Origin of the sequence: Synechococcus sp. CS-197, from assembly GCF_025128215.1 — a bacterium.
Classification (GTDB): domain Bacteria; phylum Cyanobacteriota; class Cyanobacteriia; order PCC-6307; family Cyanobiaceae; genus Synechococcus_C.
Map to the genome: position 1 here is coordinate 48803 of NZ_JAHLZC010000021.1, position 220084 is coordinate 268886.

At 58.9% G+C, this 220084-nt stretch carries 250 protein-coding genes, 2 tRNA genes, 1 other RNA gene, 1 pseudogene and 1 riboswitch (2 of these 255 cut by a window edge); of the genes and pseudogenes, 114 read left to right on the forward strand and 140 right to left on the reverse strand.

Annotation, left to right across the window (positions count from 1 at the left end; translation table 11 throughout):
• From KQ296_RS10605 to KQ296_RS10620, 4 genes are all read left to right on the forward strand, one after another.
• Positions 1-296, forward strand: partial view of a metal ABC transporter ATP-binding protein gene (locus KQ296_RS10605; RefSeq protein ID WP_011932896.1) — the final stretch only. 406 nt of this gene lie to the left of the window's left edge; 296 of the gene's 702 nt are visible here — the last part of the coding sequence; the start codon falls outside the window, past its left edge; its stop codon occupies positions 294-296.
• Positions 289-1074: a metal ABC transporter permease gene (locus tag KQ296_RS10610; RefSeq protein ID WP_011932897.1), complete on the forward strand. Its 786-nt coding sequence runs from the start codon at positions 289-291 to the stop codon at positions 1072-1074. The genes KQ296_RS10605 and KQ296_RS10610 overlap by 8 nt, the downstream gene beginning before the upstream one ends.
• A 60-nt stretch (positions 1075-1134) precedes the next feature.
• Positions 1135-2028, forward strand: coding sequence for a metal ABC transporter substrate-binding protein (locus tag KQ296_RS10615; RefSeq protein ID WP_041428452.1), 894 nt, complete (start codon positions 1135-1137; stop codon positions 2026-2028).
• 125 nt (positions 2029-2153) lie between these two features.
• Positions 2154-3293 carry a hypothetical protein gene (locus KQ296_RS10620; protein WP_259726520.1) on the forward strand — a complete coding sequence of 380 codons (1140 nt, stop codon included), beginning with the start codon at positions 2154-2156 and terminating at the stop codon, positions 3291-3293.
• A gap of 76 nt (positions 3294-3369) precedes the next feature.
• Here KQ296_RS10620 and KQ296_RS10625 read toward each other — a convergent pair whose 3' ends face one another.
• The 3 genes from KQ296_RS10625 to KQ296_RS10635 all read right to left on the reverse strand — a co-directional run bounded on the left by KQ296_RS10625 (position 3370) and on the right by KQ296_RS10635 (position 6065).
• Entirely contained in the window at positions 3370-4998 is a 1629-nt protein-coding gene (locus KQ296_RS10625; RefSeq protein ID WP_041428455.1) for an iron uptake porin, read from the reverse strand.
• A 75-nt stretch (positions 4999-5073) separates the two neighbouring features.
• Positions 5074-5730: a HupE/UreJ family protein gene (locus KQ296_RS10630; protein WP_011932902.1), complete on the reverse strand. Its 657-nt coding sequence runs from the start codon at positions 5728-5730 to the stop codon at positions 5074-5076.
• A riboswitch (cobalamin riboswitch) is annotated at positions 5718-5865 on the reverse strand. It overlaps the preceding gene by 13 nt.
• Before the next feature lie 5 nt (positions 5866-5870).
• Positions 5871-6065 (reverse strand): hypothetical protein, encoded by a 195-nt coding sequence (locus KQ296_RS10635; protein WP_011932903.1) that lies wholly within the window; start codon positions 6063-6065, stop codon positions 5871-5873.
• A gap of 102 nt (positions 6066-6167) precedes the next feature.
• Between KQ296_RS10635 and KQ296_RS10640 the strand changes: the two genes are divergently transcribed.
• Both KQ296_RS10640 and KQ296_RS10645 read left to right on the forward strand, forming a co-directional pair.
• Complete coding sequence (locus KQ296_RS10640) at positions 6168-6992, forward strand: dehydrogenase (RefSeq protein WP_259726489.1); 825 nt, start codon at positions 6168-6170, stop codon at positions 6990-6992.
• 44 nt (positions 6993-7036) lie between these two features.
• A complete protein-coding gene (locus KQ296_RS10645; protein WP_011932905.1) occupies positions 7037-7747 on the forward strand; it encodes a 16S rRNA (uracil(1498)-N(3))-methyltransferase in 711 nt (236 codons plus the stop codon).
• A gap of 16 nt (positions 7748-7763) precedes the next feature.
• On the opposite strand, the gene KQ296_RS10650 is transcribed toward KQ296_RS10645, so the two are convergent.
• Genes KQ296_RS10650 through KQ296_RS10660 form a run of 3 tightly spaced genes read right to left on the reverse strand, consistent with a single transcriptional unit; the run spans position 7764 to position 9066 of the window.
• Positions 7764-8165, reverse strand: coding sequence for an OsmC family protein (locus tag KQ296_RS10650; protein WP_011932906.1), 402 nt, complete (start codon positions 8163-8165; stop codon positions 7764-7766).
• 22 nt (positions 8166-8187) lie between these two features.
• Positions 8188-8817, reverse strand: a complete 630-nt coding sequence (locus KQ296_RS10655) for an isoprenylcysteine carboxylmethyltransferase family protein (RefSeq protein WP_011932907.1) — start codon at positions 8815-8817, stop codon at positions 8188-8190.
• Between the two features lie 6 nt (positions 8818-8823).
• Positions 8824-9066 carry a DUF2973 domain-containing protein gene (locus KQ296_RS10660; protein ID WP_011932908.1) on the reverse strand — a complete coding sequence of 81 codons (243 nt, stop codon included), beginning with the start codon at positions 9064-9066 and terminating at the stop codon, positions 8824-8826.
• Positions 9067-9272: 206 nt separating this feature from the next.
• Between KQ296_RS10660 and KQ296_RS10665 the strand changes: the two genes are divergently transcribed.
• Genes KQ296_RS10665 through KQ296_RS10685 form a run of 5 tightly spaced genes read left to right on the forward strand, consistent with a single transcriptional unit; the run spans position 9273 to position 12989 of the window.
• Complete coding sequence (locus KQ296_RS10665; RefSeq protein WP_011932909.1) at positions 9273-9992, forward strand: class I SAM-dependent methyltransferase; 720 nt, start codon at positions 9273-9275, stop codon at positions 9990-9992.
• Complete coding sequence (locus KQ296_RS10670; protein WP_011932910.1) at positions 9992-11134, forward strand: NAD(P)/FAD-dependent oxidoreductase; 1143 nt, start codon at positions 9992-9994, stop codon at positions 11132-11134. The genes KQ296_RS10665 and KQ296_RS10670 overlap by 1 nt, the downstream gene beginning before the upstream one ends.
• Positions 11134-12228 carry a type III polyketide synthase gene (locus tag KQ296_RS10675; RefSeq protein WP_011932911.1) on the forward strand — a complete coding sequence of 365 codons (1095 nt, stop codon included), beginning with the start codon at positions 11134-11136 and terminating at the stop codon, positions 12226-12228. Before KQ296_RS10670 ends, KQ296_RS10675 begins: the two co-directional genes overlap by 1 nt.
• 60 nt (positions 12229-12288) lie before the next feature.
• The gene (locus KQ296_RS10680) at positions 12289-12741 is read left to right on the forward strand and encodes a hypothetical protein (RefSeq protein WP_011932912.1); all 453 of its coding nucleotides are present in this window, start codon (positions 12289-12291) and stop codon (positions 12739-12741) included.
• Positions 12742-12758: 17 nt separating this feature from the next.
• The gene (locus tag KQ296_RS10685) at positions 12759-12989 is read left to right on the forward strand and encodes a hypothetical protein (RefSeq protein WP_011932913.1); all 231 of its coding nucleotides are present in this window, start codon (positions 12759-12761) and stop codon (positions 12987-12989) included.
• Positions 12990-13008: 19 nt separating this feature from the next.
• Here KQ296_RS10685 and KQ296_RS10690 read toward each other — a convergent pair whose 3' ends face one another.
• On the reverse strand, positions 13009-14280 hold the full coding sequence (locus KQ296_RS10690) for a cytochrome P450 (protein WP_041428810.1): 1272 nt from the start codon (positions 14278-14280) through the stop codon (positions 13009-13011).
• 79 nt (positions 14281-14359) lie between these two features.
• On the opposite strand from KQ296_RS10690, the gene KQ296_RS10695 reads away from it, so the two are divergent.
• A complete protein-coding gene (locus tag KQ296_RS10695) occupies positions 14360-14677 on the forward strand; it encodes a hypothetical protein (protein WP_011932915.1) in 318 nt (105 codons plus the stop codon).
• The gene (locus KQ296_RS10700) at positions 14674-14904 is read left to right on the forward strand and encodes a hypothetical protein (protein ID WP_011932916.1); all 231 of its coding nucleotides are present in this window, start codon (positions 14674-14676) and stop codon (positions 14902-14904) included. The genes KQ296_RS10695 and KQ296_RS10700 overlap by 4 nt, the downstream gene beginning before the upstream one ends.
• A gap of 235 nt (positions 14905-15139) precedes the next feature.
• Here the strand turns inward: KQ296_RS10700 and KQ296_RS10705 are convergent, their stop codons facing one another.
• Genes KQ296_RS10705 through KQ296_RS10715 form a run of 3 tightly spaced genes read right to left on the reverse strand, consistent with a single transcriptional unit; the run spans position 15140 to position 15854 of the window.
• Positions 15140-15409, reverse strand: a complete 270-nt coding sequence (locus tag KQ296_RS10705; RefSeq protein WP_011932917.1) for a hypothetical protein — start codon at positions 15407-15409, stop codon at positions 15140-15142.
• Positions 15406-15633, reverse strand: a complete 228-nt coding sequence (locus KQ296_RS10710; protein WP_011932918.1) for a DUF3721 domain-containing protein — start codon at positions 15631-15633, stop codon at positions 15406-15408. Before KQ296_RS10710 ends, KQ296_RS10705 begins: the two co-directional genes overlap by 4 nt.
• 5 nt (positions 15634-15638) lie before the next feature.
• A complete protein-coding gene (locus KQ296_RS10715; RefSeq protein ID WP_011932919.1) occupies positions 15639-15854 on the reverse strand; it encodes a hypothetical protein in 216 nt (71 codons plus the stop codon).
• 435 nt (positions 15855-16289) lie between these two features.
• Here KQ296_RS10715 and KQ296_RS10720 point away from each other — a divergent pair, with 435 nt between their 5' ends.
• From KQ296_RS10720 to KQ296_RS10740, 5 genes are all read left to right on the forward strand, one after another.
• The gene (locus KQ296_RS10720; RefSeq protein WP_011932920.1) at positions 16290-16628 is read left to right on the forward strand and encodes a hypothetical protein; all 339 of its coding nucleotides are present in this window, start codon (positions 16290-16292) and stop codon (positions 16626-16628) included.
• A gap of 1156 nt (positions 16629-17784) precedes the next feature.
• Positions 17785-17970: a hypothetical protein gene (locus KQ296_RS10725; RefSeq protein WP_011932923.1), complete on the forward strand. Its 186-nt coding sequence runs from the start codon at positions 17785-17787 to the stop codon at positions 17968-17970.
• A gap of 548 nt (positions 17971-18518) precedes the next feature.
• A complete protein-coding gene (locus KQ296_RS10730) occupies positions 18519-19709 on the forward strand; it encodes a DUF1214 domain-containing protein (protein ID WP_259726491.1) in 1191 nt (396 codons plus the stop codon).
• Positions 19710-19716: 7 nt separating this feature from the next.
• Positions 19717-21351, forward strand: a complete 1635-nt coding sequence (locus tag KQ296_RS10735; RefSeq protein ID WP_259726492.1) for a DUF1254 domain-containing protein — start codon at positions 19717-19719, stop codon at positions 21349-21351.
• A gap of 129 nt (positions 21352-21480) precedes the next feature.
• Positions 21481-22671 (forward strand): DUF4336 domain-containing protein, encoded by a 1191-nt coding sequence (locus KQ296_RS10740; protein WP_011932926.1) that lies wholly within the window; start codon positions 21481-21483, stop codon positions 22669-22671.
• Here the strand turns inward: KQ296_RS10740 and KQ296_RS10745 are convergent.
• Together KQ296_RS10745 and lepB are read right to left on the reverse strand one after the other, a co-directional pair.
• Positions 22661-23014 (reverse strand): DUF760 domain-containing protein, encoded by a 354-nt coding sequence (locus tag KQ296_RS10745; protein WP_011932927.1) that lies wholly within the window; start codon positions 23012-23014, stop codon positions 22661-22663. The two genes, KQ296_RS10740 and KQ296_RS10745, sit on opposite strands and share 11 nt — an antisense overlap.
• Positions 23015-23028: 14 nt before the next feature.
• Positions 23029-23646, reverse strand: a complete 618-nt coding sequence (lepB, locus tag KQ296_RS10750) for a signal peptidase I (RefSeq protein ID WP_011932928.1) — start codon at positions 23644-23646, stop codon at positions 23029-23031.
• A gap of 93 nt (positions 23647-23739) precedes the next feature.
• Here lepB and menD point away from each other — a divergent pair, with 93 nt between their 5' ends.
• The 8 genes from menD (at position 23740) to murF (ending at position 33493) form a co-directional block, all read left to right on the forward strand.
• Positions 23740-25476, forward strand: coding sequence for a 2-succinyl-5-enolpyruvyl-6-hydroxy-3-cyclohexene-1-carboxylic-acid synthase (menD, locus tag KQ296_RS10755; RefSeq protein WP_011932929.1), 1737 nt, complete (start codon positions 23740-23742; stop codon positions 25474-25476).
• A 14-nt stretch (positions 25477-25490) separates the two neighbouring features.
• Positions 25491-26366, forward strand: coding sequence for a 1,4-dihydroxy-2-naphthoyl-CoA synthase (gene menB, locus KQ296_RS10760; protein WP_011932930.1), 876 nt, complete (start codon positions 25491-25493; stop codon positions 26364-26366).
• 39 nt (positions 26367-26405) lie between these two features.
• Positions 26406-27062, forward strand: a complete 657-nt coding sequence (locus KQ296_RS10765) for a L,D-transpeptidase (RefSeq protein ID WP_011932931.1) — start codon at positions 26406-26408, stop codon at positions 27060-27062.
• A gap of 69 nt (positions 27063-27131) precedes the next feature.
• Positions 27132-28259, forward strand: a complete 1128-nt coding sequence (locus KQ296_RS10770) for a hypothetical protein (protein ID WP_259726493.1) — start codon at positions 27132-27134, stop codon at positions 28257-28259.
• Positions 28260-28262: 3 nt separating this feature from the next.
• Entirely contained in the window at positions 28263-29633 is a 1371-nt protein-coding gene (locus KQ296_RS10775; protein WP_011932933.1) for a hypothetical protein, read from the forward strand.
• A 111-nt stretch (positions 29634-29744) separates the two neighbouring features.
• Positions 29745-31319 carry a glycogen synthase GlgA gene (glgA, locus tag KQ296_RS10780; RefSeq protein WP_011932934.1) on the forward strand — a complete coding sequence of 525 codons (1575 nt, stop codon included), beginning with the start codon at positions 29745-29747 and terminating at the stop codon, positions 31317-31319.
• 6 nt (positions 31320-31325) lie between these two features.
• Positions 31326-32081 (forward strand): hypothetical protein, encoded by a 756-nt coding sequence (locus tag KQ296_RS10785; protein ID WP_011932935.1) that lies wholly within the window; start codon positions 31326-31328, stop codon positions 32079-32081.
• On the forward strand, positions 32078-33493 hold the full coding sequence (murF, locus tag KQ296_RS10790; RefSeq protein ID WP_011932936.1) for a UDP-N-acetylmuramoyl-tripeptide--D-alanyl-D-alanine ligase: 1416 nt from the start codon (positions 32078-32080) through the stop codon (positions 33491-33493). Before KQ296_RS10785 ends, murF begins: the two co-directional genes overlap by 4 nt.
• Here the strand turns inward: murF and KQ296_RS10795 are convergent, their stop codons facing one another.
• From KQ296_RS10795 to KQ296_RS10815, 5 genes are all read right to left on the reverse strand, one after another.
• Complete coding sequence (locus KQ296_RS10795; protein WP_011932937.1) at positions 33494-33688, reverse strand: hypothetical protein; 195 nt, start codon at positions 33686-33688, stop codon at positions 33494-33496. It lies immediately after the preceding gene.
• A 184-nt stretch (positions 33689-33872) separates the two neighbouring features.
• On the reverse strand, positions 33873-35216 hold the full coding sequence (glmU, locus tag KQ296_RS10800) for a bifunctional UDP-N-acetylglucosamine diphosphorylase/glucosamine-1-phosphate N-acetyltransferase GlmU (RefSeq protein ID WP_041428462.1): 1344 nt from the start codon (positions 35214-35216) through the stop codon (positions 33873-33875).
• Positions 35217-35266: 50 nt separating this feature from the next.
• Positions 35267-36175, reverse strand: coding sequence for an MnmC family methyltransferase (locus KQ296_RS10805; RefSeq protein WP_011932939.1), 909 nt, complete (start codon positions 36173-36175; stop codon positions 35267-35269).
• Positions 36150-37469, reverse strand: coding sequence for a 3-phosphoshikimate 1-carboxyvinyltransferase (aroA, locus tag KQ296_RS10810; protein ID WP_011932940.1), 1320 nt, complete (start codon positions 37467-37469; stop codon positions 36150-36152). The genes KQ296_RS10805 and aroA overlap by 26 nt, the downstream gene beginning before the upstream one ends.
• A gap of 5 nt (positions 37470-37474) precedes the next feature.
• On the reverse strand, positions 37475-39055 hold the full coding sequence (locus KQ296_RS10815) for a UbiD family decarboxylase (protein WP_011932941.1): 1581 nt from the start codon (positions 39053-39055) through the stop codon (positions 37475-37477).
• Positions 39056-39119: 64 nt separating this feature from the next.
• On the opposite strand from KQ296_RS10815, the gene KQ296_RS10820 reads away from it, so the two are divergent.
• Genes KQ296_RS10820 through sds form a run of 5 tightly spaced genes read left to right on the forward strand, consistent with a single transcriptional unit; the run spans position 39120 to position 43616 of the window.
• Positions 39120-39860 carry a 2-phosphosulfolactate phosphatase family protein gene (locus tag KQ296_RS10820; RefSeq protein WP_011932942.1) on the forward strand — a complete coding sequence of 247 codons (741 nt, stop codon included), beginning with the start codon at positions 39120-39122 and terminating at the stop codon, positions 39858-39860.
• Between the two features lie 37 nt (positions 39861-39897).
• Complete coding sequence (locus KQ296_RS10825; protein ID WP_041428811.1) at positions 39898-40719, forward strand: carbon-nitrogen hydrolase family protein; 822 nt, start codon at positions 39898-39900, stop codon at positions 40717-40719.
• 8 nt (positions 40720-40727) lie between these two features.
• The gene (locus KQ296_RS10830) at positions 40728-41819 is read left to right on the forward strand and encodes an N-acetylmuramoyl-L-alanine amidase (protein ID WP_011932944.1); all 1092 of its coding nucleotides are present in this window, start codon (positions 40728-40730) and stop codon (positions 41817-41819) included.
• Complete coding sequence (gene murI / locus KQ296_RS10835; RefSeq protein ID WP_011932945.1) at positions 41816-42622, forward strand: glutamate racemase; 807 nt, start codon at positions 41816-41818, stop codon at positions 42620-42622. The genes KQ296_RS10830 and murI overlap by 4 nt, the downstream gene beginning before the upstream one ends.
• Before the next feature lie 22 nt (positions 42623-42644).
• A complete protein-coding gene (gene sds / locus KQ296_RS10840) occupies positions 42645-43616 on the forward strand; it encodes a solanesyl diphosphate synthase (protein ID WP_011932946.1) in 972 nt (323 codons plus the stop codon).
• Here sds and KQ296_RS10845 read toward each other — a convergent pair.
• Positions 43610-44275 carry an HAD family phosphatase gene (locus KQ296_RS10845; RefSeq protein WP_011932947.1) on the reverse strand — a complete coding sequence of 222 codons (666 nt, stop codon included), beginning with the start codon at positions 44273-44275 and terminating at the stop codon, positions 43610-43612. The two genes, sds and KQ296_RS10845, sit on opposite strands and share 7 nt — an antisense overlap.
• Positions 44276-44418: 143 nt before the next feature.
• Between KQ296_RS10845 and acs the strand changes: the two genes are divergently transcribed.
• The gene (acs, locus tag KQ296_RS10850) at positions 44419-46389 is read left to right on the forward strand and encodes an acetate--CoA ligase (RefSeq protein WP_011932948.1); all 1971 of its coding nucleotides are present in this window, start codon (positions 44419-44421) and stop codon (positions 46387-46389) included.
• A gap of 2 nt (positions 46390-46391) precedes the next feature.
• On the opposite strand, the gene KQ296_RS10855 is transcribed toward acs, so the two are convergent.
• The gene (locus KQ296_RS10855; RefSeq protein ID WP_011932949.1) at positions 46392-47117 is read right to left on the reverse strand and encodes a DUF1350 family protein; all 726 of its coding nucleotides are present in this window, start codon (positions 47115-47117) and stop codon (positions 46392-46394) included.
• On the reverse strand, positions 47114-47572 hold the full coding sequence (locus tag KQ296_RS10860; protein WP_011932950.1) for a peroxiredoxin: 459 nt from the start codon (positions 47570-47572) through the stop codon (positions 47114-47116). The genes KQ296_RS10855 and KQ296_RS10860 overlap by 4 nt, the downstream gene beginning before the upstream one ends.
• A gap of 82 nt (positions 47573-47654) precedes the next feature.
• On the opposite strand from KQ296_RS10860, the gene KQ296_RS10865 reads away from it, so the two are divergent.
• The 11 genes from KQ296_RS10865 to KQ296_RS10915 all read left to right on the forward strand — a co-directional run bounded on the left by KQ296_RS10865 (position 47655) and on the right by KQ296_RS10915 (position 56647).
• The gene (locus tag KQ296_RS10865) at positions 47655-48473 is read left to right on the forward strand and encodes a 3'-5' exonuclease (RefSeq protein WP_011932951.1); all 819 of its coding nucleotides are present in this window, start codon (positions 47655-47657) and stop codon (positions 48471-48473) included.
• A 70-nt stretch (positions 48474-48543) separates the two neighbouring features.
• Complete coding sequence (locus KQ296_RS10870; RefSeq protein ID WP_011932952.1) at positions 48544-48849, forward strand: hypothetical protein; 306 nt, start codon at positions 48544-48546, stop codon at positions 48847-48849.
• Between the two features lie 91 nt (positions 48850-48940).
• Positions 48941-49921 (forward strand): phosphate ABC transporter substrate-binding protein PstS, encoded by a 981-nt coding sequence (gene pstS / locus KQ296_RS10875; RefSeq protein WP_011932953.1) that lies wholly within the window; start codon positions 48941-48943, stop codon positions 49919-49921.
• 172 nt (positions 49922-50093) lie between these two features.
• Entirely contained in the window at positions 50094-50726 is a 633-nt protein-coding gene (locus KQ296_RS10880) for a Crp/Fnr family transcriptional regulator (protein ID WP_041428465.1), read from the forward strand.
• A 59-nt stretch (positions 50727-50785) separates the two neighbouring features.
• Positions 50786-51052, forward strand: coding sequence for a hypothetical protein (locus tag KQ296_RS10885; protein ID WP_041428466.1), 267 nt, complete (start codon positions 50786-50788; stop codon positions 51050-51052).
• Positions 51049-51561, forward strand: a complete 513-nt coding sequence (locus KQ296_RS10890) for a hypothetical protein (protein ID WP_011932956.1) — start codon at positions 51049-51051, stop codon at positions 51559-51561. The genes KQ296_RS10885 and KQ296_RS10890 overlap by 4 nt, the downstream gene beginning before the upstream one ends.
• Positions 51562-51563: 2 nt before the next feature.
• Positions 51564-52673 (forward strand): Rieske 2Fe-2S domain-containing protein, encoded by a 1110-nt coding sequence (locus KQ296_RS10895; protein ID WP_011932957.1) that lies wholly within the window; start codon positions 51564-51566, stop codon positions 52671-52673.
• 5 nt (positions 52674-52678) lie between these two features.
• Positions 52679-53437 (forward strand): hypothetical protein, encoded by a 759-nt coding sequence (locus KQ296_RS10900; protein ID WP_011932958.1) that lies wholly within the window; start codon positions 52679-52681, stop codon positions 53435-53437.
• A gap of 9 nt (positions 53438-53446) precedes the next feature.
• Positions 53447-54469, forward strand: coding sequence for a DMT family transporter (locus tag KQ296_RS10905; RefSeq protein ID WP_011932959.1), 1023 nt, complete (start codon positions 53447-53449; stop codon positions 54467-54469).
• Positions 54466-55974, forward strand: a complete 1509-nt coding sequence (locus tag KQ296_RS10910) for a GNAT family N-acetyltransferase (RefSeq protein WP_011932960.1) — start codon at positions 54466-54468, stop codon at positions 55972-55974. Before KQ296_RS10905 ends, KQ296_RS10910 begins: the two co-directional genes overlap by 4 nt.
• 28 nt (positions 55975-56002) lie before the next feature.
• The gene (locus KQ296_RS10915) at positions 56003-56647 is read left to right on the forward strand and encodes a cysteine dioxygenase family protein (RefSeq protein ID WP_259726521.1); all 645 of its coding nucleotides are present in this window, start codon (positions 56003-56005) and stop codon (positions 56645-56647) included.
• Positions 56648-56700: 53 nt separating this feature from the next.
• Here the strand turns inward: KQ296_RS10915 and KQ296_RS10920 are convergent.
• From KQ296_RS10920 to KQ296_RS10945, 6 genes are all read right to left on the reverse strand, one after another.
• Positions 56701-56774: transfer RNA gene (locus KQ296_RS10920), tRNA-Pro, on the reverse strand.
• Positions 56775-56788: 14 nt separating this feature from the next.
• On the reverse strand, positions 56789-57136 hold the full coding sequence (locus tag KQ296_RS10925) for a hypothetical protein (RefSeq protein ID WP_041428467.1): 348 nt from the start codon (positions 57134-57136) through the stop codon (positions 56789-56791).
• Positions 57137-57149: 13 nt separating this feature from the next.
• Complete coding sequence (locus KQ296_RS10930; protein WP_011932963.1) at positions 57150-57329, reverse strand: hypothetical protein; 180 nt, start codon at positions 57327-57329, stop codon at positions 57150-57152.
• The gene (gene msrA, locus KQ296_RS10935; protein WP_011932964.1) at positions 57326-58048 is read right to left on the reverse strand and encodes a peptide-methionine (S)-S-oxide reductase MsrA; all 723 of its coding nucleotides are present in this window, start codon (positions 58046-58048) and stop codon (positions 57326-57328) included. Before msrA ends, KQ296_RS10930 begins: the two co-directional genes overlap by 4 nt.
• Before the next feature lie 24 nt (positions 58049-58072).
• Positions 58073-58330 carry a hypothetical protein gene (locus KQ296_RS10940; RefSeq protein ID WP_011932965.1) on the reverse strand — a complete coding sequence of 86 codons (258 nt, stop codon included), beginning with the start codon at positions 58328-58330 and terminating at the stop codon, positions 58073-58075.
• A gap of 72 nt (positions 58331-58402) precedes the next feature.
• Entirely contained in the window at positions 58403-60154 is a 1752-nt protein-coding gene (locus tag KQ296_RS10945; protein WP_011932966.1) for an ABC transporter ATP-binding protein, read from the reverse strand.
• A gap of 71 nt (positions 60155-60225) precedes the next feature.
• Between KQ296_RS10945 and KQ296_RS10950 the strand changes: the two genes are divergently transcribed.
• From KQ296_RS10950 to KQ296_RS10990, 9 genes and pseudogenes are all read left to right on the forward strand, one after another.
• Complete coding sequence (locus tag KQ296_RS10950) at positions 60226-60540, forward strand: DUF3288 family protein (RefSeq protein ID WP_311133869.1); 315 nt, start codon at positions 60226-60228, stop codon at positions 60538-60540.
• Between the two features lie 147 nt (positions 60541-60687).
• Entirely contained in the window at positions 60688-61734 is a 1047-nt protein-coding gene (gene trpD, locus KQ296_RS10955) for an anthranilate phosphoribosyltransferase (RefSeq protein WP_011932968.1), read from the forward strand.
• Positions 61735-61768: 34 nt separating this feature from the next.
• A complete protein-coding gene (gene carA / locus KQ296_RS10960) occupies positions 61769-62914 on the forward strand; it encodes a glutamine-hydrolyzing carbamoyl-phosphate synthase small subunit (RefSeq protein WP_011932969.1) in 1146 nt (381 codons plus the stop codon).
• 83 nt (positions 62915-62997) lie between these two features.
• Positions 62998-63345, forward strand: a complete 348-nt coding sequence (locus KQ296_RS10965) for an STAS domain-containing protein (RefSeq protein WP_083833672.1) — start codon at positions 62998-63000, stop codon at positions 63343-63345.
• A complete protein-coding gene (locus KQ296_RS10970) occupies positions 63342-63752 on the forward strand; it encodes a Mini-ribonuclease 3 (protein ID WP_011932971.1) in 411 nt (136 codons plus the stop codon). Before KQ296_RS10965 ends, KQ296_RS10970 begins: the two co-directional genes overlap by 4 nt.
• An 11-nt stretch (positions 63753-63763) precedes the next feature.
• A complete protein-coding gene (gene rlmB, locus KQ296_RS10975) occupies positions 63764-65134 on the forward strand; it encodes a 23S rRNA (guanosine(2251)-2'-O)-methyltransferase RlmB (RefSeq protein WP_011932972.1) in 1371 nt (456 codons plus the stop codon).
• A 55-nt stretch (positions 65135-65189) separates the two neighbouring features.
• A pseudogene (locus KQ296_RS10980) lies at positions 65190-65429 on the forward strand (DUF1816 domain-containing protein); the annotation flags it as partial.
• Positions 65430-65493: 64 nt separating this feature from the next.
• Positions 65494-66957, forward strand: coding sequence for an Asp-tRNA(Asn)/Glu-tRNA(Gln) amidotransferase subunit GatA (gene gatA, locus KQ296_RS10985; RefSeq protein ID WP_011932974.1), 1464 nt, complete (start codon positions 65494-65496; stop codon positions 66955-66957).
• Between the two features lie 69 nt (positions 66958-67026).
• Entirely contained in the window at positions 67027-70548 is a 3522-nt protein-coding gene (locus KQ296_RS10990; protein WP_011932975.1) for a DNA polymerase III subunit alpha, read from the forward strand.
• Positions 70549-70601: 53 nt separating this feature from the next.
• Here the strand turns inward: KQ296_RS10990 and KQ296_RS10995 are convergent, their stop codons facing one another.
• From KQ296_RS10995 to ruvA, 3 genes are read right to left on the reverse strand one after another with little or no spacing between them, the layout of a single operon-like run.
• Positions 70602-70979 carry a PAM68 family protein gene (locus KQ296_RS10995; RefSeq protein WP_011932976.1) on the reverse strand — a complete coding sequence of 126 codons (378 nt, stop codon included), beginning with the start codon at positions 70977-70979 and terminating at the stop codon, positions 70602-70604.
• Between the two features lie 26 nt (positions 70980-71005).
• Positions 71006-71275 carry a 30S ribosomal protein S15 gene (gene rpsO / locus KQ296_RS11000; protein WP_011932977.1) on the reverse strand — a complete coding sequence of 90 codons (270 nt, stop codon included), beginning with the start codon at positions 71273-71275 and terminating at the stop codon, positions 71006-71008.
• 54 nt (positions 71276-71329) lie between these two features.
• The gene (gene ruvA / locus KQ296_RS11005) at positions 71330-71977 is read right to left on the reverse strand and encodes a Holliday junction branch migration protein RuvA (protein ID WP_011932978.1); all 648 of its coding nucleotides are present in this window, start codon (positions 71975-71977) and stop codon (positions 71330-71332) included.
• Positions 71978-71998: 21 nt separating this feature from the next.
• Here ruvA and KQ296_RS11010 point away from each other — a divergent pair, with 21 nt between their 5' ends.
• Positions 71999-72466 carry a hypothetical protein gene (locus tag KQ296_RS11010; RefSeq protein WP_011932979.1) on the forward strand — a complete coding sequence of 156 codons (468 nt, stop codon included), beginning with the start codon at positions 71999-72001 and terminating at the stop codon, positions 72464-72466.
• Here KQ296_RS11010 and KQ296_RS11015 read toward each other — a convergent pair.
• Entirely contained in the window at positions 72445-73368 is a 924-nt protein-coding gene (locus KQ296_RS11015) for a DMT family transporter (RefSeq protein WP_011932980.1), read from the reverse strand. The two genes, KQ296_RS11010 and KQ296_RS11015, sit on opposite strands and share 22 nt — an antisense overlap.
• Positions 73369-73454: 86 nt before the next feature.
• On the opposite strand from KQ296_RS11015, the gene dnaG reads away from it, so the two are divergent.
• On the forward strand, positions 73455-75536 hold the full coding sequence (dnaG, locus tag KQ296_RS11020) for a DNA primase (protein WP_011932981.1): 2082 nt from the start codon (positions 73455-73457) through the stop codon (positions 75534-75536).
• On the opposite strand, the gene KQ296_RS11025 is transcribed toward dnaG, so the two are convergent.
• A complete protein-coding gene (locus KQ296_RS11025) occupies positions 75482-76468 on the reverse strand; it encodes a DUF7005 family protein (protein WP_011932982.1) in 987 nt (328 codons plus the stop codon). The genes dnaG and KQ296_RS11025 overlap by 55 nt on opposite strands.
• Positions 76469-76563: 95 nt before the next feature.
• On the opposite strand from KQ296_RS11025, the gene arsB reads away from it, so the two are divergent.
• The 3 genes from arsB to KQ296_RS11040 are packed head-to-tail and all read left to right on the forward strand — an operon-like array spanning position 76564 to position 78129.
• The gene (gene arsB / locus KQ296_RS11030) at positions 76564-77574 is read left to right on the forward strand and encodes an ACR3 family arsenite efflux transporter (RefSeq protein ID WP_011932983.1); all 1011 of its coding nucleotides are present in this window, start codon (positions 76564-76566) and stop codon (positions 77572-77574) included.
• 1 nt (position 77575) lies between these two features.
• A complete protein-coding gene (locus KQ296_RS11035) occupies positions 77576-77833 on the forward strand; it encodes a hypothetical protein (protein WP_011932984.1) in 258 nt (85 codons plus the stop codon).
• Complete coding sequence (locus KQ296_RS11040) at positions 77833-78129, forward strand: hypothetical protein (RefSeq protein ID WP_011932985.1); 297 nt, start codon at positions 77833-77835, stop codon at positions 78127-78129. Before KQ296_RS11035 ends, KQ296_RS11040 begins: the two co-directional genes overlap by 1 nt.
• 2 nt (positions 78130-78131) lie before the next feature.
• Here the strand turns inward: KQ296_RS11040 and KQ296_RS11045 are convergent, their stop codons facing one another.
• Positions 78132-79064: a DUF481 domain-containing protein gene (locus KQ296_RS11045; protein WP_041428469.1), complete on the reverse strand. Its 933-nt coding sequence runs from the start codon at positions 79062-79064 to the stop codon at positions 78132-78134.
• Positions 79065-79127: 63 nt separating this feature from the next.
• Between KQ296_RS11045 and KQ296_RS11050 the strand changes: the two genes are divergently transcribed.
• A complete protein-coding gene (locus tag KQ296_RS11050; protein ID WP_011932987.1) occupies positions 79128-79502 on the forward strand; it encodes a hypothetical protein in 375 nt (124 codons plus the stop codon).
• Positions 79503-79510: 8 nt separating this feature from the next.
• Here KQ296_RS11050 and KQ296_RS11055 read toward each other — a convergent pair whose 3' ends face one another.
• From KQ296_RS11055 to KQ296_RS11065, 3 genes are read right to left on the reverse strand one after another with little or no spacing between them, the layout of a single operon-like run.
• Positions 79511-80785 (reverse strand): Y-family DNA polymerase, encoded by a 1275-nt coding sequence (locus KQ296_RS11055; RefSeq protein ID WP_011932988.1) that lies wholly within the window; start codon positions 80783-80785, stop codon positions 79511-79513.
• Between the two features lie 5 nt (positions 80786-80790).
• The gene (locus tag KQ296_RS11060) at positions 80791-81234 is read right to left on the reverse strand and encodes a LexA family transcriptional regulator (RefSeq protein WP_011932989.1); all 444 of its coding nucleotides are present in this window, start codon (positions 81232-81234) and stop codon (positions 80791-80793) included.
• Positions 81235-81279: 45 nt separating this feature from the next.
• Positions 81280-81999 (reverse strand): SGNH/GDSL hydrolase family protein, encoded by a 720-nt coding sequence (locus KQ296_RS11065; protein ID WP_011932990.1) that lies wholly within the window; start codon positions 81997-81999, stop codon positions 81280-81282.
• A gap of 98 nt (positions 82000-82097) precedes the next feature.
• On the opposite strand from KQ296_RS11065, the gene KQ296_RS11070 reads away from it, so the two are divergent.
• Together KQ296_RS11070 and KQ296_RS11075 are read left to right on the forward strand one after the other, a co-directional pair.
• On the forward strand, positions 82098-82490 hold the full coding sequence (locus KQ296_RS11070) for a hypothetical protein (protein ID WP_011932991.1): 393 nt from the start codon (positions 82098-82100) through the stop codon (positions 82488-82490).
• A gap of 119 nt (positions 82491-82609) precedes the next feature.
• Positions 82610-83278: a hypothetical protein gene (locus tag KQ296_RS11075; protein ID WP_011932992.1), complete on the forward strand. Its 669-nt coding sequence runs from the start codon at positions 82610-82612 to the stop codon at positions 83276-83278.
• A 12-nt stretch (positions 83279-83290) separates the two neighbouring features.
• Here KQ296_RS11075 and KQ296_RS11080 read toward each other — a convergent pair whose 3' ends face one another.
• The 5 genes from KQ296_RS11080 to KQ296_RS11100 all read right to left on the reverse strand — a co-directional run bounded on the left by KQ296_RS11080 (position 83291) and on the right by KQ296_RS11100 (position 86616).
• Positions 83291-83725 carry a 23S rRNA (pseudouridine(1915)-N(3))-methyltransferase RlmH gene (locus KQ296_RS11080; RefSeq protein ID WP_011932993.1) on the reverse strand — a complete coding sequence of 145 codons (435 nt, stop codon included), beginning with the start codon at positions 83723-83725 and terminating at the stop codon, positions 83291-83293.
• On the reverse strand, positions 83722-85062 hold the full coding sequence (locus tag KQ296_RS11085; RefSeq protein WP_011932994.1) for a circularly permuted type 2 ATP-grasp protein: 1341 nt from the start codon (positions 85060-85062) through the stop codon (positions 83722-83724). The genes KQ296_RS11080 and KQ296_RS11085 overlap by 4 nt, the downstream gene beginning before the upstream one ends.
• Positions 85049-85495 carry a hypothetical protein gene (locus KQ296_RS11090; protein WP_011932995.1) on the reverse strand — a complete coding sequence of 149 codons (447 nt, stop codon included), beginning with the start codon at positions 85493-85495 and terminating at the stop codon, positions 85049-85051. Before KQ296_RS11090 ends, KQ296_RS11085 begins: the two co-directional genes overlap by 14 nt.
• Positions 85495-85971, reverse strand: coding sequence for a pentapeptide repeat-containing protein (locus KQ296_RS11095; protein WP_011932996.1), 477 nt, complete (start codon positions 85969-85971; stop codon positions 85495-85497). The genes KQ296_RS11090 and KQ296_RS11095 overlap by 1 nt, the downstream gene beginning before the upstream one ends.
• 150 nt (positions 85972-86121) lie before the next feature.
• The gene (locus KQ296_RS11100; protein ID WP_011932997.1) at positions 86122-86616 is read right to left on the reverse strand and encodes an AAA family ATPase; all 495 of its coding nucleotides are present in this window, start codon (positions 86614-86616) and stop codon (positions 86122-86124) included.
• Positions 86617-86848: 232 nt separating this feature from the next.
• Here KQ296_RS11100 and KQ296_RS11105 point away from each other — a divergent pair, with 232 nt between their 5' ends.
• On the forward strand, positions 86849-87196 hold the full coding sequence (locus KQ296_RS11105; protein ID WP_259726495.1) for a Nif11-like leader peptide family natural product precursor: 348 nt from the start codon (positions 86849-86851) through the stop codon (positions 87194-87196).
• Between the two features lie 724 nt (positions 87197-87920).
• Here the strand turns inward: KQ296_RS11105 and KQ296_RS11110 are convergent.
• Positions 87921-88244, reverse strand: coding sequence for a hypothetical protein (locus KQ296_RS11110; protein ID WP_011933000.1), 324 nt, complete (start codon positions 88242-88244; stop codon positions 87921-87923).
• Between the two features lie 263 nt (positions 88245-88507).
• Positions 88508-89275, reverse strand: a complete 768-nt coding sequence (locus tag KQ296_RS11115; RefSeq protein WP_259726496.1) for a hypothetical protein — start codon at positions 89273-89275, stop codon at positions 88508-88510.
• A gap of 37 nt (positions 89276-89312) precedes the next feature.
• Between KQ296_RS11115 and KQ296_RS11120 the strand changes: the two genes are divergently transcribed.
• The 5 genes from KQ296_RS11120 (at position 89313) to KQ296_RS11140 (ending at position 92178) form a co-directional block, all read left to right on the forward strand.
• Positions 89313-90032, forward strand: coding sequence for a TerC family protein (locus KQ296_RS11120; protein ID WP_011933002.1), 720 nt, complete (start codon positions 89313-89315; stop codon positions 90030-90032).
• Positions 90033-90035: 3 nt separating this feature from the next.
• The gene (locus tag KQ296_RS11125) at positions 90036-90395 is read left to right on the forward strand and encodes a DUF6464 family protein (RefSeq protein WP_011933003.1); all 360 of its coding nucleotides are present in this window, start codon (positions 90036-90038) and stop codon (positions 90393-90395) included.
• A 23-nt stretch (positions 90396-90418) separates the two neighbouring features.
• Positions 90419-90643 carry a hypothetical protein gene (locus tag KQ296_RS11130; protein ID WP_011933004.1) on the forward strand — a complete coding sequence of 75 codons (225 nt, stop codon included), beginning with the start codon at positions 90419-90421 and terminating at the stop codon, positions 90641-90643.
• 10 nt (positions 90644-90653) lie between these two features.
• On the forward strand, positions 90654-90863 hold the full coding sequence (locus tag KQ296_RS11135) for a hypothetical protein (RefSeq protein WP_011933005.1): 210 nt from the start codon (positions 90654-90656) through the stop codon (positions 90861-90863).
• Between the two features lie 115 nt (positions 90864-90978).
• Positions 90979-92178: a DEAD/DEAH box helicase gene (locus KQ296_RS11140; RefSeq protein WP_011933006.1), complete on the forward strand. Its 1200-nt coding sequence runs from the start codon at positions 90979-90981 to the stop codon at positions 92176-92178.
• Here KQ296_RS11140 and fmt read toward each other — a convergent pair.
• The 11 genes from fmt to KQ296_RS11195 all read right to left on the reverse strand — a co-directional run bounded on the left by fmt (position 92175) and on the right by KQ296_RS11195 (position 102355).
• On the reverse strand, positions 92175-93197 hold the full coding sequence (gene fmt, locus KQ296_RS11145) for a methionyl-tRNA formyltransferase (RefSeq protein WP_011933007.1): 1023 nt from the start codon (positions 93195-93197) through the stop codon (positions 92175-92177). The two genes, KQ296_RS11140 and fmt, sit on opposite strands and share 4 nt — an antisense overlap.
• 27 nt (positions 93198-93224) lie before the next feature.
• A complete protein-coding gene (locus KQ296_RS11150) occupies positions 93225-94592 on the reverse strand; it encodes a TldD/PmbA family protein (protein WP_011933008.1) in 1368 nt (455 codons plus the stop codon).
• A 2-nt stretch (positions 94593-94594) separates the two neighbouring features.
• Positions 94595-96040 carry a TldD/PmbA family protein gene (locus KQ296_RS11155; protein ID WP_011933009.1) on the reverse strand — a complete coding sequence of 482 codons (1446 nt, stop codon included), beginning with the start codon at positions 96038-96040 and terminating at the stop codon, positions 94595-94597.
• Positions 96040-97122 carry a magnesium-protoporphyrin IX monomethyl ester (oxidative) cyclase gene (gene acsF / locus KQ296_RS11160; protein ID WP_011933010.1) on the reverse strand — a complete coding sequence of 361 codons (1083 nt, stop codon included), beginning with the start codon at positions 97120-97122 and terminating at the stop codon, positions 96040-96042. The genes KQ296_RS11155 and acsF overlap by 1 nt, the downstream gene beginning before the upstream one ends.
• Positions 97123-97193: 71 nt before the next feature.
• On the reverse strand, positions 97194-97631 hold the full coding sequence (locus KQ296_RS11165) for a DUF2996 domain-containing protein (protein ID WP_011933011.1): 438 nt from the start codon (positions 97629-97631) through the stop codon (positions 97194-97196).
• Between the two features lie 59 nt (positions 97632-97690).
• A complete protein-coding gene (locus KQ296_RS11170; RefSeq protein WP_011933012.1) occupies positions 97691-98194 on the reverse strand; it encodes a hypothetical protein in 504 nt (167 codons plus the stop codon).
• Positions 98191-98802, reverse strand: coding sequence for a flavin prenyltransferase UbiX (locus KQ296_RS11175; RefSeq protein WP_011933013.1), 612 nt, complete (start codon positions 98800-98802; stop codon positions 98191-98193). Before KQ296_RS11175 ends, KQ296_RS11170 begins: the two co-directional genes overlap by 4 nt.
• Positions 98799-101177 (reverse strand): RNB domain-containing ribonuclease, encoded by a 2379-nt coding sequence (locus KQ296_RS11180; protein ID WP_011933014.1) that lies wholly within the window; start codon positions 101175-101177, stop codon positions 98799-98801. Before KQ296_RS11180 ends, KQ296_RS11175 begins: the two co-directional genes overlap by 4 nt.
• 126 nt (positions 101178-101303) lie before the next feature.
• Positions 101304-101609 (reverse strand): TMEM165/GDT1 family protein, encoded by a 306-nt coding sequence (locus KQ296_RS11185; RefSeq protein WP_011933015.1) that lies wholly within the window; start codon positions 101607-101609, stop codon positions 101304-101306.
• 48 nt (positions 101610-101657) lie between these two features.
• Positions 101658-101987, reverse strand: coding sequence for a TMEM165/GDT1 family protein (locus tag KQ296_RS11190; protein WP_011933016.1), 330 nt, complete (start codon positions 101985-101987; stop codon positions 101658-101660).
• Positions 101984-102355, reverse strand: a complete 372-nt coding sequence (locus KQ296_RS11195) for a YkgJ family cysteine cluster protein (RefSeq protein ID WP_011933017.1) — start codon at positions 102353-102355, stop codon at positions 101984-101986. Before KQ296_RS11195 ends, KQ296_RS11190 begins: the two co-directional genes overlap by 4 nt.
• Positions 102356-102505: 150 nt before the next feature.
• Between KQ296_RS11195 and psb30 the strand changes: the two genes are divergently transcribed.
• Entirely contained in the window at positions 102506-102613 is a 108-nt protein-coding gene (gene psb30, locus KQ296_RS11200; RefSeq protein ID WP_006041509.1) for a photosystem II reaction center protein Ycf12/Psb30, read from the forward strand.
• Here psb30 and KQ296_RS11205 read toward each other — a convergent pair.
• Both KQ296_RS11205 and recJ read right to left on the reverse strand, forming a co-directional pair.
• Complete coding sequence (locus KQ296_RS11205) at positions 102592-103962, reverse strand: chloride channel protein (RefSeq protein WP_011933018.1); 1371 nt, start codon at positions 103960-103962, stop codon at positions 102592-102594. The genes psb30 and KQ296_RS11205 overlap by 22 nt on opposite strands.
• On the reverse strand, positions 103959-105854 hold the full coding sequence (recJ, locus tag KQ296_RS11210) for a single-stranded-DNA-specific exonuclease RecJ (RefSeq protein ID WP_011933019.1): 1896 nt from the start codon (positions 105852-105854) through the stop codon (positions 103959-103961). Before recJ ends, KQ296_RS11205 begins: the two co-directional genes overlap by 4 nt.
• Positions 105855-105936: 82 nt before the next feature.
• On the opposite strand from recJ, the gene KQ296_RS11215 reads away from it, so the two are divergent.
• From KQ296_RS11215 to KQ296_RS11225, 3 genes are read left to right on the forward strand one after another with little or no spacing between them, the layout of a single operon-like run.
• Positions 105937-106692 (forward strand): HAD-IA family hydrolase, encoded by a 756-nt coding sequence (locus tag KQ296_RS11215; protein WP_011933020.1) that lies wholly within the window; start codon positions 105937-105939, stop codon positions 106690-106692.
• Complete coding sequence (locus KQ296_RS11220) at positions 106689-107027, forward strand: DUF565 domain-containing protein (RefSeq protein ID WP_011933021.1); 339 nt, start codon at positions 106689-106691, stop codon at positions 107025-107027. Before KQ296_RS11215 ends, KQ296_RS11220 begins: the two co-directional genes overlap by 4 nt.
• Positions 107017-107949, forward strand: a complete 933-nt coding sequence (locus tag KQ296_RS11225) for a kinase (RefSeq protein WP_011933022.1) — start codon at positions 107017-107019, stop codon at positions 107947-107949. Before KQ296_RS11220 ends, KQ296_RS11225 begins: the two co-directional genes overlap by 11 nt.
• A 1-nt stretch (position 107950) precedes the next feature.
• On the opposite strand, the gene rpmF is transcribed toward KQ296_RS11225, so the two are convergent.
• Positions 107951-108127, reverse strand: coding sequence for a 50S ribosomal protein L32 (gene rpmF, locus KQ296_RS11230; protein WP_011933023.1), 177 nt, complete (start codon positions 108125-108127; stop codon positions 107951-107953).
• An 87-nt stretch (positions 108128-108214) separates the two neighbouring features.
• On the opposite strand from rpmF, the gene ftsH (KQ296_RS11235) reads away from it, so the two are divergent.
• Both ftsH (KQ296_RS11235) and KQ296_RS11240 read left to right on the forward strand, forming a co-directional pair.
• Positions 108215-110077, forward strand: coding sequence for an ATP-dependent zinc metalloprotease FtsH (ftsH, locus tag KQ296_RS11235; RefSeq protein ID WP_011933024.1), 1863 nt, complete (start codon positions 108215-108217; stop codon positions 110075-110077).
• On the forward strand, positions 110074-112875 hold the full coding sequence (locus KQ296_RS11240; protein ID WP_050815881.1) for a UPF0182 family protein: 2802 nt from the start codon (positions 110074-110076) through the stop codon (positions 112873-112875). Before ftsH (KQ296_RS11235) ends, KQ296_RS11240 begins: the two co-directional genes overlap by 4 nt.
• 47 nt (positions 112876-112922) lie before the next feature.
• Here the strand turns inward: KQ296_RS11240 and KQ296_RS11245 are convergent, their stop codons facing one another.
• The gene (locus tag KQ296_RS11245) at positions 112923-113525 is read right to left on the reverse strand and encodes a peroxiredoxin (protein WP_011933026.1); all 603 of its coding nucleotides are present in this window, start codon (positions 113523-113525) and stop codon (positions 112923-112925) included.
• Positions 113526-113678: 153 nt separating this feature from the next.
• Between KQ296_RS11245 and KQ296_RS11250 the strand changes: the two genes are divergently transcribed.
• Both KQ296_RS11250 and KQ296_RS11255 read left to right on the forward strand, forming a co-directional pair.
• A complete protein-coding gene (locus KQ296_RS11250; RefSeq protein ID WP_011933027.1) occupies positions 113679-113969 on the forward strand; it encodes a hypothetical protein in 291 nt (96 codons plus the stop codon).
• Between the two features lie 48 nt (positions 113970-114017).
• A tRNA-Met gene (locus KQ296_RS11255) sits at positions 114018-114091 on the forward strand.
• A 70-nt stretch (positions 114092-114161) separates the two neighbouring features.
• Here the strand turns inward: KQ296_RS11255 and KQ296_RS11260 are convergent.
• The 6 genes from KQ296_RS11260 to KQ296_RS11285 form a co-directional block, all read right to left on the reverse strand.
• Complete coding sequence (locus KQ296_RS11260) at positions 114162-115148, reverse strand: M23 family metallopeptidase (protein ID WP_011933028.1); 987 nt, start codon at positions 115146-115148, stop codon at positions 114162-114164.
• 109 nt (positions 115149-115257) lie between these two features.
• Positions 115258-115755 carry a tRNA (cytidine(34)-2'-O)-methyltransferase gene (locus KQ296_RS11265; RefSeq protein ID WP_011933029.1) on the reverse strand — a complete coding sequence of 166 codons (498 nt, stop codon included), beginning with the start codon at positions 115753-115755 and terminating at the stop codon, positions 115258-115260.
• Positions 115752-116306: a bifunctional adenosylcobinamide kinase/adenosylcobinamide-phosphate guanylyltransferase gene (locus KQ296_RS11270; protein WP_011933030.1), complete on the reverse strand. Its 555-nt coding sequence runs from the start codon at positions 116304-116306 to the stop codon at positions 115752-115754. The genes KQ296_RS11265 and KQ296_RS11270 overlap by 4 nt, the downstream gene beginning before the upstream one ends.
• Positions 116293-117441: a proton extrusion protein PcxA gene (gene pxcA / locus KQ296_RS11275; RefSeq protein ID WP_011933031.1), complete on the reverse strand. Its 1149-nt coding sequence runs from the start codon at positions 117439-117441 to the stop codon at positions 116293-116295. Before pxcA ends, KQ296_RS11270 begins: the two co-directional genes overlap by 14 nt.
• Before the next feature lie 7 nt (positions 117442-117448).
• Positions 117449-118126, reverse strand: coding sequence for a photosystem II repair protein Psb32 (gene psb32, locus KQ296_RS11280; RefSeq protein WP_011933032.1), 678 nt, complete (start codon positions 118124-118126; stop codon positions 117449-117451).
• 30 nt (positions 118127-118156) lie between these two features.
• Positions 118157-118564 carry a tellurite resistance TerB family protein gene (locus KQ296_RS11285; RefSeq protein WP_041428819.1) on the reverse strand — a complete coding sequence of 136 codons (408 nt, stop codon included), beginning with the start codon at positions 118562-118564 and terminating at the stop codon, positions 118157-118159.
• Between the two features lie 67 nt (positions 118565-118631).
• Between KQ296_RS11285 and KQ296_RS11290 the strand changes: the two genes are divergently transcribed.
• Positions 118632-119297, forward strand: coding sequence for a cofactor assembly of complex C subunit B (locus KQ296_RS11290; RefSeq protein ID WP_041428820.1), 666 nt, complete (start codon positions 118632-118634; stop codon positions 119295-119297).
• On the opposite strand, the gene lptC is transcribed toward KQ296_RS11290, so the two are convergent.
• The gene (gene lptC, locus KQ296_RS11295) at positions 119227-120414 is read right to left on the reverse strand and encodes an LPS export ABC transporter periplasmic protein LptC (protein WP_011933035.1); all 1188 of its coding nucleotides are present in this window, start codon (positions 120412-120414) and stop codon (positions 119227-119229) included. The genes KQ296_RS11290 and lptC overlap by 71 nt on opposite strands.
• On the reverse strand, positions 120414-121958 hold the full coding sequence (locus tag KQ296_RS11300) for a methionine--tRNA ligase (protein WP_011933036.1): 1545 nt from the start codon (positions 121956-121958) through the stop codon (positions 120414-120416). The genes lptC and KQ296_RS11300 overlap by 1 nt, the downstream gene beginning before the upstream one ends.
• Positions 121959-122032: 74 nt before the next feature.
• Between KQ296_RS11300 and KQ296_RS11305 the strand changes: the two genes are divergently transcribed.
• Together KQ296_RS11305 and KQ296_RS11310 are read left to right on the forward strand one after the other, a co-directional pair.
• Positions 122033-122677 carry a Mo-dependent nitrogenase C-terminal domain-containing protein gene (locus KQ296_RS11305; protein ID WP_041428477.1) on the forward strand — a complete coding sequence of 215 codons (645 nt, stop codon included), beginning with the start codon at positions 122033-122035 and terminating at the stop codon, positions 122675-122677.
• Positions 122677-124464, forward strand: coding sequence for an FAD-dependent oxidoreductase (locus tag KQ296_RS11310; protein ID WP_011933038.1), 1788 nt, complete (start codon positions 122677-122679; stop codon positions 124462-124464). The genes KQ296_RS11305 and KQ296_RS11310 overlap by 1 nt, the downstream gene beginning before the upstream one ends.
• Here KQ296_RS11310 and ilvD read toward each other — a convergent pair whose 3' ends face one another.
• Genes ilvD through KQ296_RS11325 form a run of 3 tightly spaced genes read right to left on the reverse strand, consistent with a single transcriptional unit; the run spans position 124465 to position 127127 of the window.
• Positions 124465-126135 carry a dihydroxy-acid dehydratase gene (gene ilvD / locus KQ296_RS11315; RefSeq protein ID WP_011933039.1) on the reverse strand — a complete coding sequence of 557 codons (1671 nt, stop codon included), beginning with the start codon at positions 126133-126135 and terminating at the stop codon, positions 124465-124467.
• Positions 126136-126188: 53 nt separating this feature from the next.
• Positions 126189-126485, reverse strand: a complete 297-nt coding sequence (locus tag KQ296_RS11320) for a hypothetical protein (protein ID WP_011933040.1) — start codon at positions 126483-126485, stop codon at positions 126189-126191.
• 24 nt (positions 126486-126509) lie between these two features.
• Positions 126510-127127, reverse strand: a complete 618-nt coding sequence (locus tag KQ296_RS11325) for a uracil phosphoribosyltransferase (RefSeq protein WP_011933041.1) — start codon at positions 127125-127127, stop codon at positions 126510-126512.
• Positions 127128-127212: 85 nt separating this feature from the next.
• Between KQ296_RS11325 and KQ296_RS11330 the strand changes: the two genes are divergently transcribed.
• Positions 127213-127743, forward strand: coding sequence for a pentapeptide repeat-containing protein (locus KQ296_RS11330; RefSeq protein WP_011933042.1), 531 nt, complete (start codon positions 127213-127215; stop codon positions 127741-127743).
• Entirely contained in the window at positions 127743-128870 is a 1128-nt protein-coding gene (locus KQ296_RS11335) for a GTP-binding protein (protein WP_041428821.1), read from the forward strand. The genes KQ296_RS11330 and KQ296_RS11335 overlap by 1 nt, the downstream gene beginning before the upstream one ends.
• Here KQ296_RS11335 and KQ296_RS11340 read toward each other — a convergent pair.
• The 3 genes from KQ296_RS11340 to KQ296_RS11350 form a co-directional block, all read right to left on the reverse strand.
• Positions 128867-130234, reverse strand: coding sequence for an MFS transporter (locus KQ296_RS11340; RefSeq protein ID WP_011933044.1), 1368 nt, complete (start codon positions 130232-130234; stop codon positions 128867-128869). The genes KQ296_RS11335 and KQ296_RS11340 overlap by 4 nt on opposite strands.
• A 38-nt stretch (positions 130235-130272) precedes the next feature.
• Positions 130273-130881, reverse strand: a complete 609-nt coding sequence (locus KQ296_RS11345) for a hypothetical protein (protein WP_011933045.1) — start codon at positions 130879-130881, stop codon at positions 130273-130275.
• 69 nt (positions 130882-130950) lie between these two features.
• Complete coding sequence (locus KQ296_RS11350) at positions 130951-131499, reverse strand: isoprenylcysteine carboxylmethyltransferase family protein (protein ID WP_011933046.1); 549 nt, start codon at positions 131497-131499, stop codon at positions 130951-130953.
• 30 nt (positions 131500-131529) lie between these two features.
• On the opposite strand from KQ296_RS11350, the gene KQ296_RS11355 reads away from it, so the two are divergent.
• Entirely contained in the window at positions 131530-132234 is a 705-nt protein-coding gene (locus KQ296_RS11355) for an SDR family NAD(P)-dependent oxidoreductase (protein ID WP_011933047.1), read from the forward strand.
• Between the two features lie 2 nt (positions 132235-132236).
• On the opposite strand, the gene KQ296_RS11360 is transcribed toward KQ296_RS11355, so the two are convergent.
• Positions 132237-132584, reverse strand: a complete 348-nt coding sequence (locus KQ296_RS11360) for a hypothetical protein (protein WP_011933048.1) — start codon at positions 132582-132584, stop codon at positions 132237-132239.
• Between the two features lie 97 nt (positions 132585-132681).
• On the opposite strand from KQ296_RS11360, the gene purS reads away from it, so the two are divergent.
• The 4 genes from purS to KQ296_RS11380 are packed head-to-tail and all read left to right on the forward strand — an operon-like array spanning position 132682 to position 135707.
• Positions 132682-132936 carry a phosphoribosylformylglycinamidine synthase subunit PurS gene (purS, locus tag KQ296_RS11365; protein WP_011933049.1) on the forward strand — a complete coding sequence of 85 codons (255 nt, stop codon included), beginning with the start codon at positions 132682-132684 and terminating at the stop codon, positions 132934-132936.
• A complete protein-coding gene (gene purQ / locus KQ296_RS11370; protein ID WP_011933050.1) occupies positions 132933-133586 on the forward strand; it encodes a phosphoribosylformylglycinamidine synthase subunit PurQ in 654 nt (217 codons plus the stop codon). The genes purS and purQ overlap by 4 nt, the downstream gene beginning before the upstream one ends.
• Before the next feature lie 3 nt (positions 133587-133589).
• Complete coding sequence (locus KQ296_RS11375) at positions 133590-134567, forward strand: LD-carboxypeptidase (protein ID WP_011933051.1); 978 nt, start codon at positions 133590-133592, stop codon at positions 134565-134567.
• Between the two features lie 9 nt (positions 134568-134576).
• Complete coding sequence (locus KQ296_RS11380) at positions 134577-135707, forward strand: CARDB domain-containing protein (protein WP_011933052.1); 1131 nt, start codon at positions 134577-134579, stop codon at positions 135705-135707.
• A 54-nt stretch (positions 135708-135761) separates the two neighbouring features.
• Here the strand turns inward: KQ296_RS11380 and fba are convergent, their stop codons facing one another.
• The 19 genes from fba to hisA form a co-directional block, all read right to left on the reverse strand.
• Positions 135762-136835, reverse strand: coding sequence for a class II fructose-bisphosphate aldolase (fba, locus tag KQ296_RS11385; protein WP_011933053.1), 1074 nt, complete (start codon positions 136833-136835; stop codon positions 135762-135764).
• An 86-nt stretch (positions 136836-136921) separates the two neighbouring features.
• A complete protein-coding gene (locus KQ296_RS11390; RefSeq protein WP_011933054.1) occupies positions 136922-138007 on the reverse strand; it encodes a Gfo/Idh/MocA family protein in 1086 nt (361 codons plus the stop codon).
• A 32-nt stretch (positions 138008-138039) separates the two neighbouring features.
• Positions 138040-138435 carry a hypothetical protein gene (locus tag KQ296_RS11395; RefSeq protein ID WP_011933055.1) on the reverse strand — a complete coding sequence of 132 codons (396 nt, stop codon included), beginning with the start codon at positions 138433-138435 and terminating at the stop codon, positions 138040-138042.
• The gene (gene accD / locus KQ296_RS11400; protein WP_011933056.1) at positions 138435-139313 is read right to left on the reverse strand and encodes an acetyl-CoA carboxylase, carboxyltransferase subunit beta; all 879 of its coding nucleotides are present in this window, start codon (positions 139311-139313) and stop codon (positions 138435-138437) included. Before accD ends, KQ296_RS11395 begins: the two co-directional genes overlap by 1 nt.
• A gap of 36 nt (positions 139314-139349) precedes the next feature.
• Positions 139350-140156 carry an A24 family peptidase gene (locus KQ296_RS11405; RefSeq protein ID WP_041428479.1) on the reverse strand — a complete coding sequence of 269 codons (807 nt, stop codon included), beginning with the start codon at positions 140154-140156 and terminating at the stop codon, positions 139350-139352.
• 5 nt (positions 140157-140161) lie between these two features.
• Positions 140162-140389, reverse strand: a complete 228-nt coding sequence (locus KQ296_RS11410) for a hypothetical protein (RefSeq protein WP_259726499.1) — start codon at positions 140387-140389, stop codon at positions 140162-140164.
• 159 nt (positions 140390-140548) lie between these two features.
• Positions 140549-141451, reverse strand: a complete 903-nt coding sequence (locus KQ296_RS11415; RefSeq protein ID WP_011933059.1) for a phosphoribulokinase — start codon at positions 141449-141451, stop codon at positions 140549-140551.
• Between the two features lie 75 nt (positions 141452-141526).
• Positions 141527-142600 carry a 3-isopropylmalate dehydrogenase gene (gene leuB, locus KQ296_RS11420; RefSeq protein ID WP_011933060.1) on the reverse strand — a complete coding sequence of 358 codons (1074 nt, stop codon included), beginning with the start codon at positions 142598-142600 and terminating at the stop codon, positions 141527-141529.
• 29 nt (positions 142601-142629) lie between these two features.
• Complete coding sequence (gene lpxD / locus KQ296_RS11425; RefSeq protein ID WP_011933061.1) at positions 142630-143706, reverse strand: UDP-3-O-(3-hydroxymyristoyl)glucosamine N-acyltransferase; 1077 nt, start codon at positions 143704-143706, stop codon at positions 142630-142632.
• Positions 143707-143710: 4 nt separating this feature from the next.
• Positions 143711-144826 carry a glutamate 5-kinase gene (proB, locus tag KQ296_RS11430; RefSeq protein ID WP_011933062.1) on the reverse strand — a complete coding sequence of 372 codons (1116 nt, stop codon included), beginning with the start codon at positions 144824-144826 and terminating at the stop codon, positions 143711-143713.
• Entirely contained in the window at positions 144823-145332 is a 510-nt protein-coding gene (locus KQ296_RS11435) for a YqeG family HAD IIIA-type phosphatase (RefSeq protein ID WP_011933063.1), read from the reverse strand. The genes proB and KQ296_RS11435 overlap by 4 nt, the downstream gene beginning before the upstream one ends.
• Positions 145332-145874: a DUF3727 domain-containing protein gene (locus tag KQ296_RS11440; RefSeq protein ID WP_011933064.1), complete on the reverse strand. Its 543-nt coding sequence runs from the start codon at positions 145872-145874 to the stop codon at positions 145332-145334. The genes KQ296_RS11435 and KQ296_RS11440 overlap by 1 nt, the downstream gene beginning before the upstream one ends.
• The gene (ruvX, locus tag KQ296_RS11445) at positions 145871-146350 is read right to left on the reverse strand and encodes a Holliday junction resolvase RuvX (protein ID WP_011933065.1); all 480 of its coding nucleotides are present in this window, start codon (positions 146348-146350) and stop codon (positions 145871-145873) included. Before ruvX ends, KQ296_RS11440 begins: the two co-directional genes overlap by 4 nt.
• 23 nt (positions 146351-146373) lie before the next feature.
• Positions 146374-147438, reverse strand: coding sequence for a hypothetical protein (locus KQ296_RS11450; protein ID WP_011933066.1), 1065 nt, complete (start codon positions 147436-147438; stop codon positions 146374-146376).
• A 51-nt stretch (positions 147439-147489) separates the two neighbouring features.
• On the reverse strand, positions 147490-148656 hold the full coding sequence (locus KQ296_RS11455; protein WP_011933067.1) for a hypothetical protein: 1167 nt from the start codon (positions 148654-148656) through the stop codon (positions 147490-147492).
• Positions 148657-148717: 61 nt separating this feature from the next.
• The gene (locus KQ296_RS11460; RefSeq protein WP_011933068.1) at positions 148718-149254 is read right to left on the reverse strand and encodes a thylakoid membrane photosystem I accumulation factor; all 537 of its coding nucleotides are present in this window, start codon (positions 149252-149254) and stop codon (positions 148718-148720) included.
• A 60-nt stretch (positions 149255-149314) separates the two neighbouring features.
• Positions 149315-150931: a DUF3685 domain-containing protein gene (locus KQ296_RS11465; RefSeq protein ID WP_011933069.1), complete on the reverse strand. Its 1617-nt coding sequence runs from the start codon at positions 150929-150931 to the stop codon at positions 149315-149317.
• A gap of 45 nt (positions 150932-150976) precedes the next feature.
• Positions 150977-151354: a Fur family transcriptional regulator gene (locus KQ296_RS11470; RefSeq protein WP_255486381.1), complete on the reverse strand. Its 378-nt coding sequence runs from the start codon at positions 151352-151354 to the stop codon at positions 150977-150979.
• Positions 151355-151498: 144 nt separating this feature from the next.
• Positions 151499-152269, reverse strand: coding sequence for a 1-(5-phosphoribosyl)-5-[(5-phosphoribosylamino)methylideneamino]imidazole-4-carboxamide isomerase (gene hisA / locus KQ296_RS11475; RefSeq protein ID WP_011933071.1), 771 nt, complete (start codon positions 152267-152269; stop codon positions 151499-151501).
• A gap of 79 nt (positions 152270-152348) precedes the next feature.
• Between hisA and KQ296_RS11480 the strand changes: the two genes are divergently transcribed.
• Positions 152349-153272 carry an NAD-dependent epimerase/dehydratase family protein gene (locus KQ296_RS11480; protein WP_011933072.1) on the forward strand — a complete coding sequence of 308 codons (924 nt, stop codon included), beginning with the start codon at positions 152349-152351 and terminating at the stop codon, positions 153270-153272.
• Here the strand turns inward: KQ296_RS11480 and pgsA are convergent.
• A complete protein-coding gene (gene pgsA, locus KQ296_RS11485) occupies positions 153238-153786 on the reverse strand; it encodes a CDP-diacylglycerol--glycerol-3-phosphate 3-phosphatidyltransferase (protein WP_011933073.1) in 549 nt (182 codons plus the stop codon). The two genes, KQ296_RS11480 and pgsA, sit on opposite strands and share 35 nt — an antisense overlap.
• Positions 153787-153817: 31 nt before the next feature.
• Here pgsA and KQ296_RS11490 point away from each other — a divergent pair, with 31 nt between their 5' ends.
• The gene (locus KQ296_RS11490; protein ID WP_011933074.1) at positions 153818-154288 is read left to right on the forward strand and encodes a CBS domain-containing protein; all 471 of its coding nucleotides are present in this window, start codon (positions 153818-153820) and stop codon (positions 154286-154288) included.
• Here KQ296_RS11490 and KQ296_RS11495 read toward each other — a convergent pair.
• Positions 154285-155481, reverse strand: a complete 1197-nt coding sequence (locus KQ296_RS11495; protein ID WP_011933075.1) for a hypothetical protein — start codon at positions 155479-155481, stop codon at positions 154285-154287. The genes KQ296_RS11490 and KQ296_RS11495 overlap by 4 nt on opposite strands.
• Before the next feature lie 75 nt (positions 155482-155556).
• On the opposite strand from KQ296_RS11495, the gene KQ296_RS11500 reads away from it, so the two are divergent.
• Together KQ296_RS11500 and KQ296_RS11505 are read left to right on the forward strand one after the other, a co-directional pair.
• Positions 155557-156030 carry a L,D-transpeptidase gene (locus KQ296_RS11500; RefSeq protein WP_011933076.1) on the forward strand — a complete coding sequence of 158 codons (474 nt, stop codon included), beginning with the start codon at positions 155557-155559 and terminating at the stop codon, positions 156028-156030.
• 17 nt (positions 156031-156047) lie between these two features.
• Entirely contained in the window at positions 156048-156329 is a 282-nt protein-coding gene (locus KQ296_RS11505; RefSeq protein ID WP_011933077.1) for a hypothetical protein, read from the forward strand.
• Positions 156330-156331: 2 nt separating this feature from the next.
• Here KQ296_RS11505 and KQ296_RS11510 read toward each other — a convergent pair whose 3' ends face one another.
• Together KQ296_RS11510 and pdeM are read right to left on the reverse strand one after the other, a co-directional pair.
• On the reverse strand, positions 156332-157717 hold the full coding sequence (locus KQ296_RS11510; RefSeq protein ID WP_011933078.1) for a hypothetical protein: 1386 nt from the start codon (positions 157715-157717) through the stop codon (positions 156332-156334).
• A 62-nt stretch (positions 157718-157779) separates the two neighbouring features.
• The gene (gene pdeM, locus KQ296_RS11515; protein WP_011933079.1) at positions 157780-158460 is read right to left on the reverse strand and encodes a ligase-associated DNA damage response endonuclease PdeM; all 681 of its coding nucleotides are present in this window, start codon (positions 158458-158460) and stop codon (positions 157780-157782) included.
• A gap of 87 nt (positions 158461-158547) precedes the next feature.
• Between pdeM and KQ296_RS11520 the strand changes: the two genes are divergently transcribed.
• The gene (locus KQ296_RS11520) at positions 158548-158736 is read left to right on the forward strand and encodes a hypothetical protein (protein ID WP_011933080.1); all 189 of its coding nucleotides are present in this window, start codon (positions 158548-158550) and stop codon (positions 158734-158736) included.
• A gap of 81 nt (positions 158737-158817) precedes the next feature.
• Positions 158818-159891, forward strand: a complete 1074-nt coding sequence (locus KQ296_RS11525) for a transporter substrate-binding domain-containing protein (protein ID WP_011933081.1) — start codon at positions 158818-158820, stop codon at positions 159889-159891.
• 23 nt (positions 159892-159914) lie between these two features.
• Here the strand turns inward: KQ296_RS11525 and KQ296_RS11530 are convergent, their stop codons facing one another.
• Positions 159915-160151, reverse strand: a complete 237-nt coding sequence (locus KQ296_RS11530; protein ID WP_011933082.1) for a ribbon-helix-helix domain-containing protein — start codon at positions 160149-160151, stop codon at positions 159915-159917.
• An 87-nt stretch (positions 160152-160238) separates the two neighbouring features.
• Between KQ296_RS11530 and KQ296_RS11535 the strand changes: the two genes are divergently transcribed.
• Together KQ296_RS11535 and KQ296_RS11540 are read left to right on the forward strand one after the other, a co-directional pair.
• Positions 160239-160835 (forward strand): PCC domain-containing protein, encoded by a 597-nt coding sequence (locus KQ296_RS11535; protein ID WP_011933083.1) that lies wholly within the window; start codon positions 160239-160241, stop codon positions 160833-160835.
• On the forward strand, positions 160832-161044 hold the full coding sequence (locus KQ296_RS11540) for a DUF6737 family protein (RefSeq protein ID WP_011933084.1): 213 nt from the start codon (positions 160832-160834) through the stop codon (positions 161042-161044). Before KQ296_RS11535 ends, KQ296_RS11540 begins: the two co-directional genes overlap by 4 nt.
• Here the strand turns inward: KQ296_RS11540 and KQ296_RS11545 are convergent.
• The 3 genes from KQ296_RS11545 to KQ296_RS11555 are packed head-to-tail and all read right to left on the reverse strand — an operon-like array spanning position 161032 to position 163595.
• Complete coding sequence (locus KQ296_RS11545) at positions 161032-161229, reverse strand: hypothetical protein (RefSeq protein ID WP_041428482.1); 198 nt, start codon at positions 161227-161229, stop codon at positions 161032-161034. The two genes, KQ296_RS11540 and KQ296_RS11545, sit on opposite strands and share 13 nt — an antisense overlap.
• Positions 161230-161277: 48 nt before the next feature.
• A complete protein-coding gene (locus tag KQ296_RS11550) occupies positions 161278-162759 on the reverse strand; it encodes an iron uptake porin (RefSeq protein ID WP_259726502.1) in 1482 nt (493 codons plus the stop codon).
• Between the two features lie 26 nt (positions 162760-162785).
• The gene (locus KQ296_RS11555) at positions 162786-163595 is read right to left on the reverse strand and encodes an ABC transporter ATP-binding protein (RefSeq protein WP_011933087.1); all 810 of its coding nucleotides are present in this window, start codon (positions 163593-163595) and stop codon (positions 162786-162788) included.
• A 35-nt stretch (positions 163596-163630) separates the two neighbouring features.
• Here KQ296_RS11555 and KQ296_RS11560 point away from each other — a divergent pair, with 35 nt between their 5' ends.
• Positions 163631-163846, forward strand: coding sequence for a Zn-ribbon protein (locus KQ296_RS11560; RefSeq protein ID WP_011933088.1), 216 nt, complete (start codon positions 163631-163633; stop codon positions 163844-163846).
• Here KQ296_RS11560 and KQ296_RS11565 read toward each other — a convergent pair.
• The 4 genes from KQ296_RS11565 to KQ296_RS11580 form a co-directional block, all read right to left on the reverse strand.
• A complete protein-coding gene (locus KQ296_RS11565; protein WP_011933089.1) occupies positions 163843-164262 on the reverse strand; it encodes an NUDIX domain-containing protein in 420 nt (139 codons plus the stop codon). The two genes, KQ296_RS11560 and KQ296_RS11565, sit on opposite strands and share 4 nt — an antisense overlap.
• A gap of 7 nt (positions 164263-164269) precedes the next feature.
• On the reverse strand, positions 164270-164521 hold the full coding sequence (locus KQ296_RS11570) for a hypothetical protein (protein ID WP_011933090.1): 252 nt from the start codon (positions 164519-164521) through the stop codon (positions 164270-164272).
• 345 nt (positions 164522-164866) lie between these two features.
• The gene (locus KQ296_RS11575; RefSeq protein ID WP_011933091.1) at positions 164867-165388 is read right to left on the reverse strand and encodes a PAP/fibrillin family protein; all 522 of its coding nucleotides are present in this window, start codon (positions 165386-165388) and stop codon (positions 164867-164869) included.
• 4 nt (positions 165389-165392) lie between these two features.
• Positions 165393-165863 (reverse strand): DUF427 domain-containing protein, encoded by a 471-nt coding sequence (locus tag KQ296_RS11580; RefSeq protein ID WP_011933092.1) that lies wholly within the window; start codon positions 165861-165863, stop codon positions 165393-165395.
• A 53-nt stretch (positions 165864-165916) separates the two neighbouring features.
• On the opposite strand from KQ296_RS11580, the gene KQ296_RS11585 reads away from it, so the two are divergent.
• Positions 165917-166618 carry a triacylglycerol lipase gene (locus KQ296_RS11585; protein ID WP_011933093.1) on the forward strand — a complete coding sequence of 234 codons (702 nt, stop codon included), beginning with the start codon at positions 165917-165919 and terminating at the stop codon, positions 166616-166618.
• A gap of 7 nt (positions 166619-166625) precedes the next feature.
• Here KQ296_RS11585 and KQ296_RS11590 read toward each other — a convergent pair whose 3' ends face one another.
• Genes KQ296_RS11590 through KQ296_RS11605 form a run of 4 tightly spaced genes read right to left on the reverse strand, consistent with a single transcriptional unit; the run spans position 166626 to position 171096 of the window.
• Entirely contained in the window at positions 166626-167231 is a 606-nt protein-coding gene (locus tag KQ296_RS11590; RefSeq protein ID WP_011933094.1) for a DUF1543 domain-containing protein, read from the reverse strand.
• Positions 167228-168415, reverse strand: a complete 1188-nt coding sequence (gene chrA, locus KQ296_RS11595) for a chromate efflux transporter (protein ID WP_011933095.1) — start codon at positions 168413-168415, stop codon at positions 167228-167230. The genes KQ296_RS11590 and chrA overlap by 4 nt, the downstream gene beginning before the upstream one ends.
• 27 nt (positions 168416-168442) lie before the next feature.
• Positions 168443-170890: a ligase-associated DNA damage response DEXH box helicase gene (locus tag KQ296_RS11600; RefSeq protein WP_041428484.1), complete on the reverse strand. Its 2448-nt coding sequence runs from the start codon at positions 170888-170890 to the stop codon at positions 168443-168445.
• Positions 170887-171096 carry a DUF350 domain-containing protein gene (locus tag KQ296_RS11605; protein WP_011933097.1) on the reverse strand — a complete coding sequence of 70 codons (210 nt, stop codon included), beginning with the start codon at positions 171094-171096 and terminating at the stop codon, positions 170887-170889. Before KQ296_RS11605 ends, KQ296_RS11600 begins: the two co-directional genes overlap by 4 nt.
• A 58-nt stretch (positions 171097-171154) precedes the next feature.
• Between KQ296_RS11605 and KQ296_RS11610 the strand changes: the two genes are divergently transcribed.
• From KQ296_RS11610 to KQ296_RS11625, 4 genes are read left to right on the forward strand one after another with little or no spacing between them, the layout of a single operon-like run.
• Positions 171155-172141: a hypothetical protein gene (locus KQ296_RS11610; RefSeq protein WP_011933098.1), complete on the forward strand. Its 987-nt coding sequence runs from the start codon at positions 171155-171157 to the stop codon at positions 172139-172141.
• A complete protein-coding gene (locus tag KQ296_RS11615; RefSeq protein WP_011933099.1) occupies positions 172138-172413 on the forward strand; it encodes a hypothetical protein in 276 nt (91 codons plus the stop codon). Before KQ296_RS11610 ends, KQ296_RS11615 begins: the two co-directional genes overlap by 4 nt.
• Positions 172398-173987: a polyamine aminopropyltransferase gene (locus KQ296_RS11620; RefSeq protein ID WP_041428485.1), complete on the forward strand. Its 1590-nt coding sequence runs from the start codon at positions 172398-172400 to the stop codon at positions 173985-173987. Before KQ296_RS11615 ends, KQ296_RS11620 begins: the two co-directional genes overlap by 16 nt.
• A complete protein-coding gene (locus KQ296_RS11625; protein ID WP_041428486.1) occupies positions 173987-174592 on the forward strand; it encodes a DUF4178 domain-containing protein in 606 nt (201 codons plus the stop codon). Before KQ296_RS11620 ends, KQ296_RS11625 begins: the two co-directional genes overlap by 1 nt.
• Here the strand turns inward: KQ296_RS11625 and KQ296_RS11630 are convergent.
• Genes KQ296_RS11630 through KQ296_RS11640 form a run of 3 tightly spaced genes read right to left on the reverse strand, consistent with a single transcriptional unit; the run spans position 174589 to position 177674 of the window.
• A complete protein-coding gene (locus KQ296_RS11630) occupies positions 174589-176286 on the reverse strand; it encodes an ATP-dependent DNA ligase (protein ID WP_011933102.1) in 1698 nt (565 codons plus the stop codon). The genes KQ296_RS11625 and KQ296_RS11630 overlap by 4 nt on opposite strands.
• Before the next feature lie 25 nt (positions 176287-176311).
• Positions 176312-176668 carry a hypothetical protein gene (locus KQ296_RS11635; protein ID WP_011933103.1) on the reverse strand — a complete coding sequence of 119 codons (357 nt, stop codon included), beginning with the start codon at positions 176666-176668 and terminating at the stop codon, positions 176312-176314.
• 28 nt (positions 176669-176696) lie between these two features.
• A complete protein-coding gene (locus tag KQ296_RS11640) occupies positions 176697-177674 on the reverse strand; it encodes a ligase-associated DNA damage response exonuclease (protein WP_011933104.1) in 978 nt (325 codons plus the stop codon).
• 81 nt (positions 177675-177755) lie between these two features.
• Here KQ296_RS11640 and KQ296_RS11645 point away from each other — a divergent pair, with 81 nt between their 5' ends.
• Entirely contained in the window at positions 177756-179354 is a 1599-nt protein-coding gene (locus KQ296_RS11645) for a multicopper oxidase family protein (RefSeq protein WP_011933105.1), read from the forward strand.
• 19 nt (positions 179355-179373) lie between these two features.
• Here the strand turns inward: KQ296_RS11645 and nadA are convergent, their stop codons facing one another.
• On the reverse strand, positions 179374-180306 hold the full coding sequence (nadA, locus tag KQ296_RS11650; RefSeq protein WP_011933106.1) for a quinolinate synthase NadA: 933 nt from the start codon (positions 180304-180306) through the stop codon (positions 179374-179376).
• Positions 180307-180415: 109 nt separating this feature from the next.
• On the opposite strand from nadA, the gene KQ296_RS11655 reads away from it, so the two are divergent.
• The 3 genes from KQ296_RS11655 to KQ296_RS11665 all read left to right on the forward strand — a co-directional run bounded on the left by KQ296_RS11655 (position 180416) and on the right by KQ296_RS11665 (position 183272).
• Entirely contained in the window at positions 180416-181210 is a 795-nt protein-coding gene (locus KQ296_RS11655; protein WP_011933107.1) for a TIGR04168 family protein, read from the forward strand.
• Positions 181210-182304, forward strand: a complete 1095-nt coding sequence (locus tag KQ296_RS11660) for a hypothetical protein (RefSeq protein ID WP_011933108.1) — start codon at positions 181210-181212, stop codon at positions 182302-182304. Before KQ296_RS11655 ends, KQ296_RS11660 begins: the two co-directional genes overlap by 1 nt.
• Positions 182305-182528: 224 nt before the next feature.
• Positions 182529-183272 carry a glycoside hydrolase family 104 protein gene (locus tag KQ296_RS11665; protein WP_011933109.1) on the forward strand — a complete coding sequence of 248 codons (744 nt, stop codon included), beginning with the start codon at positions 182529-182531 and terminating at the stop codon, positions 183270-183272.
• Positions 183273-183304: 32 nt separating this feature from the next.
• Here KQ296_RS11665 and KQ296_RS11670 read toward each other — a convergent pair whose 3' ends face one another.
• Positions 183305-184108, reverse strand: a complete 804-nt coding sequence (locus tag KQ296_RS11670) for a TPM domain-containing protein (protein ID WP_011933110.1) — start codon at positions 184106-184108, stop codon at positions 183305-183307.
• Positions 184109-184143: 35 nt separating this feature from the next.
• On the opposite strand from KQ296_RS11670, the gene KQ296_RS11675 reads away from it, so the two are divergent.
• Positions 184144-185376, forward strand: coding sequence for a class I SAM-dependent methyltransferase (locus KQ296_RS11675; RefSeq protein ID WP_011933111.1), 1233 nt, complete (start codon positions 184144-184146; stop codon positions 185374-185376).
• Here KQ296_RS11675 and aroB read toward each other — a convergent pair.
• Positions 185348-186451, reverse strand: a complete 1104-nt coding sequence (gene aroB, locus KQ296_RS11680; protein WP_011933112.1) for a 3-dehydroquinate synthase — start codon at positions 186449-186451, stop codon at positions 185348-185350. The genes KQ296_RS11675 and aroB overlap by 29 nt on opposite strands.
• Before the next feature lie 71 nt (positions 186452-186522).
• Between aroB and KQ296_RS11685 the strand changes: the two genes are divergently transcribed.
• The 3 genes from KQ296_RS11685 to ssrS all read left to right on the forward strand — a co-directional run bounded on the left by KQ296_RS11685 (position 186523) and on the right by ssrS (position 188851).
• The gene (locus tag KQ296_RS11685) at positions 186523-187413 is read left to right on the forward strand and encodes a carbohydrate ABC transporter permease (RefSeq protein ID WP_011933113.1); all 891 of its coding nucleotides are present in this window, start codon (positions 186523-186525) and stop codon (positions 187411-187413) included.
• Positions 187414-187486: 73 nt separating this feature from the next.
• Positions 187487-188665: a 5-(carboxyamino)imidazole ribonucleotide synthase gene (locus KQ296_RS11690; protein ID WP_041428828.1), complete on the forward strand. Its 1179-nt coding sequence runs from the start codon at positions 187487-187489 to the stop codon at positions 188663-188665.
• 2 nt (positions 188666-188667) lie between these two features.
• Positions 188668-188851: non-coding RNA, 6S RNA (ssrS, locus tag KQ296_RS11695), on the forward strand.
• 3 nt (positions 188852-188854) lie between these two features.
• Here ssrS and KQ296_RS11700 read toward each other — a convergent pair.
• The gene (locus KQ296_RS11700) at positions 188855-189130 is read right to left on the reverse strand and encodes a DUF2103 domain-containing protein (RefSeq protein ID WP_011933115.1); all 276 of its coding nucleotides are present in this window, start codon (positions 189128-189130) and stop codon (positions 188855-188857) included.
• A gap of 78 nt (positions 189131-189208) precedes the next feature.
• On the opposite strand from KQ296_RS11700, the gene KQ296_RS11705 reads away from it, so the two are divergent.
• A complete protein-coding gene (locus tag KQ296_RS11705) occupies positions 189209-189436 on the forward strand; it encodes a hypothetical protein (RefSeq protein ID WP_011933116.1) in 228 nt (75 codons plus the stop codon).
• A 6-nt stretch (positions 189437-189442) separates the two neighbouring features.
• Here the strand turns inward: KQ296_RS11705 and KQ296_RS11710 are convergent, their stop codons facing one another.
• On the reverse strand, positions 189443-190825 hold the full coding sequence (locus tag KQ296_RS11710; protein ID WP_011933117.1) for a BCD family MFS transporter: 1383 nt from the start codon (positions 190823-190825) through the stop codon (positions 189443-189445).
• 35 nt (positions 190826-190860) lie between these two features.
• A complete protein-coding gene (clpS, locus tag KQ296_RS11715) occupies positions 190861-191157 on the reverse strand; it encodes an ATP-dependent Clp protease adapter ClpS (RefSeq protein ID WP_011933118.1) in 297 nt (98 codons plus the stop codon).
• Positions 191158-191227: 70 nt separating this feature from the next.
• Between clpS and petN the strand changes: the two genes are divergently transcribed.
• From petN to KQ296_RS11730, 3 genes are all read left to right on the forward strand, one after another.
• On the forward strand, positions 191228-191329 hold the full coding sequence (petN, locus tag KQ296_RS11720) for a cytochrome b6-f complex subunit PetN (RefSeq protein WP_006041398.1): 102 nt from the start codon (positions 191228-191230) through the stop codon (positions 191327-191329).
• Position 191330: 1 nt separating this feature from the next.
• The gene (locus KQ296_RS11725; protein ID WP_186473183.1) at positions 191331-191483 is read left to right on the forward strand and encodes a hypothetical protein; all 153 of its coding nucleotides are present in this window, start codon (positions 191331-191333) and stop codon (positions 191481-191483) included.
• Positions 191484-191646: 163 nt separating this feature from the next.
• Positions 191647-192879 carry a hypothetical protein gene (locus tag KQ296_RS11730; RefSeq protein ID WP_259726504.1) on the forward strand — a complete coding sequence of 411 codons (1233 nt, stop codon included), beginning with the start codon at positions 191647-191649 and terminating at the stop codon, positions 192877-192879.
• Here KQ296_RS11730 and psb29 read toward each other — a convergent pair.
• Positions 192870-193550, reverse strand: a complete 681-nt coding sequence (gene psb29, locus KQ296_RS11735) for a photosystem II biogenesis protein Psp29 (protein ID WP_011933120.1) — start codon at positions 193548-193550, stop codon at positions 192870-192872. The two genes, KQ296_RS11730 and psb29, sit on opposite strands and share 10 nt — an antisense overlap.
• A gap of 80 nt (positions 193551-193630) precedes the next feature.
• Here psb29 and clpP point away from each other — a divergent pair, with 80 nt between their 5' ends.
• Positions 193631-194221 (forward strand): ATP-dependent Clp endopeptidase proteolytic subunit ClpP, encoded by a 591-nt coding sequence (clpP, locus tag KQ296_RS11740; protein WP_011933121.1) that lies wholly within the window; start codon positions 193631-193633, stop codon positions 194219-194221.
• 68 nt (positions 194222-194289) lie between these two features.
• Here the strand turns inward: clpP and KQ296_RS11745 are convergent, their stop codons facing one another.
• From KQ296_RS11745 to pyk, 4 genes are all read right to left on the reverse strand, one after another.
• Positions 194290-194523: a hypothetical protein gene (locus tag KQ296_RS11745; protein ID WP_011933122.1), complete on the reverse strand. Its 234-nt coding sequence runs from the start codon at positions 194521-194523 to the stop codon at positions 194290-194292.
• 42 nt (positions 194524-194565) lie between these two features.
• Complete coding sequence (ftsH, locus tag KQ296_RS11750) at positions 194566-196479, reverse strand: ATP-dependent zinc metalloprotease FtsH (protein WP_011933123.1); 1914 nt, start codon at positions 196477-196479, stop codon at positions 194566-194568.
• Positions 196480-196542: 63 nt separating this feature from the next.
• Entirely contained in the window at positions 196543-197772 is a 1230-nt protein-coding gene (locus KQ296_RS11755; protein ID WP_011933124.1) for an ABC transporter permease, read from the reverse strand.
• A 14-nt stretch (positions 197773-197786) separates the two neighbouring features.
• Positions 197787-199571, reverse strand: a complete 1785-nt coding sequence (gene pyk, locus KQ296_RS11760) for a pyruvate kinase (RefSeq protein ID WP_011933125.1) — start codon at positions 199569-199571, stop codon at positions 197787-197789.
• Between the two features lie 56 nt (positions 199572-199627).
• Between pyk and KQ296_RS11765 the strand changes: the two genes are divergently transcribed.
• Positions 199628-199957 carry a nucleoside triphosphate pyrophosphohydrolase family protein gene (locus KQ296_RS11765; protein WP_011933126.1) on the forward strand — a complete coding sequence of 110 codons (330 nt, stop codon included), beginning with the start codon at positions 199628-199630 and terminating at the stop codon, positions 199955-199957.
• Positions 199958-199960: 3 nt separating this feature from the next.
• On the opposite strand, the gene KQ296_RS11770 is transcribed toward KQ296_RS11765, so the two are convergent.
• From KQ296_RS11770 to ilvA, 3 genes are read right to left on the reverse strand one after another with little or no spacing between them, the layout of a single operon-like run.
• Positions 199961-200263, reverse strand: coding sequence for a YggT family protein (locus tag KQ296_RS11770; RefSeq protein ID WP_011933127.1), 303 nt, complete (start codon positions 200261-200263; stop codon positions 199961-199963).
• Between the two features lie 24 nt (positions 200264-200287).
• A complete protein-coding gene (scpB, locus tag KQ296_RS11775; protein WP_011933128.1) occupies positions 200288-200833 on the reverse strand; it encodes an SMC-Scp complex subunit ScpB in 546 nt (181 codons plus the stop codon).
• A gap of 54 nt (positions 200834-200887) precedes the next feature.
• A complete protein-coding gene (ilvA, locus tag KQ296_RS11780) occupies positions 200888-202420 on the reverse strand; it encodes a threonine ammonia-lyase, biosynthetic (RefSeq protein WP_011933129.1) in 1533 nt (510 codons plus the stop codon).
• A gap of 77 nt (positions 202421-202497) precedes the next feature.
• On the opposite strand from ilvA, the gene dxs reads away from it, so the two are divergent.
• Entirely contained in the window at positions 202498-204441 is a 1944-nt protein-coding gene (gene dxs / locus KQ296_RS11785) for a 1-deoxy-D-xylulose-5-phosphate synthase (protein WP_011933130.1), read from the forward strand.
• Between the two features lie 51 nt (positions 204442-204492).
• Here the strand turns inward: dxs and psaK are convergent, their stop codons facing one another.
• The 3 genes from psaK to KQ296_RS11800 form a co-directional block, all read right to left on the reverse strand.
• Positions 204493-204750, reverse strand: coding sequence for a photosystem I reaction center subunit PsaK (gene psaK, locus KQ296_RS11790; protein ID WP_011933131.1), 258 nt, complete (start codon positions 204748-204750; stop codon positions 204493-204495).
• Positions 204751-204817: 67 nt separating this feature from the next.
• On the reverse strand, positions 204818-205108 hold the full coding sequence (locus KQ296_RS11795) for a DUF3593 domain-containing protein (RefSeq protein ID WP_011933132.1): 291 nt from the start codon (positions 205106-205108) through the stop codon (positions 204818-204820).
• Positions 205108-205431, reverse strand: coding sequence for a DUF2499 domain-containing protein (locus KQ296_RS11800; protein WP_011933133.1), 324 nt, complete (start codon positions 205429-205431; stop codon positions 205108-205110). The genes KQ296_RS11795 and KQ296_RS11800 overlap by 1 nt, the downstream gene beginning before the upstream one ends.
• A gap of 46 nt (positions 205432-205477) precedes the next feature.
• Here KQ296_RS11800 and csaB point away from each other — a divergent pair, with 46 nt between their 5' ends.
• Complete coding sequence (gene csaB, locus KQ296_RS11805) at positions 205478-206584, forward strand: polysaccharide pyruvyl transferase CsaB (protein WP_011933134.1); 1107 nt, start codon at positions 205478-205480, stop codon at positions 206582-206584.
• A gap of 28 nt (positions 206585-206612) precedes the next feature.
• Here csaB and KQ296_RS11810 read toward each other — a convergent pair whose 3' ends face one another.
• From KQ296_RS11810 to KQ296_RS11870, 13 genes are all read right to left on the reverse strand, one after another.
• A complete protein-coding gene (locus KQ296_RS11810; protein ID WP_011933135.1) occupies positions 206613-207632 on the reverse strand; it encodes a PstS family phosphate ABC transporter substrate-binding protein in 1020 nt (339 codons plus the stop codon).
• 59 nt (positions 207633-207691) lie between these two features.
• On the reverse strand, positions 207692-208846 hold the full coding sequence (gene corA, locus KQ296_RS11815) for a magnesium/cobalt transporter CorA (RefSeq protein WP_011933136.1): 1155 nt from the start codon (positions 208844-208846) through the stop codon (positions 207692-207694).
• A gap of 77 nt (positions 208847-208923) precedes the next feature.
• Positions 208924-210795, reverse strand: a complete 1872-nt coding sequence (locus KQ296_RS11820) for an NAD-binding protein (RefSeq protein ID WP_011933137.1) — start codon at positions 210793-210795, stop codon at positions 208924-208926.
• A 23-nt stretch (positions 210796-210818) separates the two neighbouring features.
• Entirely contained in the window at positions 210819-211790 is a 972-nt protein-coding gene (locus tag KQ296_RS11825) for an ABC transporter ATP-binding protein (protein WP_011933138.1), read from the reverse strand.
• Complete coding sequence (locus tag KQ296_RS11830) at positions 211787-212602, reverse strand: carbohydrate ABC transporter permease (protein ID WP_011933139.1); 816 nt, start codon at positions 212600-212602, stop codon at positions 211787-211789. The genes KQ296_RS11825 and KQ296_RS11830 overlap by 4 nt, the downstream gene beginning before the upstream one ends.
• The gene (locus KQ296_RS11835) at positions 212599-213471 is read right to left on the reverse strand and encodes a carbohydrate ABC transporter permease (protein WP_259726505.1); all 873 of its coding nucleotides are present in this window, start codon (positions 213469-213471) and stop codon (positions 212599-212601) included. The genes KQ296_RS11830 and KQ296_RS11835 overlap by 4 nt, the downstream gene beginning before the upstream one ends.
• Complete coding sequence (locus KQ296_RS11840) at positions 213468-214748, reverse strand: ABC transporter substrate-binding protein (protein WP_011933141.1); 1281 nt, start codon at positions 214746-214748, stop codon at positions 213468-213470. Before KQ296_RS11840 ends, KQ296_RS11835 begins: the two co-directional genes overlap by 4 nt.
• 5 nt (positions 214749-214753) lie before the next feature.
• Positions 214754-216244 (reverse strand): glucosylglycerol-phosphate synthase, encoded by a 1491-nt coding sequence (ggpS, locus tag KQ296_RS11845; RefSeq protein WP_011933142.1) that lies wholly within the window; start codon positions 216242-216244, stop codon positions 214754-214756.
• A 61-nt stretch (positions 216245-216305) separates the two neighbouring features.
• Complete coding sequence (locus KQ296_RS11850) at positions 216306-216857, reverse strand: peroxiredoxin (RefSeq protein WP_011933143.1); 552 nt, start codon at positions 216855-216857, stop codon at positions 216306-216308.
• 16 nt (positions 216858-216873) lie between these two features.
• A complete protein-coding gene (rpmB, locus tag KQ296_RS11855; protein ID WP_006041373.1) occupies positions 216874-217110 on the reverse strand; it encodes a 50S ribosomal protein L28 in 237 nt (78 codons plus the stop codon).
• Between the two features lie 57 nt (positions 217111-217167).
• Positions 217168-219069, reverse strand: coding sequence for a molecular chaperone HtpG (gene htpG, locus KQ296_RS11860; RefSeq protein WP_011933144.1), 1902 nt, complete (start codon positions 219067-219069; stop codon positions 217168-217170).
• Between the two features lie 110 nt (positions 219070-219179).
• Positions 219180-219404 carry a ferredoxin family protein gene (locus KQ296_RS11865; protein ID WP_011933145.1) on the reverse strand — a complete coding sequence of 75 codons (225 nt, stop codon included), beginning with the start codon at positions 219402-219404 and terminating at the stop codon, positions 219180-219182.
• A gap of 24 nt (positions 219405-219428) precedes the next feature.
• Positions 219429-220084, reverse strand: partial view of an ATP phosphoribosyltransferase regulatory subunit gene (locus tag KQ296_RS11870; protein WP_011933146.1) — the 3' portion only. It continues 523 nt past the right edge of the window; only the last 656 of its 1179 coding nucleotides appear in the window; the start codon falls outside the window, past its right edge; it ends in the stop codon at positions 219429-219431.

Sequence of the window (220084 nt, forward strand, 5' to 3'; positions counted from 1 at the left end):
AGCAGCAGAGAGCTCTGCTGGCGCGAGCGCTTGTGCAGCCATCCCGGGTGCTGCTGCTCGATGAACCCTGTGCCGCCATTGATCCCCCCTCGCGAGCGCAGTTGCTCCAGCTGATGCGGCAACTGGCTGATGCAGGCCAGACCTTGCTGGTGAGCAGTCACGACTGGGGCTCGGCTCTCGATCAGTACGACCGGGTGATCGTGCTCGATGGACGCGTGCTTGCTGACGGATCGCCTGATCAGATTCGGCACCGGCTCGGCGATCAACTCGATCCGGGAGCCCACTGCCATGACTGAGATCGATCTCTGGCTTGTTCCCCTGTTGATGGCCCTGCTGGTCGGTGTTCTCTGTCCGGTGACCGGCACCCTGCTGGTGACGCAGAGGCGGGTGTTGCAGGCGAATCTCATCTCCCATGCCGTTCTGCCTGGCGTTGCTGTGGCCGTGGCGTTCGGCTTGGATCCTGCGATCGGTGGAGTGCTGAGCGGTCTACTGGGATCCCTGCTGGCGGAACGGTTGCAGCGGGGTCAGTCGGCTGGCCAGGAAGCGGTGATCAACACCGTGCTGGCTGGATTTCTCGGGCTGGGCGTGCTGCTGATTCCTCTCCTCAATCTGCGCCTGGATCTGGAGGGCTTGCTGTTCGGCGATCTCCTGATCGTGGACTGGTCGGATCTGACCCGGGTGCTGGTGGCGGCCGCGGCCATGGGGTTGCTGTTGCTAACGCGCTACCGCCAGCTCGTGTTTCTTGGCGTTGATCCTGAAGGTGCGCAAGCCTCTGGTTTGCCGGTGCGCAGTTTGCAATTGATGCAGGCTCTGGTGACCTCGATGGTGATTGTCAGTGCGATGGCAGCGGTCGGGGTGATCCTGGTCATTGGCCTTCTCTGTGCACCTGTGCTGCCCGGCTTGCGTCGGGTGGGAAGTCTGAGAGCGGCCATGGTGCAGTCCGCCTGCATGGGACTGGCCGTCAGTGCCATTGGTTTTTTGCTGGCGGTGCCTCTGAACCTGCCTCCCGGTCCCCTGATCGGGGTGGTGTGCATGGCGCTTTTGTGCCTGCCTCGGCTGAAGTTCGCCATGTGAAGCACATCTGGACAGAGGAATGAGAATGATTATCATTTTTGTAGAACTAATTCGGTCTTCTTGTTCGTCCCTCTTCTTCCGTCTGCCTCAGGGGTCCTGATCGCTGCTGCTGCTTCGGTGCCCACCGTGGTCGCTGCAGACGGAGTGCTCTGTGACATCACCAAAACGTTGGTGGCTGATCAGGCCAAGGTGGTCTGTCTGATTCCTGCTGGCGCGGATCCCCACACCCTGGCGTTGCGTCCTGCCGATCGCACCAATCTCAGTAAGGCCAATCTGGTGCTTCTCAACGGCTACAACCTCACGCCAGCGCTCAATGGCGTCAAGGCAGGTGGCCCTGTGGTGTCGATCGGTGAGATCGCTGTACCGAAGAATCCGGTGAAGGATCCACACCTGTGGCACGACGCGTCGAATACGGCGGCCATGGTCAACACCACAGCATCAAGGTTGAAGCTGTTGTTTCAAGGGCAGCAGGACAGCGCCATCAATCGCAGGCGGGCCGCGATGGACTCTGTGTTGAAAGCCTTGGGAACCTGGACTGGAGCTCAGATCCGTACGGTTCCTGAAGCGCAGCGCGTTCTGGTAACCGGCCATCGCGGCTTTTCGTTTCTGGCCAAGCGCTACGGAATCCGTGAACTTCCGGTGATTGACGAGTACGCCACCGGTGGTCGGATGCGTCCTTCCAGCCTGCGTGCCATCAGCAAAGCCATCAAGGCTTCTGGAACCAAGGTGATCTTTCCCGACGCGTTACCTCCTGCGAAGACGATGCGCCGGATCAGTCGCTCCAGCGGTGTGCCATTGGCCAAGCAACCGTTGTTCGGCGAAGGTCAGGCACCTGGGAAAAGTTTGATTCAGACAGCCACCGGCAATGTGTGCAATTTCGTTGTGTCTCAAGGAGGGACGTGCGATCAGAAGGCGGCTGATCAGTTGCAGAAGCGCTGGGCTGCGATCAATTGATCGAGTTCATCTTTGATCCCTTTCATCACTCTCTTTTTAAGTCCTCTTTTTCCATTTCTCGATTTCCCCCAATGGCTCGTTTTCGCTCCGTTGCACTCAACACCATCTCAACCCTTGCTCTGTTGATGGCTGGCGATGCTGCCGTTCGCGGTGCACAGGCCCATGGTGGTCATGGAGGAGGTGGTGAAGAACTGCCTGCTGGTGAATTCCGCACCACTCCGATCATCACGATTGAAGGCCATGGAGGATTTGAGAACAATCTGGATGGCCGCCCTCAGCACTACGCGATTGATGGCCAGTTCGGGGTTGTTCTGGAATGGGGACTTCCCAATAACGGCAGCTTCGCGATCGAAGCCTCCATGGGCCCATCGTTGGTGTGGGGTGAAGCTGAACACTTCTACGGCCGTGTTCACGTTGAACAGGGCCACGATGATCATGGGGATGAGGATCATCACGATGATGACCATGGCGACCACGCTGAGGGTCACCATGACGAGGATCATCACGATGATGACCATGGCGACCATGCTGAGGGTCACCATGATGAGGATCATCACGATGATGACCATGGCGACCATGCTGAGGGTCACCATGATGAGGATCATCACGATGATGACCATGGCGACCACGCTGAGGGTCACCATGACGAGGATCATCACGATGATGATCATTCCGATCATGCCCACCATGGGCATGCCCATGGTTCAGGTGCGCCATTCCGTCGGACGGATATCAAGGGATATCTGGAGGCCCGCTATCAACCGAACGAGCGTCTTGCGTTCTCTGTGGCTTGGATGCCCTACTACGTCACTGGAGATGAGGGTGAGGATTTTGGTACTGGCCTGAAAAATGAAGTGGGTGCTCAGGTGATTTATGCCTTTGGCGATGGCGATGTGAATTTCGCTCTTGGTGATGGTCTGGAAGATATGGTTGACGGAATCTTTGTTTCCGTTGAAAACCGTACGGGATGGGAAAGCGACGGCACCTTTATCGGTAATTACACCGACCCCTGGCTCGGCTTCGGCTTCAATGTCGACCTCCTCAACATCACTCTGTCTGGCGGTCCACGTTTCTACACTCCAGGCAGTTACTCAGGCCTGTCTCAACGGACGGACTGGGGCGGTGAGATCGAACTGGAATACCCAGTTGCTGAGAATGTGGTTTTGTTTGCCCATTGGGAACCTGTCTACAGCACCGAAGGTGGGAATGGCTGGGGAGTGGGATTCCAGCACCACGTGGGCACTGGACTGACGCTTAGCTTCTGATCCTGTTTCATTCCAATGAAAGGGTGTTCGCTCATGCCAACACCCTCTTTTTTTGTGCGTTAAATGGGCTCTTTGCTTAGAAACTGAACGTGGTTTTGACTAAACCTCCAAGCTGGTTGAATGTTGTATCGGCTGGGGTTTCCTGTCCAAATGGACGGCTTAAGTAGAATAAGGCTGGGGTGACGCTGATGTTGTCGGTCACCTGGAATTGATACCACCACTCCCAGATGTAATTCCCATCTCTGGGTGTGTCACCACTTTCAAGTTCAGTGGCAAACATTGGCTGGCCAACGGCCATTCCTGCATTGTTTCCTTTCAGAACAACGTCATTCCATTCCAGAGCAACCGTCCATGACTGGCTGGCCGTCACCAGCGTGGATTGATCCACGCTCCTGAGAACAGTCGAGTCGTAGCTCGTTGCGTTGTAGCCCCACCCAGCACTGATGGATGGAATCCAGCCACTGGTTTCCGGTTGCCAGTAACCACTGAGGCCAAAGGCTGATGTGGTTCCGGGGTTGTTGTAGCTGTCGAGCACAAATTGTGTGCCAAAGGCCATCAACCCATTCGGTTCACCATTCTGATTGGTGTTCTGCACTGATGTGTAAATCGCTGCTAGACCCCATTGCTCCTGCTGGTAGCCGATCTGCAGGGTTCCTGTGCTGCCAGCTCCGGCTGTGCCAACGCCACCTTTGGATGGGGTGGAGATGTTGGCAGACGCCGCAACGTAATTAGCCGTAGCGCTGAAGCCGTTGGCGCTCCAGGTCACACCCGCGCCGGCACCAAGATTTTTGTTGTATGCCCCGGGTGCGCCGTTGAGGGTTGTGACATCAAGAATGGCATCGGAGGGGTAAGCGCTTGGCCAGATTCCAAGCATGTCTTCCTGGCCCACCAATCCGCCGAACGTCAACACAATGTTGTTGCCGACTGGGAATGAATAGTACAAACGATCGAGGCCAATGATATTTGGCTCATCACCTTCTTGAAAGGCTGTTTCTAATGTGGATAGAGGAAGGAACGAACCTCCGAAGACGTTCTTGCCGCCATCAAAATTGCCAACGCGCAGGATCGTAATCAGATTGTCTTTTCCCGTGAAACTTGTGTTGAGCGTTAACTGTGTGTCGTAGTTGAACGTTGTCGCTCCGAACTCACGGTTGGCCCGCTTCTGGTTGGCCACCGGTTGATCGCCTGTTGCATTCGCATCACCTCCAAAGACATTGGCTCCAACCACAAAGGTGGTGAGTCCTTCAAGTTTGGTTGTGGTGGTGAACTGGGTGGCTTCCAGTTCGCCCACGCGGGCTTCCAGACCGTCCACGCGGCCCTTGAGGATGGCAAGTTCCTTCTCGAACTCTTTCATCAGACGCTTGAGCTCGTCGGTCACTTCGGTGACGCGGTCGAGACAGGCATTCAGCAGGGCAGCCGCTTCAAAGCGGGGCATGGCCCGGTTGCCGCGGTAGGTGCCGTTGGGGTAGCCAGCGACGCAGCCGTAGCGCTCGATCAGGTTGCTCAGTGCCTGGTAAGCCCAGTCGGTGGGAACCACATCAGAGAACTGAGTGATGCTGGTGACCTGCTCACGGCTGTTGGCTGATGCACTGGCGGCGTAGTTGGACAGACCGTTGATGTTCAGTTCAGTGGCCTGAACACTCCAGCAGGAGCCAAGCAATGCAACGCTCAGTGCATTGCAGGATGCGAACCAATTTTTTTTCATAACAAAAGGGCCGACATCAACACTGTCGGCCGGAAAGAGATCAGTACTTCAAATGTCCGCGCGCTGAATCGTGATTCAGTCGATCAAGGCAACCCAGGCAAAAGCCAGGCCGATGCCCATCCAGATGCCAGCGCTGAGACGGCGGCCTTGCTCCCCAAGCTTGGCGACAACGCCCTTGGAGCAGGCTGTGACCAGCAGCAGCAAGGCGCCCTGACCGATCAGCAGGCCGAGGAAATAAGTGGCCAGAGGTGTGGGCTCGGCTCCCACGATGGTGCTGCCAAGCAGGAATCCATGAAGACCGATCAGTGGCAGAAGCCACTGCGCCGGCAACAGAGTGAGCGCGATCAGCCCTTCGGCCACCAGGGACAGGGACACCAGAGCTTCGGCCCACGGTGCGATGGCATCGGAAAGAGGAATGAACTGCGAGAGGGCGCTTCCGCCGAGACCCACAGCCAGGAGTGGAATCACCCAGGCCATCGGGCGGCGCAGGCCGATGAAGGCAATGGCCAGGAGGAACAGGAGATGGTCAGGGCCAAGAAGCGGATGGCCGATTCCGCTCAGCAGTCCTTGCCAGGCCGTTAAGCCAGTGCTGTCACCCATGCCGAAGGGGTGGTGGGCACTGGCGGGTGCTGCCAGTGATGCAGTCAGGAGCAGGGGGGCTGCCGCCAGGGCTGCCTTCCGTGCAGTGGCTCCATGGGTGGAAAAAGTCAAGGTCGATCCTCGTCGAGACATGGCCTGGCGGGCGTTCTGACTGACTTCGCGCGTGGCGAAGTTTCACAGCTGCGGGACAGCGACGGATTTTCACCGTTCTTTCCCCGTTTCCATCAGCGGCTGTTCCCCGCTGAAACCAGTACATCAACTTACCCTCTCTCTCAGATCCGAACTTTGCCGACCTCCGCTCGCAAAGGTGCCCGTCCCGTTCCCACAAGGATGGGTTGGCGGGTGTAGATCTCAACCCTGATCCCATGGCGGGCCACGCTGATCAAGGCCCGGCTCACAGCCAGTGCGATCAAAACCGAGGCGCCAGGCCAGCGCCAGGCTACGAGCAGGTTGATCAGATCCGCCATGGTGCCATTCACATCTTGTTTTCACTTAGCAAGGGCATGGCCGGATCAAGGGGTGACAGCTGAGCGCCAAGCGGGCACCATGGGTCACTCACGCTGAAACGCATGCGTCGCATCGCTCTGGCTCTTGTGGGTGTCCTCGCCGTACCGCTCGCTGCGGAGGCCGGGCTGATGGACATTCTCGAGAGCATGAAGCCTGCGCCGCCTGTGCGCAAGGAACCTCAATTGCCGCCGCTGCCTCCCACGCCTGGGCGAGGCAAAAACTGGGTCGGCGATCGCATGCCCAAGAAGGACATGCCGATTCTGGTGCTCGCCGGCCATGCGGATTCCCAGCGGATGTATGGGTCAGGGACGCCTGGCCGTGCCGTTGATATCGGTGGTGCAGCGCCGATGCAAGCCGGCATGACCGATGAGCTCTACTGGAACCTGCGCACAGCGAAGGCTGTTGTGGCGGAGGGTCAACGCCAAGGGTTGGAGATCACCTTCTACGACCCGGGCGTGCGCACGATTCGCAATGGTGAGGATCCGCGTACCAACTGGAGTGTGGGCGCTGAACATGCTGCCAAGGGCGGCTATGTGGTGGAGATCCATTACGACGCTTATGCGCCCCATGGCATCGGCGCTGGAATCATTCCCGCTGTGGCCTTTGGCTTCTCGGTGATGGATGAAGCGCTGGCCAAGGAATTCGGCGCTTACCCCTACGACTATCGCGGCATGTTGGGCGCTCCTCGCAAGGGAGTCTCGATGCTCGAGATCGGCATGCTGGAGGGGGCGCTGGAGGCCGGTCTGCGTGATCCCTCTCAGAGGGAGGCCACGCTCAATCAAATCGCCAAGAGAGTCGTGACAGCCCTTCAGGAAGGACTTGAACAGGGACAGCCGCTCGACATGGTGTGCCGGATGCGGGGAAGGGTTGCTGCGGATTGCAGCTGAGCCGTTGCCACCTCTGCGGTTGCCGCAGGTCATGATTGAGCTTCATGAACCTGATCCTGCTCAACAGCAACGACCACTGGATTGACGCTCAGCGCGTCCGCCTCAGCGATCGCCGTGCTGAGCACATCCGCAAGGTTCTGCGCTCCCAGCAAGGGGACACCCTGCGGCTTGGAATGCTGGGTGGCCAGCTGGGCACTGGACGCATCGAGGCCATCGATGCCCAGGCCGTGCTGATCACTGTGCAGCTGGTGGATCCGCCACCAGCGCGCCATCGTTTCGACCTGGTGCTCGCCTTGCCTCGCCCCAAGATGCTGCGGCGGATCCTGCGCGCCGTGGCTGAGTTCGGTGTGGGATCTCTCCATCTGGTTCAGACGGCTCGGGTGGACAAGAGCTACTGGCAGAGCCCACTGCTTGCCGATGCCAAGGTGGATGAGGCCTTGCGCATGGGACTGGAGCGCTCCCGCGACACGATCATTCCCCAGGTGCACCGCCACCGACTGTTCCGGCCGTTCATCGAAGACCGGTTGCCTGCGATCTGCCAGGGCCGGCCTTGCTGGATTGCTCACCAGGATGCTGATGTTGGCCTGTCGGCTGTTGCAGGTCAGCCCGCTGTGGTGATGATCGGGCCAGAAGGTGGGTTTGTGCCCTTCGAGCTGACGTTGGCCGAGCAAATGGGCGCGCAAAAAGTGCACCTCGGCGGTCGGATTCTGAGTGTGGACACTGCTGTGGCAACCGTTCTGGCGCAGACGTTGTGACGGCAGGGACTCAGGATCAAGCCCAGTGGATTTCGGCGTTGATCAAGGGAACGATGCTGCGTTTCACGGGGCACTGTTCGGCGACCCGTTGCAGCAGTGCTCGCTGGTCGTCATCGAGAGCCTCGGGAAGCTGAAGGGTGACGCGCAGGGTCTCGATGCGTCTTGGCCCGTCGCTGCTCATCAGCTTGTCCACGCTGGCGCTGGCTCCCTCAATCGACCAGTCGCGGCTGCGGGCTGTGATTCCCATGATCGTGAGCATGCAGGTGGCCAATGAGGTGGCCAGGAGATCGGTGGGGGAGAACGCTTCGCCCTTGCCTTCGTTGTCGAGGGGCGCGTCGGTGCTGAGCGTGGCCCCGGATCCTGTATGGGTGGCCTCGCAATGGAGATCACCGGTGTAGGTGCAGGAGATGGTGGTCATGTTTTGAGGGGTTGGGCGGCGGCTACCAAACCCAGGGAATTAAACGGGTTGTGCGCTGACGGTAGGCCGCGAAGTCGGGGTATTTTTCGCCCATCGCAATCTCTTTCTCACCAATGCGTTGGAGGTAGAGAGCCGCAATCGCTAGAGGAACAAGAAAGGCCCAGGATGAACCTGAAACAACTGCGAAGCTGAGATATCGCATGAGGTCGCCGCCGTAGTTCACGTGGCGAATACGGCTCCAGATGCCATCACTCACCAGATCGCGGCCCAACGTTTTCGCCGTCATTTTCTGAACGTCGGCAGAGGTGTTAATCAAGCTGCCGAAATAAAACAGGGGGATCGCCGTTGCAGTGGCAGCAATGGTGAGTGGATTTGAATTGAAGAAAGCCAGAAAGGCCGGAAGTGAATAAAACACCCCAATGATTAATACTGCGCTAATTAGGCCAATGGGGCCAACTTTCTCTTGAAAGAGAAATGTTCTGCGTTCCGGATAGATCCGTTGCTCAAGCAGCCACCAGACGCAGTAACTGATGTGCATGCAGGCATAGAGAATCTGGCGCTGATCAGAAATGCCCACGATTGCAATCAAGCCGATCACAATTGCGATCGTGATCATCTTGGCGACATTGATGGCCGTGAGCTGGCTGACCATGGGGATTCAAGCGTTCGGTGAATTTTCTAAAGAACCTTGATCAGGGAAACGCACCACAAGAAGATCATCTTTGGTGAGCTCACCTTGATCGTCCAGCAGTTCCGGGTGAGTCGTGACAAGCCCGGTGCGATCTTTGCGCTCCATGGCACGCGATAAGAGAGCTTTCCCTGGACGCATCATCCTGAATGCCTGGAGAAGCAGGAAAAGCAAGCAGCCTGCATAGATCAGTGGGAACAATGAACCAGCCATTGATTCAATCCTTTTTCTTCAGGGAGGGCAGGTCGGTTGGCTGCGACAGCACGTACACAACAGCTGCTGTAATGACCACTCCAAAAACCACCATGCCGATAATGAAAGGGGTGTAATCGTTCATGGTTGAAGCCTCGAGAAATAAACCTTAACAATGCCCGTTGCTGTTTGCGTGTTTAGCGTCGAGATGGATGCCGAAACAACGCATGCCCTGGGGTCAGGCACTGAGGCAACGGGATCGGCAGCCTGAGGTGATGGATCAGCCAGGGCTGGATCCCACGGAGCATGCCCGTGCGCTTCGCGGTCTGCGCCGGATCAACGGGATCAGTGATTGTTCGTCTGGATTACTGCGTGCGCTGCAGGCGCTCCGTGTTTCGGACGTGTCGCAACCGATCAGCGTTCTCGAGCTGGCCTGCGGGGGCGGTGACATCGCCATTGATCTCGATCGGATGGCCAGGCGCTCAGGGCTGATGCTTGAAATCCAGGCCTGTGATCTCAACCCAGAAGCGATCCGCCTGGCCCGCGGCAATGCCCAACGCAGGGGCGGACAGGTGGAGTTCAGCGTGGCCGATGCCCTCGCGGAGCCAGACCGGCAGCAGGTTGACGTGGTCTATTGCACGCTGTTCGCCCACCATCTCAGCGATGACGCTGTGGTGACACTGTTTCGAGTGATGGCCGCGCGCGCCAAGCGTCTGGTGATCGTTGATGATCTGATTCGCAGCCGGCTCGGCTACGCCATGGCTTGGGCAGGGACACGCTTGCTCAGCCGTTCATGGGTGGTGCACACCGATGGCCCTCTGTCGGTCCGCGCGGCATTTACTCCAGAGGAACTTCTCAAGCTGGCTGAACGGGCTGGGCTCTCTGGACCGGAGCTTCAGCGCTTCTGGCCTGAGCGCCAACGCCTGATCTGGAGTCCACCACTGTGATGAGACGGATCTGGGATGTGGTGGTGATCGGGGGAGGGGTGGCCGGAGGGCTTGCTGCTCTCGACTGCGCCCGAAGAGGGCTCTCGGTGCTTGTGGTGGAAAAGCGTGCTTTTCCTCGTTGGAAAGTGTGTGGGTGTTGTTTCAACGCACAGGCCCAAGGGGTGCTGGAGGCTGTGGGCCAGGGCGATCTGATGGCGCGGTGCGGTGCCCAGCCGCTGCATCAGTTGCGCATTGGCTTCCATGGCCTGAGCGCGGCCCTTTCCCTGCCGGGCGGGTGGGCCCTCTCTCGGGAGCGTTTTGATCAGGCCCTGCTGGAGGCTGCCGCTGCGGCAGGTGCCACGGTTCGCTTTCAAACGCGGGGGCAGCTTGGGCCGGAGCAACCCGGGATGCGGAGCGTGCGGCTCACCGCGTTGGCCGGGGGGCCGGAGGACGTGGTGCAAGCCAGAGTTGTGCTCGTGGCGGCCGGTTTGGTGAACCACTGCAGCCCCGCGCACGCCAGTGTGGAAACCGTCGCCGCATCCCGGGTGGGGGCTGGCTGTGTGCTGCCGTCCTCGGCCCAGGATTACGCCAGCAACGTGATTCACATGGCTCTTGGCAACGGGGGGTATGTGGGCTTGGTGCGACGGGAGGATGGCGCGTTGAATCTGGCGGCGGCGTTCGATCGCTCCTGTGTTGCAGCTGCAGGAGGTGCCGCGGGAGCGGCACGATCCGTTCTCGAGTCGGCGGGATTTGACTTGCCCTCCGGTCTGATGGCCGGGCAGTGGCAGCTGACGCCAGCCTTGACGCGCCGTCCGCCAGCGGTGGCCGGCAGCCGTTGTCTGCTGATCGGGGATGCGGCCGGTTATGTGGAACCGTTCACCGGCGAGGGTATGGCCTGGGCTCTCACGGCTGGCGCGGCTGCTGCTCCAGTGGTGGTTGAGGGCCTGGCTCACTGGAGTCCAGAGCTGGAACGGCGCTGGCTACAGACGTTGGAGTCCCTGGTTGTGCGCCGTCAGCGGGTGTGCCGGACTCTGGCCACGGTGTTGCAGCGCCCGTTGCTCACCTCCGGCCTGTTCAGCCTCTGCAGGGCCTGGCCGGGTTTGCCTGAGCGGATCGTGCGCCGTGTGAATCGTGTGCAGCTGCCCCCAGCGGAGATCGCTTGATGGCGCTCACGCTGCATGGCATCGGTACGGCCGTTCCCCAGGGGTCCATCACCCGGGATGAGTCGGTTGTCTTAGCGGAGCATGTGAGCGGTGGCGACAGCCGTCAGACAGCGCTGCTGCAGCGCATTCATCAGCGCAGCGGCGTGAGTCGCCGCGGCAGTGTGCTGATCGCTGATGGCGCCACCGACGCCTCAGTTCTGGAGCGGGTGCCCTTTTACGGCGCCACCAATCCCTCCACAGGGGAGCGCATGATCGCGTTTCAGCGTCATGCTGCTGAGCTGGCGTTCGCGGCCAGCGCTGCAGCCCTTTCTGAGTCCGACGTTGCCGTTGGCGCGATCACCCATCTGATCACGGTCTGCTGCACAGGCTTTGAGGCTCCTGGGGTGGATCTCGCCCTGATCAAACGCCTGGGGTTGCGAAGCGATGTTGAGCGAACCCATCTGGGTTTTATGGGCTGCCATGCGGCGCTCAATGGCCTGCGGGTGGCCCGGGCCTTTGCTGAAGCGGATGCTGACGCCGTGGTTTTGCTCTGCTGCGTGGAGCTTTGCAGCCTTCACCTGCAGTACGGCGGGGATCCCGAGCAGGTGGTGGCCAATGCCCTGTTCGCTGATGGTGCTGCTGCCGTGGTGGCCTCGGCGCAACGCCCCTCATCCCATCCGGCCGTTGTGCTGGAAGCCAATGGGTCCACCGTGATTCCAGGATCCGCCGAACTAATGCACTGGCGAATCGCTGATCACGGGTTTTCCATGGGCCTGTCGCCCCAGGTGCCGCAGACCGTGGCGCAGGCTCTGCGCCCTTGGTTGGATGATTGGTTGGGTGCTTGGGATCTCACACCTGCGTCCATCAACAGCTGGGCGATGCATCCCGGCGGACCGAGGATTCTCTCGGCCTGCGCTGAGGTGCTGGAACTGAGCCCGGAGCAACTGCAAACGTCGCGGACCGTGCTGCACGACCACGGCAACATGTCCAGCGCCACGGTGCTGTTCATCCTGCAGCGGTTGCGTCAATTCGCCACCCCTGGTCCTGGTCTGGCTCTGGCTTTCGGCCCGGGCCTCTGCGCCGAGGTGGCTCTGTTCCGCCTCATCCATGACTGACCTGCGCAGTCCCGCAGTTTCTTCCGTTTTTCGACAGGATTGCCTTTTGTTGCAGAGCCCGTGATCGCACTCGTCCGTCGTCTGGCCGGGCCTGCCGCCGCTGCCACTGGTGTTCTCGGTCTTGCCGTCTCCGGCACGGTTTGGAATTTCTATGGTCGCCTGCCCGGTTTGAGCGGAACCATCGCCTCGCTTCTTGTTCTGGCGGTGGGTCTGGTGCTTCTGCGTCCGCTTCCTGCGCCCGAGCTGCCCGTGTCGTCCAGCGCCGAGGAGCCCGCTGACGCCTCGGAGCCAGCTGCTTCTGAAGATTCAGTGGCCTCCGGTGAATCGCTCACCACCGCTGAAGCCATCGCCCGTGAATTGGCTGCTGAAGAAAGCCGCAAGCCTGAGGTGGTTTTGGTCACCTACGCCCCTGAGAATCTGCTGCCCGGCACCACCCTTCCTGTTCGCAAGCGTCGCCCGGGAGCCTCCTTCAAGCCTTACCGGGAGATGACGGACGAACTCTTCAAGAGCTAACTCCCTCTGATTGATTGATGACAGGAAATCTTCAGGCCATCGGGTTTCTCTTCGCCTGGGTTCTTGGCTGGGGTGTTGGAGGATCGTTGATCGACGCCGGATTGATTGAGTTCGGCGTTTATTCCCTGGAAACCGGCCAGATCGGCACCGCCATCACCTTTGTGCTTTGGTCTCTGCTGTGGGGCTGGGGTGGATTCAGGCTTTATCAGACCCTTACCGACTCCAGCCCGTCAAAGGACGATCCCTGAGCGGTTCGCTTTTGCTTCCTCACGACTTGTGGCGGGCGGATGCTGTCACCAGCAACCCTCCCCGGGGTGAGGGACTAGGGATCTGCTGAAGTGTCAGGTCTTGATTGGGTGTCAACCCCAGGTGCACGCGCTGCAGCAGCCCAATGGCCATCAGACGGATCTCCAGCTCAGCCAACGCCTTGCCCAGGCAAACGCGCCCCCCGCCGCCGAAGGGCAACAGTGTCTGGGTGAACGATCCATCCAGATGCCGTTCCGGCCTGATCTCTGCCAGGTCGCAGGATCCATCGCCAAGGTCGGGTGCAAGCGCCACCTGAATCACCCGATCCGGTGGGACTGCCACACCAGCCAACTGAATGGTTTGCTTGGTTCTGCGGAAGAACCCACCCACTGGCGGCGTCAGGCGCATCACTTCCAGCACGGTGGCGTCGAGGCGAGGGCAGCTCCGGCTCTCCAGGTTGGGCCAGGGTTGATCCAGGAGTTCCGGCAACAACCACTGCTCAATCTCGGGGTTGAGCAACAGGGCGCGCATCAGACAGCTCAACGACGACGCGGTGGTTTCGTAACCAGCGAACAGCAGCAGGAGCAGTTGTTCCACCAGATCGTCATCGGTGAGTGGAATCCCGGCTTCATCCAGGCCACCGCTGAGCAGATCCAGGCCTCCCCGCTCCGCGGATGTCTGGGCCACAACCTGTTTAAGGCGACCGAGCAGGCGCTTCTTGGCCTCCAGGGCCTTGGCGAAGGGAGTGCCAGGAATGGCAACGGGAATTGAGAACAGGGCCCGGGTCCAGATTTCGAAGTCGGCGAACAGGGCCTGCCGGTCGCTGGCATCCAGGCCCAGAACGGTGGTGGCGATCACCGCAAAGGCGAAACGCCGCATGCAGGGCACGAGCTGAACCGGGGCCTTGGCCTGGATCAGCTCGTCTGCCAGCTCCTCCACCAGAGCGGCGATCGAGGGGGTGTAGCGACTCAGAGCTGCTGCGGAAAACAGCTGTCCGACCACGCGGCGGCGCGCCTTATGACCGTCTCCGCTGCGATTGGCCAACGAGCGGCTGCCGAGAAGCTGGCGCACGCTCTCCGGCCACCAACCCTCGAGGGCGTCACCCTGGGCGAATAGATCAGCCATGGTCTGCTCACCACGGATGAACACAAGGCGCTGGTTGAGCAGCCGCGTTTCAAACACGTCGCCATGGGCCTTGAAACGCTTCTGCGCGAACTGAGGGTCACCGAAGAAGTCGAGGGTTTCCTTGATGCCGGTCACGGCACCCGTGCTCGGGAGGGTCTTGGCGGCCATCACGCACGGGAGAACGAAGGTCACCACGCTATCGACAACGGAGAGGTGCTTTGATCGGCCTGTTGATCTGAACTTGACGATGGCCGAATCGGGCATGAATGAAGGTCTGGCTGCGCTGGTCGCCGATGTGGGGATGGGCAATGTGATCGATGCAGAGCTGCTCGAGGGTTGCCCGGTTGCTGCCCACGAGCTCGACGAGATGGATGCCGATCAGGCGGCGCGGGTGGCAGCCCACTGTTTTCAGACGCTCTTTGATCACAGCGTGGAAGCGCCTGTGGGTCTGGAAGCCGATGCCTCCGCTGGGGTGTGGAGCGGCACGCTGGATGGATTCCGCTTCAGCATCAGCCGCGACGATCTCGGCGATCTGGTGTTGGACTTCAGCAGTGCCCAGGCATGACCATCGAGGAGCTCCGCGGAGACCTTGGTCAACGGATCGGCAAGAGAGTGGAGGTGCTGTTCACCCGCGATGGAGAGCCTGCGCTGGAGATCAGCGATCTCTATCAGCCATCGCCAGCGGGCTTTGGGGGGCAACTGCAGCTTCGCGATGGATCCCGTCTGGCCTGGGAGCTGTGGCTTGAAGATGGGGAGCGCTGGAACTTCCACGCATCATCCATTCATTCATGAATGGCCTGGATTCAATCCGGTTGGCTCGACGGTTTCAGGCAAACCCTTGTCCTCTGGCCTGCGTTGCGGACTCCCGCTCACCAATGGTTCGGAATTCCAGATGATCGTTGGCTGGGGTGTAGATCGCGTAGCTGGCCCCTGTGATGCTCTGCTTGCTTGACCCCTCGCCTTTTCATTGATCCCACTTTGCTTGCGACGAGGCGTGTTCCGACAGATTGCGGTGGGGACCATGGGGTCAACGCTGAGGCTTCAAGAGCATCAGCGCACCTGACACCGTGACAATGATGGTGAGCACACCCAAGAGCAGTGAGTAGATGGGCTGAAGGTTCACAACGCCAAAGTTCCCGGTGTGGATCTTGAGGAGCCAAAAGGCATCAATGCCTTGCTCCAAAAGCAGGCTGTACAGCGACCCTGTGCCAGCTGTGATCAGCAATGGCAGTGCGGCAATAGGTACGAGCCAACGGTGAACTTTGCGGGCTTTTCGCTGACGATGGTGTTGGATCATTGCTTGCGCAGCTGCCTGTGGAGTTCGCGCTCATCAGCGCAGGGCATCCATCTTCCATTGTTTTGATGCACAGTTGTGCAGCCGATCTCCTGCGCGCGCACTTCGGCTTCTGCCTGGGTGGCATAAATTCCTTTGCTGTGACTCCAACTCGGCCGAGGCGGAGTTGCAACGAACAGGCCAATGACAGTGATGCCGATGGCGAACAGGTGACTGTTGCAGATCATGCCGTTCATCGGCCTTCGCAGTGTTCGATAGCTTTGAGGTAATTCAGTTTGCCAGGGCTGCGTTGGCCCTGAGCGTTGATTGCTTCGCGCATCTGAATCTGCACATCAACGCATCGGTTGTAGCGGTGCGTTTTCACGGCCTGTGGGATCAACAAAATGCTGATGGCTACAAGGCTGAGGCTGCTGATAGCTGTTAAGGGCTGTTGCTTGTGGTCGTTCATCGAATCTGATGCTTCAATCCATCTTGGCTCATGCGCGGCATGATTTGTACGTCGGGTCGCTTGATGAGACCAGCCCAATGCATTGGGCCAAAATGTCTCGGTGAGTGACCTCGGTTTGCTTAAACGCTTACCGACGCTGATGCTGGTCGCCGTTGTTGCTTCTTCTTACCCAGTTGCTGTATGCGTTATGAAAGGCGTGTCCCTGAGTAATCCCTGGAATTTTGTGCAACTGAAATAGATGGTGTGAGGCTTCAACATTCGCCTCAGCCGGCTGTGGCTGTGTTCTTCAGTTGTGATATCGCTTGGATTGATGTGCCAATGTTGTTGGTCTGAGGGGTGATCTCTCGGTGCAGTTCGTGAATGGGATATGTGTGGGCCGCAGGTCAAAGGTCTTCAACAACTGAGTGGTGGGTTGAACAAAAGGCTGCATATTCAATGCGGATGCTGGTAACGGCATCGGAGGAGGAGGCGCATCTTTGTGAACACTGCTGGGTGTTGACACAGCCGGTAAAGGCGAGCATGAAGCTGGTGGTAGTACTCATTGCACTGTGCCGCGAGTTTGCTTTTGGCGTTCCACGTGGGATTGACATTGGCTGTGGTCGTGGCGGTGTATTGGTGACCAGTCTCATCCCGTACATCGCGCTGCCTCTGAAGCAACAAAAAGCACCCAAGCGATCTGCTGGACGCTCAGGTGCTCTGCCGATCATTAACGAACGCGACGGCTGGTCCGAAAACGAGGGCGTCGAGCGGATCGGTCTCGGCTCGCTTTTCTAGGGAGTTGGAGTTGGTGGTTAGCCCAGTCCATCGTGAGAGCTTCAATCAGGGTGTCACGGTCACCAAAAAGCCGCAGCATGACGTTCACACTTGAGATTGGCTCTCAATAGAGCATGATTCCTGGAATTTTGCAAGTGATTCTCAATAGCATTAAGCCTTCTTGAGAAGGCGGCGTTGTAGTCCTGCGCCCAGATGCTCCCTGGATCCTCAAGCTTCAACGGTGCCATCGGCTCTAATGACGGAGAGCGCCGCTCTGAAGCGAACCATTGCTGATCCGGCCGCCACAAGTAACCAGCGCCTAAGAACGCTTTTGACCACGTGTGGTGTCTGGAACCAGGCCGCTGAGGCGCTCAGGTTTGCTCAAAACCCTCGGACTGGGAATTGTGCTGGCGGTGGTATCAATGCCCAACGCCGATCGTCGTAACCAAATGAGCCGCGGCTACCTTGCGGCGTTGCTCCCAAGCCTGGTTGGTGACCAATGGCTGGCTCCTGTCAGTTCTGGAACAAGCGCGTTAGGAGTAAAAGCATGAGAAGTGGACTGATCAGCACACTTATGTCAGACCGATTGGATTCCTCGCTGACGCAGGTTGGATGCTCTTGGCTTTTGCCGTGTCTGCAGTCATGGTAAGCAAGCCTTCGTAAGTCTGAGTTTGCGAGGGAGAACGCTTGGTTGCAGTTCCCAAGAGATCAGGCAAATCACTGAACGAAGCGCTTAATAGGCCAAGGTCGAATTCAATTTTTAAAAAACCGAGGTTATGTATTGATGCCTTTGTGTTATCGCATGGGCTATTCGGGCAATTCGATCAAGGTATGTCGCCGATGTGGTTGCCGTTTAAGCGTGTGGTGCTGTTTTGCGCTGCGGTGGGTGCTTTGACCCTGACCTGATCCATTCCTCTGCAGAATCACTGCATTGATGGGGAGCGTGGTGGCTGGAGCTGGTGTGAATCCTGCTGATGAGCGCTGGCCTTGGTGGCCGCTGCTTCCACCTGGTTCTCAGTTGTTGAAACAGGTCTGAAGGCCTAGTCCCTGAGTTGCCCCTGGAATTTTGTGCAACTGGGCAGTTTTATGGGTAACTGCTCCACTCCTAAAGGGGCTGGGATCCGTCGTTGTGCCTCCGTTTCAGTCTTATGGGAATCAAGCGTGAATGGCTTGAAGAATGGTTTCTGAGGGCCTTGAACTCTGGGTTTGGCTCAGCAGTCGAGAGCAGTCGGAGAAACAGCGCCTGGTCTGTCTGGTGAACAGGCAAGAAGCGATGCTCATCCAGATCAAGCTCGATGCAACTACGCATGATGTTCAGTTCGTTTTGTTGAGCGACTACCCCTTGCCAGCACGGCTTGGGTAACCCGTTGCACTGCAGCGGATGCTGAGGCATCTAAGCATCGAGATGTGGATCAAACTGCAGACGATCGGTTGGCAGCGCTGCGTGCCGCCATAAGAAAAAATACGCACTATCAGGACCAACATTCTTTTTGGCGCGAATATGATTAATAAAATTTATTCCTCGTCAAGGTTTTCATTTTTATGCGTTCTCTTGCGATTGCTTTGTCTTTTGGGATGGTGTTTGGTGGATTGGCTGATCGGGGACCGATCACCCATGCCCAATCGGTTGATGTCACAAACATCAAAGATGAACTCAGTCCCAGTGAATTCAGGGCCTATGGAGAAAGTTCACCGAAGAATCTGAGGTCTCGCATTGGTGAGCTCACGTTCACCAAGGGTGGTTTTGCAGGCGGTTACCCCAGTCTTGAGTCCATTAAGACTCTCAAAAATGAGCTCGATTTTCACAAGGCAACGCAGGCGTACATCTGGGCCGTTCCGATTGTCAGTTATGCCCGATGGCTTGAGTCCCATGAAGAGCTTTTCGGGGCCAAGGATGGTCAGATCGTGCGGATGACCTCTCCTAAGGCGAAGCAGGGAATTCTGACGGCAAATGCCACGACTCCCTATGCAGTTGCCTTTGCAGATCTTTCAAGAACAGGGCCATTGGTTTTTGACATTCCTAAAGGAATGTCAGCAGGAGTTGTCAATGACATCTGGCAGCGTGGCATTCATGATTTTGGGATGTCTGGTCCGGATCGAGGCAATGGCGCGAAGCTGCTCATCCTTGCGCCTGAGATGGCGATTCCAAATGGTTTGGATGCCAATGAGTACACCGTGATCCGTAACGGTTCGAACATTGTGTTTCTCGGGATCAGGGCTTTGATGCCTGATCCTGCTGAGGCGGATCAGCTGTTATCAAGTTTCCGCATCTTCCCTTACGCAAAACGGGCCAATCCCACCCTGCATCCGATCATTGATGTGGACGAAAGCACGGAGTGGGGGCAATGGCAGCCCCATGGGATGGCCTACTGGCAGGCGTTGAAAAAAATCCTCGATCGCGAAGTTTTTGAAGATCGCGATCGTTTTTTTCTGAGCATGCTCGCTTCGCTTGGTTTGGAGAAGGGTCAACCTTTTCAGCCCACGGCGGCTCAAGCTGAAGTCTTGAAAGAAGCTGCCGTGATCGGTGAGGCGATGCTCAAATCGATCACCTTTGATAAGCCTTTCTCGAACAATGCTCCCTACAAGGGCACGAACTGGGATCAGCTGATGGTGGTCACGGTTGATGATCGAGACGGTGATATGGACCAGCTGTATCGCAGGGCTGCCTTTACTTGGGAGGCTGTTTCAAGGGGTAAGGCTTATTACATCGAGCAGGCAGGCGTCGGACAGCAATACCGTACGGCTTACAAGGATGGTAAGGGCAACTTTTTCGAGGGCGACAAGCACTACAAGCTGACGATGCCCCCCAATGCGCCGGCTGAGGTTTTCTGGTCGATTGTGGTTTATGACGTCAATACGCGCACGCTGATTCTCAACGATGAAGGAAGGGCTGCATTGAGCTCGCGAACCGGTCTGATTCAGAACGAGGATGGTTCAGTGACGGTGCACTTCAGCCCTGAATTGCCGGCTGGCGTTCAAAAAGCCAATTGGATCCAGCCCAATCCTGATGAGAGCTGGTTCTCCTACCTGCGCTTTTATGGACCGACTCAGGCCTATTTCGATCAGACCTATCCCTTGCAGGACATCATGCCTGTGAACTAATGACTACATGAGCAAGCCCCGCTTCGGGTCTGCTAGCGAAAGTTTTACTAGGGACGTGTGTTCAGTCCTTCCGACCACATCAAAGTTTTCAGGCAATTCAATTCAACAACAAGGAGATTTGAGAATGAAAATCAATCGACTCACCCTCACTGCAGCGTTTTTTGCAGGGTCAATTGCCGTTTTACCCCTCCAAGCGCAGGAGAGCCCAACCTATAAAGCGAAGGTTCCCGAGCAATTGCTAACTCCCGACAAGATGGAGAGCAGCTATCTCGGTGAACTGAGATTTCAAGACGGTTTTCCAACGAAGGAAACTGCCTCCAAAGTGAGCAACTTCGTGGACATCTCCCGGGCGGTTGAATTGTTCATCAATGGAACACCAGCCGCTTCGATGTATGGAATGCTGAACGGGCACGTCAAAATCGGTCTGGTGCCCAACCACTCCGTGGGGATCACTGAAGAGTTGATGAATGCTCGCTCCCTGTGGCTCACGCCACAGACGACCACGCCTTACGTGCATGCGGAAGTCGATGTAAAAGACGGACCCGTGGTGATCGAGATCGGCACACCGGTGCTTGGTTTTGTGAATGATGCTTTCTTCCGTTATGTCACGGACCTGGGGGTGGTTGGCGCCGACAAGGGCAAAGGTGGCAAATACCTTTTCGTAGGTCCTGATTATAAAGGGGAGATCCCCGAAGGATATTTCGTCTCCAGGACATCGACTTACCGTCATTGGGCGTTGATGCGTATCGCCGCCAAACCTGGTGAAACCAAGGAGGCCATTGAGGCCTTCAAGAAAACTTTCAAGATTTACCCACTTGCTGATGCCAACAACCCGAAGCCGACTGGGTTTATCAATCTCTCCAGTAAGCAATACAACACTATTCATGCCAATGACGCGAGCTTCTATGACGAGCTCAATGAAGTGATTCAGTATGAGCCTGCGACCGCTTGGGATCCTGAGCTGGTTGGGCAAGCCGGGGCGATTGGCATCAAAAAGGGACAGGCGTTCAATCCGGACGATCGGATGAAGAAGATCCTCACCGAGGCTTCCACCATCGCCAATGCCTATGCACGGACTGTGGTCTTCAGCCCTCGCAATGAAGAGGTTTACTTTTACCCAGGGAAGCGTCAGTGGTATTCCCCTCTGGCTGGAGGCAGCCATGAGTTTCTCAACAATGGCGAGCGCGTGTTAGATGATCGCCTGATCTTTTACTACTACGCCACGGGCAGCACCCCAATGATGGTGAAGCCGATGGTTGGCAAGGGATCGGTCTATGCGATGGCAACCACTGATAGCAATGGTGTGCCTCTGAATGGAGCGAAGACTTACAAGGTGACGTTGCCAGCACCGATTCCGGCCAAAGACTTCTGGTCTTTCATGGTCTATGACAATCAGACTCGTTCGATCCTCGAGACCGATCAGGTCACCGGTGGGTTAGATAGCAACTCAAAAGGTGTGAAACTGAATCCCGATGGATCTGCGACCGTCTACTTCGGCCCTAAGGCTCCTGAAGGACAAGAAGGGAATTGGGTGCAGACCATGCCCGCAAAGGGATACAACGCGATTCTTCGCCTTTACGGACCGCTTGAACCATGGTTCGAAAAAAGCTGGATGCCAGGCGACTTTGAATCAGTCAACTAGCTGGACAATTTTCATGCCCTCAATGCATTCAGACAACTGCACCACTTGCGTAGCGAGTGGTGCAGTTCTGCGCTGGAGTGGGTGGTTTGACCCTGGCCTGACCCATTCCTCTGCAGAATCACTGCATTGATGGGGAGCGTGGTGGCTGGAGCTGGTGTGAATCCTGCTGATCAGCGCTGGGGTTTCTGGCCGCTGCTGCCGCTCTATCCCTATGGACGCCGCCGCACGGTGTTCAATGAGCTGATCCCCGGTGAGCTCTGGAGCTTTGAGCAGCTGCAAGGGGTGTACTACGTGGCTGTGCCGATTCGCCTCACGGTGGTGAGGGTTCCCGGCGGCTTGATGTTGGTGAATCCCCTGCCGCCCACCCGGGAGCTCCTCAAGAAACTCGCGGATCTGGAGGCTGTGCATGGTCCTGTGCAGACCATCGTGATGCCGACGGCATCGGGGCTCGAGCACAAGCTCCCTCTAGGACCTCTGGCCCGCGCTTTCCCGCAGGCCGATCTCTGGGTGTGCCCTGGCCAGTGGAGTTTCCCTGTGCAACTTCCCCTCAGCTGGTTGGGGGTTCCGAAACGCCGCACCCGGGTTCTGCTCGACGACGGGGTGCCCCACCCAGAGATCTGCGATTGGTTGTCGCTCGGTCCATTGGATCTCGGTGTGGGGCGATTTCAGGAGATCAGCTGTTTTCACCGCCCTTCCGGGGCCCTTCTGGTGACCGATGCACTGGTGGGGATCAGCGCTGAGCCTCCTGCGGTGTTTGATGCAGACCCCACCCCCCTGCTGTTCCACGCCCGTGAGCGCGGTGATCAGCCGCTCCTGGATTCAGCTGAGGCACGCTGCAAAGGTTGGGCCCGGCTTGTGCTGTTCGCCTCCTACCTGAGGCCGGAACCACTGGAGGTTCCTTCGTTGCTGCAGGTGCTTCGCCAGGCGTTTCGTCCGGGTTTGCGCTCGCCCCGTGAGCACTTCGGGCTCTATCCCTTCTCCTGGCAGGACGGCTGGCAGCAGGCGGCGGCGGCGTTGATGGGGGATCCAGCCCCGCGTCTGCAGGTGGCTCCGGTTTTGGAGCGGCTGGTGCTGCCGCGGGCACGCCAAGCCCTGCTCGGTTGGTTGGATGAAGTGGCAGGCCTTGAGTCCATGCGTTGGCTCGTGCCAGCGCACTACAGCGCTCCTCTGGCGTTCACTCCTGAGATCGCCAATGTGTTCAAGGAGGAACTTCTCCAGAGGCCGTGGGCCCCAGATCAGGGAAGCTGGGACTTTCTTGCCGGGATCGACACAACGTTGTTGCGCTACAAGCTGGTGCCGCCTGACCCCTTCAAAGATTGAGTTCGTCGTCGGGGCCGATGGCCATCTCCTCGTCGCCAAACATCGCTTCTTCCAATTCCTTGCGCTGCTCCATCTGACGCAGGAAATACCCGGTCATCATTGCGGAGGCCAGCATGTTGGCCAGGTTGTCGCGATTGGCGGTGACCTTCACCTCAAATTGTTCGCCGGGGAGCATTCCCAGCAGACCCTGCACGTTGTGTCGAATCACATCCTGAATGTCGTTGCTCGCAGATTTCGCGACGCGCTGCAACACATCAGGTGATTGATCCTGCAGGTACTGAATCAGTCCGTTGACGGGTTGTCCGTCCTGGCTGTCCGTGGTCAGGAACTCCGGGTTGAACATCCCGCCGCTCTCCGTCAGGACCCTGAACCTATCGCAGCTGTGTGCTGCGTCACAGTTGAATCCGGTTGTGAGAACCGAATCGGACCGAACCGTGCCAGGGGCCAGTAGCGCCATACAGCCGTTCCGATCACCAGGTTGTCCGGAAGCGCCCCCCACAGATGGGAATCAAGGCTGGCATTGCGGTTGTCGCCCATCACCCACACCGTGCCATCGGGCACGGTGATTGGTTCCATGGCGTAGTCGATCGCTTCATCCAGCCAGGGTTCGTTCACCACGCTGTTGTTGCGCAGCAGCTGTCCATCTCGAACCTCGAGCTGATCGCCGGGCAGACCCACCACCCGTTTGATCAGCGCCGCATTCGGGTCGTAGCCGGCCGCTGCCAGTTGGGGGGGGACAGCGAAGACCACGATGCTGTTCAGGGGAAGGGTCTGGTGTGTGGCGCGATCGAACTTCGGCCTCAGCTTTTCCACCAGAATTCGGTCTTGAAGCTGAAGGGTTGGCAGCATCGACCCCGATGGAATCCAGCGCGGTTCCAGCACCTGCCAGCGCAGCAGCAGTGCCAGAACCACCCACAGCAGCAGGGAGATCCAGCCACTCCGGCGTGTGGCGGACTGATCGGGTTGGCTGGGCATCGAAGGGACGGACCCGGGGGTAGGCGTTGGACGAGGATCGCATCAGCGCTGCCGACCGGTCTGAGCCACGCCATCGCCAATCTCAAGGCAGCTGTGAGCCTCCTGGCCCATCTGCAGCACCAGGGACTTCGGCAGATTGTGCTCTGCCCTGGCAGCCGTTCCGCACCTCTGGCCCTGGCGGCCGGCGGCTTGGCCAGGCAGGGGGAGCTGACGCTGGTGACCGCGATCGATGAGCGTTCAGCTGCTTTCCATGCCCTCGGGCTGGCCCAGGCCTCCGGTCGTGCCACAGCGGTGATCACCACCTCTGGAACGGCTGTGGCCAATCTGCTGCCCGCAGCCGTCGAGGCTGATCGGTCCTGCATTCCCCTCCTGCTGCTCACGGCCGACCGACCGACGCGCCTGAAGGACTGCGGCGCCAACCAAACCGTGAATCAGGAGCAGTTTCTCGCCCCCGTTTGCCGCGCGTTTCTGAGCAGCCCAGGCGAGGGGCTTCACCACGAGAACGACGTTCAGCTGCAAAGCCTGGCGTCGTCGCTCTGGGAGAGGGCGCTGGGATCGGCAGGGCCTGTGCACCTGAATCTGCCGTTCGAGGAGCCACTCCATCCCAGCGAGGCCGAGCAGCAGGCGTTTTGGTCGGCGTGGCAACCCCTGCCGGCTGCTGGTGGCGAGCATCACCCTGCTGAGCCACGCTCCACCCCCTGGGATGGTCCGGTTCCGGACTGGTCCCGTCCGGGCGTGGTGGTGGCAGGACCCTGGCGTGGTCTGGAGGCGGATCGTCCCGCTTACCAGCGGGCGCTGCAGGAGTTGGCTCTCACCACCGGCTGGCCTGTTCTGTTGGATCCTCTGGCTGCTGCGCCCCAGGACCTCCCAGGGGTGATCCGCCATTGGGACCTGATGCTGCCGGCCGGTCTGCCCACGCCCGAGCGATCGCTTCAGGTGCTGCGCCTCGGTCCTCTTCCGGCCAGCCGCCGGCTTGAAGCCTGGCTGCGCGCGCTGGGGCCGGGGCAATGGCTCATCAGTGAGGGGGACTGCCGCAGCCTCGACCCCCTCGGCCTGGCCAGCCAGTGCAGCCTGGGGCTCGCCAGCTGGTGGGACTGCGTGTCTCCCAATCCCTTGTCGTTGGCGCCTGGCCCCAGCAGCTTGCTCACGGCCTGGCGTGATCTGGAGGCCGCTGTGGCTGGTGAACTGGCCCGACAGTTGCCCCAGGCCGGCCCTGTCAGCGAACCGGCCCTGATGCACGTTCTGCCGCAGCTGCTGCCGCCAGCCTTGCCCGTGATGCTGGCCGCCAGCAGTCCCGTGCGGGACTGGCAGGCCTTTGCGGCTGCCGACGCCGGCCAACGCCGTTGCTTCAGTTTTCGCGGAGCCTCCGGCATCGATGGCACTCTCTCCCTGGCGGTTGGTCTGTCCCGGGAGCTCGGCCCTCTGGTGCTGCTCACCGGTGATCTGGCACTGCTGCATGACAGCAATGGCTGGCTGTTGGCGTCGGCCTCAGCCCCGCCTCTGTTGGTGCTGTTGATCGACAACGGCGGCGGCGGGATCTTCGGGCAACTGCCGATTCCAACCGCGCCTGCAGCTGCGTTCGACCATCTGTTCGCCATGCCCCAGGCGGTGGATCCACTGGCGTTGGCCAGGGCCCACGCTGTGCCCACCCGTCAGCTGGCCAGCCTCGAGGATCTCCCTCAGGCTTTGGAGTGGGGACTGGACCAGCGGCGAGCGGTGCTGCTGCGGGTCTGCACGAACCGCGGGGCTGATGCCGCCCTAAGGCAGATGCTGCGGCGAGAGGTGGAACAGGCGCTCTGCGTTGTTCAAGGCAGTACAAAAGAAGGCTGATCTTCTCCGCCTCCATGGCCGATCCCACCTCCCAATCCGTGCTTCCTGGTGATCCGGGTGTGGTGTGGCAACCCTGGGGGGACTACAGCGACGTGCTGTTGCATCGAGCCCAGCCAGGGATCGCGCGGGTGGCGATCAATCGCCCGCACAAGCGCAATGCTTTCCGCCCCCGCACGGTGGTGGAACTGTGTGATGCCTTCACCCGCATCCGCGATGACAGCAGCATCGGCGTGGTGTTGTTCACCGGTGTCGGTCCTGCGGACGATGGTGGCTACGCCTTCTGTGCCGGTGGCGACCAAAGCGTGCGCGGTGATGGCGGCTATCTCGATGAGGACGGCCTGCCCAGGCTGAACGTGCTCGACCTGCAGCGGATCATCCGCAGCCTGCCCAAGGTGGTGATCGCCCTGGTGGCGGGCTATGCCATCGGTGGCGGTCAGGTGCTGCACCTGCTCTGCGATCTCAGCCTCGCCGCGGAGAATGCTGTGTTCGGCCAAACCGGCCCGCGGGTCGGCAGCTTTGACGGCGGTTTTGGTGCCGGGTATCTGGCTCGGGTCGTGGGCCAGCGCAAGGCCAGGGAAATCTGGTTTCTCTGCCGTCGCTACGGAGCGGAGGAGGCGCTGCAGATGGGACTGATCAATGCCATCGTTCCGCTGCACAAGCTCGAAGCTGAGGGCGTGCGTTGGGCCCTGGAGGTTCTGCAGCACAGCCCCACGGCGATCCGTTGCCTGAAGGCGTCCTTCAATGCCGAAACCGATGGCCTGGCGGGTATCCAGGAACTGGCCGGTCAGGCCACGCATCTCTTCTATCGAACGCAGGAGGGGCAGGAGGGGCGCAACGCCTTCCTCGAGAAGCGAGATCCTGATTTCTCAGCCTCTCCCTGGCTCCCCTAGCTAAAAAAGTTGCATCGACACCTCCGTTTCGGCGCCGCGATGCTCCAGCGCATCCTTCCAGCAACCCTTTCACTGTTTGCCTTGGTTGCGCTCCAGCCGCTGTGCTCGCTGAGGGCTGTCCAGGCGGCGGATGGTCCCAAGACTGACGTGTCTGGGGCTTCAACAGAACGGGAACCGGATCCGATTCCTCCCCTGGCAGCACCGGTGAGCGATGCCGATTCGATGGCGCGCGTCCCGGCCGATCTCCTGCAACGCGTGGGGCTCCAGCTCGTGCTCGATCGCCAGCACCGACAGGTACTTGTGCTCCACGATGGTTTGCTCACGCGCCGCTTCCCCGCGGCGGTGGGCACGGTGGGCTGGGAAACTCCATCCGGGCGTTTCCGTGTGATGCAGATGGTGAAAGAGCCGGTTTGGACGCACCCTGTCAGCGGCGAACTGCTGGGCCCGGAGGAAGCCACCAATCCCTTGGGATCGCGTTGGATCGGCTTCCATCGCGACTGCAAGGGCCGGGAAGGTTGGGATGGTGAGCAGTATCTCGATATCGATGGCTGCACGGTGGCGGGGTTTCATGGCACCCCTTACCGCTGGACGGTGGGACGAGCCGTGTCCCATGGCTGTGTGCGCCTTTATGAGGAGAATGTTCAGGAGATCTTTGAGATGGTGCGGGTCGGTACTCCGGTGACAGTGCTTCCTTAAATCGCTAGTTTGAAAGTGTTCTTTTGGTGAGAGTTTTAAGAGTCAATGATGAATTGCACGGGCCTATCAATGATTCGTGCCATTGGTCTTGGGCTTTCTATTGCACTGTTGGGTAGCTGTTCAAATTCAAAAAAATCGAGCGGTCCCTTTACGCCAGCAGCTCAGGTCAATCCCAGCCTTGATCAGCGGGTGATCGAGCGCGCCTACCGCGCGGGTGAGGCGAACGATTTTTTTGCGATTTCTGGATCTCAACTGAATCAGGATTTGATTTTGATGGGATTTGAGCGCTTTATGGCATTGCAGCGGGGTGTTCTACTGACCCGGCAACTGCGTGATAATTTCACTGCGCTTGGTTACTTTCAGCAAACCACAAAGGCCGGTTTAGCCGAGCTCTGCAATCAAGACCGTGAATTTCTTGCATTGGCTGCAGCAACGTCGAGCCTGGCTGACCGGCCTAAGGGGTATCCCGTCGAGACGATTGGCTGTGAAAATGGAGATACTGTTGTTGCTGTGCCCCTTGGCTTTGATGCCAAGATTTTTGCTGTTTCGCCATTAAATACCTTTGCAAATTCAATCGATTTAAAGGTTTTAGCCGAAGCTTCACGCAAGGCGAACGGCAATCTTCGTTGGAGTGATTTGAACCCCGAATGGCCTGCGCGACTTGTTCGTTGGGCATTCCCGGTGCATATGCCTTTTACAACTCACATGCAGAGGTTGGGGGTTCAGCTGCCGGATAATTTGCTGCTCGCCTCGAATTACACGAAAATATTTGAAGCGGCTAATAAAGATCCCGATATTTTGATTTATTCGTTTTTCAGCCCTACCCTAAATGCGCGATTGCAGGGCAGTAATTTCAGGATTCTTCCAGTGCAGAATCGACTACTTGGCGCACCAGTGATGCCTAGCGTGAAGACAATTAAAAAGACTTATCCAGAAGCTCTTGAGACAGAGATAATGCTTTTTGTTAATACCAGTCGATCGAAGTCGTGCATCGCTCTTTCCTTTGCAGATTTCCTTTTAACGTTCAACGAGTTAATTCTATATGAGCAGAATATGGCACCTCTTTTGCCAGAGACCAGGCGCAAAACTCTCAAGCGCTTGCGTCAAATTGAGGTTTCTGACGATTTTCAATCGATTCCCTTCTGTCAATTTGCAGCCCAGGCTCAATCTTCTGGCAAGCGCTCGGTGGGTGAGTGATCAATGCTGAATCTTCGTCGTTTTCATGTTCGTCGTTGTCTGATTGCAATTGTTGCTGTCAGTCTTGGATTGCTTCTTGCGTTCAGTTCCGCATTAGGGTTGCGTGCAGAGGGGCAGGTTGAGCCAGTTGTTGCTGGCAATTCGGATATTGTTCCCTCTGTTTTAATGCAAGATGTAGATCCGAATTGTCAACTTTATGATCGTTGTGAAGAGTCTTTTAAGTCAACTTTTGGCTCGATCACGATTCAATCATTGCAACAGCGGCTTGATTCTCCTGATGTATTTGTCGTTAACGGTACCATTGGTTTTCGCTGGATCCCCCAGGCTTATCCAGGCTGGGATCCATCTCAATTGAAGATTGATTGTCAATCGAGAGGGTGTGACTTTCCAGGTTGGACATCGGTCAGTATTGCTGAGGACGAACTCAGCCGAACTTGGTCGGCCCGCTTTGCGGCTCATGTTTACGAATCTTCGACCTTGAAGCTCTATCCATTTGACCAGCATTGGGTTCACTTGAAGTTAAGTGGTATGGATCCAGTATCCCAGGAGTTTTTGTCGTATATTGACGTTTCGAATTACGATATAGAGGTTGATCGCAGGGTTCTCAGCGGGTCTTCGAGTAATTTCCATGTGAATTACGGGACATCGAGTACCACCATTAATGCGCATTCAAATGATTTTTATGCTGTTCGTGGTGAGCCGAGGCTTTCGACCTCTCAGTCATTGAAGAATCGGAACGCTTCGGGTGAATCCAGCATGGATAAAAAAGCCGTTTTCAAGGCAGCGAAGCCCTTGGATTCCAACTCCTTTGTGATTGCTTTTCAGGTTAGAAGGCGCCTCCCCGCGGCTCTTTGGATGGTTGTGATTCCTTTGGCTTTAATTTTGCTCAACACAAACCTGGCCTTCCATTGGCGCGAAAACAGTCCTGCCAGTCGTTTTGGTTCTTCGGGTTTGTTAACAGCAGTTAGTCTTTTCTTTGCTTCAAGGGTGTTCCGCCCTGACGTTGGTTATCTCGTTTTTACGGACCTTTGGTTCCTGTTTGCTTTCGTCGTGATTACAGTCAATAATATTTTGTTGATTTGGCTGTTTCGCTATTATAAGCATCGACAAGTGCTCAAGTCGATTGATCCCGATAACGTTTCGCCTGCCTATTTCGCTGAGAACAAATTGACTGTCTTTTCGGCAGTCTTTATTCTCGTCATTGGCTTGTCATTCCTGTTGTCTTCGTGGTTGATGTCTCGACCACCGACAATTCCTGGTGAGTTTCTTGCTGGCAATTCGAGTTACGCACAGATGGGTGCCAGTGCCATTCGGGTCTATACGCGAACAGAGTTGGCGTCTGACCAGGGCGGGCTCATTCCTTACAAGCCTTAGTGGATGCAGGATGCACGGTGCATTGCATGGGTCTCATCCCCAGTGATGCACCAGGAACTGAACAGGCGGAATTGCGCTTAAAGTCGCGCCGCTTAACCGGTTTGACTGACCATGCGCGTGCTCTTTGCTGCCGCTGAATGTGCACCGATGGTGAAGGTGGGTGGCATGGGCGATGTGGTCGGCTCGTTGCCGCCCGCCCTCGCGCAACTCGGGCACGATGTGCGCCTGATCATGCCTGGTTACGGCAAGCTCTGGAGTTCTCTGGACATCCCTGCGGAGCCGATCTGGCGAGCCCAGACCATGGGCACGGAATTCGCCGTTTTCGAGACGCGACACCCCACCAATGGTTTGCCGCTCTACCTGGTGGGTCACCCTGTCTTTGATCCCGAGCGCATCTACGGCGGGGAAGACGAAGACTGGCGGTTCACCTTCTTCGCCAGCGCAGCGGCAGAATTTTCCTGGAATGTCTGGAAGCCCCAGGTGCTGCATTGCCATGACTGGCACACCGGCATGATTCCGGTGTGGATGCACCAGGACCCTGAGATCAGCACGGTGTTCACGATCCACAACCTCAAGTACCAGGGACCCTGGCGCTGGAAGCTGGACCGCATCACCTGGTGTCCCTGGTACATGCAGGGAGACCACACCATGGCCGCTGCGCTTCTCTACGCCGATCGGGTCAACGCTGTTTCGCCCACATACGCCCAGGAAATTCGGACGTCCGAATACGGCGAAAAGCTGGAGGGATTGCTCAACTACATCTCCGGCAAGCTGCGCGGCATTCTCAACGGCATCGACCTCGAGGCCTGGAATCCAGCCACAGACAAGGCTCTTCCGGCCACCTTCAGCTCAGCCAACCTGGCCGGCAAAGCCACCTGCAAGCAGGTTCTGCAGGAACGCATGGGCCTGACGTTGAATCCCGACACGTTTTTGCTCGGCATGGTGAGCCGCCTGGTGGATCAAAAGGGAGTGGATCTGCTGCTTCAGGTCGCAGACCGTCTGCTCGCCTACACCGACACGCAGATCGTTGTTCTGGGTACTGGGGATCGCGGTCTGGAGTCTGGTCTGTGGCAACTGGCTTCTCGTCATCCCGGGCGTGTGGCCGTCTTCCTCACCTACGACGATGCCCTTTCGCGTTTGATCTACGCAGGCAGCGATGCCTTCCTGATGCCGAGCCGTTTTGAACCCTGCGGCATCAGCCAGCTCTATGCCATGCGCTACGGCTGTGTGCCGGTGGTGCGCAAGGTGGGCGGCTTGGTCGACACGGTGCCGCCCCACGATCCCCGGCAGAAGAGCGGCACGGGCTTCTGTTTTGATCGATTCGAGCCTGTGGATTTCTATACCGCCCTGGTTCGTGCCTGGGAGGCCTTCCGCCATCCGGAGAGTTGGAAAGAGCTTCAGCGGCGCGGGATGGAGCAGGACTACAGCTGGGCTCGCTCAGCACTGGAGTACGACCGCATGTACCGCGATGTTTGCGGGCTTAAGGAGCCCAGTCCCGACGCTGCTGCTGTGGAACAGTTCTCCCAGGGACAGGAGGCCGATCCCTCCCGTCATGGTGGAGCCTCGCAGACGCTCTCTCCCTCTGAAGAAGCCCCCATCGAAAGCAGTGAGGCGTCGAGTGGATCAACCCCGGTGCGCACCAGCCGCAACCCTCTCGCCAGGCTGCTTGGCAAACAGCGACGATGATGGGGTATGGCTGATCCCCCGGACAAAGGCGCTTTACCCGCTCCCTACGAGAGTCCATGGGAGGCCCTGCGCCGTGATGTGCCCGCTGCCCTGGCCGACCTGCGCCTCCGGGCTCAGGAACTCTGGCGACGCAATCGAGAGGGGGATCTCTCCACACCTGGGTTCTGGCCCCAGGACCTCGCGCCGCTGTTCTGGCCGCTGCTCCTGCTGCTGATTGTTGGTGTGTTGGTGCTGGGGGGACTGCAACTCCAAGGAGCCCTTGCCTCGAAAGAGGACCCGGAGCCTCCTGGTATCGAACGCATTCTCACCACGCCGCTGCCCGAGGCCAGACCTCTGGCGGTGATTCCAGAGCCCGCTGCTTCTGAGCCCCTCGCTGTCCCGAGCGAGCCTGTACAGCCTGAGCTTCCTGAGCCCGTGGCCGCTGAGCCTTCGGCCGTCGAGCCAGAGGTCCCTCTGTTGCAGGTCACACCCCTTTTAAGCCTTCTCGCTGATGCGGATCGTGATTCCGCCATTCCCCAGGGGTTGCTGTTGACAGCCCAGCCAGTCCCGGAGCGCAATGGGGCTGTGCTGACGCTTGATGCCCAGCAGTGGGTGGCCCTGGAATCATCCCAACGGCTTGAACGCGCCGAAGCCTGGTGGCAACAGCTCCAGGAGGAGGGATATGACGATCTCACCCTCGAAGATGCAGGCCACCATCTGCTGGCACGGCCATCCCGCGTCGGGAACGGCATGATCATGTTCGATCCGCTGAACACGCCGTGACACTGCAGCTCTCCCAGCTGGTGGAGCTCTGGGGGCAGCCCCTCTGGGCGGGTGGTCCTGCTCCGGATCTGTCGAAGGCCCTTGGACCGGTCTGCACCGATAGCCGCACACTCGAGCCGGGATCGTTCTTCATCCCGCTGCGCGGGGAGCGATTCGATGGCCATCGCTTCCTCAGCAGTGCTGTTGAGCGTGGTGCCCAGGCTGCTTTTGTGGCCAGCGACTGTGCCCATGCCGTGCCAGACGGCCTGCTGCACTGGAAAGTGGCGGACACGCTCGAGGCCTACCAGCAGCTGGCCACCCTGCATCGCCGCCAACTGAATGCGGCCGTGGTGGCGGTGACCGGATCAGCCGGAAAAACCACCACTCGCGAATTGATTCGCTCGGCACTGGCACCCCTGGGCGATGTGCAAGCCAGCGACAGCAACAACAACAACGACATCGGTGTGCCGCTCACCCTCCTGGGGGCGCACCGCAGCCATGCAGCGGTGGTTGTGGAGATGGGAATGCGTGGAGCTGGTGAGATTGAACGTCTCTCCTGTTGTGCGGAACCGGAAATCGCTGTGATTACCAATATCGGCACGGCGCACATCGGGCGGCTCGGGAGCCGCGCGGCCATTGCCTCCGCTAAGTGTGAGATCACTGCAGCACTCTCGCCCCGTGGCGTTGTGGTGATCCCGGCTGGCGATGCGCTTCTGGAGGATGCGTTATCGCGCTGCTGGACGGGTCGCATTCTGCGTGTGTCCCTTGAGGGGGATGAGCCAGAGGGTGGCCCTGACGTGAGTGGTCTGACCTCGGCAGCGCTGCCTGCTCCTGATCTTGTTGGTGTTTTTCAGCCTGAGGATCAATCGCTGGCGTTCCAAGGTCTGCGCTTCCGCTGCCCTCTTGAGGGGCGTCACAACGCCCGCAACTTCATGCTGGCTCTGGCGGTTGCGTCCGAACTCGAGGTGCCCCTGCACTCTCTTGAAGCCATGGATGTGGCAATGCCGGGCGGACGGAACAAGCGTCTGAGCATGGGCGGCGTTTCCTTGCTCGATGAGACCTACAACGCTTCACCGGAAGCGGTGTTGGCCGCTCTGGAGTTGCTCGCTCACCAACCGGGGCGTCGCTTTGCTGTGTTGGGAACCATGCTGGAGCTCGGCAGTCGCAGCGTTGAACTGCACCGGCGTGTGGCTCAGAGGGCTGTTGATCTCAAACTTGATGGACTGGTGGTTGTCGCGGGCGGAGATGAAGGCGACGTGATGGAGGCCACAGCCTGCTCTCTCAGTCGCTTCACACGGGTTCAGACCCCTGAAGACGCGGCCTTGCCGTTGCGTGGATGGTTGAAGCCGGGAGACACGGTGCTCCTCAAGGCCAGCCGTGGTGTGGCGCTGGAGCGTCTGATCCCTGTCCTGCGGACCACGCTGATCGGCTGATCAGGCGGCCACCAGGCTGGAGTGACCCTCCTCGCAGCGGATCAGATCGATCGCGTTGGGATGGTCTTTGATGTACTTGATCATCTCCATGGCCAAGACCCGAGCCTCAAAAGCATCGCCGGCGTAGTAGCAGCCTTCGATGCGATTGCTGTTGGCATCGCGGTAGCGCACGGTGTAGCGCTTGTGATCGTGCATGGATCCAGTGGATGGATGCTTCCAACCTCACGCATCGAAGGCCCTTTGCCATCATCAATTCGTGAAGAGATTCTGGTGATTTGAATAAGTTTCTTGGGAGTTAATTGTCCCTTGAACTTGTCTTCTCAGAAGAGCAATCTGATGGGGAATTGCTGACGCTTCATGCAGCACAATCACGTTTTTTTCAGGAATTCCAGCCCTCTTTCACCCATTGTTTGGCACGACCCAGTGCCAGGGAGCCATTTGGAACATCTTTGGTGATCGTGGATCCTGCTCCGATCGTCACATCGGCGCCGATGGTGACCGGGGCGACCAGCACCGAATTGGCTCCTGTCTTGCTTCGGTCTCCGATCACGGTGCGGTGTTTGTTGACACCGTCGTAATTTGCGGTGATCGTTCCGGCGCCCACATTCACGTCTGTTCCAAGTTCTGCATCACCGATGTAACTCAGGTGGTTCACCTTGGTGCCTGCGGCCAGGGTGCTCTTCTTCACTTCAACAAAGTTGCCGATGCGGCAGCCTTCGCCGATGTCCGCGGCCGGCCTCAGGTTGGCAAAAGGGCCAACCGCTACATCGCGAGCGACTTTGGCACCGCGGACCACCGAATGCAGCACGGTGACATTCTCGGCCAGTTCGGAATCCTCAAGCAGGCTGCCCGGTCCGAGGCGGCAGTTGTCGCCGATGCTGCACACACCACGCAGGTGGGTCTGAGGTTCGATCACAACGTCGCGTCCAAACCGGCATGACTCACTCAACGTGCAGCTGGCTGGATCCACGAAGGTCACGCCCTGATCCATCCAATGGTCGCGAAGGCGCTGTTGAAGCAGGGTTTCGCACTGCGCCAGTTGACGTCGGTTGTTGATTCCGTTCACTTCATCGGCGTCCGCCACCTCCACATGCATGGCGCGCTCCAGCATGGAGACGGTATCGGTGAGATAGAGCTCACCCTGGTCGTTGTCGGTGCTGAGCTTGGGCAGCACAGCCAGGAGCTTGCTCCAGTTGAAGCAGTAAATGCCAGCGTTGGTGAGGGTGTTGCGACGTTGCTCTTCCGTGCAATCACGGTGCTCAACAATGGCGCTCACCCGACCGTCATCGTCGGCGAAGACACGGCCGTACCCTGTCGGATCGTTCAGGCGCGCCGTGAGCAAGGTCACGTCGGCGCCGCTGTTGCGGTGGGTTTCCACCAGCTGCTCAATGGTTTCGGCCCGAAGCAGGGGAACGTCTCCATTCAGGACCAGCAATTCCCCGGTAAAGCTCTGAAGAGGAGCGATTAACTGCTGAACGGCATGGCCGGTTCCGTTCTGCGGTTGCTGAAGAACGAATTCCAAACCGTCGAGATGATTGAGCTGCGCTTCCACGCGCTCGGCTTGGTGTCCCACGATCAGGATCCGGCGTTCTGGTGCCAGCGTTCGGGCACTGGCCAGAACCCGCTCCACCAGCGTGGCTCCTGCCAGAGGCTGCAGCACCTTCGGCAGAGCACTCTTCATGCGTGTGCCTTTTCCTGCGGCCAGAACGGCAACGGCGAGCATGGTCTGCAGAACGAATCCGAGGGAATCTACCGGCATCAGCCGGTGGCGTCTCACCGCCAGCGCCTCTGCCAGGAATTGGTCGCTTCCAGCTCGCAGCTGGCCTGCTCCGCACCCCGGCGCCGCAGGATCGCAGCGCTGTCGTCAGTGCCGTTGGGATCACGGAAGGGCACGGCGGCGCGGGTGTGGAGGTGCTCCTCTTCCATGGTCGACAGTGCTCTCCAGCCCGGTCCGGCCGCAGGAATCGGCTCTCCGGCACGGACGGCCATCGTGCCGCTGCTCCAACCGGGCCGTTCCCCTGGAGCTGGCAGGAGCGACAGCAGCATCAAACCGCTCCGCCGCAGGCTGGCTCTCACCGCCGCAGATCGGCTGTACGTGAGCAGACGTCCGCCAGGTGCCAGACGTGCAGCTAAGCCTGCCAGGAACTCCTCGGTCCACAACTCCGGGCAACGCTGCGGAGAGAAGGCGTCCTGGAGGATCAGATCGAAACGCTGTTGCTCGGGGATCGTCTGCAGCATGCGCCGGGCGTCTCCCCAGAGCAGCTCGCCGCTGCTGCGGGTGTGATGCCAACGGCCGTGAGCACGCAACTGCTGGAGGATCTGCAGCACGGGTGGCGACCAGCTGTTGCGGAAGTCCAGCTGGGTTAGGGCCAGCTCCAGGGGGCGCCGGTCGAGTTCCAGTCCCCACCACAGCAACTCGGGAGCTGGTGAGGGCAGTGCCTCCAGCAGCACGGCGCTGTTGTATCCGAGGCCCACACAGACATCGAGAACCCTGAGCGGTGTGCCGTTGCCGAATCGCTCGAGCTGGGCGGGAACCGCGAATTTTGCGACGGCTTCGTTGCGGGCGCCGGCTGAGTTGTGAAAGGCCTCGCCGAAGCGTTCGCTCTGCAGGCTGAAACTTCCGTCCGCCGTCGGGTAGGCGTGCAAAGGCCCGAGATCAGATGCGCAGTCGGGCAAGGTCATCCCAGAACGATGGGTAAGACACGGCTGCGGCGTCGCTTCGCTCCAGCGTGGAATCACCGCTCGCCAGCAGCGATGCCACCGCCAAACTCATGGCCACGCGGTGATCCGTTTCGCTGTCCAACGCAGCCCCGCGCAAGGGACGACCACCGCGAATCACCAGACCGTCGGGCGTTTCATCAAGATCCGCGCCCATGGTCTTGAGTTGACGGGCCATCACGGCCAGCCGATCGGTTTCCTTCACCCGCAGTTCGGCAGCGCCGCTGATGTGGCTTTCGCCCTCGCAGAAACAGGCCGCCACCGTGAGGATCGGCACTTCATCCACCAGCCGCGGCATGATCTCCTCGCCGAAGCGGAAGGGTTGCAACGGGCCGCTGGTCACGTGCAGATCGCCCACGGGTTCTCCAGCCACATCGCGGCGGTTGAGCACCTCGATCTTGGCTCCCATCTGCTCCAGCACATCCAGCACGCCGGTGCGCGTGGGGTTCAGACCCACGTTCTCCACGGTGAGGTCAGCGCCGGGAACCAGGGCGCCCGCCACCAGCCAGAAGGCTGCAGAACTGATATCCCCGGGCACGACAACGTGTTGTCCCTGCAGGCGGGCCCCCGGCTTCACGCTGATGTGCCGGCCCATTTCCCCTCCGACGGTGAGATCGGCTCCGAAGGCCTTCAGCATCCGTTCGCTGTGGTCGCGCGAGGGAGCGGGCTCAATCACGGTGGTGGGGCCATCGGCGGTGAGTGCCGCCAGCAGCAGCGCTGATTTCACCTGGGCACTGGCCACAGGGGTCCCCACCACCGCCCCCCGCAGACGGCGTCCCTGCACCGCCAGCGGCGCGTAGTTGCCATCACCTCGGCCCCGCACTTCGGCCCCGAGCATGGCCAGCGGCTGCCCCACCCGTTGCATTGGTCGGCGGCGGAGCGAGGCGTCACCAGTGAGCACGAAGTGACGCCCGTCACGGCCTGCCAGCAACCCGAGCATCAGGCGCATGGTGGTGCCTGAGTTGCCGCAGTCGAGCACGGTGTCTGGTTCCTGCAGGCCATCGAGGCCAACGCCGGTGACGCGGATCAAGTCGCCTTCCCCAATCGGGCTGATCTCAGCCCCCATGGCCCTCAAGCAGGCGGCGGTGCTGATTGGGTCTTCCGCAGGGAGCAAGCCTTCGATGGTGGTGACACCGTCGGCAATCGCGCCGAATAAGAGGGCCCGGTGGGAGATCGACTTGTCTCCCGGCACCCTCACAGCCCCCTTGAGGCTTCCGCCGGCTTTCAATTCACGGGCAGCGGCGGTGGATCCCGTCACGTGGTTCAGGAAGCTTTGGATGCCGGCGATCCTATGGGTCGGTTCTGCAGCAGGGCATCGAGGGCATAGCCAAACAGGCTTGGATCCGGCTCTTGGTTGGCCAGATCGTCCAGCCCCAGTTCCCCGAGCCGGTCTGTCACCCGTTGCTCCAGATCATCGGGGCGGCTCAAGGGCTCTCCCCAGTCGTGATTTTTCTCAGGGCCGATCTTGGTGGTGGCATCGATGGCCATGCGTCCACCTAAACCCAGCTGCTCACTCGCGAAATCAAGGGTGTCAAACGGCGTGTTCTCGAGAACGAACAGATCGCGTTGGGGATCCACCTGAGCGGCGATGGCCCACACCACCTGCCGGGGATCGCGCACGTTCAGATGGCTGTCGATCACCACAACAAATTTGGTGTAGGTGAATTGGGGCAGCGCACTCCAGAAGGCCATGGCCGCCCGCTTCGCCTGCCCTGGATAGGCCTTGTCGATCGAAATCACCGCCAGCTTGTAGCTGAGCGCTTCCATGGGCAGGAAGAAATCCTTGATCTCGGGAATCTGCTGCCTCAGGATCGGCGTGTAGATCCTGTTGAGAGCGATGGCCAGCATCGCTTCTTCCTTCGGTGGCCGGCCGCTGAACGTTGTGAGGAAGATCGGATCGCGGCGCTGGGTCATGCAGTGGAAGCGCACCAATGCTGAGTCTTCGACGCCGCCGTAGAACCCCATGTGATCGCCAAAGGGGCCATCGGGAAGAACCTCACCAGGGGTGATCGTTCCTTCCAGCACCACTTCGCTGTGGCTTGGAACCTGGAGATCGAGGGTCTTGCAGGGTGAAAGCCGCACACCTTCGCCGGCATAAATCCCTGCGAACAGCCATTCACTCAGTTGCACGGGGATCGGTGTGGCCGCGGCCATCACCAGCAGTGGATGCACGCCGATGGCCACAGCCACCTCGAGTTTTTTACCCATGGCCGCGGCTTTGCGCAGGTGGCGCGCCCCACCACGCACGCTGAGCCAGTGCACCGTCATGGTGTTCACCGACTGCCTCTGCAGCCGATACACGCCAACGTTCGGCACTCCGGTTTCCGGATCTTTGGTGATCACCAGTCCGAGGGTGATCACTCCGCCCGCATCGCCCGGCCAGGGCCTGATCAGCGGAATCTGGCTGAGATCCACCTCGTCGCCTTTAAAGATCTGTTGGCGGCAGGGAGGCAGCAGGTCACGATCGGGTCGTGCTTTCACCAGATCCCAAAACACCCGCGCGAATTTCTTGGTTTCTCCCAAGCCCTTGGGAGGACGCGGCTGTTGCAGCAGGGCCAGCCGTTCTCCGAGCTCCTCGAGTTGCTCCGGCCGCTCGAGGCCCATGCTCCACACCACGCGCTCCACTGTTCCAAGCAGGTTCACGGCGACCGGCATCGACGAACCGATCACGTTTTCGAACAGAAGCGCTGGTCCACCACTGGCCAGAACGCGATCGGCGATGGCGGCCAGTTCGAGATCGGGATCAACGGGGGCCTGGATCCGCCTCAGTTGTCCACGCTCCTCCAACAGCTGGATGAACGAACGCAGATCCCGGGTGCCGGGACCGGGGCGGAACAGAGCCATGAAGACAACACCTCAGCGGTGGGTGGTCTCGGTACTGTGACGCACGCGGATCATGAGCGTGGCCATGCAGGTTTCCTATTTCCATGTGGCGGCCGACGTTCCTGATGCCATTGGATCGGTGGAGGGGCCTGATGCCGCCGTGGTGATTGATGTGCTGCGTGCCACCACCACCATTGCCTGGGCGCTCCACAACGGAGCCGAGGCGGTTCAGGCTTTCGCCGATCTGGATGAGCTGCGCTTGCAGTCGCGAAACTGGCCTGAGCAAACCCGCCTGCTGCTGGGCGAACGGGGCGGCCGGATGCTCGAAGGGTTCGATCTCGGGAATTCTCCTGTTGCCGTGATTCCAGAAGTGGTGCAGGGAAAACGTCTGTTCATGAGCACCACCAACGGCACGCGTGCCCTTCAGAGAGTGCGCGATGTGTCCGTTGTGATGACCGTGGCTCTCCCCAACCGCCAGGCGGTGGCGCAGCGACTCCTGCGCGATCAGCCTGAGCGCGTGTGGATGGTGGGCAGTGGATGGGAAGGCACCTATTCCCTTGAGGATTCCCTGGCGGCAGGGGCACTGGCCGACGCCCTGGTCGCCGCCGGTGCCCAGGTTGCGAACGATGAACTGCAGGCGGCTCTCGCCCTATGGGCGCAGTGGAAGCACGACCCTGAGGCCTGCTTGCGTGTTGCCTCCCACGGACAACGCCTGACGCGATTGGGGAATCACGACGCCGATTTCAGTTGCTGCGCTGGTCTTGATCAGTTGAGTGTGGTGCCCACACAAACTGAACCCGGGGTTCTCAGAGCCATCCGCGTCTGAGCAGCCATACCATTTGCATCGACTGCATTTGATGGCTGTGCGTGATTTTCTGGCTGCTGCCGTGCAACTCACCAGCACGTCAGATCCCGAAGCCAACTTCAGTGCTGCTGAGGAACAGATTGATTTAGCGGCCCGTCGGGGTGCTGAGCTGATCGGACTTCCTGAGAATTTCGCCTTTATCGGTGAACCCGAGCAGCGTCTCGCGATCGCACCCGCCCTCGCTGATCAAGCTTCGCAATTTCTGATCACCATGGCGCGTCGCTACCAGGTGGTGATTCTTGGTGGGGGATTTCCCGTTCCAGTTGGTGATGGTGCGCATACCTGGCAGAGAGCTCAGCTGGTGGGCCGGGACGGTCAGATCCTGGCCAGTTACGACAAAATCCATCTCTTCGACGTTGACCTGCCCGACGGGAGTTCCTACAGGGAATCCAGCAGTTTCACGCCCGGGTCAACCCTGCCTCCGGTGGTGGATGTGCCTGGACTGTGTCGGGTAGGGGTGTCCATTTGCTACGACGTGCGCTTTCCTGAGCTCTATCGCCATCTCGTCGGCGCCGGCGCCGAGTTGCTGATGATTCCAGCTGCGTTTACGGCTTTTACGGGGAAAGACCACTGGCAGGTGCTGCTGCAAGCCCGAGCGATCGAGAACACCGCTTATGTGCTTGCGCCAGCGCAGACGGGCAGCGATGGGGGACGTCGCTTCAGCCATGGTCACTCCATGGTGATCGATCCCTGGGGAACCGTTCTGGCGGATGCCGGGGTGTCCCAGGGGGCTGCCGTTGCTCCAGTGGATCTGGACCACCTTGCCCGCATTCGCAGTCAGATGCCCTGCCTGCAGCACCGTCGAACCACGGTGTTCTGAGCTTGGTCATGCCCCGGCTGCCCCGTCGTTTCACAGCACTGCTTGTTGCTGCTTCTCTGCAGTCAGTTGGATGGTTCTCTGGATTGCCCGCCCGGGCTGCCAGTGCTCTCGCGGCGTGGTCGTTCGGGAAGGATGGGGTCCTTCAGCTGCGCACGTCGACCGGCGCCCGTCTGGATGCGTTCTTCGAGGCCGGTGATCGTCGTCAGGGGCCGCGGGTTTGGATTGATTTTCCCGGTGAGCTCAGCCGTCCCCGGCGGATTCCAGGTTCGGGGCCGGTGCGTGAGTTCCGCCTGGGCAAGCCAACACCCGGCGCCACCCGGCTGGTGATCGAGTTTCAGCCGGGGGTGACCCTCGACCCAGGGAACCTTCGGCTGGTGGGGACAGCTCCCGATCGCTGGAAATTGCTGTTTGAGGGGCTTCCTACCCAGGGGCTGCGCTCGATTGGCGAAGGAGATCTCAACCGTGCCAGCAGCGGGCGTTGGGGCGGCGTGCGCATCCGGCCGACGCAAACACCTGTGAACGCCGAGGGCTTGCCTGATGTGGCCAGGGGGCGGTACCGGGTTGTGGTGGATCCAGGGCATGGAGGCCCTGATCCCGGTGCTGTGGGCATCAACGGAATTCGTGAGGCTGAGATCGTTCTCGATATCTCCCTGCAGGTGGCCCGCCTTTTGGAAGCCAAAGGGGTTCAGGTGACCCTGACGCGCACCGCTGAAGTGGATGTGGATCTGCCCCCTCGGGTTTCACTGGCGAACCGGATTGGGGCCACGGCATTTGTGAGCATTCATGCGAATGCGATCAGCATGTCGCGCCCGGATGTGAATGGAATCGAAACGTTCTACTTCTCGGATCCTCGATCGGCCCGCCTTGCGGCCCATATCCAGCAGCAAGTGCTGAATGTGTCACCAGGCAGCCCGAACCGAGGGGTGCGTCGGGGTCGTTTCTTCGTGATTCGACGCACCACCATGCCTGCAGCGCTCGTTGAAACAGGATTTGTGACCGGTGATATCGATGCTTCCCGGCTCGCCACCGCGTCCCATCGCCGCCGGCTGGCACTGGCCATCGCCGCCGGCATCCTTGAGTATCTGCAGGGGGTCCGTTGAGCATCCGTCTCGGCTTTTTTGACAGCGGCCTGGGGGGGCTCACGGTGCTTCGGCGCGTGCTCGAAAGTCATGGGGGAGTTCCCACGATCTATCTGGGTGACACGGCCAGGGTTCCCTACGGCAGCCGTTCTCCCTCCGAGATCCGAGCCATCGCCTCCGAAGTCGTCGCTTGGTTGCGTGATCAGCAGGTCACCACTGTGGTGATGGCTTGCAACACCACCAATGCCCTCGCCAGGGACGTGACTGAAGGACAAGCAGGCGTGCCCGTGGTCGGGCTGATTGGTGCCGCCGCCGCGATGGTGCGGGACTCGCGGGTGGGCGTGTTGGCCACACCAGCGACCGTGGCCTCCGGGGCTTACAGGGAAAGCATCGAAGCCCTTCATCCTGGAACGCTTGTGGTTCAGCAGGCCTGCCCGGACTTTGTTCCGCTCATCGAGGCGGGAGACCTTGGCTGTGACGCCCTGCGCAGCGCTGCCATCCACTACCTCCAGCCACTCCTGGAGGCCTCCGTGCAATCGATCGTGCTCGGGTGTACTCACTACCCTCTGCTCCTTCCCCTGCTCTCCAACCTCTTGCCTGAGTCGATCCGACTGATCGATCCGGCCTTGGGTGTGGCAAGCCAGCTCGATGCACTTCTTGGCAAGCCTGTGCCCGGTGGCCTTGATCAGCCGCTGGCCCTTGAGGCCACTCGCATCTGTGTGACATCCGATCCGCAGGGATTCGCTGATCGTTCCACGCCCTGGTTGGGCCAACGCCCGAAGGTCGAACAGATTGCCCTGCAGTCGTCGGTCGAGGCCCTCTAGGATCTCGCCACCGAGAGGACCCATGACCACCGTCACCGAGTTGCTGCAGCCGGTCGAGGCGGATCTCGAAATCCTGCTGAGCGACCTGCGCAGCCTGATCGGTGCCGGGCACCCGATTTTGCAAGCTGCTGCTGAGCATTTGTTCAGCGCAGGGGGAAAGCGCTTAAGACCCGGCATTGTTTTGCTTGTTTCCCGGGCACTGTCCCCGGAAGGTGAGCTTTCGCCGAGGCATCGGCGTTTGGCTGAGATCACCGAGATGATCCATACAGCGTCTCTCGTGCACGACGACGTCGTGGATGAAGCGGGCACTCGCCGGGGCGTTGAAACGGTGCACAGCCGCTTCAATCATCGTGTGGCTGTTCTTGCAGGCGATTTCCTCTTCGCTCAGGCCAGTTGGCACCTTGCCAATCTGGACAATCTCGATGTTGTGAAGCTCCTCAGCCGCGTGATCATGGATCTGGCTGATGGAGAGGTGAAGCAGGGATTGTTCCGCTACGACACCGGACAAACATTCGAGACCTATCTCGAGAAGAGTTACTGCAAAACGGCCTCTCTCGTCGCCAACAGCGCGCGGGCGGCAGGCGTTCTGAGTGGGTGCACCGAGCCCCAGCTCGAATCCCTCTATCACTACGGCCGGCAACTGGGTCTGGCTTTTCAAGTGGTGGACGACATTCTCGATTTCACCGGAAGCGAACAGCAGCTGGGTAAACCCGCTGCCAGCGATCTCTCCAGCGGATATCTCACGGCTCCTGCGCTCTACGCACTTGAGCAAAATCCCTCACTTGGTGTGTTGATTGAGCGCGAATTCAGCAATGAGGGTGATCTGGATGAAGCCCTTCAGATCGTGCGGCAATCGGATGCCATCGCCCGAACCCGTCAGCTCGCTGAACGCTTTGCTCAGGAATCCCGTGAAGCGCTGAGCTGGCTCCCGGAATCCCCGAGCCGGACTGCTCTGCTCGAATTGCCTGATTTTGTGCTCAGTCGTCTTTACTGAACGATTTCGCGCAACTGGTGCTCCGCCTCGGCCAGTGCATGGATACAGGTGATGTCCTCAAGCGGTGAGGACGCGCTCAAAGCATTGGTTGGCATCAAGCGCCAAACCGTGCAACCGGCTTGACGCGCTGATTGGCAACCGGCATCGGAGTCTTCGAAGGCCCAGCAATCCTGCGGTCGCACATTCAGCTTCAAGGCAGCGAGCTGGTAGGGGTCTGGAGCTGGCTTCCCTGCTTTGAGAGCGCTGTCATCCCCACACACCTGCACCTCCAACAGATTCACCCAGGGATGGTGGCGGATCTTCAGTTGCAGGGAGTTGCGATCACTGCTGGTGACCAGGGCCATCGGCAGATTCAGGGAATGGATGTAGCGCAGGAGAGATTCGGCTCCCGGCATTGCCGGGGCTGTGCTCAGCAAGTCAGCGGCGAGCGGTTGACGCACCGCGAGCAACTGCTCTGGGCTGATGGGCTGACGGATCCAGGAACAGACTTGCCGGGCATTCTCAAGTCGGCGCTGGCCTTGCAGCTGGGCAAGCTGTGCATCGCTCAGATCCGTTCCAAAGTGAGCTGCCGCCTGCCGCCAGGCGATGGCGTGGAGGGGTTCTGTATCCAGAAGCACGCCATCGAGGTCGAAGAGAAAAGCCTCAGGCATGCGAGCCATGGTCCTCCAGCCTCCATTCTGTCGCTCGTGGCTGCAGGGTTCAATCACGGGGATTGATGCCTGGCAACGCTTGGCAACGACCCACTGTCTGTGGCGCTTCATGCTGGATAACCTTGCCGTGACACTGCAAGCGGCTGCTGGCGATGAGCGAAGGTTCCACGATCGAAAGCGTGCTCAAGGAGCAGCGCGTTTTTGCTCCGCCCATTGAGCTCACCCAGTCAGCCCGGATCGGTGGCATGGAGGCCTACCAGGCCATGGCCGATGCAGCCAGGAAGGATCCAGACGCGTTCTGGGGTGATGCGGCTCGTCGGGAACTCGACTGGTTCACACCGTTTGAGCAGGTGCTCGACTGGTCCAATCCTCCCTTCGCTCGCTGGTTTCAAGGGGGCACCACCAACCTTTCGCACAACTGCCTTGATCGCCATCTTCACGGTGAGACGGCCAACAAGACGGCCCTGATCTGGGAAGGGGAGCCCGGCGATGTCCGCCGCTTCACCTACCGAGAACTGCACGCTGAGGTGTGCAAGGCGGCCAATGCGCTCAAATCCATGGGCATTGGCAAAGGGGATCTGGTGGCCCTCTACATGCCGATGATTCCGGAGGCGGCGATTGCCATGCTGGCCTGTGCCCGCATCGGCGCTCCCCACTCAGTGGTCTTTGGTGGCTTCTCCGCAGAAGCGCTTCGAGACCGCCTGATCGATGGAGAGGCGAAGGCCGTGATCACGGCTGACGGTGGCTTCCGCAAGGACAAGCCCGTTTCACTGAAACCTGCCGTCGATGCCGCCCTGGCCGGCGGTGCCTGTCCATCGGTGACCTCCGTGCTGGTGGTGCAGCGCACCCAACAGCCGGTGGAGATGGCCCAGGGCCGCGACCAGTGGTGGCATGCGCTCGTGGATGGCCAGTCCAGCGAATGCCCAGCGGAGCCGATGCAGAGCGAAGATCGGCTCTTCGTGCTTTACACGTCTGGATCCACTGGCAAACCCAAGGGGGTGGTGCACACCACCGCGGGATACAACCTCTGGGCCCACCTCACGTTTCAGTGGATCTTTGATCTCCGCGACAACGACGTGTACTGGTGCACAGCGGATGTGGGCTGGATCACCGGTCACAGCTACATCGTGTATGGCCCGTTGTCGAACGGGGCCACCACAGTGATGTACGAGGGTGCGCCACGACCTTCGAAGCCTGGGGCGTTCTGGGAGGTGATCCAGAAGCACGGGGTCACAATCTTCTACACCGCTCCCACAGCGATCCGGGCGTTCATGAAGAGCGGCCGAACCGTGCCGGATCAGTTCGACATGAGCAGCTTGCGATTGCTCGGAACCGTCGGTGAACCCATCAACCCTGAAGCCTGGATGTGGTACAGGGATGTGATCGGTGGTGGCCGCTGTCCGATTATTGACACCTGGTGGCAGACCGAAACCGGCGGCGTGATGATCAGCCCTCTTCCTGGGGCCACCCCGACCAAGCCTGGCTCAGCCACCCTCCCGCTTCCTGGAATCGAAGCCGATGTGGTGGACGCTGAAGGCAACAGTGTGGCGGCCAATGAGGGGGGATATCTGGTGGTGCGTCGTCCCTGGCCCGGGATGATGCGTACGGTGCATGGCAATCCAGAGCGATTCCGTCAGAGCTACTGGGAGCACATCCGTCCAGACGATGGCAGCCACATCTACTTCGCTGGTGACGGTGCGCGTCGCGATGCGGACGGTTACTTCTGGGTGATGGGACGCGTGGACGACGTCATCAATGTGTCGGGCCACCGTCTCGGCACCATGGAAATCGAATCAGCCCTGGTCAGTCACCCTGCGGTGGCGGAGGCCGCTGTGGTCGGGCGTCCTGACGATCTCAAAGGCGAGGGCATTGTGGCCTTCGTCACCCTTGAGGTGGAGCGCGAAGCCAGTGATGCACTGATCGCTGAATTGCGGGCTCATGTGGGAACCGAAATCGGCCCGATCGCTCGCCCTGATGAAATCCGCTGCAGTGATGCCCTTCCCAAAACGCGCAGTGGCAAGATCATGCGCCGGATTCTCAGGGCACTGGCAGCTGGGGAGGATGTGACTGGTGACACCAGCACCCTGGAAGATCGCTCCGTGCTGGATCGTTTAAGGGCCTGATCTCAGGCCCAGGCAAGCAGGAGGTCGACCAAGCGGCGGATGCGTCGACTGCGACCTGGGTCATCAGCCCAGTCGCCCAGAAGTCCCTGGCGCAGTCCTGCACTCGCTGGGGTGAGGTGGTCGCCAGTGGTCTGCACAAAGCGGCTTTGGTCCCCAGGTCTGCGCTGGAGCGCCTGAATCAGATCGTCGCTTTGATCGAGGGCATCCTCCCCGAAGCGCACAACCAGATTGCGGTTCTGCCGGTAAAAACGCTCGATCATGTTGAGCGTTTCCGTTGGCCCGGGGCTGAACTCGGTGACCACACCGAGCTTCGGAGCAAGGCTCCCGAGCAGGGGGATGGAGCGTTCGGCGGTGAAGTTGTTGAAACTGAGCGCTGCTAAACCGCTGCAGCCGCGCCCATCGTCCGGAGCGAGAAGATGGAGCTTGCAGCCAAGACTGTGTCCGAGCCGCAAGGGTGTGTAAGTGGTGTTGAGCCGTTCTTCGAGGCGGAGTCGACACGTCCTGAGTTGTTGCCAGCCCTCGCGGGCCTGCAGTTGGTGGTCGAATCCAGGAACGTAACTCCAGGCGTGGATGGCATAGCCCTCATCAGCCAACCATTCCAGGAGGCGTCGGTAGCTGATCTGGGGATTGGTGGCGAGATAACTGCCACCAATGAAGTCCACGAGACCTCGGACGGAGTCCTTTGGCCACAGACACCAGCACTGACCGCGTCGCTGCCAACGGTTCACCCTGCGGCCAGAGTGCGCACGACCGCCTCTGCCTCCTTCACATGGGCTGGTCCATCGAGGAGGTTGTTGAAAACCAGTTGAATCACGCCCTGCTGATCGATCACGTACGTCACCCGTGCGGGGAGGAGTCCGAAGGTTTTGGGAACGCCAAAGGATCGGCGCAGATTGCCCGTGTTGTCGCTCAGCAGCGGAAAGGGCAATTGATGGCGTTCAGCGAAACGACGATGGCTGACAGCGTCGTCCCCGCTCACGCCCCAAACTTCAGCACCCAGTGCCGTGAGATCGGAGTACTGATCCCGGAACGTGCAGGCTTCGGCTGTACACCCGGGAGTGTCGTCCTTCGGGTAGAAAAACAGCACAAGAATCTTCCCTTTGAGGTCTTCGAGCCGGCGCATCTGACCGTCTTGATCTTCGAGAGCAAAGCTCGGAGCTGCGTCGCCAGTCTTCAGAGCCATTGGGATTTTGCGCTGAGGCCAGCTTAGGAAGCCTTTGCTGGTGACGAGAGAATGGGCCTGCTGAGATCTGATGACCCCTCCCATGACTGACAGTTCCCTGGAGTCCGGTCAATTGGATCTGCTGCAGGACTTCAAAACGCCGTCCGATCCCGTGTGCGCGATCGAGACGCCGTCGAGCGCAGAACCCTCATCGGAGGGGCCTCCTTCCCGTCTCTTGATTGTTGATACGGAAACGACAGGCCTGGATGCTGACCGTGATCAGTGCCTCGAACTGGGAGCCATCCTGTTTTCCATCCCCCATCGTCAGGTTCTGGCTCAGATGTCGTGTCTGCTGCCGGTCGATCACAATCCCGCAGAAGCGATCAATCGAATCCCTGCGGAGGTGAGTCGCCTTGATCAGCCCTGGGGGGATGGGCTGGCTTGGTTTGAGCGCATGATGGCCAGCGCTGATTACCTCGTGGCGCACAACGCAGCCTTTGATCGCCAATGGTTCGGTCGCGGGTCGTTGCCAGAAGCAACACGTCCCTGGCTTTGCACCCTTGAAGATGTCCGTTGGCCAGAAGCGCGCAATCTGCGAGCCAGGCCTTCGGTGATCGACCTTGCTCTGGCCTATGGAATTCCTGTGTGGTCAGCGCATCGTGCTCTCACCGATTGCATGTATCTGGCCGAGGTGTTTCAGCGCTGCGACGACCTCGAGCGACTGATCGCCCATGCGCTGGAGCCACGCCGACTCGTGCGTGCCCAGGTGTCCTACGACCAGCGCCATCTCGCTCGAGACGCGGGCTTCCGTTGGAATGACCCGATCAAGGGTGCCTGGGCCAGGCGGCTTTCGGAGCGAGAAGAGCGGGAGCTTCCCTTCCGCGTGGTGCCGGTGGAGGCTGCGTTGCCGCAGGCATCCTGATTTCCTTCAGCTGTCCGAAGTCACGCGGGGTTTTTGCCGAGGGTTGTCTCTCAGCGGCCACCCTGACGGTATGAACGTCTCGACGCAACGCCATTCCGTTCGATTGCGCCTGCAGCGATGGCAGCAGGTCAGAACCTGGGCGCGTTTGATCCGTGAGGCGGAATGTCTTTGGCATGTGGATGTCCGCGAGCTGAAAAGGCTTGGAGCACTGGAACTTTCCCAACTGCTGAATGAGGTTCCTTCCTGTCAGCGCAGTCGGGTGAATCGTTGGCTCACCCGCTACAGCGTGTCGACTCGCCTTCCCTTCGAGAGCGGCGGATCGCGCTCACGTTCTTGCAGCTCGCCTGAGACCAAAGATGAGTCTCGACGGCCCTGAACAGGTTTTGTGCACTCCCTTAACCTACTGCTAACGACCAAATCAGTTTCGGTTAGCTACTCCTAGGACGCCGATTTCTCCCAGGCTTCCCATGAGCTTCGCCAAGAAGGCTCTCATTTTTTCCTCTTTGCTGGCTCTTGGAGCTGGCGTTTCCGCATCTGCCGCTGATCGTCTGAACGGTGCAGGTGCGTCTTTCCCAGCCAAGATCTACCAGCGCTGGTTCGCTGAACTGGCCAAGGCCGGTGGCCCTCAGGTCAACTATCAGGCTGTTGGATCCGGTTCCGGCCGTAAGGCTTTCATCGACCAGACCGTGAACTTCGGTGCTTCTGACGATCCGATGAAGCCCAAGGACATGGCCAAGGTGAAGCGCGGTGTCGTGCAGATCCCCATGGTGGGCGGCACCATCGCCTTCGGTTACAACAAGCCCGGTTGCAACCTCAAGCTGACCCAGAAGCAGGCTGTTCAGGTGGCGATCGGCAAGATCACCAACTGGAAGCAGCTCGGTTGCGCCCCCGGCAACATCACCTGGGTGCACCGTTCCGACGGTTCTGGCACCACCAAGGCCTTCACCAACTCCATGCAGGCCTTCTCCTCTGAGTGGACCCTGGGTACCGGCAAGTCCGTCAAGTGGCCCGGTAAGAACGCTGTGGGTGCCAAGGGCAACTCCGGCGTCGCTGGCACCATTCAGAACAAAGTTGGCGCCATCGGTTACGTCAACCAGTCCTACATCAAGGGCAAGGTTGTGGCTGCAGCCCTGCAGAACAAGTCCGGTGAATTCCTCAAGCCTTCTGTGAAGGCCGGTGCCACCGCACTGAACGGCATCAAGCTGGATTCCAACCTGGCTGGCAAGAACCCCAACCCTTCTGCCAAGGGTGCTTACCCCATCGCCACCCTCACCTGGGTGCTGGCTTACAAGACCGGCAACGGCAAGAACACCGCTGCCATCAAGGAAGCCTTCAACTTCATGCTGAGCAACAAGGCTCAGGACCAGGCTCCCAGCCTCGGTTTCGTTCCCCTGAAGGGCGGCATCCTCAGCAAGGCCAAGGCTGCTGTGAACAAGATCGGCAAGTGATTCACTGAATCAACTTCAACGATCGAATGAACGAGGAGGGGGCAACCCCTCCTTTTTTATGTTTCCTTTATCTTTCCGAACTTTTAGGGGACCCTTAAAGCTCTGATCCCCATCCCTTTGCCTGCGAGGGATGTTGTGCTCCATACACTTCCTTGTATCGAGAGCTTCAGCCATGGTCTCTGCTCCTCAGTCCGCTCCCAGCCGTCGTGACGGTTTTCTTGAGCTGCTCGAGAACAATTTTCAGAAGCGCAACCTGGTGCATCTTTCGGCGGGCAGTGTGGTGCCTTTGCTGAAGAACAGCCTCTGGCTTGTTGTGAGAGGCATGGTGAAGCTCGGTGCCGTTTCCGTGCATGGTGATGAGCTTTTACTGGGTTTGGCTGGGCCCAATGAGCCGTTCGGCGAGCCTCTGAGCACCGTGGAGGCCTATGAAGCCGTCACCCTCACGGATTGCGATCTCCTGTGCGTGACGATGGCGGAAGTGAGCGAATCCTCTGATCTCGCCAAAGCACTTCTTGATGCTGTTGTTCTGCGTTATCGCCAATCGGAATACCTGCTCTCACTTCTTGGGTTGCGCCGCGTTGAAGAGCGGGTTCGCGGTTTTCTTGAATTGCTGGCCCAGGATTACGGTCAGCCCTGTGATGAAGGATTGCGCCTGAACCTGCGTTTGACCCATCAGGAGATGGCGAGCGCCTTGAGTACAACACGCGTGACAGTGACCCGTGTGATTGGCCTCCTCAGGGATGAGGGTTGGCTCAAGATTGATGCCCAGCGTCACCTTGTGATCACCCATCTGCCCAAGAAATAAATCAACCGGATTGTCAGCTCCAGGGAGTCTCCCTAGAAATGAGCTGATGGTTTAAGGCCTTGGCTGATTCCTCGTTTCCATTGGTCCTGTTGGCCCTGCATGCCGTGCAGGGTTATTGGTATGCAGGCCTGCTGATGGCCATTCTGTTCTCACTGTTCGGTGTGCAGGCGATCGATCCGGCGGCCAAGGGGTGGTCCCACCCCCTGTTCCGACTGGTGATCATTCCTGGCGTTTCACTGTTCTGGCCGCTCCTGCTTGTGCGCTGGGTGCGCCGTCAAGGGCCACCGCAGGAGCGCAATGCCCATCGCCTGGCTGTGCGGCCATGATTCGTTCCCATCGCATCGTGCACAGGCGCCTGTTTCCGCTGATTGCGCTGCTTGCGCTGGTGCTGTCTGTTTCGGCTCTGGCTCTACGACCGGCTGTCCCCATTTCGTCGCCTGCCTCAGCCCCGCTGTTTCAGTCACTTGGTTTTTCCAGTGCACCTCTTTCGGCGTCTAAGAGTGTTCGGGTCAAGGTGAATGGGCATCCCGTCCTGCTGGGTTACCAGCAGGACGCATTGGGTCAGCCAACGCTTTTGATCCAACCCCTGCAGATTCAATCCGAGGCCCAGGTTCAGGTCTTGTGGACCCGCGGCAATGCTTCAGGTGACACGCCTCCAGCGGCGGTGTTTCTCGGACAGCTCTCTGGCGCATCGGCCCTTGCCTTGCCTTTGCCAAGCGACTTTTCCACGGACCGCCCCGGTGGGCTTGTGTTTCGCAGTCTTCCTCTAGCCAAAACCCTCGGACGCGTTGATCTGGCTGCGCTTCCTTCCAATCTGTTTCAAGAGAGTCGCTGATCATGGGGCATCCGTATCAAGCCGTTCAGTGGACCCGTAAAAAGCTGATTTACGACGGCATTCTTCTTGCCTTGGTGATGGGCTATCTGGTGGTTTTCACCCAGATCACCTATGCCCTCAACCGTGCTGTTGGTTCTGTTGCTGAATGGGAAGGGGTCGAAATCAGGGCCTACGGAAGCGCCGCCTTCATCCTTCTCAGCATCATCCTCTGCATCGGTCCTCTCAGTCGTCTGAACAAGCGCTTTCACGTGCTGCTGTTCAATCGGCGACACATGGGTGTTCTTGCCTTTCTGCTGGCGCTGTTCCATGTGCATGGCTTCCGTTTGCCTGCCCAGCCGTTTCAAGCCCTCGGACTGTCTGTTCCCAGAATTCCGTTTCAGTTCTTTGGGGCCCTGCCCTGGTACAACGATTTCGGCGATCTCGATCCCCTCGTGTCCCTGTTTGTGGGGAATCGCCATTTCGACAGCCTCACGTTTTTTCCGTTTGAACTTCTCGGGCTTGGGGCTCTGCTGGTGATGTTCGTGATGGCTGCCACCAGCCACGACTTCTGGCTTGTGAATCTCACGCCTCCGATCTGGAAGGCCATTCATATGGCTGTGTATGTCGCCTATGCCCTGCTTGTCGGACACATCCTCCTTGGTCCTCTGCAGACCAACCGTGACCCCTGGCTCACGGCTCTGGCTCTGGTGTCGTTTGTGTGTGTGATCGGGTTGCATCTCATCAGTGGCTGGCGGGAACGCAAGGCCGATCGATCCCTTATGTCTCAGGCGGATGCTCGTGCTGGCGAGGGGTTTGTGGATGTGATGGCGCTCGCTGACCTAGAGGAGGGATGCGGCATACCGGTTGTGATCCGTGGTGAACGGGTTGCCCTCTTCCGTCAGGGCGATGCGGTCTATGCCCTCAGCAATGTTTGCGCCCATCAAAACGGTCCTCTGGCCGATGGTCGTCTTAATCACGGTTGCGTGGTGTGTCCCTGGCATGGCTGGGAATACCGCGCGGACACTGGCGTTTCCCCTCCGCCGTTTGAGGAGCGTGTTCCGGTGTTCCCCGTGCGCATTCAAGAGGGCCGGGTGTACGTGGCGCTCCAGCCCGTTCTCAACGCAGTGAGTTGATCGTTATGTCAAAGAGCAAGACTCCTTTTTTTGTTCATTACCTGCCACTGCCGCCTGGGCTGCGTGCCTTCGTGATTTGGCTTGTGTTTGGCCTCAGTGTGCTCACGTTGATCCTCTCGATCGTGGTTCCAGCCCTTCAGGATCAGTTCGGTCCTGGCTGGCGCCAACCAACCCGGGAGATCAGTGGTTTGCTCCTCGATGGTCCTGGTGCACCGCAATTGCTGATCCCAAGGCCTGAGGGGTCGGGCGAGTCTGCATATTCCAGGGTTCTGCTGGCGAGCACCGTGAAGCTCGCGCCGCCGGCATCGGTGCTGGATAAGTCCGGTGAATGGGTGAAGCTGCGCGGAGCTTTGTTTTCCAATGGCAGCCTGACGGTGATGAACACCAATCGCGCCACGGTTCTGGATGCGCCTCTTTCGGCCCAGCCGGTTCCGAGCGAAGCGACGCCCCTTGGGACATTCACCCTGAAGGGAGAGATTATCGACGCCAAATGTTTCTCCGGGGTGATGAAGCCCGGTGCTGGTAAAACCCATCTCGGTTGTGCCGTTCGCTGCATCAGTGGAGGTGTGCCTGCTCTGTTCCACACGCGCAACGCGCAGGGTCAGGAACTGGATCTCCTGCTTCTTGATGAGCAGGGTGATGCCGTCAACGACAGGGTGCTTGATCGCGTTGCCCTGCCTCTGGAGATCCGCGGGGAAGTGCTGAAGTTGAATGATCTCCTGTTGCTGCGTGCCGACCCTTCCACATACCGCTCGCTGCTCTGAACGTTTTCGTTGTTTCGCCTGCCGATTCAGTCCATGGTTTCCCCCCAGCTCGAGGTCCTGTTTTCGCGATCTCTGGCCTCCCTTCGCCCGGTCATCGTTTCGTTCCTGATCGTTCATGCCATGAGTCTCAGTGGCGGACTCGATCAGGCGTTGTCACCTTGCAACGTGCTGTTGGTCGGCAATTTCTGTGCCGCGATGCTCGTGCTCACGTTATTCAAACCGGCAGCCATCCTCAGGGAGATTTCTGATCTTCCGTGGTCGATCAAGGGCTTGATGTTGCTGGATGGTGCGCTGACCGCGCTGATATCGGCCCTGATCTTCACCGGACTTGAGTACACCACTGCCAGTAACGCCATCCTCATCGGCCGCATGGCTCCAGTTCTGTACGCCTTAATCGGTGCCCTTGCTCTGGGCACCGTGCTGTCAAGGCCTGTTTGGATTGGCAATGGCTTCATCATTGTTGGTGTGTTGATGATTGTGTTATTCAGTACCGGCGGCAATGTCAATAAAGGCGACGCAATGATGATCGCTTCGACGTTCGTTTTTTCGATTGTCTCGATCATTGGCAAAAAGCTAGTTGCCAGGAAGATCTCGATGCCGGTGTTGCTCTTTGCGAGGAATCTGTCTGGCAGTGTGATTTTCTTCTTCGTTGCGATCTATTTGTTTGGTGTCCATCATTTCGCTGATGTTTTTGCCGGCTCTCTCTGGGTTGTGATGCTTGTTTATGCTGGTTTGATTATCGTAGTCTCCCAATGGCTTTGGTATAAGGCGTCTGCTGAATTGAGCTCCGTGAGTATGGGGCGTTGGGCTTCACCAGCCCCGCTTGTGGGCCTCACCTTCGCCTACTTTGTGAATAACAACATTCCCGATAGCAAGCAGTTAATCGCAGCAGTTGTGATTCTGGTGGGGATCGCCATCACCACCTTCGGAAAGCCAGCACCTGTGGCGCAAGTCGCGGAAGATAAGCGTGAAACCAGTAGTAAGGCTGATCTGTTGATGCAAGGGGACAACGTCGTTTCCCCGTCCGTATGACGGTGGGCATTGGTGTGATCTGCGATGCCCTGGCGTATCGCGATCAACCCGGATCTGACGTGATCCGCTTCTATCAGGCATTGGCCAGAGATCAGGCGTTTGAGTCGTTTCACCTCCCTTTGCCCGCCTTGCGAGCGGCGTTGATGAAGGGTGATGCAAGCCAGATTCCTGCTCTTCGCCTCAGTGACCGAGCTGCGGCCACCCTTTGGATGGCGGAGTCTCTCGGGGATCTGGAGCTCCTGCCTGCCGAGCACTTTGATCTGCTGTTTTGCAGAACGCTGAAGCCGTTTCCTCCCCGTCACCTCGAAGTGCTGCAGCAGCTTGAGCCCTTCACGCGCTTTCTGAACCGGCCCTCGAGCAAGATCAGGCAGCTGGCCTCTTGGTTCCTGGCTGATATCGCCGGAGCTTTTACGCCTGCGTCGCGGTTGATCCGTTCGCCTGAGGCTCTGGCCGACGTTCTTGAGCTTTGGGGCGACATTGTGGTGAAGCGCCCGAACAGCACTCAGGGCCGTGGGGTGTCCCGCTTGCGTCGATCTGCTGGGGGTGTCCAATTGAGTCAGGGGTTCCGCGAGGTCGAAACGTTTCCCTCGTTGGACCCTGTGATGGCTTTGATCGGTGATGTTGCGGAGGAATGGTTGGTGATGCCGTTCCTTCCTGGCACTTCCAAGGGAGACAAGCGCGTTCTGGTGGTGGACGGGGAGGTTGTCGCCGGCTACCGCCGGCGCTCGCGGAGTGGGCACTGGATCAACAATGTGGCCTTGGATGCCGACTGTGAACTGGAAGCGGTCTCGGACGACGAGCGTTTTGTCGTTGCCGCCACCGCTCCGGCCTATCAATCGATGGGTCTGCGCGTGCTCGGTTACGACTTTCTGGCCGGTGACCGGGGAGAGCCTGTGGTGAGTGAGATCAATGTGGGCAACATCGGCGGCTTTTCCAGGGTGGCTGAACTGGGTGGTCCTGATGCCATGCAGCAGCTCTTGAGCTGGATCCAGCTCTTCGCTCAATCCGAAGGCGAGGCCTCGATTGCCCCTGCTCGGGAGCACCATGCTGCTGCGATGGCTGCGATTTACCAGCAATCGGTTGATCAGGGTGGCGTCACCATGGATGCCGGACTGATGACGGCCGAGTGCTTTCGGCAGCGGTTGAGCGCTTGCGGTGAGAGGTCTGGCTTCTGGGTGCTCAGCGTGGCAGGCGAGGTGCTGGGTTGGACGGAGTTGCGGGCCTACTCACCGCGTTGGGGGTATCGCTTCACAGCCGAGACATCAACCTATGTGCATGCCTCTGCCCGGGGAAGGGGTTTCGGTTCCAAACTTCAGCGTTTTGTGATTGGCCAGGCAAGGGAGATGCGTTACCGCCATTTGGTGGCCAAAGTTGTGTCCAGGAATGACCAAAGTGTGGCGTTTCATCTGAGGCATGGGTTTGAGCGTGTCGGCATTCAGAAAGAGGTGGGTTTCCTCGGAAATTCATGGCACGATGTTGTGATCCTTCAGTGCTTGTTGGTCTGACATGGCTGTGCCTGGATCAGTGCTTGGCATGTCGCGGCGTTTGCAAGCGCTGATTGCCTCAATTGGTGAACAGCCTCCCTCGAGCCTCAGCCAACTTGAGCGCTGCGTTGCTGATGCTCAACTCGTTGAGCAGGATCTCTTGCCGTGGGCAGATTTCCGTCATCCTGTTGAAGATAGTTATGGACGGCGATTAATCTGGAAATCTGATTTTGTTGAGCTCATGGTGATGAGCTGGATCCCTGGCGATTTCAGTGCGATTCATGATCATGGGACTGCACACTGGGGTGTGGTTCAGTCTTTCGGGCCTGCAACGCATTCGTTGTTCAGGCTTCATGGATCACAACTTGAATTTGACCGTCAAAGTGATTATCGGCCCGGTCAGATTCAAACAGTGGATCATCGCTTGATTCATCAGATGGGCAATGCCAGTGGCACCCCTTTTGTGAGCTTGCATGTCTATGCGGCTCTGCAGCCCTTGGCCACAATCACCGCCAATGCCCGGGTGTTTGATGTGGTGGAGGGGGTGATCCAGTTCACCGACGGCGGTGTGTTCTTCGCCCTTCCTGACGCTCAGGTGAAACGTCAGATCACAGGACTGAAGGCCACCCCTTCGCTGGTGAGCGATCAGCGCCGTCTGCGCGATGCGCGGCTGCAAGTGATGGCCCACGCCTGAGCAAAAAAAAATCCCCCCGAAGAGGGACTGCTTGCCTTGCGGCGACGGTCAAATCGGAGCGGCGGGATTTGAACCCACGACCCCCACTACCCCAAAGTGGTGCGCTACCAAGCTGCGCTACGCCCCGTCAGAATCAAGTTATCACAAGGCATCCACGCTCTTGATCCGTCGTCGGATCCGGGCGAGAAGACGGACGGTCAGCCGCTCGCGTGATTCGCCTGAATACCCCCAGATCCGCAGTTCTCTCGACAGCTCGCGCAGCTCTCGCATGCCCATGGAGGCAAGCTGCAACTCCGGCAAGGTCCTCCAGGCTCGCGAGCTCATCGGCAACGGTGCTTTCGCCCCCCGCTCTCCGATGTTGATCGTGCCGTCCGCGATCCATTCCGGGATCAACACCACGAGCACCGCAATCAGGCCATACAGCTCCACGAGACCTCTTGGCAGTGGATGGAGGCGACGCTTTGCGGTTGGTTTGGGAGGGGAGGACACAGGGCTGTCTTGGTCAGATCGCGAGGGTTCCAGGATTGCTCGGAGCGCTGTCGAGCGCTGGTCCAGAGTCTCGCCAAAGGAAGGGCTGGCCGTCTGGTGACGGTGCTCGGAGGGAGAACGCCAGGGCGAACACCATGAGCACGGTCGCGACCAGAATGGCGATCACCCAGCGATCCGGGAGGGTGCGATTCACGGATTCAACGCAATCGGACTGTTGTCGCCACGCAGCACGCAATGGCTGATGGTCCAGTCGTAGTGACTCCAAACCGTGTCGGGCAAGCGGTAGTCAGCCCCGTCGAAGTCTCCGAGGGCGACCCCTGTGGGCATCGCCGAGCAATAGGGCCTGCTTCCTGGCCTTGCCAAGTACTGCTGGTGATAGCCCTCAGCGAAGTAATACGGACGATCGGCGGCGATCTCCGTGGTGATGTCACCGTGGCCAGCCGCGGAGAGGGCGGTTTGATACCAAGCACGACTGGCCTGGGCCAATTGCATCTGGCGGGCATTGGTGGTGTAGATCGCTGATCGGTATTGGCTGCCTCGGTCGTTGCCCTGGCGATCACCCTGGGTGGGATCGTGACACTCCCAGAACAGTTTGAGCAGGTCACTGACGTCGATAGCAGGGGTGCTCCACACCACGCGCACCACTTCGGTGTGGCCGGTTCGTCCGCTGCAAACCTGGTCGTAACTCGGTTGGTCGGTCTGACCGCCTGCATATCCCACAGACGTTGAAATCACGCCTGGGAGCCTCCAGAAGCCTTTTTCGGCGCCCCAGAAGCAACCGCAACCGAACACGATCTCTTCCTGGTCCTCCATCAGGGGAGCGCGCAGGGGAGATCCGAGCACGACATGGCGCTCGATGCCATCGCCCTGCTCACGAGTCCCCGTGGACCCTGTCAACCAATTGGGGAGCATGCCAAGGACACATCAGAGCCCAAATTAGGGGGTTGTCACTGGATCGAGGCGAATGTGATTGAGCAAGGTGGTGACAAAGGCAAAGAGCAGGAACGGCAGGCTCAGAACAAGAATCAATCCCACCCCAACGAGTGCAAAAAGAGGTCTTGATGACCCCATGAGCGCCAGGCCTGAAGCGAGGCTCACGAAGATCACGGCCATCCAAGCCAGGATTTGGACGTAAATGTCACCGAACGTGAGCGTGCAGCGAACGTGAAATGGGGTGTCGTTGCCTGACGTCATGATTCCAGGGCAGTGATCTCAGCTAAGCCGAAGGCGTGAGCTTTGTCCGCCGTTCATTGCGCAAGCGTTGCGTCAGGCCACGGATTCCAGCCGTTCCTCGGCCTGTTCCCGCTCCCAAAGACTGCGGTAAAGCCCCCTTTCTTGGATCAGCTGATTGTGATGTCCTTGCTGCACAAGGCGACCCTCTTCGAGCACGAGGATCCGATCGCATGCAGCAGCGGCAGAGAGCTGGTGGCTGATCATCACCACGGTTCGTTGGGTCTGACGGCGCACTGATGTGAGGATTTCAGCGGCTGTGTTGTTGTCCACGCTCGCGAGGGCATCATCCAGCACCAGCACAGGACAGTCCATCAGCAGGGCCCGTCCCAGGGCCGTGCGCTGGCGCTGGCCTCCACTGAGGGTGATCCCCCGTTCCCCGACCAGGGTGTCCATGCCGTCAGGGAAGCCGCGAACGTCGCTCATTAACCGTGCTTGCTCCGCTGCGGACTCCACCCTGTTCATGGAAGCCTGAGGCTCGCCGTAGCGGAGGTTGTCTGCCAGCGAATTGGTGAACAGATAGCCCTCCTGAGGGACGAGAGCGATCTGAGCACGCAGATCATCGAGGCGAAGTCTGGTCACGTCATGACCATCGAGGAACAGCTCTCCAGCTGGAACATTCACCATCCGGCCGAGGGCCCTTGCCAAGGTCGTCTTCCCGCATCCCACGGGACCCACCACGGCCACGAGCTCTCCAGGGCGAATGCTGAAGGTCAGTCCGTTCAAGGTGTCCTTGGCACTGTCCTCGTAGCGGATGTGCAGGTTGCGGGCTTCGAGTGCACCGCGCACCGGTTGTTGAAGGGTGACTGGTTGGCTGCTGTTGCGGATCAAGGGCTGGCGCGACAGCAGCTCTTCCACCCGTTCGAGACTCACCTGCCCGGTCTGGAAGGTGTTCAGGGTGAATCCCAGCAACGCAGTTGGGAACACCAACCGTTCCACATACAGGATCAGGGCCACGAGTCCGCCGATCGACAGCGTGCCCTGCTGCAGTTGGCCACTGCCGAGGGCTAGGAGAAGGAGGAGGGAGATCGATGAGATTCCCTCCAGGAGGGGGAACAGGGTGCTGCGGGTTTTGGCCAGTTGGATGGCGGAGTCGCGATAGCGGCGATTGCGAGAACTGAACGCATTCAGTTCCTGATCTTCCTGGTTGTAGATCTTGATGGCGGCGATGCCTGAGAGGTCTTCCTGGATCAGTTCACTCAGGCCTGACAGGGCTTCCTGCTGCCGGCGTTGCTGATGCATCATCCGCCGCCCGAACAGTCGCACCGATCCCAGCATCACCGGGTACAAAGCGATGGCTGCCAGGGTGAGTCCCGGATCGATGGCGAGCATGGCCGGCAGGGTGAAGGCGTAGGCCAACGCGGTGTTCGTGAGGCTGAGCACGGCAAATCCCAGCAGCCGGCGAACGTTTTCCACATCACTGGTGGCCCGGCTGATCACCTCACCGCTGCCCGTTTTTTGAACCCACCCGGGCTCCTGCTGCAGCATTTGGTCAAAGAGCTTCTGGCGCAGCTCCACCTCCACCTGCCGCCCAACACCGAACACGAGTTGCCGCGAAATCAACCGCACCACAGCCATCGAGCTCGCCAGCAGAACAATCCAGCCGGCCTGGGTCAGCACATCCGCCAGCGCGAAATCGTTCTGCAGGTCGTCCACCACCCGCCGCACTTCTAGGGGGATGGTGACGCTGAGAATGTTCACCACCACAAGTGCGATGGCGCCCAACACAACCGTGCGCCGGTGAGGTTTCAGGTAGCGGCCGATCAGATCGAGGCGGAAGGCGGCCATCGGAGATCCTGAACAGACAACAACCTAGGCATCAGTCGATGCGGCAGGCTGCGGGAAATCGCGACCGTGGCGTGTCCGAGTCTGTTGATCAGAACCATCCTCTCGAGGCGATTGATCGCGACACCGTGGATCATCTGCTGGCTTGTGAACGCCCAGGCGATCAGGAAATCACAGACCTGGCGAGGCTTTTCATGCGTTATGAACCGTTCCCCGGTGCCGCTTCCCTTCGCAACGATCTCGATCGGGTTCTGACCTTCTGGGGGCTATCCCGCGAGGAGCTCAACAGCAAGGCGCGGGCGCTCTGGTCTGCAGGTTTCCGTCCCGGCCAATCCGAAGCGGACGGTGTGGGATCCGGTTTCGATGCTCAGCAATCCGACAGCCCGTAACGCTGAGACGAAGAGGCGCCGGAAGAACTGGCCAGCAAGCGCATTGTGGGTGATATTGGTTTATCCCCATCACCTGGCCCGGAGTGCTCAAGCACCCGGGTTTTTTTCTGCTCACGGGTCGCTGCAACGCGTCAGAGGCTCTGCTCCATGGTTTCTTCGCCCATGTCCTGGTCCAAGCGTCTTGATCACTTGCTCAATGGCGGTGTGTTCAGCCATGCCGAAGCCACAGAGCTGATGGAAGCCTGGCTTGCGGAGGCGCTCACGCCTGTGCAAACGGGTGCCTTTCTTGCGGCCCTGCGCTCGAGGGGCGTGGATGGAACCGAATTGGGAGCGATGGCCGCAGTGCTGCGCCAGGCCAGCCCCCTCCCTTGCGAGCGACCGACTCTGGGCCTGGTGGATACCTGTGGCACGGGCGGAGATGGTGCGGACACCTTCAACATTTCCACGGCTGTGGCGTTCACGGCTGCCGCTTGCGGAGCCACCGTGGCAAAGCATGGCAATCGCAGTGCGAGCGGCAAGGTCGGCTCTGCTGATGTTCTCGAGGGCTTGGGTCTCCATCTCAAGGCTCCTGCCGCTCAGGTGGTAAGTGCCTTGCCTGCCACTCGGGTGACCTTTCTGTTTGCACCCGCTTGGCATCCCGCACTGGTGAATCTCGCTCCGCTGCGCAAGAGCCTGGGTGTGCGCACCGTGTTCAACCTGCTGGGCCCTCTTGTGAATCCCCTGCGTCCTGATGGCCAGGTGCTCGGCGTGGCGACGGATGACCTGCTCGATCCCATGGCCGAAGCCTTGCGCTCGCTGGGGCAGGACAGAGCTGTGGTGGTGCACGGATCAGGCGGTTTGGACGAAGCCTCCCTGGCCGGCCCCAACCCTGTGCGCATCCTGGAGAAGGGTCAGGTGCGCTCGGAATGGATTGCTCCGGAGGATCTGGGTTTGCAGCAGGCACCGCTCGATGCCTTGCGTGGAGGTGATCTGGTTCGCAATCAGACCATCCTTGAAGAACTGCTGAGTGGGCGCGGCAGCCAGGCGCAGAACGAGGTGGTTGCTTTCAACACAGCGCTTGTGCTCTGGGTTGCTGGTGTGGAATCCGATTTCAAGCAGGGTGCGCAGAAGGCTCTCGCAGCCCTGTCCCAAGGCTCTCCATGGTCGCGCCTGGAACAGCTGCGTGCTGCGCTGTCCCCCGCCAAGGAAGAATGAACGTATCTGACGTGCTGAAGGGATCAGTTCGACAATGAATGCAGCCTCATCCGGGAACACGGCGATGCTGATGCTCGCTGATGGAACCGTGTTCCAAGGCCTGGCCTGCGGAGCTTTGGGGACTGTCGTGGGTGAGGTGGTCTTCAACACGGGGATGACCGGTTACCAGGAGGTGATGACCGACCCCAGCTATTCCGGTCAGCTGGTCACGTTCACTTACCCAGAGCTGGGCAACACCGGCGTGAATGCTCACGACCAGGAGGCTGATCACGCCCACGTGCGTGGATTGATCGCCCGCCAGCTGTCTCCGGTTTCCAGCAACTGGCGCTCCACCCAGAGTCTGCAGACCTGGCTGGAACAGCAGGGTGTGGTGGGTATCCAGGGAATCGACACGCGCGCTCTGGTGCGTCACCTGCGCGAAACGGGCGCGATGAACGGGATCATTTCGTCCTCAGGGCGCCATCCGGTCGATCTGCGCGAGGAGCTTCTCGCCGCTCCTTCCATGGAGGGGCTCAACCTTGCCGATCGGGTGTCTACCGCAGAGGCCTACACCTGGGAGAAGCCCTGCAGCGTGGCCTTTGACCGTCGTTTGCAACCCGGCCGACGCGATCACCCCTTCCGTGTTGTGGCGATTGACTTCGGCATCAAGCGAGCCATCCTCGATCGGCTCGTGGGCCACGGTTGTGCCGTCACGGTGCTTCCCGCATCGGTGGATCTGAACACCGTTCTGTCCCATGAGCCCGAGGGGGTTTTCCTGTCCAACGGTCCTGGTGACCCCGCGGCTGTCACCCATGGGATTGAGCTGGCCCGTGGCCTCCTCGCGCAGCAAACGCTGCCGTTGTTCGGGATTTGCCTCGGCCATCAGATCCTCGGTCTGGCCCTCGGTGGTGAAACGTTCAAGCTTGGTTACGGCCATCGCGGACTCAACCATCCCTGCGGCACCACGGGCCAGGTGGAGATCACCAGCCAGAACCATGGGTTTGCGCTCGACGCCGCAAGCCTTCCCCAAGACCAGGTGGACATCACCCATCTGAACCTCAACGACCGCACGGTGGCGGCGATGGCCCACCGCCATCAACCTGTGTTCAGCGTGCAGTACCACCCGGAAGCCAGTCCTGGACCTCACGACGCGGATCATCATTTTTCCCGATTCGTCACACTGATGTCGGATCGCCGTTGATCCGTGGTCTGCACAGGTATGCATCCCTACACTTCGCACGACGCGATCCAAGGGGGTCTGTTCCCATCACTGAACTTCAGCGACTGACTGTTTCCCTTCGTGGCGGCTTTGAGCAGAAGGATGGGTGTCTGGTGTTTCACTTCACAGGACAGCTGGATGCCTATTCCGAGAAGCAGTTCCTCAGCTACGTCACTGATGTTCTCAAGGCCAATGCCTCCCCGACGGTTCTCGACCTGAGCAAGATCGATTTCCTTGATTCATCTGGTTTGGGGGCTCTGGTGCAGCTCGCCAAGCAGTGCAAAGACGCCAAACGCAGTTTCGTGATGGTGGGCAATGCCCGGGTCACCCAAACGGTGAAGCTGGTCAGGCTTGAAGAGTTTCTGCACCTGGTGAACGACCTGCAGACGGCCTTCACGCAGTTGGCTGCTTGAGCGACTGGATCCGGCTTCAGCAGGCCTTGCCTTCGCAAGCATCAGACCTTGGACCTCTCCAGCTCGCCTGGCTTGGTGATGCGGTTTGGGAACTCCATCAACGGCTGCGACATTGCCGGCGGCCTGGTCGTTCCGCCGACTTGCATCGTGCGGTTGTGTCGGAAGTTCGGGCTGATGCGCAGGCTCTTGCCCTGGAGCGCCTTCAGCCTCTGCTGACCGATTTGGAACGGGATCTCGTGCGTCGCGGTCGCAACCGTGCCGGTAAGGGGCCCCGTGGTGGGGACCCCGCGGCTTATGGGAAGGCCACGGGATTTGAGACAATGGTTGGCTGGCTCTTTCTTCACAGTCCGGCGCGGCTAGCCCAGCTTCTCGATCGCCTTGAAGAAACCGAATCATCCCTGTCATAACCATCGATCCCATGAGCTCACGCTTCGACCGCCGCCCGTCCCGTCCCCTTCGCGGCGGGGGTCCTGGGGGTGGGCGCCCGTCCCGAGGCGGACCGCGTGGCCGGTCGTCGCGACCGGATGAGGGAGGGACAGGACTGCGTCGTCGTGAGCAGCGCAGCGATGCGCGTGATGCGCGTGACGCCTCCCCCTGGCGCGGAGAGCGTGATGGTGGTGACGGCAGGCGCAGAGGTCCTTCGCGCAGTGACTCCCGCGATTTCAAGCGACCTGCAGGGCGCTCAGGGGCGCGCCCGCTCGACGGTGGTGGGCGAGGCCGCCGCGATCAACGCACGGACGACCGACGTTTCCCTGAACGCAACCGCGCCTTGCCCCTGCGCAGTCGATCGCCGCGATCGGATCGGCAGGATCGTTCGGATCGCCCGGACCGTCGGTTTGAAGAGAAGCCCCGCGGCGAGTCCAGTTCCCATTCCGCCGATCCCGTCGCCGACGATCTCCTCTGGGGACGACATGCCACCCAGGCTGCCCTTGAGGCCGGTCGCCCCATTCACCGCATCTGGTGCACCAGTGAGATGCGCAGTGCACCGCGGTTCATGCAGCTACTGAGAGACGCCAAGTCGTCTGGAGTGCTCGTGGAGGAGGTGACGTGGGCCCGCTTGGCGCAGATGACCGGTGGCGCGGTTCATCAAGGCATTGCCCTGCAGACCGCTGCTGCAGACACCCTGGACCTTGCTGATCTGATCGAGGGCTGTGCCGCCCTTCAGGAAGCTCCTCTGTTGTTGGCATTGGATGGTCTGACCGACCCTCACAATCTGGGAGCCATCGTGCGCTCCGCAGAAGCCCTCGGTGCCCACGGCGTGGTTCTGCCGCAGCGTCGGAGTGCTGGCTTGACCGGGTCGGTGGCCAAGGTGGCGGCCGGCGCTCTGGAGCACCTGCCCGTCGCGAGGGTCGTGAACCTCAACCGATCCCTGGAAACCCTCAAGGATGCGGGCTACCGGGTGGTCGGCCTGGCTGAGGAGGGCGACCAGACGCTGGAGGAGGCTGACCTCGAGGGTCCGCTGGTGGTGGTGACCGGTTCAGAAGGACAGGGCCTGTCGATGCTGACCCGGCGCCACTGCGATCAACTGATCCGCATTCCCCTGCGGGGCGTTACGCCCAGTCTCAATGCGTCAGTGGCGACCGCTCTCTGCTTGTACGAAGTGGCCCGTCGCAGCTGGATGAAAGGTCTGCGCGGACAGAACCCTTCACCCCAGATCGTGCGCCCCAATTTGCAGGCGGCACCGCAACCTGATGCCAGCGTTACGGCGCCGGAAACCGTTCTGGACCTTCAGCTTGAACGGTCCACCGAGCTGGCGACTCCGCGTTTCGATGGAAGTGTTGAACTCTGAAAGCCGACAGCTGTGCTGAATCGGGGCACAATGGCATCGACTTCATCGCTCCGCCATGAGCCCACTGAACAGGCCGATGCGCTCCCTTGCCAACGGTCTTGGACTCGCCTGGTGGGCCAGGGTTCAAACGCAGAGCCCTGATGTCACCTACTGGTACGGCCCTTTCGTTCGCCGTTCCAGCCTTCAGGCAGCCCTTCCGGATTTTCTTGCAGACCTCGCATCTGAGTCGCCTGCGGCCATCGAGCATTCCCTGATCCGTTGCCGTCGCACGGAGCCCTTCACGATTGAATCCCAGTCCCGAGGGGATCACTGGTCTCTCGACTGGCTGATAGCGTCTCAACTGCACGAAAATCCTGACCATGGCGATCGCCGAATGGCGTCAGCAACTGGCGAACGGAGAGGTTTCAGCGCGGGAACTCACCGACCACCATCTGGCCAGGATTGAAGCGGTCGAACCCGGAATCCATGCCTTCCTCGAGGTCACCGCTGAGCGGGCCCGGGCTGATGCCGATCGCGTTGACGAAGCACGGGCCTCCGGTGAAGACCTGCCTCCGCTCGCAGGCATTCCTTTGGCGATCAAGGACAACCTCTGCACCCGCGGAGTGCGCACCACCTGCTCCAGCCGGATGCTCGAGCAGTTCGTGCCGCCTTATGAGTCCACGGTCACCGAACGTCTCTGGGCTGCCGGCGCTGTGTTGCTCGGCAAGACGAATCTCGATGAGTTCGCCATGGGTGGATCCACCGAGACGTCGGCCTTCGGTCCAACGGCGAACCCCTGGAACCCCGAGCATGTTCCCGGTGGCAGTTCCGGTGGCAGTGCCGCGGCTGTGGCTTCCGGTGAGTGCTTGGCATCCATTGGCTCCGATACCGGTGGTTCCATTCGTCAGCCGGCCTCGTTCTGCGGTGTTGTTGGTCTGAAACCCACCTACGGGCGCATCAGTCGTTACGGCCTTGTCGCCTTTGCCAGTTCCCTTGATCAGGTGGGCCCCTTCAGCCATTCCGTGGCCGATGCTGCTGAGCTGCTTCAGGTGATGGCTGGTGCAGATCCCCGCGACTCCACCTGCTTGAACGCTCCCGTTCCCGATTACTGCGCGGCCCTGGGGCGGCCTGTGGAGGGCTTGAAAGTTGGTCTGGTGAAGGAATGCTTCGAGCAGGAAGGCCTGGATCCTCAGGTGAAAGCATCCGTTCTCGCTGCTGCTCAGCAGCTTCAGGCTCTGGGAGCAGACCTCGTGGATGTGAGCTGTCCTCGCTTCAACGACGGCATTGCCACCTACTACGTGATCGCACCGTCTGAGGCTTCGGCCAACCTGGCCCGCTACGACGGCGTGAAATATGGATACCGGGCCGAAGATGCGGCCTCACTGGCTGCCATGACCGCCCGCAGCCGCGCTGAAGGGTTTGGCAGTGAGGTGCAGCGTCGCATCCTGATCGGCACCTATGCCTTGTCTGCGGGCTACGTGGATGCCTACTACAAGAAAGCCCAGCAGGTGCGCACGCTGATTCGGCGTGACTTTGATGCCGCGTTCCAGTCTGTGGATGTGTTGCTCACGCCCACAGCTCCCGGCACGGCCTTCAGGAACGGTGCCCATGCGGATGACCCCCTGGCGATGTACCTCTCCGATTTGCTGACCATTCCGGCCAATCTCGCGGGACTCCCAGCCATCAGCGTCCCTTGCGGTTTCGACACCGGTGGATTGCCCATTGGCGTGCAGCTGATCGGAAACGTGCTCGAGGAACCACTTCTTTTGCAGGTGGCGCATCAGTTCGAACAGGCTGCTGATGTGATGAAAACCCGTCCAGAAGCGGCGTTCATTCCTGGCTGAATGCACTAGATGCGGTGTAGGTGTGTGGGCGCTTCCACTGCATGTTGCGCCGGCCCTTAGGCTGTGGGTATGGCTTTCGTCCCCCTTCACAACCACAGCGATTACAGCCTTCTTGATGGTGCATCCCAGCTGCCCCAGATGGTTGAGCGCGCCAAGGCGTTGGGCATGCCGGCACTGGCCCTAACGGATCACGGTGTGATGTACGGGGCCGTGGAGCTCCTGAAGCTTTGCAAGGGCGCGGGAATCAAGCCCATCATCGGCAATGAGATGTATGTCATCAATGGCTCCATTGATGACCCCCAACCCAAAAAGGAGCGGCGCTACCACCTGGTTGTGCTGGCGAAGAATGCCGTTGGTTATCGGAATCTCGTCAAGCTCACCAGCATCAGTCACCTGCGCGGCATGCGTGGTCGGGGGATTTTTTCGCGCGCCTGCATCGACAAGCACCTTCTTCAGCAACACAGTGAAGGCCTGATCGTGGCCACCGCTTGTTTGGGTGGTGAGATTCCTCAAGCGATCATGCGCGAGAGGCCCGATGTGGCCAGGGATGTGGCCCGTTGGTATCAGGAGGTGTTCGGCGACGACTTCTATCTCGAGATTCAGGATCACGGCTCTCCAGAAGACCGCATCGTGAATGTGGAGATCGTCAAGATTGCCCAGGAACTGGGAATTCAGCTGGTCGCCACCAACGATGCCCACTACCTGACCAGCAACGACGTGGAAGCCCACGACGCCCTTCTCTGCGTGCTCACGGGCAAATTGATCAGCGACGAGAAACGCCTCCGTTACACCGGAACTGAATACCTCAAGAGTGAAGAGGAGATGGGTCGGTTGTTCGCCGATCACCTCGATCCTGCTGTGGTGCAGCAGGCCATTGCCAACACGGTGTCCGTCGCTGAAAAAGTTGAGGATTACGACATTCTCGGCCGCTACCAGATGCCCCGCTTCCCGATTCCGGAGGGGCATACGCCAGTCACCTACCTTCGCGAGGTCACCGAGCAGGGTCTGCGCGATCGGCTTGGACTGTCAGCTGACGGGACGATCGAGGCGACCTATGCCGATCGTCTCTCCCATGAGCTTCAGATCATGGAGCAGATGGGATTTCCCACCTACTTCCTGGTGGTGTGGGACTACATCCGTTTCGCCCGCGAGCAGGGGATTCCTGTTGGACCAGGCCGCGGCTCTGCAGCGGGTTCACTGGTGGCCTACGCCCTTGGGATCACCAATATCGACCCGGTGAGCAATGGCTTGCTGTTTGAGCGTTTCTTGAACCCTGAACGCAAGTCGATGCCTGATATCGACACCGACTTCTGCATCGAACGCCGGGGCGAGGTGATCGATTACGTCACGCGCCGTTACGGCGAGGAGAAGGTGGCACAGATCATCACCTTCAACCGGATGACGTCGAAAGCCGTTCTCAAGGATGTGGCCAGGGTGCTGGATATTCCTTACGGCGATGCCGACCGGCTGGCCAAGCTCATCCCTGTGGTGCGCGGCAAGCCAGCCAAGCTCAAGGCCATGATCGGCGATGAGTCACCGAACCCCGATTTCAAGGAGAAGTACGACAAGGATCCTGTCGTACAACGCTGGGTTGATATGGCGATGCGCATCGAGGGCACCAACAAGACCTTCGGTGTGCACGCTGCCGGTGTGGTGATTGCCGCGGATCCCCTCGACGAGTTGGTCCCCCTGCAGCGCAACAACGATGGTCAGGTGATCACCCAGTACTTCATGGAGGATGTGGAGTCGATGGGCCTCCTGAAGATGGATTTTCTGGGGCTCAAAAACCTCACGATGATCGACAAGACCCTTGAACTTGTCGCTCAGAGCAGTGGGGAGCGGATTGATCCCGACCAACTCCCTCCCCAGGATCAAGGCACCTTCGATCTTCTGGCCCGGGGTGACCTGGAAGGCATCTTCCAGCTGGAATCGACCGGGATGCGCCAGATCGTTCGCGATCTCAAGCCATCGTCGCTGGAGGATATTTCCTCAATCCTGGCTCTGTATCGACCTGGACCTCTCGATGCCGGTCTGATTCCCAAGTTCATCAACCGGAAGCACGGCCGGGAGGCGATTGACTTCGCCCACAGCACCCTGGAGCCGATTCTCAGCGAAACCTACGGAATCATGGTGTACCAGGAGCAGATCATGCGGATCGCGCAGGATCTTGCTGGTTACTCCCTCGGGGAAGCTGACTTGCTGCGCCGGGCCATGGGTAAGAAAAAGGTGTCTGAGATGCAGAAACATCGGGGCATTTTCGTGAAAGGTGCTTCCGAGCGCGGCGTCGACGAGAAGGTTGCCGATGAACTCTTCGACCAGATGGTGCTCTTCGCCGAGTACTGCTTCAACAAAAGCCACTCCACGGCGTATGGGGCTGTGACGTATCAGACCGCATACCTCAAAGCGCACTATCCCGTGGCCTACATGGCTGCGTTGCTCACGGTTAACGCCGGCGCCAGTGACAAGGTTCAGCGTTATATCTCCAACTGCAACGCCATGGGCATCGAGGTGATGCCTCCGGATGTCAACGCGTCAGGCACCGACTTCACCCCCCGCGATCAGCGCATCCTGTTCGGTCTCTCGGCAGTGCGCAATCTCGGTGATGGCGCCATCCGCGCCCTGATTCGTTCCAGGGAAGCGGATGGGCCCTTCGAATCCCTCGCCGATCTATGCGATCGCGTTCCCTCCAGTGTGATCAATCGCCGCAGCCTCGAATCCTTGATTCACTGCGGTGCCATGGATGCGCTTGAGCCAGAGGCCAACCGCGCCCAGTTGATCGCCGATCTTGATCTACTGCTGGATTGGGCGACGTCCCGCGCTCGCGACCGCGCCAGTGGTCAGGGCAATCTCTTTGATCTGATGGCAGGTGCTGCCGGCGGCGAGGCTGATGCCCCCACGGATCTGAGCCTGGCGCCCAAAGCTGCACCGGTGAAGGACTATCACCCCAGTGAAAAGCTCAAGCTTGAGAAGGATCTGGTGGGCTTCTACCTCTCAGACCATCCGCTCAAGCAGCTCACCCCTCCGGCCCGACTGCTCGCTCCGATCGGGCTTGGTGGTTTGGAAGAGCAAGCGGATAAGGCCAAGGTGAGCGCGATTGCCATGGTGAGCGAGATGCGCCAGGTCACCACCCGAAAGGGAGACCGCATGGCGGTGCTTCAGTTGGAAGATCTCACAGGGTCTTGTGAGGCGGTGGTTTTTCCCAAGAGCTACGCCCGGCTTGCGGATCATCTGCTCGCTGAGGCCCGTCTCTTGGTGTGGGCCGCTGTGGATCGCCGCGATGAGCGTGTTCAGCTGATTGTGGATGACTGCCGCGCCATCGATCACCTGCGCCTGTTGATGGTGGAACTGGACGCCGATCAGGCCAGTGATGTGGCGGTTCAACACAAGCTGAGGGAATGCCTCCAGGCGTATCGCCCCGAACAGGATGAACTCGGCGTGCGCGTGCCGGTGGTGGCCGCCGTGCGACGGGGTTCTGATGTTCGGTATGTGCGCCTTGGGCCCCAATTCTGCGTTCGTGATGCCGCTGCGGCGCAGAAGCATCTACTCGAGAGCTCCTTCAGGGTCAGTTGTAGTGACCCGTTACTGGTTTGAACACTCTGATTTCGTCCCCTACTGAGCGTCTGATTTCAGTTGAGCGTCTGAGTTCAGCTCTGCTTCTGCGCGCGGATTGAACTGCGCATTCTCTGCAGGTTGGGTTTGATGTGTTCGAGGCCCAGAAGCGTTCCGGGTTGGGGTTCCCAGCTCGCTGACAAAACCCCGTAGCTCAGTCCAACCAGGCCCAGAAGGAAAAACAAGCCTGAGGTGAGCAGCGTTATTCCAGGCGGGATGTCCAGAATTCCGCGACTCACCAGCAGATAGCTCCCCACAAACACGCCCATGCCCATCAAAGAGGGCAATCCGGTGGCGATGGCCACCCTGCGGGCCATGCGGTTGGCCACATCCTTGGGAATCGGCTGACTCGCCGAAGCGCTCCGTTCCGATCGCCGCGGTTCAAAAGGCAGGGGATCGCGTCGTTCGGCCATGGCTCAGAAAAAACTGGAACCGCGGATCAGCCGCGGATGCCCAGTTTGGCGATCAAATCGCTGTAACGCTTCTCGCTTTTGCCTCGCACGTAGCCCAGCAGGCGCTTGCGCCGGCCGATCATCTTCAGAAGTCCCTGACGGGAGGAGAAGTCGTGGATGTTTTGCTGCAGGTGGCTGCTGAGCTTCGAGATGCGCTCAGTGAGCATGGCCACCTGAACCTCGGCCGATCCTGTGTCGGTGGCGTGGGTCTGATGAGCGTTGATCAGTTCTTGCTTTTCGGTGGTATCGAGCGACATGCGCGGCGTCTGGCCCTGACAGTGCAAACAAACAATTTACTCTGCCGCCGGGCCCTAGGCCGATTGGCTTAACCACTTCAGGCTGGCCCGCAGCCAGGCGTCGCCGTCATCCTCCGCCGGAACGTCAGGACCTGAGGCCACCGCCCGCATGGCCCTGCGGATTTCAAGATCCTCATAACCCAGGGTCTCCAGCGTGATCTGCAGGTCCCGCAGGCATGGTTCGCCGAGGGGAATCGCCTTCACGTCGCTGCGGTCCACCAAAGAAAGGCTCGGTTCTTGCAACGGTGCCCAGTTGCCAAGGCGATCACGCAGTTCCACCGCGATCCGCTCAGCGGTGCGTTTGCCCACACCTTGCGCCTGGGTGAGGCGTTTCAGGTCGCCATCAACGATGGCAGCCACGAGCTCGTGAACCCGGCAGCAATCGAGCAGGGCCAGAGCCATCTGGGGACCAACCCCATTGACGCCAATGAGCGTTCGGAACAGATCGCGCTCCTGTTGATCGCAGAATCCAAACAGCGTGGATCCATCGTCCCGCTGCACTTGGTGCACCCAGAGCGTGCAGGCGCTGCCAGTGCCTTGCCCGTTCTGATCCCGGGACGTGAGCTGCACTTCGTAGCCCACCCCGCCACAGGCGACCACCACGCCCCTGCGCCCGCCCTGCTCCCAGCTCTGGATTCGTTCTCCCTGCAACCAGCCGATCATGGGAGAGTTCCTGTTGAAGCCATGCTGCCTGATCTGTCGAGCCTGTCCTCCATGCACGTGCCGTTTCGTCGCTGGCTCCAGAGCGCGGTTTCAGTGCTGCTTTGTTTCGCGCTCAGCGCAGGCCTGTCGGCATGCGTTGCTTCCGATCAGCCTCCGCGCTCCGTTCTGCTCAGTGCCCTGAGCCAGCAGATTCAGCTCACGCAAACCTCGATCGCCCGCTCCCTGGATCTGGATGCCGCTGGCGTTCCCGAGGTCAGCCGGGTTCGGCTGGAAGATCAGGACGCGATCCGCATCGGTGAGCAGAAAGGCATGCACCTCACCGGGCGCTTTGACTGGCGTCTGCCTGGTGATGCCGTGAAGGTCGACAGTGCATTTGAGCTGTATCTCGAACGGGGTGAACGGGGTGAAAGCTGGCGCCTGGCGATTCCCAGCGGCTCAGACGATGGGGCATCGCAGGCCTGGGTCACCTACCCCCTCGCCATCGACTGACGGGCACTCAAGCTGATCAGCGTGGCTCCAAGAACGCAGAGCGCACCAACAATCACAGTTCCGGTAACCGGCTCTGCGAAGAAGAGCACACCCCAGAGGGTGGCAAACACCACTTGGACGTAATTGATCGATGTGGCGCGCGCTGCCGGGAGTGCGGCCAGACCCTGGGTGAGCCAGACCTGCCCCACCTGCGTTAACAAACCAACCCCGATGAGCCAAACCCAGTCCATGGCACTCGGGAGAACCAGCTGGTTCACGAGAAGCGGCAGCGTGGCGGGCACAGACACCAGGGGGAAATAAAAAACGATCACCAGCGGATGCTCTCTGGCCGACAGTTGGCGCACGCTCACGTAGGCCAAGGCCGTCATCAGGGCTCCGCCCAGTCCGATCAGCGCAGCCATGGCCGGCAGTCCTGCCACCGACTGCCCCATCCATTCGGGTTGGACCACCAGGACCACTCCGATGAGGCCGAGCACGATGGCCAAGCCGATGCGTTTGCGGATCGGTTCCTTGAGCAGCGCCCAGGCTGAGAGTGCTGTCAGCGTGGGGTAGGTGTACTGAATGAGCGTCGCTGCCGCGAGGGGCAAGCTGGCCAAGGCCTGGAAGAAGAGCAGCAATGCAATGGTGCCGAGCGCCCCGCGCACCAGGAGAAGTCCTTTCTGATGGCCCCAGGGGGAAATGTTCACTTGCGCCAGCATCGTGAGGGTGATCGCGATGCTGATCAGTGATCGGATCAACACAATCTCCGCCACGGGCAAACGGCCGCCGAGGTGCTTGACGCACACCGTCATCAGGCTGAAGGCCAGTGCTGCACCCAGCAGATAGGTGCAGGCTCTCCACTCCTGGGGCGACTGCGTTCCGCGGATCGCTGCCAACAGGCTCCGCATCAACACGTCCGCCATCACTGCAACAACCTTGCCACCCCTCGCGTCGACCGGTGTGAGGCGGATGTCTCGTCGCCAGCGCCTGGGTCTTTCACAATGGGTCCATGGTTAGTGCCCGCCTGCATCCCCGAACCATTGAGGCCGTCAAGGAGCGGGCCGACATCGTGGATGTGGTGGGTGAGCACGTGGTGCTCAAAAAAAAGGGCAGGGAGTTTGTGGGGATCTGCCCCTTCCACGACGACAGCAAGCCGTCGATGACGGTGTCGCCAGCCAAGCAGTTCTATTACTGCTTCTCCTGCGGTGCCGGCGGCAACTCCATCAAATTCCTGATGGAGTTTCAACGCCAGAGCTTCAGCGAAGTGGTGCTGGATCTGGCCCGCCGCTATCAATTGCCTGTGGAGACCGTGGACGGTCCCCAGCAGGAGCGGCTGAAACAACAGCTGTCGCGACGGGACACGTTGCATCGCGTGCTGGCGCTGGCGGCGGGTTGGTTTCGTAGCCAGTTGAAGGTCGCCTCCGGCGCCGAGGCGCTGCGTTACCTCCAGGACAAGCGTGGGCTCAGTGACGCCACCCTTGAGCAGTTTGAACTGGGCTATGCGCCTGATCAGTGGGACGGCCTGCTGAAGCACCTCCAGCAGGTGGAGGGATTGGATCCTCAGCATCTCGAGGCCGCAGGTCTGGTGGTGCCCAGGAAGGGCGGCAATGGTTTTTATGACCGCTTCAGGCATCGGGTGATGGTGCCGATCAAAGATCGTCAGGGGCGCGTGATCGGTTTCGGCGGCCGCAGCCTTGATGGCACCGAACCCAAATACCTCAACTCCCCCGAAACGGAGGTGTTTGAGAAGGGCAAGCACCTCTTTGGCCTTGATCGGGCGGCTTCAGCGATCCGCAAGGACGATCGTGCCGTTGTGGTGGAGGGGTATTTCGATGTGATCGCCCTGCACGCCGCCGGCGTGACCAATGCTGTGGCTTCTCTGGGCACGGCTCTGAGCAGCCAGCAGATCACGCAGTTGTGCCGCTGCTGCGATGGCAAGCGCATCGTGCTCAACTTCGATGCTGATGGTGCCGGTGTTCGCGCCGCCAATCGCGCCATCGGCGAAGTGGAACAACTGGCCCTTCAGGGGCAGCTTGAGCTGCGCGTGCTTCACCTGCCTTCCGGGAAGGATCCCGATGAATTCCTCAAGGACCATGGCGCCGGCGACTACCGGGCTCTCCTTGACCAAGCGCCTCTCTGGCTCGACTGGCAGATCGAGCAGGTGCTGGAGGGGCGTGATCTCAGCAAGGCCGATCAGTTCCAGCGCTCCGTTTCGGCCCTTGTGGAACTGCTGGGCAAGTTGCCTCAGTCGGCGATTCGCACCCACTACATCCAGCAAGTGTCCGAGCGCCTCAGCGGCGGCCAGGGGCGCTTGGCTCTTCAGTTGGAAGAGGATCTGCGCCAGCAGGTGCAGGGCCAGCGCTGGCATGGGCGTTCAGCCCGTCATGAGAAGTCAGGGGAAGCCAGTCAGCGAGAGCGTTGTGAAGCGGAAATCCTGCGGCTCTACCTGCATTGCCCCTCCTACCGCGGTGCGATCCGCCAGGAGCTGCGCAAGCGTGAACTCGAGGATTTCGCCCTGCAGCATCACCGTCTGCTCTGGTCGTGCCTCACGGAGTTGGAAGAGGGAAACCTTGGCAGTGTGCGCCTCGAAGCGATCAGCCGCGGCGACGATCGCGGCGATGAATTGGCTGATCTGGATCTGCCCCGCCTGCTCACCGATCAACTGCTTTTGGAGAACAGCACCCTGGTGACACGCCTCACCCCCTTGCTGGAACCCGGTGAGCTTCAGAAAGTGGCGCTGTCTCGGCCGATGGAACAGCTGCGGGGAACGGCCGCCATGCTTGAGCGTCAGAAAAGCAACAAGCGCTGCCGCCACCTGCTTGAGGCCTGGGCCGGGCAGCGGCTGCAGACGCTGGAACGTTGCATCGCCGTGCTGATCGATGAGGAGCGTGAGCAGCAGCAGCCCCAAACCGAGGACATGGAACAGCGCATTCAAGCCATGTTCGACGACCTCAATGCCGAAGCCTTGCGGTTCCAGGAGCTGTACTACAGCGAACGCCGCCACATCCTGCATCTGGATCAACAGCGCTGCGCTGGTTACGGCGACGGCGTGGCTCCTGCGGCCACGGATCCATCGGCCATGAGCGCCTGATCCAGCCGGCTTCTGCAGAGTCGTTGCAGCAGGGGCATGGCCTCATCTGGCCACTGTCCTGTTCGCAGCAGCGCCTCCAGCTCCCGTGCTCGCTCGAGCACCATCTGGCAGGCCGCACCCCGATCGTTGGGCTGCAGCTGCGACACGTACACGTGCGCCCTGGCCTGATCATCGGGCGTGCCGTCTGCCGATAAACCAAGCGCCAGCTGAAAGAGTTCGGCATCAAAGGTTCCAAGGGCAGCCAGCATGCCGAGGGCATCAGCGATCAGTTCGTCGTACAAGTTGATGCGCATCTCACCCACCAGTCGCCTGCAGGCGATGTGCGCCAGCTCGTGTTCGCGCCTCCACTGCTGGGATTGGTTCAGCCAACGCTCGTGGTCGGGACGGCCAGGACTGCGTTCTGCCGGAATTGAGGCGTAGGGCGCCCGATGCAGCAGCAGGATCTGGCACCGCGTCTTGGCACTGAGATCGCGGATGAGTCCCCAGTGAATCAAGCCGCTGATGGCCTGAGCATGCACCGTGGACAGCACGGGCCTGTCTTCGCAGCGATAGGCAAGACAGCGCACAATCAGCACGAAATCGTCGTGATCCTTCAGGGTGAGCACGGGGACCGCGCCGGTCGGATGCTCGGCGATCTCCAGCATCAAGCCATCGGGATCCTTCAAGACGGGGGCCTGATTCATGTCCTCGGCGAGAGGTGCAGCCCCCTGCAGCACCAACCGTTTGTAGGCCTCTCCTTCTCGCACGCCTGTGCCGGGTTGGAGCAGAAGCTGGGGCAGCTCAAGACGCAGCCGGTTCCACACCTCGGCGGTTGGTGTTGTCTCGAGCCAGCGTCTCCACCAGAGCTCCCGTTCCTCAGCAGGCAGCGGCAGTGCAGGCCAAGGTGCCTCAGCCCCCTTGAACGGCCGGCAGTACTCATCGAGTGTCTGCATTGGGCGATTGCACTTCTCCTCGGTGGTTAGCAAGAGATCGGTTCATGTGGGGACCCCGGCGTCAGCGACAATCCCATCGAACTCCTCAAAGCCTGATGGGTGTTTTCGAGCGCTTTCTCAGTCTGTGGGTCGCCCTGGCGATCATCGCCGGTGTCGCCCTCGGTGCAGCGGTTCCGGCCTTGCCGGAGGCGATCGCATCGCTTGAAGTGGCAGGGATCAATCTCCCGATTGCCCTGCTGATCTGGGGAATGATCTACCCGATGATGCTGGCGGTGGATTTCTCCGCAATTGGAGGCCTCAGCCGTCAACCGCGCGGGTTGCTCATCACCGTTGCGGTGAACTGGCTGATCAAGCCCCTCACGATGACGGCGTTGGCCTGGCTGTTCATCCGCGGCCTTTTCTCTGCCTGGATTCCAGCTGAACTCGGCGATCAGTACGTGGCCGGCATGATCCTGCTTGGTGTGGCCCCCTGCACCGCCATGGTGTTCGTTTGGAGTCGTCTCAGTGATGGAGACGCCAATTACACCTTGGTGCAGGTGGCGGTGAACGACCTGATCATGGTGTTTGCCTTTGCACCCATTGCCGCCTTGCTGCTTGGCGTGAGTGAGGTTCTTGTTCCATGGGACACCCTGATTGCGGCGGTTGGATTGTTTGTTGTGGTTCCGTTGGCGGCCGGCTGGCTGACTCGGGTTTTTCTGAACAACACAACGCGCATCAGCAGACTGGAGCAGCGCTTGAAACCGCTCACAGTGGTGTGCCTCATCGGCACGGTGCTGCTGTTGTTCATGGTGCAGGCGGGATCGATCCTGGCGGACCCCCTGGCGATCGCGTTGATCGCCGTGCCCCTGATCGTGCAGACCTATCTGATCTTCTGGATCACGGCGCAGTGGATGCGTCTCTGGGGGCAGCCGCGCGTTATTGCCGCACCGGGCGCCATGATCGGCGCCTCGAATTTCTTTGAGCTGGCTGTTGCCGTTGCGATCAGTCTGTTCGGTTTGCAGTCCGGTGCTGCTTTAGCCACTGTGGTGGGCGTGCTGGTGGAAGTGCCGGTCATGCTGTCGTTGGTGGCGATCGCTAACCGCAACCGTCGTCTGTTTCCTGTTTGAGATGTCTGAATTTTTTGAGGCGATTTGGCACGGGGAGGGCATCGGTGATGGTGGTGACCTCGAGGAAGCCCTTCAGGCTTATGTGGCGGTGAAGCCCGACGACAACGACTGGATCAAGGCCTGTGCCGCCGAAGGTGCCGAGCCCCGCATCGAGCGTTTTGCATCGTTCGATGCCTACCTCGACAACAACGATGCCCTGGAAACCATTCCGGTGACGGCGCAGATGATTGTGGTGGCCATTGAGCAATTACCGGTCTGATGACGGGATCGTCCATTGATTTCAGTGCCTGTGAACCTGTGAATGGTCTCTGGCCTTCGCTGGTGGAGCGCTTGGGCCTCGAGAGGGCGCAGCGGGCTGCGCGGCAGGCTCTCGATCTGCAGCAGATGTCGGGCCATGGCGGCACGCTGCCGGTGCTGTTCTGCGAAACCTGTGGACTGGCGCTCGCCAGTACCGATCTGCTGAGGGAGCAGACAGGGCTCAACGCCCATGGGGAGCGCATGGTGCTCTTGTACAGCAGCCGCTCCCAGGAAGTGCAGTTGCTGCAGCACGCTTGAGCTCAATCCAGCTTGACCCCCAGCTGCATGGAAACGCTGTTGTTGATTGTTGGACTCTGCAGTTCGTTGTAGATCGTCTGGCCATTCAGTGACGTGAATAGCCGTTGATTCCCCATGGGAAAGATCTTCAGGGCAACCGAAAAGGTGTTGTTCGTGGCGATGCCATTGACGTAGGCGCCTGTGTAGCTGTTGGTCACCGTGATGCTGGCGAGCGAGCTTGGTTTCCATTCCAGCTCTGCTCTGGCGGTTCCTGCCGCAAAGGCTTGTCCGCAGACTGGATCCGCTTCACAGCCTGGCCCTCCCCAGATCTGCTGAATGGAGGGGCCCAAAGAGACATTCAGGGTTGTGGTTTTGTTCTTGATCAGGTCGTAGCCCAAGCCAGCGGACCCCACAAACACGTCGGTTCCGATGGTGTTGAGCGTGTCGTAATTGAAGTTGGTGGCTGCGTAGGCATTCAGGCGACCCCCCAGCCTGCGCGTGTAGCGCAGTTCGCCATTGCCTTCGTTGGTGTCTGTTGTTGAGGCGGTTTCTCCTTGATCGCGCGACACTTCATAGGTCGCACGTCCTTTCAAGGCCACCTTGTCAGCGCCCTCGCTGTAGCTGGTGTCGAGCTGAAAGGTTCCACCAGCAGAGAGGTCATCGTCTGTGTTGTTGGCAGAGAGTCCTCCGGACACACTCAGCTTCCATGGTTTTGCTGGTGGTTGAGGGATCAGGGCCGTGGCAGGGATCCGTAAGCGACCGAGCACCGGATGCAGAAGAATCGTGACGGCCTCTGTGCTCTCGTCGGGAACCAGCACGCCCTTCAGCGTGTCGCCGTTCTTCAGTTTGAGCGTGATCTGCTGCGCGCTGGCCGCTGGCGCAGCAATCACTGGAGCCGCAACGACTTGTTGACCAACCAGAAGCAGCGCTGCAGTGAATAACCGTTGGCGCAGCACTCTCTTACCTAAATTTGCGAGTGCCGATCCTGTCACAACACAGCTGTTCTGCTGTGTTTTCTGATGCCTGACGATCCCCGCCGAGACCGTTCACCCGCTGATGACGGCCTCTACCTCGTTCCCTACTGGGTGCAAGGTGGACGCTTGTGGACCTTGATCCTGGCTGTGCTTGTTGGCGGAGGCGTGATCTTGCCGGTTTCAGCAGCCTGGTTCGGGCGTCGTGCGTTCTCCAAGGGTTTTGGCTACGGAGCGGCGGCCAGCTTCTGTTCGTTGGTCAGAGACGACAAGGTGCTGTCCCCTGAGGCAGCAGCGTCCCAACTGCAGGCGCTGAAGGCCAGCTTCGCCAGAACCGGCGCGATCGATGACCGTCGTTTTCAAGCTGGAGTCAGCGAGGTCGTCACCTCCCTTGGTGATTGCGCGTTTCTTTCCCCGCGCTGACATCCGGTTCAGGCTTGCACGATCGGCACATCGCTCAGGCGGGTGGTGGCAGCGCGGCCAAGCTGCCCACGCCGCATCGCCCAGCTCGGATGCAGGCCGCAGGCGGCCCACTGAATGGTTCCCCGCCCATGCCGCTGGTTGAGCTGATCGATGGTGCGCATCAGCACCTCCCGGCGTGCCTGATCCACCGCGTTGCAGGGCACCAGCAGGTGGTGTTGCAGTTGCTCGGTGCCCTGCAGGTGCTGCATGAGAACTCCAGCTTTCGCCAGTTGCCGATGGGGTTGAAAGATGCGCTCCACCAGGGGAAGGGCTGCCTGCAGCAGCACCTGGGTGTCGTTGCTTGGCAGGTCGAGCGAGGTGCTGGCGCTGCGGCTGTAGAAGGCGGGCACGAACGGACTGGTGCGGGTGTACACACTCAGGGCCGCGGCCCGTTGATTCTGCCGGCGTAGTTTCTCGGCTGCTCGCACCACATAGGTGGCCACGGCTTCGCGCAGCTCGTTCACACAGGTGACCGGTCGACTGAAGCTGCGGCTGACGCAGGTTTCCTGTTTGGGTGCCGGGGTGAGATCGAGGGGGAGGCAGGCGTGACCCTGCAGTTCCCGTTGCAGGCGCAGCCCCACCACACCGGCTTTGGCCCGCAGCGGGCCGCTGGCCATGTCGCGCAGCTCCCGCGCATTGCGGACGCCCCGCAGGCGACACCAGTGGGCCAGCTTGCGGCCGATTCCCCACACATCCTCAATGGCGATCGTCTCCAGCCAGTGATCCCGGTCGTCGCAGTCGCCGAGATCGAACAAGCCGGCATGGCTGGCCTCCACCTTCGCCAGGCGGTTCGCGAGCTTCGCTTGGCCTTTGCTCGCTCCCAGTCCGATGGCGATCGGCAGCCCCAGATTGCGCCGTGCCAGGGCTCGCATGCGTCGGCCCCAGGGGCGTAGATCGCCAGTCGCAGGACGGCTGATGCGCGCGAAGGCCTCATCGATGGAATACACCTCGAGCTCTTCCACCTGGCTTTCCAGCAGGCTCATCAGCCGCTGGCTCATGTCGGCATAGAGGGCGTAGTTGGAGCTGCGCACCACGACGCCCTGGGCCTCCAGGGTCTGTTTCGCCTTGAAGTAAGGGGTGCCCATGGCGATGCCGAGGGCCCGGGCTTCGGCGCTGCGGGCCACGATGCAGCCGTCGTTGTTGGACAGCACGACGACGGGGCGTCCCAGCAGGGATGGATCGAGGCTCTGTTCACAGGAGGCATAGAAATTGTTGGCGTCGATCAGGGCGGTGACCCGGCTCATGGTGTTTAGAGGGGGTGAATCACATGGATCGCCACCCCCCAGATCTGCACATCACCGCAGCGGTGCAGATCGAGGGGTGGATAGTCGGGATTGGCGGCCTCCAGTCGCAGCTGGCCGCGATGGCGTGCCAGGCGTTTGAGTGTGAAACCGCCATCCAGCACGGCCACCACGACCCGACCCGGCCTGGGGTCGAGGCTGCGGTCCACCACCAGCAGGTCGCCGTCGTGAATCCCGGCACCGGTCATGGAATCGCCGCTCACGCGTAGAAAGAACGTGCTGGTGGGATGGCGGATCAGCTGGTCGTTGAGATCAATTCCCACCTCCACGTAATCGTCCGCGGGGGAGGGAAAGCCTGCGGCCACGCGCTCGCCGGCCAAGGGCAGGTGAAGCGGAGGGCGCTGGCAGCGCAGGGGCAGCGGGACTGGGCTGAAGGAGTGATCGATCGCCACAAAGAGGCAACGAGCAAAGCAGACATCCAGGCTAGTACAGATGTTCTAATTGTCTGGGTTTGGGTGCTGCTCCAGGTTCTGGCGGATGCATGCAGCAAGCCCGGCAGCGATCAGTGCCTGAGCTTGCGCATCGAAGTGAACACCGTCCAGAGGCGAGGGCTTGGCCACGGGCTGCACGTCGAAGCAGCTCACCCCAAGTTCAGCGGCCAGTCGGTGGTAATGCTCGGCCACGTCCTTGGATTTCAGTGCAGCGCCCTCGAATCCCCAGGCCAGCGACTGGCTGGTGATCAGCACAGCCGGTGGCGTCATCAGGATGATCTGCGGTGCCATGTCTTCTTGAAGGCGGGGACCGCAGTTCAGGGCCCGGCGGGTGTCGTGAATCAGGATGCGAGCACCTGCCGCGATCTGAGCGGCGGAGAGATTGAGGTAGCCCTTGCAGTCGTTGCATCCCAGGGCGAGGATCACGACATCGATCGGTTTGTGGCTGTGTAGAGCCGTCATCAAGTCGGCCCTTCCGTTGCAGCTGTAGTCGCCTCCATAGTTCGCGGCTCCGATGGGATCGTCATGCAGCCAGGTACGGGAATTGAGTCCCTCCTCGACGGTTCGCCAGGGGAGTGCAGGCTTGGTTCGGTTCAGAGCATGCTCCAGCTGATTCGGCCATCGCGTTGACTGCGGAAAACGCCCGCTGCCATCCGGGTTGAATCCCCAGGTGTTGGAGTCGCCAAAGCAAAGGACGGTTCGGGGGTCCTGGAGGGTCGTTGGCATCGATGGCGCGGACGCACGTGCTTTCAGTTCAGCGACGGCTGGGGTGGAGTGCCAACGCAGTTCCGATCAGTGAGGATGCCCGCACTGCATGCGCTCCAATGGCTGAAACTCCCTACCTCGTGGCTCTGGCTCTGATCGACCAGGGAGGAGCGCGAGCGCTTCCCCTTGCGGGGCGTTCTCTCAAGGCCGAGGAAGCCAGTGCTGATCAGCCAACGCAAGCAGCCCATGGCCTGGCTCTGGAGCTGTTGCTGCGTGTCTGGCAACGCAGTGACGACGGCGTTCTGAAGCGAGCCTGCGGAGACGAGAGTCTGCTGCTGGTGGAGCTGGCGATGGAGCGACTGCCCGAGGACCTTCCAGCGTTGAAAGCAGCCTGGTTGAACAGCGGCGATCGCGAGGCTTTCTGCACAGGATTGCGGGCGATGTGCGGACGCGCCTGGACGATGAGCATCGCCAAATTTCAGCCGGTGACCCTCACGCCCTGGAAGGTCTGAGTCGATCATGACCTCCTCTCGGGCCCCATCCACGCTGGTGCAGCTGCTGATGGAGGTGTTGCAGATTCGACAGACCACAGGCTCTAATTCGGCAGACTGATCACAACAGGTGCAGTTCCATGGCCGATCAGATGGGTGCTGATCCCTGCGTGACACCCGAGCAGATCATGGGAGCGTCTCAGCAGAGCGCTGGAGGGCATCGCAAAGGAACCACCTCAGCGTTTTTTCTGAATGCGGACTGGGCGCTGCGCCAGCCGCAACGCACGGAGCATGACCGCCTACAGGCTGCTGCCTGTGAACGGATGCTGCGCCGCCAGATGGTCGACATCGTGCGTTCCAACGGCGTGGGTGATCTGTTCGAGTGGCGTGATCAGGACATCGCCGAAATCTGCCGTCAGGAGCTCGAGCAGCGTGGCGGGGAAGCGGTGCAAGCCTTCGATGCTGACAATCGGGCGGCACTCGCCGCCGGTGAAGTGTGTGGATTCACCGGTGAAGATCTCCTGCCAGGGGATCAGGATTACGGCGCTTCAGCTGCCGCCACTGAGGTCAGCACCCACCGCTGTGATGCCTTGCTGCTCAAGCATCTGGAGCGCCAGAAAGGAGTGAGAAAGGGAACGTTCGGGGCGTTCTGCGCCAACTACCGCTTGGCGCGGCAGCATCCCAACCCGGCGGGTTCCGCCGCTGCGGCCATGATGCGCGAGCTGTTGCCCCATGTTCGCCAGCTGGGGTATCTGCAGTGGTGGCGCTGCCGGGATGCCTGGGCAGACGCGTTGACTGCGGACGCTTGAGCTGCAGTCCACTCAAGCCCGGTGATACGGGCTCCCCTGCAGGATCGCCTGAGCCCGGAACAGCTGCTCGAGCAGCAGCAGCCGGGCCAGTTCATGGGGAAAGGTCATCGGTGAGAGGCTCAGTTGCCAGCGGGCGGCAGCTTTGAGCTCATCGGTGAGTCCATCGGCGCCGCCGATCACAAAGGCCAGGCGTTCATTGCCCAGACGCTCGAGCCGTTGTGCGAAGGGAATGGAGGCCAGCGGCGTGCCCTGCTCCATCAACATCACCGGGAGTTCATCGGATCGCAGAGCGGCACGGATCGCCTCCGCCTCCTTCTCTCTGCTGCTGTCCTTGAGTTCCACTACGGTGAGCCCAGGGAGTCGTTTGAGGTAGAGCTCCACCCCTTCCTGCACCCAACCCTTGCGCACCTTGCCAACAGCGATGATTCGGCAGCGGGAGACGTTCATGCCGCCACGTCGAGAATCCAGGTGTCCTTGAGGCTGCCGCCGCGGTTCAGATTCACGATCGAAGAGCCAGGAGGTGCCACGCGGGTGAGTGCTCCTGGAAGCACCTGGGGCGTGTCTCCGAGCAATGAGACGGGCCGAAGATCAACGGCGCAGGGCTGGAGCCGTTCCCCAACCAACGTCGGCAGGGTGTGCAGCACCTGCGCTGGTTGGGCGATGAAACGCTCAGGTTGGGCCTGCAGAGAGGCGGTCATCGCATTGCATTCAGCTGCGGAGGCGGTTGGACCATGGAGCATGTCGAGTCCCCCGGCACCATCCACCGGCTTCACCACCAACTGATTGAGATGCTGAAGCACATGCTCCAGTTCTTTGGGATCTCGGCAACTGAACGTAGGCACCTGCTCGATCAGAGCCTCTTCACCGAGGTAGTAGCGGATCATGGCGCCAACGTGTCGATACAGGGCCTTGTCGCTGCCGATCCCGGCCCCGGGGAGATTGGCGATCTGCACGTTTCCCTCTGCGGCCACCCGTTTCAGACCTGGCACGCCAAGCCAGGTACTGGATCCGTCGGGCTCCATGCCGATGCGATCCTCGTTGCGGCGATAGATCACATCCACCGGCAGCTTCTGTTCGTGTTGAAGGAGCAACACCTGGTTTTGATCGCAATGCAGATCCTCTGGGCGCGCCAGGGCAATCCCCATCGCTGCAGCTAGAAAGCGGTGCTCACTGATCTCGGTGCTCACGGTGCTGGGGGTGAGCAACACGATCAGCGGATCATCCTGGTGAGGGCAGAGCTGATGCAGCGCAGCGCGCAGCTGCTGCAGACCCTCCTGAACTGGACGCGGTTGATGCGCTGTGTTCTTCGCGAGTCCGGCCGCCCAGGAAGCCTCTCGGATGCTCGCGGCGTAGCCATGGCCTCCGACCCGGCGGAGGTTGTCTTCCAGAACCCGCCAGCCCTGTTGGCTGCCACCGATCAAATCCAACCCGTTGATCAGACACCAGCAATGGTCGGGAGCAAAGAGACCGTGCAGGTCTGGCTGCCAGAGCGGTGACTCTTCAATCTCCTGCCTGGAGATGACGCCGTCCCGGAGGATCAGCTGGCGGCTGTACACGTCAGCCACAAAGCAATTAATCGCCTGGTGACGCTGCGAAATGCCTGCGCAGAGTCCGTCCCAGTCCGCTCCATGAATCACCCTGGGCCAGGGGTCATAAGGAACCACACGGTTCTGGATCTGCACCCCATGCCTGGCGAGGTGGTCATGGCCAGACGCCTGAAGTTCCTGCCATTCCTTCAATGCGATCTGCTGGAGGGGAGTGTGGATGGCCTCAGCCGGCGTCATCGTCTTCGAGCAGGAGCTGCCCGAAGGCCACATACAGGCTTTCCTCTTCGCTGCCGGGTGCCACGGCGGGCCGTTGCGGGCGGGTGTTTTTTCCGGGGCCGGCGTTGCGGGTCGGCGTTGGAGCCAGCGGGAAACTCGCCTCTTGGCGGGAGGGGCTCTGCGCTGGACCCCGCGGTTGTTGCCGCCGTTCCGCTTCAGCTTTGTTTTCGGCTTGGCGAAGGCGATCCATCAGGTGCTCGGGGACCGAGCCATCGGCGCTGACCTTCATCAGCTCATGGAACAGAGCCTGGGGGTTCTCTTCGGTTTCCACCTTGTGACGCCGCTCGCTGGCGCGAGGGGAATCTCTGGTCTTTTCTGTCGGGGTCGGCAGCGCTTGCGGCAATTCCCGCCCCAGTTGTTTCAGCCGTTCGAGGCTGCGCGGGTCAAAGCTCATCAGCAGCCCAGGGTGTCGCGGGTGTCCCGTCCAGTCACGGGGTTGGTGCCCTCTGCCGCTGCACAAAGGGTTTTGAGCACATCACCACGCAAGGGCACGTTCGTGAAGTCAGCGCCGCTGATCGTCACGTCGATGAAACGGGTGTTGAACGCGAAGGCGTCTTCCAGAACGGCATCGGTGAGATCCGTCCCGTTGAGCACAGCGGAATCCAGCGTGGCGTCGCGGAGATTGGTGCGGCTGAGATTGGCGTCCTGCAGCTTGGCGCCGTACAAGCTGGCCCCTTGCAGGTCACTGCCCGAAAGGTCAGCCTCGCGCAGGTTGGTGAGGTTGAAGGTCACCCCCTGCATGTCCCGGTTGGAGAAATCAGCTCCGATCAGCACCTGTTTGGCGTAATCCATCGCTGCCTCAGCGGAGGGAAGCAGGAGGCCGAACACCAGCCACAAGGCAAGCAGTGGAGCCAGCAGACGGCGTTGCATGAGTCAGAAAAGGGCTCTGCATCAGCCTAAGCGGCCTGAGGCGTGGAGCCTTCACGCCCTGATGACTTTTTCAATGCGGTCAAGCCGCTCCTCGCGGGATTCCCAAAGTTCGATCAGTTGCGGTGCGTTCAGCGAGGGCATCACATTGAATCACTGGTCGCGGTAGATCTGTTTGAAAATGGCATCAACCTCACTGCGGTAGGGCAGGTCAATAGGGCGAATTCCATCGTCTTCCATCTCCACAGGCCATTGGTCGCTGATGGGGATGAAAACGATTAGATCCAGGTTCTGAAGTGTGTTTCTCACCCTGGGAACCATGGCTTCAACGAATGCATCGTTGATGTCAGTGGTGCCGTAGTCGGCGGTGTGTTGCGAGTATGCGATGTAATCCACTGGCGCGCGATCGAAGATCACGCATTCGTCGCTGGATTGATAGGCATTCACTCGGCTGGCGTTGTAATACATCTGAATGCCGTTATGCAGGCAATTGCATTCCTGGCGAAATTGGATGTCATAGCCCTCGTTGTGAAGCGCTCGAAAGGGCTCCTCCTCGCGCATGTAGTGAGGATGCCGTTTCACCCAATCCCAAACCAATGTGCTTTTTCCCTGGGAATGGGCTCCGCTGATCGCGATTCGCACGTGCATTGGCTGCTTTTGCGCTCTTCTAGCGCTGAATCGAAGATGCGGCCGCTCGGCCTCTTTGGGTTGGAGCCGGCTTTTCAGAGGCTCATGACCGGGTGCTTGGCCCAATCAGCGTCTGCATCTCCAGAGGCCCGTCATCGAAGAAGGAACTCGGTGGTGGGAATGATGTTAACAACGAGGAATAAGTCTGGATGCTGTGCTAGCTAGGCGGTGTATGGAGAGATGCTTGACAATAATGCCGCAAGACACTAAAAGTGAGAATAGATTCAGGCTTTCAATGTCACTCGATCAATTCAAAGCTTTTTTGGAGGCTGTTGTCGCAGACTCAACTCTTCATCAGAAGATGGACGCTGCTACCAGCGAAGAAGATGTCGTGGCCATTGCTTGTTCGTCTGGCTTTGAAGTCACAATTGAAGACCTGAAAAGCGGACAGACTCCTGCGGGTGAGGAGCTTTCCGATGACGAAATGCTGAATGCTGCAGGCGGGGCTGGAAGTAATGAATGGAATTGGAAAACGCAAACTGGCGCAGTTGCAGTTTTGTACGGCACGCCTGGAGTTGTTCCGCCAAGTATTTATAAATGATCATTTTCGATAAAGCATATTGTTCCTAGCCGAAATTGGCTTTGCATATGTATGAAATGGATTTGATATAGTTTTTATTGGCTGAAGATGATTGGAAATTTATGCTCTTTATGCTTTATATTTTTAACTCTGTGCTTGCATTGCCAAGCAAAATGTTTGTCGTTTTTTAGGGCAGCTAATGCACGTTGCTTACGGTTCATCTGCCGAGTTGGGGATCTCAAGAAGCCAGCTACAGCAAAAATTCATCTTCGGTATAGCTGAGTTTTTGCTGTCTCAGCAAATGCCCCTTGCGCTTCGTGCCAACGACTCCAATGCTTTCAAGGCTTGACTGTCTCTTGGAATCGAATGGCTTGGAGAGCCTGCTGTTGTTGGGCTGATGCTTGATGGGCTGAACCCAATCCCCGCGACAGACGAAGCAGATAGGCTGGTCGGTTGGCGCCTGGGGGTAAGCCTCTAGGCCAGCTGGGGGAGTCAGACGGCTGAAATCGGGAAAATAAATAGCTCAGTTTGCCGATGTGCGATTCGGCGGTTTTTGCCACTTTGAACAAACCGAGACATAACCCCATGCAGTTCACAGTGGTCATCGTGGATGCTGCGGCAACTCAGCCCGTCACCACACTCCAAGCAGATAACAAAGAGCAGGGGTGGGAAAAGCGGAGGAGCTATACCCCTTCGCTGACCTCGCCTTGGTTGCTCTCTAAGAGGATTGAGTCATCTGTCGCTGCTACCGCTTATTGCGCCATGCCAGCCTGAGGATGTGACCCGTGATTGGGAATCCACAAGGAAGAAGTCCCACCAGGGCAAGCAAAATAGAGGCTTCTAGATAACAGTTGCCGATGAAGCCCTTGCTGCAGCTCCAGCTGGAAAATAAATCGCCATATAGGTCAAAAGACATGACCAAAACAGCACTCCCCAGAACTATATGGGTAATGACTGCAGCAGATCCGCCGATCTTGGAGGATTGAGTAAGAGAATTACGACTCCAAATAAGAGCAAAAATAAAAAGCCCCAATGCCACACCAAGGGCCGGGAGAAACAATATGATCATCTATTTGGCAACACTCTGGTATCACCCAATTTTAGTTCATTATCAATAAATCTGGAAGCCGCTCTGCCCGATGGAGTAAGGCAGTCATCCTTTCGCCAGTGTCACGCACGCCTAGCCAACAGCATCTGCCATATGGGAATGATCGCTCTATGAGTCGGGGACGCTTGATCCTGCTTTGTACTCAAGAGTCGGCAAACTCCTCATCACTCGATTGCAGGCGGGATGCGCCTTCATCCGCCGATAGCCGTTCGCGTCTTTCACCGTCAAGAGGGTGGCAACAACTGCTCTTCCAGCAGCATGTTGAATCCCAACAGTTGTTCATCACTGAGTTGCTGCCGGGACCCAACCTGGAAGTTGCTTTGCAGAAAGTCGCGGGCTTGCTGTTGCTGCCAATTGAGGCGCTTCAGGATTTCATCGCACTGGTTCACAAGGTCCGAGCGTTTTAGGGGGATCGCCGCTGTTCGGGCGTCACTCGAGGCTGGTAGGTCCCGCAGGCGCTTGAGATAAGCCACGAGATCACTGAAGCGTGTGAGGCGATGTCTGCTGCTGTGCCCAAAGGCTCGCTCCAGATAGATGGATTCATTGGCTCGATCCCAGCCGATGCGTTGCAACTCAAGGTCGATGGCAGTGAGTTCTTCGCTCCAATCGTCTGGATCGGTGGGTGCTTCGTTTACTGCGTTCGTGGGAGCGTCTGGCTCTGGAGTGCTGACCGCCGGTGGAGAGGCTTGATCCACGGCAGGTTGGCTGGGTTCGATCGCCTTGGGTGGTTTCTGATCGGAAGCCGGTCTTGCGTTCTGTGCAGTCTGATCCTGGTTCTGGCTGTTGCGCCGCACAAGCTCCTTGTGGCTGGCTGCTGTTGCTTTGGGCGTGTCCAGTCGTTGCAGCAGCCTGGCGATGGCCTGATCTTCTGCATCCGTTGCCGTGGGCGCTTCGCCCAGGGCACTGCCCAGTGACCTGTCGCCGTCAAAGGCTTCCACGCGAACAATGCAGCGCTGGTCGTTGTGATGGCAAAGCTGGACTTGCGTTTTCATGCCACTGGTCGGCGCGTCCCATTTCTAGGCTGCGTTGATGGATACAGCTGCACTGACGTCCCTAACTCCCTGGCTTGATGGAGTCGATCAGCTCGGTGAGCTGCTTCCGTTGTTGCCGGTGCTTGTCAGTTTGGAACTGCTGCTTTCAGCAGACAACGCCATTGCTCTGGCTGCAATCGCCCGCAGACAGGATGACCCTGAACTGGAGCGCCGGGCTCTCAATTTGGGCGTGTTGATGGCGTTTGTGCTCCGCGTCGCTCTCATCTTGATGGCGCAATGGGTGCTGGCTTTCCCGCCGATCCAATTGCTGGCCGGTGGTTACCTCCTGTGGCTCTGTTACCAGCACTGGCGCCCCGCTGCGCCCGAGAATGATGCCCTGGTTTCGCAGAACGCTCTGCCTCCGTTGAGTTTTCGGCGCACGGTTCTCACCCTTGCCCTCACCGATCTCGCCTTTTCGGTCGACAGCGTGGCTGCGGCGGTGGCCATCAGTGATCAACTTTTGCTGGTGATCAGCGGTGCACTCATCGGTGTGATTGCCCTCCGTTTCACGTCAGGATTGTTCATCCAATGGTTGAAGATCTATAGCCGGCTCGAGTCAGCCGGTTATCTGGCCGTGGCTTTCGTTGGCTGCAAGCTGCTGATCCAGCTGGTGTTCCCCACGATTGATATTCCTGAGTTGGTGACGCTCTTCGTGGTGACCCTGTTGATGATCTGGGGGTTTTCGTTGCGTCTGCCCCCCGTCGTCGAGGAGGCCTGAGTTGTGCTGATCGAGATTCGTCAGTTCGGCAGCGAGCAGCCGATCGACCGAGTGGAGATGGAAGACCCACCCCATCCAGGTCGTTGGTTTTCGCTTGATGCCAGAAGTTTTCTGGTGATGCAGAGACGGCATCGGTACCGGTTGTGCTCCGGACGCTACGAACTCCGTTCGGTGGTTCTTCTGGTGAAGACGCAGAAGCAACCGGAGGATGCCCGTTGGTTCCGTCATGGCTGGGTCATTGGAGATCCAAGTTGCCGCTTCAATGCCCTCAGCCCACTCCTGCGCTGTGCGGTGCTCCCGGAGGGTCCCTGTGAACGCTGCGTGCACCGTGAGGTCGCTCCGTCGCTTCAGCTTTCAGAATGAGGCGGTGAAAACAGCGTGGATCGATGAAACGCGAGCGATGCTGGGTCTGGTTTCGCGGTGGGTTGAACGAACGGCCGCATTGGGTGAGTGGCTTTTATGGCTCCACTGATGATCAGGAGGGCATCCTGATCCAGCATCCGAGCTATCGCGATTGCAGGTTGCCTGCCTGGAGAGTCACGCAGCAGGAACCCAGTGATCCCCATGCGGCACCCGACATACCCGACAATGCGGTTTGGCAATTGTTCTGAGGCCTCTGGGATGCAGCACTCCGCTCCACGGGTCAGAGCTGTGCTGCTGGAATTTCTCAAATTTCGTGTGCTTGCAGCTCAGCAGACTTTTTTCAGTGATGAGACCCCAGAGCACCGCCGCGCCTGGCTGGCGCGCGTTCACCCTCAGGCGCTTGTGCTCAGTGACCAACAGCTCGATGCGGTTTGGAAACAGGCGCAGCAGCTTTACGCCGACCATTAGAGCCGAAGGGTTGGCCCCGTAGGGTGAGGCTTGCGGCGGCACCACAATCAGCGCAGTTTCTGTCTCCACTGATCCTCAGGTCCTGTTTTCAGATCTGGGATTGGGTGAACCCTTGTTGGAAGCACTCCAGGCCAAGGGCTACTCCCACCCATCCCCGATTCAGGCGCAGGCGATTCCGGCAGTGATCGATGGCAGGGATGTGATGGCAGCTGCACAAACGGGTACGGGGAAGACAGCTGGTTTCACCCTGCCGGTGCTGGAGAGATTGCGCCATGGCAAGCGCGCAGGACGGGCCCAGATTCGCGCTCTTGTGCTGACGCCCACCAGGGAACTTGCTGCTCAGGTTTTGGAGAACGTGAAGGCCTACAGCAGGCATCTGCCTCTCCGCAGCGATGTTGTGTTTGGTGGCGTAAAGGCCAACCCACAGATTGATCGCTTGCGTGGGGGGGTTGATCTGCTTGTGGCCACCCCAGGGCGTTTGCTTGATCTTCACCAACAGGGTGCTCTGCGCTTTGACCAGCTCGAATGTCTCGTGCTGGATGAAGCGGATCGCATGCTCGATATGGGCTTCATCCATGACATCCGCCGCCTGATCAGGCTGATGCCTGCGAAGCGCCAAACGCTTCTTTTTTCAGCCACGTTCAGTGCGCCGATCCGCAAGTTGGCATCTGGCCTCCTCCATGATCCTGTGCATCTTCAGGTCACGCCTGAAAATCAAACGGCGCGATCGGTGGAGCAAGTGGTGCACCCCTGCGACATGGCGCGCAAGAGCGATTTGTTAAGCCACCTCATTCGCACGGGCGAATGGCGTCAGGTGCTTGTGTTTTCACGCACGAAGCATGGCGCCAATCGGGTGGCTGACCGTCTCAACAAGGAGGGGCTTGCGGCGGCAGCCATCCATGGCAACAAGAGTCAGGGGGCGCGGACCCGTGCCTTGCAGGGTTTCAAGCAGGGAAGCGTCCGCGTGCTTGTTGCCACGGATATCGCCGCCAGAGGCATTGATATCCAGCAGCTCCCCCATGTTGTGAACCTCGATCTGCCGAATGTGGCGGAAGACTATGTGCATCGCATTGGCCGTACCGGCCGTGCCGGGGAAACGGGGCATGCCGTGTCCCTTGTGGCCGCCGAAGAAGCGCTACTGCTGAAAGCGATCGAGCGGCTGACGGGAGAAGAGCTGACGCGACAGACCGTTGATGGCTTTGAACCCACCGTGCTCAAAGCTCCCCCTCTGGATCTCAGCGGAGGCCGCAGACGCTCACCCGGGAAACCCAGAGCGCGCAGGGCACCCTCACCCGTTCGTGGTCGTCATCGTTAAGGCTTCGCGGCCAGCCCCAAGCTGTCTCCAGGCTGCGCTTGCAGTTGTTGGATGAGAGCCTGGCCATGGCTGCGAGCTTTCCCTTCCAGTTGGGCTTCGCGAATCAGAATTGGGCAGCCATGGGTACTGACCACCAGTCCTGAATCGGCGCTGTGAAGCACCTGGCCGGGGGGATGCGCACCGGTGTTCCAACGCCCGACCAAGGCCCGCGCCTCATCAGATAAGTCATCGGCAAGACGTTCGATCAGGGGTTCTGTTGCCAGCACTTTCAGGCGCCGGTCTTTCCAGACCGTCACAGCTCCTGGATACAGACCCATCACCTTCCGATGAATCGTCAGGGCGGAATCACCCCAGTTCAATTGAAAGTCTTCTTTGCTCAGCATGCGAGCGTAGGTGCCCTCCTCTGGCTGATGGCGCACCTGGAGGCGCGACCATCGCTCCGCCTCGAGTCCTGGGCCTGCCGCCTCAATGACAGGCATGGCTTGCAGCATCAGATCAGCACTGAGCCTGCTGAGTCGCTCTCCCAGTTGATGGGCATTCTCGAGAAGGTTGATCGACAACCGTTGCTCCAGGAGTACGGGCCCTGTGTCCAACCCCTCCTCCATGGCCATGATCCCCACGCCGGTTTCTGGGTCTCCTTCAAGGATTGACCATTGAATGGGGCCCGCCCCTCGCCAACGGGGGAGCAGAGATCCATGCCCGTTCCAGCATCCCAAAGGCGGATGTTGAAGGATGTCCTTGGGCAGGATCTGGCCGAAGGCAACCACGACAGACACATCGGCATCCAGAGCATTGAGCTGTTGCTGACAGTCCAGGTCTCGTCGAATCCTCTCCGGGGTGAACACTGGGCAGCCGAGCTCTTGCGCCCTGGCTTTTACAGGTGAAGGCATCAATTGCTTACCCCGCCCACGCCGCCGATCGGGTTGGGTCACCACACCGACGATTTGATGCCCGGCTTCATGGAGTGTGTCGAGGGTTGGTACGGCGTAGGCCGGTGTGCCCCAGAACAGGATCTTCAAAGCCAAAGCGGTCGTGCGGTGAGTGACTCAGGCTTCGCCGGTGATGGCGAGACCATCCACCCACACATGGGGACACACCCCTTCATGGGTGACGATTGGATCGGCTTCGATCTGAACGATGGATCGAAGGAGCTCTCGGATGTCGCCAGCAACCGTTGCTGCCTCAACGGAAATGCGCTCACCTCCATTCACCAGCCAGCCGTCGAAGGGGAGAGAAAACGAACCCTGACTGGCCTTGACGCCGGCATGGAGAGCGTTGAGGCTCTCAATCAGCACGAAGGAGTCGCTGGTTGTGCGGTGATCCAGGTGATCGCCTGGGAGCGTGGCCCCTTCACTGCGATGCACCTCAAACCAGTCGGGGCCGACGGACACCTTGGCGCCCAAACCGGCATGACCGGTGGGTTGCACACCGAATGCACGAGCGGTGGCTTCCGAGTGCAGAAAACTCTCCAAACGACCATCACCTATCAAGCGCAAGGCTCGGGTTGGTGTTCCCTCTCCATCAAATGGCATCGCTCCCACATGGGCGGGGTGAAGACCGTTGTCAATCAAGTTGAAGAAGGGAACGGCCAGTTGCTGGCCGATGGTGTCGGCCTTGCTCAGGCTCACACCGTCTAGAACGGCGCGGGCATTGAACATGCTGCTGAAGGATCCGATGAGATCGAGAAAGGCTTCAGGTGTGAAGCACACCAGATAGCGACCCGTATCAATCGGTTTGTAGTTGAGATGGCTGATGGTGCGCTCGGCAGCCTCGTCGATGCATCCGTTGAGGTCCAGCTCAGCGCTGCCGAGCGCCAGTCGCACCGCTCCTCCGCTTCGGGGTTTTCGCCCTGCCTCTTCCGCGCGGGCGAACAGATAAAGGCTGGCTTGGGTGCGTTGTGCCTGCCGCAGAGCACCATCGCTGTTGAGGTAGATGCGCTCGCTGCTTCCCTCGTTGAGTCCGTTGTAGGGAACCGTTTCGATGGCGGGATGCCGGCTGAGGAGTTCTTTTTCAGCTTCAAGAAGATTCTTGAGCAGGGATTGAATGCCTTCGGAGTTTTTGAGTGGTCGATCGAGAGGATCGGTGGGCGCCTTCGCCAGAGGGGAGAAGTGGGGGACATCATCAGCGTTTCCAAAGGCGCTGGCTTGATGGGCGCCCATCAGCGCCTTTTCCAAGCCAGCATCCGACAGATCGGAGGTGCTGGTGATGCCGACCAGGCCATCCCGATTCCAAACACGCACGGTGATGGAACTGCGTTGTGAAGCCTTCAACTGTTTGGCTTCACCGCGATCTACCTGAACAGAAGCACTGTTGCTTCGGCTGGCTCCAAGATCCCATTGCGTAATTCCTTCGCGCGAGGCGAGCTGGTGGAGCCGATCACGCAGAGCCGACACGTTCAGTGGTGCATGTCCCATGATCAGCGGCCTCCAACGGTGATGGAATCAACTTTGATGTGGGGTTGTCCCACGGTGACGAACACGCTTCCGCTCACGGAACCGCAATAGCCGGCTGCAAGATCGAGATCGTCGGCACACATCGAGATCCTTGGCATCACCTCTTTGGCCTCACCGATCAAGGTGGCACCTTTCACGGGCTTACCCAGGCTTCCATTTTCGATGAGATAGCCCTCTTCAACCGAGAAGTTGAACTGGCCGGTGGGACCGACACTGCCGCCTCCCATGGATTTGCAGTAGAGACCACGATCAACGGATCCGATGAGGTCATTGATGCTGTGAGGGCCGGCAGCGATGTAGGTGTTGCGCATCCGACTCGCGGCAGCGAATCCATGGCTCTGACGACGTCCGCTGCCGGTGCGGGCATGGCCGGTGCGTAATTCACCAGCACGGTCACTGATGAACCGCTTCAGGACCCCATCTTCGATCAAAACGGTGCGCTGAGGTTCCATCCCTTCGTCGTCCATCGACAGGGAGCCAAAGGCTCCATCACTCAAGCCTTCATCGATGGCCGTGACGGCTGGGTGGGCAATGGATTCACCGATGCACTCCGCGAATGGTGTCGTCCCGCGTTCGATCTGGGTTGTTTCCAGCAGATGGCCGCAGGCTTCATGGAAGATCACGCCACCAAATCGGTTGGCGAGCACCACTGGCATCTGGCCTCCATCCACGTAGTCGGCGCGAAGCATCGTGGAGGCACTGCTGCACACCTCCTGCGCAGACGCCTCGATCGCCCAGTCGCAGAGATCATTCGGTTTGTCGGTGCTTCCGTAGCGGCGCGCGATGCTGGCGCGGTGGTCACCATCGGCAGCCAGCACACTGAGACCACTGGATTGGTGCAGCCTGATGTCTCGGGCGAAGGTTCCGTCGCTAGCTGCGACAAGTACTTCCTGCCAATCACGGGAGAAGCTGCTGCGCCGCACGTCGAGGTGCTGACCAAGACGTTCCAGGCATTGCGTGCCTTCAAGCAGTCGCTGGGTGATCACATCGAGATTGGGTGTGCGATCCAACCAATCGTGCTTGGTTGCTGCGAAATTTTTCAGAGCGCTGAGACCCTGAAATGCGCTGGAGCCAGAGAGAGTGGAACGTTCCAGTTGAAGCATGGCCAAAGCCTGATCCAGTGCTTCGGCCAAACCAGCGTCACTGAGATCGTTGGTGCTAACGAAACCATCACGCACACCCCTGAATACCCGGATGCCGGCCCCCATGCCGAAGGCCGGAGAAACGCTGGTGATCTTGTCTTGCTCGGCGAGCACACCCAGGTGGTCGGTGCGCTCGAGGAAGACCTCTACGAGATCGGCGCCGGCTCCCAAGCCGGCGTTCAGAAGGGTGTTGAGACGCTGTTCCCAAGGCGTACAACTGGGATCAAGGTTGAGAATCCCAGTTGCGGAGATCGTGTTGGTTTGCATCAGCGCACGCTGGGCTGAAATGACTCGCTGCGCACGGGTGCCATCAGGAAGAGCGACGCCATCTGTGCCCCGTTGGCGATCCAGTGGGGAAGTTTCCGCAACACTTTGATCGGTGCGGATGAAGCACTGGCATCAACGGCGTCCAGGGCTGCGTTGTTGGTCACGAGGTTCTCGAGACCGGCGTAGAACTTCGGATTTTTCACATCCAACACAACCGGGAACACCCTCGCGGTTGTTTCGTTGGTTTTGTCGATGACCAACCGGTCGTAGTCGCGCGCATCGAGACCCAGCGCTTCGTAGAACTCCTTGCGGGCGACATCGCGCACATACATGGTGGCGAAGACAGCCAAGAGGAAGAAGCGGCACCAGAGGCGTGCCCGGAATCCCCGCACGGTGTTGGGTTGTGCCTTCATCAAGGCATCGAAGAAATCGCCATGGCGGTTTTCGTCCTGGCACCAGTTCTCGAAGAAATTGAAGATTGGGAAAATCTTGCTGTCGGGATTCTTCTCAAGGTGGCGGAAGATGGTGATGTAGCGCCAATAACCAATCTTTTCAGAAAGATAGGTGGCGTAGAAGATGAACTTCGGCTGGAAGAACGTGTAACTCTTGTTGGCGGTCAGGAAGCCCAGGTCGAGCTGCAAGCCGAAATCACTCATCGACTTGTTCAGGAAGCCGGCGTGACGGGCTTCGTCTCGGGCCATGTGAGCAAAACACTCAGCCAGAAGGGGGTTTCTGGTTTTGATGCGACGGCTGAGTTCTTTGTACAGCAGGAAACCTGAAAATTCTGATGTGCAGCTCTGCTCGAGGAACTCAACGAAAACGCGACGGGTTTCCGGATCAAGTTTGTCTGCAGCACCCTCAAATTCGTCGTTGCGGACAAAGTGATGGCGGTTGTAGTCCTTGCGGAACTCTTCGCAGATGGCCTCCAGTTCTGCCTCGTTGGGCCGCAGATCCATTGCGGCCATGGCTTCGAAGTCCGTTGTGTAGAAGCGCGGCGTGAGGATCGTGTCTTTGGCCGGGTCCTTGACGGATACGGCTGATCCTGCTGCAGGTGCGTCGTTGACAGCGGTTGGAGGCACCATCTGTTTCGTCTAAGTGCTCACCATCGTAAGTGGCACCGTGAGGTTGCCGGGGTTTCTGTGACGTGAGTCGTTCAGTTGCCCCCCAGCCATTTCTGCCCGTTGAGCCGCTGGAGCAGTCTCGATTGCAGCAGTGCGAGGGTGATTCTCTTTTCGTCGATCAGAAACGACTCCAGCAGACTGGGTGCCGTGCCCGACTCGGCTAAGGCAATGGTTTTGCCGGAGGTGATCGCATCGGATTCGAAACAGAGCCAGAACCTGCGCTCGCCGCTCAGCTCTCCTTTCACCATCCAGCAGGAACCCCCCACCACGGGCCTCTCGCCCTCAATGAGGGACAGGCTCACGGCCCTTTGACCTCGATCGTCCAGGGCTTTCGTGAGCGACGGAAGGAAGTCCTCCTGCATGAAGGAGGCAAAGGGTTTGTCCTCGAGCTTGGGTTTGGCGGCAGGTTTTGCTTTGCCTTCACCAGCGGGTTTGGTCTCGCCTTTCGGCTTGGCAGGGGTTTCGCTCACCGGATGTTGGTCACTGGCCGGACTGTAGACAGCTCCGGTGGTGCCTCACCAGTCGCCGGTTACCAGTCCTCGCTGAGGGGCTGATTCCAGTCATCAGCTGCCTCTGCGTTGGATGCTCCAGTGGTCGTGGTTGTAGTCGTTTCCGGAGCCGACGCCGTCACGGTTTCGGCTTTGGAGTCGCCCCGCCGGATCACGCGAAAGGGCACCGAGACCGTCGGCGCCGGATCGCGCACATCCCGCTCAGGCCACGTGACGGTCGCAGCATCGGAAGGAGACGTGGGAGGTTCAATCGGTTCTGAATGCTCAGGTGGCCATGCGATCGGTCGTCGAACTTCGCGCTGCAGCGTTGGTGCTTGAGGCGTTGCTGCCAAGGCACCTCCTGAGCCCAGTGCAGCGCCTGTTGCGGCGGCAATGGCCATCCAGGCTCCAATGGGCAGGGTGGGTAATTGCCAGGTGAGGATTCGTAGCGTTCCTCCCTTTCCGAGATTCAGCCCTGCCACCAGCAAGGTGAGCAGCAAAGGGGACAGGCAGGGAATCAGCAGCAGCCGTTGCAAAGGGGTCATGGGCGTCGTCCCTGCCAACGGTTCTGGTCTGTTAGCGACTCGCCCAGGCCATCAAACAGACGCATGACGAGAAAATCGATCATGTCATCGAGGGACTCCGGCTGGGTGTACCAGGCAGGAATGGGCGGCGCAATCCTGGCTCCAGCTTCTGCAAGCGTTGTGAGGTTGCGCAGGTGTATCAAGTTCCACGGCATTTCCCTCGGGGCAATCACGAGGGGTCTGCCTTCTTTGAGGTGCACATCAGCACTGCGCTCAAGAAGATCCCCTGCCAATCCAGCCGCCAGACGCCCCACGGTTCCCATCGAGCAGGGAACAACCACCATTCCCCGGGTCATCACACTGCCACTGGCCACCACCGCGGCTTGATCATCCCAGCGATGACAGACCAGTTCGCCGCTTTGCACATCGAGATGGTCACGCCAGAACCGTTGCTGCTGATCGGGGTCCACCGGAACGGCGATGGCCCGTTCAGCTCTCCAAACTTCATGGGCTCCTCGGCTCACGATCACGTGCACGCTGTGACCCCCGCGGAGAAGCCATTGCAGGCTGCGTTCAGCGAGTTGTTGGGCCGATGCGCCGCTGATGCCGATCACGAACGGAGCGCTCATGAGTCTGAGACGGCCACAGGCAGGGGGGCTGCCTGCTCGTCAGATTCTTCCGCGGGCACCACTTCAAGGTCGATCTGGTTGCGCAGCACATCCACTTTCAACACCTTCACCTTCACTTCATCGCCGAGCTGATAAACCCTGCGACTGCGTCGTCCGACGAGTCGATTCTGGCGCGAACGGTATTCGTACCAGTCGTCATTCAATGAGCTCACATGCACTAACCCTTCCACCATCGATGGAGGGATCTCCACAAAAAACCCATAACTCTGCACACCGCTGATCACTCCGGTTTGCTCCTGATTCACCATGGGTTCAGCGCTTCTGGCTTGCGCCATGGCGACCACGTCTTTGCGCAGCTCTGACACCTGCCGGCGGCGTGTGTTCAAGCGCTGGATGATGCGCTCCCGAAACAGCTCTGAGAGTTTTTGATCCTGCGAGGCCGTGAACAGCGGCCAGGTGATCTGATCGCCTGCTCCTCGAGACCCAATCCCCACCTTGGTTTTGTGCCGCACGCTTGGACGGTCCTTGCCTTCATTGAGCAATTGACAAAGAACCTGTTGATTCAAAAGATCGGCGTAATGCAGCGTTGGGCAACACCAGGGAGCCAGGGATTGAGCGCCAACCGAACCGGGACTCTCCGCTCGGCTGGTCTGCTCGTCAACATCGTCTGATGTGGTGGTTTCAGAGTCTGGATCGGTGGTGTTGTCAGCATCGGGCTGCGGGTTTCCGGCGGTCGCAGCAGCCTCATTGAGGCGATAAAGGCTGTCAGGCAGTGCATGACGAAGCTGGAGATTGAGCACGCGGCTTGATTGACAACCGGCAACAGCCTTGGCGAGTTCATCGGCGGACGGTGTTCCGTCTTCATCGAGTTCGAGAGGAACATCCAGGGCAATGGCTGCCTTGGCCACGTCCATCAGAGCGGAGTCGTCGGCTGGGGGTGCACCCAGCAGAACGGACGGGAGTTTCAAATCTTCGCTCTGCGCATGCCAGACCCTGTGAGCCGTGCGCAACAGCACCGCCATCACCGATTCCGGTGAGCTCGGATTCAGCGGCTCTGCCCAGTTGGCTGCATCACCATCGGGGGCCAGTGGGTTTAAATCCCCGAGCATGTCGAGCTGAGGCCTGGGCAGGTCGAGTTCGATCAAACCGGCAGATCGTTCGCTTTCATGAGCACTCTTGGCACTGAAAATCAAAGTTTCCAGTTGGCTGATCTGCTCTTTGATCGCTTTCAAGTCCGCTGGAATCGCCCTTGATTTCGGTTTGCGTCCTGCGAGAGCTTCCAGATGTGTTTGGGTGATCTGTGCAACCGGACGGATTCTGGTTAGGGAGAAGTCCCAATCCTTCCATTCACCGTCAGCACTGAGATCCAGCCGAAGCGTGACCGCATCCTGCACTTCGCCAACGCGAAATGCGCTGGCCTTTGTCAAGGCAGGGCTCAGAAGCGGCAACCAATGTTGGCCGAGGCAGATACTCTCCGATTGATTCAACAGCCACTGGTCGAGACTGTTTCCAGGGGCCAGCCGTTCGGCGACTGCTGGAGCATGGATCCAAAGGCGCGTCCCTCCTTCGTGGGGAATGACGTGCAGTGCCGGCAGGGAGACAGCGTCGGTTGCAGACCAGCCTGTGAGCAGGAGTGCAGGTTGATCTGTGCAGTCCACTCGCTTTTTGGCTGCCGGTGCCTTCAGCGAAGCGCGAGGTGGGGTGGGCCGCTGATGGAAATTAGCTTTCGTCAACATCAGGTCCCGATCCGCTTCGGGTCCGCCATTGAGAGGCAGGGAGCGGGAGACATGGCCCTGGGCTGAGAACTGGGCGACGGGATAGCGGTCAAGAATGACCTCGGCAACCGCTTCATTCGCGGGTGTGTCCGCATGGCCTGCATCCTCGGAGGCAAGCTCGATGGTCGCCAGAATCCTGTCGTCGAGGGGGATCGCCACCAGCTTGTCCTCTTGCTGTTCCACGGCCGCAAGCAGACTCGTGGTGGCCCGTTCCAGGATGCATTGCACACCTCCTTCTGGAGACCGACGGCGACCCCCTTCCCGGGTGATGCGCACCAAAACGCGATCACCGTTCCAGGCGTGATTCAACTGATGGTCGCGGATGTAGATGTCATCACCGCCGTCATCGCGGATTGCAAAACAAAAGCCTTTGCTACTGCAACGCAGGCGGGCTTCCACCAGGTCATCAGTGATGCAGCGTTGAACCGCTCCGCTGTCATCGGTGCTCAGGATCCCAAGACGCGAGAGCGCCTGCAGTGCCAGCCCCAGAGACTGCTTTTCCGTTCGATTCGACAGCCTTAGGATCTTCTCGAGTTTTGCTTGGTCCAGGCTTCCATCAGCGGGAACCTGGTCGAGCAGATCGGCGACCGTGAATTTCATCAGAACGGAATCGGGAACCGGCCTTCAGGACCGGGAGAGAAACGATGCAGGCTCGCAAGCAGCAGGGGATGCGTGCCCTTCTTGATCTTTTGGATCTTACGAGCCGATGCCTTGCTGGGGTGTGGGTCAGTCCTGTTCCGGGATGATGCTGCCGTCCGTTTTCAGCATCGGCCAGAGAAGGCGCAGTCCGATGACCAGGAAGCCGATGGAGGCCAAGAGCTGAAGCCAATCGGCGGGAATCACTGCCGACAGAGAGCCTCCCGCGACCGCTCCGATCAGGCTTGCAATCACCAGGGCGCTGGATGATCCCAGAAACACCGCAAGTGGCCGATCCGATGTGCCGCTGATCGCAACCGTTGCCAACTGCGTTTTGTCGCCGAGTTCAGCCAGAAACACGGTGACGAAGGTTGAGAGCAGCAGCGTGATGTTCATCGATGGGTTGGCGCGATGGATCGGAGAGTTGAGCGTTCTCGGTCTCGCTCAGAGCAGATGGCCGTGCAGCACTGATTGCAAAGCCTGAGATCCGAGCCACAGACCCAGTCCAACCATCAGCAAGCCAGCCATTTGTTCCAGGCGTTCGGGTTGCAGGACCGACGAAAGCCAGCGGCCGACGAGCACTCCTACCAGGCTGGAACAAATCAGTGCCAGAGCGGCACCACCGAAGACCAGCCAAGGCTGTCCCGATTCAGCGGAGAGCAACAGCGTTGCCAACTGCGTCTTATCGCCCAGTTCCGCCAGGAACACGGTGGTGAACGTACTCACCAGAACGGTTGTGAACCCTGGACGCTGAGAGCTTCCGGCGTCGGTCATCGCGATGGAGGCGTGGATCGAATCAGCCGTTCGAACTTACGCAGTTCCAGACTGCGTCCGCCGTGAACCGATCGAATCTGCTGGCGGCAGCAAGCGATGGCGAAGGCATCAGCGCGGTCTTCAGGAATGTTGAAAAGGCTGCAGAGGCTCGCGACACGACAGAAATCCGGGCGCTCGGCGTAGATCCGACAACGTCTGGCACCGCTGTCGAAGTGAATGCACCACCCATCGTTCCCAACCATGGCGAGATATTGGCTCTGCTGTTCAGGTGTCAGGGCTTCGATCGCTTCCTGACGTTCCTCTGGGGCAAGCCTGCAACAAGCTCCGCAATGCTGCAGACAGGCCCAGTTCTGGGAGTGACGACTCATGATGGCGGTCCGTTTTGGGTTGCTTTCAGCCCGAGCTGTGACGCGTGTTGCTGTGACAAGCCGTCACAGAGACCAGGACGGATTGAAGTGTTTCTGGCGGGAGGCTCGTAGCCTGGCGGCGGCAAACTGTTGCTTACCTGCTTTCGACCCATGGGAATCGATTTCCACCTGATCGCCAATTTCGGCGCACTGGCCTTGATCACCCTGGCTGGCCCGGCAGTGATCTTTATCCTCTTCTACCGCCGCGGCGCACTCTGACGCTTGAGCTTGCTCAAGCCGTGATACACCGGGTCCCTGCAAACCAGGCGCCCGGTGTAGGAGGCCAGAACAGCTGCAAGCACCACTCCGGCGAACAATTGCTGATCTCCAGCGAGACGCCACGCGAAAATGATGGAGACCAGGGGGAGCTGAGTTGCTCCTGAGAGTCCTGCAGCCAGACCCAATCCGATCCCCAGCTGACCGCTGTAACCAGCGATTGCGCAGACGGTGTAGCCCAGCACAGCTCCGAAGGTGAGGGATGGATCGATCAAGCCGCCTGGAACGCCAGGGCTGAGAGCCAGCATCGGAGCGATCACCCGCACAACGGTGATCCAAAGGCTGGTGAAGCCTGTTAACCACTGACTCTCGTTTTCAACAGGATTGGGCATGCCCTGCTCAATCAGCTGCCTCACCAGCGATTCACCATCAGAGGTGGATGTTCCCCAGCTCATCAGAGCCAGGAGGCTCAAACCTCCTCCGAGATAGAGGCCTGTGCGCAGGGGCCGTTGCCTTACCGATGTCGACAGCCGCTGGGTGAGCCAGACAAGCCCCTTGTTGAACAGACCGCCAACAACACCTGCGACAAGACCAACCGGGATTGCCATCATCAGCTGTTCCCACTCCGGTGTCACGATGTTGAGAACGCCAAGGCCGAACATCGGTTGTCCACCGATGTTCGACAGTCCTGCTGCCGCAACGCTGATCACGAGAGCAGGCCAGATGGTGACGATGGCGTAATCAGCCGTGAGCTCCTCCAGCATGAAAACGGCCCCGAGCAAAGGCGTGTTGAAGCCCCCGGCCAGGCCGGCACCTCCGCCGATGGCCACCATCTGCCGCTCGGTCAGCGACGGCAGCCATCCCTTGAAACGCCGATGGCAGGCTCTGGCCACAGCAGCACCGAACTGCACAACAGGTCCTTCCCTGCCCAGGGGAAACATGGCCACGGTGGCGATCGACCAGAGAAGGCCCCGTTGCACCGTTCCTGGAGCTGCCATCGCCCGCGGCAGCAGCGACGGATCTTTCAATCCATTCATCGTGGAGGGAATTCCAGACCCTGCTCCCTCATGCCATGGACCTCGCTGCAGCAGCAGGAGAACAGGCATCACGACCAGCGGCGCCAGTGCCACAAGAACACCGGGCAACGTCCATGGACTGGCTGCATTCGTTGGCAGCAAGACATACAACCGTTCCTGAATGCGGTCCACCAGGTTGAGTGGCAGACAGGCGACGCCGATCAGCACGCCAACGATCACCAGGCTGATGAAATGACGTGCGATGTCCCCCAACTGGCGTTGGGAGGGCAAAGTTCCTGGAATCAGGGCGCTTTCCTGGCGACGATCCGGACTCATGGGCAAAGGCCGAGACCCACGCAGGCCTCTTGCAGCAGACCCGCAACGTAGGGGTGCCGGGCCCGGCTGTCGTCACTCTCCAGCACACCGATGGCGTTGATTGTGCAGATCATGGACTCACCGGCAGGGTTCAGCACTTGCAGGGCCTTCGGACCGACACGCTCCATCCTGTAAGTGCCAGATCCGCGTTTGAGTTCCATCACGGCATGGTGCGTGCGCAGGGCCTGCACCTCCAGCTGGAAACGGGTTTCTCCACGCCAGTGATTCTGGGTGAGTCGGTAGGCCAGATCAATTGTCTGCGCAATCGCAGTGCCGGCTGGCCAGCGCCAGATGATCGCCTGACGTTCCGTGCCGTTCTGCTCCAGGGTCAAGCGTCGATGCCCACCGCGCAGCGACTGTTGATCGGCAACACGGCACCCCCTCGACCAGAACAACGGCTTGGGATGACCTGCGCCGAAGGGTTCCAGCTTCTGCAGGCCTGCCCAGAGGTCATGGTTGATCTCCTCGAGGGTCAGCAGGGCCTCCGGTTCCACCAGCAAGCCCTCCCCCCTCTGCTCGATCCAAGTTGCGGCCAGCTTGTTAAGACCGGCGTGGAGCTCCGTCACGGCTGAGGCGTGAACCGTGAAGCCTCCCGCTGCAGGGTGGCCTCCAAAGCGTTCCAGCAGATGACCGCAGTGCTTGAGCGCTTCATCCACGGCAAACCCCTCGGGGGCACGGACGGATGCCCGCATCAAACCATCCCCATCCGCCGCCAGCAGGGCCGCCGGCCTCTGATAACGCTCAACCAAACGGGCGGCCACGATTCCAATGACGCCATGATGCCAATGGCCCTGTGCCAAGAGCAGGAAGGGCGGCAGGGGGGATGGATCACTCTCCAGCAAGGCAATCGCTTCCGCTTCGATGGCATCGCAGAGCTCGCGGCGTTGGCGGTTGAGAACATCGCAGCGTCGCCCCAGTTCGTAGGCCTGGTCTTGATCCTCTGCGGTCAGAAGGTCCACCACCAGCACAGGATCCCCGATGCGGCCGACCGCATTGATCCTCGGTGCCAGCTGGAAACCAATGTCGTCGGCGACGAGGGGACGTTCCCCTAGCCCAGCCAGTTGCTGCAGGGCCTGCACACCCGGACAGCGGCTGCGGTGCAGGTGTTTCAACCCTTCCTTCAGCAGGCTGCGGTTGGCACCTGTCAGGGGTGCCATGTCCGCGACGGTGCCGATGCAAAAGAGATCCCGGGAGCTGGCAATCGCTTCGGGCCGGTTCATCTCCAACGCCAGGGTGTGCGCCACGATGTAGGCAAGCCCGACCCCCGCAAGACCTTGATAGGGCGAGTCTTCAGGGGTTGTGGCCGGATGAATCAGGGCCATGGCCTTCGGCGGCTGATCCGGAAGGGTGTGGTGGTCCGTGAGGATCACATCCACCGCGAGGTCATCGGCACGCTGCAGTGCTTCCGTTGCGGCAACACCGTTGTCGACGGTGATCAGGAGCCTGATGCCTTCCGCATGCAGCTGTTCCACCATCCCCGGGTTTAACCCGTAGCCGTCATCCATCCGGCTTGGAATGGCTGCTTTCGGATTGGCACCAAGCACGCGAAAGGCCCGCAGCAGCAGGGCGGTGCTGGTCATGCCGTCAGCGTCGTAATCACCGCAAACGGCCAGAGATTCACCTGTCTGGCATGCCGTTTTTAAGCGCGCTATTGCTGCTGCGAGCTGGGGGAAGTGGTCGTGAGGAGAGGGCGGTGCCTGATCGCTCAGGAGCGCTTCCACGTCTGCGCTCGTCGACATGCCGCGCCGTATAAGCACAGCTCTGAGTGGTTCAGGTAAAGCAAGACCTTCGAGGGGGAGGCCAGCGATGGGCCGCGGTAAGCGCCACTGCTGCTGACGGGCGACCTCCACCATCCCTCTCCTCCGCTGGCTGCATTGTGGGAGAGATCAGCTCCGATGGTGTTCCATCAGGCTGAACCCATGCTGAATCGCTGCAATGTCTCGACTGCAAGCCGTCTTTTGGGATGTAGACGGAACCCTTGCCGATACGGAGATGGACGGCCATCGCGTGGCCTACAACCGTGCGTTTGCTGAGCTTGGTGTCGACTGGCACTGGGATCAAGGCCTGTACGCCGAGCTCTTGACCATTCCCGGGGGCACCGCGCGCATGCAGCGCTATGCGCAGAGGCGGTCTGTGTTGCTCACATCCGATCGGCTGAAACGCTTGCGCGAAGCGAAGCAACGCCATTACCTCGCCCTGATTCGCTCCGGTGCCGTGCAGTGGCGCCCAGGCGTGTTGCGGCTGCTCAAGGAGCTTCAGCAGGCCGGTGTTCAGCAGTGGATTGTCACCAGCAGCGGACTCGCTTCTGTTCAGGCTCTCCTGGACGGTCTCCACGGATTCAGCACAGGCCCTTTCCGCGGTTGGGTGACAGCAGACGATGTGCGGTGCTCGAAACCTGATCCAGAGCCTTATCAGCTCGGGCTGCGTCGCAGTGGGGTCGATCCAAACGCCGCGATCGCTTTGGAGGATTCAGCGCAAGGGTTGCGTTCGGCCCGCGCGGCCGGACTGCGCTGCCTGCTGACCCCATCTCCCTGGGACCCTGAACTGCCAGCGGAGGTGGGGGCTGCGACGGCCGTTGTGGATCACTTCGGAGCTGATACCCCGTGCCGGGTGCACGTGGGCCCCCCTTGTGAAGGCGGTCAGGTCACGCTGAAGTACCTGGAGATGCTGCTTGATCTGGAGCAGGGATGACGCTGCACGTCACGCGATTTGACCGGCTTCAGCGCCGGGTGGGAACCCATTTCTCCCAGGCGCTGGTTGGCCCTTGGCGGCGCAGGAGCGTTGGACTGCTCTCCTTGCTGTTCGGGTTCATCGTGGGCAGCAATGTCACGATGTATTGGTATCAGAAATCGGGTCAGGATCGCCCCATCGCCGTTTTGACGATGGTTCTGATCCTCGAGGTGCTGGTTCGATTGCGCAGCAGGGTGCGGACCGATCCGTGGCCACTGGGTTGGCTCGCTCTCGACAATCTGCGCATCGGCACCGTTTACGCCGTTGTGTTTGAGGCCTTCAAACTTGGCTCCTGATCCTCGACCGGACGCTCCACGCGGAGTCAATGCCCTGCTGGGCCGGTTGGGTTGGCCCGACCCGGAGCGTTGGTGGCAGCACTGGCAGGACCGTGGCGGTTTGAGTCTGGAGCGCGATCGATGGACCGTTCCTGTCGATGACGCCTGGATTGCGTCCCTGGCGCTTCCGCTGTTGACGCGTGTCGAACAGGCCCATGCCGCCGACGTTCCGACGCTGATCGGGGTCAGCGCGTTGCCAGGTTGTGGCAAGACCACTCTGTGCAGCTGGATCAAGCAGGCTGCCGATTCTCTTGGCTGGTCGGTGGAGCAGTTATCGCTCGATGACTTCTATTGGCCTGCAGAGGAACTGGAACGCAGCATGGCTGGGAATCCCTGGCGGGTTCCCCGGGCTTTGCCTGGCAGTCACGACCTCAACGGTATGGAACGATCGCTGCAGACCTGGCTGCAAGGGGGCTGTTTGCAAGCGCCGCGGTTTGACAAATCCCTTCGGGGAGGACGCGGTGACCGTTGCGGTTCCGTGACCTCCAAGCCACGGGTGGTGTTGCTCGAGGGATGGTTTCTTGGTGTGGTGGCTGGTGAGCACCATGAGGACGTCCTGCAGCAACCGCTGACACCAGCAGAACGCCAGTGGCGCCCCAAAGCCATGAGAAGTCTCAGCGAGTATGCGTCGATCTGGACGTTGCTCGATGAGCTTTGGCACCTGCGGATCGACAGTGTGCAGGCTTCCGCGCGCTGGAAGCGTCAGCAACTGACCACGCAGTTGGACAACACCGGTGTGATGTTCGCTGAGAACGATCTCTCTGATTTCAATCGGATGGTTGAGGCCGCTCTCCCGAGCAGTTGTCTCAACAGCATTTCTGGAGCCGCGGTGATTGTCGACCTCACGAGTGACAGGAGCATTCGCGAGGTCAGACTGCGCTGATTCAGCTTTCGGAGTCGTCGGCTTCCGCCACGGGATAAACGAAACCTTGAGCCCGGCCGCTCAACACAGACTTGCCAATGGACAGTGCTCGTTGGGCTGCCGTAGCGGCCTTCGCTTTCCAAACGGCATGGCGCTGGTTGCGCTTGCTTTTAGAGGTTTTCTTCTTCGGGACGGCCATCTCGGGCTGATCACTGCCAAAGAGCCATGATCCACTTTCGAGAGCCCCTCCGTCAAATCGCTAGTCTTGACTCAACGCAACAGCGGTGTGAGCTCAGAGCAAAAGAGTCAGTCACAGCCGGGCCTTGATGCCCCCAAAGCAGAGGGTGCCAATCGACCGAGCAATCCATTCTCCCGCTTCCGTGCTGAGCCTCCCCCGAGTTACAGCGTTTTGCTGAAGCAGATCACCTCGGGGAAGGTGAAGGAGCTGGAGTTGGTGCCGGCCCGTCGGGAGGTGATCGTCACCTACCCCGATGGACGCACCGCCACGGTGGCGATCCTCGCGAACGATCAACAGATTCTGCGAACCGCTGAGTCTTCAGGAACTCCCTTGCGTGTCAAGGATGTTCGCCAGGAACAGGCGTTGGCTGGTCTGGCCGGAAACCTGGCCCTGATCGTGCTGATCGTCGTCGGCTTGTCGCTGTTGTTGAGGCGATCGGCGCAGGTGGCCAACAAGGCGATGGGCTTCGGACGGAGTCAGGCGCGCACCAGCCCGCAGAGCGAGGTGACGGTGCGTTTCGACGATGTGGCTGGGATTGCCGAAGCCAAGGACGAGCTCCAGGAGGTCGTGACCTTTCTCAAGCAGCCGGAGACATTCATCAAATTGGGGGCGCGCATCCCGCGGGGGGTGCTGCTGGTTGGCCCTCCGGGCACCGGAAAAACCCTCTTGGCGAAAGCCATCGCTGGCGAAGCTGGTGTTCCGTTTTTCTCGCTTGCAGCCTCCGAATTCGTGGAGTTGTTCGTGGGTGTGGGAGCCAGCCGTGTGCGCGACCTGTTCCGCAAAGCCAAAGAGAAGTCGCCCTGCATTGTGTTCATCGACGAGATCGATGCCGTTGGCAGGCAGAGGGGAGCAGGGATTGGCGGAGGCAATGACGAGCGGGAGCAGACGCTCAATCAGCTGCTTACCGAGATGGATGGGTTCGCTGATAACTCCGGCGTCATTCTTCTGGCGGCCACCAACCGCGCCGACGTCCTCGATACAGCCTTAATGCGTCCAGGGCGCTTCGATCGCCGAATTGCCGTTGGCTTGCCAGATCGCAAAGGGCGTGAGGCGATTTTGTCGGTGCATGCCCGCACCCGCCCCCTGGCTGAAGAGGTTTCCCTGGCGGACTGGGCCAGGCGGACGCCTGGTTTCTCCGGAGCTGATCTGGCCAATCTCCTCAACGAAGCGGCCATCCTCACGGCCCGGCATCAGTCCACAACTCTGGGCAATCGCGAGCTGGAAATGGCTCTCGAACGCATCACCATGGGCTTGACGGCTGCCCCGCTTCAGGATGGGGCCAAAAAGCGATTGATCGCATACCACGAGATCGGTCATGCCTTGGTTGCCGCCTTGACTCCCCATGCCGATCCCGTCGACAAAGTCACCCTCCTTCCCCGCAGTGGTGGTGTCGGGGGATTCACGCGCTTTTTCCCCGATGAGGAGGTGCTCGACTCAGGCCTGGTGACCCGCGCTTACCTCCAGGCCCGTCTGGTGATGGCTCTTGGAGGCCGTGCCGCGGAAGTTGTGGTGTTCGGCGCGTCCGAGGTCACTCAAGGCGCCAGCGGAGATCTGCAGATGGTGGCGCAACTGGCCCGGGAGATGGTGACGCGATTCGGATTTTCAGATCTTGGTCCTGTGGCCCTGGAGGGACAGGACCAGGAGGTGTTTCTGGGCCGCGATTTGATCCATACCCGGCCGTCTTATGGGGAACGCACCGGACGCGAGATCGACCTCCGCGTTCGTGTCCTGGCATCGGATGCTCTTCAGCAAGCGATTCAACTGCTTGAGTCCAGGCGTGAACAGATGGATCGTTTGGTTGACGCCCTGATCGAGGAAGAAACGCTTCAGTCGGATCGGTTTTATTCCCTGCTTGGGATTGATCCTCCGGATCGGAGACCTAGCCTGGGGCAACTGCCGGCCTGGACTTGAGCCTGTCCAAGCGAGCCTTCCCTATTCGCCATCGAACCTCGGCCCGTTGGCTGTTGCTTCTGCTTCCTGCGTTGGTGGTGTTGGCACGCCTTCACGTCGAGGTGGCCTGGTTCCAGCAGTTCAACCTTGAGGAGGTTTACCTCACACGTCTCGGTCTGCAAGCAGCCGGTGGCGCTGTCGCCCTGGGTCTCGCAGTTGTCACGATCCTTTGGCGACGGCGATGGATGGCGGCCTACGAGCCGACCCCCAAAGGTGAACTCCCCGCCCTGAGGGGGAGAACCTATGCCCTGTGCTTGGCCAGCACGCTGGTGGTGCTGCTGAGCGTGCTGGTGGTTGACACCCGCCTGGCCTGGTTGGCCTTCTCCCAGCCCTTCCTCCTGGCGCACTGGTGGAGTGTTCCCTTCCAGAGCAGCTGGCCACTGTTTGCGTTCTCGATTCTGCTGATCCTCACGATCACGTTCGGTCTCACACGCAGTCATCGCCTGGGATTGGCCCATCTCTATGGAAGTGCCTGTTTTTGTTTGATCACAGCGCGGGCCTGGGGACTCTGGGCTTTGGCGCTGACGATTCCAGACTCCAACCGTGTTGAGCCGCTTCTCGGAGCTGATGTGAGCTTCGGTCTTGGTCGTTTTTCGGCGATTGCCCTGGCTCTGGAATTGCTGCTTCTGCAGCTGCTCCTCGTTTTGAGCACTGCGATCTGGAGCCGACTCACCCGCAGTCCATGTCTGAGTGACTGGGGTTTTCCTGGTTGGACAAGCCAGGAACGCCGATTGCTGCGTCCTTTGCTTTCACTGTTGTTTCTGGTGCTGGGCGCCCTGCTCTGGTTGTCCAGGCATCAGCTGCTCTGGACTCAGAACGGTGTTGTGGCGGGTGCTGGCTGGCTGGACGTGCATCTGGTTTTGCCACTCAGGGATGGGGGCAGCGTTCTTCTCGTTCTCTTAGCGACCACCGTCTTTCCATGGCCTGGGGTGCCCTCGCGTCGCCGACAGGGGTTGAGGCGTTGGTTGGTCACCTTGGCAATCCTGTTTCTTCTCACTGAACTTCTGCTCACACCCCTGTTGCAGTGGATGGTGGTTCGTCCCAGAGAATTTCAACTGGAGGAGCCGTTCCTCGGGCGTGCGATCAGTGCAACCCGGGATGCGTATCAACTCACCGGCATGACGACACGACCGATCAACCCTTCCAAGCAGCTGGAAGCGGATGATTTGGTTCAAGGAGAAAGCACGTTGAGGAACATTCGTCTTTGGGACAGTCAACCGCTGCTGGCGTCGAATCGACAGCTTCAACAGCTCAGGGTTTATTACCGCTTCGCCAAAGCAGCCGTGGATCGCTACCCATTGCGACCTGATCGCAAGGAACGGCAGCAAGTGATCCTGGCGGCGCGGGAGCTGGATCAAACAGCCCTTCCCAAACGATCAAGAACCTGGCAAAACCGACACTTTGTGTTCACGCACGGATTCGGTTTTACCCTCAATCCGGTTAATACCAGTGCGCCCGATGGTCTACCTGTCTATTTCATTAAAGATCTAGGACGTTCAACCAGGATCCAAGGAAACCCAGCCCTTGGTATTACGCAAGATGACGTCAAACGTGAAGTTCCCATTGGCCGTGCTGCCCTGTATTTCGGCTTGCTGCCTTCGCCCTATGCAGTGGCACCAACGCGAATTCAGGAGTTTGATTATCCAGAAGGCGATAAAAATACTTATACCCACTACTCCGGCACAGCGGGGATTCCTCTGTCTTCACTCTGGCAGCGCATCACTTCCTCGATCTACCTCGCTGATCCCAGGCTGCTGAACACCGGTGCCTTGACGCCGCAATCCAAACTACTTCTCAGGCGCGATGTGAAACAGAGGGTCAAGGCTTTGGCTCCATTTCTCACCTTTATGGGTGACCCGTACCTGGTCTCTGTGCCCTTGGAGGATCCGCCACCTGGTTACGCAGAGGGCCAACATCAGTATTGGATTGTTGATGGCTACACCACCTCCCGAACCTATCCCTATGCAGCCACGCTTCCCGATGGACGACCCCTGCGCTATTTGCGTAACTCGGTGAAGATCATTGTGGATGCCTACAACGGAAACGTTCATTTCTATGTGAGTGAGAAAGATGATCCAATTATCCGTGGCTGGAGCCGATTATTCCCGGCATTGTTTGAATCATGGGATGGGATGCCGTCAAACCTCCGCGATCATTTGATGGTTCCTCCGGATCAGTTTGAGCTTCAGGTGCAGCAACTCCTGCGTTATCACGTTACTGAGCCGAGAACGTTCTATAGCGGTGATGATGTTTGGCAAGTTCCCCTTGAGCTTTATGGGCGCCAACAGATTCCTGTCGCTCCTTATCACATTACGGCTCAGGTGAAAGGTAGCGAACGTTCCGAATTTCTACTTCTACAACCACTCACACCATTGGCTCGCCCGAACCTTTCGGCTTGGCTAGCCGCCCGCAGTGATGGGGAGCATTACGGCGAATTGATCCTGTTGCGATTCCCAAGCGATGTTCCGATTTTTGGTCCTGAGCAGGTTCAGGCTTTAATCAATCAAGACCCTGAAATCAGTCAGCAATTCGGTTTGTGGGACAGGGCCGGGTCCCAGGTTGTTCAGGGAAATCTCCTTGTGGTGCCTGTCGGCGATTCCCTGCTCTATGTGGAGCCGATCTATCTCAAAGCGCGCCTTGGCGGATTGCCGACGCTCACTCGAGTGGTTGTCAGTGATGGGCGACGCGTGAAGATGGCCAATGATCTTGAGGCTGGGCTGAAGGCTCTTCTGAATCAATCTGCTGCAACGCAGCCATAAAAAAAGGACCCACATGGGTGGGTCCCCAGTTGTCACTGACGTGGAGGTCAGTTCACAGCGGCGAAGAACTCCTTGCTTCCCACGGGATCAGGCTTCATGGTCTTCTCGCCGGGAGTCCAGTTGGCGGGGCAGACCTCATCGGGGTGGGACTGCACGTACTGGAATGCCTGGAGAACGCGGAGCGTCTCGTCAACGTTACGGCCAACGGGGAGGTTGTTGATCGTGGCGTGCATGATCACACCCTCGGGGTCGATGATGAACAGGCCGCGCAGCGCAACACCTTCCTCGTCGTCCAGCACGTTGTAGGCGCTAGCGATCTCTTTCTTGAGATCAGCGACCAGCGGGTAGTTGATGTCGCCGAGACCACCCTGGTTGCGGGGTGTCTGAATCCAGGCGAGGTGGCTGAACTGGCTGTCCACGGACACGCCCAGAACCTCGGTGTTCTTGCTGGAGAAATCGGCGTAGCGATCGCTGAATGCCGTGATCTCCGTGGGGCACACGAAGGTGAAGTCGAGAGGGTAAAAGAACAGCACCACGTACTTGCCGCGGTACTGGGACAGGCTGATCTCCTTGAATTCCTGGTCAACCACTGCTGTGGCGGTGAAGTCGGGGGCTTGTTGGCCCACGCGCAGACAACCGTTGGCGGTCATGATGAACGGGCGAAGGATGGCAAGGAAGCGTGAGGACCTAGCTCGAAGTCGTTACGACTTCCATTTGCGCGCAACAATTTATCACGCCTGCGTGCGTCAAGGGCGTGCCTCGCTGCACCGAAGCACGGTGTCGTGGGCTTTTAAGATGAGTCGATGATTCAATCATCCATGGCCTGGGATCAGGCATTGCTTCGCAAGTTCAGCAGCACTGGCCATTTCCGTTTGCTGAATCAAGTGCGTAGTGAGCTCAGCAGTCAGCCTTTGGTTCGCGATCCTTCGACCCGCGTTTTGTTGCTCAAGGCCAGGCCTCATCGCGGGCAGCCTGTTCGTCAACAGCGCAGGCCGAATGCCATCCCTGAAGGAATGGAGTCTCTCTCTGATGCCGTTGTCGCGTCGTCTCCGAAATCGTTCCGAGAGAGGCTGAACGCCATTGATATGCGCTGAGGTTGTCCCCTCAAGATGTATGATGGCTTCTGGCCAAAAGGGCCTTTCGTCAGAGTAGCTCAGCTGGTTAGAGCACAGGATTCATAACCCTGAGGTCGAGAGTTCAAGTCTCTCCTCTGACATTTTCAACACTTAATTTGGTCCTCGCAATCGATCAATTGCGAGGATTTTTGCTGTGATTAGCCTGATTGTTCAGCCTCTGCGGGAGGGAAGCATGGTCATCGGATCCATGGCAGCTCCTCCAGCTTTGCGGATTTCAAAATGAAGGTGGGGTCCAGTACTGCGACCCGTGCTTCCCATCAAAGCGATGCGGGCACCTTGAGGAACCAGTTGGCCTTTTTTCACGAACAGTCGGCTGCTGTGGGCGTAGCGAGTTGACGATCCATCGCCATGGGAGATTTCAACGAGGTAGCCATAGCCGCTGCTCCAGCCGGAGTAAGCAATCACGCCATCCTTGGCAGCCACAATCGGCGTCCCAACATTGTTGGCAATATCAATCCCTTTGTGCATCCTTCCCCAGCGCCATCCATATCCAGAGGTAAAGACCCCTTTGGTGGGCCAGATATAAGTTTGCGAGGCATCGAACTGTTGACTGCCGGGAAGAGCGGGAAGTTCGGGCCAGCTTGCCCCACCGGATCGCAGGGGCCTCACCGCCAGAACACTGGCTTTGGCAACCCGGACCTTGCTGCCCACCACAAGTTTGGAGAGCTCGACCCCAGGGTTAAACGATTCCAATTGCGTCAGTGTGATTCCGTGATCCCTCACGAGGGACATCAGGGATTGCTCGGGCTTGATTTCAACGACGTCCACCGGAGCGGGAGGCGTTTTCAGAGGAGGAGTGTCTCTGATTTCTGTTCCATCAAGGGCGGTCGATGCACTGATGGATTCAACGCTTGTTTCAGGAAGAACCACCCAGGTTCCTGTTTCAAGAACAGCTTCGGCTTTGAACTCATTGAGTTCTTCGAGCTGACTCTCGCTCAGGTCGAGATCACGCGCCAACGTTTGCAGGTCGCTGCGTTCAATCAACCGGACCCAGATCTTGGTGGGCTCTGACGTCAGAGCCGAGAGAAGTTGCTTGGAGCTGATGTGGTCGGAATCTGCGAAACCCGACGCCTGCGACATCGCGAACAAGGCGCTGCTGGATGCAACAGCGGTCACGGCGAGGAGCAGAGGCTTCATTCAGCGCGCAAGTGAAGAACAGATCCCAGACCGCCGCCACAGCACCGGACCGGGCTGAAAGTAGCGGGCTGAACACTGCTCTGCAAGGGTGCTCGTGGCAGATCATCGATCACCACAGCTGCAGTTTCAGGCCTGCCTGAAAGCAGGCGATCGCGCAAGCGACAGACAGATTCAAACTGCGGACCCCGCCCTGGCCGTCACTGTCAGCACTGCAAGGCATTGGAATCGTCAAGATCTGATCGCACTGGTCACGCACTGGCTGCGGCAGCCCTGTGTCCTCTCGTCCGAACAGAAGAACATCGCCAGGTTCGAAGCAGAAACCCTGCAGCGCAACGCCGTCCCTTCGGCTGCAGCCGATCACACGGAACGGTTTGGCGAGACTGTTTTTAAATGCTTGGAAATTGGTGTGAACCGAAAGGTTCACATGGGGCCAATAATCCAGTCCGGCTCGCTTGAGCTGCCGGTCATCGATCGAGAAGCCGAGGGGTTCGATCAACGACAACGGCAAGTCGAACGCTGCACAGGTTCGCGCGATGTTGCCTGTGTTCGGAGGAATGCGTGGTTCGAATAAGGCGACGCGAAGCGGGGATGGCTTGAGATGGGTCACAGCGGAACGGCCTGTCCTAAAGCGTGAAGATCGAGAGCTCTGCCCTGAACGACGAGCCAGCTCCGATTGGCATGACTGGCCAATCGTTGAGCCAAGGCCCCCTGGCGATCGCGGAAGAGCCCGCCAATGGCGGTGGAGGGCACCACCCCCCAGCCTGTTTCTTCAATCACGATCACGACGGGCTCTTGGCGCTGTTTTAGAGAGGTGAGCAGCTCGATCTGAAGTGCATCCCACTCCTGTGCATCGGTCTGGAGATGGGCGGCCGTAAAGCCTCCGAGTGCATCAATTAGCAGCCCATGAGTCTGCGGCGCTTTTTGCAGCGCCGCCGTGAGCTGTCCCTCGCATTCGAGAAGACTCCAGTTCGCTGGCCGACGGTCTCGATGCAGGCGCAGTCGCTCCTGCCATGCAGCATCCCCCGGCAAGGAAGGCGAAGTGGCGATGTAAGTCACTTCAGAACAAACGGACACCAGATGCTCGGCCCACCTGCTTTTGCCGCCACGGCTAGGCCCGGAGACAAGAACAAGACCTTCGGGATGATCAGCCGCCACCATTCATGCCGCGAAGCGTCGCCACCGAGGAGGGGCTGACACGGTTGAGGTAGCGGAAAATCCAATATTTGAAGATCGTCGCCAGAATCACCGGGAAGGTGGCAATAAACAGAAGGATGAAATTCTCGCGCGCGGGGAATCCGAAATGATTCGCGATCCCATCGAGAAGAACCGTCCAACCTTCCGGGCTATGGAAGCCAACAAAAATGTCTGTGAAGAGAATGATGGCAAATGCCTTGGCTGAGTCACTGAGTCCATACACAGCTTCGTCGAAAAATCCTCTCAGTACGCGTAATTCTTCCCGACTGAAGACACAGACCACTACAAACGCAACTGTGGCTGCAAGATCAGCGATCACATTCTTAACGGCATGGGTGCTTTCTGAATCGGCCTCCTGCTTTAACTCCTCCGCTTTTGCAGACAGTTTTTTCTGCAATTCTTCCTGTGTGGGTATCGAGTCGCCGCGCAAAAGTGCATCAAATTCGATCTCGGCCTTATACACCCGCAGCTTCTCGACAGCCTGTTCCTCAAGTTGCGGTTTGGGGTAACTCAGAAAAGGCAAGTCCGGTGCGTAGCGATCCACAGCTGGGCTAATGATGTAAGTGCGGCTCACTTGTTGCACCAAAAGGGGCACAAGGATGAGCAGCAGCAGCACCTTCAGTGAAATCAAAGTGGAATCGCGACGTCGCCGGAATCCAGCCACCAGCGTTGCTTCTGCGGTGGGATTCAGCTGCCGCCGCAGCGTGTCGAAAATGCCGAGCAGAGAGCGTGGGAGCGGATCAGGAGATCGGCTGATGGTGGGAGCTGAGGCTGTTCGCCGCGGGCTGTAGCGGTTGACAACGCTCTCGATCAGCTGAAGCTGACGCAACTCCTGGGGATCAAGCTCTCCCCGCTGATATTCGAGCTTGTCTAGAGAGGCCCGGCAGACGCTGATGGCTGCTCGGAATTTCCTCAGAACCGTTGCTTGCACTGAGCTGGGAACAGACAGTTCCAGATCGGGGCGGATCGGCCGGTCTCCGTAATATTCAAGCTCCAGGCTTTGAATCAACAGAGCGGCTTCATAGCCGCGATCGAGATCGGCGTTCACATCGAGGGACTTGGCCCTTCCGAAGGTGTCGAGCCAGTTGCGTCCTGCCATCGTGCTGTTACCGGGAGAAAATCCACCAGGTGGCCATCGGAACTATCGTGCCGACCACGAGCAGAACGACAACCCAAGTGAAGGCATTGCTTTCCTCGGTTTGTTCAGCAGTTGGCACATTGGTGGGAAGCGCAACCCTCTCCACCTGAACGGGAGGACCTGGATCTTCGCCACCGTCGAGCACGACCTCAAGTCGCGTGATGCCGTCGAGCGTGGCTTGGCGGAAGCGATCGCCATCCCGCAAGGGTTGGCTCATGGTGGTTCGCCCTGTGCTCCGCAACAGGCTCTCCGGTAGTTGCTCTAAGAGGGCCGGTGAGGCAACAACCGTGGCCTGTTTGCTCTGGCTTTCCTCCAGGAACAGCAGAAGGGGTTTGTTGGAATCGGCTGTGCTCGAACTCCAACGACCGAGCAATTCCTCACCAAACGCTGGCAGGCTCAGGCCGTAATCAAGACGTCGCAGCGTTACGAGTCGAGCATCAACGTGAAAGCGATCCAGCTCCCCAAGTCGGCTGCTGATTTCGTTGCGACCAGAACGACTCAACACCTCAGCTGAATCGAGAACCAGCTCGTCGGGGGGCTGGGGTGGGAAGTCTTGGGGAGAGACGGCAAGTGCGATCGGCGTGCAGAAGAGCACGCAGAGAATGGCGGCAAAAATCCCGCCGGTGAGCTGGGTCAGGCGATTCATGGTCATGCTCAGCGTCGCAACAGTCTGCCTTTAAGCGGCAAGGCTGTCTCGGTTAAGGGCCATGATCGCTTCCAGCACCATCACAGCGCGTCCCTCAGGAAGATTCAGGCGTCCAGTCAGGTTGTTCAGAAAGCTTTTTTCTTCAGGGGTCACGTCCCGGTCGGCATGGGTGAGCTGAACAGCCACTGCCAGTGCTGTCTCTTGCTGGACGGGTGTCAGAACAGGCAGGGCGTCGTCGACCAGTTTTTCAACACCGTCGCTGCGCAGCTGGGCCAGGAGGCGATCGAACAGGGTCGCCATCTCCTGCTCATTCCGATCTTTGTAAGGCGTTCGGTATTCGAGGGAGCGGCGCAGAGCGTGGGCTTCATCACGCCCGAGGGTGCCGTCGCAGGCCACTGCGGCAAGGGCGATGGCGGCAAAGGCTTCAGCGTCAGTCATCTCGGCTGGTCCGTGCACACCCATTTGAGCAAGAGTGCGACGATCTGACCGCAGCATGTTGCAGACCATGCCTGGCTCCGCTCGTCTTTGTCTGATCGCTGGGGTGCTGGTGCTGAGCCTGTCGCTCCTGAACGCCCTCACGGCTGGAGAATTTCCCCCGGCCCTGCAGCGGGCCGAGGTGCTGGCTGGAATGGCCTCCGTTGGCTTGATGTTGGTTGCCGCTCTGTGGACCCGGGCCATACCGCGTGCTGCTGAAGCAGCGAAACTCAGTGGTGAACAGGGATTTCAGATCAACGACGCGCTGGATGGCGCCTTGGCATTGGAGTTGGCCTGGGGAAGCCATCAGTTCCTCACCGCAACTTCAGCCGCCTCGATGTTGGTGATGTGGGATGGGCACGTGCTGCTTCGGCGGGGTCTGATCACTTCGGATGCCTTCGTGCCCGGTGCCATCTGTGCGCGGGCGCGCGAGCGTCAGGAGCTGATTTCGTTAGTGAAGACAGCGCTTTATCCAGGGCGCGAAGAATTTGATCCTGTGCTGCCGGGCTTGCCATCGCTGATGGTGCACCCCCTAGGGCAAAGGGGCTGGGTGGTGCTGGGTGGATGGTCCGAACGCTGCTTCACCCGATCGGATGAGCGTTGGTTGGCGGGGTGGTGTGAACGCCTCAGAACGACACTGGATTCGGTTGGCGGCGGGATCCAGGAGTCCCACCCCTGCCCTCAGCCGGGATCCTGATTTCTGATTCCACCAGAGATCCGGGCGCAGTGAAGGAAATGCGTCCTTCCTTCCCAACCGTTCCCTCAAGCCGTGTGGCTCGGGTCACCTGATCGTTCTCATCCCTGCGCACGCGAACCTGCCCTTCGGCCAAGACGGCTTCACTGCTCCAGTTCCAGCGGCAACGTTCAGCTTTCAGCACTTCCCCTGGCTGGCGAATCTCACAGGCTCCCTCAACGTCGACGGTCGTGTCGCCGAGATCCGCCCTGAATCCCTCCCCCGTGATGCGCGTGCGGTCGAGATCAGCTTCAAAGGGTTCGGCGCTGCGAATCACCTGCTTCCGGAACAGCCAGGTTGTGGCTTGAGCCCGCAGCACACCTTTTTCACGCGGGATGCGCAGAGTCACCGGAGACAGAACGGTGATCTCACCCTTCAGGGTGTTCCCATTCAGGGATTGGCCCTCGAGTTGCTCGAGAACGGTTCCCTCCTGATCTCTGCGCTGACCAAGAACGGGCCCGTTGGCTTTGAGTTGTCCTGAATCAAGATTCCACTGCGCTTTGCCGCTGCGCAATGAGCTGTCAGGCGGGATGGTGCGGTCAGCACCAGACCAACGGTCGAGTTGAACGGTGCCCGTCAGGGTGAGTTCATTGGTGGTTTGTTGAAGAACGGCTGTTCGCGACGAAATCCGCGACTCCCGATCCGTGGCACGGGGCCGCTGCTCCATGGTCAACTCGCCTTGCTCAGGCCTCCAGCGCAATCGATCCCCCTGGATCAGCAGCTTCGCGCCGGTGAGTTGCTGGAGCTTGACATTCCCCTCCAACAGGATCTTTTCACCATCGTTGATCACTTGGGCTAGATCGGACTGAATCCGAAAGGAGGGCTTCCCATTCCGAAACAGGAGGCCAACGGGTTTGCGGGCACGAACCAAGCGTTTGTTCAGTTCGTAACGGGCTTCAGGGCTCGAGAGGGTCCAGTCTCTTTGGCCGTCACTGGATTTCTGTTCAAGCTCCAGTGAACGGAACACGAAAGGGGGTGCTTCGAGGGCGACTGGAGCTTCGGCATCGGCGCAACCGCCGAGAAGAGGGAGGCCTGCCAGCAGGCAGCTTGCAAGCCAGCCATGGCGTGAGGGCAAAGCCATCAGAGGGGGGACTCAAGCTCAAGTCGCTGCATCACTGGCTCCGGTTTGGGCAGACCGACGCCTGGTTCCAGTTGTCCCCAGCGCAGTGCCTGGGTCCAGCCATCGTCGCTCGGTCGCTGATCGAGCTGGGCCAGGATCCTGGAACTGAGGCCTGGCACCAGGGGTTGAAGCAACAGGCCAATCACCCTGCAACATTCCAGAACGGCATAGAGATCATCCCCCACTTTTTCTTCGTGGCCTGGTTGTTTCATCAGGCTCCATGGCGCTTGTTCATTGAGATAACCGTTGGCTTCGATCGCCAGTTGCAACACGGCTTCGGCCGCGTCTTGAAACGCCAGTGCCGGGATCGACTGACGCACGCGCTCGATTGTCTGTTCGGTGGGTTGTTTCAGCGGATGCTCAGAGCGCACATCTGGCGAGACGGGAGGGAGGGATGCCTCGAACCATTTGCGCGACATCGAGGCGGTTCGATTCAGAAGATTGCCGATCGTGTTGGCGAGATCGTTGTTCACGAGATCCATAAATCGTTGCTGCTGGAAATCGCCGTCTTCTCCAAATTGGATGTCTCTCAGCAAATACCAACGCACGGCATCGGTGCCGCAGCGCTCGAGCAGGATTTCAGGATCCAGCACATTGCCAAGAGCTTTTCCCATCTTCTGCCCCTCTCGGGTGAGAAAGCCATGCCCGAAAACACGTTTCGGAACGGGCAATCCCGCCGACATCAGCATGGCAGGCCAATAGACAGCGTGAAAGCGCAGGATGTCTTTCCCGATCACATGAACATCGGCAGGCCAGCCGATGTCAGCAAGGCGATCCAGGTCCACCGCTCCGCCGTCATCCAGCAGCGCTGTGAGGTAACCGAGCAGGGCGTCAAACCACACATAAAAGGTGTGTCCAGGATGTCCAGGGACGGGTAGGCCCCAGGACACATTCACCCTGGAAATGGAGAAATCACGTAGTCCTCCGGCGACGAAATTTTCGATTTCACGACGGCGACTGGCGGGAGCGATGAACTGAGGGTCTGCGATCAGGGTTTCAATGCGCTCTTGAAATTGCGAGAGGCAGAAGAACAGATTTTCCTCATCGCGCCATTCCAGCGGCTTGCGATGGATCGGGCAGTCGGGAGCCTTGGCATCGGCAGGATCATCTTTGAATTCCTCACAATCCACGCAGTACCAACCTTCCTGATGGCCGGTGCGGATGTGTCCTGCAGCTTCGCAGCGCTGGAAAAAGGCCTGCACCAGGGGAAGATGGCGAGGGCTTGTGGTGCGAACGAAACGATCGTTGCTGATGTGCCAACGCGTCCAGAGGTCGGAATACAACGCCGAAATGCGATCGCAATGATCGATTGGGCTGATGTTCTGCGTTTCGGCCGTGCGTTGAATCTTCTGGCCGTGTTCATCAACCCCGGTGATGAACACAACGTCTTGGCCTTCCAGACGCTGAAAACGAGCGAGCGCATCACAGGCGAGCGTGGTGTAAACGCTTCCGAGGTGGGGTTTGGCGTTGACGTAGTAGAGCGGCGTTGTGAGGCTGTAGGTCATCGCGTCGGCTCTCCTCTGAAGCCCCTGGCTCTGGGGCTGGATCTTAACGACCCCCTTTTCCCCCCCTGGAATCGATGACGTCCTCAATCCAACGCGCAGAGCTTCGGCGTGTGTGGTTGTCGGCCCTGCACCAACTGGCTCTTGCTGACGGCGATTTCAGCGAAGAAGAGCGCCGAACGCTGGCCGATCACCTGGCGGCCACCCTGCCCAACGCCGAACTCGACTGGGAGGGCTTGCCCCCTGTTCAAGACAGAGATCTGGCCGGGGCTTTTGCGGAAGATCCGACCCTCGCCGAGCAGTTTCTGCGCTCGGCTGTTGTGGTGTCGTTGGCCGATGGTCATCTCAGTGACAAGGAATTGGCTCTGCTCCATCACTGGGCAGACTTGCTCGGCTGTGATCAGTCAGCGTTGAAGGGATTGCAGCCGTGTGATGCTCCAACAAGCGCCCTGAACCTTCATCCGCTTGAACCTCTGAAGCATTGGTTGGATGCGCTCGACCCCAGCGACCAAGCCGTTGCCGGCTTCATCGTCAGCCTGATCCCCGCGCAATGTCCTTTTGAGAGGGACATCGTGCTGTTTGGCCACAAACTCGTGCACATTCCGCCCATGTGCCAATTGAATCCGCTCTACGACCAACTCGTGGGTCTGCGCTTCCGCTGCCTGAGCCGCCTCCCGCAGGACGAGCAGTTGCGGATCAGTCGCAGGGACTGCAGCGCGTGATGACCACGTCCATCGATGCGGTTGATGTGCTCGTTTGGGGGGGCGGCACTGGTGGCGTGGCCGCTGCCATTCAGGCCGCACGCGGGGGGGCCTCCACCCTTCTGCTCACCCCTGGCAGCTGGCTTGGGGGAATGGTGAGCGCCGCCGGGGTGTGCTGTCCGGATGGCAACGAGCTCAGCCCCTGGCAGACGGGCCTGTGGGGTGCCTTCCTGCGGGAGCTGGAGCGGCGTGAGCCGGAGGGGCTCGATCACAACTGGGTGAGCTGCTTCGGCTATCGCCCCACCACGGCAGAACAGATCCTCCAGGATTGGGTGGCGGCCGAAGCCAAGCTGCTCTGGCGTTCCGGTTGCCGCTTGCTGGCGGTGGAGCGCGAGGGGGCGCTGATCACGGCGGTGCGCGTTGACGTTGACGGAGAGCCGCGTCGGGTTGGCTGCCAGGTGGTGATCGATGGCAGCGACCGCGGCGACCTCTTGCCCCTTGCAGAGGTTCCCTTCCGCTTCGGCTGGGAAGCCCAGGAGCAATGGAATGAACCCAGTGCCCCAAGCCGCGCCCGGCTGGAAGCGGAACCCTTTTTCAGTGAGCATCCGCTGCAATCGCCCACCTGGGTGGTGATGGGGCAACTGCAAAGCGACCATCTGGAGGCGGATCCAGCCCGCACGATCGGATCCAGCGCTTTCCCCCAGCTGCCAGCTCCGTTCGAGCGGGCCTGTGAGGCCTTCGGCTTGGAGCGCACCCTCACCTATGGGCGCCTGCCCGGTGGGTTGGTGATGCTCAACTGGCCCTTGCATGGCAACGATTGGCACTGGGGGCTGAGTCGGGCCTTTGGCGCTGACCCCAAGCAAGAAGCGGCGTTGTACGAAGAGATGCAGGCCCACAGCCTGCGGTTTGCTGAAGCCCTCAAGGAAGCCAGCGATGGCTGGCTGCAGCTTGGCCACGCCTTCCCCGCTGAGTCCGGCAGTCCGGCTCCCTGGCTGGCGGCCATGCCCTATTGGCGAGAGGGGCGGCGTTTGGTGGGGCGCGCCACGGTGATCGAGCAAGACCTGTTGCCAGTTGGCGATGGTGCCTCGTGCGCCGCTTTGCCGCGAGATTCCGCCGGCGTGATGCAGTCGATCGCGGTGGGCAATTACGCCAACGACCATCACTATCCCGGGCCGGATTGGCCCCTGGCGCCAAAGAGCTGCCGCTGGGGTGGGCGCTGGACGGGCACACCGTTCTGCATCCCCTACGGCGCGCTGGTGAGCGCGGAGATCGACAATCTGATGGCGGCCGACAAGGCGATCAGCACAAGCCACATGGCGAATGGCGCCACGCGGCTGCAGCCGTTGGTGTTGAACGTGGGTCAGGCGGCGGGAGCCGCTGCCGCGCTGGCGGTAGCCCAGGCCGTGCCACCGGCGCACTGTTCAGTGCCCCAGCTCCAGGAGCTGTTGATCAATGATCGAAGGGCACCTGCAGCGGTGGTTCCGAACTGGACCTTGGCTTGGAGGGATCCGTTCTGGAACGACCTCCAGCACAAGGCACTGCGTGGGTTTTCGGCGCAAACTGATGCAACGCAGGCCGCGGCCCCTGCACCCCCCAGCCACAGAGATGCTGTGTTGAGGGGATGGATTCATCCCTGCGGCGACGGAGGATTTCGGCTTGAGACGCCCGATGGGGATGCCTGGCCGGTGATCACCCTCGAGCCATCGGTTCAGGTCTGGATGACCACCGTGAAGGAGCCGACTGCCGTGGCCCTGCGAGGAATCCTCAACCCCTGGGGGCCCTGGTTGAGGGTGACAGGCTGGGGCTGATCAGGGCTGGTCGGTGACCGCACCCTGGCTGCTGGAACTCACAAGCCGGGCATATTTGCCGAGGATCCCCGTGCGGTACTTCGGCACTGGTGCCGACCATGCACTCCGCCTCCGCTCCAGCTCAGCCTCCTCCACATTCAGTTGCAGCAGCAGCTGATTGGCGTCCACGGTGATGCTGTCTCCTTCCTCGATCAAACCGATGGTTCCGCCCACGGCCGCTTCGGGGGCTACATGGCCAATCACGAGGCCATAGGAGCCACCTGAAAAGCGTCCGTCGGTGATCAGCGCCACCTTGTCGAGTAGCCCTTGTCCCACGATCGCGGACGTGGGACTGAGCATCTCGCGCATGCCCGGTCCGCCGACCGGGCCTTCATTGCGCACCACCACCACATCACCGGCCTTGATCTGATTGTCGAGAATCGCTTCAAGACAGCTTTCTTCGCTCTCAAACACCCTTGCTGGACCGGTGATCACCGGATTCTTCACACCACTGATCTTCGCGACAGCTCCTTCGGAAGCCAGATTGCCCTTAAGGATGGCCAGGTGGCCCTTGGCATAAAGGGGATTGGAGAGCGGCCGAATCACATCCTGATCCGCGGGCGGAGTGGAGGGCACATCGGCAAGCAGCTCCTTCAGGGTTTTGCCTTCGATGGTGCGGCAATCACCGTGGAGGAGTCCGGCATCCAGCAGCAGTTTCATCACCTGGGGAATTCCACCGGCGCGGTGGAGGTCCACCGTGACGTAACGGCCACTGGGTTTGAGGTCGCAGATCACTGGAACGCGCTGGCGGATCCGTTCAAAGTCGTCGATGGCGAGCTCCACCCCAGCAGTGCGGGCAATGGCGAGCAAATGCAGCACGGAATTGGTGGAACCACCCACCGCCATGATCACGCTGATGGCATTTTCGAAGGCCTCACGGGTCATCAGGTCGAGGGGGCGGATGCCGGATTCGATGGCCTGCACCAACACCTCCGCCGATCGGGCTGCGCTCTCGGCCTTCTCTTCATCTTCAGCAGCCATGGTGGAGCTGTGCGGAAGGCTGAGTCCCATCGTTTCGATGGCGGCGCTCATGGTGTTGGCGGTGAACATGCCGCCGCAGCTGCCAGCCCCGGGGCAGGCATTTTTCTCGATGGCCGTGAGCTGCTCCTCGTCGATCTTGCCGCTGGTGATCTGACCGACCGCTTCAAAAGCACTGACCACGGTGAGGTCGCAGCCGCCGAGTTTTCCGGGCTTGATGGTGCCGCCGTACACGAAGATCGCCGGGATGTTCATCCTCGCCATCGCGAGCATGGCTCCAGGCATGTTCTTGTCGCAGCCGCCCACGGCCAACACGCCGTCCATGCTCTGGCCATTGCAGGCTGTTTCGATGGCGTCGGCGATCACTTCCCGGCTCACCAGGGAATATTTCATTCCCTCTGTTCCCATCGAGATCCCGTCGCTGACGGTGATGGTCCCGAACGTTTGAGGCATACCTCCCGCTAGGCGGGCCGCCTCTTCGGCACGCCTGGCGAGATCATCGAGCCCAACGTTGCAGGGCGTGATCGTGCTGTAGCCGTTGGCGATGCCAATGATTGGTTTTCCGAAGTCCTGATCGCCGAAACCGACGGCTCGCAGCATCGCCCGATTGGGTGAGCGCTGAATCCCCTTGGTAACGGCATCGGAGCGGAGCATGGATCAGGCCGTCATCCGGCGTGAAACTGAAAGCAACCTACCGGCCGCGCTGGTCACCCCTTCGAGCCAAGGTCTTCCAGCTGCTTGCGTACATCGGCGATCGCGGCATTCAGCTGATCAACGCGAGCCTCCAGCTGGCTGTCGGCATCCAGAGGCTGGCGCTCTCCAGGGCCCAACGCCTCACTGCCGTCCTGCATGCGTGGGGCGTACAACATCGAGCGTTTGTAGCGCAGACGCCGGCGACGGTCCGCCTCGGAGATCAGCCACCAGCCAAGGCCGGCTGCACCGAGGACAGCGCCGCTGACGAGTGTCGCCAGGGTTGCCGATGTTGACTCTTGCTGACGCGCCATGGCCCTCGAATCCTTGAATGAACACTAGGTGTCTTGGGATGATCTGATCCCGAGCCTTAGCAAGGGGTCACCGATTCCAGGAAGAATCTGATTGTCTTCATTGAGGTCGGCATCGATGCAGGCGGTGTGAAGGGTGATGTCGGGGAAGGCCTCACCGATGCGCTTCAACCCCGGGCTTGCACAAACCGTGGTGATCACGCGCAGGCGACGCCCATCCACCCCTTCCTGATGCAACCGACTCAGGATTGAGACCACAGCCTCACCATCGTCGATCTGATCGAGAAGCACCATCACGCCAGCCTTGCTTTCGATGCTGGAGGGCACGCCATCGAGGCATAGGTCAGCATTCGGCAGAACCTGACGCGCACCTTCCCAGAGATGCAGGCCACCTGGAAGCAGTGGGATGGCCAGCAGGGGAACGCTTGTTTCAATCATCGTTCCTTCCGTGCTCGCCAAAGGTGTCTTCACCACCTCCCTGCGGTGCGGCAACCAATCGCGAAGCGCTTCATAACTCAGCCATCGGCCGAGCTCCTCCATGGCTGTGCGGTAGAGAGCTGCTGGAGTTCCCTCGTGGCGCAACACTGTCAACCAGTGGGCGATGAGGGGGTGGGGCGGAACCACCACTCGAAGAGTCTTGGCCATGACACGTGGCTGGGCAGATCTCTGCCATAACGTGACCGTTCAAATTACGGCAGTTGCTTCAGGCACCCGCCGAGCGTCCTCCCCCATGCCAGTCCCTGCGTTTCTTCGCCACTCGCTGCGACAACTGACCACGGCCCTGCTCGCCGGCTTGTTGGTGCTCTCATCCGTTCTCATCGGTGGACTTTCCGCAGAGGCAATCACCGCACCGGAGTTGCGCGGTCAGCGTGCTGTGCAGGACATCTCCTCCAACATGCACGGACGGGATCTCAAGGAAAAGGAATTTCTCAAGGCCGACCTGCGCGAGGTTGATCTGGGGGATGCCGATCTGCGCGGGGCTGTGATCAACACATCGCAACTCCAGGGTGCTGATTTACGCGGAGCCGACCTGGAAGATGTGGTGGCGTTCTCCAGCCGTTTCGATGGAGCCGACCTTCGCGATGCGAACTTCACCAACGCGATGCTGATGCAGAGCCGATTTAACGATGCACAGATCGAAGGGACCGATTTCACAAACGCCGTGATCGACCTTCCCCAGCTCAAAGCGCTCTGTGGACGCGCCAGTGGGGTGAATAGTCTCAGTGGTGTGAGCACAAAAGAATCACTCGGATGCCGTTGATGGCTAAACGACTTCCCGTGACGGTGATCACCGGCTTTCTCGGCGCCGGTAAAACCACTGTTCTCCGACATTTGCTTACCCAGAGCGGTCAACGACTTGCCGTGATGGTCAATGAGTTCGGAACGGTTGGCTTGGATGGCGATCTGATTCGCAGTTGCGGTTTCTGTCCAGAGGAGGAGGTGGAAGGTCGCCTTGTGGAACTGAATAACGGCTGTTTGTGTTGCACCGTTCAGGACGATTTCCTGCCCACGATGGAAACGCTTCTGCAACGCTCCGATCAGCTCGACGGCATTGTCGTTGAAACGAGCGGTCTGGCTCTTCCCCGTCCCCTACTCCAGGCTCTTGAGTGGCCAGCCATCCGTCGCCGTGTGCACGTGAATGGGGTTGTCACGGTGGTGGATGGCGAAGCCCTCAGTGGCGGCAGTCCCGTTGGCGATCCCGAGGCCCTGGAACGTCAGCGGCAGGAGGATCAGAGCCTCGATCACCTCACCGCCATCGAAGATCTGTTCGAGGACCAACTTGAGGCAGCGGATCTGGTGCTGATCAGCCGTTCCGATTGTCTGCAGCCTTCCCAGCTGGACAGCGTGCTGGAGGGGATCCAGCCGCGTTTGCGTCCAGGGGCAGGCACTCTGGCCATCAGCCAAGGGCAGGTTGATCCAGCCCTGGTGCTTGGTCTTGAGTCGTCCGAGTCCACCCATCGCGCTCACCAGCCTGATGATGCCGGTGACCACGATCACGACCACGGCCATCACGATCACAGCCATCACGATCACAGCCATCACGATCACAGCCATCACGACCACGGCCATCACGATCACAGCCACGTGGAGGCGATCAGCGGTCAGATCCGTCTGGAAGGCTCTTTTGATCGCAGCTTGCTCGAGCAACTCTTACCGGAGTTCGCCCGCACCCACCACGTCATCCGCCTCAAAGGCCGTGTCTGGCTTCCAGGCAAAACCCTTCCTCTGCAGATCCAGATGGTGGGTCCCAGATTGGACAGCTGGTTTGAGGCCGCTCCGGAGCAGGCCTGGACACCTCCCTCAGGGGCCGGTCTTGAGCTCGTCGTGATTGGCCTTGAAGCTGGCGCGGCAGAACGTCTTGAAACCAGGCTTGTGGCCAATCGCTAGCTCGGCAAAAGGCGCGTCCGCACCCTGTTCCAGTCGCGCATGACCCAAAGAGAGAGCATGACCAAACCAGCGGGAATCAACCCCATGCTCATTCGGATCATGACCAGAGCTCGATCGGGCTGGGCTTCCCCCAGGGATGCTTCGTAACCACTCCAGCTGAGCATGAGGCCCAGCAGGAACACCGAAGCGGCACTGCCAAGCTTCTGGATCTGCACCATGAAGGCTGTGATCAGACCGGCGGGATGATTTGGCTCTGCATCAACGGCATCTGGAAGAAAAGCCCAAGGAAGCAGATAGGCCGTGGCAGCGCAGAGACCGAGCAGCACCAGGGTGACCAGCAAGGCGAGAAGCTGGCCCCGGTTGGCAGCGGCCAGGGCGTTGCCGCTGACCGGAAGCGCTGGCAGCACCAGCGCAAGGATGCAAAACACGATCCAGCCACAACCACCAACCTGAAGCGCAACCAGGCGGCTGCATTGCGCGGCCACCCGATTCCAGATCCAGAGTCCTGCCAGGGCGCTGATCTGAAACGGGATGAGCAAGAACGTGCTCCAACGATGGGGGAGATGCAGTGCATCCGAGAGGTAGATGATCGACACGGGCTGCATCAGCTGAAGAGCACCCCAGCCCAGCAGGTACATCGCCACCACGCGCACAAACAGACCGTTGGTCTTGAGGCTGCGCAGCTGAGGGATGAGGGCCTGATGCGTCGGGGAAGGACGCTTGCAACGGGCCGCCGCAGGCGCCAACCCAAGCGCACTGGACACACTGCCGAACGTCAGGATCAGGCCCGTGGCCAGACCGATCTGCAGATATCCAGGTGCACCTTGATGGCTCAGGGCAGCGCCGAGCAGAAGCCCGAGAAGGCTGGCCAGAACAGACCCTGTGAAGCGGTAGGCATTGAGGCGTGTGCGCAGCTTTTCATCCTCCGTCAACTCCGTTGCCAGGGCTGAGTAGGGCAGGTTCACGCCGGAGTAGGTGCTCTGAAAGATTGCTGCCACCGCAACAAACCAGAGAAACCGCCAGGGATCAGCGAATGGAGGCACCCACCACATCAGGGTCATGGACACCCCCAGGGGGACCGCACTGGAGATCATCCAGGGCAAACGCGGGCCCCAGCGTCCACCTGTGCGATCGCCGAGCCAGCCGATGAGCTGATCACTCAAGACATCCCATACGCGCACCACCATCAGCACCGTTCCCGCCAGCCATGCGGGCAATCCAGCGACTGCGGTGTAAAAAACAAAAAGGTAGAAGCCAACGACCGCTGAGGCCATGCCGGTGCCGGCATCACCGATGCCGTAGGCACGCAGCACCCTGCGTTTCAGCGGAGCTGGGACATCGCGAAGATCCAGCGCAGCGCCCATGACCGGTTCAGTCTTGTCCTCGCTCTCTAGCGAACGAATCAGTTCTTCACCACAAGGCGCTCGGTTCCAGACCGTTCGATCAGCGCAGAGAGATTGAGCATGTCGTTGCGGTTCACCAGGCCAATGCAGCCAAGGGTGCCGCTCTGGGAATTCAGGCGGCCGGCACTTGGGTCTTGGTGGATTCCCAGAACTCTGCGCCCCGTTGTGAACGTGGGTTCGATGCTGATCCACACAGGGCCCAGTTCGGGATAGGCCCCGTCGGCAAGGGGTTCCACCGGACCGACGCTGTAGGTGCCTGCCGGTAGGGGAGCCCGGCTCCCCATGCGGTCGCGGTCCGCGTTCTGACGATTGGCCCGTCCACTGACGGCGTCGAAGCGACGGGTGGGCTCGCCTGGAATCTCGAGCCTCAGATCCCAGATTGGATCCCCGGTTGAGGCGATGCGGCGCCCGGTCCTCTCCAGGACGAGGGTGGGGACCGGCTCCACCTGCGGTTGCACGGGCTCGAGCAGGGCCATCAGGGACGAACGCTCTCCATCCTCACGATCAGCCCGGGCTGCGGACGTCACTCCCAGTCCGAGCAACGCTGTGGCCAGCACCGTTCGTGCAAGGCAACGGCGGAGGGTTCGGCGGTCCCGGACGATTTGCATCCCGCTGACAGAAAAACGACCCTGTCCTACGGGCAAACATTATCGGCTCAGGAATGAATAAACGGTTTGTCAGCCGGACCTTGGTGCCCGCCAGTCGAGGCCTGGGACGTGCGCCACGATCGCCGCTGTGGTTGTCATGTAGTGCGCGTAGTTGGGGCAGCACTGGAGCAATTGACGCTCTTCCCGGTGTGCTTTCCCCGTGAGGACAGCCACCAGTGCGACAAACAGAGCCATGTGCAAAAGACTTCCCCAGGCGAGGGTCACTCCCAAGGAACACACCAAAACAGCTCGGTAAAGAGGATGGCGGCATTGGGCATAAACGCCTGTGGTCACCAGTGCGGCCCCCTGTTTTGGTTCTGGAAGCGGCGAGAGACTGGGTCCTAGGGCACGGAATCCCTGAACCGCCAATCCCAGTCCCCCAGCGAGGATGATCAGCCCACTGAGGGTCATCACCGCTGGCCAATGGACCCCGAGGGAGTCAGGGGCCGGCCAAGCCGGCGCTAAATGCCCCACGATCAGCAGCAGCTGGGCCACCAGCCACCACTCCCCCTGCTGATTGCTGAACAGGCTTGACCAGCTCAGATTCCAGCCTTGGAACGCTTGTTTCCAGTCCTCCATGGGGTTTGCTTCCTCGACGTCCCCCCCACTATGCGAACGGTTCTGATCACAGGTGCGAGTCGAGGCATCGGCCGGTCGATCGCCACCTTGCTGCTGTCCCAGGGACATCGCCTCTGCTTGGCTGTCCGCGACCCGGACGGCCTACGCGACACCGCTCTGGATCCCCGACTCCATGGGGATGCCCTCTCGCTTTGTCGCTACGACGCCAGGGATCCAGACGCTGCCGAGCGCGCTGTGCAGGCGGTTCAGCAGGCGTATGGATCACTCGACACGCTGATCCATTGCGCCGGAATCCTCAGAAGCACCCCCTTGTTGTTTGGGGATGCGCAGAGCGATGAGCCCGATGAACTTTGGCGTGTGAATGTGAAAGCGCCCTGGCTGCTAACGCGAGCTGCCTGGTCAGCACTTGTGGCGTCCCAGGCAGGACGGATTCAGGTTCTGGTCTCCATGAGCGGAAAACGTTGCAAGGGCAAGTTGGCGGGTTATTCCGCCAGCAAGTTCGCCTTGATGGGCCTCTGCCAGGCGATGCGCAACGAAGGTTGGGACAAGGGAATTCGCGTGACCGCCATTTGCCCAGGCTGGGTGAACACTGAGATGGCCAGAGGAATCAGTCCTCTGGCACCGGAGTTGATGACCCAGCCAGACGACATTGCATCCCTCTGCGCCCAACTGCTCAAGCTGCCGGCATCCGCTGTGCCCTTTGAACTCGCGCTGAATCCCACATTGGAAAGCTGACCTCAATCGAGCGGGATGTTGCCGCGGGCGCAGACCGTGTTCCAGCAGAGCGAACCATCGGGGGTCCAGCGCCCCTGCACCTTGGTCCAAGCGCTTTGCTCGCCAATTTGCATCTCGATCGTGCCGCTGCCGTCGTGCTGAAACCGCACGATCTGATCGTTGAACGCCAGCTCCCAGCGTGCCCCCGGTTGTTCACTCACGACGTTGCACGGAGACCACACCTGATGGGCATGGCGGCATTCCATGGAGATGGCCGCAGTCGATTCAGCTCGCGCCGGATCGCCCAAGGCTGCCACTGAGACCATCAGCAGAGCGACGGATCGAAGAACAGCAAGGCTGGTGCCAGTCACACGTTGTCGGTTTCAACGCACTGTCTTCAACGTGCAGTCGGCCGCGATTGAGCGGACCCCTGGCCTGTCAAGATTTAACAATTCCCGTTCAGAGCTCGTGCCGCGTTTTCAAGCCCGCGTTCTGGTGCAACTGCGCCCATCGGTCCTCGATCCTGCAGGAGAGGCAGCCAGTGCCGCTGCCCAGCGTCTTGGTGTGGATGGAATTGCCCATCTCCGCATCGGCAAGGCTGTGGAACTTGAATTGGAAGCACCTGACGAGGCCGAAGCGCGGCGCCGGGTTGAACTGCTCAGCGATCGTCTTCTGGCCAATCCTGTGATCGAGAACTGGACTCTGGAGCTCTCGCAGTCATGACCATCGGGGTTGTCGTTTTCCCAGGATCAAACTGTGACCGCGATGTTCGCTGGGCCACAGAAGGGTGTCTCGGTCTTCCGACCCGGTACCTCTGGCATGAAGATCGGGATCTCAGCGGCTTGGACGCCGTCGTGCTGCCGGGGGGATTCAGCTACGGCGACTACTTGCGTTGCGGCGCCATCGCCCGCTTTGCACCCGTGCTCGACTCCTTGAAACGTTTCGCGGCCGATGGCGGCCGTGTGCTGGGAATCTGCAATGGATTTCAGGTGCTGACGGAACTCGGTCTGCTCCCTGGCGCCCTCACACGCAATCGTCATCTCCATTTCATCTGCGAGTCCACCCCTCTGGCGGTCGTCAGTGATCGCAGCCCTTGGCTGGCGACCTGCGCACGCGACGACCAGTTCTCCCTGCCGATCGCTCACGGGGAGGGCCGTTTTCAGTGCAGTGACGACACCCTTAAAAAGCTGCAGGACGATGACGCCATTGCCCTGCGCTACTGCCGTAATCCCAATGGGTCTGTTGCCGACATCGCCGGCATCACCAACGCCCAGGGCAACGTGCTGGGTCTGATGCCCCATCCGGAGCGTGCCTGTGATCCGGTGACCGGGAGCACATCTGGTCGCGCGATCCTGGAGGCTCTGCTCTCCTAGGTCATGCGCCGTCGATCGCTGCTGGAGCTGGCTTCGCTTGCGGTCGGTTCCGGGGCGATGGCCTCACTCTGGCCTGGAGAGGGGAGGGCACGCCAAACCTCCCGAGCGCTTCAAGCTCCGCGACCGCTCAGAAAAGGCTCACGCTTGCGCGCTCTCAATCCAGGAACCTGGATGGATCCAGACACGGATTTCAATCCCCTCGTTCAACGCTGTGAGGCCCAGGGGTGGATCCTGGAGGTTCCGGAGCATGTGCGTGGTCAGTGGCAGTGGTTTTCTGCACCTGACGCTCAGCGATGCCAAGTGATTGAGCAGGCCTGGAACGATCCCACGCTGGACGGGGTGTTGTACGTGGGGGGCGGCTGGGGAGCGGCCAGGGTGTTGGAAGCGGGTGTTCAGTTTCCGAAACGATCCTTTTGGTCGCTGGGTTTTTCCGACAGCAGCGCCCTGCTGCTAGCGCAGTGGAACGCCGGTCTTCTTGGCGCCATTCATGGCTCCACCGGTGGACCGGAGGAGCAGTGGTCACGCACAGTGTCGCTTCTGAACGGTGCGCCGACAGCACCACTGCAGGGGCGTGCGCTGCGCGCCGGCATCGTTCAGGGTCCCCTGGTGGTGAGCAATCTCACGGTGGCCACGCACCTGATCGGCACCCCTTGGTTTCCGTCCCTTCAGGGATCTGTGTTGGTGCTGGAGGATGTCGGCGAAGCTCCCTACCGCGTAGACCGGATGTTGACGCAGTGGCGCAGTGCAGGGCTGTTGAACAGCGTTGCGGGTGTGGCTTGCGGTCGTTTCAGCTGGAAGGAGGACGACATCCTTCCCGGTGATTTTTCGATGGCTGGGATTCTCGAGGAGAGGCTCGGTGATCTCGGCGTCCCCCTACTGCTCGATCTGCCCTTAGGCCATGGATTACCCAACCAATCCCTGCCTCTTGGCGTGAAGGCACAGCTCAACGGGAACGACGGCACCCTGCAACTTCTTCGCTGACACACCACCATGGCCGACCTCACTATTGCCAACAGTGTCTGTGATCTGATCCTTGGCGATGTCCGCGAACATCTGCCTTTCGAGCGCATCCCGCTCGACGGTGATGTGCTGGGTCTGGGCACAACCACGAGTGTCGACAATGGAGAACTGACGTTCCTGCGCGATGGCGATCAGCAGTCCGCCATCTGGCGCTGCGTCGCCCATGACGGCAGCATCCGCAGGCTCACGTCTGGTGATGGCAGCGGCCATTTCCCCTATGTGTGCTTCACCGGTGATGCCACGGCTCTGCGACGACCCGCCGACCTCGCAGCCCTCGGAGATCCGCAGGGCCGACCGCTGCAAGCCCTGGTGCAGCAAGCCATCGCCCATGGACAGCGTCTTGGCAACTTGGAAAGCGCACCGATCTATGGGGTGCGTTTGATCGCCCACTGGCATGAACTCGTGATCACCGTGGCCTCCAAGCTCTGCATGGGACAGCAGCGCAGAAACCTTGGAATCGCCACGAGTGAGGCTGGAACCACTGCTGCGGGCCTCAGCATCTACGACATGCTGCAGCATTACCGGCTCGCTCCACTGCCCCCAGACCCGGGCAACACGGACGATCCGATCCGCTATTTCGGCCGCTCCATGCACTGGGATTGCTGCGGATTCTTCGATACGGAGCCGGAACAGGGACGGGTGACCGTGCCACAGCCGGGTGCCCATCTGCATCTGCATGGCTGCAGCACCGACCTGGCCTTTGGTGGTCATCTCCACCATGAACATCCGTCAACGCGCTTGGAGCGCCTGGACAGTCTTTGGCTTTACCCGCTGCGCAGCATCACCTCTCTGGCCAGCGATCTGGCCATTCAGCACCTCGCCTTCAGAGAGGGTGAACTCCGATTCCGTGTCAGCAATATCGGCAGCATGGATGTCAGTGATGTAGGGGTCGCTGTTGTGATCGATGACCGCTACAGCAACCATCGCTACGTGCGCATCCCTTGGCTCAAAGCCGCTGAAGGCGAGGACTTCACGATGCCCCTGGATCTGCCTGTGGGTGATCACCGGATCTCTGTGATCGCTGACCCCGAACAGATGGTGATTGAAGCTGACGAATGCAGGACCAACAATCGGATGGACCTGGATGTGGTGATTGCTTAACCACAAAAAAAGGGGCCTTGCGGCCCCTGTGGATGGATCAATTGATCGAAATGATCAGGCAGCGACGGCAGCCTTGGGATCGAGAGCGCCTTTGGCGTAGAGGCCGGCGTAGTGGGTGATGCTGGCTTGCTTGATCTTGCTGGCGTTGCCGGCGGCCCAGAACTGCTGGTAGCGGTCGAGGCACACCTGCTTCATGTACTTGCGAGCCGGCTTGTTGAAGTGGCGGGGATCGAAGTTGGCGGGATCAGCCATGGCTGCTTCGCGAACAGCAGCGGTGAAGGCCAGACGGTTGTCGGTGTCGATGTTCACCTTGCGCACACCATTGCGGATGCCTTCCTGGATCTCTTCGACGGGAACGCCGTAGGTCTCAGGGATGGAACCACCGTGCTTGTTGATCATTTCCAGCCATTCCTGGGGAACGGAGGAGGAGCCGTGCATCACCAGGTGGGTGTTGGGGATGGCTTTGTGGATCTCAGCAATGCGGCTGATGGCCAGCACTTCACCGGTGGGCTTGCGGGTGAACTTGTAAGCGCCGTGGCTGGTGCCGATGGCGATGGCCAGGGCGTCGCACTTGGTCTTGGCAACGAAGTCAGCGGCTTCAGCAGGATCGGTGAGCAGCATGTCCTTGGACAGCTCACCTTCGAAGCCGTGGCCGTCCTCGGCTTCGCCCTTACCGGTTTCCAGGGAGCCCAGGCAGCCCAGCTCACCCTCAACGCTCACACCCACGGAGTGGGCGAAATTCACCACTTGCTTGGTAACAGCCACGTTGTACTCGTAGCTGGCAGGGGTTTTGGCGTCGGCTTCCAGGGAGCCGTCCATCATCACGGAGGTGAAGCCGTTGATGGCAGCGGAGTAGCAGGTGTCAGGAGCGTTGCCGTGGTCCTGGTGCATCACCACGGGGATGTGGGGATAGGTCTCGGTCGCGGCCAGGATCAGGTGACGCAGGAAGATCTCACCGGCGTAGTTACGGGCGCCGCGGGAGGCCTGGAGGATCACGGGGCTGTCGGTCTCATCAGCCGCTTCCATGATGGCCTGAACCTGCTCCAGGTTGTTCACGTTGAACGCAGGGATGCCGTAGCCGTTCTCAGCGGCGTGGTCGAGCAGGAGCCGAAGCGGAACGAGCGCCATGGGAAAGATCCTCGAAGTGGAACGTCTTTAAGACGAATGGGGGCGAATCTACCGGATCTAACCCCAGGATTCCTGTCTCCCCTCAATCATGGCTCCAAGGCCATCGCGAGGCAGCGGTCGCAGGCCTTCTGACTGGCCAGCCCTTCCAGCAGACCAGGCACCATCGGCCGGCCGCTGCGGATGCTTTCGGCCCACCAACCCTGCAGCCGGGCGACTGGGGCCACACGACCATCGCTCCACGTTGTCGCAAAGCGGAACTCCTCATCCGCCTGAATGCTGCGAGCTGGCTCGCCGTCCCGCTGAAGGGTGAGGGAGAACCCATGCACATAGTCCTTCTGGTTTTCACTGCCCAGCTTCAAACTTCCCTCTGATCCGTAGACCTCCAGCCAGCACCCCCTGCCATTGCGCGCCACCGATGCCAGGGCCACCTGGGCGGCCAGTGGTGCTCCCTGATGGGTTGTGAGGGTGGTGTTGATCAGGGCGATGTCTTCGGCGGTCACGGCCTGGAATTCGCCGCTGGCATCCGGCCTGTGGGCGATGGCGGTTTGCGTGATGGATTGCAGGGTCTGAACCGGGCCGATCAGCCAGGCCAGCATGTCGAAGGCATGGGTTCCGAGTGCACCCAGTACACCGCCGCCTTCATCGGTTTTGGCGTACCAGTTCCAAGGGCGCTGGGGATTGGCTCGGCTGCTCATCAGCCAATCCAGCTTTGCCAGCCAGGGTGTGCCGATCGCGCCGCTGCTCAGAAGCCGTTCTGCCTGCTGGAAGAGCGGTACAGCTCGATATTCGAAATCCACAGCCACCGAGAGGCCCGATGCCAAGGCTGTGCGTTGCAGGTCAGCCACCTGGTCGGCATTCAAGGCAACCGGCTTTTCAAGCAACAGATGCTTTCCTGCGGCAAGAGCACGCTGGGCGAGGTCGTAGCGAGGCCCAGGAGGCGTGGCGATGATCACAGCCTCCACATCAGGATCTCCGAGCAGGGCATCGAAGTCGTCGTAACCCCTCAGACCCTGGTCACCAACCACTTGATCAAGGCGCTCTCGGCGGGGGTGCCAGAGCGCAACGGACTTGAGATCAGGATTCGCTTCGAGGGCGGGCAGGTGAACCGCGGCTCCGAAACCGAGCCCGGCGACGGCAACACCAATGGGTTCTCGACTAGAGCGCAAAGCCATGGAGGATCAGGGGGTCAGACAACACGATGGGATCAAGCCAATCCAGAGCTGCACACGGCGTCGATCACTTCGCTGATCAGATCGTCGTCAGCTGGCGCTTCCCAGGAGGCCTGGAAGCGGGGAAGACCGTTTTTCTGCGTGTCCCGATAGAGCCGTTGGTCGCAATCGATGTCCATCACGACCAGGGTGCCGAGGGCTGGTGATTCGTCCTCCGTTCTCAGGCTGTAGCGGCTGAGAACGGACACGGTGCCGTCCCGTGTGCGCCGAACACTGCCGGCGTCCCACCACTGCTGGCCTTCAGAGCTGGATGGAACCTCGCGCCAATCCACTGGGCCGGCCAGAACGGGACCGCCAAGCAGAAGCAGCAGGAGTGGAACGACCACAACGACGATCCACCGGGAGGGTGTGAAACGGGGGATCGGGTTCATCAAACTGCCGCACTCCCCTGCAGGCAGCCATGCAGCTTCATCAGATTGGCAAGCGTGGACTTCAGCTGGGTGCGAGGAACGATCGTGTCCACGAATCCATGGTCCTGAAGGTATTCAGCTGTTTGGAAGTTGTCGGGCAACTTTTCCCGCAGGGTCTGTTCGATCACCCTGCGGCCAGCGAAGCCGATCAAGGCTTTCGGTTCCGCCAGGATTAGATCACCGAGCATGGCGAAACTGGCGGTCACCCCTCCGGTGGTGGGGTGGGTAAGCAGGGGCATGTAGAGCACGCCGGCTTGGCGATGACGCTCCAAAGCCCCTGAAATCTTGGCCATCTGCATCAGGCTGAGCATGCCCTCCTGCATGCGCGCTCCACCTGAGGCGCACACGATCAGCAGCGGCAGGCGCTTGGCTGTGGCCTGTTCCACCAGGCGCGTCAGCTTCTCCCCCACCACGGATCCCATGGATCCGCCCATGAAGCGGAAATCCATCACCGCCAGGGCCATGGGGATGCCATCCACGCGGCACATGCCCGTGATCACGCCATCGCGGAGTCCCGTTCCGGACTGGGTCTCACGCAGCCGGTCGGCATAGGCGCGACGGTCTTTGAAACCGAGAGGATCGGTGGGAGCCAACGCTTCGTCCATCGCTTCAAAACTGCCTTCATCGGCAATCAGGGCGATGCGCTCTGCGCTGTTGATCCGATGGTGATGGCCGCAATTGCTGCAAACACTGGCATTGGCAAGCAGATCCTTGCGATACACCACCTGGCCGCATTCAGGACATTTGCTCCAGAGGCCGTCGCCTTCTTCGGGCTCCTGGGCAACCTTCACGACGGACTGTTCCTTGCGGCGATCAGCGAACCAGTCGAATAGCGACACGCATTGCCTTCCACTGGAACCATTTAAGACGACCCATCAGGTTCCTCCCATCAGGGCAAGCCAGCGTTGCCACCACCACGGCGCACCCATCAGCCATGTCATCCAGATCCCAAAGGCGATGAAGGGACCGAAGGGGAAGGGTTGCCTGGGCCCGAGACGGCCCGTCCAGCGGCCCAGTGTCCCCACCGCGGCACCGGAGAACACAGCCAGAGCCATGGAGATCCCGAGGCCGCCCAGACCGAGCCAGGCCCCAGCCATCGCAGCCAGCTTGGCGTCACCGAGACCAAGGGCAGGTTGGCCCAGAAGTCGTTCAGCTAGCGCGCTGAGTCCCTCCATCACCAGCAGTCCGGCCGCGCTGGCGATCAGGTGATTCAGGAGAACCGATTCCGGGCGCTCGCTGCCACCCCCCCAGGCCAGGAGGGCTGTCGCAAGAACACCGCTGATCACCCCTGCCCTGCAGATCGGCTCCGGCAACCACAAATGGTCAAGATCGATCAGCACCAGGGGCAGCAGGAGGCTCACGAGCACAAGCCCCATCAGCAGCGTGATCAGCAGCGTGTTGCTGCTACGAAGTGCCGGTATCAGGGCGCTGAGCCACAGGAAGCCACTGAAGGCTTCCACGATTGGGTAACGGGCAGAGATCGCTGCTGTGCAATCGCGACAGCGGCCGCGCAACAGCAACCAACCCAGAACGGGAACGTTGTCATGCCAACGCACGGGGTGACCGCAGCTCGGGCAATGACTTCCTGGCCAAATCGGTGATTCCTGCCTTGGCAGACGCCACACCACAACGTTGGTGAAACTGCCGATGCAGGCACCGAAGAGGGCCAGGACAAGCAGCATGAGCGTCACGAGAACGCTCCCCCCCTCGCGCGATCCTTCGTGACCCTGGGGCGCTTGAGCCTGAGGCCAATCAGCTCAGCACTGATGAATTGCTCCTCGGGCAGCAAGGTCGGCATTTCGAACACCACGCGACCGTCATCGTGCTGACCATTCACCACCACACCCAAGGGATCAAGGCTGTACCCATTCGTGGTCAGGTGCTTGAAATAAACCTTTCGCGCAACGGCGATCAAGCGCCGGCTGTCCACTCGATCCCAGCGTGGTGTCAGTGCGGGGTTGCTGCCCCCAGCACCTGCAATCACAAAGGACGGTGAATACGAAGAAATGGGTTCACCTGATCGTTCAGATGAACCCACGATAGATCGATTCAGCGTGACTGGAACAGGGCAGAATCAGCCCAGCTTTTTCTTTTCCTCAATCATCCGGTGGATGATTGGCGTGAGGATGAGTTCCATGGCGAAGCCCATCTTGCCGCCGTTCACCACAATGCTGGTGGGGCTCGACATGAATGAGTCGTGAATCATGCTCAGAAGGTAGGAGAAGTCGATTCCCCACTTTTCACGTGCTCCCTTGCGGAAGTGGATGATCACGAAGCTTTCATCTGGCGTTGGAATGTTTCTGCAGATGAAAGGGTTGGACGTGTCCACCGTGGGCACCCGCTGGAAATTGATATCCGTGCGGCTGAATTGCGGACAGATGTGATTGATGTAATCAGGCATCCTGCGCAGGATGGTGTCCACGATGGCTTCGGCGGAATAGCCGCGCTCGGCATTGTCCCGGTGGATTTTCTGGATCCACTCCAAGTTGGTGATGGGCACCACACCCACCAGCAGGTCGGCGAGGGCAGCCACGTCGTAGGACTCGCCCTGAACGCCACCGTGGAGGCCTTCGTAGAAGAGAAGGTCGGTTCCACTGGGGATGTCTTCCCAGGGGGTGAACTGGCCAGGGTCGAGCTCGACGCCGAGACGGGCGTTGTGTTCGGCTGCTTCTTCGGGGCTGTGCAGGTAGTAGCGCTTCTGCCCGCCGCCGGTTTCGCCGTAAACCCGGAACAGCTCCTCGAGCTTGTCGAACAGGTTGGCCTCAGGGCCGAAATGGGAGAAGTTTTCTCCTTTGGAGAGAGCCTCTGCCATGGCCTTTTTCATCTCCATCCGCTCGAAGCGGTGGTAGCTGTCACCCTCAACGACAGCCGGGGTGATGCTTTCACGGGCGAAGATGTGCTCGAAGGCACGCTTCACGGTGCTGGTTCCTGCGCCGGAGGAACCAGTAACAGCCACGACAGGGTGACGCTTCGACATCGACGGAGGCAGATCTGGCCCGACGAGTTTGGCAGGTCGAAGGGCCAAAACCGAATTTTCGTTGGCGCAACGTGTTTAGAGCGCCTTACGAAGCTCTTCGCCCATGGCCTGGCATCCCAGAGGTGTGCATCCCTCGGCCATCAGGTCACCGGTGCGGAAACCGCCGGCCAGCACACGGTCGACGGCCTGTTCAAGGGCATCAGCGGCGGCTTTCTGCTTGAGACCAATCCGAAGCATCATGGCCGCAGACAACACCATGGCCATGGGATTGGCCTTGTCTTCTCCGGCGATATCCGGAGCGGATCCATGCACCGGTTCAAACAGTCCCGGGCCATCGCTGCCCAGGGATGCTGAGGGGAGCATGCCGATGGAGCCGGTGAGCATGGCGGCCTCGTCACTGAGGATGTCGCCAAACAGGTTGCCGGTGAGCAGCACATCAAACTGCCGAGGTGCTCGCACCAGCTGCATGGCTGCGTTGTCCACATAAAGATGACTCACCTCCACATCGGCGTAGGAGGGGGCCATGGCATCCACCCGATCGCGCCACAGCTGGCTCACATCCAACACATTGGCTTTGTCCACAGAGCAAAGTCGCCCTCCTCGCTCCCTGGCCAGTTCAAACGCCACCCTGGCAATGCGATCCACCTCTGATGCCGAATACGTCATGGTGTTGAAACCGCGTTCCTCTCCGTCGGCTTCGACCCTCCCCTTGGGCTGACCGAAGTAGATGCCTCCGGTGAGTTCGCGCACCACCATCAGATCCACACCTTGAATCACTTCGGCCTTCAGGCTGCTGGCTTCGATCAGGGCGGGCACGATCTTCACCGGCCGGAGATTGGCAAACAGGTTCAGCCCCGACCGCAAGGCGAGAAGGCCGCTTTCAGGTCTCTTCTCCCGCGGGAGCGTGTCAAACCGCGGACTGCCGATCGCCGCCATCAGCACCGCATCCGCCGATCGGCAGGCGTCCAGAGTTTTGTCGGGCAGAGGCTCGCCGGTGGCATCGATCGCAGCCCCTCCGATCAACTGGTCATCAAAGTCCAGCTGGAAGCCGTGGTGATCGGCCACCACGTCGAGCAGCTGGCGAGTCACTGCTGTGATTTCAGGGCCGATGCCATCACCCGGAAGCAGGACGACGCGATGGTGAGTCATGGAGCCGGGCGAGAAGGATGGTGCTGAGATTACTGATCGGCTTCGATCGATCCTCCGGTCGCTTCTGAAGACACTTGCTTCTTGAGTTCGCGCAGCTGCTTCGCCATCTCAGGCAACTTGGAGAAGGCTGCTGAGCAGCGCAACCAGAGCCGGTTGGGAATGGCTGGGTAGCCGCTGACCACCTCGCCTGCGGCCACTTCTCCATGGATCCCGCTTTTGGAGCTTGCGATGGCACGATCGCCAATCACAGCTCTGTTGGCGACGCCCACCTGGCCGGCGAGGATGACCCCATGGCCCAATTGGGCGCCACCGGCGATCCCCACCTGAGAAGCCAGGGCGCAGCCGCGGCCTGTCACCACGCCGTGGCCGATCTGCACCAGGTTGTCGATCTTTGTACCGCTGCCGATCCGGGTTTCACCGACGGAAGGCCGGTCGATCGTGCTGCCGCAGCCCACTTCAACGCCGTCTTCCAGCACGACAAGGCCAGTCTGGGGCATCTTGCGCCACCCCTTGGCGGTGGGCACAAAGCCGAAGCCTTCGGATCCCACCACGGCATTGGAATGCACCACGCAGCGATCACCGATTCGGCTTCCGGGATGGAGAACAGCGTTGGCATGGAGCTCGCAGCCCTCACCAATGTCCACATTTCCGTAGATCACCACCCCCGGATGGATCACGGTGCGTGGACCGATCCGGGTGTCATCGCCGATGCAAACCCGCGCACCGATGCTCACACCGGCGCCAAGTTGCACGCGGTCGGCAATGACCGCACTGGCGTGGATTCCCGCCTGGGGGGAGGGTTTGGGGTGCAGTTGTTCGAGGGCTTCGGCAAAGGCCAGTCGTGGGTCACCACACACCGCCCAGGCCAGCTGAAGCCGCTCGGCGAGCTCCCTGAGCTCCTGTTGATCGGGAATCAGGACGGCGCCAGCTTCACTGCTTTCCAGGCTGCCGACGAGCGCGTTTCCCTTTTCGAGAAAACTGAGTTGATCCGCCGTCGCCCGCTCCAGGGAGGCAGCACCCCGCAGCTCGGGGTCCCGGCCTTCAGACGTGGAGAGAACGCCTGCATCACCGTTCTTGAGCACGGCGATCAATTGGCTGAATCGCATGGGTTCAGGAGGCTGGCTGGCGGATCGTAGGGGTGATCAGCACCATGGCGTCACGGTGAATCACCACGGGGGAGCCTCCAAGGGTGCCGGGTTTGGAGGTTTGGTTCAGGCGAAACGCGAGTTGCTCACTGTCCATGGATGTCAGCCCACGGGCGATCTCCTGGCCATCGGGGTCGAGCACGCGCACGGCCTGATTGGCGCTGAACTGACCCTCAACAGCGGTGATTCCCACCAGAAGCAGGGAGGCACCGCGTTGTCTCACGGCCCTGCAGGCACCACTGTCGATGGACAGACTTCCTGTGGGCTGGAGGGCATGGACCAACCAGCTTTTGCGGTTGCCCAGCGGTTCGGGGTGGGGATGGAAGACCGTGCCACCCCGCCCCCCCTGGAGGATCTGCCGCAGTCCCTCGGGGTTGCGTCCGTCGCCGAGATGCACGGTGATGCCGCTGGCCGTAGCGATGCGTGCCGCTGCCAGTTTGGTGGTCATCCCACCGGTTCCCCAGCGGCCGCCGTCCCCGGCGCCCTCCTCCAGCTCGGCGATTTCCGAGGGATGCAGCACATCGGTGATCGGAGTGGCTGCGCTGTCACTGCGGGGGTCAGCGGTGTAGAGGCGGTCCACATCCGTGAGCAGAATCAATTCATCGGCACCCACGGCCGCAGCCACGAGCGCCGACAAGGTGTCGTTGTCGCCGAAGCGCAGCTCGGCTGATGACACCGTGTCGTTCTCATTCACCACCGGCAGTACACCCCACTGGAGCAGTTGGTGCAGGGTTGCCGAGGCGTTGTGGTAACTCCGGCGATCAGCGAGATCTGAGCGCGTCAAGAGCACCTGGGCCACCGGAACCGAGCGTTGCGCTAAGGCTTTCTCGTAGAGGCTCATCAGATGGCCTTGGCCGATGGCTGCAGCGGCTTGCAGGCCAGAAACGCTCGTGGGTCGGTGGGGCATCCCCAGGCGTTGACAGCCCAGCCCCACGGCCCCGGAGGTCACAAGAACCACCTGGTCCCCGTTGTGAATGCTCTCCGCCAGGCTGTTGGCCAGACGTGCGATCGCATCTCCCGTTGTGGCATTCGGACGTTCCCGGAGCAGGCTGGTGCCGACCTTCACAACCCTGAGCATCATCGTGCGGCGCTCCCCAGCAGCCGTGCCAGGCGGCGTTCCAGGCGCTGAACGCGATCGTTCGGACAGGGGAATCCCTCCGCATTCGGCGGCCTGACGAGCACCGTGAACAGCCCCAGACGATTGCCTGCCAGGACGTCGGTGAAGACCCGATCGCCAACCATGGCGATCTGGGTGGGCGGGGTCGGCAGCCGCTCGATGATTCGGCTCATGGCTCGCCTGCGCGGCTTGGAGGCTGCGCAGGTGAAGTCAACCCCGATCTGATCGGCAACCGCCTTCACCCTTTGTCTGGAGGGGTTGTTGCTGACCAGGTGCAGATGCAGTTGCCGGGAGGCGTCATCCAGCCAGCGGCGGATGGCCGGGGGGAGCACCACATCCTTTCCGGGAAGGAGTGTGCGATCCACATCCAGGAGCAGCACCTTGATCCCCCGCCCCAGCAATGGTTCCAGTGGTAAGTGGGCCAGGGTGAGACCGGGATCCCAGTCGGGCCGCAACCAATGACGCTGCATCACTCCGGGAGGTCACGCTCGTCGAGTTCAGCCTCGATTCTGGGCTGGATCCTGTCGAAGTCCTCTCCTTCCACGAGAACGGCACAGCCGTCGTCCATGCGCGCAACAACGAAGAAGGGATCGAGGGGGATGTAGAGCCCGTATTCCTGATTCTCAACAAGGAAACTCACCAAGAGTTCATAGGTCTCGGATTCGTCGTCTCCCTCTTCATCGTCGGGGTCCTCTGGTTCGGGTTCGTCCAATTCCCCGTTCACGGTGAGCGTGACGGCCGAACGCACCAGCGTGAGGTCATGTTCCTGCAGCACGACATCAGCAACCGAGAGAATTGGCTCGCTGCTGGTGATGCTGTCGATCAGCTGGGGATCGTCGCCATCGCGGAGCTTGAACAGGCACACCGGCGTGTCCACCGGCGTGAGCAGGGCATAGTCCTTGCCATCAAGAGGGATGAGCTGCTCAAGGAAACAGAGCAGGTCGCGTCCCTCGCTGTCTTTCACGAGAACGGTGGGAACTTCACCGCTAGACGATGGGCCGCTTGAACTCATGGGGACGGGTGTGGATGTGAACAGGATCCTTCATCAACCCCATTCCCGCCACGTTCATCGGGTGTCGCGTTAACCGGTTCGACATCCGGGCCCTCGGCGAGCCACTGCTCCAGCAGCAAGGCGGCGGCGGCACTGTCGAGTCGTCCGCTGCGATCTCCCTGAAGTCCGTGGCGCTCCGCTGCCGCCCAGCTGCTGCTGTGTTCATTCACAAAGGCAAGGGGAAGCCCGAGATCTCGGGCGATGCGTTGCCCATAGCGATGGCAGTGGTGAGCCTGATCGGTGCGCTGTCCCTGATCATCGAGGGGAAGACCCACCACCAGTCCCTGCACGTTGCGCTGATGGCAAAGGTTTCGCAGGTGCTGCAGATTCTGCGCATGGGAGCCACGGTGCAGAGCCGGAAGCGATGACACCGTCAGCCCCAGGGGGTCGCACCCAGCAAGACCGATGCGGCGTCGTCCGACGTCGAGACTGAGCATGGAGCGGGGTTTGGGCCTGGGATTCAACGCCTCGGTGCCAGGGTTGGGGTGGGAAGGGGTGGATGCTGCGGTTGCAGATGGCCCAGCATGGTTTCCAAGGAGCGAAGGCCCGCCGGTTCCCGTTGACTCACCCGCCGCCAGAGGCTGCGGCCCAGCAGAAGCTCCGATCCCCCCGATGTCCAGCCGAGACGTTCCAACTCGCCCTGCATGCTGTGATCGTCTTCATTCACAAGTAGTTCAAGGGGCCGGCCTCGCATCCCCCAGCGTTGGAGGATGGCACTGAACGCCGCACTGATGCGTGCATCCCAGGCGGGGGCGCGCACGAATTCATAGCGGGATGCGTCCAACCCCCAAGGACGGTTGAGGAGCCCGGCGATGGCCACCGGTTCCCGATCGACTCCTGCCATCAGCACCAGCGATCCCTGCCGGCGATCCAGGAGGTCAATCCACTGCCTGTCGATGATCTGGCGGTGTTGAGGACTGATACTGCTCTGTTCAAGGGAGAGCAACGGCTTCACGTTGCTGCGCGAGACCGGCATCCATTGGATGCCTTCAGGGCATGCCAGGGATGGCTGCTCTGAAGGGGCTGAGGACGTCTCGGGGGCCCTCCAGATGCGGCGTTGCAGCAAGGGTTGAAAGCCAGACTCACGCAAGACATCCAGCGTGATGCGATCCAAGGGGTCGCAGCGCACCAACCAGCTGGGCGATTGAGCGACCGGATCCTTCATTGCACCCTGGATTAGCAGTTGCAGGGCCTGTGAGCGGCTGAAACGCTCAGGGGTTCGCACTTGAAGAAGATCGAGCTGCCAGCAGGTTGAGCGGCGATTGCCGGGGCGCAGCAGCGCCAGCGCCAGGAGTTGGTCTTGTTGGCTGGAGGCGGTTTCAAGCAGCGTCAGCACCCGGAGTGTGCGGGTGGTGAGCGGCGAGCGAATCAATCCACCCAAGCCACTCACCCAGTTCTGCACCAACAGGGTTTGAAGCGTCGATGGCGGCAGCATTGCCTGGTGCTCTCCACCCTGGGGATAGTTGGTGACGTGAGCCGCCTTCAGTGGTTCGATCCGAAGCCGAAATCCCGCTGACTGTCCCACCGCAGGCCTCCTGCTTCATCCAAATGTATCGCCGCGGATCTCCCTTTGTGTTCAAGCAGGGCGGACCAACACCAGTGGGGTGCGCTCGTTGGCATTGCCAGCGGGATTCGGTTTGAGTGCGCGCTGAAGCAGGTCTTCATCGCATCCACGGCTCGACGCCAGCACCTTCACGCGTCCGAGATCATTCACATCAACGATGGCCACGGAAACGCCGAGGGCTGCCGCTGCTTGATCACAAAGCTGTTCCGGATCCTGGGGTCCGAGAACGATCGTTTGGTCGTAAGGAGGCGTCGTACCGGTGATGTCATCAATCAAGCGGGCCTGGTCTCCAGCCAGCCGATAGAACCAGCCCCGCTGGCCAAGCGGTTTGAGCAGGGAACCGACCAGCCAGGCCAGCAACACCCGGGTCGGCCCCACCTGGTTGATCAGGGTCTGCAGCCCGCAGGCGGTGGCCAGGCTGCTGGTGGGGTGAAACACGCGACAGAGCAGGCGGGCCAGCCATCCCGGATTGATCGTGGAGGGATGGGCATAACGCCCCTGGATCACGGCCACCGGTGTTTCACCGATCGTGAGGATGTCGCCCTTCTGAAGCAGATCAGCGCTGTAGTGACGCAAGACCTCGATGCAGTCGTCGAGAGGTCCGAGCAGGTGGGTCTTCAACGGCAGCACCGAGCATTGATCCCCCGATCGGAACTCAGCCTGAGCGGCCGTCGTCACGGCTGGTCGGCGCAGCGGCACCGCCACCCCCTGGCGACGGCTCAAGCGTCCGAACGGTCCGTAGTTCACCCAGTGCACATCCACCCAGACCGTGTCCACACGCTCACCAACCGGTGCCGGTGCAGTCCCGCTCAGGGTGATCGCTACGTGCACCCTGGTGCTCTTGTGACCCTTCACGATGTACGCCGGCCAATAGCCATCGGCCCTTGTCTCTTCATCGGGATGGTGCGGTGTGATCCGGGTGGAGGTCACGATGTCGCGCAGATCGGCACTGCCGATCAGGGTGGGCTGAACCTCAAGTTCCGGAACCATCACTTCCATGCGCCCGTGAGGATTGCTGATGTCCAGCCACCCTTCCATTTCTAGAGATGCTCCGTTCTGGGTCGCAGACCAGTCGCTCTGGCGCAGCTCCAGGGGGGACGCGGGCCAGAGTCGATGCCGTGCTTCGATCCAAGCGATTGCTAGCCCCAGCAGCAGGAGAATCAGCAGGAGGCATTCCATGGAATCGCCGGTCCAGAACCGGAAGCAATGGCGCGCAGCGTAAGGCGTCTGAGCCGAGAGCTCAGCGGGAGATCACCTCGGTGTTGAGCTCGTTGAAACTCAGCGTTGTGCTTCCTCCTGTGGGGGCGGGGATTCCGGTCGCAGCACTGATCGCTGCATTGATCTCTTCGAGCGGCACCTGTCCCACGGAATCGAGAAGCACGGATCCGCTGCCGTCGAGCACCACCACCTGAGGCACGATCCCTTTCCAATAATGGGCAGGGTCGGTCTGTCCTTGATCGCCGCGATCCTGCAGGGCATCGGTGGTGAGGGGAAGCAGGTCCACGCTGTTGCCCCAGAGGCGCTGAATTTCCGACACGGATGAGGAGAACACCTTGCTGGTGCTGCTGTCATCGAGGTAGTAGACCAGCACGCTGGTTCGGCCTGCTGCCTGGGATTCGGCCAGGGTTGTGGCCGGCGGAACCAGAGAGCCGTTGCCTGCGTACAGAGCAAAAATATTGCCGTCGTAACTGTCGGTGTCCCTGGCGGCCTCTCCAGGAAGGGCGATCAGAACCAGAGCAAGAACCAGCGAAAGGCAGCGAAGCAGAAACCCAGCCATGGTTCAGCACGAAAGACGAGCATTCTGAACCCTTCTCTATGCAAGGCGTCAGCTCTGCACTCAGCTGCGCCCGAAGCTGCGCCCCATCCCCTGGGCAATGCCCCTGCCGATCAGCCCGATCGCGCGACCGACCACCTGGGTGAGAATGACCACCATCAGATCACCGAACCGTTTCACCAGACTCTGCACCTGAGGAGCGATGGCATCGCGCGCTTCGACCAGAAGCGCGACCTGCTGTTGCCACCATTGCAGCGTTTTCAGTTCCTCATCTCTTGTTTCGGTGAGCAGCAGGGGTTCGATCTGGCCTGCGTGCAGTCTGTACAGCAATCGCCGACTTTCATACAGGCGGATCGGTCGTTCAATCCACTCCTGCCAACGGGACTGGCTGTTGAGCTGGTTGCGCAGCCGCTCCAGTTCGCGGGTGGAAATCAACGCTTGATCCAGCAGGTAACGGCGCAGTTCAGGCCACTCACCGCAGACACCCAGCAACTCGCCACCGATCAATTCCGCTGTGCGCACGAGCCAGTTGCTGATGAGCGTTTCGAGTTGAAGCAAGGCTCTGGGATCGTCAGCGGGAAGCAGCTGTCCGTCGACCAGAACGGGTTGGTCCTGCACCAACGCCGCGAGCATGGTCATGGGGTCGGGAAGTTCCTCATCGCCTCGCAAGAGGTCGGTGCGTTGCAGCAGCTCATCGGCCACCGGTTGCATGGCATCGCCAAGCGGCAAGCGCACGTAGCTTCCTGCCACGCTGCGCAATGCCTGCTCGCGGACCTCTGGCTGCAGAGCATTCCAGCGCGTTTTCAGGTCCTGCTGGCCCGATGGGGCTGAAGGGTCGTCCTGGCGCAGGCGCAGCAGCACGGCGTGCAATTGTTTGAGCAGGGCGAGGAGCAGGTCGCGGCGACGCTCTGGATGCAGACCCTCGATCGCGAGCAATTGGCCGGTGCCATTGCCCAGGCCTCCGCTGACGGCTGTTTGTAAACGGTCTTGGATGGCCTCCCACACCGCTTCGCTGTTGCGTTCCCTCAGGCTGAGACTGATGCTCTCTTTGGGTTCTGAAAGGGAAACGGCATCATCGAGCCCCACTTGAAGAGGCCCCCAGAGCCACAGCAGCAGATTGCGTGCACTGAGCAATTCCCGCCGGCGTCCCTCGAGCAGCAAACGCAAAAGCGACTGGTCGGGTGGCGGATTCAAGAGGGTTTCGATCACCTGCAGATCGGCACTGATCTGCTGCAGACCGCTCAGCAGCAGCCAACTGGCAACACCAACAGGCTGGCCTGGATGCTCAGCCGCCGAAGCGCGGGATTCGAATGTGAGCACCCGGCCCCCCTGCAACAGGCGATGGATGGCGGTTCGCAAACCCTCCAGATCGGGATCCTGAAGAATTCCCTCACAGTTCAAAGCCAAAAGCTCCCGGGGATCACGGCTGAAATCCGAGGGAAGAAGGAGCAGGATCGGAGCTGGAGTCCAGCGTTGTTGGAGCTGGAGAATCTCCCGATCAAGCAGCAAGGACTGGCTGCGGCTGGGGAGCGACCAAATCACCAGATCAGGATGGCCTTCGAGAGCTTCGCTGCTGCGCCGGATGCTCAGGGGATGCTCAGCCGTTGAAAGTTCAGCAGCCAGGCTTTCACCGAGAAGGTCGGGAGCGAAAAGCAGAATCTCCCTGGCCTGAACGTTCACAGTGGTCAGCTCGATTGCCTACAGGCGTCAAGGTAACGGTCCTTCTCAGGATCCTCCAGTGCCGCCTCCGCGCCGGCCACTGAGCTGAAGCGTGTAGGTCTCGATCGTGTAACCGGTGCGCTGTTCAATCTCCTGAAGCAGGTCGAGGGGAAGTTCAACGTCGAGATCCTCAATCGCGCCGCTGTCCAGGCACGTGATGTGGCTGTGGGGGTCGTTGCGATAGCCGTAAAGACGACCACTGGCACGGTCGAGACATTCGATCACTCCAGCGCTCTGCAAGGCCTCGAGATTTTGATAAACCGACGTGTGGCCAATGCTCCGACCGCGCTGGTTCAATTTTTCAAAAATATCCCTCGCACTGAGATGGGTGCCCTCGCTCCAGAGCAGATCCAGCACCATGCGGCGTTGCCGGCTCAAGCGCATGCCGAGCGTTCGACACTGCTCGAATGCCTGCTGAAGGCTCCTGCGTCTGCCTCCGTCTTGAGTGAGGGGTGGCACGAAAGCAGACTCCACAGCGGTAGTCGGAATCACTTCACATTAAATCCCTCCTGGGGAGGCCGCATCGTGTCAAGCGAAATCCTGCAGCAGGTCTGATGGCGGGTCTTGAAGCCGGCTTTCGGCCAGCGCTTTGCGTGCTTCGCCCAGATCAATGCGTCCGTCGTAGAGCGCACGGCCAACGATGACGGCCTCGACTCCGAGGGGCTCCAACGTGAGCAGGGCCAGGAGATCGCCCATGCATCCCACCCCACCGGAGGCAATCACGGGGACGGAACTGGCTTCTGCCATCTCGCGCAGGGCCTGGAGGTTCGGTCCCTCCAAGGTGCCGTCGGTACTGATGTCGGTGCTGATGATCGCTGCGATGGCCGAGGCGCTGAAGCGCTGAGCCAGCGCGGTGGCCTCCGTGTTGCTGTCCTCGATCCATCCCTTGGTGGCCACCTTCCCGTGGCGAGCATCGATTCCCACCACAACCCGTCCGGGATGGCGATCGGCCAGCTCCACCACCAGCTGGGGCTGCTCCAGCGCCACGGTGCCGAGGATCACCCTGTCGAGACCACAGGCCAGCAAGGTGTCCGCCCGCTCCGCCGTGCGCACACCTCCACCGAGTTGCACGGGAATCGTGAGGGCGGACGTGATCGCACGGATAGCGCTGTCGTTGGCGGGTTCCCCTGTGCGGGCTCCATCGAGATCGACCAGATGCAACCGCTCCGCTCCCTGCTCCTGCCATTGCAAGGCCTGGGCCACAGGGTCATCACTGAAGCGTGTGACCTTGTCGTAATCACCTTGATGCAGACGAACGCAGCTGCCCCCCAGCAGATCGATGGCGGGAATGATCTGCATGGTCGACGGGGGAAACAACCCCCATCCTGCATGGCTGGGTTGAGCACGCTTCAATGGCTGCCGATCCGCTGGACTGACTGTGCAAATCCTGTTGATGGGTGGGACCCGCTTCGTTGGGAAACCCCTCGTGAGCCGCCTTTTGCAACAAGGTCACCAGCTCACCCTGTTCACCCGCGGCCGGCAGCCCCTGCCTGAGGGGGTGGAGTCCTGCATTGGTGATCGCCAGGACGCCGCCGCCCTGGAGCAGCTTCGGGGTCGCCGCTTCGAGGTGGTGATCGACAGCTCCGGTCGCACCCTGGCTGACAGCCAAAAGGTGATTGAACGCACTGGAGCTCCCTCCCACCGTTTCCTCTACGTGAGCTCCGCCGGTGTTTACGCCGGCAGCGACACCTGGCCACTGGATGAGCAGAGCCCCCTGGATCCGCAGAGTCGTCATGCCGGCAAGGCTGAAACCGAAGCTTGGCTGATGCGTGAGGGGATTCCCTTTACGAGTTTCAGGCCCACCTACATCGTTGGACCCGGTAACTACAACCCGGTGGAGCGTTGGTTTTTCGATCGCATCGTGAACCAGCGCCCGGTTCCGCTCCCTGGTGATGGAACCACAATCACCCAGGTTGGCCATGTGGAGGATCTGGCTGAGGCCATGGCCCGCAGTCTTGAGGTGGATGCCGCCTGCAACCGTGTCTACAACTGTTCGTCCCACCGCGGAATCACTTTTCGAGGCCTGATTGCTGCGGCCGCCAAGGCCTGTGGCCGCGAGCTCGCTGATCTGGATCTGCGCTCGTTCGACCCCAGTGGTCTCGATCCGAAAGCGCGCAAGGCGTTCCCCCTGCGGCTCAGTCACTTTCTGACCGATGTCTCCAGGGTGGAGCGCGAATTGGCCTGGATGCCCCGTTTTGATGCGGCCACGGCGATGGCGGACAGTTTTCAACGGGATTACCAGCTGAACCCCACGCCCAGTCCGGATTTCAGCGGCGACGAGGCCCTGTTTTCCCAGGGTTGATGTAAGCCAGCCCAGACCAGAGGGCCAGCCCAAGGGCTGGCCAATACAGGCTCCAGCCCAGCTGATGCAAGCCCGCAACCACTGAATCGACCCCCCACGTTGGCGGCCAGATCAGCAGAAACAGGCTGAGGAACTGCAGGGTGGTTTTTGTTTTGCCAAGCCAGGACGCCGGCGCTCCGCTCTGGCTTGCTGAGCGCCAACCGGAAATCAGGAGTTCCCTGGCCATCAGCAGCCAGACCGACCAAAGGGGCAGCACCTGCTCGGCGGCGAGCCAGATCAAGGGGGCACTGATCAGCAGTTTGTCCGCCAGGGGATCGAGCCGCGCTCCCCAGCTGCTGCCACCGTCGGCTTTGCGAGCCATCCAGCCATCAGCCCAGTCACTGAGAGCACCGAGGAGGAGCAGGATCCATGCTGTGGAGAACTGTTCGGCGGCAAGCGCCAGCAGCACAGGGGCTCCAAGAACAGCACGGAGAAGGGTGAGTCGATCCGCCCAGGATCGCCATGGAGAGACCAAGGCTCAGAATGCGTGCAGTTGATTAGGTCCCATGGTGCTCCAGCAGACGGTCGGGGAGGTGATGTCCGCTCCGGTGCTGACCGTCACCCCAGAGACGCCGCTGAAGGATGCCGTGACCCTGTTGAGCGATCACCACATCAGCGGTGTGCCTGTGGTTGGTGATGACGGCACGCTTGTGGGCGAACTCACCGAACAGAACCTGATGGTGCGGGAGAGCGGGGTGGATGCCGGGCCTTACGTGATGCTTCTCGATAGCGTGATCTACCTGCGCAATCCGCTCAACTGGGACAAGCAGGTTCACCAGGTGCTGGGCAACACGGTGGCCGACCTCATGAGTCGTGACAGCCATTCCTGTGCCCATTCCCTGCCATTGCCAAAAGCGGCATCGATGCTCCACGAGAAGGGAACGCAGCGATTGATCGTGATCGATGACGAGCGCCGGCCCGTTGGCATGCTCACCCGCGGTGATGTGGTGAGAGCCTTGGCGTCCGCCCAGCCCTAGCGCTGGGCCAGGGGCTGGATGCGGATGGCGATCGGCTTGATCAGCCTGAACTCCACCATGTCGCCCACCTTGAGGTCAGCGAATACCTCGTCCTCGAGTTCAGGACGAATATCGAGTTTGTGGATCTTTCCGAGAGGGCCGCGCAGGGTCACTTTGTGATCGGTGCGCGACAGCCGAACCACTTCTGCGGTTCCGGTTGCCATGGCGACCCGAGTCCCTGAAGGGAGCGGACCGAAGGCGTTGCCGAGCCGGCGATCTTCCCGCTGGAAGCTGAGCGTGGTCTGGTTCGAGGGTCTGAGATCCACCACCAGGCCTTGGAGAAGCTCGATGGAGACCTGATCTCCAGGTTTGAGGCCCGCAGCTGTGGGATCGATGGCACTGGTCAGCAGGCTGGTGTGCCCCTGGGCGCCCTTCACCTCGAGCACTTTCTGTCCGGGAACGATCCGTTGAATCGTGGCCTTCAGCTGAGCCAGTTCGAAGGCTTCAAGCAGTTCGCTCTTGAGGGCCGCGCCGTCATCGATCACGGTGCTGACCATCGGTGCCTGACCGTTGACTCTGTAGCTCTGGGCCGCGGCTTGCGACGCAGGCAGTTTCTGCACATCGATGGCCAGGGGCTGGATCAGCCGGAAGTCCACGGTGTCTCCAACCTTGAGGCGGTCAAAGGGATTCACTCCCGGAGTGGGAACAACATCAAGGTTGTTGATTCCGCCGAGAGGTCCCAGCAGATCAATGGAGTTGTCCTTGGCATCAATGCGGATCACCCGGCCGGTCCCCGAGGCCAGGGCCACGCGCATGCCCTTTTTGAGCCTGCCCATATCCATGGGCAGGATGATGTCTTCGCGGTTGAAGCTCAAATCTTTGCTGGAACTGGGTTCCAGCTCCACCACCAGGCCATCGAGGATGGAGAGGCTGACTTCATCCCCCGCTTTCAGACCCAGGGGCGCGAGATCCATGCCCACCGTCAGAATCTCTTTGTGACCGTGAGGGTCGATCACCTCGATCACCTTTTCTTTAGGGAGCGCGGTGGTCACCGTGGCCCGCATTTCGGTGACCTCAAACGCAGCCAGCTCTTCAGGTGAGAACCCCGCGTGAGCGCCGGGAGCGAGCAAAGCCGTGAGTCCAAGGCTTGCGCCGATCACACCGCGCAAGGGTCCGCAGCGGAGCAGGGATCGGAGAGCGGAAGTGGGGGACACGGAAGGCGGTGGTAAGTGGGGAGACGCTAGCCCGACCCGATGTGGGTCACAATGACGCGCAAACGCGGTTCCGTTATGTCCATCCCTTCCTGGCGCATCGCCCTGCCGGCGGGAATGGCCCTGTTGTCCTTGGGACTGGCTCCGATGCAGGCGCGGGCGGAAAAAACCATTGAGATCAGCCTTAAACAGAGATATCTCACCCTTCTCGACAACGGCAAAGTTGTGGAGCGCTTCCCCGTTGCCATCGGGGCTCCAGAATCGCCGACCCCTTCCGGCAGTTACGCGATTACGCGCAAAGAGGAAGCACCGGTGTATCACAAGGGCGGCAAGGTCATCGCGCCTGGACCCAAGAATCCAGTGGGTGTTCGCTACATGGCTTATTTCCAGATCGGCTCTGGCGAATACGCGATTCACGGCACCGCCTGGCCGAACTGGGTGAAGCTGCGGGCTGCCGTCAGCCTGGGGTGCATCCGCATGCTCAACAAAGATGTCGTCACCCTCTTCAAGCAAGTGGATGTCGGCACTCCTGTGGTCGTGACCTCCAACTGAATTTCAGCCATTCCGCCATGTTCAACCGTTTGCTTCCCTCGCTGCTGATCACAGGCTGTGCCGCGTTGACTGCGTCGCCAATTGTGGCCTCTGCGCTGAAGGAGATGCCGGAACAGAAGTTTCTCGATCAGGTCGAGGGCCCCGGTCACGTTCTGATCACCGCCAAAGGGGTGGAGGCTGTGAATGCGGAAGCGCGTCGCCAAGGACTGCGTTTCCCTGCGATCGGCTACTGGTCCCCAGAAAATGTGTGTTTCTCCAAGCCGCCTCGTGGGGACTGCAACGGCATCTTCCGCCGCTGATTTCAGGGCAGAGGTGGGGGTAACAGCGGTGGAGGTGGTGCTCCCACGAACGTTTCCGTTGCATCGTTCTTGCTGTCATCAGCATCCGTCGTGACAGGTGCCGATGCGCTTTCAGCCGGAGTGGTGGGGAGCTCCTCCTGCAATCGGGGCTCAATCACCTCAGGTGGGGGCAGATCGGGGGGCAGACCCGTGTCGATCGGCGGCAGCGTTGGCTCCAGCGGTGCGGAACGCTCATTTCCGCCTGGTTGTTCGAGTAGCACGAGTGGATCCGCAGTGATTGGCGGTTCCGGAAGGGGTGAACGTGTGCCGATCCCAGGTGAGGCCGTTGGCGCCGTGTCGGACTCACGGGAGGACGGTTTCGGCGTCCAGATCATGCGGGCGATCGGTTCCACACCCTGTTCCATCACACGATTGAGCCCGGCCAAGGCTCGGTCAGCCAAACGCGTCCCTGCCATCCGCGCACAATCGACAGGGCCGTCGCAGGATGCCTGGGACTGCAGACGCTCTGAGAGGTTGGCAACCAGGCCGCCCTGCAGTTGATTGCGTCGCTCGCTGAGGCGAAGGAGGTAGGGAACGTGCACGAAACTGGTTGCTCCGCCGCTGATCCAGTTGGCATCTTCTTCGGTGAATCCCTTCACGCCTGGAATGATCAGACGGCTCTTGGAAGCATGGTCGGGCATGTAAGCCGCGACCAAGCCCCGTCGCCGTGCGAGTTCTTTCGTCTGCTCCAGGGTGAGGCCGTCCTTGCTCATCAGCATCTCCAGCCTTCCGTCGCTGCGCAGGCCGAAGATCATTCGGATCCGCGGCAGGTAGTAACGGATTCTTTGCCCCATGCTGATGCTGTAAGCGCCTTTGTAGCTCTCGGGGGGGGTCTCAAGATCGTTGTAGATGCTGTGCAGTCCGCCGATGAACATGTCGTAGGTCTGCTCGCGTTCAGGGGTCAGTTCCCCGTAGCCGAAGTCCACGCGGCCGTCGTCTCGGATTCCAACGAAAGCCCTTTGGCGGGACGCTGTGCGGTTTCGACCTCTCCAGATGCGTTGACCGAACTTCAGGTCCCCCAGGGGAACGGTGATCTCCTGACCGCCGTTATCGATGTGTCGCTCGTACATCGGCCCGGACACATAAGCCAGTGCGGCCGAGTCCTCGAATGCATCCTGTTCGCGATCCCAGCCCTCAAGGAGTCCCAGCCTGACTTTGCGCGGGTCGAAATCAAGGGCATACACCTCATCATCGGGTTGATAGCGGAAGGGACCGAGCGCATCTCCCTTGAGCTGTTGGTCCGTGCGGGGTGTGGGCTCAGGCTTGGGTGTGCCGGGTGCGAGTGCCAGCAATCCTGCAAAGACGACGACCGGAAAGCCAAGAATCAGCCAGCGTTTGCGCACCCCCAACCCTCTGCGTCGTCGCGGACGCCTCCGACGTTTCTGGTCGGTCGTGGGCGCAGGCTTCCGCTTCACCGGGCGTGCCGTCGCTTTCCTTGTTGGGGTTCGGGAGTGAGCCACGGAACGATGGCGCCCTCAGCCACCAGCCATTTGCGGTAACGGTGACCGCAGTCATGCCCTCCCGTCAACTCTCCAAAGGCAGGAATCAGCATTCGCTGCTCGAGTTCGTCGTAGGCAAAACATGGAAGCCGCAGGCGATCGGCACCCTGGCGCAGTGTCGTTGCCGGATGAATATGACCGCAGAGATTGAGCAGGATGGCCGAGTCTGGGCCGCGTTCAGGTTCGTGGCTTAGCCAGAGACTGCCCAGACGGAATGAGGGGTTGCGGGGAAGCACCGGCAATCGCAGGTCTCGGTCGTGATTGCCCCCAACCAGAAGGATCTGGGCGCCAAGCTGTTCAGGCAGCGTGGCGAGGTCGTGCAGCAATCGGGGGGTGAGCCCCTGGCGACCGTGGATCAGGTCGCCCAAGATGATCACCCTCTCGGGTTTGCAGGAGCTGCAGACCTGCGCGAGACGGCTCAGGGTTCCGCGATCCTCATCACTCGGCAGTGGAATCCCAAAGGCCTGAAACACCTCCGCCTTGCCGAGGTGAAGATCGGCCACCAGCAGGTCTCGGCTCGCCTCTCTCCAGATCGCCCGATCGGGAAGCAGCACCAGGTGCTCCTCCCGCCAACGCCAACCGCAGCCGCCCATCGGAAACGCCGAATTCGTCTCTGTAGCGTCGATGGCAGCCAAAGAATCCCTCCTTCGTGCAATGTCACCGCATTGTGGGTCGGTCGAATGGCAAGCGCTTCCCAACCCCTGGCTCCTGCGGGAGAAACTCTGTACTGGCTCCAGCGCCGGCTGATGTCCCTTGAGCGGCAAGAGCGCTTCGAATGTGCCTATGCGCTGCGGATGGAGGTGGCGGAGTGGATTCTCGGGGCTGAAGATGGCAACCTCAGGGTTCCACGCTTCCCTGAGCCTCAATGACCCTCGCCTTGCTTCTGGCCCTGCTCGGTTCGCTGGTCGCCATGGGTGTCATCGTGCGCCGGCTTGAGAACAACGGCTGAAGTGGTGCGCGTGAACGTTGCATTCCTGCTGGCAGGTCTGACGGCGCTGGTTTGGCCGGGCCCTTCTCTTGCCCAGGCGCTTCGCGTAGGAGTGAGTGGTTCTCCCCCTTTCCTGATGAAGGATGGCGTCGCCTTGGAGGGGATCAGTGTTCAGATCTGGGATGAAACGGCCGATCGTCTGAACCGCACCTACGAGCTGATCCAGTTCCCAACAACGGAAGCCAATATCGACGCCGTGGTGAATGGAAAGGTGGATCTGGCGATCGGACCGATCAGCATCACCCCCGATCGTCTGGCCAACCCCAAGATCGACTTCACCCAGCCGTATTTCCACGGCACTGAAGACCTGCTGCTGCCCTTGCGAGCACCGGGTCTCTTCGCGCGGCTTCGTCCCTTTTTCGGTTGGGCTGCCTTGTCCTCAGCCGGAGGCTTGATGCTGCTGTTGTTTGTGGTGGGCAATCTGATCTGGTTGGCGGAACGCCGGCGGAATGCAGCTCAATTCCCCCGGCACTACCTGAAAGGTGTGGGCAATGGCATGTGGTTTGCTCTGGTCACGCTCACCACCGTTGGCTATGGCGATCGGGCCCCGCTGTCCAAAACCGGTCGCACCATTGCAGGGGTCTGGATGGTGATGTCGCTTCTGGCGCTGTCATCGATCACGGCGGGCCTGGCCTCAGCCTTCACGGTGTCGTTGACGCGCCTTGACCCCACAGGAATTCGCGAAAGCTCTGATCTGCGGGGCAAATCCGTTGCCGTGGTGGATGGCACGACCAGCGAAACCTGGGCGAAGATCTATGGCGCTCGGGCAAAGACGGCCCCAACACTGAATGCAGCCATTGCCCTGCTCGGCAAGGGTGCTGTGGAGGGGGTGATTTTTGATGGTTCGCCCCTGCGCTACTACCTCCAGAACAACCCTGAGGCGCCGTTCAAGATTGCTCCTTTCAGCCTGGCCAATCAGACCTACGGCTTTGTTCTGCCCATCGACAGTCCCTTGCGCACGCCCATCGATGTGGTGTTGCTCGATCTGCAGCGCAAGGGTGAGGTGAAAACGATCACGGACGCGTTGTTGCAATGAACTGGATCGCTTCGAAGCCGCGGTTAGTGCAGGGTTCCGTGCCTGCGTAAACCATCCTCGATCAAGAAGGTGGCGAGGCTGCTGCAGCTGCGCCCTTCGGCGAGTGCCTGCTGCTTGAGGCGATTCATCACACCGGCAGGAAGGGTGACATTGACCCGTTCGGACTCAGCGGCTTCGGCAACCTGTCCAGCGCTGATCTCCTGATGTTCAGACTGCAGCTGATCCTGGAGTTCCCGGAGCAGATCCTGGAGAAATGACACGTTCTTGTACCGAATGCGTAACGCAATCGTAACGCGAAGCCGCTTGGTTGGCTGGCGTTATTCTGTTGCCGCTCTCTCGGGACCTGCATGGACACCCTGACCCTCAATTTGGAACCCGGTCAGGATCTTCACCAATCCCTCCATCAACTCGCCTCCGATCAGCAGCTCAGCGGATTTGTTCTCGGTGTGGTCGGCGATCTTTCTGAGGCCTGCTTTCAGTGCCCTGGTCAGCCCCAACCAACGAGGATGCAAGGCGTTCTTGAAGTGATCACGCTGAATGGCACGGTGTCACCCCAAGGTGTGCACCTCCATCTCAGTCTTTCCGATGGTGCCTGTCAGGTTTGGGGCGGGCATCTCGAAGCAGGAACCACCGTCCATAAGGGCGTACAGCTGCTGCTCGGGCTGGATGCAGCAACAGCACAAACCGCTCCAATCTCCCAGGAACGGGTTGAGCTCGCGGTTCTTCCGGGCTGTCCCTTTTGCCACCGTGCACGCCAGCTGCTTGAGCGGCAGGGGATTCCCCACACCATCATCTCTGTCGAGTCCGACAGCGTTTTTGAAGCCTGCCAGAAGCGCAGCGGCCTCCGGGTGTTCCCCCAGATATTCGTTGATGGGGACTACTTCGGCGATTACACCGCTCTCCAACAGCTGCATCAGAGTGGCCAGATTGAGTCTCTGCGATGACTGAGACGACTGACACCGATCTGTGGTCGCACAAGCCATGGTGGTGTCAGCCATGGACAATCGTTCTCACCGGCCTGCTCGTGGTGGCTGGTAGTTGGTTGGTGCTTCACCGGCTCTGGATTACAGGTCCAGTGGCGTTGGCCGTGGCGTGCTGGTGGTGGTTGTTTCTCGTGATTGCACCTTCCGCGTATCGCAATCAGTCGCGCTGAGCGGCGCGAAAGCGTTGCTTCTCCTCGAGTAATTCAGTTTCCAACTGTTCAATCAGTTGGGTCACGAGGGCCTGAAATTCAGGCTGGCATCCGCGGAATGCCGCCTTGTGCCGGATCGGTTCATTGCGCGTGCGCAGATCGGTCAGCATCAGCTGAAGAGCATCGATTCTGGCGTTGCTGTTCAAGACGTCACGTCGTGCGCGAGGCGAGGTTATGACATCGGGTGCCGCAGATCAGAATCGCAGGGTTGTTTTCATGAACACACCAAGCTGGCTCAGGGATGTGCCCTGGGGGGTATCCGCTCCCAAGGGTCGGCTGAGGTAAAACAGCGCGGGCGTCACGCTGATCGCATCTGAAATCTGCACCATCATCCAGCCCTCCATGGCGTAACCGGCGTCGTCAGGTGTTGCTCCTCCCTTCAATGCGGTCGCAAAGATCGGCTGGCCCACAGCCATCCCCATGGACGTGTCCTCCCACAGCCAATCGCTCCACTGCAAAGCCACCGTCCATGACTGGGAGATCGACACCAGTCCGTCGCTGTTCACGCTCTGGCGGTAGCGCGTGCTGTTCCACCCCCACCCGGCACTGATTGAAGGGACCCATCCGTTCCTATCGGGTTGCCAATACCCGCTCAGTGCTGTGCCTGTGGTGATGCCGGGTTGGTTGAAGCTGCGCAGGGTAAAGGGGCTTGCGTAATCAATGATGTTGAAGCCGTTTTGGATGGTCGCCAGCGCTGCGGCGATTCCCCACGTCTCGGCGGCGTAGCCCACCTGTGCGGTAGCGCTGCTGCCTGCATCCACCCCGATCATTCCCGATCCGGAAAACCCGTTCTCACCGTTTCCGGCGATGTAATTCAGGCTGAAGCTCAGCGGTCCTCGCTCCCACATCACACCACCACCGGCGCCGAGATTGCTGCTGTAGGCCCCTGAAGCACCGGCCTGGGTGAACAGATCCAACACGGTGTCGTCGGGGTAGACACTGGGCCACATCGCCAACATCACGCTTTGGTTCACCCGGCTACCGACGGTGAAGGTCCAGTTCTCACCCACTGGGAACTGATACCAGGCGCGATTGACACCGAGGCGGTCTGCGACGAGTCCTTGCTGAAACGCCACCTCCAATTCCGAGAGTTGGCTTGGTCCGCCGCCACCGAATGCATTTCGGTCTGAATCGAGATCGCCAGCTCTCAAGCGGAGATTGAGCAGATCCTTGCCCGTGAAGCTCGTTCGCAGAATCAGCTTCTCGTCGTAGCCAACGATCGATCCACCGAAGCTGCTGCGGAGGTCGTTGTTCAGCGTGTCGGAGGAGCCAGAGAAGGCATTGCCTCCGATGATGAATGTGGTGACGCCCTTTAAACGCGTTGTTGGAGAGAACGCTGTTGCCTCCAGGCTCTCGACGGACGCACTGAGCTGATTCACCCGGTCGCGACGCAGCTGAATCAGTTCATGGCTGAGTTCGCTGAGCAATCTCCTTACTGCTTCGTGTGCCGATCCCTGAAGTTGCCAACAGTCCTCCAGCAGTGCGGCTGCCTGGAAGCGATCGAGTGTTTGCTCAGGAGCGATCTCCGTTCTGCAGCCGGCGTCCTTGAGCAGCTGCTCGAGAGAGGGGGGCACAGGTACAGATGCACGTGCCGCACTGAAACGTTCCGAGCGAGCCGCGCTGGTGTGCACCACACTCAGGAGGCCAAGGAGCGCCAGCGGCATCAAGGGTTTCATGACCGCTTGGCTCTGAATCGCAAGGATTATGCCGGCAAGACCTGACGGTAACCACCGGATTCCAAAACCCTCAAAGGCGTTTGGAACAGCTCCGACAGCACGCGATCGTTGAGAACCTCTGTGGGCGCGCCATCCACAACGACACCTCCTTGGCGCATCCCCACCACACGTGAGATCTCAGGAATGATCGCGTCGATCTGGTGGGTGATCAGAATCACCGTGGTGCCCGCCCTGCAGAGCTGTCTGAGCTGCGCCAGCAACCCGTGCTTCGCGCGCAGGTCGAGGGCATTGGTCGGTTCATCAAGCACCAACACCTGTGGTTGATGCACCATGGCCCTTGCAATCAGCACGCTGCGTTTCTGTCCATCGGAAAGACGGCCGAATCGGCAGGTGGCCAGGTCTGAGAGGTTGAATTGCTCCAGAGCGTCAGCGGATTGCTGAATGTGCTCGGCGCTGGGATCGAGCCCGCGTCTGAGTCCGATGGCGCCGTAGAAAGCGGAGAGCAGCAGCTCGCGGCAAGGGATTCCGTCGGGGATGCGCTGCTGCAGTTCCGTATCCACCACACCCAAGCGCTCACGCAACGACCAGAGATTGATGCGTTCCTCTCCGAAGAGCCGCAGGTGGGACTGCGGTTGCACCACGGGATGAAGGCAGCGGCTGATGAGCTTGACGAGCGTGCTTTTACCGGCTCCGTTGGGTCCAAGAATGGCTGTGGATTCGCCCACCCAGAGCCGCAGGGACAAGTCTTCGACAATGCGTTGACCTCCGGCCCAAGCCTCGATGGCTTGAAGGTCCAGCCAAGGTGGGTTGTGCCGGCTTGCGTGCTGAAGGGCCATGGGGTGATTGTGGCTGCTGAGCCGATGGGATCTCGATGACCAGCCGTTGCAGCCGATGCGGATCCACCAGTTTTCGCGCCGATCGTTCCCTCGGCGGTCGTCTCGTTTGCTCCCATTGCGGGACGCCGGTCGATCAACGCGGGGGAAGGGTGCGCAGAGCTGCGGTGACCTCAGGGCAGAAGGGTCTGGCTTTCTGGTTGGTGGTTGCAGCGATCGCCTTGCTGCTGGTGATTGTGATTCAGTCGATCTAAGCGATCGCGTCGAGTTCGGCCGTGATGCGTGTCAACGTCGGCGCCAGCGGACGGGTTTGCTTCAGTTTTGGGCTGAGGATTCGGCCAAACCGCAGTTCCGCTGCAGTGGCCAGAACCATGTCCTGGCCTTCATTCAGTACAAGCTGGTCAAGATCTCGCTGAAGCTCGCCCACGAACACGTGGGCTCTGCGCACGGCGGTGATGTGGCTGAGCCACGGCCTGAGCTTGTCAGGGCACCAGCCGATTTCTTCCTCGAGCTCCCGGCGCAGTGCTTCCTCGGGAGACTCTCCGGGTTCGAGATGACCGCCGAAGAGTCCCCAGCATCCCGGTGCTGCGATGCCATCGATGTCATCGCGAAGTTGAAGCAACCAGCGATCACGCCTCCGCAACATGGCCAGCGCAACAGCGAATGGCATCGAACGCTCAGAAGATTCCCAGGGTCTTCTTCTTGCAGTAGCCAGCACCGATGTTGATCCAGCCAGAGCGGCAGGCTTTGCCATAGGTGGGAGCAACCTCGTAGTAAATGGGTGATACGCAGGTGCTGCCCAGGGTGTTCACGTAACCCAGAGGGCATTGGTCATGGCCAGGAGCCTTGGGAATTTCCTTCTGAGCCAAGGCAGAAGGGGTGAGCATGAAGGGGGTGACCATCGCGGCCAGCCAGAGCAACCGTTGCATGACGCAATAGGCTTCATTCAGACTGGGAAGTTAACAGAGACTTTGCACTTCAATCGTTTCCCTAGAAACTAAATTGATGCCTCCTCACATGCAGGTGCCCGCCGCGGTTGTCCTGAAGGGACTCACGCTTGCGGGGGCGATCCATTACGGTGAACCCTTTGATCCATAGCAACAATGATTCCAGAGCCCTACGAACTGTTCGATATCGACAGGGGTTCAGACAAGTTTTTTCTGATCGGAACAACATGGATTGTTCTTTTCTTATTTCTTCTTTGAGCGCTGCTTTAAACGGCAGTTTGAGTAAAAATTTATAAAATAATAACCAATTTCATATAATTCACCTGATCAGGTGAAGAACGATTCAAGGTTGAGATCGTGGCGTCGCAATAACGCAAACGTTGTTCCTGCATTGCCTCTGCAAATGCGCAGCGTTTCATTCAGGGCTGTGATGTCAAGCCAGGCTGGAAAGGCCTGATTCACTGTTTTCATCAAGGCCAGGCGGCCTCCTCCTGGCAATCCAGGACCGACCCAGCCCCCTTTGCGGAAACAAACCGAAACGCGGGTGGCACTGGCGATCGAGAGGTCTGCTTCCACTGTGATCGCCGCCAAACGTGCAAGCGGACCGTTGAACCTCAGCACGTTCATGCCTCGGCTGCGTTCTGGGTCGAGGATCTGCAGATTGTCCAACCATGGTGCTTGCTTCAGCCAGGGTTGGCTGGCGCTGCTCCAGCGCAAATCCCAGACTCCGCTGAGTTGTGCGCTCTGCTGATTGAGGTTCACCTCAAAAGCAGCTTCTGCTCCCTTGATCAACTCCGGGATGGACGGGTCATTGGGATGGTCTTGAAGCAACCGGATCAGTGTCTCCATCGGTTCAGATCAGCTCCGGGTGCTTGGGATCCCCTTTGAATGGCCCTTCAACAGCTGATGTGATCCACCCACCGTAAAAACCTCCTGGCTGGGGAATCACCGGTTCAGCATTCACCCAGCATCCCTGCATCAAACCCGGATACAGCGCGAACCATCCAGCGATGGCCTGAAACGATGGTGTGGGCGATGGATAACGCCACACTGCGCGATGAATCCTGCCCTTGGCTGTGACCACATCGAAGTACTCCGCCACCCCTTTCCATTCGCAGAAACTTCGTCCTGCTGCGGGGGACAACAAGGCCCTGGCGATCCCCGTCGGCGGCAAGTAGTAAGTGGGAGGGTGAAAGGTTTCGAGCACGCGTTGGCATCCCTTGCCATCGAAGAGCACCTCACCGCCAACAGTGATCAGAACGTGATCGTCGCTGGGCTCCAGTCGTGGTGGCCTGGGGTAGTCGGCGACCCTTTCCGGTGCCATGGCGCGCTGATCGTCTGCTCTGATGATGGCGTTGAAACCCCTGCACTGCAGTGATGCAACCCGTCGACCCCCATCAGCCGGTGGTGATCCTTGGTGGATTTCTGATCACTGAGGAGGCGTATCAGCCGATGGCTGACGCCATCAGGCAATCCGGCGTGGCGGATGTGGTGGTCGTTCCGGTGAGTCGCCTCGACTGGCTGCTGACCAGCTGGGGATTTGGCTGGCGGCGCGTGCTCGACCGTGTGGCAGCAGCGGTTGAGCAGCAACAGACCCTGTCCACAAGTGGGCGGGTCACGTTGGTCGGCCACAGCTCCGGGGGTGTCATGTTGCGCCTCTATCTCAGTGATGACGCCTTCCAGGGTCGCCGTTATGGCGGCTCTGATCGCTGCAACCGCCTGGTCACGCTCGGCAGTCCCCATCAGGCCATCCGCGCCACCCCCCTGCGCGCCATGGTGGATCGCCGCTACCCGGGTTGCCATCAAGCCGGAGTGGACTACGTGGCTGTTGCCGGCGAGCTGGATCTCAGTGCTGCCATGGCCTCAGCCTTCAGTCGGCGCAGTGCCGGCGGCAGCTACAAGAGCATCGTCGGGGATGCTGCAGTGACAGGAGATGGCCTCGTGCCGGTCTGTTCGGCTCTTTTGAAGGATGCGCGTCATCTCGTGCTGAACGCCACCGCCCATGGTGGGCTGTTCGGTGCGCCCTGGTACGGAAGCCCTGAGCGCGTTCAGTCCTGGTGGCGGTTCGCTCAGGGTTGACGTTGCATCAGATCACCGCTTCCGGCCTTGGCCTCGGCAATCGGCCATCAATGCGCCAGTAGCCGAACCAGTCAGGCGTCAGATCCGTCTCCGCTGCATTGGGCACGAACTCCAAGCTGATCCGCCATCCGCTGATGCCGTCGATCGGCAAACAATCATCGACGTCGCCAACTGAGTCGATCCCATGCAGATCATCCTTGTGAACTTGCAGGGATGCCTTCAACCATCGGGCTTTGGCCCGGGCCTTGGCGGCCTGCTGAGATCTGGCCACCACTAGGCCGAATTGATGCTGTTCTTGAAGCGAGTTCCGCGCATAACCGCCGAGATTCACGAACCACAAGCGATCCACTGGGCCGGACTGATCACGCTTTGAGGGCTCTACCTGGGCCATGGCTGACGGAACCAGGTGAATTGCAAAGCCATCCACATGGGTGATGGCCTTGTAGCTATCCACATGCAGTCCCTTCTGCAAGCCGAACCATTCGCGTTTCAGCGCTGGAATGGTGTCTTCAATGCAGGTCCCCACCACCCAGCGCACATCGTGGAGTTCCACGTGGCATGTCGCCGTGCGTCCTCCGAGGACGACAAGAAACAGGGTCGGTTGATGGCTCATGACGAGAGGGCAAAGCCTCCCACCAGGCCGCAAATCAGAACGACCCGCCAGGCCGGTTGCTTCCAACCCACCAGAAGCACGAAGGCCACCAACGCCAGACTGAAATCGGCACTGGTCTTGATGCCGGCGAGCCAAACCGGTTGAAACAGAGCTGCCAGCAGCACGCCTACCACTGCAGCGTTGATGCCCTTCAGGGCGCGTCGCATCGCTTGCAGTGTGCCGAGGTCGCTCCAGAACGGCAAAACGCCTCCGATCAATAAAAAAGCCGGAAGAAACAGGGCCAGAAGCGCGATCAGCGCGCCGCCGATGCCCTGCAACCCGCCGCGAAGATCAAAGCCGAGAAAGGCGGCAAAGCTAAACATGGGCCCGGGGACAGCCTGAGCTGCTCCATAGCCGGCCAGAAACTGATCAAGGCTGATCCACCCAGGAGGAACCAGGGACTGCTCCAGCAGGGGCAATACGACATGCCCTCCACCGAACACCAGAGAGCCGGCTTGAAGAAACCCTGCCACTTGCTGGATCGCCACCGGTCGTGCCTCCGCTGTGAGCCAGGGCAGGGCGATCAGCAAACCCACCAGCACCAGCAGCAGAAGAATCGACACGCTTCGGCGTACGGGGACAGTGAGTCGTTCGTGGCCCAAGGCGCGATCGTCGGGTGGAGACAGCAAGGTCAGCCCTGCGACCGCGCCGATCAGCAAGGCAAGAAGCTGAACCCAGGCCAGAGGCACCAGCAACACCAACACAGCTGCAAAAGCCATCAGGCTGGCGCGGCCCCGATCCGGTGCCAGCTTTCGCTGCATGCCGAGCACGGCCTGCGCCACCACGGCAACGGCGGCCACTTTCAAGCCCTGAATCCAACCTCCTGCCAGCCACTCCGGATTGGCTGACAGCACAGCCGACGCCAGCACCAGCAGGATCGCCGATGGAAACGTGAATCCGATCCAGGCTGCCAAGGCGCCCGGCCACCCTGCGCGCAGTAAGCCAATGCCCATCCCAACCTGGGAGCTGGCGGGGCCAGGCAGAAACTGGCAGAGGGCCACAAGGTCGGCGTAGGCCGCGTCGGTGAGCCACTGCTCCCGTTGCACGAAACGCTCTCGGAAATAGCCGAGGTGGGCCACTGGACCCCCGAACGAGGTGCATCCGAGCAGCAGAAACTGGCGGAACACTTCAAGCACGCGCGCCATGGCCAGGATCAGCTGGATGAGCGGAACCTAGTCAGCTTCCACGCGCAATGCCTCCCGCATCATCCGTTGCACGCGTTCCTGCACGGATTCGTTGGTCATCCGATTGTTCAAGCGTTCCACCAGCAGGGGGAAGGCGAGTGGGCCCGGTCGGGGTGTTGGGCAGTGCAGGGTGTCCCCTCGGCGGATTCGCCTCAGAGCAGAGCGCAGTCGGGGCAGCTCGAGCTGCTCCTGCAACACCTCGTCTCTGGCTTGCCGAAGCAGAAGGTTGTTGGGTTCGTGTTTGCTGAACACTTCCCACAGCAGCGAACCGCTGATCTGAAGTTGGCCCGTGGATTTGTTCTTGCCGGGGTATCCCTGCACCAGCAGCCCCGCCACCTGGGCAATGCTGCGAAACCGGCGTCGGCACAATTCCGAAAGGTTCAGGGCCTGCTCCAGATCCTCTTCCAGTGATGCGTCATCGAGGAGCGTGTCGAGATGGTCCTCCAGCAGCTGATCGATGGGATAGCCCCTCGGTGCCAGCAGTTCAAATCCGTAATCGTTCACCGACACTGTGATCGTTCCCCTCTGCACGCGCGTGAGGCGCGTCGCCCACAGGAAGCCGAGTCCCTCATGCACGAAGCGGCCTTCAAAGGGGTAGGCGTAGAGGTGAACCCCCTCTCGAGTCCGGCAGGTTTCGATCAGCATCTGATCGCTTGCGGGCAGGGTGGAGAGATCCATCTGCCGCTCAAACAACGGTTCCAGGGCCTTGAGTTCCGGTGTGTCGAGCTCCCCGCGCCCGGCCCGAGCGACTTCCTCGCGCAGATGGTGGGTGAGCAGATCAGACAGCGACATCTGCCCGCCAGCCCAGGCTGGAACCGCCGTGCTTTTTTTGGTGGTGCTTTTCACATAAGCCGTCATTTCGCGCAGACGCACGAACTCCAACTGGCGTCCGGCAAAAAAGAACACATCCTTGGGCTTGAGCTGGCTGATGAAACTTTCTTCCACGTGACCGAGCACCGAGCCGCGCACGAAGCGCACGCGAATGGACGGAGCGGAGGTGATCGTGCCGATGTTGAAGCGGTGCAGCCTGGCGATGGCCGTCTCGCGGATCACGAAGCGTCCGTCGTCTGTGGCTTCCAATTTCCGGTAGCGGGGATACGCCCCGAGGCAATCGCCCCCCTGCTCGAGAAAGCGCAGGCACCAGTCCCAGTCGCTTTGCGTCAGTTGCCCGTAGCTGGCGGTGGCACGAATGGCCTCCAGGGTTGATGTCGGACAGAAACCCGGTCCGCAGGCGAGGGTGGTGAGGTGCTGCAACAGCACATCCAAGGGGGCATGGGGTGGGCGTCGTTCCTCCACCAAGCCGTTCTCCAGTCCGCGGCGCACGGCACTGAGCTCCAGCAGTTCAAGAGCGTTGGTTGGCATGAACAACACCTGGGAGGTTCCCCCAGGCAGGTGGGCCGAACGCCCGGCTCTCTGCAGCAGGCGGGCCAGATTCTTGGGAGATCCGATCTGCACCACCTGTTCCACCGGCTGGAAATCAACCCCCAAATCCAGGGAGCTGGTGCAGACCACCCAAAGCATGGTCCCTGCTTTCACCGAGGCTTCAATCGCCTCGCGCTCGCTGCGATCCAAAGCGCTGTGATGGAGAGCCAGCAGTCCCTCCATCTCAGGGCAGGCATAGCGCAGGCATTGAAACCAGCGTTCCGCCTGGTTGCGGGTGTTGGTGAAGAGCAGCGTGCTGGTGGTGGGAACCAGGGATCCCACCAGGTCTTCGTAGCGTCTGAGGCCGAGATGTCCTCCCCAGGGAAAGCCATCAATGCTGTCCGGGAGAATGCTGCTCACGCTTAGTCCCCGCTTGGGGGCTCCGGTGATCAGACAGGGTTCACATCGGTCTCCGAGGGCATGCCGTGCCGATTCCTCCAGATTGCCGATGGTGGCGCTGATGGCCCAGGTCTGCAGCCCGGGGCGTTGTTGCCGCAACCAACTGAGCGCCAGTTCTGCCTGAATCCCTCGCTTGCTGCCGATCAGTTCATGCCATTCATCGAGGATGACGGTGTCGAGGGTCTGAAACAGGCGCTCGCAGTGTCGACCAGCCAGAAGCACGCAGAGCGACTCAGGCGTGGTGATCAGAATCTCTGGTGGCGATTTGATCTGGCGTGAGCGTTCGGCCGTTGGCGTGTCTCCATTGCGGATGGCGACCCTCAAGGGCCATTGCATGGCGTCGATCGGATTTTGAATCGCCAGGGCGAGGTCGCGGCTCAGGGCCCGCAGGGGCGTGATGTAGAGGAGTCGAACGCCCTTTGCTTCGGAGGGTGACGCGAGCATGTGGGCGATGGGCCCCATCACGGCGGCGTAGGTCTTCCCCGAACCGGTGGGCACCTGAATCACCCCGCTGCGACCCTCGAGATGGGCCGCCCAGGTGGACCGTTGGAAGGGCATCGGGGTCCAGCCCTGACGCGCAAACCAGCGCTCAATCGGGTTCAGAGAATGGGTCAGACCAGAATCACGCTGACGACAACAGCTGTCACAGCGAGCACAACAGCTGCAACAACAATGCCCGCTGCGATGTTGCCCTTGCGAATCTCGCCTCGGTAGTCGAGAGGGGTCAGGCGATCAAACAACCAAACCCCCCCAACGATTAACAGCACCCCAGCGACTGTCCAGAGAAGACTGAGCAGCAGCTGGGCAATCGGTCCCGGCATCGGTCGTGACGTGGAAGTTGTAGTAGTAATTTAGGACCGGGCAGCCTGTAGGAAATTCATGCAGCAGACTGCTTCAGCCTCGTCAACGGGTTCGGGCCTCAAGGCGCCAGTTTCATCGCTCACGCTTCGGCCTCTTTCGGTTCTTTTAATTCCCGTTGGGCTTCTTGTTGCCACATTCTTCGATCGCCCTTCGACGATCACCAACCTGAGTGTGCAGGTTCCCCGCGCTGACCAGCCGGTGGTCTCGAAACCTTTCGAGCTGCCCAATACCAACCATCGAGTCACGGTCAGGTACCAGTTTTCCGTTCCTGCCAAAACATTCGTATTTCTTTCCACAGAGTTAATAGACGACAAGGGTGTCGTTCAGTTTCAATACGACAGGGAAGGCCAAAGTCGCTCAAAGAATGATGGATTTCTCGAGTTCAGGCCAAACAAGCCCGGGCGTTTTCGCTTTCGCTTCGAGGTGTATCTTCCTAAAGACGAACTAGCGCAGCCCACCCAACTCACAGCGCCAGTTGTTGTCGACAGTGCCATCACAAAAGATCCCTTCGATTCGGGTGCACTTGTTTATGGATTTTGGTCGACCTTGATTGTCAGCCTGCTGTATCTGTCACAGGTGTATTTTCGTGGAGATCTTCAATGTTCTGGTTGGTGTACGAGTGAGTCCGAATTGAAGCGCGCCACCCGTGGCGAGTATCGAAGTGGATTGCTCAGAGTGCGCTTGCGTGGATCCTATGAAGTTCCAGATCGATGGTATGCACCGGAGCATCAGGCCATACAAATGGAGATTCGCAATGGTTTAGGCTGTTTGATTTTTCAGGGAACGATTCCTTGTCGATTCACGCGTGATAGCGAAGATTCTGATACCTATACCCTATGTGCTGAGCCCCAGCTGTTCGATCTCACTCGGGATAGCTTTTTACGCTTTGACGTGAGTCTTCCCACTGTTCTTAATAACCTCGATCCTGAACGCATCGGTATTCAGATCTGCGATCGGGTCATCCTCCCCTGGAACCAAGACATTCGAGCCCGCTTGAATCCATGACCAAGCTCCTTTTGCTGCTTCTCAATGGAGGGATTGCTGCTCTGGCCCTCAGTGCAGCGTTGACGAACGACAGTGTGAACCAAGTGGGTTCGAGCCTTTTGCCACAAACCGATAGCCAAGGTGAGTTCCGCGGCTCCTATGTGGGTGGTCGTTGGGTTAGCCGAAGCTCTCGCTTGGAAACAAATCGACTGCTGTACTACGGAGGCAGTGGTGGCTCTGGAGGTTCGTCCTACGGCGGTGGGTATGGCGGTGGTGGATGGAGCGGCAAATAACCGCCGCTGATCTCAGTCCCGTCCAGGTGCGGGTGCTGTTGGTGACGGCCATGGTGTCCTCAGCGGCTGGCCTAACGCTGGAGCTGCTTCTGGTCGCCCAGGCGAGTTACCTGATGGGTGATGCAACCCTGGCCACTGGTGTGGTGGTGGGCACGTTTCTCGCGGCTATGGGGCTGGGTGCCTGGTTGACCGAATTCATCGGCACGAAGAGGCAATCCCTGGTGCGATTGCTTCGGGCGTTGATGCTGGTGGAACTCTGCCTATTTCCCCTCTGTTTGCTTGGACCTCTGGCGTTGTTCTGGTTGTTCTCGCGCAATGCGCCGCTCTGGTTGGCGACCGTCGTGCTCACTGTGCTTGTGGGGTTGCTTGGCGGCATGGAGCTGCCGCTGATCACGCGCATGCTCGAAACCCAGGATCAATTGCGCCGCGCCCTTGCGAGGGTTCTTGCGCTGGATTACCTGGGGTCTCTCGTCGGTGCCCTTGCTTTCCCCCTGGTGCTGCTGCCCTGGCTCGGTCTGCTTCCATCCGCCGCGGCGTTGTCGCTCGTTCCGGTGGGGTGCAGCCTGGCCCTGGCCTCGGTTTTCCCAAGCCTGCGGCGCTGGCGCTACCCCTTGCTGGCCCTGTTCCCCCTGGCATCGGTCGCGGGTGTGCTGATCGCACCGCTGGGTGATCGCATCGAGGATCGCTTTTATGGGGCGCGGGTAATTGAAAGGAAGCAATCGCGATTTCAGCGCATCGTGTTGACCCGCCAGGGTGCCGACCTCAGGCTTTTCCTGGATGGAGATCTGCAGTTTTCAAGCCTTGATGAGTACCGCTATCACGAAGCGTTGGTGCATCCTGCGTTGGCTTGGCACCCAGCACCGCGACGCATTCTTTTGATGGGCGCAGGCGATGGCTTGGCCCTCAGGGAAATCCTTCGTTGGCCTGATGTTGAGAAGGTCGATGTGGTGGAACTTGATCCAGAGGTGGTCAAGTTGGCGCGTCGTCATCCCATGCTTCGGCGTCTCAATGCTGACAGCCTCCAGGATCCAAGGGTTCAGGTTCATCTCGGTGATGCCTATGCCCATCTGCGTTCCCTGCCCAACCAATACGACGTGGTGATTGCTGATTTTCCCGATCCGGATACGTTGCCCGTCGCTCGCCTCTACAGCGTGGGTTTCTATGGCACCTTGCGCCAACGGCTCAATCCAGGCGCTGTGGTTGTCACGCAGGCCAGTACACCCTTTCTCGCACCCCGCGTTCTGGCCTCGATTGAAGCTGCATTGCGGGAGGTGGGTTTGCTGACGCGTCCTTACTCAGTGGCGATTCCAAGTTTTGGACCCTGGGGATTCGTGATGGCCCATGAGAACAACGGGTCCGATCGTTTCCGCCCGATACCGTTCGCCACGCGTTGGCTGGATGCCGATCAGCTTTCTGCATTGTTTGCCTTCCCCCGTGATTTGCGGCCTGAGGCCTCGGATACAGTTCAACCCAATCGAATGACGCGCCCGGTTCTGCTCGACTATCTAAGGAATGATCGCCGCCGCAGGCTGCAACAACCTCGTCTGCTGATTCCTATGACCCCTGGGTTCTAATGGCTGGCCTTATTTTTATTTTTCTCCTTATTGCCCTGCTTCTGTGGCTTTGGTCTCGCTACAGCATGGGCACATGGCATCGTCCTCCGGTGGGATCAATGCCTCAGCAGCGCACCTTGTTCAATCTTCAGGTGGGTGATGTTGTTCAGCATCTTTCACGCGATTGGATCGTTGAAAACACCCTTGTTTTTGATCAAGAAGGTTTCCAGTGGCAGGAGTATTACCTAAGGGACGGAGCAGAGGGGGTTTGGCTGGTTGTTGTTGATGACGACCGAATTGAACTGTCTTGGATGCATCAGGTGCCTCCGGAAGAGGTCTCTGTCCTGTTCCCCCTCCGTGATGAGCTTGTGTACCAAGGCATCCGTTATCGATTGGCGGAAAAGGGGATCGCTAACTACCGCAAAACGTCCCGAGGCAGTCAGCAGGGAGGTCCCTGTCGTTTCTACGACTATGCGGCGCCGTTCGATCGGGTTCTCAGCGTGGAGATTTACTCCGCTTCTGAACTTCTTGCTGATAGTGGTGAGATTGAAATGTGTGTTGGAGTTCGCATTACTCCAGAGGCTCTCACTTTGCTACCGGGAGATGGTCGTAGCGTTTACTCCTAAACAGCGCGTTGCGCCTCGCACAGTTGCACGGCGTCGATGAGTGTATTGGCACTTTGCGCGGTGCGGTCATGGCGCCAGCGCAGAATTCTGGGGAAGCGAACAGCCAGTCCGCATTTGTGGCGTTTGGATGGCTGAATGCCCTCAAACCCGATTTCAAACACCAGATCGGGAGTCACCGATCGCGTTGGTCCGAATCGTTCCACTGTGTTGGATCGAATCCAACGATCGAGCTCGAGAATTTCACGATCGTTCAGGCCGGAATAGGCCTTGGCAAAGGTCACAAGCTGATGCTGATCAGGATCAGCTGCGTGGCGATCCCAGAGGGCAAAGGTGTAGTCGGTGAACAGATTGGCGCGGCGTCCACGTCCTGCCTGGGCGTAGATCAGCACGGCGTCCAGGGTCATGGGATCGCGTTTGTGTTTCCACCAATGGCCGCGTTTGCGTCCACTCAGGTAGGGGGATTGCCTCTGCTTCAGCATCAGCCCCTCCGCTCCTTCACGCACGGCCTGCTGGCGCAGGGTGTCGAGCTCATCCCAGGAGCTGAGTGCTTCCCCAGCGCTGATGCGCAGCTGTCCCGTGGATCGAGCCTCCTGCATGGAGTCCAGCAGCAGGTTCATTGCCGCGAGGCGCTCGTCCAGGGGGCTGTTGCGACGATCCTCTCCACCGGATTCGAGCAGGTCGTAGGCCACGAAACAGGCCGGGCAGTCCTCTCGAAGTTTCCGGCCCACGCTCTTTCGACCCAGGCGGCGTTGCAGGTCGCTGAAGGGTCGCGGTCGGTCGTCTTCGGCAGCCCAGCAGATCACCTCACCGTCAAGCACGGTGTCATCGGCCAGGGACGCGGCCATCGCAATCAGCTCCGGAAACTGTTCATTGATCAGTTCCTCCCCACGACTCCAGAGATAGGTACCGCTGTTGCGTTGGATCAGCTGCCCGCGGATCCCGTCCCATTTGTGCTCCACCCACCACTGTTGTGCCGGCGTCTCCCGCAGGGAGTCCAGTTGCAGGGGACTGGCCAGAAAAAACGGATAGGGCACCGGTCCCCGATTGGTGCGTTCCGTTGTGGGTGTTGCGGTGAGCGCTTCAAACCAGCTCCGTGACGGTTCGCTCGGGGCCATCAGCCGCTCCAGCACCAGGGCCTCCTCCAGGGCAAACCCCTTGGCGATCGCCTTCACCACAAGCCCCCTGGCAACGCCGATCCGAAACCCTCCTGTGAGCAGCTTGTTGAATAAAAAATGCCGCTCATCCGGTACAGAGCTCCAGATTGTGAGCAGGGCTGCACTCTGAGTGGTCGGCTCGAGCAGCGCCAGTTCCGGCAACAGCTCTTCCATCCACCAGTGCAGGGGCGGGTTGGTTGCGATGGTTTCGATCCAGGCGTTCAACCTGTCGTTAACAGCCTGAACCGGAACGGACCCTTTGAGCTGCGGCCACAGCAGCGCGAGGGTCTCTGCGGAATCACCAACATGGCTCTGACAATCGTCGAAGAGCCAGTCGGGAATGGCGTCGCACGCCTGCAAAATCTCGCGAAGCCGGCGACCGGTGATCAGGCGTCGCCGCTTTTCACCCATCAGAAGCAACACGCTCCAGGCGCTGTCGTGGGACTCGCCAGCACGGAGATGGTCGGCAATCAGCGCGACCTTGCGCGCCGTGCCCGTGCATTGATCCAGGGCATCGATCAGCGTTGCGAAATCATTCATTCCAAGGGAAGGACGGTGCTCCCCGTCAGTAGCTCCAGCGGTTGAGATTGCTGTTGGCAGGGCCTGTGACCTGAACGTTGCAACCGGGAACCTTGGCGGCAGCACTGTTGAAAGCGCTCACGTAGGCCTTCACATAACCGCCATCGGCATAGCGATTTAGCGCTGCCTGCAGCTGTGCCAGAGAGGTCCCGACCTGATCTCTGCTGAGCACGCCGGCCTCGAGGCCAGCGCAGATGTCAGCTGCTGCGCTGCTGCCGTCAGCCGGAAACACCACCGTGTTGATCTGCTCAATCCTGACCGTGACGTCCTGTGCTGCGGCAGGCGTGGGCGCGACAGCGACGAGGAGCCCCAAGCCCATCAGCGCAAAACGGGGGTTCAGCATGGGTCTCGATCCGGGGCCTGACCCTAGTTCAGCTGAGCTGTTCGAGGGGGCGGGCATCGAGTCCGTGCCGCTCTCTGAGGTAACGGGAGAGCACATCGTTCTGGCCGTGCGTGACGTAGATCGTTTTGGCCCCCGACTCGAGCACGGTTCGGATCAAGCCCTGCCAATCGGCATGATCGCTGAGCACGAAACCCCGTTCGTAACCGCGACGCCGGCGTGCACCACGAACGGTCATCCAGCCGGAGGCGAAGGCGGTCTGCGGAGAACGGAAGCGGCGCATCCAGGCCGAACGGTGGGCCGATGGGGGAGCAAGGATTAACCGTCCGGCAATCGTGTCTTTGCGCGGCAGGGCACTCACCGGTTGGCTTGGCGTCATGGCAATTCCAGCCATTCGGTAGCTGCGGGTCACGGTTTCCACTGCCCCATGCAGAAGGACTTCGTCTTCAACGCCGATGGCATGCAGTTCGGCCATCAAGCGTTGAGCCTTGCCGAAGGCGTAGCAAAACAGCAGCGACGGGCGCTCCCGATCACCCTGCCACCAATCGCGGATCTGCTCAGCGATGCGCTGCCCCGGTTCCCACGCGTAGATCGGCAGTCCGAAGGTGGCCTCGGTGATCAACACATCACAGGGCACCAGCTCGAAGGGGTCACAGCTTGGATCGCTGCAGCGCTTGTAGTCACCAGTCACCACCCACACTTCATCGTTCACACACAGGCGAATCTGGGCCGACCCGAGCACATGCCCGGCACTGTGAAACGAGATGCAGGCCTGATTGAGCCAGAACTCGCGGCCGTAAGGCATGGCATGGAGTGTGATGTCTTGCCCGAGTCGCTGTCTGAGGACGCCTTCGGAGGACGCAACGGCCCAGTATTCGTCACAGCCAGGCCTGGCGTGATCAGCATGGGCATGGGTGATCAGCGCGCGCCTGACTGGCCTGGACGGATCAATCCAGGCGTCCGCTGCTCGGCAATAGAGACCGCTATCGGTGTGTTCGAGAAGCGCCATCCATCAACTCTGGCAAGCGCAACAGTGAGAGTGAGAGTGTTTTTGCAGTCAGCCTGACTACGTTGAAAAAAAAGTTTTGGCATGACCAGTCGCCGTCAATTTCTTCGTTTATCCGTTGTTGGCACTGGTTTGACACTGCTTGGGCGTGATCTCAGGACACGGTCCCGCGCTGCAGCCCTCTCCCTTTGGGAAACCTTTCGAAATCGTTGGCCTTTCAACAGCTCCCGCAATGCCGCCACCACGGTGCTCAAGGTTGTGAGCAAGCCACTCACCGTGAATGGACGCACTGTGACGCGCGGATCGATCCAGCAGGCCGATGGAACCTTTGGATACGTCGTGACCCGTGATCAGGGTGTGGATGTGGAGATCGTCAACACCCTGGAGGTGCCGACAACGATCCACTGGCATGGGCTTTACATCCCGAATCTGCAAGATGGCGTTCCCTTTGTGACCCAACCGCCGATCCCTCCGGGTCAAAGCCTGCGCATTCAGTACCCCTTGCTGCAGGACGGAACCTTCTGGATCCATTCCCATTACGGATTACAGATTCAGGATTACGTGTCGGCGCCCTTTCTCGTGCTCACACCGGAGCAGGAGCGCTGGGCCGATCGCGACGTGACAGTGATGTTGCGCGATTTTTCATTCACCCCCTCTGATCAGATTCTCAAAAACCTGATTGCTGGTGAGGATGGTGGCGGCACCGCAATGGCGAAATCGCTCAGCAATTTCGCTTGGAATCAGCCCAGGGATGTGCTGGTGCAGGGGTGGAACCCAACCTCCCAGCGTTTTGAATGGCGCACGGATCGTCAGCCGGTCAAGCAACCGGATGTCGTGTACGACGCCCTGCTGGCGAACGACCGAACGTTGGACGACCCAGAGGTGATTGAGGCCAGGCCTGGTGACACCGTGGTGTTGCGGATGATCGCTGCCAGTGCCTTTGTGAGCTGGTTTGTGGATCTTGGCGATCTTGTTGGAACGCTGTTGCGTACGGATGCCAATCCCGTGGAACCCATTGAGGGATCTGTGTTTCAGCTGGCCACTGCCCAACGTCTCGCCATTCGCGTGACGCTCCCCGACGAACCTGGACTATTTCCCGTGCTGGCCTATGGCCAGCGCAGCAACATGCGCTGTGGCGTGGTGATCAGAACTTCGCAGGAGTCGCTGCCGTCACTGAATCCCCAGACCGATCAATGGATCGGACGCTTGTCGTTCCTGCAAGAACAACGGCTGCGCAGCCGCACGCCTCTGGCTTCGCGCCCTGTCGACAATGAGATTCCCGTTGCCTTAACCGGTCCGGCTCCTCGTTACAAGTGGAGCTTGAATAACAAGGTGTACCCCTACCGCGATCCCTTTCGCGTTCGCCGTGGTGAACGGGTGGAAATCGTGTTCAGCAATCCATCGCCGATGGCTCACCCCATGCATCTGCATGGCCATGAATTCGAAATCGTGGAAATCAACGGACAGCGGCTCCAGGGAGCCACCCGCGACACGGTGATGGTGCCGAGTGGTGAAACCTGCCGTATCGCTTTCGACGCCAATCAACCTGGCATCTGGGCTTTCCACTGCCACATCACGTATCACGATGCCGAAGGCATGTTCAATGTTGTGGCTTACGACGATGCCGATCTGCGTTGGTGGCAGCCGGAGCAAGTGGATCAGGAAGACCTGCGTTTCCGCTGAGAGCGAGACCGGGGTTGATTCAGCGGCTCATCTCAAGCATGCGCCGGATCGGAGCCTCAGCCTTCGAACGCAGGGATTCGTCCATCGCGATCTGCGGTGAGAGGGTTTCCAGACAATCACGGAGCTTCTCCAAGGTGTTCAGGCGCATGTAGGGGCAGGCATTGCAGCTGCAGCCATCGAGGCCTGGCACATCGATCAGGGTTTTGTCAGGAACCCGCTGCTTCATCTGGTGGAGAATTCCAGGCTCCGTCAACACAATGAATGTGTCTGAAGGGCTTGATTGCGTGTAGTTGAGAAGCTTGCTGGTGGAGCCGATGAAATCGGCCAGATCCAGGAGATTCTCCAAACATTCCGGGTGGGCGATCACTTCAGCCTGGGGATTTTCAAGCTTCAGGCGTAACACCGCCTCCTCACTGAAGGTTTCATGCACAATGCATCGCCCAGGCCAAAGGGTGAGCTCCCGGCCGCTCTGGCGTTGCACCCAACGACCAAGATTCTGATCTGGAGCAAACAGGATCGGCCGATCGGCCGGCAGCTGATTGACCAGGTCAACTGCATTGCTGCTGGTGCAGATCAGATCGCTCTGTGCTTTCACCGCCGCAGTGCAATTGATGTAGCTCACCACCAGGTGATCCGGATGCTCAGCGCGGAATCGGGCGAATTCATCGGCTGCACAATCATCCGCCAGGGAACATCCCGCGTCGAGGTCAGGCAGCACCACTGTTTTCTCTGGGCTGAGAATCTTTGCGGTTTCAGCCATGAAATGAACGCCGCAGAACACGATCACATCCGCAGCGGTGCTGGCCGCTTTGCGTGAGAGCTCGAGGGAGTCGCCGATGAAATCAGCGATGTCCTGAATGGCAGGCTCCTGGTAGTAATGCGCAAGGATCACAGCGTTGCGTTCCTTGCGGAGACGGTTGATCGCCGCGACGAGGGCGGGGTCAGCGCTCATCTGAGCCTTCTGGGGCAGGATGGTCCCAGCCTAGGCAGTTGCTCTGACGTCGCTCCGTCTTGCCATTGCCGGGGATCTGCACGGTGACTGGGGAGACCGGGATGCTGGATTGGCGCCGCAGCTTGGTGCTGATGCCCTGCTGTTTGTTGGCGATCTCAGCGATGGCGATCTGCGTCTTGTCAAACGGATCACCCAGCTGACCTGTCCGGTGGCTGTGATTCTTGGTAACCACGACCGGGGCAAGGACCGCAGTGGTGCCCGGCTTCAGCAGCAATTGACGCTGCTGGGCGACCGCCATTGCGCCTGGGCACTCCGTGCCTGGCATGCTCCAGCCGTGGGCATTGTCGGCGCCCGTCCCTGCAGCGCTGGGGGTGGGTTTCACCTCTCTCAAGCGGTGCAGGCCGTGTACGGCCCGGTGACGGAAGAGGAATCAGCCCGTCGAATTGTGGAGGCCGCCTGCCGTGTTCCCAATGACTGGCCGCTGGTGGTTCTGGCCCATTGCGGTCCTACCGGTTTGGGGTCTGAGGCGTCCAGTCCCTGCGGACGCGACTGGAAAAAGCCTGCGATTGATTGGGGTGATCGTGATCTCGCGTTGGCCTTGGAGCGCATGAAGGAGCGGCGGCGCGCTGATCTCGTGGTGTTTGGGCACATGCATCACCATCTGCGTGGGGGGCAAGGGGAACGCATCACCTTTCACCGTGACCGCGCGGGCACGCTGTATGTGAACGCTGCCTGCGTTCCACGTACGGGTCTTGATGCATCTGGGGAGCCACTGCATCACTTCACGTGGGTTGAATTCGAGGGCACCGTGCCCACTCTTGTGAGTCACCGCTGGTACCGGCCGCAGGGTGATCTCGCTTACGAGCAGACGCTCCACCGCGCGGGTGTGCAGGGGGGCATCTGATGCTGATCTACGTCTGCATCAGCAGCCATGGTTTCGGTCATGCCGCCCGTCAGGCCGCGATGCTGAGGGAGCTGCACGCCCTTCGCCCCGACTGGACTTTGGTGATCAGCACGATGGTGGATCGCCACTTCCTCGAGCTCGTGTTTCGGGATCTTCCCGTGGTGTTTCGCCCCGTGCAGTGGGATGTGGGGATGCTCCAGGCCGATGCTCTCGGTGCCGACCCGGCCGCCACCCTGGAGGCATTGCAGGATCTGGAGGACGCCCTTCCCCAGCGGCTGGATCAGGAAGTGGCCTGGATTCGCAGGCAGGAGGCGCCAGTGCTTGTTGTCGGCGACATCCCACCGGTGGCAGCCGAACTCGCCGAGCGGTTGCAAGCTCCCTTGGTCTGGATGGGTAATTTCGGATGGGACGACATCTACGAGCCCCTGGGGTCCGCTTTCGAGGGATGGGTGCGCCGCACGCGCGCGTGTTATCAACGTGGGTCCTTGCTCCTGCGCTGTCCGTTCTCCTTGGCGATGCGCTGGAGCGTGCAGGAGATTGCGTTGACGTTGGTCGCCGCTCAACCCAGGCCCATCCCTGGAGCGTTGGTGGCCGAGTTGCAGGAGCCCCCATCACCGGCTGTGCTGGTGGGCTTCGGTGGGCTGGGTTTGGGGCTTGACCCTGCGTTGTTCCAGCGTTGGCCCGATCACCGCTTCTTGCTCAACAGGCCGCGCAATCCCGATCTCAGAGACCATCTCGCGTTGATCAAGAACGTGACCTTGCTCCCCGACGACGTTCGCCCCCTGGATGTGATGCCCTACTGCAGGCGACATCTCGGAAAACCGGGTTTCAGTAGTTTTTGCGAGGCCATGGCAGCAAATCTGGGACTGCATGTGGTGCAGCGTGATGGCTTCGCCGAAGCCGCCGCCTTGATGAATGGTCTTCGCCAGCATGCGTTCCATCGCATTCTTCGGCGCGAGGACCTTGAATCGGGCCGCTGGGGTTTGGATGAGCCGTTGCAGCCGCCCAGCCAAAACAGGCTTGCTGCCACGGGTGCGCTTGAGGCAGCCCAGGCTGTGCAGAGGGTCGCTATTGATACTGTTCAGCGGATCTGATCGCCTCCATAGGCCTGGCTTATTGCTGCTCTGATCCCTGCGCTGGTCTGGCCCTGCTCGCCGTTGGGGCTGATGGTCGGGGCTTGGACGATTGTCCGTGTGTCACAGGGTGCCTGGGTGCTGGCCCCTCTGTTCGACACAGTCGGGCGGTGTTGATTTCAACATTGGAGTTCTGAATTCCGCTTTTAAAGCATTCATAACTTCTTGTTCTTCGGCTTCATTGCATGACTTTCCTTGCTCGTTCCATCTGTCGTGTTCTTCCGGCAGTGTCAGCAAGTGTCCTGCCCCTCCTCTCTCTCTCTGCTCCTGCCGGGGCCGTTCTACCTCCGGTTGGTAATGATCGTTCCCGCCTGGTGATGCTTCCTGAGGAAGCTGAGATTTCTGCCCTTCCTTACATCATCACGCCAGAGCGTCGGGCGATGCTCAACACCATCCGTTTTGCGGAAGGAACCTGGAAAGGCGGTTTGGATCTCGGCTACAGGGTGATGTTCGGTGGAGGATTGATGAGCTCCATGGACCGTCATCCCAACCGAGTGATTTATTCCTCCCGTTACGCCAGTGCAGCAGCGGGTGCGTATCAATTCATGCCCTTCACCTGGGATTTGGTGAAGCGCAGCCTCGGCGTGCGTGGATTCGGGCCGGAGGTTCAGGATCAGGGTGCCCTCTTCCTGATTCAGCGCCGCAAAGCTTTGAGCCTCACTGATACCGGAGTCATGACTCCGCTTCTCGCGGCCAAGCTGGCTCCTGAATGGGCGTCCTTTCCCACTCTGCGCGGACGCAGCTACTACGGCCAGCCTGTGAAGCGCTTTACGAATCTGAAGGGCTTCTACAACTTGAACCTGGCGCAGTTGCGCCAGATCCGTGACGCGAAGCGCGATGCTTTGGCGGATAAGGCTTCCGAAACTGAGACCGGCATGCCGAAAGCCCCTGTCTGCACAGGCCCCACCATTCTCTGTGGGATGCCCTGAGACCCAACCTCAGCGCTCCCACGTGGGATCACTTACTCCTTCGACTCGCTTAAGCGCCGCCCCACGGTCGCTTGCGCAATCAAGTAAGCGCCAACGGCACCCCCGATAAATCCCATGCCGTTGCGAATCAACGGCAGCAGCTCGCTGGTGCGTGTCACGACAGGAGCGATCCCGAACACCCCAAACAACATGATCCAAAGAGGAGAGAGGAGTAGCAGCCAGGCCCAGGCCACGCGCTCCCCTTCTTTGCGGGGATAGGCCGCAAAGCCGGCGATCAAGCCTCCGAGCACTGAAGTGCTGAGCGTCCAGAGCCATTGCTCGGTGGGCAGGCCCGGAACCACCTGGCAACCACCGCGATCGAGACAGATTTCCACCGCATCAATCGCAGCGAGCAGCGCGCCATCCTCGCCATGGTCACGCACGTAGTACTGATTGCCGTAGCGGGTTTGCAATTCCACCCACCAGGTGCGAGGCATCAGCGCGAAGAACGCATCGCCCACGTTGAAATTGAGCAGGTTGCCGCCCCGTGGGTCGCCCACCATCAGCAAGCTGCGCTCATCGAGCCCCCAGAACTCCTTCACGGCCAGACCTGGGGTGCGTTCGTACTGGGTCAGTACCCTGATCTTCCAGCCACTGCGTTGCTCGAAGGCATCCAACGAGCCTTCAAGCGATTGCAGTTCCTTCGTACTGAACACTCTGGCCAGATCAATCACGGGAGTCGGGTGATCTGGAAGCAGTTCGGGGTTGTCGCTGGCTTGAACGGGGGAGGCCAGCAGGAGCAACAGGGGAAGGCTTAGGAGTGCCGCCCAGCGACAGAGTGTTCGGCGGAAGCCCATGATCGTCAACGTCTGCCCGCCATTCTCACCAACTGATGGTCTCGGATGTGTGCTGCCCAGCCTGGTTACTGGATCGACTTCGGCAATCCGGAGGAGAGATTCCCTTTTCAATGTTCATGGATTGGGCCCTTCATGACCCTGTCCACGGGGCGTATGGGGCGGGCCATCTGACGGTGGGGCCTGATGGTGATTTCGCGACATCGCCATCTCTGGGTGAGGACTTCGCTGATCTGCTTGTGGATCAGCTCGTGGATTGGCTTGGGGACCTCGGGGAGCGCCACCCCGATGACCGCCTCTCCGTTGTGGATGTTGGCCCAGGTGAAGGCACGCTCACGGCGCAACTCATCCCCCTCCTTCGCCGCAAAGCACCGGCTTTGGCTGAGCGTCTGGACTGTGTTCTTGTGGAGTGCAATCCAGGAATGGAATCGCGGCAGAAGCAGCGTCTCGGTGCGTCTCCTGCCATTCCCTGCCGCTGGACGTCCCTCGAAGACCTACGGCGCAATCCCTTGATTGGCGTTGTGGTGGCCCATGAGCTGCTGGATGCGCTCCCCGTTGAGCGTTTGGTGCTCAGGGCAGGCACTCTGCATCGTCAGATGGTTCGTCTGAGGGTCGAGGGGGCCTCAGCACAGATTCATCTGGCAGAAGGCTCCTTCGAAGGAGAGCTCAGGGCACAGTTTCAGGAGGACTGTGCCCGCTCAGGGATGGTGATCCCACCCGCTGGGGCAGAGGATGGCTGGACCACGGAATGGCACGCCTCTGTGTCTCCCTGGATGCGGGACGCCGCTGCGGCTGTGCGCCAAGGGGTGCTGTTGGTGGTGGACTATGCCTACGAAGCTGACCGCTATTACACCCGGCATCGCAGCGATGGAACCTTGCTTGCTTATCGAGAGCAGGTGGCGACCCATGATGTTCTTCGCAATGCCGGCACTCAGGACATCACAGCCCATCTCTGTGTGGAAGCAGTGGTTGAAGCAGCTGAACGCAATGGCTGGATGCATGAGGGGCAACGCCGCCAAGGAGAAGCTTTGCTTGCCCTCGGTTTGGCCGAACGTTTCACTGCCCTGCAGTCGCTTCCCGCGGAGCAACTGAGCGAAGCACTGCAGCGCCGAGAAACCCTTTTGCGGTTGGTTGACCCAGCCTGTCTTGGTGATCTGCGTTGGATGGTGTTCCACCGGCAGAGCGAACGACGCGAAGATGACCCTTGGACACGCAGCCGTTTGCTCCACGATCCTCCAGCGCTCAGTGCTGGCTCGTCAGACACTGCCTGACGTCGTCATCACGGATCTGATCGCTGATCAGCACCGATCCAATGGCATCCGGCAGCACAAACCGCAATTGGCCGTGGCGGACCTTTTTGTCGGAGCGGAGGGTGTCAAGGACTTTGTCGATATTCAGTGAAGGCCACGCCGTGGGAAGCCCTGCCTTCTGGATCAGGGTCAATTGACGTTGCTGATCGCTGTCCGTCCAGAGGCCTTTGTTGACGGCCAGTTGCCCCACAGTTGCCATGCCGATGGCAACAGCTTCACCATGCAGCCACGTGCCGTAGCCGGTGAGTGTTTCCACAACATGACCGAAGGTATGGCCGTAATTGAGAATGGCCCGGCGTCCGCCTTCGCGTTCATCGGCGGCAACCACGGCGGCTTTGGCTTGGGCGGATCGCTCGAGAATGGTCTGGAGCAGCTCCGGCGTCATGCGGCCAGGATCGCTGAGATCCTCAGCCTGCTCGAGACGTTCAAACAGCTCGGGATCGCCGATCACTCCGTATTTGATCACTTCCGCCATTCCGGCACGGAACTCTCTGGCTGGGAGTGTTCGCAAGGTGAGCGGATCGATCATCACCAGTGATGGTTGATGAAAGGCCCCAATCAAGTTTTTCCCACAGGGATGGTTCACGCCGGTTTTGCCTCCGATTGAGGCATCCACCATGGCCAGAAGAGTGGTGGGAACTTGAATCACTCGGATGCCACGGAGCCAGCAGGCAGCGGCGAATCCAGTCATGTCTCCCACCACTCCGCCACCAAGAGCGAGCATCAGCGAAGTGCGTTCCAGGCCGTTGTGTTGGGCGGCGTCAAGAATGATCCTGAGGGTGTCGAGTGTTTTCTGTTCTTCGCCAGCATCGATCGTTAAGAGCACAGGTTTCAAACCTGCCGCTTCGAGACTGCTAAGGCATTGGGCGGCGTAGTGATCGGCCACGTCCGGGTTGCTCACCACGAGAATCCGAGTTCCAGCGCGCACTTGCAGTGCAGAGAGCGCGTCACCAACACGGGCCAGCTGGCCCGAACCGATGATCACGTCATAGGGGTTGCGTTCGAGGGCAACACGGATCCTGGATTCTGGTTCCATTGCCGTCGTGGTCTTTGAGGTCGTGGTCACTGACCCTATCCTCGGCTCGAAACGTTTCGGGTTGGATCGTGATGAAATCCGAAGGTGATCGCCGCCGAACCCTTACGGCCTGGAGCTTTTTGAGTCCTGCGCTCATCCTGCTGGCTCTCTCGGTTCTGATTCCAGCTGCCATGGCGCTGGTGATGAGTTTCACGCAAACAGGCCTTGATGTTTCCGAGCCCCTGCGTTTCATCGGATTCGCCAATTTGCGACGGTTAGCCGCTGATCCGATGTTTTACAAAGTGCTGGGAACGACCCTGCTGTATCTCATCGGAGTGGTTCCACCCATTGTGCTCGGTGCCCTCAGTTTGGCTGTGCTTGTGAACCGGGCGATCCCTGGAATTCACGTCATCCGGGCTGCGCTTTACACCCCTGTGCTTGTTTCGATTGTTGTTGCAGCGATCGCCTTTCGCTGGCTTTATGCCGAAAACGGTTTGATCAATGGTTGGCTCGGCGCTCTGATTGGCTCCGGCTTTCTTCCGATCGACTTTCTCTCCAATCCAGTCTTGGCGCTTCCTTCGGTGATGTTGGTCACGCTTTGGAAAGGACTCGGTTACTACATGGTGATCTTCCTGGGCGGACTGCAAGGCATCCCAGGTGAGCTTTATGAAGCTGCTGAACTCGATGGCAGTGAGGGCTGGAGAAAGCATCTCGACATCACGCTTCCTCTGCTGCGTCCCTATCTCACTTTGGTGGCCGTGATCTCTGCGATCGCTGCCACCAAGGTGTTTGAAGAGGTGTTTTTGATGACCCAGGGGGGACCTGCTGATTCCACACGCACGCTTGTTTATTACGTCTACGACCAGGCCTTTGCCGAGTTGGAAATCAGTTACGCCTGCACAGTGGGACTGGCTCTGTTTCTGATCGTTCTGTTGCTAACAGCTGTGCGCTTGGCCTTCAGCGATGAGCGTTCTCTGATTTAGTTCAGTCCCTGGCTCGATGCTGCTGTCTGATCTCCGCTCGGATGGCAAGCTTCAGGTTGAGGACGAGGCTGACATGGGGAGCGCTGACGGCGCAATCGGTGTGATCGGTGGCGGGCAGTTGGCTCGGATGCTGTCGGAGGCGGCTGCTCTCCGCGGCATTGATGTGTTGGTTCAAACCTCATCCGAAGCGGATTGCGCTGTGCCTGCATCCACCCGATGGGTGCAGGCCTTACCCACCGATCAGGATGCGACGCGAGACCTTGCCCGTGATTGCGGCGGCATCACCTTCGAGAACGAGTGGGTGACGGTGGACGCGCTGATGCCTTTGGAACGCCAGGGCGTGACCTTCGTGCCCTCCCTGGCCAGCCTGGTTCCCCTCGTTAACAAACTGTCCCAGCGACGCCTGCTCGACGATCTTTCCATTCCCAGTCCCCGCTGGATCTGTCTGGCCGAGATCAATCCAGGATCACCAGCGCTGCCTCCTGGTTGGACCTTCCCGGTGATGGCCAAAGCCGCATCCGGTGGGTACGACGGGAAGGGCACGCGCATCCTTGAAAATCTCAATGATCTGGCCCATCACCTGCGCAATGTGCGTGCTCAGGATTGGTTGCTGGAGAGTTGGGTGAACTTTGAGCGGGAGCTCGCTCTTGTGGTGAGTCGTGATCGACAGGGGCGAATCCGCCATTTACCGCTGGTGGAAACCCATCAGAGTCATCAAATCTGCGACTGGGTTCTTGCCCCTGCGGAAGCGGAGCCCTTGCTCGAGGCAACCGCTTACAACATCGCAGCCTCTTTGCTCACGCGCCTTGGATACGTGGGTGTGATGGCTCTGGAGTTCTTCTACGGCCAGGAGGGGTTGTTCGTGAACGAAATCGCTCCACGCACCCATAACTCGGGTCACTTTTCCATCGAAGCCTGCTCCAGCAGTCAGTTCGACCAGCAGCTGTGCATCACGGCAGGGTTGCCGGTGCCCTCCACAGAACTCGTGGTGGACGGTGCCTTGATGGTGAACCTCCTGGGGTTGCAGGACGCTGCTGCCGATGGCCATGACCACAATCTCCAGGATCGACTTGCCCGGCTTCGGTCGATTGCCAATGCCCACGTGCACTGGTACGGCAAGCAGGAACTTCCCGGTCGCAAAGTTGGGCACGTCACGGTTGTGTTGCGCGAAGAGCACGCCGAGACCCGTCGACAGATGGCGATGACAGCGTTGAATCAAATTCGTGAGGTGTGGCCGAATCCCCTAAATTGATTGTTGAACTACCCCGTTGGTGACAGCCTTCTTCTAGTGCTCTGATCTGACTCTCTTTCGACTTGGGGCAACTGTCGTGATGGTGCCGTAGACCGGCCTCGTAGCCGGAAACGAAGCCTCACTTTGTCGCCCCTTCTGGTAACTCCAGGTCGATCACTGGGGCTTGCACGGCTGGGTGGTTCACCCCCTTCAAGGGCAGGAAGCGGTGATCCGCTCTCGCAATTCCTCTTTACTCAGTGGTGTCACCACAAACACCTCCTGGGCGCTGGTGCCTCGGCGCGCCACCACCTTGAATCCTCCAGACACCGGGGTTGAAATTCGCAGTTGCAAGCCAATGCAGCGACCCCTGACCCGACTGAACACTCCAGGAGTGATGGTTTGAATCGCTGGGTCCCTGGCCAGCTTCTTCAGCCAAGGAATCAGTCCCTCGACGTAGGTGCTGTGCGTGATCACGAGGCGTCCCACAACCAGATCAACAACGTCGAATGAGCTGGCCGAAGCTAAAGGATCTGGCTACAGAGAAGACAACGATGCTGTCTAGCCATGCTTCGATCCGTTGACAGCCTGCGTCTTGAAGTGACCGCTCCACTCAAGGACCGCTGTGGTCCCCAGGCTCGCGTCCTAACAGCGGAACTGCATGGTGACGAAGTCAGAGGTCTGGCTTTTTGTCCCGGGAAAGTGATGCGCTACGTGCTGGTTGCCCAGAACCGGAAATTGAAAACCACAGAACTGCTCAAGCTCACCCGCACGAGCCGACAGCCGGCGGCCTGACGTTGGTTAGTCAAGTTCGCTGCTGAGAACGGACGTTAGTGCCTGCTCAACCTTGCGTTGAAACAGGTTGGTATCGACGCGAAGGAGCATCACGCCAGCGATGAGTAACCCGATGGCTTGCACGATGAAGACGCCTGCATAAGCACTGAAACTGTTCTGAGATCCGCTGAATTGACCAAAGAAGCTGAGGAGAGCACCACCTCCGATGGTGGCGAGTCCTCGGGCGTAGGCCTGCGCCAGCCCCCACACACCGATGAAGGTGCCAGCCATCAATGGAGAGGTGAGGCCCAGCATCAGGGTGAGGCTTGCATTGGTGCTGATCCCGGCTGCAGCACCAAAGAGAAAGAGTGCTCCCTTGAACAGAGGTTCGGAGTTCATGCCACCGGCGACCACGATCAGAAGCACGAAAACAGCCGATAGAAGACCTCCCAACAGGGCGGTGCGTTGGGCTCCAAGCCTGGGGACAAAGAGAAAGCCTGTTGTGGCGATGCCAAGCAATGTTCCGACTCCCCAGATGGCATTCAACCTGGTGGTGGCGCACACATCCATCGCGAAGATTGCTCCTCCATAGGGCTCGAGAACGGCTTCTTGCAGGAAGAGAGAAAAGGTGAACAGCGATAAAACCGCAAAGAAATATCCCACCTGTGGAGAGGCTCTCAGAATCGTCCAGGACGCCCCCAGAGAGATTTCCTGATCGTTGCTCTGGGCTTGTCCGACCTTGTTGTTGGTGAGTCGTGGTTCGACACCCGCGATCGCGATCAGCACGAGAGCGAAAATCACCATGGGGGCAATGGCGATCAGGCGCTTTACCCCAGCGATCACGTCCGTGAGCTCCGAGCTTGCGCAGGAGGAGCCGAGAAAGGAACTCAGAAGGATGGCGCCGACGACAATTCCCACCATCAACATCGACCAAACGATCGAAACCAGCACCGGACGTTGCTTCTCAGTGCTCACGTCCACCAACAGGGCTGCAAACGGCGTTGAACTCGCTGAAATCGCAATGCCGTACAGCAGAAAAACGACGGCCAGCAGCAACCCTCGTGTGATCACAGCTGACGTGTCATCCAGCATGGATGCAGCAGCGATCCAAAGCACCATCCGACCGGCAATCCAGGTGAGTGCGCAGAAGGCAGCGGCTCCTCCGATGATGAACGGGGTTCGGCGCAGCCCTCTCCAGCGGCAGCGATCCGATCGTTGACCAAACCACACCCGGGTGAAGGCAACGAGCTGTTGGCAGCCGAGGGCGAGGGCCGTTAGCGCGGCGGGAACAGCGAATTCTTCAATCAGAAGCCTGTTGAAGATCCCCAGGGTGAGCACCGACAGCGCGCCCAAACAGGCCTGAAAAAGACCGAGGCGGATGGCGAGCAAGACAAACTTGGCCGAACCCATGGGGGTTGATCACATGCCCGTGAACCCTACGCTCACTAACAGCGTTCAATTGGAGCCATCGTTAGGCCTTCAGCTCCAAGTTGCTGGTGGTAGAGCTCTGCTTGCTCGAGAGGACCACACCAAACCTCCGCTGCACCCTCACCATCGATGCGATGGGCCAAGGACCAGGCTTTTTCGGTGTTCATGCCAGGAATGATCCTGCACAGACTCTCCACCACATGCTCAAAGGTGTTGAAGTCGTCGTTGAGAACAATCACACGCGCTTGGGGATAGCGCTGCGCTTGCCGATCCCTTTCAAGAACGGTGGAAACGCCCGGTGATGACGAAGTCATGAGAGCTCGTGAACAACTGGCCTAAACCGGCCAATACCTTAGGTAAAATTCCCCCAACCACGTTTAAGACATGCTGTTCACCCTTGCCTGGGCTTCTCTTGCAGCTGTGTTCAGCTTTTCGATCGCCATGGTGGTGTGGGGGCGCAACGGTGACGGCACGCTGAATTTCTGAGGTGCTCGCAACAGTTGAATCCCAGTTGCTGAATCAAGGCTTGGCGGTCACGGCCACAGCTCTGCTCGTGTTTGTGAGTGGAGCTGTGATTTATCTGTCTACCATTGAGTGGAGAGACCGTCGTCGCCGGCGTTCACCCAGTGGTCGCAGTTGAGTTCAGTTCATTCGACCGTCGGTTCATTGCTTCAGGGCTCAAGTCTTGTCCTGCCACTGCGCTCGGACTTTCTCTGGTCATCCTTGGGTCGATCCTCGGCCTGGGGTCGACGGCGAGTCGCAAACTCTCTCAGCGTGATGCAACCGCGCGTTCCCTCGCTCGGTTGGCCGAAGGGTTCACCCTGATCCAGAGCTTTCAGGGGGATCCACGTCGACCTGTTCCCGCGCTTTGGAACGCTCGTCTTGGCGTTAAACCGGCGCGTGATCTTTGGAAGCGTCAGGGAGGCATGCTCTGGTGGCAAGCCTGGTCATTGGACGGAGAAGCCTATTTGCTCCTCCCCGCAACATTGGCCCCGTCTCAAGCGCAGCGGTCCATCGGCAAGCGCTACGGCTCTCTGGTGGTGATTGGCACCGATCAGTTGCACCGTGAGCAGCTGACGCAGCGCATCAAGGCGGTGACGCCTCAAACGCCAGCCTTGCGTGAAGGTGGGCTGTTTCAGTCTTGTCTCGACTCTCTGTCGAAACGACCCAGTGTGTACTGGACCGCTGATGCCTTGGCCTCCTTGAGCGGTGCTCTCGCCCCCTTGCTGCAGCAAGGACGGGAGGGATGCATGCAACTGCGCCTTCAGGGACGGGCTTTGCAGTGGAGTGGTGTGATTGCACAACGCCCACTGCGCACCAGCGCGGCGAAAGCGCCATTGGTTCGCTGGCCCAGCGACAACGATGAGGCAGTGGCCGCTGAGCCTTCAACCTTGCTGCGTGTCGACGGGTCTGCGTTGCAGTTGATTTTTGGAACCCTGATGAGTCGGCAGATCATTCAGGTTCCTTTGGAACAGAACTACGGCATTAACGAGGCGTTGCGATCTCGGATCAGTGCATCACCCTTTTCGCTACGACTCGTTGCCCGGCCTACAGGCCTGTATCGGGCAGGGCTGCAACTACAGATTCCTGTTCCCAAGGACCAGGCTTCGTGGTTCAAGGTGCTCACTGCCGTCAGTGAGAAGCTGAAACGTCGTGGATTCTCTCCACTGCAACGAGCCGATGATTCGGCGCCTCAGGGAGAGCAGCTGTGGTCCAAAACCGATGATCCCCAAGCCACCATCGTTGGTGGCTGGCGTTGGCTTGGAGACAACGACCAACGGCTGCTGAGCGTGGGCTTTGGCATTGAACCGGAAGGAACGCCGTTCATCCGCAATCTCGCAGTGCCCGATGCGGCGTCCCTGGTTGTTCAAGCTGATCCACTGACGCTGGCCGGCATGGATCTCCTCAGTGGACGTTGGCCCAAGCCGATGACCAAGGCATCAACGCTGACCTTTGAGGTCAAACCCTTAGAGACCCGCCAACCGGCCAAAGGGCTTTGGCGGTTGGTGGGTCAACTGACATTGCCTCAATCTTGAGGCTGCTTGTTTTCAGAGGCCTGGCGTTCCCGCTTGCGGCGCTCGGACGCGAGGGTCTCTTCCATCAATTCGACCGCTTGGGCCATTTTTTCAAGGTTGTTTCTGTACAGGCTGAGATCCTTCTCCAGACGAGGCCTCGACAGTCCTATCTGCTCACCGATGGTGTGAGCTGTCTTGCAGAGCTCCTCGGGATCCTGCGAATCGCCCTGGGCAGAGGACAAGAGCGAAAACAGACCGACAGCCATCAGTCTCGAATAATGGAATTGCTCGCCAGCGATGTCGGCAAGACCGGTGGCAAGGGGGCCGGGAGCTCCATCCCCTTTCGCTTGCAGCCAAGTCTGAACCTCGTCGACGCTGTGACCGGACACAGCTTGCTCCGAGCCTTCGGCGAGGGATTTCAGCTCTTCGGCGTTGAAGCCATTGCAACTGCAAAGGGCATCGAACAGCTGGGGGAGGTGATCAGCAGGTCGGTATCCCTTGGTAAAAGCCGTGAACACCTGCCGCAGGCCAACAGCAAAGAGTGCATTGGTCTTGAACTGCGTCTGGTGACTGAGCAGATGCAGTTCCACAAGCAACTCATCGGCAGTGCGTCGGTAGAGCGACGGAATCACGTAGGGAAACGCTGCGTGAAATGCCCTTTTGCTGTCTGCGATCGTCCGAAGCCCTGTCAAGGTTCTCTGCAGCTGATTCAAGGCATGACCATAGCGCTGCCGACGCCGCCGTTAGGATTAATGGAGTGTGCAGGAGCAGCATGATCCCCATCGTGATCGAGGAATCCGGGCGCGGGGAAAGAGCCTTTGACATCTATTCCCGTTTGCTGCGGGAGCGCATCATTTTCTTGGGAGAGGCTGTCACGAGTGAATCAGCCAACCGTATCGTTGCCCAGCTGCTTTTTTTGGAGGCAGAAGATCCGGAAAAAGATATCTTCTTGTACATCAATTCACCTGGTGGATCCGTTTACGACGGACTGGGTATTTTCGACACGATGCAGCACATCAAACCCGATGTGCAGACCGTCTGTGTTGGTCTTGCGGCAAGCATGGGAGCGTTCCTGCTTTGCGCAGGAGCGAAAGGAAAAAGAAGCAGCCTCCGTCATTCTCGGATCATGATTCACCAGCCCTTGGGCGGTGCCCGTGGCCAGGCGAGCGACATCAGAATTCAGGCCGATGAAATTCTGTTCCTCAAGAACCGTCTGAACCAAGAGCTGTCGGAGCGCACATCTCAGCCATTGGAGAAGATTCAGGAAGACACAGACCGTGACTTCTTTATGTCACCCAATGAAGCTGTGGATTATGGGCTGATCGATAGTGTGATCGACAAACGTCCTGTGCACTCCGTCTAATCGACTGCGAAACAAAAATTCCACTCAGGTCAGGGTCGGTGACTTGAGTGGATTTTTATGGTTGGTTGTTAAATAGACAGATCTTTTTTGCTGGTTCGTAATTCGTTCCAAAGTGATTTGATCTCAGCGTAAGCCTCGCTCTGTTCAATTTTTCCGTTGGCTTGTAGGCCAACAATCAAGCCCACGCGTTCAGCGAATTGCTCAAGATTCTGATGGAAAGCTAAGCGTTCCGGAGACCAGTCATCTCCCCGATAACTGCTGAAACTCTCAAGTGGAGAATGAATTCCTTCTCCAGGCTCCATAGACCAACCAAAAAATCAATCATGGAACCCGGAGATTAAATCTCAGTTAAGAACGGGTGAGAAGCGTTCTTTTTCGGGGATGTTGGTAACTTTGGCAACCATGTCTCTGAATTCATCTCCGTCGAGCGTTTCTTTCTCGATCAGTAGCTCAACGAGATCGTCCATGAGCTCTCTTTGGGCGCCAACAAGCTCCAGTGTTTCCTGATAGCACTGCATCACAATGTTGCGCACCTGATCGTCAACTTGCTTTGAAATCGCTTCCGAAACATCACTGCGAGTCATCAGGTCGCGTCCAAGGAACACTTCCTGACTGCCACCTTCCAGAGACATGGGGCCAAGGTTGCTCATGCCGAAGCGGGTCACCATCTGACGGGCCATCGAAGCGACCTGTTGAATGTCTCCACCCGCTCCGGTGGTGACTTCAGAGCGTCCGAACACCACGTCTTCGGCGGCGCGCCCACCAAGGGCTCCCATAATGCGCGCCTTCAGCTGTGAACGTGAGACCAGCATCTGCTCTTCATCCGGCGAGAACCAGGTCAAACCCTGCGCCTGGCCCCTTGGAATCAGGGTGACTTTCTGAACAGGGTCGTGGTCTTTCACCAGAGTGCCCACAAGGGCATGCCCAACTTCGTGATAGGCGATCAATCGCTTGCTCCGACCGTCGGTGAGCGGTTGACCTTCCATGCCAGCGATGATTCTGTCGACGGCATCGTCGATCTCCGAGAGGCTGATCGTTTCCTTACGACGGCGGGCGGTGAGGATTGCTGCTTCGTTGAGAAGATTGGCCAGGTCTGCTCCGGTGAATCCGGGGGTGCGTCTGGCGATGCTGTCGAGTGAAAGCTCGGGATCGAGTTTTTTATTTCTGGAATGCACCTCCAGAATGGATAGACGGCCTTTGATGTCCGGAGCGTCAACAGTGACCTGGCGATCGAAGCGACCGGGACGCATCAGTGCAGAGTCGAGAACGTCGGGACGATTGGTTGCGGCAATGATGATGATCCCGCTATTGCCTTCAAAGCCGTCCATTTCTGTGAGCAACTGGTTCAGGGTTTGCTCACGTTCGTCGTTGCCACCACCAATTCCAGCGCCTCGTTGACGGCCAACAGCATCAATTTCATCGATAAAGATCAGGCAAGGGCTGTTCTCTTTGGCACGCTTGAAGAGATCGCGAACGCGGCTTGCACCAACGCCAACAAACATCTCCACGAACTCCGAACCGGAGAGGGAGAAAAAGGGAACACCAGCTTCACCAGCAATTGCTTTGGCAAGCAGGGTCTTGCCCGTACCCGGAGGGCCCACCAGGAGAACACCTTTGGGGATCTGTGCACCAACTGAGGTGAATTTTTCGGGTTGCTTCAGGAAGGTGACAACTTCTTGAAGGTCTTGCTTGGCCTCGTTCACGCCGGCAACGTCGTCAAACATCACGCCGGTTTCGGCCTCCATCGCAAACCGGGCCTTCGTCTTGCCGAATTGCATGGCTTGACCCGGTCCCCCAGGCATGTTGTTGGAACGCCGCGCCAGGAAAATCAAGGAACCGATCAGGAGCAGAGGGAACAACAGGTTCCCGAGCAGACCCAGGGCCGGTGGTGCTGTTTTTGGAGGGTGGATGTCGAAGCTGATTCCCTCCGCCTTCAGGGTGTTGATCAGCTCGGGGGCAAGCCCAGGAAGATCAACTCTCAGACGTTGCACGCGGTTGTCGAGGTCGGGGTCGACGGCTTCCACGACGGCGTCCCGTCCTCCGTCATAGATATCGACAGAGGTGACCCGCCCTGCTTGGACGTAATCGAGGAAGCGTCCGTAGCTCATGCGGGCAACCGCAGTGTTTCGCGGTGCCACGGTGGGTCCACCAGGCTTGAGACCGTTCAATCCACCGCTCCCCAGCACCTGCCAGGCCAGCACCAGAGCAATCGTGATCGGGAGACCCCAAAGAAGGATCTGGCGCCAGCGTTGGTTCATGGATCTCGTCTTGATTGGGTGATCGTAAGAGCTGTAGGTGTTGAACTGCAGACGCAGAGCGTTTTAAAGACTGCGCAATGCCGTGATCGGATCAAGTTGAGCTGCTCGTCGAGCCGGGACAACTCCGAAAAACAGGCCAATGGAGCCTGATAAGCCCACGGTGACCAGAACTGTGGAGACTCCAATCGCTGCTGGCAGGGGAGTGAACGCGGAGACCAAGGCGATGGCTCCGTAACCAGCTGCGGTGCCGATCACTCCGCCAAGGCTGGCCAGAACGAGGGACTCAACAAGAAACTGACGCAGAACATCGGAACTTCTTGCGCCAAGGGCCTTGCGCAGACCGATTTCCTCGGTGCGCTCGCTGACCGACACCAACATGATGTTCATGATCCCGATACCACCCACCAGCAGCGAAACGCCTCCGATCGCTCCCAACATCAGTGTGAGTCCACCGGTGATTGTGCCAACGATGGTGAGGGCGTCCTGCTGGGAACGCACTGCGAAATCGTCGTTGCGCAGGATCTTGTGCCGTTGCCGAAGAAGATTGGAGATTTGAAATTTCGCAGCCCCGGTGCTTTGTTCCGAGAGCGCTTCAGCACTGATGAAACTCAGACTGACGCCATAGGTGGGATCGCGTCCCGTGAGTCGGCTCACCATGGTGGTGAGTGGGATGTAAGCATTTTCATCCTGGTTGGAGCCGAACACGGCTCCCTTGGGCGCCATCACACCGATGACCGTGAAACTTTGATCACGGATCCGCAGGTTTTGGCCAATGGCACTACCGCTGGGGAACAGTTTGTCTCGCAAATCAGGGCCAATCACCACAACAGTGCGCGCGGCTTTGACATCTTGTTCGGTGATGAACCGCCCCCTGGAGATCTCGAAACTTCTCACAGGGAGAAATTCAGGTGTGATTCCAAAGATCGCTGCGGTGCTGCTTCTTGCGCCCGACTGCACAACCTCATTGGCATTGATCTGTGGTGCCACCCGCTTCACGCTCGGCACCTGCTCCGCAATTGCTTCAGCGTCTTCCAAAACGAGTGTCTTTGGAAACGCCACGCCTTGCCTGCGGGTGTCGTTGCTTCCGGGCACCACGAACAGCACATTGGCGCCGAGGGTGCTGAGTTGACTTTCCGCGAGATTTTGTGCGCCCCGGCCCACGCCAACAAGGGTGATCACGGAGGCATTGCCGATCACGATCCCCAGCATGGTGAGAAGGCTTCTCAGTCGATTGGCTCTCAGTGTGGTGAGAGCCATGCCGACGGTTTCGGCGATGGGCAGGTTGCTCGCCATGGGTTCGGTCGTGCTTAGAGCATCGTGTCGAGTTTCATCAGCGTGTTGCTGCCGGTGCCACGGTGAACTGCGCCTTCCTTGATGTGGAGGGTGACCACCTCACCTTCCCGTAAATCCCTGGTGGCATTGGCGACACCGGTGATCACTGACAAACCGAGCCGGCGGGCAATGACTGCTGCATGCGAATCATCGCCACCGCATTCGGTGATGATTGCTGCAGCTTCACGGAAGGCGTCAAGGTAGTCAGCGTTGGTGTCGCTGGCTACAAGGATTTCGCCGGGTTCCAGACGAGCACAGTCACTGGCGTTGAGGGCGATGCGCACCTTTCCACTGATCGAACCGTTGCCGATTCCAGTTCCCCGTCCCAGCACAGCGCTCACAATGCCCACTTTGATCAGATCGGTGGAGCCGCTCACCCCTGCGAGGGTTCCTGCCGTCTGAACGCAGAGATCACCATCTTTGAGAACGCCCATCTCCTGGGCGACTCCCATCGCAAGGGTGAAGGTGGCTGTTGTGCTCTTCTGCGTTTCAATCAGCAAGGGGGTGACTCCCCACACCAGCTGCAGTTTGCGTGCCACCGAAACTTCTGAAGTGATCGCCAGAATCGGCGTGGAGGGCCTGAACTTGCTCACGTTGTGGGCTGTGGCACCACTCTTGGTGAGGGGAAGAATGGCTGCTGCGTTGAGTTGTCGAGCAATACTGCTCACCGCTCCACTGATGGCGTTGGGGATGGTGCTGGGCAGGTGGGTGTCAATGGGACGCTGGGGGTAGTCCCGTTCAATCCGCCGCGCAATCGTGGCCATGGTTTCGACCGCTTCAACGGGGAAATCTCCAACGGCGGTTTCATTGGAAAGCATGACCGCGTCGGTTCCATCCAGGATTGCGTTGGCCACGTCACTCACCTCTGCTCGGGTGGGTCTGGGGCTTGAAGCCATTGAGTCGAGCATCTGGGTTGCCGTGATGATCGGGATGCCCAGGCTGTTGGCTTTGTGAATGAGATCCTTCTGCAGCAGGGGAACTTCTTCAGCAGGCATTTCAACGCCGAGATCTCCGCGGGCCACCATGACCCCGTCGCAGAGCGGCAAGATCGCGTCGATCTGGTCGATCGCTTCAAATTTCTCGATCTTCGCCACCACAGGAGTGGTGAAGCCATGTTTGCGAATGAGTTCCCGGATCTCCTGCATGTCCGAGGGATTGCGCACGAAACTGAGGGCGACCCAGTCGACACCCTGCTGAAGTCCGAAGGCGAGATCCTGGCGGTCTTTCTGGGTTAGTGCACGCACAGAAAGTTGCACATCAGGGAAATTCACCCCTTTGTTATTGGAGAGAACACCGCCAACGGTGACGACGCAATGAAGGGTCTGATCCGCCAGATCGACCCTGTCCACACGCATTTCGACGCGGCCATCGTCGAGAAGTATGCGACTGCCTGCGGTGACCTCATCAGCAAGCTTGTCGTAGGTGACCGTGGCAACCGTTTGGTTGCAGCGCACCTGTTTTGAGGTGAGCGAGAAGTGATCACCTTTGCCAACGGTGATCGGACCTTCCTCAAAACGGCCGAGCCTGATCTTGGGTCCCTGAAGGTCCTGGAGGATGCCGATATGAACGCCCAGCTCATGCGCCACCTGGCGGATTGTCGCCATCCGAGCGGCATGCTCGCTGTGATCCCCGTGGGAAAAATTCAAACGGAAGGTGGTGGCACCGGCCTGAATCAGCTCACGGATTCGCTCAGGACTCTCGGTGGCTGGGCCGATCGTTGCAACGATCTTGGTTCTACGGTTCAGATCGAGCACCGCCATGTTTGCCGCCATCAACCTGCGGAATCTACCGTCAAGCCCGTTGGCGCCTCTCCACCGTGCAGCTCAATGATTACCAGCGGGACTCCAGAACAACGGCCCGCTACCCCGATCTTGGAAGCAATCTGATTTATCCAACGCTGGGACTTGCCGGAGAAGCTGGAGAGGTGGCTGAGAAGGTGAAGAAACTGATCCGGGATCGGAACGGGGTGGTTGATGAACGCTTCAAGCAAGACCTTGCTCTCGAACTGGGCGACGTTCTCTGGTACGTCGCCCAGCTCTCCGCTGAACTGGGACTGACCCTCGACGACGTGGGCAGGATGAACCTCGAAAAGCTCAAGAGCCGTTCGACACGAGGCACGTTGCACGGCGAAGGCGACCATCGCTGAAGGTCAGCCGAAGCTGCCAAAACCACCTGCGAAGGAAAAGCTCGCGGAGATCAGCAGGCGCTGCATGAGGCTGAGAGCGAAGAACGCAAGAATCGCTGAGAGGTCGAGCCCACCGAGTGGGGGAATCAGGCCTCGAAACGCGTTGAGGTAAGGATCAGTGATGGAACTCACGGTGCTCAGCACCGGGTTGCTCCAATCGATGTTGGGGAACCAGCTCAGCAGCACGCGCACAATCAAAACGAGCGAATAGATCTGCAGGGTCTGCGCCAGCACTTGGAGCGTGGTGGAGACCAACTCGAAAGCCATGGAAGCGGGATGACTGAACGAACTCTATGCAGCCTGGGGCGGTTCGGTGCCACCGATTTCAGGGAGCACGGAAAAGGTTCGATGAAACTTTTCTGTCAACGTGATCCAGTACGAGCGACCATCACTCTGGCGCTTGCGTTCAATGAAATTTTGACTGATCAGTTCTTTGATGTGGTCGTAGGCCCCAGAGCCGCGCAAATCCACCAGATCCGACTGCAGGATGCGCTTTTTCAAGGCGATCGTGGCCAACGTTCTCAGGGCCGCTGTTGAGAGATCGACGGGAAGGAGATCCCTCACCAGATCTCCCAACCCTGGTCGGAGCTGGAGACCGTAACGGCCGTTGGCGTGGTTGATTTCCAGGGCCGTGTCTCGCTGGGCGTACCCGGCAATCAACACCAATAAACCCTGTTCCGCTTCGGACGCTGAGACGCCAGAGAGTGCGGCCAGCTCCTCGAGCGAGAGGGGACGACCCTTTAAGTAGAGAATCGCCTCCAAACGCGCTGGTAGGGATAGGGCCGGCTCCAGGGGATGCTCACGTGTCCTCACCGCGGCCAACGTGTCGTCACTCAAATCCCCACCTCTCAACCCGACAGTTCAAGGTAACGTCCCCACCCCAAAGGGCCATCAGGCCCCCAGAAAGAGGCGATAAGCCGGATTCGACGTTTCCTCCCAGCTCGCATAGCCAAGTTCTCTGAGCACCACCTGCCAGTCCTGGAGCTCATCGGGTTTCACCAGGACCCCCACCACAATGCGACCCACGTCCGCCCCATGGTTTCGGTAGTGAAAAATGCTGATGGACCAGTCCGCATGCAAGGCGCTGACAAAGCGCATGAGCGCTCCCGGGCGTTCTGGGAACTCGAAGCGATAGAGCAATTCCTGGGGTTGCTGGTTGGCTGGATCAACGCGCATGGGCAGCCGCCCTCCCACCATGTGGCGAAGGTGAACTTTCGCCAGTTCGTCATCACTGAGATCGAGGCACTCATAGCCATGACTGCGCAGGTAAGCGAGCAGATCCGAGCGGTCCTGGAGGTCAGCCACCTGGATGCCCATAAAGATCTGGGCGGTCTCGCCGGCACCCATGCGGTAGCTGAATTCAGTGAGGCTTCGTTTGTGAAGTAGTTCGCAGAGTCGTCTCAGGCTTCCCGGTTGTTCGGGAATCTCCACAGCCAGCATGGCTTCCCGCTCCTCGCCCAATTCAGCCCGTTCGGCAACGAAGCGCAACCGGTCAAAATTCATGTTGGCTCCGCAAGCGACAGCCACCAGGTGCTGGTCTTTCAGGCCGCGTCGAGCCACATCCGCTTTCAAACCTGCCACTGCCAAAGCCCCAGCCGGCTCGAGAATCGACCGGGTGTCTTCGAAGACATCCTTGATCGCTGCACAGATCTCGTCGGTGCTGACCGTGACGATGGAATCCACGTAACGCTGCACCAGGCGGAAGGTGTGCTCACCGACCTCGCGCACGGCCACACCATCAGCAAACAATCCGACTTGCGGAAGTCGAATGCGTTCACCGGCCTCCAGCGAGAGGGTCATGGCGGCAGCGTCGTGGGGTTCAACGCCAATGATTTGCACATCGGGCCACAGGGTTTTCACGTAGGCCGCAATGCCCCCGATCAGGCCACCTCCACCAATCGCGATGTAGATGGCATCGGGCGGACGGGGACTCTGACGCAGGATTTCCATGCCCACGGTTCCCTGACCGGCGATGACATCCGGGTCATCGAACGGGTGGATGAAGCAGAGATGTTCGTTCTCGCTGCGACGGCAGGCTTCGGCATAGGCCTCGTCGTAGGTCTCTCCGTGGAGAACAACTTCACCGCCAAGTTGCTTCACGGCCTCAACCTTCACGCTTGGTGTGGTGACCGGCATCACAATCACTGCCCGGCAGTGGAGATGGGACGCACTGAGTGCGACACCCTGCGCATGGTTCCCCGCACTGGAGGCGATCACACCCCGGCTCAGCTCCTCCTGGGACAGCTGGGCCATCCGGTTGTACGCCCCGCGAAGCTTGAACGAAAAAACGGGTTGCAGATCCTCCCGTTTGAGACGGACGGTGTTGGCGAGACGGCGACTGAGATTGCTCGCTACATCAAGGGGGGTTTCACGGGCGACGTCGTAGACCCGCGCACGAAGAATTCTTTGGAGATAGTCGTCCATGGTTCCAGTGTGACAACCGAGTGGCTGTCGCGGCCGGTAAGGAGGGCCCGTAGATTGCCTGAATCAGAAGCGGGCCCATGCACCTGAGCGACCTAGCCCATCCCAATGAGCTGCATGGACTCTCCGTGGCAGAGCTCCAAGACGTTGCCAAACAGATCCGAGAACGCCATCTCGAGGTTGTGTCCAACAGCGGAGGACACCTCGGCCCTGGCCTCGGCGTTGTCGAGTTGACCCTGGCGCTTTATCAAACCCTGGATCTCGACAAGGATCGTGTGGTTTGGGATGTGGGCCACCAGGCCTATCCCCATAAATTGATCACAGGCCGTTATGCAGATTTCGACTCACTCCGCCAGCAAGGGGGTGTGGCGGGATATCTCAAGCGCTGTGAGAGTGAGTTCGACCATTTCGGTGCAGGCCACGCCAGCACATCCATTTCCGCTGCACTCGGGATGGCGATGGCCCGTGACCGCCAAGGTTTGGACTACAAGTGCGTCGCTGTGATCGGTGATGGCGCTTTGACCGGTGGAATGGCCCTCGAGGCCATTAACCATGCCGGTCACATGCCCAACACCCCACTTCTGGTGGTGCTGAATGACAACGACATGTCGATATCTCCCCCTGTCGGGGCGTTGTCAAGCCATCTCAACCGGATGCGCCTCAGTCCGCCGATGCAGTTCCTCTCTGGAAGTGTTGAAGAAAGCATGCGCCATCTCCCTTTCATGGGCGGCGATTTGCCTCCAGAACTCAATCGGCTGAAGGAAAGCATGCGCCGACTCGCGGTGCCGAAGGTTGGTGCTGTGTTCGAAGAACTTGGTTTCACCTACATGGGGCCCATTGATGGCCATGACATGGGGGAAATGATCCGTACTTTCCAAGCAGCGCATCGCATCGGCGGACCTGCTCTCGTTCATGTGATCACCAAGAAAGGGAAGGGCTATCCCTACGCGGAAGCTGATCAGGTTGGTTATCACGCCCAGTCAGCCTTTGATCTGGGAACCGGCAAGGCCAGACCCAGCAAAACTCCCAAACCACCGAGCTACAGCAAAGTGTTTGGGCAAACACTGGTGAAAATCTGCGAGCAGAACTCCAAAGTGGTTGGCATCACTGCAGCGATGGCAACGGGCACTGGCTTGGACCTGCTCCAAAAAGCGCTTCCAGATCAATACGTCGACGTGGGAATTGCTGAACAGCACGCGGTCACCCTGGCCGCTGGCATGGCTTGCGATGGCTTGCGGCCGGTCGTGGCGATCTACAGCACCTTTCTGCAGAGAGCGTTTGATCAGATGATCCACGATGTGGGCATTCAGAATCTGCCTGTCACGTTCGTGCTTGATCGTGCAGGAATCGTCGGTGCCGACGGCCCCACGCATCAAGGTCAGTACGACATCAGCTATCTGCGGGCGATTCCGAATTTCACCGTGATGGCCCCGAAAGATGAGGCCGAATTGCAACGCATGCTGGTCAGCAGCCTCCAGCATTCCGGACCCTGTGCCATCAGGATTCCTCGGGGACCCGGTGAGGGTGTTCCGCTGATGGAGGAGGGCTGGGAACCCCTGCCGATCGGTCGTGGCGAAGTGCTTCGTGACGGTGACGATCTCCTGATCGTGGCCTACGGGGCCATGAATTCAAAAGCGCTTGCGACCGCAGACCTGCTTGCGTCCTGTGGTGTCCAGAGCACGGTTGTGAATGCCAGATTCCTCAGACCACTGGATGATGAGTTGTTGCATCCGCTCGCGCGTCGAATCGGCAAGGTTGTCACCATTGAGGAAGGGACCTTGGCGGGAGGGTTCGGGTCTGCGCTGACTGAGTCGCTGCTGGACGCAGACATCAAGCCTTCAATTTTGCGATTGGGTATCCCAGACGTTCTTGTGGATCACGCAACGCCCCAACAAAGCTTCGAGAAATTGGGACTGACCCCTGCTCAGATGGCAGAGTCAATTCAGGGCTTCCTTCAGCGTTCCAAGCTCACAACGGCCACTTCAGTGGTGCAGCAGCCGAGTGTGAGTGTGTTGGAGAGCTGAGGTGAGCTCAGGAGGGTCGATCCCCTGTCCTGAGCTCACCCTTTAGCTGCATCAAAAGACGCCGCGGGTTGAGAGTCCGAGAATGGCGCCCATGCCGAGCAGGTGACCGAAACTGGTGCAACCGAGCATGGCGCCGTGACTCATGCCACCGAAGAAGGATGCGCTGGGCATTTTTGCGCCTTCATTGGGGTACTTGATCGTGGCCTTGCCGATTGCAATGGCGATCACATTGCAGATGATCATCACCAGGGCAACCTTGGGCGTCCAAGACACGGATGCGGGGGTGATGGCCAGAAGGGACAGGAACATGCTGGTTGGAGGCGACGCTTTATCTTCAGCGTTCAAGGTGACTTCGCTCGTGTCTCGTAAGAGATATTCATCGCCCTGGTTCGTCGATGCGGAGGAGACCAGCAACGATCAGCGCGTTGCTGAGTGTGAGGAAAGCTTCAGCTCCGCCATGCAGTGGGTCGATGGCAACAAGTTCGGCATCGAAACGTACTTGAGCCACTACTGCAGCAACGATGGTGACGCCAACGAACAGGAGTGTGAGTTGAAAGCCCAATCGCGTGAGTCGGTTGAACCAACCGTTGGTGCCGAGCTTGAACAAGAAGAAGAGATAGGGGAACAGCGAAAGCGCAAAAAGGGGGGCCGGGTCAATGCTGCCCATCAGTGCTCCTTCATCGAGGATTCTGTGGAAACCGATGGTGTTCCCCGCCAGCTTGCTGCTACGAAGGCAAGACAACCATTCCCGATCAAGGTTGTGAAGGCTTGAAGCGTGACCAACCAGCGCAACGATTCCGCATTGTCGTAGAGGTGCCAGGTGCAGGCTGCCATTGCACTGATCAAGGCTGGGACCATGGCAAGGCTGAAGAGGCTCACACCGGCGAAGCGGAGACCCGGAGCACGGCGTTGAATCAGAACGATGGCTGCGAGCCACTCCACAACAGAGGCCCAGTGGATCCACCAGGTTCCCAGCGACAATTCATGCATGACAGGTGACCTCGTGACACCACCGTAACGGCGCTGCCATTCGATAATGGCTTACAGCGCATCGATCACTGTGGCGAACTCCAGCAACAGCGCTCGTTCCAGGATCCTGATTTGTGGATACTACGGAGAACACAACCTGGGAGATGACGCGTTACTCTCTGTTCTCTTGAATCAGCTGCAAGGTCGATGGACCCCAGTGATCACCGCCAGAGACCGGCGGGCTGTGCACTCAATGGCGCCAAGTGTTGAGACTGTTGACAGGCGATCCCTGATCGCGGTGCTGAAAGAGGTGAGACACGTTGATGCAGTGATTCTTGGTGGTGGAAGCCTGCTGCAAGATTCAACAAGTACGCGGAGTTTGATTTATTACGTCCTGCTCATGTGGCGAGCCAAGATTCTTCAGAAACCTGTTTTTTTATGGGCTCAAGGTTTAGGGCCTTTGAAACGACGAACCAGCAGGCTTCTCGTTGCACGAACGCTGAAAACGGTCACTTCAGCGTCTTGGAGAGATCCGGCTTCATTGCAACAAGCCGAGAACTGGTCGTTGGATATTCCAATGGCGATCGGTCCAGATCCCGTTTGGTCTCACACCGCACCGGATTGGAAATCTGGACATTCGTTGATTTTGTGTTGGAGACCAACACCACTGTTAAGCAACAAGGGCTGGGAGCAGCTGGTCAATGCTTTGGCTCAATTCAGTGAGAAGCACGATTTCAATGTTGTTTGGCTTGCTTTTCATGGTCAGCAAGATGCCGATTTGTTCACGCATCTTTGTGAAGAGGCACTCGTTCCCGAAGAACTAGAGAGGCGATCAACTGTTGTTTGCGCAAATTCAATTGCTCAAGTTCAGAAGCTCTTCAGTGAATCAACGATGGTGATTGCAATGAGGCTTCATGCCCTTATTTTAGCCGCTGTTGGTGGTGTGCCAACGAGTGCACTAAGTTATGACCCAAAAGTGAGTGCTGCAGCTGAGCTCGCAGGACTCACTTGCTGCGAGCTCAGTGATCAGCTTTCAGAACAATTGCTAATTGATCAATGGACTGGAGCGATGAAGAGTCCTTTACAGAAGCAACAAATCGACACTTTGGCGATTGATGCAACAATACACAGCAAGAATCTCAACCAACAACTTCAAACGTTGCTTGCTGATTGAATCTTAATTCATTGAGAGGCAAAGAAACTCAGCGAAATTGGGGTTTTTTGTGAACATCAAAACTCATTTGCAAGATCTGTCCAATCGTCATGCCAACGGGAATATTGCCGCCAAATGATGAGCCGAGAATATGACGGTAAAGCTTGGAATCAACAAGACGATAGGTTGCACTCTGCAAAGGGATATAATTTGACTGCTTGACAAGCTGTTCAACGTTACGCAGGTAAAACGTGATGAAGTTTCTGAGAGGGGTCTTCTTGCGTAAAGAAAGGTCGTTGATATAGAGGAAGAGAGGTCTAGAAAGTGGCTGATAGATTTCTTTTTGTACTGCAGTAACGGAGGGAAGGATGGCATTTCCCTTTGGGTTGACGATACGAATTGCTTTTAAGAGTGAACGATTATTTTGATAATAGGAAAAACCAAAATAACCAAGCGCATTCACATTCTTAGCAACACAATTTACAATGACGTTATCGTCTTCGCTAGACTTATAGTCTGTCCTTGAATTGGTTTTGGATTGATTGATGGCCTTATTGAATATATCAAATGTACCCGAATCCTTACCTGGACCGCACAACTTGATGGGTTGTTCGGGAAAATCAAGATTGACTTGATTCCAAGTCGACACTTTTCCCTGGGACGACTTTGACCACAAGCGTGAGAGTTCTGATGGCGTTAGGGTATTAAGCCAATTGTTGGACTGATTAGCAACAACAGTGATGGCATCAAAAGCTATGGGTAACTCAATAAAGTTGACCCCATTTTGTTTGCATTGCTTGATTTCCTGTGCACTGATCGGTCGCGAGGCATTCGTCAACGGGATTTTGTTGCTACAAAACTCCCTGAATCCTGCAGACGATCCAGTCGATCGGAGTGATATCTTGACGTTCTGACCCTGCCCCGTTTCGTTGAATTTTTTGATCGCCAGTGAAGTAACGGGATAAACCGTACTGGAACCCGCAATTGAAAGACTCGCTGCTGATGCAGTTGAGATAAAGGGTGCAATCAACGCGAGTGAAGCCAGGAAAAAAGAACGACTTAATCCCATTGCGCAAATATCATCAACTCCATTATGAACAGAAAAAACATGTTTGGGTTAACAAAACATTAGGAACTGAATTTCCGGCTTCGCCCGGAAAGATCCTGAAACCATCCACGCTTCCATAGAAAATAGGCCTGAAATAAAGCGATTAGAATCATCAATATTAAAGAATATAAGTAACCATACTTCCATTTTAATTCGGGCATATTTTCGAAGTTCATCCCATAAATGCCGGCGATAAACGTTAACGGTGCGAAGATAGTACTCACAATGGTGAGCGTTTTAATGATCTGGTTCATCACATTTCCAGTGCTGGCCATATACGCATCATTGATACTATTCAGTTGTGTACGTATGCTATCGCCTATTTCAAGCAATGTATTCACATGTTCAGCCATGTCATGGAGACCTTCGCGAGCAACTGGACCAAGAAGACGCTGACCTTGCCTGAGAAGGATGATGAGCTCATTGCGTAGAGGCCAAAGCTGTCGGCGAGCAACTCGGTGATTAAATCTCACTTGATAAGCTCGGTTGAGAATCGAAGGAGAAGGTTTTAATAAAGCAAGTTCCTCCAAATCATCGAGAAAAACACTCATCGATTCAAGCATTGGCAAATGGCTATCTAAAATATCGTCGACAACAAAATGAAATAGGTTATCCAAGTCGATCGCTTTGACATTATTGGATTTAGCATTCAACCAAGCTTCAAGGTCACCAAATGAACGTTGCGGATTCTCCTGAATTGTAATAAGCATGCGATTGGTAAGTACTAAATTATATTGTGCACTGATTAAGTGGGTTGGATCAGTAGCATGAGAAAACTCATGCAGTACTGCCAATACACTATTGTTCGTGGAATGAATTCTTGACTTCTGAGGAAAAGTTAGGAGAATTTCAATTACGCTTGGCTCCAATGACAGTAATGACAGGTATTGACGTAACTGATCTATATTGCCGAGGCCACGGAATTGCAACCACATCAACGATTGGGAATTTAAAATGGTCTGCAATTCATCACATGTTTGCACATGAGAAGTGCGCACTTCTTTCGCATCAAACTGAAGAATTTTGCAAGACAATGGCGCTCGACCACCATGCAAAAACAAGTGTGCCGGTAAATCGCCTGGACGATCGTGTAAGGGTAATGGCTCGGGAATACTGTCGGGGGCTAGGCGATCACCAGATTTAAATAGAGACTGATCGCTTGATGAATCGGACATGTTGAAAGATCATCAATTCCATTATGAGTGTTTTTTCTAATTACGATCAAGAGTACGGATTCGTTTAAGAATGAAATCTATTGCATACGGGAGACTTCAGCACGAATTGCATATTTTTTTAGCGATTCTTGCAATTGCATGGCAATTGAATAGTCAATGCAATCAATCGTATGCTTAGCACCATCCATTAAAGAAAGAAACTCACCTGGTGCTTTGCTAAGTAAACGAGCAAAGCATTGTTGAATCTCATAGGTATGAAATAATTGATTATGTATAGAAAATGAAATCGCCCAATTTGGGGGCATTAACTCATGACCGTCAATTCTTTGTATTCCCTCAAGGTCAGAAACAATGAACAGATCATCCCCAGGTTCAATGATTGTGAACCGTGATGGGAATATCTTCAAACTGCTGCGTGGTGACGAACGTCGGCCGATGACCGTGATTCCATAGCCTTCTTCGAGTCGTGATATGGATAAACCGTTAAGCGTATCGGTTTGCTCAATCGAATATTTAACAATCAGTAAATTTCGTCCATGAAAGCGAATGACTTGTTCAACGGATTCGCCAAAGGCAGTGGCGATAATCGCGTCAGCTGCAATATCAGTGGTTGAAATAAGAGAGATACCACCTAATAACTGACTCATCGAATCAGAGGAGGACAAATGCTTTGTAACGATCGAGAGATTTAACTTGGGATCAATTTTCTGGAGTTCTAAGGCCCAACGTAAATTACTGATTAAATCTTTGCAGAGCAAGGCTGCTCCAGTTAGTTTACCTTTTTTTGCCAACTTCATTGCCTTCGCCATTGATAAACCTGTTTCAGACTGAGAATCAACACGGAGAACTCCGAAACCCTGCGAACGTAATAATCTAGAGACAATTTGATTGAGTTCCATTCCATCGACTAAGAGCATGGAGTCAACACCTCGTTTGATGCGTTCATGTCTCCGCAATCCCAAACGTCGACTCAATATTTGGTCTAATATTAGGGCTACAAATAATGATGTTAAAACCGTACCAATAATGGCATAGATAAGGGTTATGAATAAGACAAATAAGGGGAATTGCATGACTGATTGCTTGCTTTCGTCAATCAAGACATTGACAGGATCAACAAATTCACCTTTTAGGAGTGCAACGGTCACGAAAACGCCTGTTTGCAGATTTATTTTGTCGAAACTGAATGTCAGTGTTCCCAATACAAGTAAGAAAATCAATAAGAGTACTAGATAGTCATAGATTTGCAAGTTTCGCAGACGGTTGCTGATGTTACTCTTTAGTTCTTCTAGTTTGTAAAGCAAGCGATTAATGATTGACTGTAATTCAATTTTTTGGTGAGACCGTTTGAATCGATAGGGGCGTAGGGATGACTCTGATAAGATGAATTTCTTATGCTTAGGTATTAATTCTTGCTGAAGTCGTAATTCTCGTTGATGAATTGAGGAGTAATCAAATAGATCTGGATCTGCCTTAGTGAACCGATAGCCATGGCCTTCCATCTGAAAACAGAGATCGTCGTCCGCATTTATAAGTGATTGTGTTGTTGCATTGGCTGTCAGCAATAATGGATCAACAATCACTAACTTAGGAATTCTGCTTTCAATTAATGAGTTGATATCGCCTTGCTGCTTAGACGACCGCACGACAATAACAGCGTTAGGATTTAATACACGAGCTTGCAAGGCTGCTTCAAGATTATTTGTTGAATTGGAACTCAGGAAAAGGATGCTTCGCGCACTGCCAACATCTGCCTGAGAAAGTATGGATGGTTCTCTCATATCACCCAGAACCATCGAATGGCACATCTTATTTTTAAGAGATTTTGATAGCCACTTGGGTTCATTTTCATTGATGCACTTAATGCTGATGTTTGTCGGCATCAAGCGCTCAATACATGTCTGCGCTAATGTTCCAACGCCACAGATCAGCACCAACGAGCGATTCATAAAATTCAGAATCTTCTAGAAATTTAGCTTGTACGCAATCCTGTCTTTGCATCGAACCTAAAAACTTTTGATTGTTGCCATGTCACAAAGAGTCGTTCTGGACACTGAAATGACGGCTCCGCGACCATCCTTAGGCCGCCTTCGGCGGATTCAAGATAAAGAAGTTGCGTGTTGCCGAGCCATTCTCGTGAGACAAGCCGACAAGGGAGTCCTGATTCACTGAATTTCAGGTCTTCGGGACGTATGGCTTGGATCTGATGATCACGAGGCTTCAGACAATTGATTTGAGGTCGACCTAAAAATTGGGCGACAAACAGTGAGTTCGGATTGTTATAGAGATGGATGGGTGTATCCAACTGGACGATTTCTCCGTTGTTAATAATTGCAATTTTATTTGCCATTGCCAATGCCTCATTTTGATCATGTGTGACATACACAGTTGGCTTTCCTTGATCCAAGATTAGGCGTCGTAATTCAGGTCGAATTTGCTCACGTAATTGTGCATCTAAATTACTCATTGGTTCATCAAGCAAATACACCATTGCATTTCTAAGTAGTGCACGGGCAAGTGCAACCCTCTGTCTTTGACCACCAGACAGAGCTGAGGGCCGGTGATTTGCACGATCTGCCAACTGGACAAGATCAAGAATGTGTTGAATTCTTCGCGATCTTTCCTCGATGCGCACACCACGAATTCGCAATCCGAGCTCGAGATTTTCGTAGACAGTTAAATGAGGAAGCAGAGCATAACTCTGAAAAACCATACCCACGGCCCGCTCTGAGGGAGGTAGGTGTGTGACATCACGATTGCCAAACTTGATAGTGCCCTGCTGGCAACGATCTAAGCCCGCAATCAAACGAAGCGTAGAGCTTTTCCCACAGCCACTGGGACCCACCAGAACAAGGCACTCATCCTGTTTGACAGAAAAACTCAAATCATGAACAATCCATTTTGCATTGATTTGCCGTCCAACAGATTGAAGTTCGAGGGTCATCCTTTTACTGCTCCACTGGTGAGTCCTGAAACAATCGGCTTTTGAAAAACGATCACTAAAAGTATGAGTGGGATCGCGCCAAGTACCGTTGCGGCAGCGTAGGCACCGTAGGGGACCGAATGAATTGATGAACCAGCAATACGCGCCATTGCAACTGGAAGGGTGAGCTTCGATGTTTCACTGATCCATGTTAGAGCAATCGGATATTCATTCCATGAGAACAAGAAAACGAGGATTGCTGTGCTAGCAATTGCTGGAGCTAGTAACGGGATATAGATCCAGCGAAAACGATTGATTAACGTCAGTCCTTCAACACGCGCTGCATCATCCAGCTCCGGCGGGATGGATGTGAATGCGCTGCCTAATAATAATATCGCAAGCGGTTGTGACAAGGCTGTGTACGGCAAAGCCAGAGCAAAAAGATTATTTCCTAAGGAGAGAGCTCTTGCAATTTCCAGTAAGGCGAGAAATAGCAATACATACGGAAAGAGTGCACAACCAACAAGTATTATGCGGATGAGATTTGACTTTGTTGTTGATAATTTGCTGAGCGAATATGCAGCTGGAAGTGCGATAATCAGCGTGAGTAGTGTGGCAAGGATGCCAACAAACAAGCTGTTAATCAGATACAGAAAAAATGGAGGATTGGCTGAGATCACACTGCGATAGTGTTCCAGCGTCCAACGGTTTGCCATTGTCTCAAATGGAGTGACTAAGGCTTGATCTGTTGAAAATGATGTATAAAGTTGCCAAAGGAGCGGTGCCAATGACCATGCAAGAAGGAGAATAATCGAAGCTGATTTAAGTTTCATTCTGTCACTGCCATTGATCCGCGTTGATTCAAGAGAATCATTAACCACCAGCCAAAAGCCACGATTGTGCTCAACAGAACAAAGCTGGCAATCATGATGGTAGCGCTATATCCAAAGTCGAGGAATCGCAGAGCATTCCAATAGGCATAGAGCGCAAGGCTTTCAGTGCTGCTGGCTGGTCCTCCTCCTGTCATCACTTGTACGAGGTCAAACACACCAAAAGCCTGTGCCAGCCTGAATGTCATCGCGAGCCCCAGATAGGGTTTCAATAATGGCAATGTAATCTTGCGAAAGCAAGTGAACGATGAAGCTCCTTCGAGAGTACAAGCTTCATAAAGATCGTTTGGAATGCTTTGTAGTCCTGCAAGCAAAATCAGAGCAACGAATGGCGTTGTTTTCCAAACATCGGCGTACACTAATGCAATCCATGCAAAGGATGGATCCCCCAGTATGTTCAGCGATATTCCTGATAGAGATGTGAATTGATCGATAGGTCCGTATGGCGTATTGAAGATCCATCGCCAACCAAGTGCCATTACGGTTGTTGGTAATGCCCATGGGATTAATGCTGCCGAGCGAATCAGTCCCCTTTTTCTCATTGGTTGGTGAAGAAGTAGTGCAATCGCTAGGCCCAGGAGAAGCTCGAAGCCAACGGACGCAAATGCAAAGCGGAGTGTTTGTATGAGGTCTTGCCAATAGCGTTGATCATGCATGAGTCGCAACCAATTGGCTCCATCATTTGCGATTGGCTGGAGCCCCGTTAACACTGAATCCGCATGAAAACTCAGCCATGCGTATCGGAGTAAGGGCAGTCCAAAGACACTTGCTAATAAAAGAAATGCAGGAATCAGTAGATAGACAACAGTCATTTCATCAGTCCTCCTGCCGCAAGCATGATTTGTTCTGAGGTACTTGTTGCATTCTTCATCGATATTTTTGCAGTCAATTCCTGTGTAAGAGATTCACTAAGGTTGCGCTGAAGGACGTCACTAAGTTGGGCATAGACTGGCGTCTCAGGTCGCATTCTGCCAACCTTAAGAGCCTTATAGAGTTCAATAATGTAGGGATATTTTTCGAGCATTATTGGATCTTCGTAGATAGATTTTAGCGTTGGTGTATATCCATACTCTTCAAACATTTTCAATTGCGACTCTTTCGACGTTAAAAATTTGAAAGCCTCGATCACTGCTTCTTTGTGTTTAGATCCTTTGAGCAAACTAAAACCCCAACTCCCGACTGTTGATGCGGGTGAAGCTCCTGGAGCTGCGACCATTGTCGATATTCCAACCTTTCCTCGTACGCGACTGTCTTCTTTTTGAAGTTCGGCCCATGCATAGGGCCAGTTGCGCATGAATGCACTATCACCGGACTTGAAGCTCTGCAAGGTTTCAGATTCAGCATAGTTGGTTACTGCTTCTGGGCTGATGCCCTCTTGAATCAAATCAGTAAGCCATTGTGCTGCATTCACCCCTGGTTTTTGATCCAAACCAAAAGTTCCACGATCTGGATTAAACCAATTACCGCCAAAACCATCAATCATTTCGAGATAGACACAACTTAATCCTTCATATTGGCGTCCCTGCCATACGTATCCCCAGGGTACTTTTTTGTTGTTTTGAAGATTGCGACTCACAGCCACCAACTCATCTGGTGTTGATGGTGGTTTCTCCATGAGATCTGTTCGCCAGAACAACAGGCCAATATCAGCGACCAAAGGCCATCGGTATAAAACACCTTGATAGTTATTCCCTAGCTGGGCACCATTGGTTAAATCGTTGATGTCTGATTCGTCAAATCCGTTGTCCAGTGCTTCAAGCCACCCTGCTCGCGCATACTTCGGTAGCCACGTGATATCCATCAACAGGGCGTCAAAGGGGGTGTCTCCTAACAACAAGCTACTGATTGCCAGATCGGATATTGCTTCTGTTTCAAGGGGACCACGAATGACGTCGAGGTGAATTGACTTCTCATACTTTTGATTAAAATCCTTCACCAGATCTCTTGTCGAGTCAGCAAAAGGAGCAGGCATCAAAATTGTGACGGGTTCAATTTCCTGAGCAGTCAATGTCGGAATCAAGACAAGGGAAAGAACGAGTGACAACCCGATTGTCAGCCCGACCGATAGTTTCTTGCGCCAACGAAACATCAGCTTCAATCCACGGTTTCTAGTGACTGCATTTGTTCATTAGCCCAGTCTGTAACCGTAAACTCGTCAACCGCATCAACCATTTTTTTCATTCTGGAGACTTGTTCTTCTTGCGGTAAAGCCAATGCAGTTTCAATTGCATCATCCATTTGTTTATGTGAGTATGGATTTGTTAAAAGAGCTCCATCAAGCACAACTGAAGCCCCTGTAAATTCTGACAAAACAAGAACCCCGTCTCTGCCTTTACGTGCAGCCACATATTCCTTGGCCACGAGATTGAGACCATCCCTTAAGGGTGTAATCCAGCAAATATCCGACTTTGAAAACCACGCAATCATTTCCTCATAGGGGATACGGTTGGTTGAAAAGCGAATTGGCACCCAATCAATCAAACTGAACCGTCCATTGATACGCCCTGCCGTTTCTTCAATCAGTCGTTGAGTTTCTTCATAGATTTTCATCCCTGAAGCAGCTGCAACGCAAGCCAACATCAAAACTACCTTTCCATGCAGATCCGGCCGCCTCTCCAGTAATCGCTCGAATGCGAGTAGAAGTTCTTCATTCCCCTTTGTGTAGTCGACGCGGCTTGCTGAGAGAATGAGCTTTCGCCCCTTTTTTGTGTCTTCATCAATTTTCTTGCTTAACTCAGCAACATCGTTGCGTACGGCGAGGGTCTGAATCACGTCTGGTGAGGTACCGACAGGTGAAGAGACGAGTTTAACTTTACGATTCTTGTATTTAAGCCATGGTGTTTCAGTTGGTTCAGTTAAAGCAGAACCAAATTTTAGGAATTTCGTTGCAACACTCTCTTTCGGCCCTTTTTCAACGCCAAGCAGACAGCTTGCAGCACGGGCAAAATTTTCTGTGTAGCGCGGTATGTGGAATCCAACCACATCGCAAGCTAATAAACTCTCGATGATTTGTTTTCTCCACGGCAGTATGGCAAAGACGTCATTGCCTGGAAATGGCGTGTGATGAAAAAATGCTATTTTTAAATCAGGACGTTTCTCACGGATAAAACCTGAAACGAGCCATAAGTTGTAGTCGTGAATCCAAACTGTGGCACCTTCTGCTGCTTCAGCGCAGGCAGCATTAGCAAATCGTTGATTAACCTCTTCAAATATTTGCCAATTTGCATTGTTTACATCAAAATATGTTGGAAATGTATGAAGAATTGGCCAAAATGATTCTTTTGATGTTACGTGGTAAAAACTTGAAATTTGTTCTTGCTCAAGCGGGATCCTCCTCAACGAAAAAGTTGCGGGATTGTTCATTACAATCCTTTCGTCGCGTTCGTTTTTTACATCATCAACTCGACGCCATGCAATCCATGTGCCATTCTCTCTACTGCGAAATAAGTTTCTTAGGGTTGGTATGATGCCATTGGGGCTTTTTTGGTCTCTCCAAATTCGATTTCCGAGTTCGTCGGTTGACTCATCAAATGGAGTTCGATGATAGAGAATGATAAAGTCACTTTTGCCTTCATTTATCAGCATTTCTCGAAAAAACAGTTAATCCACTTCCACCATTATGCAAAATCAGTGATTTGTCAATCGTTTATGAGGTTTGTAATCCCTTCAGTGCTTCCAAAACCTCCTGAGCGTGGCCTACGGGCCTCACACCTGTCCATCGCGCTTGAACGACACCAGAAGGATCGATCAAAAAAGTGTGTCGTAGTGAATATGGCGCCATCCAGGAGCCGTAGCTGCGACTGACGACGCCATCATGGTCGGAAAGAAGGGTGAAGCCGAGGTCTTCGCTGTTGCAGAACGATTCGTGGTCTTCCACAGAATCAGCACTGATGGCTGTGATTTCACAGTTCAGCTTTTGAAATTCAGTCAGAGTATCTTGAAAGCCATGGGCTTCGATTGTGCACCCTGAAGTGAAATCTCTGGGATAGAAGTAGAGAACCAGCCACCGTCCACTCCAATCAGAGAGCGTCCAACGATTTTTCTCTGGATCGTTGAGGTTGGTTCCCGCAAGCTCAAAATCTGGAGCTGATGAACCTATTTCCGGTGCTACACCTCCAAGCGCCCAGGTTTTGCCCGGACGCAATGTGATCGCAGCGGCTGCCACTAAACCTGATTGCAGCAGTTGGCGCCGGTTCATCAACACAGTGATTGGATCAAAGACGGGCTAAATCAATTCCCAGGGACTTGGCGTAAGCACCGAGACCCTTTTTCTGAATCGTTTTCAAAGCGCGGGTTGTGATCCGCAGGTTGACCCATCGCTTGCCTTCAGCCCACCACAGGCGGCGCTGTTGCAGGTTGGCCTGTTGCAGCTTCTTGGTACGAATGTGGGAATGGCTGACAGCCATGCCGTTATTGGCTTTCGTACCCGTGAGCTGACACACCCTCGACATGATCCCGATCCCTTGAAAACGTGGCACTTGCCAAGGGCCAATCTTAGCAAACGGGCCTCAACCCCTCTGTTGCAGCAGCCTGGACATCAAGCTTGTGGCTTTGGACTGAAATTGTCCGAGCTCTTCGGGCTCAAGCCCACCCACTGCTAAGCGCGCCAGATCGTAGAGATGGTGAGCAAGGTCGACCGCCAGTTGATGGCTGGGCGACGTTGCCCCATCCGCGATCACAACAGAACCCGATTCGAGCTTCAGCAGCTCTTCAACCAGTGGATGCTGTTGATTCACCAGCAGCACATGGTGTTCTGGGAGACCAGGCAGTCTCTGTTCCATCAGCGCACCAATATCGTTCATTCTGCGCATCTGTTCAGGCAGCAAGATCAAGGCTGCAGGCGCATCAGCCCCTCCCTTCAACGCTTGGACTTGCACGGTGACTTTGTCGTTGCTGAGCGACTCCTTCACCAGTGTCCTAAGGGATTCGCCCTTGGTTTCACCTTCACGGTCGCTTAATTCCGGCTGGTCGTCTTGAAGACTCCGATCCAGTTCAGAATCAACGCGCTGGAATGTGAGCTCATTTTCTTGCGATTCCAGCCAGGGAATGAATTGACTATCGAGGACTGTTTCGGCAAAAATGACCTCCGCACCTTGACTTTTCCACAATGATAGTGCCCCTGCTTGAGCGATTTCATCCGTACAGTACAAAACGCGATTTTGGTTTTCACTGGCTTGGCGATTTTTGTAATTGGTTATTGTTGTATACGATTTAGCGTTGGCAGTTAACACATCTGAATTGTCGTCTGTGGATGCTGTCGTTTGAAATAAAATCAAGTCTGATACTTGCTCTGCAAATTTTTCGTCTTCCATCGCACCGATCTTAACGAAAGGTGCCAATGAATCCCACGCTTCAGCGTATTGATCGGGACTTTCATCTTTCAGAACACGGAGCTTGTCGGCAACCTTCTTTGAGACGAACTGCCCGATCGATCGAACTCGACGATCGGTCTGCAGAGCACTTCGGCTTACGTTGAGAGGAATGTCAGGAGAGTCGAGGACGCCCCGCAGTGGCAAGAGATACCGAGGAACAACTTCCTTGATCGAGTCGCTGACAAACACCTGGTTGCAGTACAGCTTGATCTCTCCCTTTTCCCAGTCAGCTCGACCTGTTTGTTTGGGGAAAAACAGAATCCCTTGAAGGCTGTATGGGTAATCAGTGTTCAGATGGACCCAAAGGAGTGGGTCACCTTGGAATGGATAGAGATACCGGTAGAGGTCAATGTAGTCCTGATCGTCGAGCTCCCTTGCACTGCGTCGCCAGGGGGCGTTCATCTTGTTGATTGTTTCTCCCTCTAGTTGAACAGGTACTGCCATAAAGTCGCAGTAGGTGTTGATCAGCGTCTTGATTCGAGTTGGTTCCAGGTATTCGAGTTCTTCCTCAAGCAGGTGGAGAATAATATCTGTTCCCGCTTCAGTTCTTTGCCCCTCTGATAACGAGTAATTGGGAGATCCATCACAGCTCCAATGCACTGCAGAGCTGTCTGGTCGGGCAGAGAACGTGGATATTTCAACGCGTTCGGCCACCATAAAGCTGGAGTAAAAGCCCAGGCCAAAATGACCGATTATTGCTTCGCTGTTTTGCTTGTATTTTTCTAGGAAATCTTCTGCACTGGAAAATGCAACTTGATTGATGTATCGCTTCACTTCGTCGGCTGTCATGCCGATTCCGTTATCGCTGATTGTGAGCGTTTTTTTCTCTCGATCAATCCGAACTTGAATTTTACCGTCTTCGCCTTCCAGGCAATCGCCAGCCATCGAAGCCATGCGTCTCTTGCTGATGGCATCCACGCCATTGCTCACCAGCTCTCTTAGGAAAACCTCGTGCCCAGAATAAACAGCCTTTTTAATAATTGGAAAAATATTTTCAGTATGAATCTGAATTTGACCGTTCTCTTCTTGCACAGCCATTGCAACAATAAAATTCTATTTTACGTGCACACTGCTTCCCTCCCAATATCCCCTTGGGTGGGGGTTTCCGAACCCTCTTCTGTGATCGCGGATCGTGTTGATGCCGTTTGCTACTTGACTTTTTGAAGATCGCTTCGTTCTTCAGCTAAAATCGCTCCATCAACTGGACAAACTTGTAAACAGATACCGCAGTCAATGCAAGTGTCAAAGTCGATCCAATAAAAATCAGTCCCTTTTTTGTTTTTTCCTTTTCCTGGTTGAATGCACGCCACCGGGCAGGCGTCAACGCAATCTGCAACTCCTTCGCAGACATCAGTGACGATGGTATGTGCCATGAATTTTTAAGGGCGAATCCGATCTTAGTCGCCGACCCATTCCAATGAGTTGCAACCTGCTTCCCTCAAGCGTTCTTCCGCCTCGGCTTTGGTTTCACAGGGATGATGGTCAACCTGACAGCTCAGTCCCCTGCGGTGAAGACCGGCCTGTGCCTGCAGCGCCTGCTCCATGGACGAGTTTTGGGAGTAACACAGGAGAATTCGATCGGTTCGGCTGGTCGTCATCGCGAAGGCTCCTGGCAGATCCCTGAGGTCGTCCACACAAAAGCTGAATCCAAGGCCAGTGGCATCCTTGCCCCTGGCTCCCAGTCGCTGCACAACTGTGTCGTAGCGGCCACCACGAGCCACAACCACAGGCGACGACGTCCCTCGACAGACGAGTTGGAACACGATGCCGTCATACAAGGCATACATCGGTTGAAACGTTGGATCGAGCTGAAGGCTGATACCTGTCGTTTCGGCCAGTGGGCTGAGATGGTTGATCAGCCTTGTGAGTTGCTGAAGTACGGGTGCGTCTGGGAATGCGTCTTTGAGCTGGCTGATCACAGCATCCGGAGCCCCCCGACGATCCAGCCACTGCTGGAGGTGAGCATGTTGGGGTTGGGTGTTGATCAGTTCGCGTAGTGCGAGACGATCCAGTTGGGTCAGGCAGTTCCTGTAGGCCGGATGGTCTTGCTCGT

Coding starts and splice junctions, on each gene's coding strand:
- ruvX (WP_011933065.1), bottom strand. CDS start 146,350: ATGCTCAGTCTCGACGTCGGACGACGCCGCATCGGTCTTGCTGGGTGC.
- KQ296_RS11505 (WP_011933077.1), top strand. CDS start 156,048: ATGTTCAACCGTTTGCTTCCCTCGCTGCTGATCACAGGCTGTGCCGCG.
- rpmB (WP_006041373.1), bottom strand. CDS start 217,110: ATGTCGAGGGTGTGTCAGCTCACGGGTACGAAAGCCAATAACGGCATG.
- KQ296_RS10915 (WP_259726521.1), top strand. CDS start 56,003: ATGTCGCGGCGTTTGCAAGCGCTGATTGCCTCAATTGGTGAACAGCCT.
- KQ296_RS11830 (WP_011933139.1), bottom strand. CDS start 212,602: ATGAAACTTAAATCAGCTTCGATTATTCTCCTTCTTGCATGGTCATTG.
- KQ296_RS11850 (WP_011933143.1), bottom strand. CDS start 216,857: ATGAACCGGCGCCAACTGCTGCAATCAGGTTTAGTGGCAGCCGCTGCG.
- KQ296_RS11350 (WP_011933046.1), bottom strand. CDS start 131,499: ATGGAGGACTGGAAACAAGCGTTCCAAGGCTGGAATCTGAGCTGGTCA.
- KQ296_RS11215 (WP_011933020.1), top strand. CDS start 105,937: ATGTCTCGACTGCAAGCCGTCTTTTGGGATGTAGACGGAACCCTTGCC.
- leuB (WP_011933060.1), bottom strand. CDS start 142,600: ATGACTCACCATCGCGTCGTCCTGCTTCCGGGTGATGGCATCGGCCCT.
- KQ296_RS11190 (WP_011933016.1), bottom strand. CDS start 101,987: ATGACCGACGCCGGAAGCTCTCAGCGTCCAGGGTTCACAACCGTTCTG.
- KQ296_RS11260 (WP_011933028.1), bottom strand. CDS start 115,148: ATGAAGCCTCTGCTCCTCGCCGTGACCGCTGTTGCATCCAGCAGCGCC.
- KQ296_RS11050 (WP_011932987.1), top strand. CDS start 79,128: ATGCCTGACGATCCCCGCCGAGACCGTTCACCCGCTGATGACGGCCTC.
- KQ296_RS11555 (WP_011933087.1), bottom strand. CDS start 163,595: ATGGCCCTTCAGCACGCAAGCCGGCACAACCCACCTTGGCTGGACCTT.
- KQ296_RS10775 (WP_011932933.1), top strand. CDS start 28,263: ATGCTGAATCTTCGTCGTTTTCATGTTCGTCGTTGTCTGATTGCAATT.
- KQ296_RS10620 (WP_259726520.1), top strand. CDS start 2,154: ATGGCTGGCGATGCTGCCGTTCGCGGTGCACAGGCCCATGGTGGTCAT.
- KQ296_RS11330 (WP_011933042.1), top strand. CDS start 127,213: ATGCCAGTCCCTGCGTTTCTTCGCCACTCGCTGCGACAACTGACCACG.
- acsF (WP_011933010.1), bottom strand. CDS start 97,122: ATGGTGCCTCCAACCGCTGTCAACGACGCACCTGCAGCAGGATCAGCC.
- KQ296_RS11520 (WP_011933080.1), top strand. CDS start 158,548: ATGGCAAGCGCTTCCCAACCCCTGGCTCCTGCGGGAGAAACTCTGTAC.
- KQ296_RS11070 (WP_011932991.1), top strand. CDS start 82,098: ATGGCTGAAACTCCCTACCTCGTGGCTCTGGCTCTGATCGACCAGGGA.
- KQ296_RS10660 (WP_011932908.1), bottom strand. CDS start 9,066: ATGGCTGGTTCATTGTTCCCACTGATCTATGCAGGCTGCTTGCTTTTC.
- KQ296_RS11580 (WP_011933092.1), bottom strand. CDS start 165,863: ATGGCACCGGAAAGGGTCGCCGACTACCCCAGGCCACCACGACTGGAG.
- KQ296_RS11645 (WP_011933105.1), top strand. CDS start 177,756: ATGACCAGTCGCCGTCAATTTCTTCGTTTATCCGTTGTTGGCACTGGT.
- KQ296_RS11675 (WP_011933111.1), top strand. CDS start 184,144: ATGGTCTCGGATGTGTGCTGCCCAGCCTGGTTACTGGATCGACTTCGG.
- glgA (WP_011932934.1), top strand. CDS start 29,745: ATGCGCGTGCTCTTTGCTGCCGCTGAATGTGCACCGATGGTGAAGGTG.
- KQ296_RS11205 (WP_011933018.1), bottom strand. CDS start 103,962: ATGAGTCCGGATCGTCGCCAGGAAAGCGCCCTGATTCCAGGAACTTTG.
- KQ296_RS11670 (WP_011933110.1), bottom strand. CDS start 184,108: ATGGGCTTCCGCCGAACACTCTGTCGCTGGGCGGCACTCCTAAGCCTT.
- KQ296_RS10945 (WP_011932966.1), bottom strand. CDS start 60,154: ATGGCCGCCTTCCGCCTCGATCTGATCGGCCGCTACCTGAAACCTCAC.
- KQ296_RS10690 (WP_041428810.1), bottom strand. CDS start 14,280: ATGGCCGCCAAGACCCTCCCGAGCACGGGTGCCGTGACCGGCATCAAG.
- KQ296_RS10665 (WP_011932909.1), top strand. CDS start 9,273: ATGCCCTGGGGTCAGGCACTGAGGCAACGGGATCGGCAGCCTGAGGTG.
- KQ296_RS11755 (WP_011933124.1), bottom strand. CDS start 197,772: ATGGCGAGCAACCTGCCCATCGCCGAAACCGTCGGCATGGCTCTCACC.
- KQ296_RS11320 (WP_011933040.1), bottom strand. CDS start 126,485: ATGGCGCGTCAGCAAGAGTCAACATCGGCAACCCTGGCGACACTCGTC.
- KQ296_RS11195 (WP_011933017.1), bottom strand. CDS start 102,355: ATGAGTCGTCACTCCCAGAACTGGGCCTGTCTGCAGCATTGCGGAGCT.
- KQ296_RS11810 (WP_011933135.1), bottom strand. CDS start 207,632: ATGGGATTAAGTCGTTCTTTTTTCCTGGCTTCACTCGCGTTGATTGCA.
- glmU (WP_041428462.1), bottom strand. CDS start 35,216: ATGCTCGCCGTTGCCGTTCTGGCCGCAGGAAAAGGCACACGCATGAAG.
- KQ296_RS11325 (WP_011933041.1), bottom strand. CDS start 127,127: ATGGCCAAGACTCTTCGAGTGGTGGTTCCGCCCCACCCCCTCATCGCC.
- psb30 (WP_006041509.1), top strand. CDS start 102,506: ATGGGAATCGATTTCCACCTGATCGCCAATTTCGGCGCACTGGCCTTG.
- KQ296_RS10765 (WP_011932931.1), top strand. CDS start 26,406: ATGCTCCAGCGCATCCTTCCAGCAACCCTTTCACTGTTTGCCTTGGTT.
- htpG (WP_011933144.1), bottom strand. CDS start 219,069: ATGGCTGTGCAAGAAGAGAACGGTCAAATTCAGATTCATACTGAAAAT.
- trpD (WP_011932968.1), top strand. CDS start 60,688: ATGGTTTCTTCGCCCATGTCCTGGTCCAAGCGTCTTGATCACTTGCTC.
- KQ296_RS11035 (WP_011932984.1), top strand. CDS start 77,576: ATGTCTGAATTTTTTGAGGCGATTTGGCACGGGGAGGGCATCGGTGAT.
- KQ296_RS10895 (WP_011932957.1), top strand. CDS start 51,564: ATGGGGCATCCGTATCAAGCCGTTCAGTGGACCCGTAAAAAGCTGATT.
- clpP (WP_011933121.1), top strand. CDS start 193,631: ATGATCCCCATCGTGATCGAGGAATCCGGGCGCGGGGAAAGAGCCTTT.
- KQ296_RS11090 (WP_011932995.1), bottom strand. CDS start 85,495: ATGAGCTTTGACCCGCGCAGCCTCGAACGGCTGAAACAACTGGGGCGG.
- KQ296_RS11795 (WP_011933132.1), bottom strand. CDS start 205,108: ATGGGCAGCATTGACCCGGCCCCCCTTTTTGCGCTTTCGCTGTTCCCC.
- KQ296_RS10700 (WP_011932916.1), top strand. CDS start 14,674: ATGACCATCGAGGAGCTCCGCGGAGACCTTGGTCAACGGATCGGCAAG.
- KQ296_RS11835 (WP_259726505.1), bottom strand. CDS start 213,471: ATGACTGTTGTCTATCTACTGATTCCTGCATTTCTTTTATTAGCAAGT.
- KQ296_RS11345 (WP_011933045.1), bottom strand. CDS start 130,881: ATGCAAATCGTCCGGGACCGCCGAACCCTCCGCCGTTGCCTTGCACGA.
- hisA (WP_011933071.1), bottom strand. CDS start 152,269: ATGCAGATCATTCCCGCCATCGATCTGCTGGGGGGCAGCTGCGTTCGT.
- lpxD (WP_011933061.1), bottom strand. CDS start 143,706: ATGCGATTCAGCCAATTGATCGCCGTGCTCAAGAACGGTGATGCAGGC.
- KQ296_RS11460 (WP_011933068.1), bottom strand. CDS start 149,254: ATGGCTGGGTTTCTGCTTCGCTGCCTTTCGCTGGTTCTTGCTCTGGTT.
- KQ296_RS11615 (WP_011933099.1), top strand. CDS start 172,138: ATGACCAAGCTCCTTTTGCTGCTTCTCAATGGAGGGATTGCTGCTCTG.
- KQ296_RS11245 (WP_011933026.1), bottom strand. CDS start 113,525: ATGACCGCCAACGGTTGTCTGCGCGTGGGCCAACAAGCCCCCGACTTC.
- KQ296_RS10995 (WP_011932976.1), bottom strand. CDS start 70,979: ATGGCCGAACGACGCGATCCCCTGCCTTTTGAACCGCGGCGATCGGAA.
- KQ296_RS10795 (WP_011932937.1), bottom strand. CDS start 33,688: ATGCACGATCACAAGCGCTACACCGTGCGCTACCGCGATGCCAACAGC.
- KQ296_RS10635 (WP_011932903.1), bottom strand. CDS start 6,065: ATGGCGGATCTGATCAACCTGCTCGTAGCCTGGCGCTGGCCTGGCGCC.
- KQ296_RS10860 (WP_011932950.1), bottom strand. CDS start 47,572: ATGGCTCTGAAGACTGGCGACGCAGCTCCGAGCTTTGCTCTCGAAGAT.
- KQ296_RS10640 (WP_259726489.1), top strand. CDS start 6,168: ATGCGTCGCATCGCTCTGGCTCTTGTGGGTGTCCTCGCCGTACCGCTC.
- KQ296_RS11435 (WP_011933063.1), bottom strand. CDS start 145,332: ATGCAGCGTCATTGGTTGCGGCCCGACTGGGATCCCGGTCTCACCCTG.
- KQ296_RS11250 (WP_011933027.1), top strand. CDS start 113,679: ATGATTCAATCATCCATGGCCTGGGATCAGGCATTGCTTCGCAAGTTC.
- KQ296_RS10610 (WP_011932897.1), top strand. CDS start 289: ATGACTGAGATCGATCTCTGGCTTGTTCCCCTGTTGATGGCCCTGCTG.
- KQ296_RS10625 (WP_041428455.1), bottom strand. CDS start 4,998: ATGAAAAAAAATTGGTTCGCATCCTGCAATGCACTGAGCGTTGCATTG.
- KQ296_RS10735 (WP_259726492.1), top strand. CDS start 19,717: ATGAGCAAGCCCCGCTTCGGGTCTGCTAGCGAAAGTTTTACTAGGGAC.
- KQ296_RS11380 (WP_011933052.1), top strand. CDS start 134,577: ATGGCCGACCTCACTATTGCCAACAGTGTCTGTGATCTGATCCTTGGC.
- KQ296_RS10695 (WP_011932915.1), top strand. CDS start 14,360: ATGGCCGAATCGGGCATGAATGAAGGTCTGGCTGCGCTGGTCGCCGAT.
- KQ296_RS10990 (WP_011932975.1), top strand. CDS start 67,027: ATGGCTTTCGTCCCCCTTCACAACCACAGCGATTACAGCCTTCTTGAT.
- KQ296_RS10705 (WP_011932917.1), bottom strand. CDS start 15,409: ATGATCCAACACCATCGTCAGCGAAAAGCCCGCAAAGTTCACCGTTGG.
- KQ296_RS11535 (WP_011933083.1), top strand. CDS start 160,239: ATGGACACCCTGACCCTCAATTTGGAACCCGGTCAGGATCTTCACCAA.
- KQ296_RS10870 (WP_011932952.1), top strand. CDS start 48,544: ATGAACGTCTCGACGCAACGCCATTCCGTTCGATTGCGCCTGCAGCGA.
- KQ296_RS11800 (WP_011933133.1), bottom strand. CDS start 205,431: ATGCATGAATTGTCGCTGGGAACCTGGTGGATCCACTGGGCCTCTGTT.
- KQ296_RS10830 (WP_011932944.1), top strand. CDS start 40,728: ATGCCCCGGCTGCCCCGTCGTTTCACAGCACTGCTTGTTGCTGCTTCT.
- KQ296_RS11150 (WP_011933008.1), bottom strand. CDS start 94,592: ATGGGACATGCACCACTGAACGTGTCGGCTCTGCGTGATCGGCTCCAC.
- acs (WP_011932948.1), top strand. CDS start 44,419: ATGAGCGAAGGTTCCACGATCGAAAGCGTGCTCAAGGAGCAGCGCGTT.
- rlmB (WP_011932972.1), top strand. CDS start 63,764: ATGAGCTCACGCTTCGACCGCCGCCCGTCCCGTCCCCTTCGCGGCGGG.
- psb32 (WP_011933032.1), bottom strand. CDS start 118,126: ATGAATCGCCTGACCCAGCTCACCGGCGGGATTTTTGCCGCCATTCTC.
- KQ296_RS11135 (WP_011933005.1), top strand. CDS start 90,654: ATGCAGCACTCCGCTCCACGGGTCAGAGCTGTGCTGCTGGAATTTCTC.
- KQ296_RS11185 (WP_011933015.1), bottom strand. CDS start 101,609: ATGAACATCACGCTGCTGCTCTCAACCTTCGTCACCGTGTTTCTGGCT.
- msrA (WP_011932964.1), bottom strand. CDS start 58,048: ATGCTCCCCAATTGGTTGACAGGGTCCACGGGGACTCGTGAGCAGGGC.
- KQ296_RS11335 (WP_041428821.1), top strand. CDS start 127,743: ATGGCTAAACGACTTCCCGTGACGGTGATCACCGGCTTTCTCGGCGCC.
- pxcA (WP_011933031.1), bottom strand. CDS start 117,441: ATGGCAGGACGCAACTGGCTCGACACCTTCGGAAGGGCCAAGTCCCTC.
- KQ296_RS11825 (WP_011933138.1), bottom strand. CDS start 211,790: ATGACCCTCGAACTTCAATCTGTTGGACGGCAAATCAATGCAAAATGG.
- KQ296_RS10740 (WP_011932926.1), top strand. CDS start 21,481: ATGGGGAGCGTGGTGGCTGGAGCTGGTGTGAATCCTGCTGATCAGCGC.
- KQ296_RS11085 (WP_011932994.1), bottom strand. CDS start 85,062: ATGACGCCGGCTGAGGCCATCCACACTCCCCTCCAGCAGATCGCATTG.
- KQ296_RS11015 (WP_011932980.1), bottom strand. CDS start 73,368: ATGGCGGACGTGTTGATGCGGAGCCTGTTGGCAGCGATCCGCGGAACG.
- KQ296_RS11010 (WP_011932979.1), top strand. CDS start 71,999: ATGCTGCCTGATCTGTCGAGCCTGTCCTCCATGCACGTGCCGTTTCGT.
- KQ296_RS11305 (WP_041428477.1), top strand. CDS start 122,033: ATGACGTCCTCAATCCAACGCGCAGAGCTTCGGCGTGTGTGGTTGTCG.
- csaB (WP_011933134.1), top strand. CDS start 205,478: ATGGCTTACAGCGCATCGATCACTGTGGCGAACTCCAGCAACAGCGCT.
- rpsO (WP_011932977.1), bottom strand. CDS start 71,275: ATGTCGCTCGATACCACCGAAAAGCAAGAACTGATCAACGCTCATCAG.
- KQ296_RS11040 (WP_011932985.1), top strand. CDS start 77,833: ATGACGGGATCGTCCATTGATTTCAGTGCCTGTGAACCTGTGAATGGT.
- KQ296_RS10715 (WP_011932919.1), bottom strand. CDS start 15,854: ATGAACGACCACAAGCAACAGCCCTTAACAGCTATCAGCAGCCTCAGC.
- ftsH (WP_011933123.1), bottom strand. CDS start 196,479: ATGAACCAACGCTGGCGCCAGATCCTTCTTTGGGGTCTCCCGATCACG.
- KQ296_RS11710 (WP_011933117.1), bottom strand. CDS start 190,825: ATGGGTTCGGCCAAGTTTGTCTTGCTCGCCATCCGCCTCGGTCTTTTT.
- KQ296_RS11865 (WP_011933145.1), bottom strand. CDS start 219,404: ATGGCACATACCATCGTCACTGATGTCTGCGAAGGAGTTGCAGATTGC.
- ggpS (WP_011933142.1), bottom strand. CDS start 216,244: ATGCTGATAAATGAAGGCAAAAGTGACTTTATCATTCTCTATCATCGA.
- KQ296_RS11120 (WP_011933002.1), top strand. CDS start 89,313: ATGGATACAGCTGCACTGACGTCCCTAACTCCCTGGCTTGATGGAGTC.
- fba (WP_011933053.1), bottom strand. CDS start 136,835: ATGGCGCTCGTTCCGCTTCGGCTCCTGCTCGACCACGCCGCTGAGAAC.
- KQ296_RS11175 (WP_011933013.1), bottom strand. CDS start 98,802: ATGAGCGCTCCGTTCGTGATCGGCATCAGCGGCGCATCGGCCCAACAA.
- rpmF (WP_011933023.1), bottom strand. CDS start 108,127: ATGGCCGTCCCGAAGAAGAAAACCTCTAAAAGCAAGCGCAACCAGCGC.
- KQ296_RS11560 (WP_011933088.1), top strand. CDS start 163,631: ATGACCAGCCGTTGCAGCCGATGCGGATCCACCAGTTTTCGCGCCGAT.
- KQ296_RS11180 (WP_011933014.1), bottom strand. CDS start 101,177: ATGAAATTCACGGTCGCCGATCTGCTCGACCAGGTTCCCGCTGATGGA.
- KQ296_RS10645 (WP_011932905.1), top strand. CDS start 7,037: ATGAACCTGATCCTGCTCAACAGCAACGACCACTGGATTGACGCTCAG.
- psaK (WP_011933131.1), bottom strand. CDS start 204,750: ATGTTCCTGTCCCTTCTGGCCATCACCCCCGCATCCGTGTCTTGGACG.
- KQ296_RS11110 (WP_011933000.1), bottom strand. CDS start 88,244: ATGATCATATTGTTTCTCCCGGCCCTTGGTGTGGCATTGGGGCTTTTT.
- dnaG (WP_011932981.1), top strand. CDS start 73,455: ATGGTTAGTGCCCGCCTGCATCCCCGAACCATTGAGGCCGTCAAGGAG.
- ruvA (WP_011932978.1), bottom strand. CDS start 71,977: ATGATCGGCTGGTTGCAGGGAGAACGAATCCAGAGCTGGGAGCAGGGC.
- corA (WP_011933136.1), bottom strand. CDS start 208,846: ATGTCCGATTCATCAAGCGATCAGTCTCTATTTAAATCTGGTGATCGC.
- KQ296_RS11745 (WP_011933122.1), bottom strand. CDS start 194,523: ATGGAGCCTGGAGAAGGAATTCATTCTCCACTTGAGAGTTTCAGCAGT.
- purQ (WP_011933050.1), top strand. CDS start 132,933: ATGACCATCGGGGTTGTCGTTTTCCCAGGATCAAACTGTGACCGCGAT.
- pdeM (WP_011933079.1), bottom strand. CDS start 158,460: ATGGGCGGCTGCGGTTGGCGTTGGCGGGAGGAGCACCTGGTGCTGCTT.
- KQ296_RS11620 (WP_041428485.1), top strand. CDS start 172,398: ATGGAGCGGCAAATAACCGCCGCTGATCTCAGTCCCGTCCAGGTGCGG.
- KQ296_RS11415 (WP_011933059.1), bottom strand. CDS start 141,451: ATGTCGAAGCGTCACCCTGTCGTGGCTGTTACTGGTTCCTCCGGCGCA.
- chrA (WP_011933095.1), bottom strand. CDS start 168,415: ATGGCGCGCGTGCTTGAAGTGTTCCGCCAGTTTCTGCTGCTCGGATGC.
- KQ296_RS11130 (WP_011933004.1), top strand. CDS start 90,419: ATGAAACGCGAGCGATGCTGGGTCTGGTTTCGCGGTGGGTTGAACGAA.
- KQ296_RS10815 (WP_011932941.1), bottom strand. CDS start 39,055: ATGGCTCTGTTCCGCCCCGGTCCCGGCACCCGGGATCTGCGTTCGTTC.
- KQ296_RS11455 (WP_011933067.1), bottom strand. CDS start 148,656: ATGGAATGCCTCCTGCTGATTCTCCTGCTGCTGGGGCTAGCAATCGCT.
- KQ296_RS11155 (WP_011933009.1), bottom strand. CDS start 96,040: ATGCAAACCAACACGATCTCCGCAACTGGGATTCTCAACCTTGATCCC.
- KQ296_RS10725 (WP_011932923.1), top strand. CDS start 17,785: ATGGTTTCTGAGGGCCTTGAACTCTGGGTTTGGCTCAGCAGTCGAGAG.
- KQ296_RS11220 (WP_011933021.1), top strand. CDS start 106,689: ATGACGCTGCACGTCACGCGATTTGACCGGCTTCAGCGCCGGGTGGGA.
- sds (WP_011932946.1), top strand. CDS start 42,645: ATGACCACCGTCACCGAGTTGCTGCAGCCGGTCGAGGCGGATCTCGAA.
- KQ296_RS11820 (WP_011933137.1), bottom strand. CDS start 210,795: ATGAATCGCTCGTTGGTGCTGATCTGTGGCGTTGGAACATTAGCGCAG.
- KQ296_RS11640 (WP_011933104.1), bottom strand. CDS start 177,674: ATGGCGCTTCTCGAACACACCGATAGCGGTCTCTATTGCCGAGCAGCG.
- KQ296_RS11375 (WP_011933051.1), top strand. CDS start 133,590: ATGCGCCGTCGATCGCTGCTGGAGCTGGCTTCGCTTGCGGTCGGTTCC.
- KQ296_RS11270 (WP_011933030.1), bottom strand. CDS start 116,306: ATGGTGGCGGCTGATCATCCCGAAGGTCTTGTTCTTGTCTCCGGGCCT.
- KQ296_RS10655 (WP_011932907.1), bottom strand. CDS start 8,817: ATGGTCAGCCAGCTCACGGCCATCAATGTCGCCAAGATGATCACGATC.
- KQ296_RS10650 (WP_011932906.1), bottom strand. CDS start 8,165: ATGACCACCATCTCCTGCACCTACACCGGTGATCTCCATTGCGAGGCC.
- KQ296_RS11770 (WP_011933127.1), bottom strand. CDS start 200,263: ATGGCTTTCGAGTTGGTCTCCACCACGCTCCAAGTGCTGGCGCAGACC.
- KQ296_RS10770 (WP_259726493.1), top strand. CDS start 27,132: ATGATTCGTGCCATTGGTCTTGGGCTTTCTATTGCACTGTTGGGTAGC.
- dxs (WP_011933130.1), top strand. CDS start 202,498: ATGCACCTGAGCGACCTAGCCCATCCCAATGAGCTGCATGGACTCTCC.
- KQ296_RS10880 (WP_041428465.1), top strand. CDS start 50,094: ATGGTCTCTGCTCCTCAGTCCGCTCCCAGCCGTCGTGACGGTTTTCTT.
- KQ296_RS11490 (WP_011933074.1), top strand. CDS start 153,818: ATGGTGCTCCAGCAGACGGTCGGGGAGGTGATGTCCGCTCCGGTGCTG.
- KQ296_RS10730 (WP_259726491.1), top strand. CDS start 18,519: ATGACCTCTCCTAAGGCGAAGCAGGGAATTCTGACGGCAAATGCCACG.
- clpS (WP_011933118.1), bottom strand. CDS start 191,157: ATGACTTCGTCATCACCGGGCGTTTCCACCGTTCTTGAAAGGGATCGG.
- KQ296_RS11665 (WP_011933109.1), top strand. CDS start 182,529: ATGACTTTCCTTGCTCGTTCCATCTGTCGTGTTCTTCCGGCAGTGTCA.
- KQ296_RS10845 (WP_011932947.1), bottom strand. CDS start 44,275: ATGGCTCGCATGCCTGAGGCTTTTCTCTTCGACCTCGATGGCGTGCTT.
- KQ296_RS11310 (WP_011933038.1), top strand. CDS start 122,677: ATGACCACGTCCATCGATGCGGTTGATGTGCTCGTTTGGGGGGGCGGC.
- KQ296_RS10685 (WP_011932913.1), top strand. CDS start 12,759: ATGACAGGAAATCTTCAGGCCATCGGGTTTCTCTTCGCCTGGGTTCTT.
- KQ296_RS11390 (WP_011933054.1), bottom strand. CDS start 138,007: ATGGCTTTGCGCTCTAGTCGAGAACCCATTGGTGTTGCCGTCGCCGGG.
- KQ296_RS10805 (WP_011932939.1), bottom strand. CDS start 36,175: ATGACCTTGCCCGACTGCGCATCTGATCTCGGGCCTTTGCACGCCTAC.
- KQ296_RS11170 (WP_011933012.1), bottom strand. CDS start 98,194: ATGACCCCTTTGCAACGGCTGCTGCTGATTCCCTGCCTGTCCCCTTTG.
- KQ296_RS11610 (WP_011933098.1), top strand. CDS start 171,155: ATGCAGCAGACTGCTTCAGCCTCGTCAACGGGTTCGGGCCTCAAGGCG.
- KQ296_RS11115 (WP_259726496.1), bottom strand. CDS start 89,275: ATGAAAACGCAAGTCCAGCTTTGCCATCACAACGACCAGCGCTGCATT.
- KQ296_RS11840 (WP_011933141.1), bottom strand. CDS start 214,748: ATGTTTCGTTGGCGCAAGAAACTATCGGTCGGGCTGACAATCGGGTTG.
- KQ296_RS11100 (WP_011932997.1), bottom strand. CDS start 86,616: ATGCACGTGCGAATCGCGATCAGCGGAGCCCATTCCCAGGGAAAAAGC.
- KQ296_RS11340 (WP_011933044.1), bottom strand. CDS start 130,234: ATGGGCGCTGCGCTGGATCTTCGCGATGTCCCAGCTCCGCTGAAACGC.
- KQ296_RS11080 (WP_011932993.1), bottom strand. CDS start 83,725: ATGAACGTCTCCCGCTGCCGAATCATCGCTGTTGGCAAGGTGCGCAAG.
- proB (WP_011933062.1), bottom strand. CDS start 144,826: ATGATGCTCAGGGTTGTGAAGGTCGGCACCAGCCTGCTCCGGGAACGT.
- KQ296_RS10910 (WP_011932960.1), top strand. CDS start 54,466: ATGACGGTGGGCATTGGTGTGATCTGCGATGCCCTGGCGTATCGCGAT.
- pstS (WP_011932953.1), top strand. CDS start 48,941: ATGAGCTTCGCCAAGAAGGCTCTCATTTTTTCCTCTTTGCTGGCTCTT.
- KQ296_RS11300 (WP_011933036.1), bottom strand. CDS start 121,958: ATGACCTACAGCCTCACAACGCCGCTCTACTACGTCAACGCCAAACCC.
- KQ296_RS11290 (WP_041428820.1), top strand. CDS start 118,632: ATGCCTGGCTCCGCTCGTCTTTGTCTGATCGCTGGGGTGCTGGTGCTG.
- KQ296_RS10940 (WP_011932965.1), bottom strand. CDS start 58,330: ATGACGTCAGGCAACGACACCCCATTTCACGTTCGCTGCACGCTCACG.
- KQ296_RS10720 (WP_011932920.1), top strand. CDS start 16,290: ATGCGGATGCTGGTAACGGCATCGGAGGAGGAGGCGCATCTTTGTGAA.
- KQ296_RS10900 (WP_011932958.1), top strand. CDS start 52,679: ATGTCAAAGAGCAAGACTCCTTTTTTTGTTCATTACCTGCCACTGCCG.
- KQ296_RS11630 (WP_011933102.1), bottom strand. CDS start 176,286: ATGAATGATTTCGCAACGCTGATCGATGCCCTGGATCAATGCACGGGC.
- KQ296_RS10675 (WP_011932911.1), top strand. CDS start 11,134: ATGGCGCTCACGCTGCATGGCATCGGTACGGCCGTTCCCCAGGGGTCC.
- KQ296_RS11025 (WP_011932982.1), bottom strand. CDS start 76,468: ATGCAGACACTCGATGAGTACTGCCGGCCGTTCAAGGGGGCTGAGGCA.
- KQ296_RS10865 (WP_011932951.1), top strand. CDS start 47,655: ATGACTGACAGTTCCCTGGAGTCCGGTCAATTGGATCTGCTGCAGGAC.
- KQ296_RS11570 (WP_011933090.1), bottom strand. CDS start 164,521: ATGCAACGGTTGCTCTGGCTGGCCGCGATGGTCACCCCCTTCATGCTC.
- lepB (WP_011932928.1), bottom strand. CDS start 23,646: ATGCCCAGCCAACCCGATCAGTCCGCCACACGCCGGAGTGGCTGGATC.
- KQ296_RS11065 (WP_011932990.1), bottom strand. CDS start 81,999: ATGCCAACGACCCTCCAGGACCCCCGAACCGTCCTTTGCTTTGGCGAC.
- KQ296_RS11395 (WP_011933055.1), bottom strand. CDS start 138,435: ATGAACCCGATCCCCCGTTTCACACCCTCCCGGTGGATCGTCGTTGTG.
- nadA (WP_011933106.1), bottom strand. CDS start 180,306: ATGAGCGCTGACCCCGCCCTCGTCGCGGCGATCAACCGTCTCCGCAAG.
- KQ296_RS10890 (WP_011932956.1), top strand. CDS start 51,049: ATGATTCGTTCCCATCGCATCGTGCACAGGCGCCTGTTTCCGCTGATT.
- KQ296_RS11690 (WP_041428828.1), top strand. CDS start 187,487: ATGGGGAGCGCTGACGGCGCAATCGGTGTGATCGGTGGCGGGCAGTTG.
- KQ296_RS11660 (WP_011933108.1), top strand. CDS start 181,210: ATGCTGATCTACGTCTGCATCAGCAGCCATGGTTTCGGTCATGCCGCC.
- KQ296_RS11685 (WP_011933113.1), top strand. CDS start 186,523: ATGAAATCCGAAGGTGATCGCCGCCGAACCCTTACGGCCTGGAGCTTT.
- KQ296_RS10745 (WP_011932927.1), bottom strand. CDS start 23,014: ATGTTCAACCCGGAGTTCCTGACCACGGACAGCCAGGACGGACAACCC.
- KQ296_RS11500 (WP_011933076.1), top strand. CDS start 155,557: ATGTCCATCCCTTCCTGGCGCATCGCCCTGCCGGCGGGAATGGCCCTG.
- KQ296_RS11355 (WP_011933047.1), top strand. CDS start 131,530: ATGCGAACGGTTCTGATCACAGGTGCGAGTCGAGGCATCGGCCGGTCG.
- KQ296_RS11575 (WP_011933091.1), bottom strand. CDS start 165,388: ATGGAGACACTGATCCGGTTGCTTCAAGACCATCCCAATGACCCGTCC.
- ilvA (WP_011933129.1), bottom strand. CDS start 202,420: ATGGACGACTATCTCCAAAGAATTCTTCGTGCGCGGGTCTACGACGTC.
- KQ296_RS11550 (WP_259726502.1), bottom strand. CDS start 162,759: ATGAAACCCTTGATGCCGCTGGCGCTCCTTGGCCTCCTGAGTGTGGTG.
- petN (WP_006041398.1), top strand. CDS start 191,228: ATGCTGTTCACCCTTGCCTGGGCTTCTCTTGCAGCTGTGTTCAGCTTT.
- arsB (WP_011932983.1), top strand. CDS start 76,564: ATGGGTGTTTTCGAGCGCTTTCTCAGTCTGTGGGTCGCCCTGGCGATC.
- aroB (WP_011933112.1), bottom strand. CDS start 186,451: ATGGAACCAGAATCCAGGATCCGTGTTGCCCTCGAACGCAACCCCTAT.
- KQ296_RS11585 (WP_011933093.1), top strand. CDS start 165,917: ATGCAACCCGTCGACCCCCATCAGCCGGTGGTGATCCTTGGTGGATTT.
- KQ296_RS10785 (WP_011932935.1), top strand. CDS start 31,326: ATGGCTGATCCCCCGGACAAAGGCGCTTTACCCGCTCCCTACGAGAGT.
- pyk (WP_011933125.1), bottom strand. CDS start 199,571: ATGGCGGTGCTCGATCTGAACCGTAGAACCAAGATCGTTGCAACGATC.
- gatA (WP_011932974.1), top strand. CDS start 65,494: ATGGCGATCGCCGAATGGCGTCAGCAACTGGCGAACGGAGAGGTTTCA.
- carA (WP_011932969.1), top strand. CDS start 61,769: ATGAATGCAGCCTCATCCGGGAACACGGCGATGCTGATGCTCGCTGAT.
- KQ296_RS11605 (WP_011933097.1), bottom strand. CDS start 171,096: ATGCCGGGACCGATTGCCCAGCTGCTGCTCAGTCTTCTCTGGACAGTC.
- KQ296_RS11405 (WP_041428479.1), bottom strand. CDS start 140,156: ATGCTGCTTGTCCTGGCCCTCTTCGGTGCCTGCATCGGCAGTTTCACC.
- KQ296_RS11105 (WP_259726495.1), top strand. CDS start 86,849: ATGCCGCAAGACACTAAAAGTGAGAATAGATTCAGGCTTTCAATGTCA.
- recJ (WP_011933019.1), bottom strand. CDS start 105,854: ATGGTGGAGGTCGCCCGTCAGCAGCAGTGGCGCTTACCGCGGCCCATC.
- ilvD (WP_011933039.1), bottom strand. CDS start 126,135: ATGCTCCGCTCCGATGCCGTTACCAAGGGGATTCAGCGCTCACCCAAT.
- KQ296_RS10820 (WP_011932942.1), top strand. CDS start 39,120: ATGCAGGTTTCCTATTTCCATGTGGCGGCCGACGTTCCTGATGCCATT.
- KQ296_RS11590 (WP_011933094.1), bottom strand. CDS start 167,231: ATGAGCCATCAACCGACCCTGTTTCTTGTCGTCCTCGGAGGACGCACG.
- KQ296_RS11055 (WP_011932988.1), bottom strand. CDS start 80,785: ATGAGCCGGGTCACCGCCCTGATCGACGCCAACAATTTCTATGCCTCC.
- KQ296_RS11075 (WP_011932992.1), top strand. CDS start 82,610: ATGGCCGATCAGATGGGTGCTGATCCCTGCGTGACACCCGAGCAGATC.
- lptC (WP_011933035.1), bottom strand. CDS start 120,414: ATGGCTTTGCCCTCACGCCATGGCTGGCTTGCAAGCTGCCTGCTGGCA.
- KQ296_RS11625 (WP_041428486.1), top strand. CDS start 173,987: ATGGCTGGCCTTATTTTTATTTTTCTCCTTATTGCCCTGCTTCTGTGG.
- KQ296_RS11470 (WP_255486381.1), bottom strand. CDS start 151,354: ATGCGCTTGAGCCGGCAACGCCGCATGGTGCTGGATCTGCTCTGGAGC.
- KQ296_RS11635 (WP_011933103.1), bottom strand. CDS start 176,668: ATGCTGAACCCCCGTTTTGCGCTGATGGGCTTGGGGCTCCTCGTCGCT.
- KQ296_RS11565 (WP_011933089.1), bottom strand. CDS start 164,262: ATGCCATTCGCTGTTGCGCTGGCCATGTTGCGGAGGCGTGATCGCTGG.
- KQ296_RS10670 (WP_011932910.1), top strand. CDS start 9,992: ATGAGACGGATCTGGGATGTGGTGGTGATCGGGGGAGGGGTGGCCGGA.
- KQ296_RS11285 (WP_041428819.1), bottom strand. CDS start 118,564: ATGACTGACGCTGAAGCCTTTGCCGCCATCGCCCTTGCCGCAGTGGCC.
- menB (WP_011932930.1), top strand. CDS start 25,491: ATGGCCGATCCCACCTCCCAATCCGTGCTTCCTGGTGATCCGGGTGTG.
- KQ296_RS11540 (WP_011933084.1), top strand. CDS start 160,832: ATGACTGAGACGACTGACACCGATCTGTGGTCGCACAAGCCATGGTGG.
- KQ296_RS11095 (WP_011932996.1), bottom strand. CDS start 85,971: ATGCAACGCCGTCTGCTGGCTCCACTGCTTGCCTTGTGGCTGGTGTTC.
- KQ296_RS10630 (WP_011932902.1), bottom strand. CDS start 5,730: ATGTCTCGACGAGGATCGACCTTGACTTTTTCCACCCATGGAGCCACT.
- KQ296_RS11705 (WP_011933116.1), top strand. CDS start 189,209: ATGCTTCGATCCGTTGACAGCCTGCGTCTTGAAGTGACCGCTCCACTC.
- KQ296_RS11440 (WP_011933064.1), bottom strand. CDS start 145,874: ATGAGTTCAAGCGGCCCATCGTCTAGCGGTGAAGTTCCCACCGTTCTC.
- KQ296_RS10710 (WP_011932918.1), bottom strand. CDS start 15,633: ATGATCTGCAACAGTCACCTGTTCGCCATCGGCATCACTGTCATTGGC.